The sequence below is a fragment of the Vibrio sp. Y58_MX_L22 genome, assembly GCF_024181865.1.
Taxonomy (GTDB): domain Bacteria; phylum Pseudomonadota; class Gammaproteobacteria; order Enterobacterales; family Vibrionaceae; genus Vibrio; species Vibrio alginolyticus.
In genome coordinates this window covers 115344-346029 of record NZ_JAMZAN010000003.1, presented here as the reverse complement: position 1 = coordinate 346029, position 230686 = coordinate 115344, and the positions used below count along the sequence as shown (strand labels likewise).

The 230686-nt window shown below is 43.9% G+C and carries 183 protein-coding genes, 1 pseudogene and 2 riboswitches (2 of these 186 only partly in view); of the genes and pseudogenes, 102 read left to right on the top strand and 82 right to left on the bottom strand.

Annotated elements, in window-relative coordinates; genetic code table 11:
• Positions 1-727 carry the end of a sucrose-6-phosphate hydrolase gene (locus NL626_RS09270; RefSeq protein ID WP_042523221.1) on the top strand. It extends 728 nt beyond the left edge of the window, so the window shows 727 of its 1455 coding nt (coding positions 729-1455); the start codon falls outside the window, past its left edge; it ends in the stop codon at positions 725-727.
• 64 nt (positions 728-791) lie between these two features.
• Here NL626_RS09270 and NL626_RS22990 read toward each other — a convergent pair.
• Positions 792-911, bottom strand: a pseudogene (locus NL626_RS22990) (dihydrofolate reductase); the annotation flags it as partial.
• A gap of 253 nt (positions 912-1164) precedes the next feature.
• Between NL626_RS22990 and yghU the strand changes: the two are divergent.
• From yghU to NL626_RS09255, 3 genes are all read left to right on the top strand, one after another.
• Positions 1165-2022: a glutathione-dependent disulfide-bond oxidoreductase gene (gene yghU / locus NL626_RS09265; RefSeq protein ID WP_005373705.1), complete on the top strand. Its 858-nt coding sequence runs from the start codon at positions 1165-1167 to the stop codon at positions 2020-2022.
• Between the two features lie 1183 nt (positions 2023-3205).
• Positions 3206-4375, top strand: coding sequence for a D-alanyl-D-alanine carboxypeptidase family protein (locus NL626_RS09260; RefSeq protein ID WP_031780972.1), 1170 nt, complete (start codon positions 3206-3208; stop codon positions 4373-4375).
• 212 nt (positions 4376-4587) lie between these two features.
• Entirely contained in the window at positions 4588-4995 is a 408-nt protein-coding gene (locus tag NL626_RS09255) for an SPOR domain-containing protein (protein ID WP_005373701.1), read from the top strand.
• A 50-nt stretch (positions 4996-5045) separates the two neighbouring features.
• On the opposite strand, the gene NL626_RS09250 is transcribed toward NL626_RS09255, so the two are convergent.
• The 5 genes from NL626_RS09250 to NL626_RS09230 form a co-directional block, all read right to left on the bottom strand.
• Positions 5046-5519: a peroxiredoxin gene (locus NL626_RS09250; RefSeq protein WP_005385557.1), complete on the bottom strand. Its 474-nt coding sequence runs from the start codon at positions 5517-5519 to the stop codon at positions 5046-5048.
• A gap of 126 nt (positions 5520-5645) precedes the next feature.
• Entirely contained in the window at positions 5646-6662 is a 1017-nt protein-coding gene (locus NL626_RS09245; RefSeq protein ID WP_137282786.1) for an adenosine deaminase, read from the bottom strand.
• A gap of 89 nt (positions 6663-6751) precedes the next feature.
• Positions 6752-6851, bottom strand: a riboswitch (purine riboswitch).
• Between the two features lie 237 nt (positions 6852-7088).
• Positions 7089-7229 carry a PA3496 family putative envelope integrity protein gene (locus NL626_RS09240; RefSeq protein WP_017633782.1) on the bottom strand — a complete coding sequence of 47 codons (141 nt, stop codon included), beginning with the start codon at positions 7227-7229 and terminating at the stop codon, positions 7089-7091.
• Positions 7230-7279: 50 nt separating this feature from the next.
• Positions 7280-7489, bottom strand: a complete 210-nt coding sequence (locus NL626_RS09235; protein ID WP_005373692.1) for a hypothetical protein — start codon at positions 7487-7489, stop codon at positions 7280-7282.
• 240 nt (positions 7490-7729) lie between these two features.
• A complete protein-coding gene (locus NL626_RS09230; protein WP_005373691.1) occupies positions 7730-7939 on the bottom strand; it encodes a cold-shock protein in 210 nt (69 codons plus the stop codon).
• 401 nt (positions 7940-8340) lie between these two features.
• On the opposite strand from NL626_RS09230, the gene NL626_RS09225 reads away from it, so the two are divergent.
• Positions 8341-9189, top strand: coding sequence for a pirin family protein (locus tag NL626_RS09225; protein WP_206958741.1), 849 nt, complete (start codon positions 8341-8343; stop codon positions 9187-9189).
• A 142-nt stretch (positions 9190-9331) separates the two neighbouring features.
• Here NL626_RS09225 and NL626_RS09220 read toward each other — a convergent pair whose 3' ends face one another.
• From NL626_RS09220 to NL626_RS09175, 10 genes are all read right to left on the bottom strand, one after another.
• The gene (locus NL626_RS09220; RefSeq protein ID WP_154204228.1) at positions 9332-10180 is read right to left on the bottom strand and encodes a patatin family protein; all 849 of its coding nucleotides are present in this window, start codon (positions 10178-10180) and stop codon (positions 9332-9334) included.
• Positions 10181-10436: 256 nt separating this feature from the next.
• A complete protein-coding gene (locus NL626_RS09215; protein ID WP_253657253.1) occupies positions 10437-10775 on the bottom strand; it encodes a hypothetical protein in 339 nt (112 codons plus the stop codon).
• Positions 10776-11467: 692 nt separating this feature from the next.
• Positions 11468-11899, bottom strand: coding sequence for a YccF domain-containing protein (locus NL626_RS09210; protein ID WP_005373685.1), 432 nt, complete (start codon positions 11897-11899; stop codon positions 11468-11470).
• A gap of 218 nt (positions 11900-12117) precedes the next feature.
• Positions 12118-13050 carry a Gfo/Idh/MocA family protein gene (locus NL626_RS09205; protein ID WP_253657252.1) on the bottom strand — a complete coding sequence of 311 codons (933 nt, stop codon included), beginning with the start codon at positions 13048-13050 and terminating at the stop codon, positions 12118-12120.
• Between the two features lie 123 nt (positions 13051-13173).
• The gene (locus NL626_RS09200; protein ID WP_253657251.1) at positions 13174-14829 is read right to left on the bottom strand and encodes a phosphoethanolamine transferase; all 1656 of its coding nucleotides are present in this window, start codon (positions 14827-14829) and stop codon (positions 13174-13176) included.
• Between the two features lie 21 nt (positions 14830-14850).
• Positions 14851-15207 carry a diacylglycerol kinase gene (locus NL626_RS09195; RefSeq protein ID WP_138940074.1) on the bottom strand — a complete coding sequence of 119 codons (357 nt, stop codon included), beginning with the start codon at positions 15205-15207 and terminating at the stop codon, positions 14851-14853.
• Positions 15208-15334: 127 nt separating this feature from the next.
• Positions 15335-15727: a glycine zipper family protein gene (locus tag NL626_RS09190; RefSeq protein ID WP_253657250.1), complete on the bottom strand. Its 393-nt coding sequence runs from the start codon at positions 15725-15727 to the stop codon at positions 15335-15337.
• A 119-nt stretch (positions 15728-15846) separates the two neighbouring features.
• A complete protein-coding gene (locus tag NL626_RS09185; protein ID WP_005373675.1) occupies positions 15847-17145 on the bottom strand; it encodes an ATP-binding protein in 1299 nt (432 codons plus the stop codon).
• A complete protein-coding gene (locus NL626_RS09180) occupies positions 17145-17858 on the bottom strand; it encodes a response regulator (protein WP_005373673.1) in 714 nt (237 codons plus the stop codon). The genes NL626_RS09185 and NL626_RS09180 overlap by 1 nt, the downstream gene beginning before the upstream one ends.
• Positions 17859-18071: 213 nt before the next feature.
• Entirely contained in the window at positions 18072-18368 is a 297-nt protein-coding gene (locus NL626_RS09175; protein ID WP_017635151.1) for an isoamylase early set domain-containing protein, read from the bottom strand.
• 278 nt (positions 18369-18646) lie between these two features.
• On the opposite strand from NL626_RS09175, the gene NL626_RS09170 reads away from it, so the two are divergent.
• Together NL626_RS09170 and NL626_RS09165 are read left to right on the top strand one after the other, a co-directional pair.
• Positions 18647-19027 (top strand): hypothetical protein, encoded by a 381-nt coding sequence (locus NL626_RS09170; protein ID WP_005373669.1) that lies wholly within the window; start codon positions 18647-18649, stop codon positions 19025-19027.
• Between the two features lie 83 nt (positions 19028-19110).
• Complete coding sequence (locus NL626_RS09165; RefSeq protein ID WP_005373667.1) at positions 19111-19710, top strand: thiol:disulfide interchange protein DsbA/DsbL; 600 nt, start codon at positions 19111-19113, stop codon at positions 19708-19710.
• Positions 19711-19780: 70 nt separating this feature from the next.
• On the opposite strand, the gene NL626_RS09160 is transcribed toward NL626_RS09165, so the two are convergent.
• From NL626_RS09160 to NL626_RS09095, 14 genes are all read right to left on the bottom strand, one after another.
• Positions 19781-20026, bottom strand: a complete 246-nt coding sequence (locus NL626_RS09160) for a hypothetical protein (protein WP_005373664.1) — start codon at positions 20024-20026, stop codon at positions 19781-19783.
• Positions 20027-20178: 152 nt separating this feature from the next.
• Positions 20179-20622, bottom strand: a complete 444-nt coding sequence (locus tag NL626_RS09155) for a DUF3429 domain-containing protein (protein WP_017819861.1) — start codon at positions 20620-20622, stop codon at positions 20179-20181.
• A gap of 10 nt (positions 20623-20632) precedes the next feature.
• The gene (locus NL626_RS09150) at positions 20633-21178 is read right to left on the bottom strand and encodes a glutathione peroxidase (RefSeq protein ID WP_253657249.1); all 546 of its coding nucleotides are present in this window, start codon (positions 21176-21178) and stop codon (positions 20633-20635) included.
• Positions 21179-21282: 104 nt separating this feature from the next.
• Positions 21283-21939: a 3,4-dihydroxy-2-butanone-4-phosphate synthase gene (gene ribB, locus NL626_RS09145; RefSeq protein WP_005373655.1), complete on the bottom strand. Its 657-nt coding sequence runs from the start codon at positions 21937-21939 to the stop codon at positions 21283-21285.
• A 113-nt stretch (positions 21940-22052) separates the two neighbouring features.
• A riboswitch (FMN riboswitch) is annotated at positions 22053-22193 on the bottom strand.
• A 104-nt stretch (positions 22194-22297) separates the two neighbouring features.
• Entirely contained in the window at positions 22298-22915 is a 618-nt protein-coding gene (locus NL626_RS09140) for a hypothetical protein (protein ID WP_005373653.1), read from the bottom strand.
• A gap of 117 nt (positions 22916-23032) precedes the next feature.
• Positions 23033-24886 (bottom strand): MFS transporter, encoded by a 1854-nt coding sequence (locus tag NL626_RS09135; protein ID WP_253657248.1) that lies wholly within the window; start codon positions 24884-24886, stop codon positions 23033-23035.
• 146 nt (positions 24887-25032) lie between these two features.
• On the bottom strand, positions 25033-25791 hold the full coding sequence (locus tag NL626_RS09130; RefSeq protein ID WP_253657247.1) for a helix-turn-helix transcriptional regulator: 759 nt from the start codon (positions 25789-25791) through the stop codon (positions 25033-25035).
• Entirely contained in the window at positions 25792-26430 is a 639-nt protein-coding gene (locus tag NL626_RS09125; protein WP_017819864.1) for an HD domain-containing protein, read from the bottom strand. It lies immediately after the preceding gene.
• 248 nt (positions 26431-26678) lie between these two features.
• Entirely contained in the window at positions 26679-27956 is a 1278-nt protein-coding gene (locus NL626_RS09120) for a cytosine deaminase (RefSeq protein ID WP_213966623.1), read from the bottom strand.
• A 9-nt stretch (positions 27957-27965) separates the two neighbouring features.
• The gene (gene codB, locus NL626_RS09115) at positions 27966-29204 is read right to left on the bottom strand and encodes a cytosine permease (protein WP_064354865.1); all 1239 of its coding nucleotides are present in this window, start codon (positions 29202-29204) and stop codon (positions 27966-27968) included.
• Positions 29205-30009: 805 nt separating this feature from the next.
• Complete coding sequence (locus tag NL626_RS09110) at positions 30010-31356, bottom strand: magnesium transporter (protein ID WP_005373641.1); 1347 nt, start codon at positions 31354-31356, stop codon at positions 30010-30012.
• Positions 31357-31468: 112 nt separating this feature from the next.
• Positions 31469-32791 (bottom strand): AarF/ABC1/UbiB kinase family protein, encoded by a 1323-nt coding sequence (locus NL626_RS09105; RefSeq protein ID WP_253657246.1) that lies wholly within the window; start codon positions 32789-32791, stop codon positions 31469-31471.
• A gap of 101 nt (positions 32792-32892) precedes the next feature.
• The gene (locus NL626_RS09100; RefSeq protein WP_158155811.1) at positions 32893-34116 is read right to left on the bottom strand and encodes an HlyD family secretion protein; all 1224 of its coding nucleotides are present in this window, start codon (positions 34114-34116) and stop codon (positions 32893-32895) included.
• Positions 34116-34442, bottom strand: a complete 327-nt coding sequence (locus NL626_RS09095; RefSeq protein ID WP_017635162.1) for an MFS transporter — start codon at positions 34440-34442, stop codon at positions 34116-34118. The genes NL626_RS09100 and NL626_RS09095 overlap by 1 nt, the downstream gene beginning before the upstream one ends.
• A 107-nt stretch (positions 34443-34549) precedes the next feature.
• Here NL626_RS09095 and NL626_RS09090 point away from each other — a divergent pair, with 107 nt between their 5' ends.
• Positions 34550-35551, top strand: coding sequence for an AraC family transcriptional regulator (locus NL626_RS09090; RefSeq protein ID WP_085569155.1), 1002 nt, complete (start codon positions 34550-34552; stop codon positions 35549-35551).
• Between the two features lie 91 nt (positions 35552-35642).
• Here NL626_RS09090 and NL626_RS09085 read toward each other — a convergent pair whose 3' ends face one another.
• Together NL626_RS09085 and NL626_RS09080 are read right to left on the bottom strand one after the other, a co-directional pair.
• A complete protein-coding gene (locus NL626_RS09085) occupies positions 35643-36332 on the bottom strand; it encodes a hypothetical protein (RefSeq protein WP_213963667.1) in 690 nt (229 codons plus the stop codon).
• A 12-nt stretch (positions 36333-36344) separates the two neighbouring features.
• Positions 36345-37886, bottom strand: a complete 1542-nt coding sequence (locus NL626_RS09080; RefSeq protein ID WP_253657245.1) for a hypothetical protein — start codon at positions 37884-37886, stop codon at positions 36345-36347.
• Positions 37887-38252: 366 nt separating this feature from the next.
• Between NL626_RS09080 and NL626_RS09075 the strand changes: the two genes are divergently transcribed.
• Positions 38253-38945, top strand: a complete 693-nt coding sequence (locus NL626_RS09075) for a response regulator transcription factor (RefSeq protein ID WP_005373624.1) — start codon at positions 38253-38255, stop codon at positions 38943-38945.
• Positions 38946-38948: 3 nt separating this feature from the next.
• Positions 38949-40271, top strand: coding sequence for an ATP-binding protein (locus NL626_RS09070; protein ID WP_136976704.1), 1323 nt, complete (start codon positions 38949-38951; stop codon positions 40269-40271).
• Here the strand turns inward: NL626_RS09070 and NL626_RS09065 are convergent.
• Complete coding sequence (locus tag NL626_RS09065) at positions 40252-40908, bottom strand: pyridoxamine 5'-phosphate oxidase family protein (protein WP_213969577.1); 657 nt, start codon at positions 40906-40908, stop codon at positions 40252-40254. The two genes, NL626_RS09070 and NL626_RS09065, sit on opposite strands and share 20 nt — an antisense overlap.
• A gap of 100 nt (positions 40909-41008) precedes the next feature.
• Between NL626_RS09065 and NL626_RS09060 the strand changes: the two genes are divergently transcribed.
• Complete coding sequence (locus NL626_RS09060) at positions 41009-42454, top strand: PLP-dependent aminotransferase family protein (RefSeq protein ID WP_017635167.1); 1446 nt, start codon at positions 41009-41011, stop codon at positions 42452-42454.
• Here the strand turns inward: NL626_RS09060 and yjeH are convergent, their stop codons facing one another.
• Positions 42455-43717: an L-methionine/branched-chain amino acid transporter gene (gene yjeH / locus NL626_RS09055; RefSeq protein WP_017635168.1), complete on the bottom strand. Its 1263-nt coding sequence runs from the start codon at positions 43715-43717 to the stop codon at positions 42455-42457.
• A gap of 327 nt (positions 43718-44044) precedes the next feature.
• On the opposite strand from yjeH, the gene NL626_RS09050 reads away from it, so the two are divergent.
• From NL626_RS09050 to NL626_RS09040, 3 genes are all read left to right on the top strand, one after another.
• On the top strand, positions 44045-44500 hold the full coding sequence (locus NL626_RS09050) for an Lrp/AsnC family transcriptional regulator (protein WP_005373615.1): 456 nt from the start codon (positions 44045-44047) through the stop codon (positions 44498-44500).
• Between the two features lie 40 nt (positions 44501-44540).
• Positions 44541-45455, top strand: a complete 915-nt coding sequence (locus tag NL626_RS09045; RefSeq protein ID WP_253657244.1) for a LysR family transcriptional regulator — start codon at positions 44541-44543, stop codon at positions 45453-45455.
• A gap of 109 nt (positions 45456-45564) precedes the next feature.
• On the top strand, positions 45565-46179 hold the full coding sequence (locus tag NL626_RS09040; protein ID WP_005373611.1) for a LysE family translocator: 615 nt from the start codon (positions 45565-45567) through the stop codon (positions 46177-46179).
• A 142-nt stretch (positions 46180-46321) separates the two neighbouring features.
• On the opposite strand, the gene NL626_RS09035 is transcribed toward NL626_RS09040, so the two are convergent.
• Positions 46322-46543 (bottom strand): hypothetical protein, encoded by a 222-nt coding sequence (locus NL626_RS09035; RefSeq protein WP_104976599.1) that lies wholly within the window; start codon positions 46541-46543, stop codon positions 46322-46324.
• A gap of 240 nt (positions 46544-46783) precedes the next feature.
• A complete protein-coding gene (locus NL626_RS09030; protein ID WP_025767937.1) occupies positions 46784-48217 on the bottom strand; it encodes a glyceraldehyde-3-phosphate dehydrogenase in 1434 nt (477 codons plus the stop codon).
• A 615-nt stretch (positions 48218-48832) separates the two neighbouring features.
• On the opposite strand from NL626_RS09030, the gene NL626_RS09025 reads away from it, so the two are divergent.
• Complete coding sequence (locus NL626_RS09025) at positions 48833-51469, top strand: ATP-binding protein (RefSeq protein WP_213969576.1); 2637 nt, start codon at positions 48833-48835, stop codon at positions 51467-51469.
• Between the two features lie 68 nt (positions 51470-51537).
• On the opposite strand, the gene NL626_RS09020 is transcribed toward NL626_RS09025, so the two are convergent.
• Together NL626_RS09020 and NL626_RS09015 are read right to left on the bottom strand one after the other, a co-directional pair.
• Positions 51538-52881: an MATE family efflux transporter gene (locus NL626_RS09020; protein ID WP_025767935.1), complete on the bottom strand. Its 1344-nt coding sequence runs from the start codon at positions 52879-52881 to the stop codon at positions 51538-51540.
• 121 nt (positions 52882-53002) lie between these two features.
• Entirely contained in the window at positions 53003-53317 is a 315-nt protein-coding gene (locus NL626_RS09015) for a DUF496 family protein (RefSeq protein ID WP_005373603.1), read from the bottom strand.
• A gap of 241 nt (positions 53318-53558) precedes the next feature.
• On the opposite strand from NL626_RS09015, the gene NL626_RS09010 reads away from it, so the two are divergent.
• From NL626_RS09010 to NL626_RS08975, 8 genes are all read left to right on the top strand, one after another.
• Positions 53559-53762: a hypothetical protein gene (locus NL626_RS09010; RefSeq protein WP_031777159.1), complete on the top strand. Its 204-nt coding sequence runs from the start codon at positions 53559-53561 to the stop codon at positions 53760-53762.
• Positions 53763-53927: 165 nt separating this feature from the next.
• Positions 53928-54578, top strand: coding sequence for a YceH family protein (locus tag NL626_RS09005; protein ID WP_005373594.1), 651 nt, complete (start codon positions 53928-53930; stop codon positions 54576-54578).
• A complete protein-coding gene (locus NL626_RS09000; RefSeq protein ID WP_053304534.1) occupies positions 54575-54892 on the top strand; it encodes a GIY-YIG nuclease family protein in 318 nt (105 codons plus the stop codon). The genes NL626_RS09005 and NL626_RS09000 overlap by 4 nt, the downstream gene beginning before the upstream one ends.
• A 330-nt stretch (positions 54893-55222) precedes the next feature.
• Positions 55223-56320 carry an autoinducer 2-binding periplasmic protein LuxP gene (locus tag NL626_RS08995; RefSeq protein WP_005385634.1) on the top strand — a complete coding sequence of 366 codons (1098 nt, stop codon included), beginning with the start codon at positions 55223-55225 and terminating at the stop codon, positions 56318-56320.
• A complete protein-coding gene (luxQ, locus tag NL626_RS08990) occupies positions 56320-58896 on the top strand; it encodes a quorum-sensing autoinducer 2 sensor kinase/phosphatase LuxQ (protein ID WP_169644399.1) in 2577 nt (858 codons plus the stop codon). Before NL626_RS08995 ends, luxQ begins: the two co-directional genes overlap by 1 nt.
• A gap of 295 nt (positions 58897-59191) precedes the next feature.
• Positions 59192-59647, top strand: a complete 456-nt coding sequence (gene slyA, locus NL626_RS08985) for a transcriptional regulator SlyA (RefSeq protein ID WP_017635177.1) — start codon at positions 59192-59194, stop codon at positions 59645-59647.
• A gap of 35 nt (positions 59648-59682) precedes the next feature.
• Positions 59683-60741, top strand: coding sequence for an HlyD family secretion protein (locus NL626_RS08980; protein WP_065275182.1), 1059 nt, complete (start codon positions 59683-59685; stop codon positions 60739-60741).
• 12 nt (positions 60742-60753) lie between these two features.
• Positions 60754-61791 carry a DUF2955 domain-containing protein gene (locus NL626_RS08975; protein ID WP_065275183.1) on the top strand — a complete coding sequence of 346 codons (1038 nt, stop codon included), beginning with the start codon at positions 60754-60756 and terminating at the stop codon, positions 61789-61791.
• 2 nt (positions 61792-61793) lie between these two features.
• Here the strand turns inward: NL626_RS08975 and NL626_RS08970 are convergent, their stop codons facing one another.
• Positions 61794-62456, bottom strand: coding sequence for a flagellar brake protein (locus tag NL626_RS08970; RefSeq protein WP_054576118.1), 663 nt, complete (start codon positions 62454-62456; stop codon positions 61794-61796).
• A 94-nt stretch (positions 62457-62550) separates the two neighbouring features.
• Positions 62551-63477 (bottom strand): DMT family transporter, encoded by a 927-nt coding sequence (locus NL626_RS08965; protein WP_053307237.1) that lies wholly within the window; start codon positions 63475-63477, stop codon positions 62551-62553.
• 148 nt (positions 63478-63625) lie between these two features.
• On the opposite strand from NL626_RS08965, the gene NL626_RS08960 reads away from it, so the two are divergent.
• Positions 63626-64081 (top strand): Lrp/AsnC family transcriptional regulator, encoded by a 456-nt coding sequence (locus NL626_RS08960; protein WP_005373581.1) that lies wholly within the window; start codon positions 63626-63628, stop codon positions 64079-64081.
• A gap of 5 nt (positions 64082-64086) precedes the next feature.
• The gene (locus NL626_RS08955; protein ID WP_253657243.1) at positions 64087-64710 is read left to right on the top strand and encodes a class I SAM-dependent methyltransferase; all 624 of its coding nucleotides are present in this window, start codon (positions 64087-64089) and stop codon (positions 64708-64710) included.
• Between the two features lie 24 nt (positions 64711-64734).
• On the opposite strand, the gene NL626_RS22985 is transcribed toward NL626_RS08955, so the two are convergent.
• Positions 64735-64965: a hypothetical protein gene (locus NL626_RS22985; RefSeq protein WP_080276950.1), complete on the bottom strand. Its 231-nt coding sequence runs from the start codon at positions 64963-64965 to the stop codon at positions 64735-64737.
• A 271-nt stretch (positions 64966-65236) separates the two neighbouring features.
• A complete protein-coding gene (locus NL626_RS08950; RefSeq protein WP_017635183.1) occupies positions 65237-65785 on the bottom strand; it encodes a hypothetical protein in 549 nt (182 codons plus the stop codon).
• Positions 65786-65888: 103 nt separating this feature from the next.
• Here NL626_RS08950 and NL626_RS08945 point away from each other — a divergent pair, with 103 nt between their 5' ends.
• From NL626_RS08945 to secF, 4 genes are all read left to right on the top strand, one after another.
• Positions 65889-66557, top strand: coding sequence for an SH3 domain-containing protein (locus NL626_RS08945; RefSeq protein WP_237305887.1), 669 nt, complete (start codon positions 65889-65891; stop codon positions 66555-66557).
• Between the two features lie 168 nt (positions 66558-66725).
• Positions 66726-67205 carry a hypothetical protein gene (locus NL626_RS08940; RefSeq protein ID WP_033906372.1) on the top strand — a complete coding sequence of 160 codons (480 nt, stop codon included), beginning with the start codon at positions 66726-66728 and terminating at the stop codon, positions 67203-67205.
• A gap of 164 nt (positions 67206-67369) precedes the next feature.
• Positions 67370-69208, top strand: a complete 1839-nt coding sequence (secD, locus tag NL626_RS08935) for a protein translocase subunit SecD (protein WP_017635185.1) — start codon at positions 67370-67372, stop codon at positions 69206-69208.
• Positions 69209-69210: 2 nt separating this feature from the next.
• Positions 69211-70113: a protein translocase subunit SecF gene (gene secF, locus NL626_RS08930; protein WP_005373567.1), complete on the top strand. Its 903-nt coding sequence runs from the start codon at positions 69211-69213 to the stop codon at positions 70111-70113.
• Between the two features lie 60 nt (positions 70114-70173).
• On the opposite strand, the gene NL626_RS08925 is transcribed toward secF, so the two are convergent.
• Positions 70174-70440 (bottom strand): hypothetical protein, encoded by a 267-nt coding sequence (locus NL626_RS08925; protein WP_005373566.1) that lies wholly within the window; start codon positions 70438-70440, stop codon positions 70174-70176.
• A gap of 15 nt (positions 70441-70455) precedes the next feature.
• The gene (locus tag NL626_RS08920) at positions 70456-71076 is read right to left on the bottom strand and encodes a LysE family translocator (RefSeq protein ID WP_021035942.1); all 621 of its coding nucleotides are present in this window, start codon (positions 71074-71076) and stop codon (positions 70456-70458) included.
• Positions 71077-71815: 739 nt separating this feature from the next.
• Between NL626_RS08920 and NL626_RS08915 the strand changes: the two genes are divergently transcribed.
• The 4 genes from NL626_RS08915 (at position 71816) to phaC (ending at position 76011) form a co-directional block, all read left to right on the top strand.
• Positions 71816-72556, top strand: a complete 741-nt coding sequence (locus NL626_RS08915; protein WP_005373555.1) for an SDR family oxidoreductase — start codon at positions 71816-71818, stop codon at positions 72554-72556.
• A 12-nt stretch (positions 72557-72568) separates the two neighbouring features.
• On the top strand, positions 72569-73777 hold the full coding sequence (locus NL626_RS08910) for an acetyl-CoA C-acetyltransferase (RefSeq protein ID WP_213969646.1): 1209 nt from the start codon (positions 72569-72571) through the stop codon (positions 73775-73777).
• A 44-nt stretch (positions 73778-73821) separates the two neighbouring features.
• A complete protein-coding gene (locus NL626_RS08905; RefSeq protein WP_005373550.1) occupies positions 73822-74169 on the top strand; it encodes a phasin family protein in 348 nt (115 codons plus the stop codon).
• A gap of 66 nt (positions 74170-74235) precedes the next feature.
• Positions 74236-76011 (top strand): class I poly(R)-hydroxyalkanoic acid synthase, encoded by a 1776-nt coding sequence (gene phaC, locus NL626_RS08900; RefSeq protein WP_017819891.1) that lies wholly within the window; start codon positions 74236-74238, stop codon positions 76009-76011.
• A 169-nt stretch (positions 76012-76180) separates the two neighbouring features.
• Here the strand turns inward: phaC and NL626_RS08895 are convergent, their stop codons facing one another.
• The 6 genes from NL626_RS08895 to napF all read right to left on the bottom strand — a co-directional run bounded on the left by NL626_RS08895 (position 76181) and on the right by napF (position 80795).
• Positions 76181-76315, bottom strand: coding sequence for a TIGR02808 family protein (locus tag NL626_RS08895; protein WP_005373546.1), 135 nt, complete (start codon positions 76313-76315; stop codon positions 76181-76183).
• An 11-nt stretch (positions 76316-76326) separates the two neighbouring features.
• Entirely contained in the window at positions 76327-76905 is a 579-nt protein-coding gene (locus NL626_RS08890; protein WP_005373542.1) for a NapC/NirT family cytochrome c, read from the bottom strand.
• A gap of 28 nt (positions 76906-76933) precedes the next feature.
• Positions 76934-77389, bottom strand: a complete 456-nt coding sequence (locus NL626_RS08885) for a nitrate reductase cytochrome c-type subunit (RefSeq protein WP_005389061.1) — start codon at positions 77387-77389, stop codon at positions 76934-76936.
• Positions 77390-77467: 78 nt separating this feature from the next.
• Entirely contained in the window at positions 77468-79957 is a 2490-nt protein-coding gene (gene napA / locus NL626_RS08880; protein WP_253657242.1) for a periplasmic nitrate reductase subunit alpha, read from the bottom strand.
• On the bottom strand, positions 79954-80262 hold the full coding sequence (locus NL626_RS08875) for a chaperone NapD (RefSeq protein WP_005373535.1): 309 nt from the start codon (positions 80260-80262) through the stop codon (positions 79954-79956). The genes napA and NL626_RS08875 overlap by 4 nt, the downstream gene beginning before the upstream one ends.
• A 47-nt stretch (positions 80263-80309) precedes the next feature.
• On the bottom strand, positions 80310-80795 hold the full coding sequence (napF, locus tag NL626_RS08870; protein WP_104976222.1) for a ferredoxin-type protein NapF: 486 nt from the start codon (positions 80793-80795) through the stop codon (positions 80310-80312).
• Between the two features lie 247 nt (positions 80796-81042).
• Here napF and narQ point away from each other — a divergent pair, with 247 nt between their 5' ends.
• Positions 81043-82779, top strand: coding sequence for a nitrate/nitrite two-component system sensor histidine kinase NarQ (gene narQ / locus NL626_RS08865; protein ID WP_025767926.1), 1737 nt, complete (start codon positions 81043-81045; stop codon positions 82777-82779).
• A gap of 4 nt (positions 82780-82783) precedes the next feature.
• Positions 82784-83398 carry a response regulator gene (locus NL626_RS08860; RefSeq protein WP_031777156.1) on the top strand — a complete coding sequence of 205 codons (615 nt, stop codon included), beginning with the start codon at positions 82784-82786 and terminating at the stop codon, positions 83396-83398.
• Positions 83399-83488: 90 nt separating this feature from the next.
• Here the strand turns inward: NL626_RS08860 and NL626_RS08855 are convergent, their stop codons facing one another.
• Positions 83489-83662 carry a hypothetical protein gene (locus NL626_RS08855; RefSeq protein ID WP_005373524.1) on the bottom strand — a complete coding sequence of 58 codons (174 nt, stop codon included), beginning with the start codon at positions 83660-83662 and terminating at the stop codon, positions 83489-83491.
• A gap of 261 nt (positions 83663-83923) precedes the next feature.
• Between NL626_RS08855 and NL626_RS08850 the strand changes: the two genes are divergently transcribed.
• The gene (locus NL626_RS08850) at positions 83924-84787 is read left to right on the top strand and encodes a DUF6279 family lipoprotein (RefSeq protein WP_005389049.1); all 864 of its coding nucleotides are present in this window, start codon (positions 83924-83926) and stop codon (positions 84785-84787) included.
• 170 nt (positions 84788-84957) lie between these two features.
• Positions 84958-86187 (top strand): peptidase T, encoded by a 1230-nt coding sequence (gene pepT / locus NL626_RS08845; protein WP_222712060.1) that lies wholly within the window; start codon positions 84958-84960, stop codon positions 86185-86187.
• 79 nt (positions 86188-86266) lie between these two features.
• Here pepT and NL626_RS08840 read toward each other — a convergent pair whose 3' ends face one another.
• Positions 86267-86731 carry a dCMP deaminase family protein gene (locus NL626_RS08840; protein WP_005373515.1) on the bottom strand — a complete coding sequence of 155 codons (465 nt, stop codon included), beginning with the start codon at positions 86729-86731 and terminating at the stop codon, positions 86267-86269.
• Between the two features lie 419 nt (positions 86732-87150).
• Here NL626_RS08840 and vmeY point away from each other — a divergent pair, with 419 nt between their 5' ends.
• Positions 87151-88278, top strand: a complete 1128-nt coding sequence (gene vmeY / locus NL626_RS08835; RefSeq protein ID WP_253657241.1) for a multidrug efflux RND transporter periplasmic adaptor subunit VmeY — start codon at positions 87151-87153, stop codon at positions 88276-88278.
• 8 nt (positions 88279-88286) lie between these two features.
• Positions 88287-91439, top strand: coding sequence for a multidrug efflux RND transporter permease subunit VmeZ (gene vmeZ, locus NL626_RS08830; protein ID WP_017635194.1), 3153 nt, complete (start codon positions 88287-88289; stop codon positions 91437-91439).
• Between the two features lie 89 nt (positions 91440-91528).
• On the opposite strand, the gene NL626_RS08825 is transcribed toward vmeZ, so the two are convergent.
• Both NL626_RS08825 and arfB read right to left on the bottom strand, forming a co-directional pair.
• Complete coding sequence (locus NL626_RS08825) at positions 91529-93298, bottom strand: methyl-accepting chemotaxis protein (protein ID WP_253657240.1); 1770 nt, start codon at positions 93296-93298, stop codon at positions 91529-91531.
• 100 nt (positions 93299-93398) lie between these two features.
• Positions 93399-93812 (bottom strand): alternative ribosome rescue aminoacyl-tRNA hydrolase ArfB, encoded by a 414-nt coding sequence (gene arfB, locus NL626_RS08820; RefSeq protein ID WP_017635196.1) that lies wholly within the window; start codon positions 93810-93812, stop codon positions 93399-93401.
• Between the two features lie 76 nt (positions 93813-93888).
• On the opposite strand from arfB, the gene NL626_RS08815 reads away from it, so the two are divergent.
• Positions 93889-94491, top strand: coding sequence for a beta-phosphoglucomutase family hydrolase (locus NL626_RS08815; RefSeq protein ID WP_213876927.1), 603 nt, complete (start codon positions 93889-93891; stop codon positions 94489-94491).
• An 88-nt stretch (positions 94492-94579) separates the two neighbouring features.
• Here the strand turns inward: NL626_RS08815 and NL626_RS08810 are convergent, their stop codons facing one another.
• Positions 94580-95572: an OmpA family protein gene (locus NL626_RS08810; protein WP_005373499.1), complete on the bottom strand. Its 993-nt coding sequence runs from the start codon at positions 95570-95572 to the stop codon at positions 94580-94582.
• Positions 95573-96031: 459 nt separating this feature from the next.
• On the opposite strand from NL626_RS08810, the gene aroG reads away from it, so the two are divergent.
• From aroG to NL626_RS08795, 3 genes are all read left to right on the top strand, one after another.
• Positions 96032-97084: a 3-deoxy-7-phosphoheptulonate synthase AroG gene (gene aroG, locus NL626_RS08805; RefSeq protein ID WP_017635200.1), complete on the top strand. Its 1053-nt coding sequence runs from the start codon at positions 96032-96034 to the stop codon at positions 97082-97084.
• Between the two features lie 153 nt (positions 97085-97237).
• A complete protein-coding gene (locus NL626_RS08800; RefSeq protein WP_021035943.1) occupies positions 97238-98410 on the top strand; it encodes an MFS transporter in 1173 nt (390 codons plus the stop codon).
• 209 nt (positions 98411-98619) lie between these two features.
• A complete protein-coding gene (locus tag NL626_RS08795; protein ID WP_005389027.1) occupies positions 98620-100182 on the top strand; it encodes a PAS domain-containing methyl-accepting chemotaxis protein in 1563 nt (520 codons plus the stop codon).
• Positions 100183-100323: 141 nt separating this feature from the next.
• On the opposite strand, the gene tkt is transcribed toward NL626_RS08795, so the two are convergent.
• Entirely contained in the window at positions 100324-102315 is a 1992-nt protein-coding gene (gene tkt / locus NL626_RS08790; protein WP_158173414.1) for a transketolase, read from the bottom strand.
• A 125-nt stretch (positions 102316-102440) separates the two neighbouring features.
• Complete coding sequence (gene tal / locus NL626_RS08785; RefSeq protein WP_005373488.1) at positions 102441-103391, bottom strand: transaldolase; 951 nt, start codon at positions 103389-103391, stop codon at positions 102441-102443.
• A 476-nt stretch (positions 103392-103867) separates the two neighbouring features.
• On the opposite strand from tal, the gene NL626_RS08780 reads away from it, so the two are divergent.
• The gene (locus tag NL626_RS08780) at positions 103868-104869 is read left to right on the top strand and encodes a sugar-binding transcriptional regulator (RefSeq protein ID WP_005387670.1); all 1002 of its coding nucleotides are present in this window, start codon (positions 103868-103870) and stop codon (positions 104867-104869) included.
• Positions 104870-105034: 165 nt separating this feature from the next.
• On the opposite strand, the gene NL626_RS08775 is transcribed toward NL626_RS08780, so the two are convergent.
• The 5 genes from NL626_RS08775 to moeA all read right to left on the bottom strand — a co-directional run bounded on the left by NL626_RS08775 (position 105035) and on the right by moeA (position 110784).
• The gene (locus tag NL626_RS08775; RefSeq protein ID WP_213969571.1) at positions 105035-105865 is read right to left on the bottom strand and encodes a sulfurtransferase; all 831 of its coding nucleotides are present in this window, start codon (positions 105863-105865) and stop codon (positions 105035-105037) included.
• Positions 105866-105994: 129 nt separating this feature from the next.
• A complete protein-coding gene (locus NL626_RS08770; RefSeq protein ID WP_137282758.1) occupies positions 105995-106495 on the bottom strand; it encodes a hypothetical protein in 501 nt (166 codons plus the stop codon).
• 12 nt (positions 106496-106507) lie between these two features.
• Entirely contained in the window at positions 106508-108613 is a 2106-nt protein-coding gene (locus tag NL626_RS08765; RefSeq protein WP_213969570.1) for an LruC domain-containing protein, read from the bottom strand.
• Positions 108614-108789: 176 nt separating this feature from the next.
• Positions 108790-109539, bottom strand: a complete 750-nt coding sequence (gene moeB, locus NL626_RS08760) for a molybdopterin-synthase adenylyltransferase MoeB (protein WP_213969569.1) — start codon at positions 109537-109539, stop codon at positions 108790-108792.
• Between the two features lie 9 nt (positions 109540-109548).
• On the bottom strand, positions 109549-110784 hold the full coding sequence (gene moeA / locus NL626_RS08755) for a molybdopterin molybdotransferase MoeA (protein WP_213969568.1): 1236 nt from the start codon (positions 110782-110784) through the stop codon (positions 109549-109551).
• A 287-nt stretch (positions 110785-111071) separates the two neighbouring features.
• Between moeA and folE the strand changes: the two genes are divergently transcribed.
• Complete coding sequence (folE, locus tag NL626_RS08750) at positions 111072-111725, top strand: GTP cyclohydrolase I FolE (protein WP_005373478.1); 654 nt, start codon at positions 111072-111074, stop codon at positions 111723-111725.
• A 45-nt stretch (positions 111726-111770) separates the two neighbouring features.
• Here the strand turns inward: folE and NL626_RS08745 are convergent, their stop codons facing one another.
• Together NL626_RS08745 and clcA are read right to left on the bottom strand one after the other, a co-directional pair.
• A complete protein-coding gene (locus NL626_RS08745; protein WP_005373475.1) occupies positions 111771-112718 on the bottom strand; it encodes a TDT family transporter in 948 nt (315 codons plus the stop codon).
• 261 nt (positions 112719-112979) lie between these two features.
• A complete protein-coding gene (gene clcA / locus NL626_RS08740; RefSeq protein ID WP_005373473.1) occupies positions 112980-114383 on the bottom strand; it encodes a H(+)/Cl(-) exchange transporter ClcA in 1404 nt (467 codons plus the stop codon).
• Between the two features lie 491 nt (positions 114384-114874).
• Here clcA and NL626_RS08735 point away from each other — a divergent pair, with 491 nt between their 5' ends.
• Complete coding sequence (locus tag NL626_RS08735; protein ID WP_137282754.1) at positions 114875-115453, top strand: hypothetical protein; 579 nt, start codon at positions 114875-114877, stop codon at positions 115451-115453.
• On the opposite strand, the gene NL626_RS08730 is transcribed toward NL626_RS08735, so the two are convergent.
• A complete protein-coding gene (locus NL626_RS08730) occupies positions 115434-115847 on the bottom strand; it encodes an XRE family transcriptional regulator (RefSeq protein WP_253657239.1) in 414 nt (137 codons plus the stop codon). The two genes, NL626_RS08735 and NL626_RS08730, sit on opposite strands and share 20 nt — an antisense overlap.
• A 95-nt stretch (positions 115848-115942) precedes the next feature.
• Between NL626_RS08730 and NL626_RS08725 the strand changes: the two genes are divergently transcribed.
• From NL626_RS08725 to NL626_RS08705, 5 genes are all read left to right on the top strand, one after another.
• Positions 115943-116851 carry an aldo/keto reductase family oxidoreductase gene (locus tag NL626_RS08725; RefSeq protein WP_005387688.1) on the top strand — a complete coding sequence of 303 codons (909 nt, stop codon included), beginning with the start codon at positions 115943-115945 and terminating at the stop codon, positions 116849-116851.
• Positions 116852-117218: 367 nt separating this feature from the next.
• Complete coding sequence (locus NL626_RS08720; RefSeq protein WP_005373466.1) at positions 117219-118223, top strand: response regulator; 1005 nt, start codon at positions 117219-117221, stop codon at positions 118221-118223.
• Positions 118223-118660, top strand: coding sequence for a PAS domain-containing protein (locus NL626_RS08715; RefSeq protein ID WP_005373463.1), 438 nt, complete (start codon positions 118223-118225; stop codon positions 118658-118660). The genes NL626_RS08720 and NL626_RS08715 overlap by 1 nt, the downstream gene beginning before the upstream one ends.
• An 86-nt stretch (positions 118661-118746) precedes the next feature.
• The gene (locus NL626_RS08710; protein ID WP_137282753.1) at positions 118747-120288 is read left to right on the top strand and encodes an NAD(P)H-hydrate dehydratase; all 1542 of its coding nucleotides are present in this window, start codon (positions 118747-118749) and stop codon (positions 120286-120288) included.
• A gap of 436 nt (positions 120289-120724) precedes the next feature.
• The gene (locus NL626_RS08705) at positions 120725-121768 is read left to right on the top strand and encodes a GMP reductase (RefSeq protein WP_053304513.1); all 1044 of its coding nucleotides are present in this window, start codon (positions 120725-120727) and stop codon (positions 121766-121768) included.
• Positions 121769-121914: 146 nt separating this feature from the next.
• On the opposite strand, the gene NL626_RS08700 is transcribed toward NL626_RS08705, so the two are convergent.
• The 3 genes from NL626_RS08700 to NL626_RS08690 form a co-directional block, all read right to left on the bottom strand.
• Positions 121915-123204 carry a linear amide C-N hydrolase gene (locus NL626_RS08700; protein WP_149192111.1) on the bottom strand — a complete coding sequence of 430 codons (1290 nt, stop codon included), beginning with the start codon at positions 123202-123204 and terminating at the stop codon, positions 121915-121917.
• A 471-nt stretch (positions 123205-123675) separates the two neighbouring features.
• Positions 123676-124002, bottom strand: coding sequence for a hypothetical protein (locus NL626_RS08695; protein ID WP_005373454.1), 327 nt, complete (start codon positions 124000-124002; stop codon positions 123676-123678).
• An 87-nt stretch (positions 124003-124089) separates the two neighbouring features.
• Positions 124090-125781: an FAD-binding oxidoreductase gene (locus NL626_RS08690; protein ID WP_005373452.1), complete on the bottom strand. Its 1692-nt coding sequence runs from the start codon at positions 125779-125781 to the stop codon at positions 124090-124092.
• Positions 125782-126064: 283 nt separating this feature from the next.
• Between NL626_RS08690 and NL626_RS08685 the strand changes: the two genes are divergently transcribed.
• Positions 126065-126538 (top strand): DUF1842 domain-containing protein, encoded by a 474-nt coding sequence (locus tag NL626_RS08685; protein WP_017635215.1) that lies wholly within the window; start codon positions 126065-126067, stop codon positions 126536-126538.
• Positions 126539-126672: 134 nt separating this feature from the next.
• On the opposite strand, the gene NL626_RS08680 is transcribed toward NL626_RS08685, so the two are convergent.
• Positions 126673-129846 (bottom strand): AAA family ATPase, encoded by a 3174-nt coding sequence (locus tag NL626_RS08680; protein WP_054576105.1) that lies wholly within the window; start codon positions 129844-129846, stop codon positions 126673-126675.
• Between the two features lie 868 nt (positions 129847-130714).
• Here NL626_RS08680 and NL626_RS08675 point away from each other — a divergent pair.
• From NL626_RS08675 to NL626_RS08660, 4 genes are all read left to right on the top strand, one after another.
• Positions 130715-132013, top strand: coding sequence for a hypothetical protein (locus tag NL626_RS08675; protein ID WP_253657238.1), 1299 nt, complete (start codon positions 130715-130717; stop codon positions 132011-132013).
• A 7-nt stretch (positions 132014-132020) separates the two neighbouring features.
• A complete protein-coding gene (locus NL626_RS08670; protein ID WP_253657237.1) occupies positions 132021-132968 on the top strand; it encodes a formyltransferase family protein in 948 nt (315 codons plus the stop codon).
• Positions 132969-133114: 146 nt separating this feature from the next.
• Complete coding sequence (locus tag NL626_RS08665) at positions 133115-133729, top strand: phage tail protein (protein WP_005373442.1); 615 nt, start codon at positions 133115-133117, stop codon at positions 133727-133729.
• A 120-nt stretch (positions 133730-133849) separates the two neighbouring features.
• Entirely contained in the window at positions 133850-143482 is a 9633-nt protein-coding gene (locus NL626_RS08660; RefSeq protein WP_253657236.1) for an Ig-like domain-containing protein, read from the top strand.
• Between the two features lie 514 nt (positions 143483-143996).
• Here NL626_RS08660 and NL626_RS08655 read toward each other — a convergent pair.
• Complete coding sequence (locus tag NL626_RS08655; protein ID WP_005373437.1) at positions 143997-145400, bottom strand: PLP-dependent aminotransferase family protein; 1404 nt, start codon at positions 145398-145400, stop codon at positions 143997-143999.
• A 360-nt stretch (positions 145401-145760) separates the two neighbouring features.
• Between NL626_RS08655 and ampC the strand changes: the two genes are divergently transcribed.
• Both ampC and NL626_RS08645 read left to right on the top strand, forming a co-directional pair.
• Entirely contained in the window at positions 145761-146912 is a 1152-nt protein-coding gene (gene ampC / locus NL626_RS08650; protein WP_253657235.1) for a class C beta-lactamase, read from the top strand.
• 94 nt (positions 146913-147006) lie between these two features.
• On the top strand, positions 147007-147645 hold the full coding sequence (locus tag NL626_RS08645; protein ID WP_005373432.1) for a CatB-related O-acetyltransferase: 639 nt from the start codon (positions 147007-147009) through the stop codon (positions 147643-147645).
• 339 nt (positions 147646-147984) lie between these two features.
• Here NL626_RS08645 and NL626_RS08640 read toward each other — a convergent pair whose 3' ends face one another.
• Positions 147985-148959, bottom strand: coding sequence for a peptidoglycan DD-metalloendopeptidase family protein (locus NL626_RS08640; protein ID WP_053349235.1), 975 nt, complete (start codon positions 148957-148959; stop codon positions 147985-147987).
• Between the two features lie 253 nt (positions 148960-149212).
• Between NL626_RS08640 and NL626_RS08635 the strand changes: the two genes are divergently transcribed.
• From NL626_RS08635 to NL626_RS08620, 4 genes are all read left to right on the top strand, one after another.
• Entirely contained in the window at positions 149213-159754 is a 10542-nt protein-coding gene (locus NL626_RS08635; protein WP_253657234.1) for a tandem large repeat, read from the top strand.
• 767 nt (positions 159755-160521) lie between these two features.
• The gene (locus NL626_RS08630) at positions 160522-162234 is read left to right on the top strand and encodes a hypothetical protein (protein WP_253657233.1); all 1713 of its coding nucleotides are present in this window, start codon (positions 160522-160524) and stop codon (positions 162232-162234) included.
• A 3-nt stretch (positions 162235-162237) separates the two neighbouring features.
• On the top strand, positions 162238-163317 hold the full coding sequence (locus NL626_RS08625; protein WP_053349232.1) for a hypothetical protein: 1080 nt from the start codon (positions 162238-162240) through the stop codon (positions 163315-163317).
• A complete protein-coding gene (locus NL626_RS08620; RefSeq protein ID WP_253657232.1) occupies positions 163317-168065 on the top strand; it encodes an OmpA family protein in 4749 nt (1582 codons plus the stop codon). The genes NL626_RS08625 and NL626_RS08620 overlap by 1 nt, the downstream gene beginning before the upstream one ends.
• 80 nt (positions 168066-168145) lie before the next feature.
• On the opposite strand, the gene NL626_RS08615 is transcribed toward NL626_RS08620, so the two are convergent.
• A complete protein-coding gene (locus NL626_RS08615) occupies positions 168146-169777 on the bottom strand; it encodes a sigma-54-dependent Fis family transcriptional regulator (protein WP_253657231.1) in 1632 nt (543 codons plus the stop codon).
• Positions 169764-172442, bottom strand: a complete 2679-nt coding sequence (tssH, locus tag NL626_RS08610; protein ID WP_253657321.1) for a type VI secretion system ATPase TssH — start codon at positions 172440-172442, stop codon at positions 169764-169766. The genes NL626_RS08615 and tssH overlap by 14 nt, the downstream gene beginning before the upstream one ends.
• A gap of 456 nt (positions 172443-172898) precedes the next feature.
• Here tssH and NL626_RS08605 point away from each other — a divergent pair, with 456 nt between their 5' ends.
• The 13 genes from NL626_RS08605 (at position 172899) to tssG (ending at position 188443) form a co-directional block, all read left to right on the top strand.
• Positions 172899-173417 (top strand): Hcp family type VI secretion system effector, encoded by a 519-nt coding sequence (locus NL626_RS08605; RefSeq protein WP_005373415.1) that lies wholly within the window; start codon positions 172899-172901, stop codon positions 173415-173417.
• A gap of 73 nt (positions 173418-173490) precedes the next feature.
• On the top strand, positions 173491-175569 hold the full coding sequence (tssI, locus tag NL626_RS08600) for a type VI secretion system tip protein VgrG (protein WP_253657230.1): 2079 nt from the start codon (positions 173491-173493) through the stop codon (positions 175567-175569).
• Between the two features lie 2 nt (positions 175570-175571).
• Complete coding sequence (locus tag NL626_RS08595; protein WP_025767908.1) at positions 175572-176054, top strand: hypothetical protein; 483 nt, start codon at positions 175572-175574, stop codon at positions 176052-176054.
• 111 nt (positions 176055-176165) lie between these two features.
• Positions 176166-177491: a hypothetical protein gene (locus tag NL626_RS08590; RefSeq protein WP_253657229.1), complete on the top strand. Its 1326-nt coding sequence runs from the start codon at positions 176166-176168 to the stop codon at positions 177489-177491.
• A complete protein-coding gene (locus NL626_RS08585) occupies positions 177472-178464 on the top strand; it encodes a DUF2169 domain-containing protein (RefSeq protein WP_213914913.1) in 993 nt (330 codons plus the stop codon). The genes NL626_RS08590 and NL626_RS08585 overlap by 20 nt, the downstream gene beginning before the upstream one ends.
• Positions 178457-179401: a hypothetical protein gene (locus NL626_RS08580; protein ID WP_054577790.1), complete on the top strand. Its 945-nt coding sequence runs from the start codon at positions 178457-178459 to the stop codon at positions 179399-179401. Before NL626_RS08585 ends, NL626_RS08580 begins: the two co-directional genes overlap by 8 nt.
• Positions 179402-179638: 237 nt before the next feature.
• Entirely contained in the window at positions 179639-181639 is a 2001-nt protein-coding gene (locus NL626_RS08575; protein WP_154204263.1) for a protein kinase, read from the top strand.
• The gene (gene tssA, locus NL626_RS08570) at positions 181626-183200 is read left to right on the top strand and encodes a type VI secretion system protein TssA (protein ID WP_154204264.1); all 1575 of its coding nucleotides are present in this window, start codon (positions 181626-181628) and stop codon (positions 183198-183200) included. Before NL626_RS08575 ends, tssA begins: the two co-directional genes overlap by 14 nt.
• Before the next feature lie 26 nt (positions 183201-183226).
• Entirely contained in the window at positions 183227-183733 is a 507-nt protein-coding gene (gene tssB, locus NL626_RS08565; protein WP_005373381.1) for a type VI secretion system contractile sheath small subunit, read from the top strand.
• A gap of 8 nt (positions 183734-183741) precedes the next feature.
• Positions 183742-185217 carry a type VI secretion system contractile sheath large subunit gene (gene tssC / locus NL626_RS08560; RefSeq protein ID WP_005373378.1) on the top strand — a complete coding sequence of 492 codons (1476 nt, stop codon included), beginning with the start codon at positions 183742-183744 and terminating at the stop codon, positions 185215-185217.
• A 61-nt stretch (positions 185218-185278) separates the two neighbouring features.
• Positions 185279-185689 (top strand): type VI secretion system baseplate subunit TssE, encoded by a 411-nt coding sequence (gene tssE / locus NL626_RS08555; protein WP_005373376.1) that lies wholly within the window; start codon positions 185279-185281, stop codon positions 185687-185689.
• Positions 185690-185699: 10 nt separating this feature from the next.
• Positions 185700-187448 (top strand): type VI secretion system baseplate subunit TssF, encoded by a 1749-nt coding sequence (tssF, locus tag NL626_RS08550; protein WP_017633756.1) that lies wholly within the window; start codon positions 185700-185702, stop codon positions 187446-187448.
• Complete coding sequence (tssG, locus tag NL626_RS08545) at positions 187445-188443, top strand: type VI secretion system baseplate subunit TssG (protein ID WP_253657228.1); 999 nt, start codon at positions 187445-187447, stop codon at positions 188441-188443. The genes tssF and tssG overlap by 4 nt, the downstream gene beginning before the upstream one ends.
• A 54-nt stretch (positions 188444-188497) precedes the next feature.
• On the opposite strand, the gene NL626_RS08540 is transcribed toward tssG, so the two are convergent.
• From NL626_RS08540 to NL626_RS08530, 3 genes are read right to left on the bottom strand one after another with little or no spacing between them, the layout of a single operon-like run.
• Complete coding sequence (locus tag NL626_RS08540; protein WP_005373369.1) at positions 188498-188950, bottom strand: Lrp/AsnC family transcriptional regulator; 453 nt, start codon at positions 188948-188950, stop codon at positions 188498-188500.
• Positions 188951-188981: 31 nt separating this feature from the next.
• Entirely contained in the window at positions 188982-192371 is a 3390-nt protein-coding gene (gene tssM / locus NL626_RS08535; RefSeq protein ID WP_253657227.1) for a type VI secretion system membrane subunit TssM, read from the bottom strand.
• A gap of 27 nt (positions 192372-192398) precedes the next feature.
• Positions 192399-193712, bottom strand: coding sequence for a type VI secretion system ImpA family N-terminal domain-containing protein (locus NL626_RS08530; RefSeq protein ID WP_005386112.1), 1314 nt, complete (start codon positions 193710-193712; stop codon positions 192399-192401).
• Positions 193713-194215: 503 nt separating this feature from the next.
• On the opposite strand from NL626_RS08530, the gene NL626_RS08525 reads away from it, so the two are divergent.
• From NL626_RS08525 to NL626_RS08490, 8 genes are all read left to right on the top strand, one after another.
• Positions 194216-194815, top strand: coding sequence for a hypothetical protein (locus NL626_RS08525; protein WP_017633753.1), 600 nt, complete (start codon positions 194216-194218; stop codon positions 194813-194815).
• Between the two features lie 9 nt (positions 194816-194824).
• The gene (locus NL626_RS08520; RefSeq protein ID WP_222712083.1) at positions 194825-196318 is read left to right on the top strand and encodes a type VI secretion system-associated FHA domain protein; all 1494 of its coding nucleotides are present in this window, start codon (positions 194825-194827) and stop codon (positions 196316-196318) included.
• Entirely contained in the window at positions 196311-196811 is a 501-nt protein-coding gene (gene tssJ / locus NL626_RS08515) for a type VI secretion system lipoprotein TssJ (protein WP_005386118.1), read from the top strand. The genes NL626_RS08520 and tssJ overlap by 8 nt, the downstream gene beginning before the upstream one ends.
• A gap of 11 nt (positions 196812-196822) precedes the next feature.
• Positions 196823-198148: a type VI secretion system baseplate subunit TssK gene (gene tssK, locus NL626_RS08510; RefSeq protein ID WP_005373357.1), complete on the top strand. Its 1326-nt coding sequence runs from the start codon at positions 196823-196825 to the stop codon at positions 198146-198148.
• Positions 198145-198936, top strand: coding sequence for a type IVB secretion system protein IcmH/DotU (gene icmH / locus NL626_RS08505; protein ID WP_005386120.1), 792 nt, complete (start codon positions 198145-198147; stop codon positions 198934-198936). The genes tssK and icmH overlap by 4 nt, the downstream gene beginning before the upstream one ends.
• A gap of 147 nt (positions 198937-199083) precedes the next feature.
• The gene (locus NL626_RS08500) at positions 199084-200541 is read left to right on the top strand and encodes a DUF4150 domain-containing protein (RefSeq protein WP_253657226.1); all 1458 of its coding nucleotides are present in this window, start codon (positions 199084-199086) and stop codon (positions 200539-200541) included.
• A 12-nt stretch (positions 200542-200553) separates the two neighbouring features.
• Positions 200554-202656, top strand: coding sequence for a hypothetical protein (locus NL626_RS08495; protein WP_253657225.1), 2103 nt, complete (start codon positions 200554-200556; stop codon positions 202654-202656).
• Positions 202653-203300 (top strand): hypothetical protein, encoded by a 648-nt coding sequence (locus NL626_RS08490; RefSeq protein ID WP_213871394.1) that lies wholly within the window; start codon positions 202653-202655, stop codon positions 203298-203300. The genes NL626_RS08495 and NL626_RS08490 overlap by 4 nt, the downstream gene beginning before the upstream one ends.
• Before the next feature lie 222 nt (positions 203301-203522).
• On the opposite strand, the gene NL626_RS08485 is transcribed toward NL626_RS08490, so the two are convergent.
• Positions 203523-204659 (bottom strand): multidrug effflux MFS transporter, encoded by a 1137-nt coding sequence (locus NL626_RS08485; protein WP_253657224.1) that lies wholly within the window; start codon positions 204657-204659, stop codon positions 203523-203525.
• Between the two features lie 99 nt (positions 204660-204758).
• Between NL626_RS08485 and NL626_RS08480 the strand changes: the two genes are divergently transcribed.
• Complete coding sequence (locus NL626_RS08480; protein WP_137282732.1) at positions 204759-205532, top strand: helix-turn-helix domain-containing protein; 774 nt, start codon at positions 204759-204761, stop codon at positions 205530-205532.
• A 90-nt stretch (positions 205533-205622) separates the two neighbouring features.
• Here the strand turns inward: NL626_RS08480 and NL626_RS08475 are convergent, their stop codons facing one another.
• Entirely contained in the window at positions 205623-206531 is a 909-nt protein-coding gene (locus NL626_RS08475; protein ID WP_005373334.1) for a LysR family transcriptional regulator, read from the bottom strand.
• Between the two features lie 135 nt (positions 206532-206666).
• Between NL626_RS08475 and NL626_RS08470 the strand changes: the two genes are divergently transcribed.
• The 9 genes from NL626_RS08470 to mnhG all read left to right on the top strand — a co-directional run bounded on the left by NL626_RS08470 (position 206667) and on the right by mnhG (position 214734).
• Positions 206667-207386: an SDR family oxidoreductase gene (locus tag NL626_RS08470; protein WP_005373333.1), complete on the top strand. Its 720-nt coding sequence runs from the start codon at positions 206667-206669 to the stop codon at positions 207384-207386.
• A 393-nt stretch (positions 207387-207779) separates the two neighbouring features.
• Positions 207780-208715 carry a universal stress protein gene (locus NL626_RS08465; protein WP_054574676.1) on the top strand — a complete coding sequence of 312 codons (936 nt, stop codon included), beginning with the start codon at positions 207780-207782 and terminating at the stop codon, positions 208713-208715.
• Positions 208716-208825: 110 nt separating this feature from the next.
• Entirely contained in the window at positions 208826-209017 is a 192-nt protein-coding gene (locus tag NL626_RS08460) for a hypothetical protein (RefSeq protein ID WP_005373328.1), read from the top strand.
• Between the two features lie 164 nt (positions 209018-209181).
• Entirely contained in the window at positions 209182-211851 is a 2670-nt protein-coding gene (gene mbhE, locus NL626_RS08455; protein WP_253657223.1) for a hydrogen gas-evolving membrane-bound hydrogenase subunit E, read from the top strand.
• Positions 211851-212204: a Na+/H+ antiporter subunit C gene (locus NL626_RS08450; protein WP_064369328.1), complete on the top strand. Its 354-nt coding sequence runs from the start codon at positions 211851-211853 to the stop codon at positions 212202-212204. Before mbhE ends, NL626_RS08450 begins: the two co-directional genes overlap by 1 nt.
• Entirely contained in the window at positions 212201-213697 is a 1497-nt protein-coding gene (locus tag NL626_RS08445) for a Na+/H+ antiporter subunit D (RefSeq protein WP_137282730.1), read from the top strand. The genes NL626_RS08450 and NL626_RS08445 overlap by 4 nt, the downstream gene beginning before the upstream one ends.
• A complete protein-coding gene (locus tag NL626_RS08440) occupies positions 213694-214170 on the top strand; it encodes a Na+/H+ antiporter subunit E (protein WP_104976188.1) in 477 nt (158 codons plus the stop codon). Before NL626_RS08445 ends, NL626_RS08440 begins: the two co-directional genes overlap by 4 nt.
• The gene (locus NL626_RS08435; protein ID WP_005373317.1) at positions 214163-214441 is read left to right on the top strand and encodes a cation:proton antiporter; all 279 of its coding nucleotides are present in this window, start codon (positions 214163-214165) and stop codon (positions 214439-214441) included. The genes NL626_RS08440 and NL626_RS08435 overlap by 8 nt, the downstream gene beginning before the upstream one ends.
• Positions 214441-214734, top strand: a complete 294-nt coding sequence (gene mnhG / locus NL626_RS08430; protein ID WP_005373314.1) for a monovalent cation/H(+) antiporter subunit G — start codon at positions 214441-214443, stop codon at positions 214732-214734. Before NL626_RS08435 ends, mnhG begins: the two co-directional genes overlap by 1 nt.
• Positions 214735-214753: 19 nt before the next feature.
• On the opposite strand, the gene NL626_RS08425 is transcribed toward mnhG, so the two are convergent.
• On the bottom strand, positions 214754-215461 hold the full coding sequence (locus tag NL626_RS08425; RefSeq protein ID WP_253657222.1) for a GntR family transcriptional regulator: 708 nt from the start codon (positions 215459-215461) through the stop codon (positions 214754-214756).
• A gap of 180 nt (positions 215462-215641) precedes the next feature.
• Here NL626_RS08425 and NL626_RS08420 point away from each other — a divergent pair, with 180 nt between their 5' ends.
• Both NL626_RS08420 and NL626_RS08415 read left to right on the top strand, forming a co-directional pair.
• Positions 215642-216970: a 6-phospho-alpha-glucosidase gene (locus NL626_RS08420; protein WP_151515680.1), complete on the top strand. Its 1329-nt coding sequence runs from the start codon at positions 215642-215644 to the stop codon at positions 216968-216970.
• Positions 216971-217025: 55 nt separating this feature from the next.
• Positions 217026-218576 (top strand): alpha-glucoside-specific PTS transporter subunit IIBC, encoded by a 1551-nt coding sequence (locus NL626_RS08415; protein ID WP_053308067.1) that lies wholly within the window; start codon positions 217026-217028, stop codon positions 218574-218576.
• A 177-nt stretch (positions 218577-218753) separates the two neighbouring features.
• Here the strand turns inward: NL626_RS08415 and NL626_RS08410 are convergent, their stop codons facing one another.
• The 3 genes from NL626_RS08410 to NL626_RS08400 form a co-directional block, all read right to left on the bottom strand.
• Positions 218754-220784 (bottom strand): acetoacetate--CoA ligase, encoded by a 2031-nt coding sequence (locus NL626_RS08410; RefSeq protein ID WP_253657221.1) that lies wholly within the window; start codon positions 220782-220784, stop codon positions 218754-218756.
• A gap of 86 nt (positions 220785-220870) precedes the next feature.
• Complete coding sequence (locus NL626_RS08405) at positions 220871-221797, bottom strand: electron transfer flavoprotein subunit alpha/FixB family protein (protein ID WP_137282726.1); 927 nt, start codon at positions 221795-221797, stop codon at positions 220871-220873.
• The gene (locus NL626_RS08400; protein WP_005386149.1) at positions 221794-222546 is read right to left on the bottom strand and encodes an electron transfer flavoprotein subunit beta/FixA family protein; all 753 of its coding nucleotides are present in this window, start codon (positions 222544-222546) and stop codon (positions 221794-221796) included. The genes NL626_RS08405 and NL626_RS08400 overlap by 4 nt, the downstream gene beginning before the upstream one ends.
• A 155-nt stretch (positions 222547-222701) precedes the next feature.
• On the opposite strand from NL626_RS08400, the gene NL626_RS08395 reads away from it, so the two are divergent.
• From NL626_RS08395 to NL626_RS08365, 7 genes are all read left to right on the top strand, one after another.
• On the top strand, positions 222702-224339 hold the full coding sequence (locus NL626_RS08395; protein ID WP_137282725.1) for an electron transfer flavoprotein-ubiquinone oxidoreductase: 1638 nt from the start codon (positions 222702-222704) through the stop codon (positions 224337-224339).
• A 242-nt stretch (positions 224340-224581) separates the two neighbouring features.
• Positions 224582-225382, top strand: a complete 801-nt coding sequence (locus NL626_RS08390; RefSeq protein WP_005373297.1) for an ABC transporter ATP-binding protein — start codon at positions 224582-224584, stop codon at positions 225380-225382.
• Positions 225382-227334, top strand: coding sequence for a long-chain fatty acid--CoA ligase (locus tag NL626_RS08385; RefSeq protein WP_151515677.1), 1953 nt, complete (start codon positions 225382-225384; stop codon positions 227332-227334). Before NL626_RS08390 ends, NL626_RS08385 begins: the two co-directional genes overlap by 1 nt.
• A complete protein-coding gene (locus tag NL626_RS08380; RefSeq protein WP_005373295.1) occupies positions 227334-228227 on the top strand; it encodes a branched-chain amino acid ABC transporter permease in 894 nt (297 codons plus the stop codon). Before NL626_RS08385 ends, NL626_RS08380 begins: the two co-directional genes overlap by 1 nt.
• An 11-nt stretch (positions 228228-228238) precedes the next feature.
• Entirely contained in the window at positions 228239-229306 is a 1068-nt protein-coding gene (locus NL626_RS08375) for a branched-chain amino acid ABC transporter permease (protein ID WP_005382737.1), read from the top strand.
• Between the two features lie 45 nt (positions 229307-229351).
• On the top strand, positions 229352-230596 hold the full coding sequence (locus tag NL626_RS08370; protein WP_005373285.1) for an ABC transporter substrate-binding protein: 1245 nt from the start codon (positions 229352-229354) through the stop codon (positions 230594-230596).
• An 80-nt stretch (positions 230597-230676) separates the two neighbouring features.
• Positions 230677-230686 carry the 5' portion of an ABC transporter ATP-binding protein gene (locus NL626_RS08365; RefSeq protein ID WP_054574668.1) on the top strand. The gene runs 812 nt beyond the window's last position, so the window shows 10 of its 822 coding nt (coding positions 1-10); it begins with the start codon at positions 230677-230679; its stop codon lies beyond the right edge, outside the window.

Here is a 230686-nt window from a genome sequence, read left to right as displayed (position 1 = left end):
GAGCAGTAGTAATCCTTATGATTTCAAAAACATCTATTCTGTCGCGTATATCGTGGGTGATCAGTTGAACCTAGAGTCGATGACTTTAGAAAACCACCAAGATATTTTACAGCCAGATTATGGGTTTGATTTCTACGCCCCACAAACCTATTTAGATGAGAATGGGCGTCGCATTCTTATTGCATGGATAGGGTTGCCAGAAATCGACACGCCATCGGTCACACACCAGTGGGCAGGAATGTTGTCTCTTCCTAGAGAACTAACGTTGAAAGATGGTTTTCTTGTTCAAACTCCACTCCCTGAATTGGAGAGTTTAAGAAAAGAAGAGGTAGTCTTTGCACAGTCCCATACACTGGAAAGCACAAGTTGTTTGATCCAATTAGACCTTGAGGGCGATGGCTTTGAACTTGAGCTGAGTAACCTCAAAGGTGACAACATCGTCTTTAGTGCGACAAAGCACGAGTTTATGCTGGACCGTCGTCACATGTCTCATTTGTACGCAGAAGAATTTGGTAGCATTCGAAAAGCACCAAGATTGGACGCTAAGCAGACGATTGATATATATATCGACAATTCTGTCATCGAGATTTTCATTAATGGTGGCAAACACACGATGACCAGTCGTTTCTTTATTGATGACCTGAATACGGTAACGTTGAGAGGGTTGGAGCAAGCAAGGCTTTTCCCTTTGAAAGGTATTTCTGGTTTGTTTGAATCAGCTAAGTAACGGTTTCGAATACATTAAAACGCCCTTCATTGATTTAGTGAAGGGCGTTTTTCTTTCTAACTATCTAACTTAACTGCCTATCACGCACGTAAGTTGTTTGAACTAAGGTATCCAGAACAACTTCATTCTTGGTGACTTTGAAGTTTAGCGGTTGTTCTAAATCCCCAAATAGAGGTGCGCCGCCGAGTGTAGCTTACTCATCGTTGGCATCTCGAACCTAGTTCACATTACCGTGACGTTTTTACTTATAGCGTGAAAGAAAATCCCATAACCAAAGGTTCTAACTAAAAGAGATTACAGGACTTTTATTTAGCGAATTCGACCTAATATCTTGAGTATGCCTAATCGCAGTTGGCGAAGAGGTGATGTTAATAATGCTTGCTGGCGCGTAAGACCCGTCAGTTTGAAGATGCATTCAAACACAATAAGGGAAAACAATGGCTAACGAATACATTCCACCAAAAGTTTGGACAAACGATAATGAAAACGGCGGTCAGTGGGCGAGCATCAACCGTCCGGATTCTGGCGCACGTCATGAGCAAGAGCTTCCAGTTGGTGAGCACCCATTCCAACTTTACTCAATGGGTACCCCAAATGGTCAGAAAGTGACGATCATGTTTGAAGAGCTTTTGGCGGCTGGCGTAACGGCAGCAGAATACGATGCATACCTGATTAAGATTGGCGATGGCGACCAGTTTGGCTCTGGCTTTGTGGCTGTTAACCCAAACTCTAAAATTCCGGCATTGGTTGACCGTTCGGGTTCTGAGCCAGTGAACGTGTTTGAATCTGGCAACATCTTGTTTTATCTAGCAGAGAAGTTTGATCATTTCTTACCAAAAGAAGGCGCTAAGCGTGCTGAGGTAATGAACTGGTTATTCTGGCTGCAAGGTTCTGCGCCATATCTAGGCGGTGGTTTTGGTCACTTCTACGCGTACGCACCAGAGAAGTTCGAGTACCCAATCAACCGCTTTACAATGGAAGCAAAACGTCAGTTAGATGTATTAGACAAGCGTCTTGCGAACAATGAATTCCTAGGTGGCGATGAGTACAGCATCGCTGATATCGCAACATGGCCATGGTACGGCAACCTTGTGTTGGGTCGTGCTTACGATGCGGCTGAATTCTTAGACGTAGAAAGCTACAAAAACGTTGTGCGTTGGGCAAAAGTAATTGATGAGCGTGAAGCGGTAAAACGTGGTCGAATTGTGAACCGTTCATGGGGTGAAGAATGGGAGCAGTTACCTGAGCGCCACAGCGCAGAAGATATTGATAAAGTATTGAAACTTAAACCATAAGCAATCTTGGCCTAGCTACGTCAAATGAGTTTAGTTTTATCTATGCTTATACAGTGACCTTAATCAAATCTATAGCGCACCATATACGGTGCGCTATTTTTATTCTCATTTAGTCTCGAAATGCTAATTTATATCACCTCTTGAAGAGCATTTAGTTCGTAGATGAATCTTTAATGTATTTATATATTATGATGCAAAACAAAGCTCATATTTCCATGTTAAATATGGACTGGTCATACTGCTTTCTAATAATTAAATTATTTGAAAATTATAAACTGATTTTATATCCATTATAAATAAAATTAATGATAATTAATATTTGACATAACCACTAAATTTATGTGGAATATGCGGGTTGATTTGTTTTGAAGAAATAAAATCAATTTCTAGTACTTTTATTTAAGACAAGCTTAGCTTTTAGCGATGTTTAATTATTAATGCTTATATCATGAAAGAGGATATGTATGATGTCGTCGTTTGAGTCGTACTGGGTTGGGATACGTCAAAGAATAGCCGCACAAACCGAAGGTAACCGCAGTTTAAAGTCTCTAGTCATTAAAAAGCAGCGTGTGAACTTAAATAACAGTGGGTTATCCTTTCGCGCTAAGTCCGGATGTCTTATCCCTCACTGTTATACCAAGTTCTCTGATGAGATAAACCTAAAAACATCGAAAAAATCGTCTCTTAGTTTTAAAAAAGGAAAGCTGTATTTTTCTCCAGTTTAATAATAAATGAAATTTGCATAAATTATAATATTAGGTTTTTAAATTTATCGATAATTAATTACGATTTTATGATGCGTTTTCAATATGTTTTCTTGGTGAATAATTAGCTGGGCTTATTGTTGATTGTTTTTGTTGTTTCCTATTTAGATATGGATAAAAGCTCAACTACTTTTCCTATACCAACTTACTCCCTGAATTGACTTGCGCGCTTTTTCTCCCCTCTCAAAAAACATAGCGTTACGGAATTATTTTCGCTCCTGTTTCATTCTTCAAGACGAAAGCTCTACCTACCTCTCATTATTTTCGACAAACATTGAGTAAAAGTAACCAATCGTAACAAGGTGGCTGTAACTGAGCGCCGTTTCAATATACTCGTTTTTTAACTAGGTAATCCCGCGCTTTGAATTCATTCGGGTACCGTTTGTAAGCCTTAAATGCTACTAAGATAAGATGTCATGATGAGAAAAAGTACTATATTACACACAGTGTTAATTACAGGGTTCGCTGCTGTATCCTCGTTGGCTTATGCTGCGCCTTCAGTTGTGCCAAATGCGCCGGAACTCAGTTCTCGTGGTTATGTTTTGATGGACTTCCATACGGGGAAAGTACTGGTTGAACGTGATGCCCACAAACGTTTAAACCCCGCGAGTTTAACGAAGTTGATGACTGCTTATGTAGCTGGTCAAGAAATTAATACAGGCAATATTACGTTGAATGATGAGGTTGTCATCAGCCGAAATGCTTGGGCAAAAAATTTCCCAGATTCTTCAAAAATGTTTATTGAAGTCAATACTTCCGTTTCTTTGTCTGACTTATACCGTGGTCTGATTGTTCAATCTGGTAACGATGCCAGTGTTGCTATTGCTGAGCATGTTGCGGGAAGTGAATCAGGGTTTGTGAGTTTGATGAATAGTTGGGCCGCCAAGCTTGAATTGTCTAACACGGCATTCACCAACCCTCACGGCCTAGACAGTGACGGTTTATATTCGACACCTTATGATATTGCCAAATTGGGCCAAGCGATTATTCGTGACTTACCTGATATCTATCCGCTGTATAGCGAAACCTCGTTTACTTACAATGGTATCACTCAATACAACCGTAATGGCTTGCTTCGTGATCGTAGTATGAATGTCGATGGCATGAAAACTGGTTATACAAGTGGTGCGGGTTATAGTCTAGCGACTTCTGCAACACAAGGTGATATGCGTTTGATTGCTGTAGTGATGGGAGCGAAGAGTGAGAATGTTCGTGAATCAGAAAGCAAGCAGCTGTTAAGTTATGGCTTCCGCTTTTACGATACGGTAATGCCGACTGAGGCGGGTGCGGAACTTGCGAAAGCTCGAGTTTGGATGGGCGAAAAAGACGAGCTTACTGTCGGCGTAGCTAACGATGTTTATCTCACTTTGCCAAAAGGAGATTTAAAAAATCTGCAAGCGGAAGTTGAATACAACGGTGATTTAGTTGCGCCAATTTCTGAGCAACAAGTGGTTGGTAAAGTGCTTTACAAAGTCGAAGGTAAGGTCGTAAATGAAGCCGAGCTCGTTGCATTGGAGTCCGTGGAGGAAGGCAGTTTATTCAAGCGAATTTTAGATTGGTTTAAACAATTGGTCGCTAGCTGGTTCTAAACAGTAGCGAACTTCTGTCTATATCACTCTATCTTGTTAATTTTCTATTAAATCAATTTACTAAGGTGACCAACGTGGTCGCCTTACGTTTTTGGAATACTCGTTGCGTTAAAACGCAGGCCTTCTTGTAAGGGTGTGTTTTTACCTGACCAAGAGCGTTTTTTGTTTTTGGGTGCGAGAGAAAAGAAACTAGAACAAGAATGGAGTGACACGTGCACAAGATTTTATCTTTGACATTGATTTTATCGCTCATGGGCTGCGCTATGCCTTACCAGCAGGAGGTCGATAGCGGCCAATGTGTTGGAGTCATGACCTCTCAGGATGCATATGGTTATTTAAACCCAAACCATTACACGATGCAGGTACTCGCGCTGAAGCAAGAAAAAGATGTGAAAGATTATATTCGCTATATCGATCCTAAGCATCCGGTTTGGGTTAACTGGAAAAACAGCCGAGGCACACGTTGGTATACGGTAACTGTTGGTGATTTTAAAACGAAACAGGATGCCTACAATGCGCTTTCTTCATTACCAAGCCGTGTAAAGCAGTCATCCCCGTTTGTGCTGACTTTTGCGGAAATGCAGCGTAAGCAACAAACGAGTGTTGTGAGAATGCGTTAGCCAACAAAAAACGGAAGCGATGGCTTCCGTTTTTGTATTTAGGAGTAAGCTTAAAGCGCCGCTAAAATCGTTTCTGCTTTGCTTGCTTCAAACTCTTTTGGCTCTTCAACGTTAAGCTTAGTCACTGTGCCGTTTTCAATGATCATCGCGTAACGTTGTGAGCGAATACCACCAAAGCCGCCTGTATCCATTTCAAGACCCAATGCTTTAGTAAAGCTAGCGTCGCCATCACCCAACATCAGAATCTCAGAAGCGTTTTGAGCTTCGCCCCACGCTTGCATCACAAATGCATCGTTTACAGAAACGCACGCAATTACATCAACACCTTTTGCCTTTAGCTCATCAGCTAATACCACATAGCCTGGTAGATGAGCTTCTGAACAGGTAGGGGTGAATGCGCCAGGTACAGCAAAGAGTACGACTTTCTTGTTCGCAAACAGTTCTGTAACGTCGTGGTTAACCATACCATCGGCAGTCAACTCACTTAGAGTTGCAACTGGTAGAGCTTGGCCTTGTTGAATCATGATTATATTCCTTTTTGTGTGCTAGTTTAGCTTTCTCAGTCTAGCGTTTATAAATGCGGTTAACCACAGAGTTTTTGTAGGGTTTTAATACCTACGCGTTTGACCTAAGGCGTGGCACTGATGCCTTTATTGCAACGCTTCGTGCTGGTTTACGTATTGGCTAACAAGGTGACGATATTTCGCCTTTAACTCGTTATCGATAAAGCTGGCATCAATCGCGTTCATTGTAAATTGGGCAAGTTCACTCTTACTCATTGGATGTGCGTTGTTGACGGCCAGAAAGTTATCCGTCATGTAGCCACCAAAGTACACAGGATCGTCTGAGTTAATCGTTACGGCGACACCTTTTCGTAGCAAATCCACAATATTGTGATCTTTCATATCGTCGAATACACATAGCTTAAGATTCGATAACGGACACACTGTCAGTGGCATTTGGCTTTCGATTAAGGATTCAACTAATGCTTCATCATCAATACAGCGAACACCGTGATCCACGCGGCTCACGTAAAGCATTTCAATTGCATCGCTAATATTTTGTGCGGGGCCTTCTTCACCTGCGTGAGCAACGGTAAGTAAGCCTTCTTCTACTGCTTGTTTAAATACGCGCTTGAATTTAGCTGGCGGATGACCTTGTTCTGAAGAATCTAGTCCAACACCAATGATCTTATCACGGTGTTTCAGAATAGCCTGTAGGGTCTCTATGGCGCTCTCTTCTGAAAGGTGACGGAGAAAACACGCAATAATTTGCGAGGTAATGCCAAGTTTTTCGTGACCATCTTTTAGCGCGCGAGCGATTCCATTGATAACAGTGTCAAAGTCTATGCCGCGTTCTGTGTGTGTTTGAGGGTCAAAAAAGATTTCGGTATGAACAACGTTGTCTTCTTTACAGTGCAGTAAGTATTCCCAAGTGAGATCGTAAAAATCTTGCTCCGTACGCAGAACTCCCGCTCCTTGGTAATAGAGGTCGAGAAATGATTGTAAGTCTGTGAACTGATATGCGCTGCGTAGTTCACTCGGAGAAGAGTAAGGGATCTCGATGCCGTTTCGTTTTGCTAATTTGAATAAGAGTTCCGGCTCAAGTGAACCTTCGATATGTAAGTGCAGCTCTACTTTTGGAAGACCTTGAATAAATGCGTTCATATTCCACCTTATGTGTATTGTGGATGCAGTTACTCTAAGAATAGGTATAGATAGAAATAAATCGAACGCTATCACAAAGAGTAAGACCCACGATGATCTCAACTCTTCGTAATCAGCACTTTGCGGGAACTGGTAGAGACCCCCAAACCATATCATTGGGGTTATACGAAGCAAACGAGAGGGATTATACGCAAAAATATCGCTTTGGCTATACGCAAATAACCTAACTGTCATTAGTCACGGGGTTTCCTGTGAGCGAAACGACTATTTGCAAGTCACTTGAGTATAGAGGAGCCAGTTGTTTTTGCGTGTGTGAGAGGCACGTGTAATTAGAAGAGTAGTCTAAAAGAGTGGAGATTCGTTTGAGCAAAGGTAGGTGGCGGTACCTTGCACAACGATAAAGGCAGAGAAAGCACTAGAGAGCATTTATAGATCGAATAACTTATCAAATTCTCTTTGTTCCATAATGTCTTCTATGCGGCGTCGAGTTTTCTGCTTTACCGCCGCCGCGTTTTGTTCAGACTCTTTTTTGTCTTTTTCTGACTGCTTCTTACTTTTTCTAGCCATTGGATACCTTCCAAATTAGTTGCATTATCCATTAATGCATGAAAACTGAATCAGTTAACAGTAAAACTTCCTAACTTTGAACCTGAATCACAGAGAATAGTTCCAGATTGCGTTTTCTCACAATATTCAAAATCGATCATAAAGCTATGAGAAAGAAGTTTCGGTAATACGTGTCTTCGTAAAATATCACCATTTAATTGATGTATTTTAGCGTTCCAAGAGGTTTGAGGTTGTTCTAAATTAAATTCAATTTCTAACATTTATTCTTCTGTTTTTTAGTGATTTTATCTTTGTTAAGTAATTGATACCAATGCCTTTGACGGCCAGTTCTTTTTGAGGACATGATTTTTCCTATAAATAATAAATTAAGCAGTATTATTCAGTTTATTTTAGATAGCACAAAGCAATGCCTAAAATTAGGCTGAGTGATTGATGAAAGAATATTTTTGAAGGAGAGAGGTTTGGTGCAGCATGGGCATGCTACACCAAGAAAAGCAGTCTTATAGAGGAGTTACTTCAGTCGCTTGAGGACCTTTTTTACCTTGCTCTACATTGAAGCTTACTTTCTGACCTTCAGTCAGTGTTTTGAAACCGTCAGAAACGATAGCGTTAAAGTGTACGAATACATCTTGGCCGCCGTTGTCTTGAGATAGAAAACCGAAGCCTTTAGTTTCGTTAAACCATTTTACTGAACCAGTTACTTTAGACATAAAAATACCTTTGAATTAAACATTAAAATTATGGTTTGTTTTGTGGATCTTTTCTAAGCTATTGAATGTTCAATCAAGAGGAAGTTGTACGCAGGTGTCTGAATTGGGGATTCAAGATTTTACTGAGAGGAAACTTAAACTAAATGTTGCATTAACAGCTCTCTTCTAAGAGCCAAGGCACACTATACACCTTGTTTAGAAAATAGCTACATTTATTTTAGATAAATTAAATGTGCTCATTATTAACTCGATAAACTGTATTGTTCGAAAAAGTTGAATAAGTAGAACGAATAGTATGGCTCATAATTTTAGCTCATCAACCTAAAATAGAACCTTATCGATAGCCATAGATTGAACATGCGATTTGCAAGCGGTCACAAAGATAAACTAGGAGAACTAGTATGAGTACATTCAGAGACATTCGTCAGCTTATTCCTGCGCAACCTACTGCTGATGGTGATGGAGTGAAAATTCGCCGAGTAGCGGGTTTCAATCATGCTAGCTTTTCTCCATTTTTGATGATGGATGAACTCAAATCAGAAGACCGTGCTGACTATATCGGCGGTTTCCCTCCGCATCCGCACCGCGGTATCGAGACTCTTACTTATATGTTGAAAGGTCATTTCCAGCATCGTGATCATATGGATAATGTTGGCGAGCTTCGTTCCGGTGGAGCACAGTGGATGGCGGCAGGAAGAGGCGTCATCCATAGCGAAATGCCTATTATGAAGGAAGGCGAACTGCATGGTTTCCAAATTTGGATTAACCAGCCTGCGAAAAATAAGATGCAGCCAGCTCAATATCATGACTTTCAACCTGAAACGATCACTGAGTTTGATACTCCGAATACGGGGGTTGTACGTTTGATTGCGGGTCATATGACTATAAACAACGAACGAATTCAGGGGCCGCTAACAGAGACAGGTGTTGCCGCCACGGTAGCCGATTGGAGAGCGATGGGTGGTCAAGCTTTGAATTTGAACACGGAGCAAGACAACAACATGATGCTCTATGTCTATAAAGGTCGTATTCAATTAAAAGGTCGTGAGATCAATCAAGGCGAAATGGCCATTTTATCGAAAGGTGAATGGGTTGAATTGCAGGCCGAAAAAGAGAGTGGTGCACTGATCTTTATTGGTGAGCCAATTAATGAACCCGTGGTGCATTATGGCCCTTTTGTCATGAATAGCATGGAAGAGATAGAACAAGCCATCCAAGACTACAACTCTGGGTTGTTTGAAACTTACTAGTTTTGACAGCCTACTCGCTTTTTCAGTTAGCGAGCAAATTAAAACAGTTTTGAGCCTGAATATTGGGCTCGACCAGAAGCAAATACGATAATCCACTGCCATCGAATTTGCGTTAGCCACGTTTAATCCACGTGGCTTTTTTCTACTTCTGACTCCATCGTATGATGGCTTCCTTTCCTGCTTCAATTCCTAACTCATAAGCATGACGCAGTGGTGCTGGCGATCGACTCAGCCGTTTCAACTTGAATGTTTCAGGAGGACACACTTGAATGATTTCGATACCAGGTGGTGGGTTGTTGATCAGCGCTAAGGTCTGATTGTAGCGAACTTCACGTGTCAACATCGGTTCAATTAATCCGGGCGTTTCTTTCAACATCCTCCTAGTTAGGGCGCTGAATCTTCCTCTTGGCTTTTGATAGCTTGCGGGCTGACTGCGTAAAACCATAATCTTTTTGGCTCCTCGATTTATTGCTTCCGCAACAGGAAGTGCGTCTGAGACGCCACCATCAACGTATTGAATTCCGTTCAGTGATACACCATTTCGGTAAAGTACAGGCAGTGCGCTGCTGGCTTTCATTGTTTCTGCCAAGTCGTCGACATCAGGAAGGTGGTACTCCGCTTGCCCATTGTCTTGACGCGTCACGCCTAAAAAGAAAGGTCGTGAATCAGCTTTGAGCGCAGATTTATCGATGCCAAGTTCTTCGAGGGTGACATTCCACATCCAGTCTAAGTTCATCATATCACCACCACGTAGAAGTTGAGATGGAGAGATAAATTCTTTTCTTAAGCTGTAATCGAGGTAGATTTTTAAGTTACGTCCGGGCATTTTAGCTAAGTAGGCAGCCAAGTTGCTAGCACCCGCAGACACTCCCCAAAAGCTATCAAATGGAGAGAACTCGCTAGCAAGAAAATGATCGAGTATGCCGCATGAAAATACGCCTCGCATGGCTCCACCTTCGACAATCAATGCTCGAGAGCCTACTTTTTCCATCACTTCGCTCCACTCTTTATCAATCGGATAATAGCGTGCAGCTTAACGCATAATGGTTTTATACCCAAGTGGGCCAAAGGTCTAGGTTGCGTTCCTTTGAATAAAAGGGCATCAATGGATGCCCTTGTCACTTTTAGCCTATGGAATTGCGGGTAATTGAGTCGCTAATTTAGTGAAGGAGACCGAGCCAACTAGCCCCCTTACATAGAGTCATACCTGTAGTCCCATACTGATCGTTGTTGGAATAGTTTGATGATCACTTGTTAAATAGGCATGCAAACACTATCCAGAGCGTTGTAAGCAAAAGTAATGGGGTGAATACTTTCTGGATAGAAGCGCCATCAGTTAAATTGTAAATTTTGATGGATTCATTATAGAACGCTCGTTTGAATTCTTTGAAGCTAATGTCGCTCTTCGCATGCGACTGTTCATAGTGCTGGTGCGCAGCGTCCGATAGCTGGTATTTCAAGTCTTGGAGCTCGTACTCCTTGTTAAAAAACGCATCCCAAGCCGAAAGGCGGGCTATCGTTTTAGGAGATGGATCCCCATTTAGTTTCTCTAGACGTTTAGCATAAGCTGCTTGATATTTATCCACGGTATATTCCTGTCTGAATAGACGTTGAGTTAGAACATATGTAAAAAAGAAAAATAAGTAATAAAAGGTTTTTTACGTTCTATACCTGTGATAAATGCTAAAAATTTCAATGCTCTAGCACTCCGATGTCGCAAATGATATTGATGGAATTGCTCTGCGACAAATAAAATAATTACTCTAGATAACAACGAATTTTTGTTGTTTTTTTTAAAAACTGATCATGAGATTGAGTGGGGATTTTTACCGAGAAGAATTTCGCTACTGTAACTGTCTATATTTACTCAAAAAGAGAAAATCTTAGAAGCTTTCTTTGATTGATGTGAGATATTTTAGGTCGAAAAGCATTAATTTTGGCTATGCTTATAGTTCGTCTTTTTTGTTGTTGAACTCTACTTCGAGGGGGAAAGAACCCATATTTCGAGCATAGGATAGCTCGCTTTTTCGTTACGTCGTTCTTGGAGTTTGAATCAGTGACGACGCTATGAGTCTAGCATCTTGAACTCACTTGGGTGTATTGATTAATTATAAAAGTAAAGCAGTGCTGAGCTAGGATAAACTTCAACGTAAAGGTGACGGTATGAATATACAATCAGCCATTATTGAATATGCGATAGCGATTATAGGCTTACTTTTGACGGGCGTTACCCTCTGAGCATGACTGCCCAGAGGATAGAAAGCGCATTAGCTTTTTGCTAACGATTGATGTTGTATCGAGCCATTGCAGCTTCTTCTGACGATACAACCGTTTTACCAATTGGTGCGAGTGAAATAACCGCTAGCTTGAGGTGTTGGAGCGCAAACGGAATGCCGATTATGGTGACAAAGCATGCTGCGGCAGAAAGTACGTGACCGATAGCTAACCAAAGGCCTGCAAATACAAACCAAAGGACGTTACCAATAACGCCGAGCGGACTCGTGCCAATGTCCATTTCATTGGTCAATTCATCGCGTGAGATGGCCTCTTTACCGAATGGGAAAAAGGAAAAATTACCCATAACGATACACGCACGCCCCCAAGGTATTCCGATGATGCTAATAAAGGCCAAAATACCAAAAAACCACCATAGCAACCCCATAAATACGCCACCAAATACAAACCAAATGATGTTACCAAGTGTTCTCATTCTATTTCCTTTATTCTTGAATGTGATGATTCAGATACCTGAGAGCACCGTAAAACAAATCTAAACCGTCTGTTTTGTCGATGTGTGCTTTTGTGCCCTCATTCACCTGATTGATAGAATAATCGCCGTAGTCTTAACAGAGAATGAATGCCTTCCTTAATGCAAGTCTTTTTAGTATAGAGCGTAATACTCAATCAAGCATATAGCCAAGAATCGCATTATCTAGAGACAACTTTCTCGAGATATTGACAAATTTGCTCTGCCAATCGATGGCTAGCAATGTTGCGTGTTACTACTTCATCAGCAATATTTCCAGACTCAACGACGCCAAACCAATCGAGCAACATCGAATGGAAACCTTTACTCGTCAGCATTGGCGTCCAGTCTTTCAAATTGATTTTTTGCTCTTGGTTAGCTTGCCATAGTTTGCCTTCAACGAAGGAGTCGAACTCAACTGCCTTGTTTGCATAACAAGCTTGAACGCGCTCTGTAGTGATACCGAAGTGGCGATTCATCGAGGCGTGGAGCAAAGTATCTCCATGTTGCCACTGAATATCTAAACGCGCCAACTGACCACCTTCAAGTTGATGAGTTACATAAGCATCTTTTAGATCGGCTTTGGCTGTGACGTTAACGCTGTCTAATGGGTGAATAAAATCATCAAATATAAAGGTACGAACATCCCCCGGTAGTTGGTGACGGTTCTTTTCCCAGCGTAACGACTTTAAGTCAGATATGTTGCCTTGCTGCACTTGTGGCATATGTTGGTTGTAAAGTGGAATGTGACGACGGTTAAAGCCCACATAGAGTGGCTGTCTCTCTTTTTCGGCAATGTCGTACAGCTTTTCTACGTCATCAGCACTATTCGCTAATGGTTTGTCGACAAAGGTTGGAATTCCATGCTGCAGAAAAAATGCCGCTATTTGAGGGTGTACGCTTGTTTCCGCATGAATCATGACGGCATCGACGCCAAAGTGCAGAAGTTGCTGGTAGTCCTGGCAGATCTCTGAGACTCGATACTGCTTAGCCAGGCTCTCAAGTGTGTTTGGGTTGCGGGTACAAAATACAAGTTCGATATTTGGAAGCTGAGTGATAACAGGAAGGTATGCTTTCTGAGCGATATCCCCTAGACCAATAATACCAATTTTCATCCTAGTCCTTATCTCGATGTATGGATCGCGGACTGTCAGTATAACGCTTGGCGCGGCGATGAGTTTAAATACCTTGTTAGAAAAAGCCTGATTCACACTTTGAGCCAGGCTTTATTGAATGATTTAGGAAACGGCTCGGCAGGCTTTGAATATATCTAACTTGCTATCGTAGGCTTGAGTTTGTACATCCATAATGCCTAATAAAGAGTGGAACACGTTATCATGTGAGTATTGGCCTGCATTCTGTGCTTGTTTATACAAACAGTCGGTATTGATCTGCTTCGCTTGTTTAAAGCCCGAAGACAGCCACATAATCAAAGGAACGCGTTTTTGGAAATCTGGTGCAAGGCCATAAGGCATACCATGTAAGAACAATCCGTTTTCGCCTAGTGACTCACCGTGATCCGATATGTAAATTAGCGCAGTATTATACTCAGACTCTAACGCTTTAAGTTTTTTGATGGTTTCTGCCAATACAAGATCGGTGTAGCGTATTGTATTGTCATATGTGTTCACTATTTGTTCGATGCTACAGTTTTCGATATCTGCACGTGGACAGTCTGGTTTAAAGAAGGCGTTGTCTCTTGGGTAACGCTGAAAGTAGGTCGGACCGTGGCTTCCTATAAGGTGCATGGCGACCACTCGGTTACCGTGCATATCCGCGACTTCCTGATCAAAATGATCTAATAGCGCCATGTCGTAACAAGTTTGGCCATTACACATAGGGCTTACTTGCTTTCGATCCACTTCAATTTTCTTGATCTTGTGGGCTACTTCTTTATCCCCACCGTCATTTTCTTTCCAAATGAGGTCAACCCCAGCGCGCAGCATTATATCGAGAGCATTGTCCTGGTTATCCGCTTTGGTGCGTTCAAACTCGTTTCGCGTGAGCTGTGAAAACATACAAGGCACAGATACAGCAGTCGCGGTGCCACAAGACGCGACGTCTTGAAATGAGATAACATCCAGTTTACTAGTATAAGGGTTTGTCTCTCGTGTATAGCCATTGAGTTGGTAGTTCTGAGTTCGAGCGGTTTCTCCTACGACAAAAACCAGTAGTGTTGGTTTGCTCTGTGCTTGCTGTACGGCGCTATTTGACTGCTTTGCATCTGTGCCGATTTCTCGATATGGCTCTGGCGTGGTGAAATATTTTTCCTTCACATACCCGGTCGCGCTATAAACGAACTGGGTGGGTATGATGATTTTTTTCAGGTGGCTATTGTTGCGCCCTACAGATGCGTAGTCTTGATAGTACACGCTGGCAATGACGGCGATGACAGCTAGCGACGACAGCATCGATACTAATTTGGTAACAGAGAAGTACAGTAATTGGTGGCGTTGAGATTGCAGCTTGACCTTAAAGACAATTATCGCTGGGATAACTCCCATAATCAGCGTCCAAATTACAGAGTGAGCACTCAGGTAAGAACTCGCCTCGCTCGAATCGGTTTCAACAATATTGGCAATCATTCCAGAATCGAAAAGTGTGCCATAGTTATAGCTTGCGTAGCTCACCATACTTGAAACAATGATTAAAATTATAAAGAACGGCTTGCCGATCCAAGGCCAACTAAATAAATTAAAAAGGAAATTGAGCGCGGCAAGAAAGAAAATTGGTATTGTGATAATAAATCCAATCTTGACATTATCTAAGTGTGTAAAGATGCCGATCAGTTCTTTATAAATAGGGATATTTACGACGAGCGCGAAATATAGCGCCAACAGGAAAGTAAAGGTAACGTAAGAGATACCTCTCTGTTGTAAATCATGTGTCTTCATAATGAGTGTCTTGAATAAAAATTAGAGCAAGAACGAAGCCCAAATAAAAAGGGCAAGAGTTAACGCAACAAATACTGCTGCTGAGCCAATATCTTTGGCTCTACCACTGAGCTCGTGCCAGTCATCGCTAACACGGTCGACAACCGCTTCTACGGCGGAGTTAATGAGTTCGACGATCAATACCAAGAACAGGCTACTGATCATCAGCACTCTTTCGTATGTGGTGACAGGAAGGAAAAAAGCACAGACGGAAAGCACCAAGGCGAGAATCAATTCTTGTCTAAAAGCGGCTTCGTGTGTCCATGCGGCTTTCAATCCTTGAAATGAATAGCCGGTCGCATCCATGACACGGCGTACACCTGTTTTACCTGGCTTCAAAATATGACCTTACTATTTAAGCATTGGGATGGAACACATATCCCAGAGAGGTAACGAGATTAATCGTTACAGCGTGAAACATTTGTGAATAGAATCCATCGCGCGATAATTTAAGAAAAGTGCTTATTTAATCAAGATCGTAGATGGTATAGCCTTTGTTCTGGAGACATTTACGCAATACGAGAGATTGGGTTTTGGTTGAATCATTTGTTCCACTCAAAGCACCAGCTCCAGCTCCTACAGCTCCGCCGGCAGCAGCACCGACAGCCGCTCCACCTAATCCGTCTTCTAGCGCACCAGCAGCTGCGCCGATCAATGCGCCTGTAACCGCCCCATTAGTGGCTTCAGATTTCGCTGCCTCTGATTTGTCGACATTTTCTGCATAGCCTTGGCAGTAAAGAAAGTCTTGTTCATATGTACTAGGGTCAACATTGGTCATGTCGACGACAGGTTTTTGGTTGTAGGCGCAAGCTGTAAGCGTAGAAGTAAGCGCCATAATCAGGATAAAAGATTTATACATGAGTACTATCCATTTAGTGTGTGAATCTTATGGATTAAATGTACACTGTTTTATTGTTGGGCTCTGTCGCTTGAGTGTATTGAAGTGTCGTCTTCTGTAAATGGGGTAGGATGGTTAAGTTAACTGTCTGATTTTTTGAGGCTAAGTGTGAAGCAAGCTCCTCCAAGTGGGCTATGGCAAATCGAAACTTCTCCACGTTGAAGCTCCATTATCTGTCTGACAATCGCCAAACCGAGCCCAAACCCGCTCGTCTTTTTGTTGCGAGATTCATCCGCGCTGTAAAATGGTTCGAATAGATGAGGCCAATGCTTTTCTTCAATACCTATGCCATCATCATGAACATTGATGAAGCAGCGGTGCTGATCGTGTTTTATCTCTACTAAAATCTGCTTATCCGCGTACCGCATTGCATTGCGCAGCAAGTTATCTAAGGCTCGCTTTAACAATTTTGGGTCAGCAAACGCGAGAACGTTTTCTGAGTTTACTTCTTGAAGCGAGATAGCGAGCGTAGTCTCTTTTTGCCATCTCTGTCGTAATTCTTTGACTAAGTTGAATAGGACGACTTCTTCTTGAGTTTGTAATGCTGTGTCAGGACGCTCCATCTTTGCGTAGTAAAGCAATTCTTCAACCATTTCTTCCATCTCGTCAATGTCTTCGACGATACTGTAAACATACTTTTTCTGTTGTTCAGTTAAGGTTGAATCCGATAACAAATCTGCTTGCCATTGTAAGCGGAAGATTGGGGTACGCAATTCATGTGCAACGGCGTTAGTTAGCATTTTATTGCTAGTGATCAAGCGAGATACTTTATCGGCCATCGTGTTAAAGCTTTTGTTTAACGTCCCAACAGACTTAGCGCTTGAGGTACTAGCTCGAGCCTTGAAGTTACCTGAGGCAAACTCAACGGTCACTCTCTCTAGCTCTCGAATCCGACGGCTTAAGAACCAGATCAACAATATGCAATACAGAGCAAATCCAGCTAAAAAGAACAACCAAACGATATTGTCATCAAAGTTGGCTGCTTTAACCACAGGACTATTCGGATTATCGCTCATTTTAAAGATAGGCGTGCTCGCATCTAGGCGGAACCAGATATCCCTTTCTTCATCGTAAGCGACGTTAACGGAGGTATCACTTTCAAACGCCTTTTTGATGTCTGTTGGAAGCTCTTCAAGCGTATGAGGCACCAACAAACGATGGCTTGATGTGGCAAATTGTTCCAACTGTTGTTGAGTATATTCTAATCCGTGTTCTTTATAGATAGGGTAGATCAGATCGTGAAAAGCTTGACCCTCATGCTCTTGTAATAGGTAGTCATAATCTGTGTTGATCTCATAAACTAAGAACTCGTATCCCCACAAGCTAGCCATAAACAGAATGATAAGGCCAACAAAGCTTTCCAGATAAATTCGTCTCATTATTCATTCCATGCATCAGGCATAAATAGGTAGCCTTTGCCGCGAACGGTAATGATTTTTTGTGGTGAGCAAGAAGCATCGCCTAGCTTCTTTCTCAGTGTCACTATGCGATTATCAATGGTGCGGTCTGTTCCATCGTATTCAATACCACGCAGTGTTTTGGTCAGCCACTCACGTGATAGTGTTTTTTCAGCATGCGTTGCAAGAACCCACAACAAATCGAACTCGCCGTCTGTCAGCGCAATTTCTTCTTGGTTCATTACGCACGATTTACGCAATCGGTTTAAACACAGAACACCAATTTGTAGGCCGTTTTCGGACTCGGTAGGCGCCGCCTCTTTTCTTCTTAATAGCATGCGAATACGAGCCAGCAATACGCGAGGTTTGATGGGTTTAGTAACAAAGTCATCTGCGCCTATTTCTAATGCGGCGACATGATCGAAGTCATCATCACTTGCTGTCAGCATCAACACTTTGCCTTTGTAGCATTCTCGGATTTGACGACATACACTCAGACCATCTTGCCCGGGTAGCATCAAATCTAACAGCACCACGTCTGGTTGTGTGTCAATAATCGCATTGGGTGCGTCCGTCCCATTGTCGATACATTTGACCTGAAAACCTTGTTCAACAAAATACTCACCCAACATAGTTTGTAATTTGGGATCGTCTTCCACAATGATTAGAGATGGTTTGATTTGTTGTGCGTTCATTTAAGTGATGTATACAATATTTAATATCAATGGAACTTAAACAAATTTACGAATTATTTCAAATAAAGCTTTCTCAGAATAAGGTTATCGGATGAGTTAATTGGATAAAATTGCCAATTAATGATTTAAATCTAATCACCAATCACATTTCGGGAGATGTAAAAAGGCGCAACGTTTGCGCCTAGATATGGAATCTTAAAGCGAAATTACCGCTTATTCGGTGGTACACACGACGCTGTTGTCGCTGCCAAAAACATTTGGAACGTAAGCATCAGCTTGTGGGTCATTTTCCCACTTCGCATCATCGAGCAAGTAACGGAACTGAACATTCTGCGCTTTAGGTAAGCGGGTTTTAAATTTAAACTGACGACTTTTCTTCACTAATTTCATCGGTTCTGGCTGCCAGTTGTTGAAGTCTCCAGCAATTTGGACAGAGTCCCACTGATCTTTATCTAGCTCGAACGTGACTTCGACTTCATCTTTTGTCTTAAAGAATCTTTTTTTAAGCATTGATCTTTCCTTGTTCGTACAAAAACCGTTCTAACTATTACTCGTGTTTCATAATGATTTCAAGTTTTATCGAATTGTTGCTGGTATCTGATGAGGGGAGTATCCGAACGGTGAATAGCTCGTTGTGCTGGTTTCGTGTACTGAGGGATCGTTAGAGAGAAAATTCACTAGTCTAAAATGGTCAAAGAACAGAGTTTGTTAGCGAGCCGAGAGTCCGTATCTTGAAGTCAAACCGTTATCATGTATTATCTTAAATCACCATTTTCCTTGATGTAGCTATGTTGAAGTTTAACCGTACATTGTTAACTGCGATAGTTTGCTTAGTTGCTATGCTTTTGAGTAGTGTCGCTCCTGTGGCGCAGGCTTCCGCTCCGATGAAAACAATTGAAGTACGCGATCTTATTGTTCAACAGGCTGCTCTGCACAAACAACTTGGCGTCAATGACGACTGCGTAGAATCACATCACGATGAGTCAGCCATCAATAAGGCACAACAATCTCACACGAGTTGTAGCTCTTCCTGCATGGTCAAAATTCCCGCCAACTTATCTCAAAACGACTTACTGCTTCTTCCTTATAGCCTTGCCTTGATTGATAGGCCTCTAGTCGAAAAAGTAGTGACAGTGATCACCAAGCTTTATCGCCCTCCGATTGTTTAATTCCTCATCTCAAATTACTTGGGGTTTCCCCCTTTTTACCAAATGAAATGATTTGGCATTTGAATGCCACAAGGAAATAAACAATGAAAAAACTACTTGCCTTATGTAGTGCACTTTTACTGACTTTTACTGCTCATGCAGCGCAATTTGAAGAAGGGAAGCACTACAAAGTTCTGGATGTTAAGAAAGCATCGAAACCTGTTGTGACGGAATTCTTTTCTTTTTATTGCCCACATTGCTACAAGTTTGAGTCGCTTATTGAGCGTTTAAAACCTGCTCTGCCAAAAGAGGCAAAGTTTGAAAAGGTGCATGTGGGGTTCATGGGCGGAGATATGGCGATTCCGATGGCCAAGTCCTACGCGACGATGGTGTCGCTTGGGGTTGAAGATACAATGATTCCTGCCATGTTTGCCCAAATTCATCAAAAGCGACAAGCGCCAAAAGACGAAGCTGAGCTGAAACAACTCTTCGTTGATAATGGCGTAGAAGGTAAGAAGTTTGATGCGGCGTACAACAGTTTCGCCGTAAACTCAATGCAGAAAGGTTTTGATAAGCAATTCTCTGCCAGCACGTTAAGAGGGGTTCCGGGTGTGGTTGTGAACAATAAATACATTGTTTTGGCCAACGAAATTCGTACTTACGACGAGTACAATCAATTAGTTAATTACTTATTGACGCTGTAACTGTAAATAGCATTGAAGCTTAAAAATGGCGACGGTAGAGTCGCCATTTTTTATGCTTATCACTTTCGTATTATCTAAGAACGCTTGTACATGCTTGAGTCGGAACACTAGTCATAAATATGGCATGCGGATAAAACAAGCTAGCAGCAGTGATTGCAACATTACATGGCTGAGCAATCGTGGTTTTAATCACATTGGTAAGCACGGCACCTGTATTATTTACTGTTTGAGCGGCGGCTTGTTGTGCCTGGTAAGACACGCAACCTGTCGTTGCATTGATCATCGCAGTGCTAAACAAAAGTTTGCGAAAAAACATATTCATATCCTTTGTGAATGCTTTGAATTACTTATATGTGGATTGATTCATAAATGAAACAAAACAGTGTTCAAAATATGTGTGCATTCACGAAATGAACATTGTTTTATAAAAAGACGTTTTTTTGTGATCTTAGTACTGGACAGACCAGGTTATGAAACTAAAGCTAATCCGTGCATTACGATTACGCCGAAGGTCAGTTTGCTCCTCATTCCTTGATATCCCTTGGGCTCGGCGTCTTGTTCGACTTTCCTCACGAGCTTTTCTGCATACCAAACAGCAAGATACCCAATTGCTAAGAGTAGGGTAGCGACCGCGTAATGTTTGTGGCCCTGCAGTAATGCACCCCAAGCCAGTAAGACAAAAAGGTTGCTGAGAATTAATACATTTCGGCTAAGGCGGTGGTAGTAATGCTCAATGCCATTACCCCAAAGGATGCCGGATAAAAAACTTAATATAACGGCGCTATATGCGATGAAAAATTGCTGACCACTTAAATTGAAGAGTGAGATGTCAGTGAAAATCAGCCCTAAACTAAACACAAATGGAACCAGGCCTAAGTAACCGAGTTGGAGCATGGTTGAGCGTGTTGTCATGGTCGTCACCTTATAATTGTTGCTCTATCATATTGGTAAGCGTAGTACTTGTCGGTGATGTGGAGCTTGGAAAAGTAGCAATAACTTTACCTTCAGAGCTAATTAGAAACTTGTAGAAGTTCCATTTTGGTTTTATGCCTGCTTGGTTAGTAATCTGGTTGAAGACTGGGTTCGCATCTACACCTAATACTGAAGAGCGAGACATCATTGGAAAGGTTACCCCGTAATCGAGATAACAGACTTTCGCAGTGTTCGTTTCGCTTCCTCTATCTTGTCGAAAGTCATTGCTCGGGAAACCGATAACGGTGAAGTTTTGGTTTTTGTAAGTTTGATAGAGGGTTTCTAACTGTTCGAACTGAGGAGTGAAGCCGCACTGGCTTGCTGTATTGACGACTAGTAGTGTCTTTCCCTTAAAGCTTTCGCATAGATCGACTTCTTCCGTTGAGTTTAACAACCTTTGCTTACCTTGAAGAATATCAGGGCACTCAGATGCAAGAGCAAGCGAATTCATGGAGAGAAAGCTAACGAGAGCGGCGAGTTTCAGCAATCCTTTCATGGTGTTGTTCCCCTTGTTTTCAATAAGTATAACTACTCAAGTGCAAAGAGGATCGATCAAAAAAGCCGCACAAATGCGCGGCTTTTTCAAGAGCTGAGATCTGACTATGCCAGTTTCAACTCGAACTGGTTCAGGTACATTACCATGTCTTCAATCGTCAGTACCGGCATGTTGTGCAGGCGACCGAATGCTACGATCTCCGGTGCCTTTGCCATCGTGCCATCTGGATTGGTCACTTCACACAGTACGCCAGCGGGTTGAAGCCCTGCCATTTGCATCAGATCAATCGTACCTTCTGTGTGACCACGGCGAGTCATTACACCACCTGGACGTGCGCGCAGAGGGAATACGTGACCCGGGCGAGCAAGATCTTCCGGTTTTGCGTGCGGGTTTGCCGCCGTTTTAATGGTCGTTACGCGGTCTGCTGCTGAAACACCCGTTGTTACACCAACTTTCGCTTCAATAGAAACCGTAAATGCGGTTTGGTTTGCGCTGTTGTTGTTTACCACCATTGGAGGCAGTTCCAGTTTGTCTGCTTGAGCATCTGTTAAGCACAAACAAACGATGCCGCTACATTCGCGGATCATCAATGCCATTTGCTCGTTAGTGAGGTGCTCGACTGAATAAATGATATCGCCTTCGTTTTCGCGATCTTCATCATCAAGAAGCAGTACGCCACGGCCTTCTTTTAAAGCGATAAGTGCGTTTTCAACGCGAGTAATTGGGTCGCCGAATTCGGCAAGTAGTGATGACTGATTCATGGTTAACTCCTAAATTTCACCAGAATCAGGGCGGTATGAGAGATCGCCGTAAAATACGATCAAAAAGAAGTGCACCAGCATTCTTAGCGATCTGACTCGCTATGCTGGTGTATTCTTATTCTCTTTCATCCGGACTATAACCGTCGGCTCTGGCATCTCACCAGATCTGCTGACCTCGACGAATCGAGCGCTCGCGGGCTCACTTGAAAAAGTATACCGCCGGTGGGGAATTTCGCCCCGCCCTGAGAACAATTAAAAATGTACCACTTCATCCAAGTTGTGAAGAAGTGGAGCTAGGATAGTACTGCGAACTGAATAGCTTGGAAAGTCGATTCCATCTGTATGATGGAAAAGTGTGCTATCGACGGAAATAATCTGTGCGAATAAAGTGATCAATCTGCTGCGGCACGAAGGTGTTGTAAATCAGGCTCGTATGCGTTTGCTTCACTTCGATATGATCTTGCATACCGTCCAGTCTTGTCTCTTCTACGGTAACGGTACCGTCCGACATGGTGTTGTCATTACGGATCAACAATGGGCGAGCGCCAATCGGCATCGTTCCTGCGATACTGCCGAGTTTTTGAGGGAAATCCCAAGCGTCATCATGTTTGTTTAATCCGTGGTGTGGCGAATTGCCTAAAATTGCACCCAATCCGAGATCTTGAATTCGACCTACAATGGACGCGCCTTTCAGAGGCGAACCGATAGCGACAACATGAGAGATTAAGTTAGTGCTCGGTTTTCTGTTGGCGAGATAGCGCTTAATCATCAAGCCTCCCAAGCTGTGTCCCACGAGCACGTTTGTGGTCAGTGGATTAAGCGAATGATCAATAGAATCAAACAGTGAAGACTCATCGATAGCAACGGTGTTATAGCTGAGTACTTGCGTTTCGTATCCGAGTTTTCTCAGCTTTTGGCTAAGAGGCTGCATGACCAGCCCATGCATATAAAGACCATGTAAGATGATGATTTTCATAATACCTCCTAGATTTATGACGTCGTAGATATCCTACTCTAATTGACAAGAAACTACTTGTGCTTTGTGGTGCATATTTACGTTTTGCTGCAAAGTTTGACTGCTGTAGCAAGCGACTCAGCCCAGTAAATCCTGTACTTGTTGTTGCAATTGATGACGATTTAAAGACGCAGGACTTAACACTTCACCGATAACAACATCCACTTTTGACCAAAAACGAGTCGGTCGTTTTGTGAGAGCATGTCCGCCTTTGTGGCTGAAAAAAGAACCCCAAAGCCCTTTTAACGCCATAGGGATGACAGGAACAGGGTTACGTTCAAGGATTTTCTCTACACCAGGGCGAAACTCACCCAATTGACCGTCAGACGTTAAACGACCCTCAGGGAAGATACAGACAACCTCACCGTCGTTAAGTGCTTGTTCAATCTGTTCAAATGCTCGTCGGTAAGTGTCGGCACACTTACGTGGAGAACAGATCGGGATAACACCGGCATGACGGAATACATATTTAAGAACAGGTAGCTCGCTGATGGATTTGTCCATCACAAAACGAACCGGGCGAGTAGAGGTTCCCATCAAAATCAATGCATCGACATAGCTAACATGGTTAGCCACGATTAACGCAGCACCTTGTTCAGGAATATGTTGGCGCCCCTTTACGGACACACGATACATACAATGGCTGAGTAAATAACTGATAAAGCGTTGTGTGAATTCCGGTACTTGACGATAGACATAGATTGCCACGAAGAAGTTACCTATTGCCATCATGACAAACAGTTCCACAATAGAAAGCTCTAGTACGCTGAGTACAACGATCGAAACCAAAGCAGACACCACCATAAACAACGCATTCATGATGTTGTTAGCAGCAATGGCACGTGCACACTCCCCTTTGTTTGAACGCGATTGGATGAACGCATAAAGAGGAACAATAAAGACACCGCCGCTTACACCAACAAGGAACAGGTCAATCATGACGCGCAGATGTTTGGATTCAGCAACGAAGCTTTGAACATCATAAAAGTGCACCGGAAGTGATGGATAACTTGGGACTGCCCATAGCAAGTCGACGCCAAAGACTGTCAGACCAAGGATACCGAATGGCAAAATACCAAGCTCAACGTGGTTGAAAGAGAGCTTTTCACACAACCAAGAGCCTGTCGCGATACCAATGGAAAACAATGCCAACAGTAAAGAAACGACAGTGCTATCTGCGAACAAATGTTCGCGTGCGAAGTTAGGGAATTGAGTTAGGTAAGTCGCACCCATGAACCAGAACCAACTGATGGCAAGAATAGACATCCAGATGCCTCTCTGCTTTTTTGCCACTTTTAACGTGTTCTTTAAACCAGAAATCGGTTCAAATTTCGCTTTGTCATTTGATTGGCTAGGCATCGCTGGAATATTCACGCTGCTCATGAACCCAAGCAAAGACAAGGCAATCACGGTACAAGAAGCAATCAAGGTACCATTAGGAATGGCTAGCAGCAGGCCTGCGCTAAGCGTACCTATAAGAATCGAAAGAAACGTGCCCATTTCAACCCAAGCATTTCCTTTAACAAGCTCATTTGGTTTGAGCGCTTGTGGTAGCAAGGCGTATTTCACGGGACCAAAATAGGCCGATTGAGTGCCTGTCATAAACAGCAGAACCAGCATCAGCATGGCACTTTGGGTGGCAATAGCGGTTGCTGCGCAAGACATGATAGCTAGTTCGATGAGCTTTAGACGTCGGATTAATTTGGCTTTGTCCATGCTGTCAGCGACGGCACCAGCATGCGCTGAGAATAGAAAGAAAGGTAGGATGAATAAGCCTGCCGCCAAATTAACGAATAGATTGACAGATATTGGTAGGTTATCAATTTGGCTGTATGTCACCATCAATAACAGAACGTTTTTGTAGATGTTGTCATTGAGTGCGCCAAGGCATTGCGTCACAAAGTAAGGAAAAAAGCGTTTTGAGAAAAACATACGGGCCCCGATTAAACAAAGTCGAATGAGATGGGAGCACTTTATGCTCAATGAACGATTAAACCAGCTTTCTCTTTCAAGTGACGTTGTACGCCACCAAAAGTAACGAAATTCGTTACTTTTATTTCCATTTATTTATTGAGTTACTAATTGCGAGACTTGTTGGGGAGTTTTCTTTCCCATGGTTCAAACAGAGGGAACGTCCAACGACGCATCGCAATAATCAGAGAGGTGCCGTGTTTTTCGTCCATATCGAGAGAGCTATCATTTTGGCAAGCCTGATAAAACTCATCGATGACCTTTTGCAGTTTCTGTTGTAGCTTCCTGTTGGTTGGTACACTCATCAATCCTGTTGCCATGGACAACTTTTCATCTTCACCAGAAAAGTAGCTTTGGAAAAAGGCGTCTTGAACTTGCTGTTGGAAGAACCGTTGAATAGGGCCGCCCATCTGCCACTTAAATGTCGGAGATATACGCAAACGAATTTTGTTATTTGGCTGCAAGTCGATGATGTTCAGCCGATCCAAATGAGCAAGCTTTTGCACCAGTTCAAACTCATTGAAGGTGTATTGCTGAACGATTTGCTCAAACTGATAGCCATTTACAACACAGATTGCCACGAGTAGCAGGGCTTTATCATCAACCAACTGCTTTTCTTGCTCTAACGTTAGCGACTCTAGACCTTTATTGTGCGCAGCCGCGATCTTAAACAGTTCCGCCATTTCTAAACCAATCAATTGGCAAATGCGTTCTAAGCGTTCAAGACTAATGTGTTGACCTTCAGCGAGTAAACGTTTGACGCTTCCTTCACTTAAATCAAGGTGTTGTGCAACATCGGCATAATGCAGCCCAGCTAACTTTAGTTGGCGTTTAAGCTCTTTAATTAACGTATAGCTCTCTGACATTTACGCTGTTACCTCGTCGTGTAACTGCTCTAGGTACGTTTGCATAAAGGTTTTGCGTTTTTGCGCTTCGCGTCTTGCTGACTCTGTGTTCATGGTTTCAGCGATTTTGAATAACTTGGTTTGAAAGTGATCCAGAGTGAATTGTTTATCGTTAAGTTCACGTTCTTCGGCAAATATATCGCTGTCGTTGTAAAGTTGCGCGTTAAATTGAGTGCTGACTTGAATGCATCGCGTCACGCCAATTGCGCCTAAAGCGTCCAGACGGTCGGCATCTTGGACGATTTTAGCTTCCAACGTATTTGGCCTGATGTTTGCGCTAAAGCTGTGTGCCTCTATCGCATGAGCAATGGCATCATGATATTGCTGCGGATAATCGATACTCTCTAAAAATGCGACCGCTTTTTTGGCTGCGATGATTGAGCTCTCTTTGCGATTTGGGTGATCTTTCGGGTAAGTAAAGCAATCATGCAAATAGGCAGCCGGTAATACAATCGCGATGTCTGCATTTTCTTCTTTGCAGAGCTGTTTCGCTGTTTTGACCACGCGTTTTACGTGTTTAAGATCATGAGCTGCATCTACTTGCATCTCTTGCTGCATAAATTCCAAAAATTGCGGTTCTATCTGGCTTAATGACGTCATGGTTCATATCTACAACTGAAATGAAGTCAGAAGTATGCCCAACGCTTAGAATAATTTCCAAGTGCGATGGTGTAATTGAGATTCAGCCACCAGAACCTTGTGCAACGTTTGGTACTGAGCCGTTTTATATGGCCTTTCAATGTGTTCAGTGGTTTATGAGACAAGAATAGACAGAGCGAGCAGTGATGTTTACCAGTAGAAAAAAGGCCTGACGATGTCGTCAGGCCTTTTTCGTTTCGCCGATCTTTTTAGCGTTTGAACGTTACTTGCTCTGCTTGTTCAAGATGAATATGAGTTGTCGCAGGCTGTGTTTCTGCAATCACTTTACCGTGACGAACAGAGTAACGAACCGGCACTTGGCGACGTACTGCGTCAAAACCATTTTCTGCGGGAAGAATCAGTAAACTACCAGGTTTGCCTTCTTCTATGCCGTGCTTATCTTGAATGTTCAGTGTACGTGCTGAATTGGTGCTGATCAGATCCAGTGAGTTGTTGATTTGGTCGTAACCCATCACCTGACACACGTGCAGACCCATATGCAGTACTTGCAGCATGTTTGCAGTGCCTAGTGGGTACCAAGGGTCAAATACATCATCGTGTCCAAAGCAGACGTTGATGTTGGCATTCAGCATCTCTTTCACTCGTGTTACGCCGCGACGTTTTGGGTAATCATCAAAACGTCCTTGTAAGTGAATGTTCACCAATGGATTTGCCACGAAGTTGATACCGGACATGCGTAATAAACGGAACAGGCGAGATGCGTATGCACCGTTGTAGGAACCCATCGCTGTGGTGTGACTGGCCGTGACTTTATTCCCCATATCAAACTTGTGCGCTAATGCTGCCAGTGTTTCAACGAACCGAGATTGTTCGTCATCGATTTCATCACAATGCACGTCGATCAGGCGGTCGTATTTTTTCGCTAACTCGAATACGTAGTGCAGCGATTCAATGCCATATTCGCGTGTGAATTCAAAGTGTGGAATCGCGCCAATCACGTCCGCACCTAATTTGACGGCTTCTTCTAGCAGCTCTTTGCCATTTGGGTAAGAGAGAATTCCTTCCTGCGGGAAGGCGACGATTTGGATATCTACCCATTCTTTCATCTCTTCACGCACTTCTACCATCGCTTTTAGGGCAATTAGGGTAGGGTCTGAAACATCGACGTGGGTACGAACGTGTTGTACGCCGTTTGCTATCTGCCATTTTAAGGTTTGTTTTGCGCGCGCTTTCACGTCTTCAATCGACAGCATTTCTTTGCGCTCAGCCCAACGTTCAATACCCTCAAACAATGTGCCAGAGATGTTCCAGCTTGGCTCACCTGCGGTTTGAGTTGTATCTAAGTGAATGTGTGGCTCGCAGAAAGGCGCAACCGCCATACCGCCTTCAGCATCGATGATGTCACCGTTATGACTAAGCTCCACATCGTTGCTTTCAATGCGCTTGAATTGACCATCTTCAATCAAAATTTGCTGCAGACCTTTTTGTCCTTTTAGCGTTACGTTTTTGATCAGTAGTGTTGTCATGATGGTTCCTTACGCTGGCTGTGTAGCCAGTGCTTTTTTGTTGAGAACAGGATTAAGAATCAGGAAGCTAATTGCGCCGCCAAGTACAGCGTTAATCGGCACTACGCCAGGCAGGAAGTGTCCCGCACCAACGCCAATCACGACAGCGATAATGCCAGCCCAGTTAACGTTTTGGAATTGGGCGGCTTCAAAGTTTGCGTAGCGTTTACGGTTCGTGAAGAAGTCAGCGATGATCACACCGCCAATCGGTGGAATTGCCAAAGATAAGAAGGTCAGCCAGCCAACAAAGTTATTGTAGAGCCAGAGAGCGCAAAGTGTGCCAACAAGACCGTTCGCCATTGAGATGTATTTACTTGGTAAGCCTGTGATGTTGGAAAATCCAAGACCCGATGCGTAGAGCGCGTTGTCGTTGGTCGTCCAGATGTTCAAGCCAAGAACGATGATAGCTGGAATAAGAAGACCTTGCGCGATCATCACTTCAGAGATGTCTGATTGACCCGTCACCGACGCACCTGCCGCGCCAAAGATAAACATTAACGAGTTACCGATGAAAAATGCCACCATGGTGATCATCACGGCGCTGCGCGGCTTTTTACCAAAGCGTACGAAATCCGCCGTTAATGTACCAGCACTGACAAAAGAGCCGACAACCATCGCGAGAGCTATTGAAAAATCGAGTGGCTCGGTTGGTTGAACCTGTTGTAGTTCGCTTATACCGCCAACACTATTTACTGCCTCGATGACAGAGTAGCCGCCAAGTAGCGCAATGGCAGGAACGGCAATTGCTGACAACACCATCAGTGCGGAGATGCCAAAGTAAACGGTCGCGGTCATGAGCAAACCGGAGACGAGGATCAAAGTATTGGTATCGATGCCCGTTGCTTTGTGCACCGGAATCGCAAACATCGCGACACCAACTCCAAACCACCCAACTTGAGTACCGCCAAGAAGAGCAGAAGGAAGCCAAGAGCCTTTAGAACCAAAAGAGAAACGAGCAAGAAGGTGAGTAGAGAGACCAGTAGAAGCGCCGATGTAACCGAGGAAAGAAGTGTAAATACCGAGGATTAGGTTACCGATGAGAACAGCGAGGAAAAAATCATTAAAGGAGAGCCCAGTACCGAGAGAACCCCCAGTCCACATACTTGCGGAGAAAAAAGTGAGTCCTAACATCACCATTGTAAGTGACGCCACGCCTTTTCTGGCCGTGTTAGGAACTGGTCCAAGACTGTAGTTATTGTCTCCAGCCATTATTACCTCAGCACATTGAAATATTAAATTATAGCACCTGATTTTCAGGCAAACGGCGCGTATTATCGTGATGTAAATTTAATAGTCAATGATAAAATTGCAATTTAAACGTTTGCTTTGTTTTTGATGTGTATTTTTTCTTTTAATAACAATGGTTTGATTTTTAAATTCTAAAGGTGGAAATTTTGATTTTACGTATTTTCTATGATTTATAGACAGGTTTTCTATGTGAAATGAATGTTTTGAATTGCTATTTGTTTTTATGGATTAAATTTATCTATAACTCTGGATTGTTCAGTCGATTTCTATGAAAAGAAAACGATTTCATGATGAGGTTTTTGGTTTGGACGTTATTTGTTCTTTTCTTGGGTGTGTTTTCTTGGTTTTATTTTATGTAGGTGATTTATTTTTGTTGAAGCTGGCATTTCTAATGGTTTAGTGGGCGAATATTTGAATTTTATAAACAGTAAACAATCTGTTGTGGGTAAGAAAAGTACAACCGAGCTCGGTCAGAGGATAAGAGGGCAATAGCCACATAAAAAAATAGCCAACCGCAAAGAGTGCGATTGGCTTATATACATGTGAACAAAATCAAGTTCACTAACAACGTCAGTTGGCTAGGTGACCCTCGGCTTAAGAAGGGTCGATTTATATAATGCAGTTACTGTGCCAACTTTAATATGCCCTAAAATACGTAGTTTCTGTGACATGCGTTGCTTAAAGTTTGAGTGTGTTTGCAATTTGCAACTGCGTTATGCAATTTGACTCTATTATGCTAATGATTGATTAATAAACAATGAACCTTTTAAAGCATGACTAAACTCGCCGTTCCTAAAAAGGCGAAAAAACCAACTACATCTGTCACTGTTGTTAGAATCACCGAGCCAGCCAAAGCGGGGTCCAATTTAAACTTATCCAGAATGATGGGAATCAGCACACCAAATAAAGCTGCGGTAATAATATTGACGATAATGGCCAGCGCGATGGTCCCACCTAGAACCGGAGATTGAAACCACAATCCGGCGAGCCCGCCGATGATTAACGCCCAAGCAATGCCGTTCAGAGAGCCAATACCCAACTCATTTTTCAATAGCTTGAAACGGTTACCTGGGGTGATCTGATTAAGCGCCATCGCACGAATCATTAGAGTGAGCGTTTGGCTGCCAGCAATGCCCCCCATGGATGCAACAATTGGCATGAGCACCGCCAAAGCCACCACCTGCGCAATTACATCTTCAAATAGTCCGATAGTGACAGACGCCAAAATCGCAGTAAGCAAATTGATGCCTAACCAAACACCGCGCTTTTGCGAGCTTTTTAATACTGGCGCAAACAAGTCATCGCCTTCATCCATACCTGTACCGGCCATCAAACGTGCTTCGTAGATTTCACGCTGTGTACTCAATGCAAACTGCCAATCGACTTCACCGATCAGTGTTTGGTCTGCATCAGTTACAGGGAGAGCGGGCAGTGTGCTGTGTTCTAATGCCTCTACCGCTTCAGGAAGCATCATTTTACTGTCTAGAACCGTCACAGCCTCAATAACGAGTGTTTTTAAGCGAGTATCGGGGTCACCACGTAAGATATCGAAGTAGTTGACCGTTCCACGATACTGTTTATTACGATTAATCAGATACACCTGTTGAGGCGTGTCGTAGCTATAGCGCTCCATTAACTGCTTAGCTGTCCCAATCGTAATGTTGAAGGGCAGGGTGATGATCTTACGTTCAGCCCAGTGGCCGAGTTCTTCATCAGCATACTCGTTTGCTTGATCGTAAAGTTCCAACTCATCTTTTTCTATCAACGAGAGCGCTTCGTTGATGATCGACTCTGGCAACGAATCGGCCCATTCGATGAGCGACAAGTTGTCGAGTTTAGCGAGAGTGAGCTTTAGCTCGACTTCAGATAACGCGTTGATGATAGAGAAACGTACGTCCGCACGCATTTCCGTTAACACGTCGATATGTAGCTCTAGTGGTAAAGCTCGCCATAAGCGAACACGATCGTCGATTGGAAATGCTTCTAGAATCAGGGCAACCGCGCCGGGCTCGAGGCCCGCTTCAATAGATTCATTGAGCGTTGCGACTTGATCCGCTTCTTCGGCTTGGCCAATTTGCTGGATTAGAGTGGAGAGATCTTGAAACTTGCTCACCGAGTACCCCGATAGTTAATTCGTTTTATGGAAGTATGGCATGTTATTGAGATGCACAACTATGCATCTTAACCTTGCTCAAGGTACTTGAAAGTAACAGAAAAACAATAGGCTATTCGCTGTTGATGGTGAGATATGGCAGTACCAATTGGCGAATGTTCACTTTTGCGCCAATACGGGCTGCCAGCAAGTACATTCCGCCGATTTTTCTGTGCAAAAATAGGGCATCTGCTGGTGGAGTATGCCAGTATTCTTGTTCCATGCTCAAAATAGTGCCAGCTTCGCGAAGCTTTTGTGCTAAGCCGCTGGCTTTAAAGTCATAAGGCTCATCAACTAAAATCGGTTCACATGCCATTTTCACTAGATCGAGAATCGCTTGGCGCTGGTCTGGAAGGATGGTTTGGCTGAAGAAGCCTATTTGTTCAAGCGCATCATTTAAGCCTTGTTCGTCATTATTCACGACAGACGCAAAAGCTTGGCGATAGCCGGTACTGAACCGTTCGCTGTACTCGCGAGTGGCCCCGAAATCTAGCAAGCCGATTTGACGAGTGTTTTCGATATATAAGTAGTTGGCGAAATTTGGGTCGGTTTGCACCATCTTAAATTCGAACAGCTCTCGAAACAGTAATTCGAGTAGGCTGTGCATGACAAAATCCCGTGTACTCTGATCATAATGTTCGATTTGCTCAACCGGGCTGCCATCAATGAATTCCATCGCGAGAACGGAGTCTGAGCAACTTTCAGTATGAATCTTGGGCACCACAAAATGAGGGTGCTCCTTCAAAGCGTCATGATAACGAATGGCAAATTGTGCCTCTCGTGCGTAATCGGCCTCGTCATGTAGCTGCTTTTTCGCTTCTTCGAGTAATCCTTTGTAGTCGACAGACTCGGGAATCAACCCAACGACCTTGAGCAGTGTACCGACATTATCGACGTCGCTATCGATACTTTTCCGTATGCCCGGATATTGCACTTTGACGGCTAGGTTATCGCCCGCATCGCTGTAAGCTTGGTGCACTTGTCCTATTGATGCACTGGCGATTGGTTTGAAGTTAAATGACAGAAACTCAGCTTTCCAATTCGTTCCCAGCGAACTTTCCATTACTGCGTTGAGTTGTTTTGCAGGCATTGGGTCTGCGTTGGAACGAAGACGGGAAAGAATATCGGCAAGTTCAGGTTCTAAAACATCACCAGCATCCATTGAGAGCATTTGTCCAAGCTTCATTGCAGCGCCACGTAGGTGAGCAAGTTGGTCGGTTAAACGCGCGATGTTCTGTGGCGTCAGCAAGAGGTCTTTCGCTTTTGGTTTGTTGCCTTTGGCTATCTGCTTCGTGCCTTCTGCAATCACATTGCCTGCGACACGGGTAGCAAGTGAAGCGAACTTGCTGAATCTTGAGATGCGATGGGTAGGTAGGCTTCTTTCCTTTACCGACATGAATCTTCTCCGCTATTTACTAACTAATTGTTATACGGGAAAAGGATATGTTTGGATACAAATGAAAAGAAAACCGCCAGCGTAACTGGCGGTTTGCGAGTTTAGATAGAGTAGAAGAAGTACAGTTGAGACTTCATTCGGATGATGATCCCGCGAATCACATCTAAGAAGGCCATGAAGCCTATCGGTTTTTCACCGCTGACCCATGCGAGGCCAACAGAGCCAACAGGGATGTCGTAACCTTCTGGCTCATCAATCTTAAGACGAACAAAGTGGTGTTTGTTCTGTAAGTTCTTTCCAGTGGTGACACGTACGGAATCATCGAAACCCAGTAGATTACCTTGTGATTCACCTGTTGCCTCAACAATGCCTTCGACGGTCGCTGAGAAGATCTTACCTGGGTAAACGGACGAAGAGAATTCCGCTGGCTGACCCGGTTTGATGTTACGAATCGCCTGGTGGTTGACTCGCATCAGCACGTACTTCTCGTTAGTGTACATGTTGATACGCGGCATCATCGATACACGCTGACCTTCACGCAGGATAAAGTTGGTGACAAAGCCATCTGTTGGGGCATGAACTTTTGTGCTATTCAAATCCCATTGCGCTTTTGCAATTTGCTCTTCAGCTTGGCGCAGTTCGGCTTGTTTAGTTTCAACTGCAAGTTCCGCTTTATGAATCGCCAGTTTTGCACGGGAAATATCGACTTGTTTCTTCTTGATTTGAGACTCAAGGGTCAACACGTTGTGACGTGCCATATCAACCGCACTCGATTGTTTGTCGATATCGCTTTCCGTGATGGTGTTGTGCACCACTCGGTTTTGCTCAACATAACGATCTAGCATTTTTTTCTGCAATTTGTAGTCAACTTTCGCCGCTTCCAACTGGCTCTTTGATGTTTCCAGATCTTGCACTAGCGCTTCGTGGTTAGCTTCTTCAATCTCGATGTCGCCTTTTGCTGTAGCTAATGCAACGCGAGCAGAATCAGCGGATACGTTCGCTTGATTTAATGCGATTTTGTATTGCGTTGGGTCAAGTTCATAAATGAGCTGACCTTCTTTAACTTGCTGATTCGGCTCAATGTAAATGTGGTCAACTTTACCTTTTACATTGGTTGAATCTGGACGCAATTGGATGTGTGGTGACTGCACGACAGAACCGCCGGATAAATCCATCGGGGTGAAGTTAATCAAACCTACCCAGACGAACATCAGCCAACTCAAACCGCCAAGATAAGCGAACGATTTGGTTGCTTTGTTCCAAGGCATGCCAACCAAACGCAGCAGATAGATGAAGAGTGCCCATACCGCTAAACCTTCTAACATTATGCTTCCTCTTTTGGCTGTGTTTCTGTTTGCGGTTTACTTTTCCATGTATCACGCAGATTGATGATGGCTTTTTCCATATCAACAAATGCAAAGATCACGGCTAGCACCCAAACCCAGTGCCAGACAAACCCTATCCAGGTCAGCGCAGTGATGAGCCCTATCTGATGATGGTCTTTGCTGTGTGCTTTATTGATAGGCAATTCATGGATTTTCCAAAAGCCGTAACACGCGCCCGCGACACTCGCAATTAAAACGACAGCAGCGACAACATGTAACGCCGTATCTGCGCCTGTACCGACAAATGGGACACTCAGTAAACTCATTAAACACTCCTCTATCAAACTGTTGGCGTATTGTGATCTGAATTTGATTTGCGGCTGTCTTTGTGACAGATTCAATCGCTACAGGATTAAATTTGATGTGATTGGTTATGAAAACGGTTCGGTTTATTCGCGCGATGGGCATTCTAAACATGCATAACCTCGCGTTATCTAAATACAATTTGGACTCGGATGAGTTAGGGATCCCAGCATCGGTGTTTCGTAACCCAATGACACTGATCCCGCTAAAAGCCGTTGCGGAATGGTACCGTTGTGTTGAACAAGCCAGTGGTGACCCGGATGTGGTGTTGAGTCTCAGCCGAGGTATTGAACTGCAAAAGCTAGGGCCAGTGGGACGCTGGTTATTCTCCGGCAATGATTTAGCCAGTACCATTCGGCGAGTGAATTATGGTGTGAGCAACCTACAATCAGGGGCGTTTTTTGCTGGCGAACAGTCGGGTAAAATCATCAAATGGACTTACCACAACCCGTTTATAGAAACGTCAGTAAAGGTGCACGATAGTATCCGCTGTGCGGTATTTATGATTAAGGTGTTACGCGAATTTCTTGGCAAAGATTACCAGCCTTTACGTGTCAAGGTTTCAGGCTCGAGAAAAAATACTAAGCGATACCGGGAATATTTCGGCTGCGAGGTGGAATGGAGTCAGCCAAAAACAGAGATATGGATCCCGGGAGATGACCGATTAGCCTCCCGCCAAGTGAGCCATCGAGAAGACAACCGTCTAGCGATGAGTTTTTCCGATTTGGATGATTTGCTTAATATGCCCGATCCAGAAGACGAGTTGAAAGTGATTTATGAAGTGGTGAATTACAGCAGCCATTATGGATTGCCAACGTTAGAGCGCGTGTCTTCTCTGCTTGATTTATCTGAACAGCAGTTTCAACGTCGTTTGCATAAATTAGGGCTCAATTTTTCGACGGTTTCTGGCTATGTATTGAGTAATATTGCAGCTGGTTTGTTGAGTAAGCGCGTGAGTATTGATGACATTGCCACGCGCCTTGGTTACACCAATGTGGCGAGCTTCAATCGTATGTTTAAGAAACATCGTGGATTAACGCCCAAGCAGTATACGGGAAGATTAGAGAAGTAGTGCTCCACTTATCTCTATGAGTACAAGCAATAAAAGCCCTCAAAAAAGTAGAGGGCTTTGTTTTTTTGCGTGTTGTTGTTTTATGTAATGGCTATTTTTTAGGGCGCCAACTTAGTGCACTTGCAACAGCGCCGATGGCAATTACATCCTTTTTTTGTTCGCTAAGTTCAGGGAGCATCTGTACCGCAATGGTACCGTTCGTCTGCACAGCGGCAATTTCTTGTGTGCCTTCCTTAAAGCTATACCCCAATGGAATGTCTACCGCCATCATGGCGTCAGGACTAGTATGTACAGTTTCTACAGTAAAGTGGGTGCTACCAATACGCACTACGCCTGTCTCTTTCTTCTCAAAGCTGATGTCGATGAGAGCGGATTTTGGCTCCATCGCAAACTCACCGACTTTTTTACCATCTTGAGTAATGTCACAGCTGTAAGGATCATTCCCACCAAAATCGACGCCCATGTAGTTAACCGACATACCGCCTCCAGTGCAGTTCAAAAGCCAAGTTTCCCCGCTGTCGATACGAGTCACTTCTGCGCCCATTGAACCTTCTTTGAAAGAGATACGGTTAAACCAACTTGAGTTAGAAGCACTGCGTGAATACTTGCCTTTGTACTTACCAGCAAAATCAAAATGGCCATCTGCACCGAATCCCCAAAAATCACCGTCGGTTTTGATCAGCATTTCTGGTTGTGCTTTTACGGCATCAGTACGATCCATGACGGCTAGGCCACCACAACCAACAAGGAGCAAGGGAGCGAATAGAATAAGTTTCTTCATGTTTTTCATTGTTTATAGCTTGGTTACATCTAGGGTTTGGTCGGTGAATTGGATGTTCTGAATGTCGTACAACTCGTCAGTGCCTGTATTTGGGCACTCAACAGAAACACTCTTTGCTTTGATAACAGTACATTCCGCCAGTTTGTGTGGCACGATATAGGTGTTGATACCGCCTTCACCATAAATGCTGTTGTCTTTGCTGTTGCCTTCAAAAGTATTGTTTTGATCATTACCGATCACATTCATCGCGTCGTCGCCAATGATCTTCACTTTTGTTAGCCACTGAGATTTGTAGGTGTACGCTTCTATCAAACCATCTTTGTTGGGAGCCATACGGAAGGTAGGTACTGTGCCTGGACTTGTCTTTTCTGTGTAGAGCTTGACGCCCGCAGAGTCGATATTCGCGGTATATTGCAAGTATCCGTGGAATAAGCCACTGATCCAATCAACGGCTTGTGGATCTTGGGTTTGCATTTCTTCACGCGTTAACGCTTGGTAGCCATCTAAACCATGTTCGTTTGCTTTTGCTACGCCCATGTACGCTTCAAAAGCGGCAGCAAAATATTCGTGAGAATATGAAGGGCCCGTTTGTTTCACACTTTCAGGATCGAAGTCGTCCGATTTCCAATCGTCCCAGTCATACTGAGTAGGGCGCCACACCGTCGGTTTGCCCGATTGAATATCGTTATAGATGCTTAACGCATGAGCTTGAATGTCATTTTGCAGTGCCGCAGTCGCCGTGTTAGGTGCAATACCTTGCGCTTGGACCAAGTGTAAAATTTCTTCAAAAGCGGCGTCTCGTTCGGCTTTTTTACCAAGATTGGCGCAGTAATCGGCAAAATTACTCATGTAATGGCAATCGCCTTCAACTGTCAGTTCTCGATACATTAAAGATTGGCTATTCCTTAGCCAGTTTGGTGTTTCTTTACTAGTTACTAATGTTGACGCGATAGATGTGACAAGTGTATCCATATCATCTTCGTTAAGTACCATCATGCTTACAACAAACTTTTCTAGAGAACTCGTATCAAAAGAGTGTGCTAAGCCCGAGTTTGTAACTGCGTCGTTCAGTTTGTCTTGGCGAATCAGTTCGTTGATAAAGATTTTGGTTAACATCTCATCATTCTGTTCGTCGTTTTCGGTCAGCATTAGTGTGGCATCACGCTCGGCTAATGTCTTAGCGATACGAGACTTGTCAGCACCGTACTTAGAGTCTGGTTGGTTTGTGAGAAGGTGTTGGATGATTTTGGCTGCACGAAAGATTTTTTCATTATTCGCACCGTCATCAACAGCCACAATGTGAAATGTATCGTTGTTGTTTGCTTCGGAAAGGGAGATTTTCACATAGTGGGTGAAGCCCGAATCAGCAGCCACTTTTAACTTGGCTGGAAACTTTGTAGAAACGACAGTTGGGATTGTGACAGTGCTCAATGTTGGCATTGGTGGTGTTGGAGGTGTCGTTGTCGATGGTTTCGAATTAGATTCACTGCCGCCACAAGCAGTTAGACTTATCGCGCAAAATATGGCTAAAGGTGTTAATTTGGAATATCTCATTTCATGTTACTCGTAGACTTTATTAGAGCAGGAAACTTAGAAGCAACATAAAGTCCTGTCTATATAAGCAAACTAAGTCATATATGTTGATATTATTTTTTGGTAAGACCTATTATTCGATATATTTAAAAATATAGTGGATTTTTATTCTGAATTTTATTTTCTATGTGAAGCTATATTCTGATAATGAATAAAACCTCAGGTTATTGCATGGCTTTAGGGGTATAGAATGATTAGGATTATCGTATATGTATGGTTTGTAAGCGTATGTAAGCCTGCGTTTTATTAAAATTATCATTTCAGTAGGTTGCGCAGTATAGGACGAGCGATATACTCCATCCATCATATTGGTGGAGTAAATGATTCATGGTGGGTAATACAATCTTACTGGTAGAAGACGACTCAGAGATTGCTCGATTAACCAAAATGTACCTCGAAGCCGAAGGATATACGGTAACTGTCATCGATAACGGTCAAAATGCATTAGAAACGATTAAGGGGCTCAAGCCGGACCTAGTGCTGTTAGATTTGATGTTACCAGGAAAAAATGGCGCAGAAATATGTCAAGAGGCGCGTAAGTTTTATCATGGTATTATCATTGTTTTGACTGCGACCGATGATGAAATGAGCGAGGTGAGCTTATTTAAGTTTGGTGCTGATGATTACCTTACCAAACCGATAAAAGGCAATATCCTTCTCGCCCGTATTGAAGCAGCGTTGCGTCGCTATTGTCGTCAAGTTGATATCGTTGAAGAAGAAAAGCTGAGCCGATATGGCATTAGTCTTTGTCTTCGTCGCTCCCAAGCATTTTATTTGCAAAAAGATATTGGTTTAACGAGTTCTGAGTTTGAAATTTTAGAGCTCCTGATGCTGAATGTCGATAAGCCAGTATCTCGTGAATCATGTTGCCGTCTTGCCCGAGGCATTGAATACTGTATTACTGATCGTTCGATTGATATGCGTATATCCTCACTAAGGAAGAAATTCTCTAAGGCTCATATCCATACGGCTACCATTAAAACCATACGTCACCACGGCTACATGCTGACAGGTAAATGACGCATGTTTTCCCTGTTTACTCGTCTATATGTGGGGTTAGTAACTGGCCTTGCGCTGACTGTTGCTTTGTTTCTCTTTATGGGGGAAGAGTACATGCGCAAAACAGAAGTTGGTGTTTTTTTGAGTGATGGTGCTTATTTTGTCGATCAATACATTGAGCAACGAGGTACTCCGGATTCTCTCTACAAGAAGTTAACCGAAAACGGCAAGCAAGATTTCTTTATCTTTGATTTAACATTGGTTGAAAACTGGGACGGATCACCGCCTTGTCGAGATTGTAATCTGCTGTACCGTATGCAAGGGATACCTGTTTATCTTATTGATGGCAGTACCTATGCTGCGGTATTCCCTTTGCCTAACACTTCGAAGAGTTTAGTTTTCAAAGAAAAAACGGACTTCTTTAGCCCACACGTTGATTGGAATGAAGATTCTGAGATTGTATTTATACTTACTCTGCTTTTGGTTGTTGTATGCAGTTTAGGCATTATGGTTTACATACCTGTACGACGTCTTGACCGCCAAATTCGGCAACTAACGGCTGCGCAACAACAATTTGGTTCTGGTGAGTTGAATACGCGAGTCGATCTAAAGCAATTTTCGCAACCCGTGAAAGAGCTCGCCCAAGGCTTCAACTGCATGTCTGAAGAGATTGAGAGACGAGTGCGCCAAACACACATCTTTACTCAAGCTATTCCTCATGAAGTGCGCACTCCGCTGAGTCGTATTCAGCTAGCGACGGATTTAGCTCGACGCACGAGTGGTGAAATGCAGGCAGAGTTACATGACGATATTGAACGATACGTTGATGTAGTGACGGATTTAACATCCGATATCGTCATGCTGTCTCGCTTGAGTGTGAAAAACCACTCATGGATCGATTCTGTTGAAACCATGGAACTGCCACTTTGGTGTAAAAGCCGCATGAATTACCTAGGCTTAGAGTCCGCCATGTTGAGAGCAGAAAATGAACTCGCGAACCAATTGATTCACTTTCAGCCTACTTTGGGTAACCTCGTCCTCGATAATTTGCTGCAAAACGCCAAGCGTTACGGTGAATCCTGCGTTGAGGTGACGATTCGAACGGTAGCGGATTGTTGGAGCATCGATATTGAGGACGATGGTCCGGGCATCCCTGAAGCGATGCGAGAAGAAGTGTTTATGCCATTTTCGCGCTTAGACAAAAGCCGCAACGCCGACATGAAAGGCTTTGGTTTAGGGCTTGCCATCGCTACCAGTGCAGCGCGGCAACTGGGGTGGGAGCTTTCTGTCGGCGAGAGTCACTTAGGCGGCGCACGTTTTACGGTGCTTATTCCTGCCAACGGTTAGAGTAGGCACTGTGGTAGTCTGGCTCTGCGATACCTTCATACAAATCGTCACAAGCTTGCAGCGGACCTACGACGGTTCGGTAGGGTAGGACACCTGCCCAAACAGGGATGTCCATGTCTTCCACATCGTCGTTGACGCCAAAATTGCTGATTTTCACTGATGCCTCCGTGAGCGGGATACGCAGTAGCATGGTGGCTTTGAGTTCTTTTTCATTACTCAAACGGACTTGTTCTGTTCTCCCCGGAGCGATCTGTTCAATAAAGTGATTCAGCAACCTGTCTTTCTCTTGGTTATCTTCCACCACCTCAAACTGGCCAAAGACCACAGCACTGCGATAATGCGCACTGTGGTGAAACGCACTTCGAGCCAATACCCAACCATCAAACAAAGTAAAGGTTAAGCACGTTTGCACTCCTTGTTTGAGTGAGCGTAACAGTCGACTGTTGTTGGCACCATGGATATACACGTAATCATCGACACGCCATGCCAGCATAGGGATGACCACTGGGCCTGACTCGTTGGTTATCGCAATATGAGCGATTAGGCTTTCATCTATGATGGCGTGCAGTTTGCTAACATCAGAGACGGCTTTATGTGCGCCTTTCTTAATTTCCGTTCTATTGGTGTTGGATAGCATTTTCTCTCCTTGCTTGCTCACGATTACGAGCGATTTATCCTCATTCTTTGATTGCAATGTAGCGTTTAACTGGTAGCTTAAAGAGAGCCAGTTTTAACTAATGGATGGATCCAGTTTGTCTTTGATTGATATCGGTGACCTACATTTAAAAGACAGTGAAGGAACGCGTCAGCAAGCGTTGTTTTTGGCTATTCGCAAGAAAATTGTTCAAGGACTGTGGGTGAAGAATGGGAAGCTGCCTTCTACGCGGAAGCTTTCACAAGAGCTTAATCTAAGTAGGAATACCGTGATTTCTGCCTACGAACAGTTAGTGGCGGAAGGGTACTTGAACAGCCAAAAAGGTTCTGGCTTTTATGTTGCCGTAGAACTGCCAGAGCAGTACTTGCCTGAACCTAGTTCAGTTCAGAGAGACTCATCACCGAAAGCTCACTTTGATATCAACCGCGCATTTGCACCGGGTGTGCCGGATTTGGACGCATTTCCGATGGCGCAATGGCAAAAGTTACTCACTCGCCATATGTCTCGTACTTGCTTGTTGGGGAATCAAGATATTCAGGGTAGTTGGGCATTGCGTTGTGCTTTAGCTGACTACCTCGCATCAAGCCGTTCAGTGAATTGTTCTCCAGAGCGCATTATTATTACCTCTGGGGCGCAGCAAGCGTTGTCGATTGCGACGATGGTAGTGCTCAAACAAGGTGATAAGGTTCTGATGGAGCAACCAGGTTACGCGCAAATGCGGAAGTTGATTCAGTTCCAAAACTATCAATTTGAGCCTTTGTTCGTAACAGAGAAATTAGGTTTTGATGTGGAAGCGGTGACCTCAAGCGATGCCGATGCGCTGTATATTACACCAAGTAATCAATATCCGATGGGTACCACACTCAATACCGAGCAAAGAGGAAAGATCATCAACTGGGCGGTCGAACAATCAAGTTGGATCATCGAGGATGATTATGACAGCGAATTTCAGTTTGCTCATCGTCCCTATACCAGCTTACAGGGGCTAGCAGCTCAAATGGGTCGAGATGATCGTGTGTTGTATGTGGGTTCCTTCAGTAAAGTGATGTTTAACGGATTGCGGCTTGGCTACCTTGTAGTTCCTGAACGTTTAGTAGAGCAATGCTTAGTGGTTAAGGATGCGTTAAGTGGTGATTCGCCGACGCATACACAAGAAGCATTGGCAGACTTTATTACTGAAGGTGGGTTATTACGTCATATTCGAAAAATGCGTCGACTGTACAAAACTAAGCATGAACAGATGCATGTATCCATTCAACAGCATTTTGGCGACCGTGTTTGCGTCGTTAGCCAAGCGGCGGGGCTTCATGTTACGTTGAAATGGCAAGACGGTATGGATGAGCAGCGTTTTATAAAACTAGCAGAGCATGAAGGGATCATCTTGCGACCTTTGAGCTATTATGAACACCCAGATTTTCAAGCACGTCACTGGCATGGTGCCGTGCTTGGTTACGGCAATATCGCGTTAGAGAACATAGACGCTGGTATCCAACGTTTAGCTCACATATTTCGAAATGGGAAGCGATGACTATTCAACTACACGTGTTTGTCGCTTATGTCGCCACTGTTTCCAAGGCAGTAAAAGTAGAGTAAAAATGCCAAGTGCATAAAACATTGACCAGCCTAAACATATAAAAACACCGGTACAAAGCAGTAGGGACAGTCCCGCAAGTGTTTTACCAAATCCTCGAAGCAATTTAAAAGCGGCTAACATCGCCAACATGTAAACCAGAACGAATACACTGTTTGCGAGTTTTAGGAAAAACTCCAGATCGAGCTGTGATAGGGTTCCTATCACACAAGATATCAATAATATACCGCCAACTAATATGGTGGCTGAGAAAGGGACACCACGACGCGAAATCTTGGCTAGTGGACTAGAAGGACGATGTTCACGAGCTTGAGCCCAGACCATTCGCGCTAGGCTCTGTGTGTATAAGTTAACGCTCGCGAAACAAGCGGAGAAACCTATCAAGCTGATTATCCATTTGGCTCCATCGCCTAGTAGTTGGGCACTAAGCCAGGGGATGGATGCGTTATCAAATTGAGCGTTACCATACGCGCCAAATTTTAAAATAACGACAGAGCATGCCCAATAGGTAGCCCCTGCTACAAAACAACCGACCACAATGGCAATAGGGAAATCTCTTTGAGGGTTTTTGAACTCTTCCCCCATATGGGCAAAAGCCTCTATGCCAACAAAACACCAGAACATCACGCCTAACGCTGCGGTAATAGGCCAAATTGACTCTTGTGTGATGGCGGGCATCACAAGATCGGCGCTGTTAACGTCGCCTTTCCATAAAAATGCGCCAACAAGTGCGAAGACACTCAAAGCAATAAGAGTTTGTAAATGACCTGATGATTTTGTGCCCATCAAGTTGACGAACACAAGAAGTACTACCGTGAGAACTTGTGCAAACAGATTGTTGCTAATAGGCTCTGGCAATATTTGTTGTAGGAAGCCTGCGGCGAGTGCAATCGCGGCCGGAACCCCTACCGGAATGACACTAACAAATAGCCAAGCGACACTACTTTCCAGTTTGGCGTTAAAGGCTTTGCGTACAAAAAAGGCTGTTCCGCCCGCGTTGGGGTATCGTTTACCCAGTTGAGCAAAAGTCAGCGCAATAGGACAAATCGCGATGAACAATAAAATCCAAGCCCATAGTGAAAAATGGCCAGCTATACCTGCTGCGATAGCCGGGATCATAAACAGCCCCGTTCCCATTAATGTGGTGGATAACTGTGCGATACCTGATGTGAGTGAAATGTCTTTTTTGAGCTCTTCCATGCGAATTGATTCATCCAATGTTATGAGGCTTATTACGAAAAAGCTTGTGGCTTCTGGTTATTTCGTTTTATGTGTTTAAGCGATGCTATTTATGTGCTGAGTACTTAAGTTGGGAATTTGATTTCAATGTGTTATCTATTTTCTGTTGAAATGGATAACAGCACTCATCTCATGCCCGCCAAATAGCATATCCAAAATGTTAATAACAAAATGATTTACTAAACCGTCAATATGACGGTTGTTTTAAATAATTCCAACAAAATGTCGGTTTATTATGCAGTTAGAATCGGTATAGAATGAGAAAAATAAGGAAAGCTTGGTAACGGTATGGACAAGTTTGATCATAAGATTGTGGATCTGCTCAGGCACAACGCTCGGCTGTCGGTGACTGAAATTGCGGATAAAGTAAACCTTTCTCGTTCTGCGGTAACGGCCCGTATTCGTAAGCTAGAGCATGACAAAGTGATTCTAGGGTATCACGCTGAAATTGCGCCTTCGGGTGGGGATTCGATTTGCGCCTATTTTGCCTTAAAGTTCGATAAATCAACCTCTACGTATTATTGCGAATCATACGCGGACGAATTATACAAAATTGATGGCGTAAAATGGTGTCATGCGATCAGCGGTGAGACGGACATGATGGTTTTTGTCGAAGTGCCTACGATGGCTCGCTTGAACGAAATCAGAGATCAAATTCAACGATATCCAGAGCTTCGAAACCTGATGACTCATACCGTCTTAGCTGAATTCTTTAACACGACTGGGAACCTGTTTGTGAAGTGACCATGAATGGATGCCATGTTGAAAACCCTTCTGAGCGAATATGTTAAACAACATTAATTTGAATCTACTTAGATCCTTGCATGTACTTTTAGAGGAGTGTCATGTCAGCCGGACCGCAGACCGTTTGCACATTACGCAGTCTGCCGTCAGTCGACAGCTTGCACAATTGCGCGATCTGTGTGGTGACCCACTGCTTATTCGTCAAGGTAATCAACTGATACCAACGCCACGAGCAATAGCGTTAAAATCAAAGCTTGATGCATTACTGGCTGAATTTGACTATTTACTCGATGACCAACCTTTTGAGCCGCGGCAGTGGCAAGGTGAGCTTGTTATTGCTTCTAGTGACTACGTGGCGCAATACGTATTGCCCGATATTGCCTCTCACTTGGGTGAACAAGCGCCACAGTTGGATATGGCGTATCGACTGTGGCAACCCAACTTTCTTGATAAACTTCATGAGACGGGCATCCATATCGCGTCTTCTATGTATCCAGAAAAACCACAGAGTGTGTCGAGCGTTAAAATTGGTGAGGACTCATCAGTTTGTTTGATGAAATCTTCTCATCCTTTAGCAAAGCAGGACCAGATCAGTATTGAAGACTTGATTTCATATTCACACATCAAAGTGACTGGCGGCGGAGACAAAGATTCCTACACTGATTTAGCATTGAAAGAGCTAGGGCACACCCGCCACGTTACCTTTAAGGTTCCATTCTTCTCTGCTGCGATCAATCGCTTAGTTGCAAGTGAGCACCTGATGGTGGCTCCTGAACATATTGCCGTTAACCTCGCTAAGCATTGGGACTTAACCCATAAAGCATTACCACTCGAAACACCTATTCATCAATATTGGTTAATGTGGCACCCCAAATACGACACGGATCCTGCGCATAAATGGGTGCGAGAAGAGATTCGCTCAGTAATGCAAATCTCTGAATATTCCATTCGCTAATACGTACACCGTTTAGCTATGACTTGAAGTCATGATTAGTATGAATAACTTTGATTTCTAATTATACCTCTTCCGTTGATAGAGTGAGCTTCAAAGAGGGGAGATTCTTATGACACTAACAGTTTGGTTATCACTTTTTACCGTGTGTTTATTAGGGGCTATGTCACCAGGTCCCAGCTTAGCTATTGTCGCTAAGCACTCGTTGGCTGGTGGACGTATCAATGGATTAGCTACGGCTTGGGCTCATGCGTTTGGCATTGGTATATATGCGTTTATTACCTTGATTGGGCTCGCTGTTGTTTTGCAGCAAAGCCCGATGCTGTTCAAGACGATTAGCCTTGTGGGTGCGGCATATCTTGCGTATTTAGGGTTTAATGCTTTGCGTTCAAAAGGTGGTGTGGCTGCGAAGTTGGAGTCAGGTGAGGAAACAACGGTAATCCAGTCTGCGCGAGAAGGCTTTTTTATCTCGATTTTAAGTCCCAAAATTGCTTTGTTTTTTATCGCATTATTCAGTCAGTTTGTCGCGCTCGGTAATGATTTGAGTAATCAGATGATCATTGTTGCCACGCCGTTTGTTGTGGATGGGCTTTGGTACACCTTTATTACCCTAGTGCTATCGAGCTCTAAAGTCGTTGACAGAATTCGCTCTAAGGCAGTGTTGATTGATCGTTTGTCAGGAGTAGTACTCATGCTGCTGGCTCTTAGAGTGGTCGTAACGGTATAGACAAGCTCGCAAGACAGACATACTAAAAGCAGCCCGTGTGGCTGCTTTTCAAAAAAGCACCCTGCCATTTTAAGGACAGGGTGAAAGCAAGAAGTTTCTCAGGAGCGGTCGGGGGAGAGAAACTCATCTAAATCTTATTTACTTACCGGCGAACCTCTTCAAATTCACCTTCAATCGCATCTGCTTTACCCGTATTAAACTCATACTCTTCGTGTATTTCTCTCTGCATTTTCTTTACGCGCTTTTCAATACGTTTACCGGTAATTAATGCTGCGATGGTCAACGGAATCGCAATGATCAAGCTAAATACTAACGTAAAAAAGCCGGTAATCAGTGCTAGTGCAGTTACAATAATCCGATTCATAATCATGACCTCTCTGTAATTTATGTGCTCAGATTAATGCTGTGAACATGAACAAAACATGAATGCTGACGTTCACTTTGTCCGGAGAGTGTCAAATGAATGAAACGAAAAAACGCCTGAGGGTGATCAGGCGTATAAACGGGGAAAAATATTAGTAATGCGCATGGCGCTTATTATTTAGAACAAATATGAGATATTGTCCGCTACGCTATGTGGTTAACGTTGTGGAGCAAAGTTCACCTATCGAGGGAATGTTTGGTAACGAACACCCATCATTTGTTCCATACAGTGCACAACTTGGCAGCTGTAACCGAATTCGTTGTCGTACCAGATGTAAAGTACACAACGCTTGTCTTGTGCGATAGTCGCTTGACCATCTACGACGCCTGCATGACGAGAACCAACTAAGTCAGTTGATACAATTTCTGTTGAATCGGTGTAGTCAATCTGTGCCGAAAGCTCAGAGTTCAACGCCATTTCACGCAAGTAATCGTTCAGTGAATCACGGTCTACGTCTTCACCTAAGTTTAGATTAGCGACTGCCATAGATACGTTTGGTGTCGGTACGCGAATCGCGTTGCCTGTTAGCTTGCCTGCAAGCTCTGGCAATGCTTTAGCAACTGCTTTTGCCGCACCTGTTGAAGTCAGAACCATGTTTAGTGAAGCACTACGTCCGCGACGGTCACCAGAGTGGAAGTTGTCGATCAAATTTTGGTCGTTTGTGTATGAGTGCACGGTTTCAATATGGCCAGAAAGAACACCATATTTATCGTTCAGAGCCTTAAGGACTGGCGTGATTGCATTTGTTGTACAGCTTGCCGCAGAGATGATGGTGTCATCTTCTTTAATTACCGACTCATTTACACCGAATACAACGTTTTTGATGTCACCTTTACCTGGTGCTGTTAGCAGTACTTTCTCTGCGCCTTTACACGCTAAGTGTTGGCTCAGGCCTTCAGAATCACGCCAAACACCTGTGTTATCAACAACTAGCGCGTTATTGATACCGAAAGCTGAGTAATCCACTTCGCTTGGGTTATTTGCGTAGATGATTTGGATGTAGTTGCCGTTAACGATCAGTGCTTTACGCTCTTCATCGATAACAATGCTACCGTTGAACTGACCGTGAACTGAGTCACGACGCAACAAGCTAGCACGCTTCTCCAAATCGCCTTTTTTACCGCCACGAACCACAATCGCACGTAGTCTTAGTGGGTAACCTGGACCACTTTTCTCAATGAGAAGGCGAGTAAGTAGTCGACCAATGCGACCGAACCCGTAAAGAACCACATCACGCGCTTTCAATGAAGAATCTGCGTCGCGAGCGCCATCAAGTGCAGTGATAAGGAAATCGTTTAGAGAGCTTGTATCGTCATGTTCATTCCAGTACATAGTTGCCAATTGGCCAACATCGACACGGCATGAAGAAATGCTCATTTCACAAAGCGCTTGAATAATAGGCATCGTGTGCTCAAGCGAAAGTGGGTTACCGGTATAACGTCTTGCAACGCGATGAGTTTTGAGAATGTCTATAGTAGTAGCATTAATAAGCGTTTTACCAAACAGAACCACTTCGATTCCTTTTTGACGATATAGCTTACCAATTAGAGGGGAAATAGATTCAGCAATCGTTTGGCTAGTTTGCCAGTCTTGGAGATATTTCTCTGGACTCATTGTTGTATTAAACCTTTCACGTTTTGGGGGCTAACCATACTCTCTGCTGTTGCCTCTTCGGCAGCGTGCAAGAGTGTGGTGGGTTATGTAATCGGGTTGTAATAGTTATGTGTGCGGATTCTAAGGTCGGAGTCCTTATTCTGCTAGGAAAATTAAATCCAGTGTAAAACACTACTTAAGGGGACGTTAGTGGTGGATTAATGTGACTAAAGCAGTGGTTTTCACGTATTGACATTTAGAAAGTAACTTACTTTTTTTGCGATGATAACGTTTGCTTTCAAATTAGTTTTGTTGACAAAAATGGATATTTTGCATTTTTGTGTGATTTAACTCGATAAGGCAACTCAATAGGTAAACATACAATAGATGATTTCTTGAAAAGTGATGCGACTCTTAGTTGTGAGTGAAACTTTATTGTTTGCATCCAACTTTAAGATCAAAAAATATGACTTAAATCACAATTTCTACTGCATTAGCCGATGATAAAACACTCACAATAACCATAATCTAGGTAGGTGAATGTTGTTTGAAAGTAACAATGTCGTATATGCCTTTCAATGCAAGAAACTAGTCTAATATTAAATAAACGGATGAAATCAACCATTAGGCTGATGGATGTTGAGATTATCAATAAAAACACGCTTAGCACTCCTCGCACTATTACCCGCTGTGGTAATAGTGGTATTTGCAGTTCAGCAGTTTTCTGATAATGCGTTGCGCGTGAGCCGTCTCAATCAAACGGTTAGCAATATTCAAGGTTTCCAATTGATATCCAAGGCCTCCCACTTTATTTACTCCATAGAGAAAGTACGCCGACAGCCTGATCTTCAAGTCTCTGCAGCCATTAATATTGAAGAACAAGGTGAAGTTATTTCTTCTTTGCATCAAAAGTTTGTGAGTAACCCTAATACTGCTGAATATGCTGATGAACTGAAAGAAGCCATGCTGGGGGTATTGTCAGGTAGATTGAGTGAGATGGACGACCTGGGTGATTGGGCATTTCAACAGCTCCAAAATATGTCGCGCTCTTTGTTGCAAAATCATCAATGGTATGGCAGTGACGATGGCATTCGCATGCAAAATTTTATTGCCTACCTTGCTCAGCTCTCTTTTTGGACACAGAAAGAAGCTTGGCTGACGAACCGTTTAGTCCAAGACCCTAAGAGTAGGCTAAGTCAAAGTATGTTTTATCAGGCGATTGACCGACAGCAGCAAAATTTGGATGCGTTTTTAAACTTAGGTGGGTCATACGAGCAAGTGGATAAATTGCTTGGCTTGTTTACTTCGCCGAGATATCAGAGAAACTTGGCGTCTCGCGGACAATTAATGTCAGGAGACATGTCACAAAGTGACTACGCCGCGTATTTAAAAGAACTCGATTTTCGTGTGCAGCGCTTACAAGTGCTCATTGATGGGTTCACCAAACAAACTGAGCAGTCGCTTCTCACGCAGGTTCATGAACAAAAGGCCAATATAGCGATGATCAGTTTTGGCGTCGCCTTAGTGGTTATCCTGCTTTGTTGGCTCGGATTTAGTACTTGGTTCCGAGTTAACAGCAAACTCGATGCGATCATTCATACTTTAAACGCGTTGATCAACTCCGAAGAGAAGCAAACAAAAGTCAAAGTTGATGGAAGTGATGAACTGACCATTTTTGCTCAGCAAGTGAATCGAGTGGTTGAAGAAATGCAGAGACAAACTGAAGAAATACTGCATGCAAAAGAGTCAGCAGTATCGGCTAATCGTGCAAAATCTGTGTTTCTTGCCAACATGTCACATGAAATACGCACGCCCCTTAACGGGATCATGGGCATGACAGAAATACTCTCTCAAAGTGAGTTGTCTTCGCATCAACAAGAAGTTGTTGATGACATTGACTCCTCATCTCAAACACTGCTTACTTTACTTAACGATATATTGGATCTCTCTAAAATCGAGTCTGGACGATTGGAGCTGTCACTAATAGAAGCGGATATCCGAGAAGTCGTGTATCAGTCGATGATTTTATTCCAATCCAAAGCAACATCTAAACAGCTAAAGTTAGGTATTAATTTAGCTGAAAATATCCCCATTCGCGTGATGGTCGATGATCATCGTGTCAAACAGGTAGTTACGAATCTGGTATCGAATGCGGTTAAGTTTACCGAAAGTGGGCATGTATGCGTTGATGTTAGTTATGAAGAGTTACTTGAGAAAGAACGTGGAGTGCTGACGTTTAAAGTAGAAGATACCGGAATAGGCATTGATCAAGATAAGTTAACCACGATTTTTGAACCCTTTACTCAGGAAGATGAAGGAGTGTCGAGGCAATTTGGCGGTACAGGGTTGGGTTTGGCAATTTGTTGTCAGCTTGTGTCGATGATGGGGGGCAGGCTCGTAGCAACATCTACAAAAGGAGTGGGCACATGCTTTGAATTCTCGATTGAGGTTGAAGCAATTCCGGTGTTTGGCTGGCGTTCGGAGGTGATTAATAAAGGGCTTTTGATCTGCTCAAATTACGACTACGCCGACCAAATATTAAAAGAGTGTCGCTTGGCGAAAATCAATCTCTTTGGCGTTAATAATGTGAATGAAGTGCAAGCGATAAATGATGACTTTGATGTCATATTTCTGTGCCACAGTAACGACGCTAATACCGATGAAGTCTTGGATAATCTATCATTTAATTACGATCTTCGCCGTGTGATTATTTGCCAGCATCATTTATCCACTCCCTACGAAAATGCAGAAAAAGTACATGCCGTACTCACATTACCTTTCCTTGGCAATCGATTTAAGCATGTCATTGATGATTTAGCTAAGGTTGAAAAGACTATATCAAGTGACAATGTCACCAATAATGTTGTCAGCTCTGAATATCGAGCGTCGCGCTCTCATCGGAGGATCTTAATTGCGGAGGATAATTTGATGAACCAGAAAATAGCGAGTTTTTTTCTGGATAAAGCAGGTTATGACTATTTGATAACAAGCAACGGCCAAGAAGCGTTAGAAGCCATCACAAAGGGAGAAGAATTCGATGCAATTTTAATGGACTGCATGATGCCCGTGATGGATGGACTGACCGCGACGAAAGAAATTCGTCGTTGGGAAAAGAAAGCAGGACGTGAAAAAACGATGATTATCGCACTCACTGCGAGTGTTTTGGAAGAAGACATCCACAACTGTTTTGCGGCAGGCATGGATGCTTATTTACCTAAGCCGTATAAATCGAACCAGTTATTTGAGCTCTTTAGTGAATTAAAACTCGCCTAGCTAACATTTCAACTTAGACAAGGCGTCAAAACGATAAAGCCCCACTTCAGGGGCTTAGTTCTGATTATTCATTGTTGTGCGTTGGCTTGAGCGCCTGCGAGTTTGCGTATGGTTTGGCGATAGGTTAGGTATGCGGAAACACCAGCTAACAGGTTGCCGATACAAGCGCCTAAGAGTAAACCTCGGATTCCATCCATTTGAGCGCCAACCCACAAGCACGGTAGGAAAAAGACAAACAAGCGCAGCGCTGAAATAGTGAGCGCGGTGTAAGATTTGCCTAATGCATTACAAAGAGAAACCATTAGCATACAAACCCCTAATGAACCCAAACTGATCGGCACTATCAGTAAATGCATTTCCAAGACTTGCTCCACTTGCACATCACTTGTCATCAATAATGCGAGTGGGTTTGCGACGGCAAATGTAATGGCAGCAATCAAAAGTTGGAAACCTAGAATGAATTTTACGGCAATACTGACGAGCCTTTGGATATCTTCATAGTTCTTTGCTCCAAGTAAGCGTCCAACCATTGGAGGCATAGACATTGTCAGCGCCAAGACCGAAACGATAGCAAAGAACTCATAGCGTGAACCAAGCGCCCAAGCGGCGACTGCTGCGGTTCCAAAGCTTGCCAATAATTTTGTTGCTAGCATGGAAGACAACGGTGGCAGCAGTTGGCTAATCATCGCAGGGCCCATAATGTTACCGATAGATGCAACACTTTTGGCTACGTTAAGATCTTGCCATTGTGTCGTTGCCCAGTGATTCTTTTTCACGCGAGGAGCGACGACTAAAATACCAAACCCAAAAGCGACGATGGTTGCTATTGCCGCTCCGTTAATACCCAAGTCAAATGTGAAAATAAATAGCGGATCGAGCACAAGGTTCACGCCGCTGGTTATCATCATCATTGTGCCAGGTAACATTGTATTGCCATTAGCTCGGCAGATACTGTAATAAAAATACAAAACCGCACCAGTCCATGAGCTTAATAACCACCAAGGCCAGTAACTGTCGATTATCGGCATAACAGATTCTGGAGCGCTTAATAGAGCTAAAATGGGGTAGCGCAAAAGCCAAATTAGCCCGCCAAAAATAGCGACACCAATTGAGCCGATCATCAATACTAATCCGCCCAGTTGTTTGGCATACCGACTTTCATTCGCCCCAAGAGCTTTAGAAATGACCGCTGTCGTTGCGATCCCTAGACCGACTTGAATGCCGATAATGACCATTTGCAAAGGCAGAGTGAAACCTTGAGCGGCTAACGGTAAAACTCCGAGCTGACCGATAAACGCGCTATCCACAAGCTGAAAGCTCATTAAAGACAGAACGCCAAAAAGCATTGGCCAGGTCATCGTAAATAATTGTTTTGCAAGCGTTGGTTGTGTACTTGTCGTAGTTGAAGACATAGAAAGCTGAATGCGTTAGGAATAAGAGTTAGATTGATTGTACACGGCGGTTAGTTTAGAGACAAAAATAAACCCCGAGGAAGATATTCTTGCTCGGGGTTCGAAAATCTAGCTTACGCGTTTATTTTTTGCCGCTGGTTTGCTTGTCTTCTTCAGTCAGCTCACGAATGCGACGGCTGATGTCACGACGTGCTTTAGAGATCTCAGCGCTTTTAATGATGTGGTCATCAACACGATCTTCATAGTCTGCTTTCATATTTTTGATGATTGCGACGATTTCATCGTGAGTCATTTCTGGTTTGATGTAGTCTAGAAGGTTTTCTAGAAGATCAACACGTTTACGGTTATCACGAACTTTCTTCTCGTTATCAAGAAGCTCACGTTTTAGTTTGTTTTTACGACGAGCTTGGTTAACGATTTCAAATACGCTACTCATAGTTCTCTTTCCTAATTTTATGAATATCTTCCTCGATTAAAGCACAACATCCAGTGGCATAACAGTCTTTAGATCAATAGCAATGCAGAGTTGAACATTTCTCAACCAATTGCGTTGTGTCCATATAATCGTGCTGCTTTCTTCGAGTTTTGGCCAACATTGTAGAATCCATCGATTCATTGTCATAACGTGGCCTTCACTATATTATCAACACCATTGAATGCAAAATGATGAACTTGATATGGACTCTGGTAACACTGCGGAGCAAGTAAATAGTCAAGATAATGAGCAAGTCACTCGCTCTGTGGCTGAAAAGTTAAAAACGGCGTATATCAACGCTCGCGAGCAACTCGAAATCATCGAAGTTGAGCTTAATCGTTCAAAAATAATGATGGTCGACCAAGATGGCAATTTGACGAGAGTGCCGATTCTCTCGGAGCATTGATACCTGACCCTATTCGTAAGGGGTGTCAGGTCTTACGCTATGCTTTAGCCTGACACCAACACCTGAACCGCTAACGCTTCTTGCACTGCTGTGTGAATTTATGGCGTATGATTTCGAAGCGATTTAGGTACAAAGTCAAATGCAAAAATAATAAGGAAATGCATTATGAAAGTTGAGCTAACGGCAATTGAAGCACGAGTTATTGGTTGCTTGATCGAAAAAGAAGTCACTACCCCAGATCTTTACCCCCTCAGCCTAAACGCATTAACCAACGCGTGTAATCAAAAAAGCAACCGTGATCCCGTGATGTCACTCTCTGAGTCAGACGTTCTCGATGCCGTTGATGCTCTTATTGAGCGCAGGCTCGTCAGTGACGAAAGTGCGTTCAACAGCCGCGTCAGCAAGTATCAACACCGTTTCTGTAATACGGAATTTGGTGATTTAAAGCTGACAGAGCAGGAGAAGGGCATTGTATGCTGTATGCTTTTGCGCGGTGCTCAAACACCTGGGGAAATTCGTACTCGTACTAATCGTCTCGCGACATTTCATGATGTAAAAGAAGTGGAAACGGTCCTTGAGCATTTAGCAAGCGAAGAGAAAGGACCATTAGTGGTCAAATTACCACGTGAGGCTGGTAAGCGGGAGTCACGTTATATGCATTTGTTCTGTGGTGATGTTGATGCGTCCGAACTTGCAGCGCCTGTGTCTGCTGCAAGCTCGAGCTCCGATCGAGTAAGTCAGCTAGAGCTCGAAGTCGCTCAGCTGAAAGAAGAGCTGGATGAATTAAAAGCTAAGGTTGAGTCACTGCTTTCATGATGGAAAATACAACGCAGCGTTGGAGTGTCTACCTGATACGAAATAACCGCAACGCGTTGTATTGTGGTGTTACCAATGATGTTGAACGAAGATTCAATCAGCACCAAACCGGAAAAGGAGCGAAAGCTTTGAAGGGAAAAGGCCCTTTGGTATTGGAATGGTCATCGGATTTTGAGTCAAAGACGCTTGCCATGCGAGCAGAGTACTATATTAAGCAACTAACTAAAGCGAAAAAAGAGCTGCTCGTTATGTCAAAAGCAAATATTGTCGTCGACGAACATCAACAAATGATGTTAGAGATAGTGGCACTCTGATAAGCCCTTGCTACGCAAAGATACACGGAAACCGCCTATGTCATATTGGCGGTTTCTTTTTGTTTTTGGAGTACCATGTAGGAATAAACTGACGCATAATGGGCTGGTGTTCTGTTTACAGGTCCTGAATATGAAAAGCGCGAAATGTCTCTACGTTATCGAGACAAAGGAAGCGACTCAATGTACTTTATTTGCATCCACTCAGACCAAGAACCAATTTACTATTGAAACAGGCACTAAGAGGAAGGTAGATTACAAGAGTATAGGATGACTCGGCTAGGTAATGAATAGAGCTGAATTAGGCTCATAAAAAAGCTAAAAGAGCAGTAGATGAAAAAAGCGTTAGTATTCTCCCTGATTTCAATGGCCGCTTTTGCGCCGAATGTGCAGGCCACCCAAGTTCTTAATGGGTATTGGGCATATCAAGAGTTTTTAGACCAGTTTCCACAACAGAAGCAGTTAACTAGTGCGTTGGCTGAAGTGGTAAGAGAAACCCCTGTACCCGTAGCAAAAGACAAAAAGCGTCCACTGAAAATTTCTGTTGTTTATCCAGGGCAGCAGATCTCTGATTATTGGATTCGAAACATCGATGCGTTTGAAAAACGCCTAGATAAGCTTGATATCGACTATCAACTAAATCAAGTGTTTACTCGTCCTAATGCAGATATAAAGCAGCAAAGTTTGTCTTTAATGGAGGCGCTGAAAAGCAACTCCGATTACTTGATCTTTACTCTAGATACCACAAGACATCGTAAGTTTGTTGAGCATGTCTTAGATTCAAAGAAAACCAAGTTAATTTTACAAAATATCACCACACCTGTTAGGGATTGGGAACATCATCAGCCGTTTCTTTATGTTGGTTTCGACCACGCAGAAGGAAGTCGTGAATTGGCCGTTGAGTTTGGCAAGCGTTTCCCTAAACATAGCCACTATAGTGTTCTCTATTTCTCGGAGGGCTACATTAGTGACATCAGAGGCAACACTTTTATCAACCAAGTGAACCGCGATAACCAGTTTGAACTACAATCTGCTTACTACACCAAAGCAACAAAGCAATCTGGGTATGAAGCTGCAAAAGCCAGTTTGGAGAAGTATCCGGACGTTGATTTCATTTACGCGTGTTCTACCGATGTAGCATTAGGTGCTGTTGACGCTCTTAAAGAGTTAGGTCGTGACGATGTCATGATCAATGGTTGGGGCGGCGGTTCAGCAGAGTTAGAGGCGCTTTCTAAAGGGGAGTTAGACGTTACCGTTATGCGTATGAACGATGATACAGGTATTGCAATGGCTGAGGCCATTAAGTGGGATTTAGAAGGAAAGCCAGTTCCCACCGTTTACTCTGGTGATTTTGAAGTCGTTACCAAATCGGACTCTCCAGAAAGAATTGAAGCATTAAGAAAACGTGCATTTAGATACTCAGATAATTGATGACAACTACATCAAAAACAAGAAAGCGTCGCTCACTGTCGACGCTTATTACCAAAATAATTATTCTCGTACTTGCTCCGATCATTCTAGGCATCTTTGTTCAGAGTTATTACTTCTCGAAGCAGATTATTTGGCAGGAAGTCGACCGAACCAAGCAGCAGACCTCTGCCCTGATCCTGAACATTTTTGATAGCCATTTTGCAGCGATTCAGATTCATCACAACAGCAATTCGAAAAGTGATGTTGTATTGGATTTTTATACAGAACGTGATGAAGAGGCACTCAATTACTTTTTCATGAGTATTGACCAGAGTGATCCTTCCCATACACCGGAGTTTCGTTTCCTAACCGATCATCAAGGTATTATTTGGGACGATGGCAACGCGCATTTCTATGGCATCAACAACCTGATACTTAGCCGACTTGCCAGTCAAGTGACCTTTAGCAACAACTGGTATTATCTACCCTCACAGACCCCGATGGGAACTCGCCATCTTTTACTTCGTCGTGTACCCGTTTTACAACCTAAAACCGGTGAAGTGATGGGGTACTCTTACAATGTTGTTGTTTTAGATAATAACTTTGGGTTGATGGAAAGGCTAAAAAATGAAGGCAACGTCGACAATGTTGTGTTGGTCGCTAACAACACACCATTGGCAAGCTCATTAGTAGGAGATGAGGCTTATCAAATATTTGACGTACTCAAACGACGAGAGTCCCAGCACAAGCTTGACCAATTATTGATCATCAAAACCCCTATTGAGGTAAATGCCGCCGAGACTGACTTGTGCTTGCTTACTGTGCAAGACAATCAGAGCGTGGTGACATTGCAAATCCAACACCTGCTAGCAATGCTAGCCTCAGTTATCGGTATGGTCATGATTGCGCTAATGACTAAAGAATGGATCGAGAATCGAGTAGTTGAAGAGTTAGGATCCCTGATGGCATATACCCGCTCGGCTCGTGAAGAAAAAGGATTTGAGCGTTTTGAGGGGTCAGATATTGAGGAATTCGATCATATTGGTTCGACACTAGAAAACACTTTTGAAGAGCTTGAAGCACAAAAGCGCTCTTTCCGCGACCTGTTTAACTTTGCGTTATCTCCTATTATGGTGTGGTCTGAATCGGGTGTGCTTGTCCAAATCAATCCGGCAGCACGCAAAGAGTTAGTCATGGAAAACGATATTGAAACCATGCACCCAGTGTTCAAAGGTTTCAAAGAAAAGTTGATGCCACACCTTCGCATGGCGGCTCAGGGAGCTACGTTGACAGGCGTTAATGTGCCAATTGGAGACAAAGTATATCGCTGGAACTTATCGCCGATTCGAGTTGATGGAGATATTAGCGGTATTATTGTTCAAGGTCAGGATATAACCACGCTAATTGAGGCGGAAAAACAGAGTAACTTGGCGCGCAAAGAAGCAGAGAAATCTGCTCAAGCCCGTGCCGACTTTCTGGCTAAAATGAGCCATGAGATCCGAACGCCAATCAATGGAATTTTAGGGGTTGCTCAATTGCTAAAAGACTCTGTGGAAACAGAAGAGCAGAATAACCAAATTGACGTACTTCGACATAGTGGTGAGCACTTACTTGCTGTTTTGAATGATATTTTGGACTTTTCGAAGATTGAGCAGGGAAAGTTTAATATCCAAAAGCACCCGTTTTCTTTCACTGATACAATTCGAACGTTAGAAAACATTTATCGTCCTATTTGTGAAAGTAAAGGCGTCAACCTTGTCATTGAAAACAAAATAGATCCCAATGTTGAAATCTTTACTGACCAAGTTCGTCTGAACCAAATTTTATTCAACCTAGTCAGTAATTCTGTGAAGTTTACGCCCTCGGGTAGCGTGCGCTTGCACGCGGAACTTGAGCAGTTCTATGGCGCTGACAATAGTGTACTGGTCGTGGAAATTACGGATACAGGTATCGGCATCGAGTCTGACAAACTCGACCAAATGTTCGAACCTTTTGTTCAAGAAGAAGCAACAACGACTCGAGAATACGGTGGCAGTGGCTTAGGGCTGACCATTGTGAAGAGCCTTGTCGACATGCTGGAAGGTGATGTTCAAGTCCGCAGTCAGAAAGGCTTAGGAACGACTTTTGTCATTACAATGCCAGTGAAAGATCGTGAGCGAGTACTCACCCCTCTTGATTCGAGTTTGCGAGTTAAGCCAGGTGAACTATTTGCAGAGAGTCTCAAAGTGCTGTTGGTAGAGGATAACCATACTAACGCATTCATTCTAAAAGCGTTTTGTAACAAGTACAAAATGCAGGTTGATTGGGCGAAAGATGGGTTAGAAGCAATGGAATTCTTAAAAGATCATACTTACGATTTGATACTGATGGACAACCAACTTCCGCATCTTGGTGGAATTGAAACGACCAAAGAGATCCGACAAAAGCTAAAACTAGGCACGCCAATTTATGCGTGTACTGCTGACACCGCGAAAGAAACCAGTGACGCCTTTATGGAATCGGGTGCGAATTACGTGCTTCTCAAGCCGATTAAAGAAAATGCGCTCCATGAAGCATTTGTGGATTTTAAGCAGCGGTTCTTAGTCGAGCGAACATGAATAATTGGCTCACTACGAGATAACCCAATTATTCATTATCTGAAAAGCACAACACCATGACTGTGGGTTGTGCTTTTTTGTATCTGACCCTTTTACTCTTATACAAATCAGACTTTATTGGTCTCGACGTTTGTTGTGTACATCGCTGCATTTCAAGTTCAAACATAGTGTTGTGTTACTTAGATTTCTGCCCCTTCACTGACACACCCAACGTGATTTCAATCACAAAAAGATATTTACTTAGCGTGCTAACTATTTTATATTACTTAGCACGCTAAGTAATTGAGTAGATCTTATGATTCAAGACATCAACAGTTTGCGAGACCTTTCTCTGGCTGAAAAATTATCTCGTGTTGCTCGTTTGTGGAAAATGGTTGCAGATCGCGAGTTAGAGCCTTTAAACCTAACGTATCCGCGTTGGACTGCGTTATGGAAGCTTTATCGAATGGGTGACAACATCAGTCAGAAGCATTTGGCTGAAGCGCTTGAGATCGAGTTAGCGTCGTTGATGCGAACATTAAAATTATTAGAAGAGCAATCTCTGATCGTTCGCCATTGCTGTGAACACGATAAGCGAGCACGTATTGTTAGCCTCACAGAAGAGGGGAAAACCCTACTAAAGCAAATGGAGGCTCGAATTCTTCAAGTTCGAAGCAAGCTCCTAACGGACATCAACGACCAGGAACTTCAGCAGCTTTCATTGATTCTTGATCAGATTGCTCACAATGCACTTGATTCACTTAGCGAATAAGTCAGAAAACCGAATAAAAAGAGAAGTAAACGCCTATGACTCCAGATCAAAAATTCGCACGTTGGATCAAATATTCTTGCGTCGCGTTTGTCCTTGTCTTTGCCTATTTTCTAGTTGCAGATCTCGCCATGCCGTTGACGCCTCAGGCAATGGCAACGCGTGTGGTAACTAAAGTGGCCCCCCGTGTGAGTGGGCAGATTACACATCTTTATGTTGCCAACAACCAAGAAATAAGCCAAGGCGATCTACTATTTCAGATTGATCCCCTGCCTTATCAGCTCGCCGTAGAAAAGGCTCAACTTAACCTTGAGCGTGTGATTCAAAACAACGAACAACTTGATGCTTCTATTGCGGCGGCAAAAGCAGACGTTGAAGCGAGCAAAATCGTGGCGGAACAAAAAGTTCGCGAAGCGAAACGTCTTAATACCCTGTTTCACCGTAATGGTACTTCGCAACAACAGCGCGATGACGCACAGAGCAGCGCAACGGCAGCTAAAGCGAACTTACTGGCCGCACGTGCTCGTTTAAAAGAGTTGGAAGTAAACCGCGGTGATTTAGGCGCGACGAATGTGAATATCCGCGTGGCGCAAAACCAGCTAAAACAAGCGGAACTTAATCTGTCTTACACTCAAGTCTCGGCGGAACATGATGGCGTTGTCGCTAACTTGCAGCTGGAGACGGGGGCCTATGCAGCAGCTGGTACACCTCTTGTCGCTTTAGTCTCCGATGACGTGGATATCATTGCCGACTTTCGTGAAAAGAGTTTACGACACTTTAATCAGAACAGCCGTGCGTTAGTGGCTTTTGATAGCTTACCTGGTGATGTATTTGAAGCTCGTATTACGAGTGTGGATGCCGGGGTCAGCTCGGGTCAATTCGATGCGGATGGCCGCTTAGCAACACCAACTGACTCAAACCGTTGGGTGAGAGACGCGCAGCGCTTACGTTTACATTTAGCTATCGATGAACCTCAGCAGCGCGCATTTCCAGCAGGGGCACGAGCAACCGTGCAGTTGTTGCCAGAAAACGCATTATCTGGCTGGTTAGCGAGGTGCCAGATCCAATTCTTGAGTCTTCTTCATTATATTTATTAACGAGGAGGCGATATGAAGTTATGGGACCACCCCATGTCGGAAAACGACTTCCGTCAGTGTTTGCGCATTGCAACTGGTGCGACCATTGGTTTCACTTTATGTAAAGTATTTGGTTGGAACTATGGCGTATTCTTTACTGTAACCCCGATGCTGTTACTTGGAATGGTGCCAGTCATGAGTCTACATGCCGCACGACAACTGATTTTTTCAGCGGTTGTGTGTGGATTAGAAGTTGGTGTTCTTGGTGGGTTATTTGGTGGGCACCCTGGCATGATGACAATCATTGCATTCGGGTTGTTTCTGTATAAATTCGCCTGTATGTCAAAAGGGAGCTTATTCTTATTTGGAGCGAACAGCGTACTGAGCTTAAGCATCATGCTGCATTTTGCGAGTTATCCAACCACTGACTTAAATGACCTAATATTTAGCAATCTGCAAGCGAATGTTATTTCAGTGATCGTTGCTTATGTGGTGACATTTTTGATTCCCGATGCGGAACCTCGTCAGCCACCAGCGAAACCGTCGCAGCCTAAACAGAGTCATCGCATGCGTCATGAAGCCCTTATGGGGGCGAGTATCGCTACAATGTCTTTCCTTGTATTCCAGCTATTTGACCTCAGTGACTCTATGTCTGCTCAGGCGACAACCTTACTTTTATTGTTTCCTATGCATTGGAACGGTGCTTTAGGGTATGCGCGAAAAAGAGCAATGGGGACCTTGATGGGGGTGACCTTTGGTGTTGTCGGACAACTTGTATTATACGATTGGTCGGATACCTTATTGTTTATCGTCCCATTGCTTTGGATTGGTGCAATGATGTTCAGTTATATGCACGTGAAAGAGTCTAGCGGTTCGGGAGCCGGATTTGGCGGTTTAACCACATTAGGCATTTTGTTCGGCCAATATCTTACTCCGGATGGTGACTTAATGTTCAGTGCGCTGTATCGCGTGAGCAGTATTTTGTTTGCTATTGTTGCGACGCTGCTTGTGACCTATACGGTTCACAGAATACTCAACAGCTTTGAGGCGACGCGCTTTAGCGAGCAGTAAGTTCAGACGTTACTGGTTAGAAAGGATTGCTCCAGTAACTCTGTTTTTAGTTCGTGAGTCATCGCAATGGGACTGGCAAACTTAATTCCAACTACCCATCCCTTCACCAATTTCTTAATGTTGGCAATGACACATCGATTTTCTTCTCCGATATAGTGGCTTAACGGGCATTCGATGGTAACACTCTCACCCACGTTGAATTCGGGCTCAATCAAGGTTGATATACCAACACCTGCTAGAGAGAAATCGATAAGGCTACCGTCGTAGACATTCCCTGCATGAATAACGTTACAGTCCATTTGCAACTTGTAACGCTCATGTTCCCGAACTGGTTTGGTTGCAAATGTTCCTGGAATGCGGATAAACAAAAGGGGAGATGGTCGAACGGTCGTCGTCAGCACGCTGGACTTAAACGCAATGACATGGCCTAACTCCGTATCTGATACACCACGCACTATGATATCGGCGTTGGGGAGTTTTCTCATCACTTGCTCTTCAAGCAAACGCATTGGTATATCAAGAATCAAATAAGCATTTTCTTTCATCCCAAGATAGGTGGTGGAATACGTATATTGATCCTTAGGCCCAAATTCGAAATTAGTAGAAAGTTTCATTCCCGGTTTGAGAAATCTATGCAGTTCATCTTTAGTATGAGTGGCTGGCATCACATTGGCGTTTTAATTTTTAGTTAAGCTGAGGCTATCAAAACGCCATTTTGTTATTCAAGATAGTAAGGCATAAGTTTTTGTAAAATCATCGCTATCTGTGAAGTGGTGGGCGATAAGTTTGGTTCATTCCACCTTTCATAAAGATTTGGCTTGCCACAATACTGCCGCATGTGACCAACATCAGCGCTAACCAAGTGAGAGAATCTGGTTGTTCACCAAAAATTGGAACGGCAAGAAGTGTCGCGACGACTGGAGTTAATGAACCAAAAGCTGCGCTGGCTTCGGCACCGATGATCCTAATTGCATAAATGAAAGTGAAAGAAGCGATTAAACCTGCGCCAACACCTTGTAGCATCGCGTGGCCAAATAACTCCTCCCATGGCCACTGGCTGAACGGTGTTACCACCAAATAACTGTCTACCCACCCGAAACCAACGGCGATGATGAGCAGAGCCAAAGACGCGATTGCAACGAATCCTGCACAGACGTGTGCATTAAGATTGGCGACACGAGCGCTGATGGTGAAAGCAGCCCACATGATGCTGCCAGTTAGAAACAGGATATGCCCTTGTAATTGAGACCAGTTGTACTCTGCGCCGCTATTAGAAAGAAGGAATACGAAAATCCCTAACAACACCGTAGAAAGCCCGATTAAGCGGTGAGCACTCAGCGACTGTTGATAACAAAGTACCGCGATAGCAGAAACAAACAATGGCAAAGTGCCAGGTACTAATGCACTGCCGTGCGCCACGGGAGCGAAATGCATAGCCGTTCCGACGACCAGAAGATAGGGAAGGCCGCTTCCAACCACAACACCAACCAGGTAGCGTTTAGGCACGACGCGCAGCGACTGTTTATGCTTAATCACAAATGGTAATAAAATTATACTTGGGATGAGAAAGCGAACTAACGCGATATCGGCTGGCTGCAAGGCAGAAATTGCGCCCCCTTTTAAAGAAATAAAGAAACCAGACCAAAGCAGTAAGGTCGTTAATATAGCTGCGTATCCCAAGATCATTATCGACATGTCCATTTGTAAATGATGTGTTAATTGTTGAATAAAACTCTTGCCAAAGGGAGGCAAAGTTTGACGTAATTAGGCTTGATATTGGTGATAAATTGCGTATAAATGTTAATTATTAGTGATTAAAGGCACGGGAGAATAAATGGATAAAATTGACAGGCAACTTATCAACCTAATGCAGAAGGATGCCACTCTGACAACTGCAGAACTTGCTGACCAAGTAGGGCTATCGGCATCACCTTGTGCAAGGCGCATTAAGCGTTTGGAGCAAGAAGGTGTAATTAGTGGTTATCGAGCTATTGTGTCCAGAGACACTGTAGGCATCGCGATGACTGTATTTGTTGAAGTGAGTTTAAATAACCACCAAGCTTCTTCGATTGATGAGTTTGAACATGCCGTTGTTGAGATGGATGAAGTGATCTCATGCCATGTCGTATCAGGGGCTTATGATTACCTGTTAGAGGTGGTCAGCAAAGATCTTGCTGGCTATGAAACATTTACTAGAAAGTTACAGCGATTAGAAAATGTGAAAGATATTCATACCCACCTGGCGATTAGACAAGTGAAAGGAAATGGCAGTTTGCCGATTTATGCATAAGAAAGATGAAATTTTTCGATAGACTTAAGATTGCTCACTATCATAGAAAGAGATATGGGCAGTTTGGTAAAGACAGAGCCCGAACTCTGGGATGGGCAGATAAGTATAGTCAGATCAGCCGTTTTGAGGCGTTGTGCCGAGGGTTAACGTTAGACGGTTCAAGTATTTTAGATATTGGGTGCGGCTACGGAGACTTGTTAGCGTTTATCGAACTTACGGGATTGCATCCTCAAAGCTATATTGGCATTGATCAGCAAAAACAATTTATCTCTGAAGCCAGAAAACGAGATTTTCGTACGCAAAGTAAGTTTATATGTGGCGACTTTTCAACGTTGGTATTGCCTCGTTGCGATTTTGTTTTTGCTTCCGGATCATTGAACTATCAATCCACCAACCCAAATCATGCCATTGAAATGATTGATAAAATGTTCCGAGCGACAGAGAAAGGTTGTGTGTTTAACTTGTTGGATGAATCCAAACTACCCAGCATGAAAATGTTAGCGTCGCACAATAAAGAAGGTGTCTTTCGCTATTGTCGGTTGCTGTGTCCGAATACACGATTGATTGAGGGATACTCCGAGCACGACTTTACGATTGCCATGATCAAAAAAGCGGAGTCCGTTTCCTGACTCCGCTTAATAAATTCTTAAGCCTTATTGGTTTTTGTATTGTGAGATTTCACAGTTACCTGTGTATCTATCAACCTTGAATGAGAACGCGGCTGAATGGTATTCCCTCCCATCACTCCATATTGTTTCTCCGAAGATTTTACACAGATCCAAATCACTGATTGAACCGAACTCTTTTACGTGCCTAACTACTGACAAAAACTTGGCTTTGGTAGCATTAGGACATTCCCTGTTACTTAATCGATTGATAACCATGTTTGTAGCATCATCTCCAGCCAAATGTGACTTTTTATTAAATTTTATTAATGGCTAAACTAACCAAAAAATGTCCATAAGTAAAGCATTAATGTGACGTATGTCTCTATAAATTGATTGTCTTGGTCATGGTTTAGTCAAGTTTGTCAAAGGGAACAATCCCATTATTTACATTTGATATCATTCACGACTAAGGAAAGATAAAAAGCACGAATAACGTCCAATATTGGAGTGAAAAACCAACATCGTCTATTCAAAACTGGCTCTGTTTTTACTTCGAAACATCTTGAGCGTATTGAAGCGCTCGGGCTTCTTTATCATAGACTTGTGACAGAGTTTGATATTGTGAAGAGAGGCGCTTGTAATCTTCAGCAAGTTCCAAAGCGTTGGTGTTATACCATTCCGCAGTTATTTGATTGGCTGTTTTGTTTGACTCGCGGCACTTCTGGGCCAGTATCTCCCACCCATTTGCTGACCATTGGGATTGTGTGCTCAATTTAAGCAGCTGATTCGCTTTAGTTGTGAGCTCTTCTTTGTATTGAATCGATGCTTTTAATTGCGCTTTGAACACATTTTGGTTCGACTTGGCACGCCAAAGTAGCACGAGCTCATGCAGTGAAAAGGTTTCGGACAATAACTGACGCTGTTTATGTTCGGTCAAAAGTGTATTGAATACCTCAACATGCTGATTGTAATTGGACTCTAAACGATTGAATTGGGTAAGATTGTCATTCCACGACGATGGGTTACATTGAATATTGGCGTGCCCCGTTATCGGGAACAGAAGAAATAGTAGTATCCAATTGAGTCTGTTGATCATTATTGCTCGCGTTAGTTGACCTGCTCTTTTGAGTATATACCCAAATTTCTACGACATGCGTGCTGCTGGTGGGATAAGAATAAAGAATGAAAAGGAAAAGGGCATGAAGAAAATTCTCGTCGCATTGATTGTCATGCTGTTGCTCGGCGGAGCGGGGGCTGGATACTATTTCTTCTTTATGCAGAAAGATGAACCTGAAGCACCAAAGGCTACACAAGTCGAGCAATCGTCACTGCAAAAAGAAACATCCAAACCGATTCTGGATTTAGAAGCCGTTCCCCCGGAAGTTACCGAGTACTACGTTATTGAGCGTCGTGTCAATGTTTACAACAAGCCTAACCCTAATGCTTTAGTTGTCGATACGCTCTATAAGGGAGAAAAAGTATCGGTGTTAGAAAAAGTAGATGGGTGGTACCGAATCTCCGGCTATCTTGTCTATGAAGAGGGTGGAGAAGAAAAAGCCGAATGGTTGAATGCTGAAGGGTTATCGGATGCAGAGCCAGTTATTAAAGAGCAAGAGCGCTTAGAGATATTGGATGAATACCTACAGAAGTCGGATGATTTAAAAGTTCACTTGGATATTTTCCGTAAGAAAACACAGCAATTGTTAGACGATGAAACCTGTGAACCGAGTGATTTTGAGGAGCTCGGAGGCTGGGTTCGTTCTGTGACGTTCAAAAAGCGCAACGTTTACTTCATCTATTGTGGCGGTTTGGAGCAAGAGAACAAGATCTACTTAGATGTTGATAAGGGCGATATTTTTTATCGATAACTCACGACCAATTACACTAGTTCTCTAAAGACGTTTTGATAAATGCAATAACGATGCAAACCTGAAATCAGAGATTTATAACTTTTTAGTTGTGAACCATAATCAATAGGAATACTATCAACGAGTCAAGTGACCTAACTTGGCTCTTTGTGTTTTTAGTGAGTTCCTATGTCTTGGATTTACCTTAGAAAGTTGATTTTGCTGCTATTTGCAATGGTATTGCTACCAGTGCATGTATCTGCTGCGCAAATCGACCACAAGGCTCACGTACCGCACTTTTCTAAGCTACAACCTTTTGTAGCCGCAAGTGTATCGCCAAACTCTTCCGTCGATTTTTCTGAAGTCTCAGAAGAAAGCTCTCAATCTCCAGTATCTGAAGGCCATGCAAGTCTCGATTCCGTTGCTTTGTTTAACTCTCAGCGCTGGACGTCTTACTTACGGGAAGGGCTTGATGACGAGCACGTAGATTTTGTCGGCGATCTCACTACTCCGTTTTACGCTGATGCGGGTTACGCATACAGCTTGATGGACATTAACTGGCGTCACAACCAGTCCACATTTTATCATTTCACAAGCGATCATCGCATTTCTGGTTGGAAAGAGACCAATGCCATGTACGTCGCACTCAATAGTCAGTTTTCTGCCTAAACACCATTTATTTGCACCATTGTGCACTCTTAACACGACGATTGTATTCGACAGGACGTGAGCGTTCTGAGCATTTCATACCCTGAATTTATTCTGGGAGCATCTGTCGTGTGTTAAGCCTTGTTATTAAAAGCTTCACTTCATCGTGAAGGGATGATGTTTACATGAAAAAAACACCAAAGCAGCAAAAGAACAGAAAGCTGATGAATCACTACTCAGCTTGGAAATATGTAGTATTAATCACGACGGTCATTATTTTAACCCTAAGTGCTATACCAACTTGGTTTGGCGAACAGCCTTCTATCCAGTTGACGTTTTCGGAGCAAAACAACAGTGAAATGTCGGTTGTTCATCTGAATCAACTGCTAAAAACCAACCATATTTCAGCCGACAAAATCATCGAAAAAGACGGCAAAACAACCATTGTATTCGATGGTGAAGATGCGCAAAGTAAAGCTCGTGTGTTGTTAAACAAAGAGCTAAATAAAGACGACAGCATCACTTTCTCATACGTATCGGTTGCGCCAGAATGGTTGAATGAGATGGGCTTTAGCCCAATTAAGCTCGGTCTTGACCTTCGTGGTGGCGTTCAGTTCTTGTTGAATGTTGATGTGAATAAAGCGTTTGAAGAACAACGTGATGCATTGATTGATGAAATCAAAGCGAACCTACGTGATCAACGTGTTCGTGGTGTGCAAGTTCGAGCAGAAAGCGGCAACCGAATTACGGTAAACAGTGACAGCGAGCAAGCATTGTCGGAAGTGAACAAGTTCTTGCGTCAAAATTACCCGGGCTGGATTTCAAAAAGTTCATCTCGTGGCTTTGTGCTTGAACCGAGTGAACAAAATATCCAAGAATTTCAATCGTCGACTCTTCAACAAAACCTGAAGATCATGCGTGGTCGTATTGAAGAACTTGGTATCACAGAAGCACTAGTGCAACGCCAAGGTAAAGAGAGCATTCGAATTGAGCTCCCTGGTGTACAAGATCCTGCTCAAGCGAAAAACGTTATTGGTGCAACAGCAAGCTTGGCGTTTTATGAAGTGAAAGATGCGAGCCAAGCACACAGCAGCCAAGATCTTGTTCTTCAAGATAATGACGGTCGTACTGTGATTTTGGCAAAACGACCAGTTCTAACGGGCGAGCACATCGTGAACGCTCGTGCTGGTGTCGACAAAATGGGCATGTCAGAGGTAAATATTTCTCTTGACCACGCTGGTGGTAAGAAAATGAGTGACTTCTCAGCAACTCACATCGGCAAGCCAATGGCGACCGTTTACCGAGAGTACAAAACAAACGATCGCGGTGTAACTGAGCGTAGTGAGCGCGTTATCAGCGTCGCAACTATTCAATCTCAACTTGGTAGCCAGTTCCGTATTACTGGGGCAGGTAGCATGGACGATGCACAGCAGTTAGCGCTATTACTTCGTGCGGGTTCACTAACTGCGCCGGTTACTATTGTGGAAGAGCGTACTATCGGTGCTTCTCTGGGTGCAGAAAACATTGAAAACGGTTTTGCAGCGCTGGCTTTAGGTATGGGTTTAACACTGACCTTTATGGCACTTTGGTACCGCCGCTTAGGTTGGGTAGCAAACGTGGCGCTTTGTGCCAACATGCTTTGTCTGCTTGGCCTAATTGCCTTGTTACCAGGTGCGGTTCTAACGCTTCCAGGTATTGCCGGTTTAGTGTTAACCGTCGGTATGGCAGTAGACACCAACGTTATTATCTTTGAACGTATTAAGGACAAAATGCGTGAAGGCCGCAGCTTCGCTCAAGCGATTGATCTTGGCTTTGACAGCGCATTCTCGACCATCCTTGATGCCAACATTACTACCATGATCACCGCCGTGATTTTGTACGCCATCGGTAATGGCCCAATCCAAGGCTTTGCCTTAACACTCGGATTAGGTTTGTTAACCAGTATGTTTACAGGCGTATTTGCCTCTCGAGCAATGATCAATTTAATTTGGGGCCGCGATGCCCGTCGTGATGTGAGGGTTTAATCATGGTCGAAATGCTAAAACAAAATATTCGTAAAATTCGCTACTTTACTACGCTAGTTTCCATCATTTTAACGGTGATCGCGATCGTCGCTCTAGGCTTTAAAGGGTTGAACCTAGGTTTGGACTTCACTGGCGGTATGGTGACAGAAGTAAAGGTAGATAAGCAGCTAACTAACCATGATCTGCTTGACGTTCTGCAACCAAAGCTTGGTGAATCTGCGTCAGTGACACGCTCTGGTGAAGATGGCCGTTGGGTGATTCGTTACTCTGCGCCGGAAGATGGACAAACGTTGCCAAGTGTAGAAGAGGTGTTGAAGCCAATCTCTCACCAAGTTGATGTTGTCAGCAACAGTATAGTTGGCGCTCAAGTTGGCCAAGACTTGTTTGAACAAGGTGGCTTAGCATTGTTGATTTGTGTGTTGAGTATTCTCGGTTACTTGTGTTTCCGTTTTGAGTGGCGTTTGGCAAGCGGTTCACTGTTTGCTTTGGCTCATGATGTGATCTTAGTGCTTGGTTTCTTTGCAATTACTCAAATGGAGTTCAACTTAACCGTTTTTGCTGCTGTGCTGGCGATTTTAGGTTACTCATTGAATGACTCGATCATCATTGCAGACCGAATCCGTGAGCTGTTGATTGCGAAGCAGAGTTGGAAAACAGAAGACATCAATGATCAAGCTGTTATCGCGACGTTTTCACGCACCATGGTGACATCTGGTACAACACTGATCACCGTTGGAGCATTGTGGATTATGGGAGGAGCGCCTTTGGCTGGTTTCTCAACCGCGATGTTTATTGGTGTTCTGTCTGGTACATGGTCATCGATTTCGATTGGTACCGTGCTGCCAGAGTGGTTGAAACTGGAGCCGAAACATTATCTACCTGTTGAGATCGACGCTGCGCCATAGCATCGTTCTTTTAAGGTAAAAGTGCTTGCGCCACTCATTTTGAGTGGCGCTTTTTTGTGCTTATTTCACGCGCATCAAGCGATGTTTCACAAGTCCCAAATCGAACTCTAAGACTTGTGAGCGCTTCATTGCTTCGACTTTATTCAACATTGGCTCTTGGTAGCCTTTCTTCTTCATCCACTGAAGAGGTACAGAGAAAGCATCTTCATTAACGACATAAGACTCGCCTTTATGCTCACCGCTATAGACGTTCACAACCCAAACTCGGGCTTGAAAGTCCAATACTTCACCCATGACTTTAGCGATTTTATTCAGAATATTTTTCATTGTTTCCAGTTTGCCTCAGCTTAGTAGCAACCAGACACCAACTCCCATCATTAAAGTGCCTGCGATACGGTTCATTAGACGTACATTCTTAGACTGACCTAATACGTGTTTCAACCCTTTACCACCAGTAGCGTACAGAGACATGCAAATGAACTCAAACAGTAAAATAATGGAGACAAGTATGATCAGTTGCGGTGCAAGCGCTGCGTTTTGGTCTATAAAAGGCGGTAAAAGAGAAATCATAAATGCCCAGCCTTTTGGGTTTGCGATTGCGGTAACGAAGCCTTGCATGATCAGTGCGATATTGTCACTCTTTGGTGTTTCTAAGTTGTCGACATTAATCGCAAGTTTCCCTCGCGATCGCCACATTTCAACACCAAGATAGAGTAAATAACCGCCACCAATGAACTTTAACGCGATAAACATCCAAGGATAATTGAGCATAATCGCAGCGATACCTAACACCGCAGAGACTGACACCAGCGCAACACCGAGAAGTTCTCCTATCATCATCCATAACGTGCGACGATAACCGATACTCATACCTAACGTTAGGGCGAGAGTCATGCACATACCAGGCGTGATTGAGACAAAAAAGAAAGTAGGGATGAACATACTGAGCAATGCAAGATTCATATCTGTTGATGATTTAGTGATTAAAGAGAAGCCACAAAGATAGTGCAAAGTGGAAAAGGATGCTACTACAAAGCGAATGATTACTTTCACTAGTAGCTAGTTGATGTTCTTCGAATATATAAATTTAAAATGAAATTATATTTTAATCTATGCGTCATAATAGTGCGTATTGCACCAGTATGAGACAAGCTCTTATATCATTTTCAGATTAAATATATTTAATTTATTATATTTTATCGGTATTAATCATCACTGTATTAAAATAATCGAATTGATAACTAAATTATCATTAAATGCAGTAATTAAATGATATGTTTGATAATTATTTTTACTGATAATTGAATTATTATTCTAATCTCAAGTTTGTTGTAATCATATAGGCTTAAGATTCAGATCTTAAATCATGACATAATGTAACGTCTACCATTCTGTATGTAAGTGCATGATATTTAATAATTATGTTTCTATTTCTGTTGGTGTGGCTTTTGTGGAAGTGTGATTTAAAACAATGACTTATGTAAAATTAACCATTTTATAACATTTCACGGGTAATGAGATCTAAATCAATCTTATGCAATTGGGTGAGTTTTTTATTTGAAATGTAATATTTCTAGGTTAACTTAAAATAAAGGCAGCACGGGATTGGTTGTCAAAAGAATAAATAAACACGTCAGTTGGTGAACTATTTCATCAGTGTATTAAGTTTGCTTTTTAAATGCCGTTAAGAATGGAGTCTTCAATGAAGAAAGTCGCTTTGATCACTGGATCAAAAGGCGGAATTGGTTCTGCTATTTCCTCTCAATTAGTTAATGATGGTTACCGTGTAATTGCTACATATTTCACAGGTAACTACGAATGTGCGCTGGAGTGGTTCAACAGCAAAGGGTTTACCAAAGATCAGGTTCGCCTTTTTGAGTTGGATGTAACAAACACGACAGAGTGTGCAGAGAAATTGGCGCAATTGCTTGGGGAGGAAGGAACCATTGATGTTGTTGTCAACAACGCAGGAATCACACGTGATGGCGTGTTTAAAAAGATGACTGCGCAAGCTTGGAATGATGTCATCAATACCAACCTCAATAGTTTATTCAACGTTACGCAACCCCTCTTTGCTGCAATGTGCGAAAAAGGCGGTGGTCGTGTCATCAATATCTCTTCAGTCAATGGTCTTAAAGGGCAGTTTGGTCAAGCAAACTACTCGGCGGCGAAAGCTGGGATGATCGGTTTCTCTAAAGCCTTAGCATACGAAGGTGCTCGCTCGGGTGTGACAGTTAATGTTATCGCTCCGGGTTACACGGGTACGCCAATGGTTGAGCAAATGAAGCCAGAAGTGCTGGAATCCATCACGAACCAAATTCCAATGAAACGTCTTGCGACACCAGAAGAAATTGCAGCATCAGTGAGCTTCTTGGTCAGCGATGCGGGCGCCTACATCACCGGAGAGACTTTGTCGGTGAACGGCGGCCTATACATGCACTAAGGAGAGAAGATGATGGAAAAAGTATTTATCGTAGCGGCGAAGCGTACTCCAATTGGTGCTTTTGGTGGCAGCCTGAAAAATACTTCTGCTGGCGATCTGGCAGCAGTAGCGATTAAAGGCGCGTTGGAAGCGGCAAAGTTGCCTGGCGACAAGGTTGACGAAGTGATTGTTGGCAACGTTGTTGGTGCAGGTCAAGGAATGGGGGTTGGCCGCCAAGCGGCACTGTTTGCGGGGATTCCTGAATCTGTTCCTGCATATGGCGTAAACATGGTTTGCGGTAGTGGCATGAAAACGGTCATGGATGCCGTGTCCCATATCCGTAGTTGCGATGCTGAGATCGTTGTTGCAGCGGGTGTTGAAGTCATGTCTCAGATTCCGTTTGCCGCACCAAGCAGCATTCGTGATGGCAACAAAATGGGCAATCTGGAGCTAAAAGATCTGCTCGTAGCGGACGGTTTAACCGATGTTTACAACCAATATCACATGGGTGTGACGGCAGAAAACGTAGCAAAACAAATCGGCTTAACTCGCCAGCAGCAAGACGAATACGCGCTGTCTAGCCAACAGAAAGCGGTAGCCGCTATCGAAGCTGGCAAATTTCAAGACGAAATTGTGCCAGTGGAAGTAAAGCAACGCCGTGAAACCGTGATGTTTGATACGGATGAATACCCAAAAGCGAACGCGACAATGGAAGCCTTAAGCAAGCTACGTCCTGCTTTTGACCGCGAAGGCACTGTGACTGCGGGTAATGCATCAGGTATTAACGATGGCGCGAGTGCGATTATCGTGGCGTCTGAAAGCGCAGTTAAAGCGCATGGATTAACGCCGCTTGCTGAGATCGTAAGCTACGCGCAATCGGGTCTTGATCCGAAGATTATGGGCCTAGGTCCTGTTGAGTCAGTCAATAAAGCACTCGAAAAAGCAGAACTCAGTGTACACGACATCGACGTTTACGAGTTAAACGAAGCATTTGCAGCGCAAGCACTTGGCGTGATTCATCAGTTGGCGGAAACAAACCAAGTTCCAGTTAACGCGATTCAAGATAAAGCGAACTTTAACGGTGGTGCTATCGCGCTAGGACACCCGCTTGGTGCTTCTGGCAACCGAATCTTAGTCACGCTGGTTCACGAGCTTCATAAGCAAAATGGTCAATATGGCGTTGCTTCACTTTGTGTGGGCGGCGGCATGGGCACGGCTGTGGTTGTAAAGACAGTTAAGTAATTATTTAAACGGACATTTTTAATTCTTTCTCTAGGAGACAAACCATGTACACAGATTTCTTCAAAACATTTAGCGATCAAACTGAAAAAAATCTAGAACCTTACTTGAAGTTCAACAAGCTAGTGACAAAAAACGTAGAAGTGTTGACCGAGCTTCAATTGAACGCCATTCGCACATACAGTGAAGTGGGTCTAAACCAGATGAAAGCAGCGACAGAAATCAAAGACGTAACGTCATTGACTGCTTTCAACAGTCAGCAACTAAGCGTACTTACTAAACTTTCTCAACAAATGATGGATGACAGCAACAAGCTTCAAGCGATTGCAAAAGAGTTCAAAGAAGACGTTGAGAAAATGACTTCGGAAAATCTAAAGACTGTTACTCCAGCGTAATTTGTCCGATTCTCGCCGCCCCTAGATTTGGGCGGCGTTGTTTTTTCCGAATATAGGAGTAAGACTATGTTTCAACACTTCTTTTCGGACTATCTTGTGAAGCTTCAGGAAACCAATCATCAGTGGTGGCATGATTTCGAAGTGAACAAGGCAGTCGTGAACTCTCCTTTAAACAAGGCCATGCAAGAAGTGAACTTTGAGGATACTGCCAAACTGTTCGAACAAGCTGCGAATCAGCCTGCTGCGATTTTAAAGCTGCAAGCACAGTGGTGGGAACAGCAGCTGCAAATTTGGCAGAATGTTGCATTGGCAGGGAACCAAGCACAAATCGTCGAAGCTGAAAAAGGGGATAAGCGTTTCTCAAACGAAGCGTGGCAAAATGAAGCCATGTATAGCTTCATCAAACAATCCTACCTTTTATTTAGTAAGACCTATCTGGACACCATCGAGTCTTTGGAAGGCTTAGATGAAAAGACGAAAGAACGTATTATTTTTTTCTCTCGCCAAGCCATTAACGCCCTTTCTCCTTCCAACTTCATCGCCACTAACCCAGAGCTTTTGAAGCTGACACTTGAGCAAAACGGTCAAAACTTACTGGCAGGCTTAGAGCAGTTGAAAGAAGACGTTGAGTCGAGCGCAGACATTTTAAAAATTCGTATGACGAATAACAATGCATTCCGCGTGGGCGATGACGTTGCGACGACACAGGGCAATGTGGTTTTTCAAAACGAATTGTTTGAGTTGATTCAATATCGACCTCTAACAGAGAAAGTGAATGCGACGCCGCTGCTCATCGTCCCACCTTTCATCAATAAATACTACATCCTTGATTTAACGGCAAAGAACTCAATGGTTCGATGGTTGTTAGAGCAGGGGCACAGTGTATTTATGATGTCTTGGCGCAATCCAGGCAAGGCACAAGCGCACATAGAGTTTGGTGACTACGTGACAGAAGGCGTAGTGAAAGCCGTCGCTGCAATTGAAGATATAACAGGACAAGAGCAAATCAATGCTGCTGGTTATTGTATTGGTGGTACTGTTTTAGCAAGCACGGTTGCGTACTACGCTGCAAAACGTATGAAGAAGCGCATTAAGTCTGCCACTTTCTTCACCACGTTGCTCGACTTCTCTCAACCAGGTGAAGTCGGCGCGTATATCAATGACACCATTGTTAGTGCAATTGAAGCGCAAAATAACGCAAAAGGATATATGGACGGCCGTTCCTTAAGCGTGACGTTTAGTTTACTGCGTGAAAACAGCTTGTACTGGAACTACTACGTCGACAATTACTTGAAGGGTAACAGTCCGGTTGATTTCGACTTGTTGTACTGGAATAGCGATAGCACCAACGTCAGCGCTGCATCTCACAATTTCTTGCTTCGCGAGCTCTATTTAGAGAACAAGCTGGTGCAAGATAAAGGCGTCAAAATTGGTGGAGTATGGATTGATCTAAATAAGATCAAAATTCCTAGCTATTTTGTGTCAACGAAAGAAGACCACATTGCGTTATGGCAGGGAACTTACCGTGGTGCGCTGAACACGGGTGGTAACAAAACGTTTGTCCTCGGTGAGTCTGGTCATATTGCGGGCATCGTGAACCCTCCAGCTAAAAATAAGTATGGTTATTGGTTGAACGATAATTTGGATGACTCTGCTGATGAGTGGTTGAATAACGCGGAACACAAAGAGGGATCGTGGTGGACACACTGGAACGAGTGGTTACTCCAATTCAACCCTAAAGAGCAAGTTGAGCCTTTCCCTATTGGCTCAGAAAACCATCCGGTTATTGATGAAGCGCCAGGACAATACGTCAAACAGGTTCTGCCAGTAAAAGAATCTTAAACAACTCCCTATAGCAGTAAATCTTAGCGGCCTTTATGGTCGCTTTTTTATGTATGATTGCTTGTTTATTGTTGGCAAGTACCATTGAGCAATAAATAAAAAGCGCCGAGCATTTGCTCGGCGCTCAGTGTCAACAAATAGGCTAGTTGACGAGTAGAGATGCGTTACGTTACACCTCTTTATCCTTACCAAATGACAGCAGCCAGAGAGAGATTGCTGCTACCGCCACAAAGCCGGAAAGAATAATCACTGGCATAGCACTGTAGCCAAGGATATGCCAAATTACAGATTCTAATGTACTCATGGTAAGTCTCCTTAGTGCCAGCCTTCAACGCCGCTCATGTCTGGTAGTTTGTGCGCAATACCTTTGTGACAGTCTACACATGTTTTCTCGCCTGAAGCTAGAGCGGTGGAGTGTTGTTCTGCCGCACGTGATCCTTGCTGAGAGTAATCCATGAAATCAAACTCATGACAGTTACGACATTCAAGAGAGTCATTCTTTTTCATACGTGCCCACTCTCGCTCTGCGAGGTGTCCACGACGCTCTTGGAACTTCTCTGGCGTATCGATCGTCTTCGTTACGAAGTGTGCAAATAGCTCTTTAGATGCCTGTACTTTACGAACGATCTTATCCGTCCATTCATGAGGAACGTGACAGTCTGAACAAATCGCACGAACACCAGAACGGTTGGAGTAGTGAATTGTTTCTTGAATTTCAGCAACGATCGGCGCGTGACAGCCAGAACAGAATTCTTCTGTGTTGGTTGCTTCCATACCTGTGTTGAATGCGCCCCAAAATAGAAGGCCACCAGCGAAGCCTAGAAATAAAACCACACCAGCGGCAGCTTTACTCGGGCTCGACAGTCTCTTCCAAAACGCTTTAAGTATTTTCATAAGTAACCTCTTAGTACTCGCGTTTCAATTACTGAAGCGAATCGACTGCCTTAAACTCGTTTTCCACTAGTGGTTTTGCATCCGTTTGTGGAACGTGACATTGCAAACAGAAGTAACGACGAGGAGACATATCTGCCAGTACCGCATCTTCTCTGTTTACATAGTGCGTTACGCTAATTTTAGTCGCACCTGACTCTTTTGCATTTTTCCAGCTATGGCATGCAAGACACTTGTTAGCATTTAACGAAATTTCGTAGTGACGAATGCTGTGTGGGATCAACGGTGGTTGATAAACATAGCTGTCTTCAACAATTTGATCTTTAGGGAAGTCTTTGAACTCGTCTGCTGGACGCGTATCTTCCAATTGAGACATTCCACGTAAAGATTCTAGACCTCCAATACCACCTGGATTATCCAACTCAGCTTGCGCAATGCCTGTCACTAACGCACCTACAGATAAAACTGCGACAAGTAATTTTTTCATCATTTCATCTCCGCCTTTATGGCTTAAATTCTTTATTAGGCCGCCATAATGACGGCCGTAGCATTCAGTATCTGCAGGTTAAGCAATCTTAGTGATTTTGACTGGGCACTTCTTAAAGTCTGTCTGTTTAGACAGTGGATCAGTCGCATCTAGGATAAGCTTGTTAATCAAAATACGTGCATCAAAGAACGGTACGAATACCAAACCTTTTGGCGGACGGTTACGACCGCGAGTTTCAACACGAACGCGTACTTCACCGCGTTTGTTTGCCATGAGTACTTCTTCACCACGACGAACATTGCGTGCTTTTGCGTCTTCTGGGTGCATGTAACACACTGCGTCTGGTACTGCTTTGTATAATTCAGGTACACGACGAGTCATGGTGCCTGTGTGCCAATGTTCAAGAACACGACCAGTACATAACCACATATCAAATTCATCGTTCGGTACTTCTGGTGGCGCTTCGTATGGCGCGGAAATGATCTTCGCTTTGCCATCAGCATTGCCGTAGAAGTCCCAACCAGAGCCTTCTTTCGCGTATGGGTCTGAACCTTCTTTAAAGCGCCACTGTGTTTCCTTACCATCAACAACAGGCCAACGTAGACCACGTACTTGGTGGTAGCGGTCGTATGGAGCCAAATCATGCCCGTGACCACGGCCAAATGTTGCGTATTCCTCAAACAGACCTTTTTGAACATAGAAACCGAAGTGGTGAGCATCGTCATTCAGTTCACGAGCTTCTTCGATAGGGAATTTGTCGACGTTACCATTGCGGTAAAGTACGTCGTACATTGTTTTACCACGGTATTGAGGCGCTTTCGCTAGAAGCTCTTCAGGCCATACTTCTTCCATTTTGAAGCGTTTCGAGAACTCCATTAGTTGCCAAAGGTCCGATTTTGCTTGACCGACTGTGCCCACTTGTTGGTACCAAGCTTGGGTACGACGCTCTGCGTTACCGTAAGCACCTTCTTTTTCAATCCACATTGCGGTAGGAAGAATAAGGTCTGCTGCTTGTGCTGTTGCTGTCGGGTATGGGTCAGACACAACGATGAAGTTTTCTGGGTTGCGGTAACCTGGAAGACGTTCTGTGTTGATGTTTGGACCGGCTTGCATGTTGTTGTTACATTGAACCCAGTAACAGTTCAGAACGCCGTCATTCAGCATACGGTCTTGCAATACGGCGTGGAAGCCAGGTTTTGGTGGAATCGTACCTTCTGGCAGTTTCCAGATGTCTTCTGCAATCTTACGGTGTTTAGGGTTAGCAACCACCATGTCCGCTGGTAGGCGGTGAGCAAACGTACCAACCTCACGAGCGGTACCACATGCTGATGGTTGGCCCGTTAGTGAGAATGGGCTGTTCCCCGGAGTCGAGATCTTACCGGTTAGTAGGTGGATGTTGTAAACCAAGTTATTCATCCATACACCACGAGTATGCTGGTTCATACCCATCGTCCATAGAGACATTACTTTCGTGTTTGGATCCGCGTATTGCTTCGCAAGCTCGATAAGCTTCTCTTTCTCAACACCAGAGATTTCAGATGCTTTCTCTACTGTGTATGGCGCTACTGATTTCTTGTACTCTTCGAATGAGATAGAAGTGAGTTTGCCAGAGTTCGGGTTCTTCGCTGCTTTTTGTAGCGGATCATCGTCACGTAGACCGTAGCCGATGTCAGTGTCTGCTTGAGTGAAGTTCGTGTGTTTGTTCACGAAGTCCCAGTTTACTGCATCGTTTTCGATGATGTAGTTTGCGATGAAGTTAGCAATTGCAAGGTCAGACTGAGGATTGAAAATGTAGCCGTGGTCTGCCAACTCAAATGAACGATGGTAGTAAGTAGAAAGCACGTTCACTTTAACGTGAGGGTGGCTTAGGCGGCGGTCAGTAATGCGAGTCCATAGAACCGGGTGCATCTCTGCCATGTTTGAGCCCCAAAGAACGAAAGCGTCTGCGTTCTCAAAGTCATCGTAACAACCCATTGGCTCATCGATACCGAATGCGCGCATGAAACCTACAACGGCAGAAGCCATACAGTGACGAGCGTTTGGATCAATGTTGTTTGATCGGAAGCCTGCTTTCATTAACTTTGACGCAGCGTAGCCTTCCATTACTGTCCATTGGCCTGAGCCAAACATACCTACGCTTGTTGGGCCTTTTGTCTCGAGGGAAGCTTTCCATTTCTCAGCCATGATGTCGAAAGCGTCATCCCAAGAGATAGGTGTAAATTCACCATCTTTGTGGAATTTGCCATCTTTCATTCGTAGCATCGGTTGAGTTAGACGGTCTTGACCGTACATGATCTTAGAAAGGAAGTAACCTTTGATACAGTTCAGACCTTTGTTTACTGGTGCTTCTGGGTCACCCTGTGTTGCTACCACTTTGCCGTTTTGAGTGCCAACAAGAACAGAACAGCCTGTACCACAGAAACGACAAGGTGCTTTGTCCCATGTGATTTTGGTTTGATCAGAGCTTGCAATCAGGTTGGCTGCAGATGCTGGTAGTGTCACACCTGCGACAGCAGCAGCTGATGCAGCCGCGTTTGCTTTCACAAACGCACGTCTTGTCATTTTCATACTTCACCCTCGATTTGGGAATGTTGTGTTCCAGTGTCTTCTTCATCCGTTTCTTCAAGCCCAGTTTCGATTTGGTGATAAACCAATACCGTGCTTAAGACGTTCGGTAAATTGTTAATGGCGTCGATAGTGTCTGTGATGAAACCTTGGTTCTCAGTTTCAAGTACGACGATAATCTTGCCTTCAGGACTGTCACCATAGATTTCCGCATTTTCGTGTGCTTCTATCTTTTGTTTGATTTCGTCCAAATGTTCCGGCAGCACATGTACTACCAAACTTGAAATATGCACTTCATTTAGTGACATATAGCTCTCTCATTTATTTTTATTGCCTTTGGCCGACGACATTCGGCTTAGGCAGTTATATTGCTCACATTGATGGATGAAGTCGGGCACACTGAAACACAGGCGCCGCAGCCGTTACACTCATCAAGGTCTAAATTGGGTTGTGCTACTTTCCCCAGTTCTAATTTGAACTGAATTGCCATCGGGTCGCACATATCCCCACAGCTTCGGCATTCGACATTTTGTTTTGCTAAGCAGTTATCGTTGATACTTGCTTTTGCTTGCCAAGGTTGTTCTGTATCTGGCAAGAAAAGGGGCTCAGGACAGGCGTTTGCACATTGATAGCAAAATGTGCATTCATCGATGGAAAAATCGACCGAGGGGAATCCGCCATCACTTTTGGTTATAATCTTTGTTTCACAGGCCTCAATGCATTTACCGCAGCGAGTGCAATCGTCCGTAAACTGTTCCGGTTTAGTTAACCAAGGCAAACGTACGGCGTTGTCGGGGTGCGCTTTTCTTGCAAAGAGTCTTCTTCTGGAAAGGTCTACCACTTAGTCACCTCGAAACTTGGAACCCAAACTAAGCATAGTCCACAATTTTCATTAATAAACTGTCATTTAAACTAACGAAATTGTAGTTTTTGACATATTTGTATAAATACCTCTTAGGGGGTAAATGGTATGCAATATTGTTTTGGATCAATAAATTCCGTCGCAGGTGATCACATATTGATAAAGTTGAAAGGTAATGGGTTCATTGCACGTACAAATAGGATTGTTAATGGGCGAGGAACTCAGATTGTTTAAAAATGTGAAAAAGTCAGTGACGCGCACGATTGCGTCCGCGATGCTTCTTATTTTGCTGCTCTCAGTCGCTACGACTGGTTTTGCGATTTTTACGTTAGCGTCCAGTTTGAACGATGCTGAAGCCGTCAATGTTGCTGGCTCGATGCGAATGCAAAGCTACCGTCTGGCGAATGATATTCAGGTTAAATCTGTTGACTATTCTTCACATATTGACGCATTTGAACATTCGATATATTCACCTTCAATGAAAGCGCTTCAGCATTGGTCTGTGCCAGAAGACATCACTCACGATTACTACCGTCTTATTATCAGATGGCATGAACTCAAGGCGGTGCTTAGAGGAGACAACCCGGCAGAATATCAACTCCTAGTGGCCGGTTTTGTTGAACAAATCGATGAGTTTGTATTTAAGCTGCAAAGCTTTTCGGAGCAAAAACTGATTAACTTAGCCTGGATCGGCGGGTTAGGGTTGGGTGGCATCCTTTGTGTCAGTATGTTTGTCGTTCATTTTGTGCGCCTCGAAGTTGTTCGGCCTCTGCGTGCCTTAGTTTTTGCTAGCGAGCAAATTAAAAATCGCTCATTCAATATATCGCTCAATGTATCTAGCGATAATGAAATGGGAATACTGACTCGAACCTTTAACCGGATGGCGACAGACCTTGGTAAGTTGTACCGAGGATTAGAGCAAGCGGTTGATGAGAAAACACGTAAATTGCAGCATGCCAACCAGTCTTTAGAAGTGCTGTATGACTCGTCAAAAGAACTCACGGCGTCGCGTATTAATCAAGACAATTTCCAGGCGATTTTGCAGCATATTGTCAGTCTTGAGGGCATTAAAGCGGTCAAACTTGAAATCGAGCAGCTGGGAGAACCGAGCTGGATATTGATGGAAGGAGAAGAATGCTGCCAAGATTGTGATGAAGATTGCCACGGTAAAGCCCTGATGCTAGATGGCGAGCACTTGGGCTATTTATATTGGAAAGCAGGGTTACCTTGTCCGAACGAGGCTCTTATTGACAACTTCGTGCAGATTTTATCACGCGCCGTGTATTACAATCGGGCGCAGCGCCAAGCAGAACAAATTCTGCTGATGGAAGAGCGAGCCACTATTGCTCGGGAGTTGCATGATTCATTGGCTCAAGCACTCTCTTACTTAAAAATTCAGGTCGCTTTGTTAAAGAGAAGCGTAAAGAACTTACCTGACGAAAAGGCGATCGCGCAGGCTAATCAAGTTATTGCTGAGCTAGATACGGGCTTATCTGCGGCTTATACGCAGTTACGCGAGTTGCTGACGACGTTTCGTCTTACGATTAAAGAGGGCAGTTTTGGCCAAGCATTGCAAGACATGGTTGAAACGCTCAGTGAACAAACTGCTGCGGACATTACGCTAAAAAATAGACTTTCATCAACTGAACTGGATGCACATCAGCAGGTTCATTTACTACAGTTGATAAGAGAAGCGGCAATTAATGCTATCAAACATGCGCAAGCAGATAATATTCACATTCAATGTCTCGATAATGATGGAAAAGTCACAGTAACCGTTAGCGACGATGGAATAGGCTTTGAACATCAAGACGAAAAATTAAATCATTACGGTATGAGTATCATGCAAGAGCGGGCCGCTAGACTGCATGCCGATCTTCACATCGAAGCATCGATAAACAAAGGTTGTACCGTAAAATTAGAATTCCAACATAGTAAGGAAGTAAACAGTGACAGTGTGTAAAGTAATGCTGGTGGATGATCATCCACTCATGCGAAGAGGTATCCACCAGCTTTTAAGCTTTGAGCCTGAGTTTGAGGTTATTGCAGAAGCAAGTAATGGCGCGGATGCAGTAGCGAAAGCGCATGAGCTGGAACTGGATCTTGTACTTCTTGATCTTAATATGAAAGGCATGTCTGGCCTTGATACTTTGCAAGCACTGCGTGCAGATGGCTGTGAAGCCAGAATTGTCATTCTAACCGTTTCAGATAGCCCAGCAGATATCGAAGCAATAGTTCGAAGTGGTGCCGATGGCTATTTATTGAAAGACACTGAGCCCGATGAGTTGGTTGAGTTGCTAAAACAAGCGCACCAAGGGGACAAGGCATACAGCCAAGAAGTTTCTAAGTATTTGAGTGAACGTTCAGAGCAAGAGGACGTGTTTGATACACTGACCGATCGTGAATCGCAGATCTTAAGAGAGGTGGCAAGAGGTTTCCGCAACAAGCAAATTGCCGATCGTCTTTTTATCTCTGAGTCTACGGTTAAAGTACATATGAAGAGTTTACTTAAAAAGCTTCAAGTTCCTTCTCGTACTGCAGCAACCGTCCTTTATCTTGAGCGCTTTGGCGACATCAAATAACATTGTTGGATTTGAATCTGTAATAATAAATAAAATCAAACAGTTATATTGATTCTGACGAATAAAAAAACCGCCTGTTAGGCGGTTTTTTTACTTGTCTGGGCGAATAGAGTACAAGTCACTGTTGTGCTTACCACACTCCAAATAGTACTGATAAGCCACTTTTTTGCTTTCAGCAATGACTCTCATGCAGTGCATTTTCCCCTGTTCAAAATATCGAATCTCATATTCTACACTGGTATCAAGTTGCTCAGCGGCTGCCATACTTCGCCTCCATAAACCATCCAAAAAACATCCATGCAAATTATATGCCGTTATAGGGAGCGTCGTTCGGTACGTTTTTTAGCCGATAATTGCGCTCTAACTCACTTTTTTGCGGATAGCTGTGATCAAAAAGTTAATTTCAAACTCTATATATTATTAAGGTGGCAATCAATATTTGTCACACTGGTGTAAGTTTGCCGCAATACTAAGTGATACAGGTTGAGTATAGAACTTAATCAACAGAAAAGGGAATACGAATAAGTGACTAAATTAAAGGATGTATCTAATAAGGCGCTTCGTTATGGCCTTCTATTTTGTTTCGTATTTCTGCTTGCCGGTTGTGCGAAAAAGTTTTTATACAGCAATATCGATTGGTTCGTGCTCGATTACTTAGAGGACTATGTCTCGTTGCAAGGGGAACAAGAAGTCCTAGTGGAAGAGCGCTTATTACTGTTGGCAGACTGGCACAAGAAAGAGGAGTTACCATTATATATCGAACATCTAAAAGACCTTGAGAGATTAAAAGCGAGCGATATCACCTTAAATTACTTACAACAAAATCGAGATAGAATGCGAGCGCATTACGATAGAGTGGTCAGCAAAGCAGCACCAGATCTTTTTGCGTTAAGTTTGCAATTAACGAAAGAGCAAGAACGCGAGTTTTTGAGTAATGTACAAGAACATTATCAAGAGCGAAACGCAAAATATGCCGATAAGACAGAAGACGAAGTGCGTGAAATTATTCTGGATAACACTGAAGAGTGGATGGAAGAATGGCTAGGGAATCTATCAGGAAATCAGCGTCAATTAGCTCAAAGATTTTCTCAGCAAGTTATTTTAAACAGCCCTTTATGGAGAGATTATCGAGCCACGGTATATCAAGAGCTCGAATACTTGTTCGACAACAAATCTAATGTTGTGACTTATCAAGATATATTTATGCGACTCTTGTTCGAGCCAGAGAGTTATTATAGTGAGCAGCTTTCTCTGAATATTGACTCTAACTTTGCATTGGTTGATCAACTGACATTAGATGTTTCTCGTTCGATGACCGATAAGCAATGGCGTCATTTTCGTGAAAAGGTTAAAGAGTGGCGAGTACTGGCTGAGGAGCTTTTAGATTAAATTCATGCTTCAATGAGCGAAAGCAAAGCGCAAAAGCCTTTCTTATCAAAAAATGATTCAAAGCAAATTCTTATTGAGCTAAGAGCGTAACATAGCGTGAGGTTTGATGAGGCAACGTCAGCTTATCAATGCGTGATAAGGCCTCATCGTACAAAACAATGAGAATAAATATGAAACATTTAGTTGAAAGATTTCTTCGATACGTCACGTTTGATACCCAATCCAATCCACATGTGACGCTTTGCCCAAGTTCACCTGGTCAGCTTGTGTTTGCTGAGTTACTTAAAAATGAGATGATCGAGCTTGGTTTAAGTGACGTGACTTTGGATAAAAATGGCTACTTGATGGCTAAACTGCCAGCCAATGTTGATTATGAGGTTCCTCCTATCGGCTTCATTGCCCATATGGATACCGCGCCGGATGCATCTGGCAAAAACGTAAAGCCGCAATTCATCGAAGATTACCAGGGTGGCGATATTGCATTAGGGTTGGGGGATGAAGTGTTATCTCCCGTGCAATACCCAGATTTACATCACCTACATGGCCACAATCTTATTACTACCGATGGCACTACATTACTTGGCGCGGATAATAAAGCTGGTATCGCAGAGATTCTTTCCGCGGTAGCTCTGCTACTGGAAAACCCAGACATTCCACACGGCGACATTTGTATTGGCTTTACTCCGGATGAAGAAATCGGTCGTGGTGCAGATTTGTTTGATGTTAAAAAATTTGGCGCGAAATGGGCATACACTATAGATGGTGGCCCGCAAGGTGAATTGGAATACGAAAACTTTAATGCAGCAAACGCTGATGTAATTTTTCATGGTGTTAGCGTTCATCCAGGTACTGCAAAAGGCAAAATGGTCAATGCGATGAACTTGGCTGCGAAATTTCAAGTTCAAATGCCCCAAGATCAAACTCCGGAAGCAACCGAAGGTTACGAAGGGTTCTTCCATCTAAAATCGGCAGAAATGGGCGTTGCACGAAGCGAGCTAGGTTACATTATTAGAGACTTTGACCGTCAAAGACTTGAGGAGCGAAAAGCCTTCATGCAGAAACTCGTCGATGAAATGAACACGGGTTTACGCCATGGTTCTGTAGAGCTAAAAATAAAAGACAGCTATTACAATATGAGAGAAATGGTTGAGCCTTACCCTCATATCATTGAGCTGGCAAAGCAAGCGATGGAAGCGTGTGATGTGGAACCGATTATAAAACCTATTCGTGGTGGTACAGATGGCGCTCGTTTATCTTTTATGGGTTTGCCGTGCCCGAATATCTTCACCGGTGGTTTTAACTTCCACGGAATTCATGAGTTTATTTCTGTTGAAATGATGGAAAAATCAGTACTCGTTATTGTCAAAATTGCTGAGCTCACAGCGAAAAAACACAGTTAAAAGACTACGTCGAGACCTCTTGCAGATTTAATAACAAAATAGCCCAGATCTTGGGCTATTTAAATATTAAGATGGAATACTAGCGCACGTCTTTGTCTTCAATTTCAATGTCTTCTAGTGGTAACCAGTCGACTTTCACACCCGCTTGATCGAACATATCTTGACTGACTTGGATTTTATCTCCCCAGCGAGATAAAAAGTCTTCAGACTGCTCAGGGCAGTGTACGTGTGAGATCCCTGTTTGAATGATCTTTGCCGCGCAGTTAGGGCAAGGAAAATGCGTTACCCAAATATCACATCCGTCTAAGTCACGTTTTGAGAACAAAATTGCGTTCTCTTCCGCGTGCAGTGTTTTAAGGTATTTCAACTCGCGCTCATCGGTGTCGACACTGTCAGAAACACCATGCGGATAGCCATTAAATCCAACAGATACAATGCGATTCTGTTTAGTAATAACGGCACCGACTTGTGTTGATGGGTCCTTACTCCAAGACGCCACTAGTTCTGCCATCTGGTAAAAGCGTTTCGCCCATTTAGAAATCATAGTCATCCTCTCTGTCGAAGGCGTTGAATTAATTGAATGATAACCCATTTATATTAAAAAAATAGTCAAAATCGGGGTCTTGAGTATGAAGGCGTCACTTTTTACCTTTTTAGCCACAAAACGTTCTTATCTTGAGCACTGAATCTCACTTTACGCCCGAATACAATACTCCCGTTAGTGTTTCCAAGCACACGCTAAAATTCGCGATCTCCTAAGGCGTATATTAAATAGTTATGATTGAGTTGTATGTATATTGCTCATTGAATACCACTGTTAACTAAATTACTTTATTTTCCTTTTGTTTCTCATGTTTACATTTAGAAACACCTTGGGCGCTTTTCAGTGAAGTTTTCAGTGGCAGCAAGGAGTAAGGTTGATAGGAATTCAACAATATCCTGTTCTATAAAGACGGTAAATACATGCAAAAGAAACCACTTGTCGCACTAATGGCGGCTACAGCAATCCTCGCTGGATGCGGGGAAGCTAATAATGCCCAAACGAAAGGTCAAGCGCCTCTCGTAGTGACTCAGGATGTCACGGTTATCGACTACCAACCGAGCAAGTCTTATATCGGTCGCATTGAAGCAGTAGAAGATACCAATATTACCGCGCAGATTTCTGGCTACTTAAAAGCTCGTCACTTTGGAGAGGGGCAAATGGTAGAAAAAGGGCAGCTCCTTTACTCTATCGAGCCATCTTCTTTTGAAGCCCAAGTCGCGAGTGCTAAAGCCGCACTTGCACAAGCTAAAGCGGCGCTAAAAAAAGCCGAATTAGATCATACTCGAGGTAAAAACTTGTTGCCTCGCGGTAGTATCTCTCAATCTGAGTTTGATGCTTTAACTGCGGCACTTCTTGGTGCGAGAGCAGAGCTAGAAGCGGCAAATGCTCAACTTAAACTTGCTGAAGTTAACCTTTCCTATACTCAAATCCGAGCACCTTTTAGCGGACGTATTAGTGATACCAAAGTGAGTACGGGTGATCTGGTTTCTCCGTCATCTGGCGTGCTGACAACTCTGGTGAGTTTAGATCCAGTTCATACCTCATTTAGTGTGAGTGAGCGTGAGCGTTTAGCTATGGGTATGGATCAAGTAAAAGGTGATGGCTCGGCTGAATCAAACCGCGTTGAAGTTCAGCTTGAACTGGAAAATGGACAGTTTTTTGAGCATCTTGGTAAGCTTGATTTCTTAGGTAATCGTATTGACACCAAAACGGGTACGATTGCTATGCGCGCGCTAGTGCCAAACCCAGAGCAGAAGTTACTTCCGGGTCAACACATCAAAGTGAACTTGAGAGATAAGAACACGAAAGACGTTATTGTTATCCCACGACGTGCCGTACAGACTGACTTAGAAGGTGACTTTGTGATGGTGATGGCTGAGGGAAGTGTGGCAGAGCGTCGTAACGTCGAGCTTGGCCCTCAGGTTGAACAAGGCATTATCATTCGAGAAGGGCTCGATCAGGAAGATACGGTTATTACACAAGGCCTACAACGTGTGCGTAATGGTGTAGAAGTGCGCCTTCAAGCACCTGCTGAAGATAAGCAGTAGGGGGCACTATGTTAAGTCGTTTCTTTATTCAGAGACCTAAATTCGCGCTGGTTATTTCGATCATATTAACGCTAGCCGGCGCGATCTCACTGGCGATTTTGCCAGTGGCTGAGTACCCACAGATAAGCCCGCCATCAGTAAGCGTTTCGGCGTACTACACTGGCGCGAGTGCGGAAGTTGTCGAGCAGGCCATTGCGGACCCCATAGAGACCTCAGTCAACGGCGTTGAGGATATGATATACATGTCTTCAAAGAGCGCGAACGATGGCTCTTACAGCCTAAACGTCACGTTCGATGTTGGCACCGATCCAGATATGGCGCAAGTTAACGTGCAAAACCGCGTGTCACAGATTGAGTCAAAACTGCCTCAAGAAGTTCGCATGGTTGGTGTGACGGTGAAAAAGCGTTCACCTGACTTGCTGATGGTACTTAACTTCTATTCACCTGATGGCAAATACGATGATCAGTTCTTGATTAACTACATTAACTTGAATGTAAAAGATCAGTTGGCTCGTGCGAAAGGTATCAGTGAAGTTAACGTGATTGGTGGTGGCGAATACGCAATGCGTGTTTGGTTAGATCCTGAAAAAATGGCCAACCTTAAGCTAACCACGTCAGACGTATACGCCGCTTTGGCTGAACAGAACGTTCAAGTTGCGGCAGGGCGTGTAGGTGCAGCACCATACAACAATCCGCAAGAAGTTCAGTTTAACCTTGTGACCAAAGGTCGCTTGGAAAGCGTGAGTGAGTTTGAGAACGTAGTCCTTCGAGCTAATCCCAATGGCTCTACGGTTTATCTGAAAGATGTTGCTCGCGTTGAACTAGGCAAAAAGTTCTACGATGGTAACGGTAAGTTCCGTGGCCAGGACGCGTCAATCGTTGCGTTGTCTCTTCAATCGGATGCGAATGCGTTAGAAAGTGGTCAGGCCGTCATGGAGCTCCTTGAAGGCTTGAGCAAAAACTTCCCAGAGGGAATGGAATACGAGACCAGCTACGATACAACCGTGTTCGTATCTGAATCGATCAAAGGGGTAGTAAAAACACTGATTGAAGCGATTCTATTGGTGATTGCTGTAACTTACTTGTTCTTGGGTAGTGCGCGTGCAACGTTGATTCCTGTTGTCGCGATCCCCGTTTCTCTGATTGGTACGTTTGCCATCATGCAGGCAACGGGCTTCACCATTAATACGGTTACTTTGTTTGGCTTGATCCTTGCGATTGGTATCGTGGTGGACGATGCGATTCTGGTTATCGAAAACGTCGATACTACCATGGCGAAAGACCCAACCATTTCACCGCGTAAAGCGACGTTGCTAGCGATGAAAGAAGTAACGGGACCAATCATCACGTCGACCTTGGTTCTACTTGCGGTATTCATACCCGTCGCCATGCTGCCAGGTATCACCGGTATCATGTATCGCCAGTTCGCTTTGACCATCTGTATTTCGGTTGTGATTTCATCCATCAATGCATTGACGCTGTCTCCAGCACTTTGTTCTCTGGTATTGAAGCAGGGTGGGGGCAATACCGCTAACTGGTTCCAGGCTTTCAACCGAGGCTTAGAGCGCATCACTACGCGTTATGGCCAGATCGCTGGTTTCTTGGTGAAGAAGTCTTTACTGCTCGTGACGTTCTTTATAGTTGCTATCGCAGCGGTCACTTTCTTTGCGAAAACTACCTCTACAGCGTTTGTTCCTCAAGAAGATAAAGGCATTTTGCTGGTTAACGTACAGCTACCAGATTCAGCCTCTTTATCACGTACTGAAGAAGTCACCAATGATTTAATGAAAATGATCGGTGAAGAACCTGGTGTGGATGGTGTGACGGTTGCGAACGGTTACTCGTTTATGACAGGCGCAGCAGCATCAAACGGTGCTTCTGTATTTATCAAATTGCATGACTGGGATACTCGTAACTCGCTGCAAGGAGAGCACTCTGCTAATGCTATCGCGGCACGTATTAACGGGCGAGCGGCGACAGAGTTACCTCAAGCGGTTGTTTTTGCGATGGGACCACCGGCGGTTCCTGGTATGGGCGCTGCGTCTGGTTTTGAGTTTGTGCTTGAAGACACGCTAGGGCGAAGTCGTACCGATTTGTCGATGGTCATGGGAGAAATGATCCAAGCGGCTAACCAAGCGCCTGAAATTGCCTACACGTTTAGCACGTTCCGCGCGAATGTTCCGCACTACTACGTTGATATCGATCGTGAGAAAGCGCAGCAATTAGGTATTTCGCTGTCGTCTATTTTCCAAACCTTGCAAGGCAACTTAGGTTCGCTTTATGTGAATGACTTCACCATGTTTGGTAAGAACTTCCGCGTAACCATGCAAGCTGATAGCCAGCACCGTAGCAGCATGGAAGATCTAGAGCGTTTCCATGTTCGTTCTTCGAACGGTGATATGGTTCCGTTAAGTACGCTAGTGAGCTACGAGCAAGTGTTTGAGCCTGATGTGGCATGGCGTTACAACATGTACCGCAGTGCTATCATTCAAGGCCAACCAGCTCCGGGTTACTCTAGTGGTGATGCGATTGCCGCAATGGAACGCGTTGCTGCTGAAGTTCTTCCGCAAGGGTACACGTATGAATGGACAGGTATGGCTTATCAGGAAGTGCTTGCGGGCAACCAAGCCATTTATGCGTTTGCGCTGGCTTTGATCTTCATTTACTTGTTTATGGTGGCTCAGTATGAAAGTTGGAGTATTCCACTGGCTATTATTTTGGTGGTCCCAGTAGCCACGTTAGGTTCCTTCCTTGCGTTAAATCTAACTGGCACGCCGCTTAACTTGTATGCCCAAATTGGTCTTGTCTTGCTCATAGCCTTGGCGGCGAAAAACGCAATTTTGATTGTGGAGTTCGCCAAGCAAGAGCGTGAAGAAAAAGATGCTGATATCGATAGTGCAGCGGTTAAAGGAGGCACGTTACGTTTCCGCGCTGTGAATATGACATCTTGGTCATTTATCCTGGGTATCTTCCCGCTTATCTTTGCCGCTGGCGCGGGGCACGTGAGTCAAAACTCACTCGGCGTGTCGCTGATTGGTGGTCTATTGTGTGTGCTTCTAGCAGGTACATTCTTGATCCCAGGCTTCTACGCTCTGGTGCAAAGACAGCGTGAGAAAGTTCATGGCGGCAACACCAAGCTGGTTCCTCTTGATGATGAATAATCACATCCGAAGTGCGCAGTAAGCACGAAGTGACAATTGAAAAAAAGCCCGAAGCAATGATTGCTTCGGGCTTTCTATTTTGAAAAGGGTTATTTTAGCGCAGTTTTGAATTGTGCAACGGCTTCATCCATATCATGAGCTTGAGCAGAGACAGAGTTCACTTCATGCAAGCATTCCTGAGCGGATTGCATGTTATTCTCAGATATTGCGTTTAGCTCGGTGATTGAACCGCTAACTTGGTTCATCACGATACCTTGTTCTTCAATTGCTGAAGCTATGCGCTCCGAATTACCTTGAATTGAATGCATGTCAGTAATGATCTGTTGCAGGCTAGAATCCAGTTTTTCAGAAGCATTAAGTGTTTGTTGCCCTTGATCGTTACATTGATCAATATCAGCAACAACTGTAGACATTTGAGTTTGAATGTCTGCAACGACCCGTGTGATTTCCTCTGTGGATTGATGAGTTCGGCTAGCTAGGGCGCGTACTTCATCGGCGACAACTGCAAACCCGCGGCCTTGTTCTCCTGCTCGCGCGGCTTCAATTGCTGCGTTGAGAGCTAGTAGGTTGGTTTGCTCTGCAATTTCTTGGATGATGTTCACGGCACCACCAATTTTATCTACATGCTGATTCAGCGAGCCAATCGACTGCTGGCTGTTTGATAAAATCGTGGTTAGTTGACCGATGTTGGTTACCGTCGCCTCAACAACTCCTCGACCTTGCTCGGCATTATTCGCTGCCTGATGTACGCCTTCTACCGCAACTGATGTGCTTTCAGAGATTTCACCTATTGTGGCAACCATTTGCTGAACTGCCGTCGCCATTGATGCTGTGTGGTCAGTTTGCGTGTGGAATTGCTCCATAACGCCTTCTAACTCACGATGCATATTATCGGTACTTGCAGTGAGTTGCGCCGATTTTTCTTGGGTACTACTAATTAGATGCTCAAGCTTATCCAATAGGTCATTGAGGTGATGACTGATATCAAATAGCTCGTCTTGACCTTTCAAATTAGATCGAAGTCCCATGTTGTTCGTTTCGCTGATACTTCGAATGGTGCCAAGTAAGCTATTCACTCGCGTATTGATTGAACGTGAAATTTGCCAAATCAATGCGAAAATAACGACTAAGATCAGAGCTGTAATGACCTGCTTGATGGTCGACATTTGTTCATCACGTTGTGCGGCAGCAGAGCTAAGGGCTGTGGAAAAGGTTTCAAATTGCTCTTCTACGGCATGGGATAATGCGCGAGTTTCACCGAGTAGGCCTTTGTCATAAGCAACCCCAACAACTTGCTTTTGGGCCGCCAATTGCTTACCTGTTTTGATAAGCTCCGGAGCATATTGCCCCTCAAGCAAGTCACTATTGAATAGTCCTGCTTTTACCGCAGAGTCAAAACGGACTAATGCCAATAACTGCTGGTGGTCTGAACGTTGTTTAGCTTCTAATAGTGCTTGTTCGTAACCGGCGAGAAGCCCACTCTTTGAATCAAGCCCGTATCGTTGGTAAGCGCTGACCAGATTCTGAAAGCCCCTTTGGTATGCGAGCAAGTCTTGCTTAAATTGTTGACTGGAAGGTAATTCATTACTCTTGAGTATGCTCGCAAGCTCTTTTTCTGTGTCTATAAACTTGTCAACATTGGCGTCAAACTTATTTAGATATTTGTCATTACTACGCAGTAGGAAATCTTTTTCATTTCTGCGTAAGTTGAGTAAGCGTATTTCTAGATCACCAACGAGTTTGATGGCGTGATTAAGATCATTGCTCTTATTTTCAAAATGGGATGACGTACCCAAAAGGGCCACGATGCCTAAAATGGCGATAACTCCGAGGAAGTAGAGTTTTTGCCTAATAGTCATATTGTTGTTTCCTGAATAAGTAACTAAAAAGAGAAATCCAATGAGATTTCCAAGGGCTAGCAAACGTTGTTCAACTAACATGTCGAGAAAACGACATGCACTAATACAGCACTTTTTTACGTTGCTGTTTTTTCGCTCCGTGCTTGTTTTTTGTATCAAGTCGTCGGCGTTGAGAAGCGCGGGTTGGTTTCGTTTTAATACGCTTCTTCTCCTGTAAAGCGGCAGCTTTTATCAATGCTTGAAGCCGATTTAGGGCGTCTTCCTTATTTTGTTCTTGTGTCCGAAATTGTTGCGCTTTGATGATGATCACGCCATCTTTACTTATACGACTATCAGAAAGTGCAAGTAATCGCTCTTTGTAAAAGTCAGGTAAGCTTGAATGCCGGATATCAAAGCGCAGGTGTATAGCGGACGCTACCTTGTTAACGTTCTGGCCACCATTTCCTTGAGCTCTAATTGGGGATAATTGAATTTCCCACTCTTGAATTGTGACGGAGTTCGAAATTTTGAGCATGATAAGTAAATGCCGGTAAGGACGATTGAAAGAGCTGATAAATTAACATTACAGATGCACAAATAGAAGAAAAGACATGAGCACGATTGATTTTAGACCCTATGAAGGATTCATATTTGATATGGATGGTACTCTAATCGATACCATGCCAGCCCACTTGGCAGCTTGGCAAGCAACTGCTGAGCGTTTTGATTTTCCGTTTTGTCAGGAGTGGTTTCACAGTTTAGGAGGGATGCCGAGCTTTAAAATTGTTGAGGAACTAAATCGTGTGCATGAGCTTTCATTAGATCCTAAAACTGTCGCGACATTTAAAATGGAAACATTCGCTGCTATGGAGCTTCATGGTGACGTTATTCCTTGCACGAACATCGTGTTAGAGGAATATTTAGGCCATAAGAAAATTGCAGTCGGGACTGGCAGCCAACGAGAAAGTGCCATGCGCTTATTAAGTCATGCAGGTTTATTAGACAAGTTGGATGTTGTAGTAACCGCGAGTGATGTAGAGAACCATAAACCCTTTCCAGATACCTTTTTGGTGGCCGCGCAACAACTCGACTTGGAGGCGTCACAGTGTCTTGTGTTCGAGGATACTGAGTTGGGGAAGCGAGCGGCGCATGCAGCTGGTATGGATTGTGTTATGGTGCAAGATAATGAGTTGATCTTTTTCCCAAAGCCATAGTGGCAATATCCCTTAATATGAGATCAAAATGGGGTGCAAATGCACCCCATTAATTTTTACCACATCATCGATCATGAATCATAGATGCTTATTCTGGTTGAACTAGCTCTTGGTATTCAAATGAAGGTACCACAACTTCTACGCGACGGTTTTTCTCACGACCTTCGCGAGTGCTGTTGTCAGCAACTGGGTTTTCTTCACCCATACCTTTAACTGTCAAACGATCTGAACCAATGCCAGCTGCGGTTAGGTAATCAGCAACAGATTGAGCACGACGCTCAGACAGTTTTTGGTTGTATGCCGCAGGGCCTGAGCTATCTGTGTAACCAGTAATCTCTACTTGAGCTTGAGGATATTCGTTCAAGAATGAAACAAAGTTGTCCAGACGTTCAGAAACTGACTCTGTTAACTTAGCACTATCGAATTCAAACGTACCTGTACCGTACTCTTCTTTGTGCACCTTGCTCATCATCACTGGTTCTGGATCTGGCTCGATCACTTCTTCCGTTACAACTGCTGCAACAACTGGAGCAGCTGCGAATTTGTAGTTAACACCGATACCAAAGAAATTAGCATCCATGTCGTCCCACACGTCGTCAGACATGTCTTGGTAGCGTTGGTATTCAGCTCGAACGCTCCAGTTTCTATCGATCGAGTATTCAGCCCCCAAAGAACCTGTTGGGACAAAGTCTGTTTCGTCATCAGACATCATGTAAGCACCACCGATCTTAGCAAACAGATTCCAAGAGTCGTTTAAGTGCCAGTTGAATTTAGGTGCAAGTGTTAAAGCCGTTAGATTGCCGTCAATCGTATTAATCGTATTAGCCCCTGACCTAGAGTTTCCTTCATAGTCGCCTAAGAAGTCTACGCCGTACTCTAGCCCGATGATATCGGTAAAGTCATAACCGATATGTAGTCCTGCACCGAACGCTTCATCATCACAAGGGCTATTTAGATAGCAAGCGTCGTCAAGTGTAGTCATGCCCACTTTGCCCCCGATGTACATTTCAGCTTGAGCAGAGTTTAAAAGCGCGCTACTACCAGCTACCACTGCTGCTACTGCAATTGCTACTTTGTTCATAATGTTTCCTTGTATTGATTGCATATTAACTTCTACTTCGTTTTATCAAAAAATTAGAAAAAACCAGCGTTTATAAGAAATTAGTTTAATATTCTAATCATTTCATATCAAGCAACAATATATTTGAACTTGATCAACATTTACTACCCAAAAATACCTCACAAACTTCTGATATTTCTTACATTGTAGTAAAGATTTTTTGGTGCATAAGAAAATTGATGATTATTTTGAACTTTTTTTCGTAAACTTTGCTTTACATTGTGCGCGGTGGTTAACAGGTGGTTTTTATTTGCATTTATTTGCAAAAACTGATTGCAAGTCTACGCCTAAGCCGATAAGTTACTTAAACGCTAGACAGAAAATGACCACAGCCCTTGATGCTGCTCGCTTTGTGAACAAAGTTGCAATGAGTTCAGTTGGTAAAAATGGGGTCGGAAATAAAACCAGGAAGTAGAAGTAATGTTTCAAACTGATGATGTAAGAATAAATAGAGTAAAAGAGTTATTGCCACCTGTTGCAGTATTAGAGAAGTTCCCAGCGACTGAAACCGCTTCTTCGACCACTTTTGATTGCCGTAACGCCATTCACAATATTCTTGAAGGAAAAGACGATCGATTACTCGTGATCGTTGGCCCGTGTTCTATTCACGATCCGGCTGCCGCGGTTGAGTACGGTAAAAAGCTAAAAGTACTACGTGATGAACTGGGCGAGCAGCTTGAGGTTGTTATGCGAGTTTATTTTGAAAAGCCGCGTACGACCGTTGGTTGGAAAGGCCTTATCAATGACCCTTACTTAAATGACACCTATAAGCTAAATGATGGTCTACGTATCGGACGTAAACTTCTTCTTGATCTAACCGATATGGGCTTGCCAACGGCAAGTGAATTCTTAGATATGATCACACCTCAGTACGTGGCGGATTTGATCAGTTGGGGCGCTATCGGTGCTCGTACGACAGAATCTCAGGTTCACCGCGAGCTAGCTTCTGGTCTTTCTTGTCCTGTAGGTTTCAAAAACGGTACAGACGGGAATATTAAAATAGCGAGCGACGCGATTCGTTCTGCAAGCGCTTCCCATCACTTCCTTTCAGTAACAAAATACGGTCATTCCGCGATCGTAGAAACCGCTGGTAATCCAGACTGCCATATTATTCTACGTGGCGGTAAAGAACCAAACTACAGTGCAGCACATGTAGCTCAAATTAAAGATGAGCTGGACACCGCAGGTCTGCCGAAAAAAGTGATGATTGATTTTAGCCATGCTAACAGCTCGAAGCAGTTCAAGCGTCAAATGCTGGTGTCTGATGATGTATCCGAGCAAATCTCTGCTGGCGAAGAAGCCATTTTTGGTGTGATGATCGAGTCTCATTTAGTTGAAGGTCGCCAAGACTTAGTGGATGGCAAAGCAGCCACTTATGGTCAGTCGATCACTGATGCATGTATTGGTTGGGAAGACACGGAAACGGTACTTCGTCAGCTTTCTGATGCAGTAAAAGCGCGCCGCAACAAGTAAGCTCAACAGAAAAACTTTTTTAAAAGCGAATAGTGAAGAGCCAGAGGTACTATGCCTCTGGCTCTTTTTGTTGAGAATTACTCTCATATCTTTCTATTGTTTCTGCTTTCCTATATGTTATCTGTATACGTCGTAACCAAAAGGAATTTGGAATTGAATCGTAATGTATGGCTTCTATCCCTCTGCCAAGCCTTATTAATGACAGGGAATATTTTACTCATATCTGTTATTGCCCTTATTGGCAAAACACTTGCGCCGTCATCAAGTTTTATCACATTACCAGTTGCACTGCAGTTTTTGGGACTGATGGCCGCGACAATTCCTGCGTCGCTAATTATGGGCAAGTTAGGGCGTCGCCTTGGTTTTAGCCTTGGTAATGTCATTGGCATTTTGGGTGCTAGTCTAGCGACGTATGCATTAAGTCAACAAAACTTCTATCTGTTCTGCATGTCTACGTTTTTGCTTGGTGTTGGTATAGGTTTCGGTACTCTATACAGGTTTGCTGCCATTGAAGTGTGTGAAGAGTCGGCAAGGCATAGGGCGATTTCGATATCTATGGCGGGTGGGGTGTTAGCGGCGATCCTTGGGCCTAATCTGGCCGTGTACTCGCAGCAGTGGTCAGATGATGGCTTATACATTAGTGCATTTGCTGTGCTTGTCGTGCTTTATATAACCGCGTTGGTTGTGCTACAAACCATTCGTTTTCCACCTGCACACACGCAGGCGCTACACGCTAAGGCGGATAAGCTGAGACTGATTATCCGTCGACCTAATTTCATGCTGGCAGTTATCGCGGCAATGGTTGCGTACGCGGTGATGAACATTTTAATGACAGCAACTCCTTTAGCGATGATTGGTTGTGGCTTTGATTTTGATAAAGCGGCGGGAGTGATCGAATGGCACGTGTTGGGTATGTTTGCACCTGCGTTTGTCACGGGCCGTCTGATAGAACGGTTTGGCGCTAAGAATATGATTTTGGCGGGTGGATTGCTATTTGTTGCTTGTATTGGAATTAATATACATGGAGTGTCTATCTGGCATTTTAGTCTTGCTTTAATCCTGTTAGGAATAGGGTGGAACTTTATGTTTATCGCAGCAACCGGGCTGTTTAGTCAAAGCTATGAAGCGAAAAACAGAAGCAAGGCTCAAGCGTTTAATGAATTCTTCGTGTTCAGTTGTGTCACCATCACCGCATTACTATCTGGTTGGCTTGAGTCTACCGTAGGTTGGCAGAATCTTAATTTGTATGTTCTTCCATTTGTGTTACTCGTTATCGCGATGTTTGCGTTAAAAACGAATAAAAAGCCAGAATCACAAACCGCTTAATTAAGGCTTAATATATAACCCGGCCGATCGTGTCGGGTTTGTTTATTAGCTCAAATCAACAATCTCTTCTTTATGTTTTTATCGATAATGTGAATTCCCACAATAAAAATGTCGATTTGATAAGACTTTTTATCTAACTTTTTGTAATAAAAATAAAAATCCTGTATATATCTTGCCGAAAATCAATAAAAACTAAAGAAGTTTCGTCTATGTCAGCCAATATTTCTCATAAAGCTCAAGAAACTCTCGTGAGGGAGTCTGAGGAACTCGTCTCAACAACGAACTTACAAGGTGTTATTACATATTGTAATGAAGCCTTTTGCCGCGTTGCTGAATACACTCACGAAGAACTTGTCGGTCAGAACCACAATATAGTTCGTCATAATGATATGCCTAAAGCCGCTTTCGGTGACATGTGGGCACGCCTTAAACAAGGTAAAGCCTGGCGTGGAATGGTTAAGAATGCCACTAAGTCTGGCGGTTACTATTGGGTTGATGCTTATGTCACCCCTATCTACGAAGACAACCATGTTGTTGGGTATCAATCAGTGCGCGTGAAACCAAAGCGAGAGTGGGTTGATATTGCGACAAAAGCCTACAAAAGCATGCGTGCTGCAGAGAAGTCTGGTCGAACTTGGTCGTTGAAAATCAATGAAACCATTCGCTATGCGATTCTACTTGGTGCACTAACCGCACCTGCAACCGCATATGCGTTGTCTGTTGAAGGGCCGTTGGCTTGGCTTGCAAGTGCGTTACCTGCAAGTGTTCTAGCTCTGTTATTCCGCCAAGAGTTAATTGATACACCTCAGCAACTTAAAAAGTTACAAAAGCAATATGACAGCGTAAGTCGCTTGATCTATTCTGGTAACACGGCATTTTCGATTGCCGATTTCCATATCAAAATGCTATCCGCAAGAATTCGAACCGTGTTAGGAAGGATGACTGACTCCGCATTGCCTTTGCAGCATTGCGCCGAAGAGCTTAGTCAAACAACGGCAGAAGTCTCGGCTGCATTAAATCAGCAAAATACCGATATTCATCGTGTGCGAGATGCTACCCAAGAGGTGGAGTCGTCGGCAAATTCGGTTTCTTCGAGTACCAATGATGCCCATATGTTGATTGATGATACATTGAAGTCATGCTTGATGGCGAAGGAGACCATTGATCAAACGCACACCAATCTAGCGCAATTAAGCCTTCAAGCTGAAAAAGCGACGGAAACGACGTATCAACTGAGTGATCAGGCGCAGAAGGTGAACCATTTGATGGAAGAGATTGGTGGGATCGCAGAGCAAACCAATTTACTGGCACTTAACGCGGCGATTGAAGCAGCAAGGGCAGGGGAGCAAGGTCGTGGTTTTGCTGTTGTAGCTGATGAGGTCCGCGCGCTTTCTGGGCGAACATCCAATGCAACTGAACAAATCCAAGCCTCTATCTCCACTATGTTGGCAACGATTCAAAGTTGGCAGAAAGATATTCTGGCAAACAAAGAGCAAACCGATGCCTGTTCTCAAGTAGCAGAACAAAGCGCGTTGCGTTTGTCTGAAGTTGAACAGATGATGCAAACCATGAGTGGGCTGATGGTTGATGTAGCAGAAGCGGCGAATAACCAGTTAAAGCTATCTAGTGATGTAAACCAGCACATTCATTCTATCGCTTCGACCGCAGAACAAAACTTGGCAGCAACACATTCAGTTGAGCAAAATAGCCGACAGTTGAAAGACCAAGTACAAGATTTCTATCAGCTCGCACTTCGATTTGAAGACAAATAGTCGTAACGAAAGTTGTGATGTTTATGTCCTGGCTGCGTTTATGCGAATAGGAGCCAGATAAAAGAAAGCCCCGCCATTGCTGGTGGGGCTTTTCAGTTTTCACATTCGCAATAGAGAAAACTGACTATCTTTTTACTGCAATTACGCGAGTAGCTCTTTTGCTGTGTTCACTACGTTTTCAGTCGTGAAACCAAACATTTTGAATAGTTCGCCGGCTGGTGCAGATTCACCGAATGAAGTCATACCAATGATGCGACCGTCGAAACCTACGTACTTGTACCAGAAGTCAGCAATACCTGCTTCAATTGCGATACGTGCTGTTACGTCTGATGGCAGTACAGCTTCACGGTAAGCGGCGTCTTGTTTGTCAAACGCATCTGTTGATGGCATTGAAACAACGCGTACTTTCTTACCTTCAGTAGTTAGCTGTGCTGCTGCTTCTACTGCTAGTTCAACTTCAGAACCTGTTGCGATAAGGATTAGCTCAGGCTTGCCTTCGCAATCTTTCAGAATGTAAGCACCTTTTGCGATGTCTGCTACTTGTTCTGCTGTGCGCTCTTGTTGCGCAAGGTTTTGACGAGAGAAGATAAGTGCTGTCGGTGCATCCTTACGTTCAATCGCCAACTTCCAAGCTACAGCGGACTCAACTTGGTCACATGGACGCCATGTGCTCATGTTTGGTGTTAGGCGTAGCGATGCCATTTGCTCAACTGGTTGGTGAGTTGGACCATCTTCGCCAAGACCGATAGAGTCATGCGTGTACACTTGGATGTTCTGAATTTTCATCAGCGCAGCCATACGCATTGCGTTACGTGCGTACTCCATGAACATTAGGAATGTTGCGCCGTAAGGAACGAAACCACCGTGTAGCGCGATACCGTTCATGATCGCTGTCATACCGAATTCACGTACGCCGTAGTGGATGTAGTTACCAGAGAAGTCGCTTGCTTCTAGAGACTTAGAACCAGACCACATGGTTAGGTTAGAAGGTGCTAGGTCAGCAGAGCCACCCATGAACTCTGGTAGTAGAGCACCAAATGCTTCTAGAGCATTTTGAGACGCTTTACGTGATGCAATGTTTGCTGGGTTAGCTTGAAGATCAGCAATGATTTGGCTTGCTTTCTCTTCCCACTGTGCAGGAAGCTCACCGTTTACGCGGCGTTTAAATTCAGCTGCCAGCTCAGGGTACGCTGCTTCATAAGCTGCAAATTTCTCGTTCCACGCTGCTTCCTTAGCTGCGCCTGTTTCTTTCGCTGACCATTCTGCGTAGACTTCTTGCGGAATTTCAAAAGGACCGTGCTCCCAACCTAGTTCTTTGCGTGTTGCTGCGATTTCTTCTGCACCTAGTGGCGCACCGTGACAATCGTGTGAACCAGATTTGTTTGGTGAACCAAAACCGATGATAGTCTTAGTACAGATAAGTGTAGGACGTGGATCCGCTTTCGCTGCTTCAATTGCTGCGTTGATTGCGTCAGCATCGTGACCATCGACTGCAGGGATTACGTGCCAACCGTAAGCTTCGAAACGCTTAGGTGTGTCGTCAGAGAACCAACCTTCAACGTGACCGTCGATAGAGATGCCGTTGTCATCCCAGAACGCGATCAGCTTGCCTAGACCTAGAGTACCTGCAAGAGAACATGCCTCGTGCGAAATACCTTCCATCAGACAGCCGTCGCCCATGAACACGTAAGTGAAGTGGTCAACGATGTCGTGGCCTTCTTTGTTGAATTGCGCTGCTAGCGCTTTTTCAGCTAGAGCCATACCAACCGCGTTAGTGATGCCTTGACCTAGCGGACCCGTTGTGGTCTCGATACCTGGCGCGTAACCGTACTCTGGGTGACCAGGAGTTTTAGAGTGAAGCTGACGGAAGTTTTTCAGATCGTCGATAGACAACTCGTAACCTGCAAGGTGCAGTAGAGAGTAAATCAGCATTGAGCCGTGGCCGTTAGACAGCACGAAACGGTCGCGGTCTGCCCACTCAGGGTTTGATGGGTTGTGGTTTAGATGAGAGCGCCAAAGAACTTCAGCGATGTCAGCCATACCCATAGGTGCACCTGGGTGACCAGAGTTAGCTTGTTGAACACCATCCATGCTTAGCGCACGGATTGCATTTGCTAGATGTTTACGATCCATAGTGATTACTTCTCGATATTTGATTTAAATAGAGGGAACTCGCCGAAACAAGTTCAAATAGAATTTTTTGAAAATAGTGCTGATGGTAAAAGCGAGTAGACGGGCTACTCGCTTTTGGTAAGCAATTATAGCTTAGCTTCGATCATCGCTTCTAGTTTGCCTTGGTCAACGGCGAAGTTGCGGATACCTTCAGCCAGCTTCTCAACAGCCATTGGGTCTTGGTTATGTTCCCATAGGAATTCAGCGTGAGTCATTGGTGCTGGACGCTCAGCTGCGCCTTTAGAATCAACTAGTTTCTCAACTACTTCACCTTCAGCTGCTTCTAGTTCTGCAAGTAGAGCAGGAGCGATAGTTAGACGGTCACAACCAGCTAGTTCTAAGATCTCACCGATATTACGGAAGCTTGCGCCCATAACTACAGTTTTGTAGCCGTATTCTTTGTAGTAGTTGTAGATCTTAGTTACAGATAGTACGCCTGGATCTTCTTGAGCTTCGAAGTCACGGCCTTCTTTCGCTTTGTACCAGTCCATGATACGACCAACGAATGGCGAGATTAGGAATACGCCCGCTTCTGCACAAGCACGTGCTTGAGCGAACGAGAATAGAAGCGTTAGGTTACAGTTGATGCCTTCTTTTTCTAGGATCTCAGCTGCGCGAATGCCTTCCCAAGTTGAAGCCAGTTTGATAAGGATACGGTCGTTAGTGATGCCAGCATCGTTGTACATTTTCACTAGTTGACGAGCTTTCGCTACGCTGCCTTCCATATCGTAAGATAGACGAGCGTCTACTTCTGTAGAGATACGACCTGGGATAGTTTTTAGGATTTCTTTACCGATGTTTACTGCAAGCATGTCACAAGTATCTTGAACTTGTTGAGCTTTGTCGTTGCTCTGTGCTTTAGCGTATTCGATTGAAGCATCGATTAGAGGTGCGTACTCTGCGATTTGAGCGGCTTTAAGGATAAGAGAAGGGTTAGTTGTTGCGTCTTCTGGCTGATACTTTTTAATTGCATCAATCTCGCCAGTGTCTGCTACTACAGTCGTTAGTTTACGAAGTTGCTCTAACTTGTTGCTCATAATCGATCATCCTATTTAAATGGGCTTAAATGGGCTTAAGCGTGATTTTTGTTATCACAGCTTGTGCATTTGCAAGCGAGTTAGCTAACCGTCTCATCGCATTTAATGAGACATCTGCTCAGCCAACTACGGAAAATTTCGTTACCGAACAAATGCTATGAACATTTGATCGATAGCTGAGTAAATGATGTGTCCATATTTATCCTATCTATGCTGAAAGTCAATCGCTGAAATGGACTTATAGTGAACTTCATCAACGTTTTTTTACTGTGTGTTTAGTGGTTAACCCAAATAAACGTTTGCCCTTATTGTTCAAAGCTTGAGCGTTGTCCAAGAGGGTAAAAAATTGTAGTGAGAAAATGTTATTGCGATGAGCAAATGTAGCGTTTAAATTGATAAAGAACATATGCTAAGTCAATGAGCATATGTTCACTTATTGCATACAATATCGATCCTCTTAAAGGGCGAGAGAAACCATGAGCAGTTCTAATCAAGATATTTCCATTGAAAACACGGATTTGTTGACAGAGATTTCCGTCGCGTATTATCAAGACGGTGCGACTCAGGAAGAGATATCGAGAAAATTTGCCATATCACGCGCAAAGGTCGGGCGAATGCTCAAGCAGGCACGTGATGAAGGCATTGTTGAAATTACCGTTAAATACCATCCGGTGTTCAGCGCCAAGATTGAACAACGTTTGATCGAGCGATTCGGCGTTAAGCGCGCGCTTGTTGCTCTTGATCAACCGAATGAAGAAGCGCAACGACTACAGGTATCGGGATTGGTGTCCAATTATCTCACTAGCACGCTCAAAAACGGCATGGTGGTGACGGTCGGACAAGGGCGCAACGTGTCGTCTGTCGCTCACCATATTGGTGTTATTACGCCGCGTGACTGTAAATTTGTGTGTGGCATTGGTGGTATTCACCCGCGTGGCGGTATGTATAACGCCGACCATATTTGTCGTCAGTTGGCGAAGAAATATGGGGGAACCTCTGAAACCCTTTATGCGCCGGCATACGCAGAAAATAGAGAACAGAAGTTGGCCTTCATGCAAAATGCAACCGTGAAACAAACGCTCGACCTAGCACGTAAAGCCGATGTTGCTTTGGTTGGTATTGGTGACATGAGCGAAAACAGTTACATGGTCGACTTAGGTTGGTTTACGCCTGATGAAGTGGTTCAGTCGAGACTTCAACAAGGTGTGGTAGGGGATTTTGCAGGTTATGACTTCTTTGATATTCACGGTAATGTAGCGAACACGGTAATGAGTGACCGAGTAATTGGACTTGGTATTGAAGAGTTTCGGCCGATCTCGGAAGTCATTGCGATCGCAGCTGAGAACAGCAAGCCACTCGCTCTACTCGGAGCATTAAGAACTGGAGCGATAGACGTGATCGCCACGAGCGTTAGCAACGCATTAACCGTGCTCAACTTAGATGAGCAAATGCACGGCAACGCGACATCTGAACGCTAACGGAAATAGTCGGCTTTTGATGTAGTCAGGCTATGAGGGGTGACAAATCACTCATAGCCAGTTTCTATTTCGAAATGACAAGTTTGGTTTAGAAGCTGCGTTTAGTTTATTGGAACACATCATCTTTAGATAAACGTAAGATACTTTGTTAAACAGACACTTGTCTTAACACTCGATAGGTAGAGAGTGGTCTGCACCCCATTCGGTCCAAGAACCGTCGTACACCGACAGGTTGTCCAGACCAATTTGATACGCCGCGAGTAATAAAATGCATGCGGTTACACCGGAACCGCAACTAAAAATAATCGAATTGTCACTATCTATCGTTAGTGCGCTAAATATCTGTTGCAACTCTGAATTTGGTTTAATGTGACCGTTGGCCAAGAGTTCTTGAAACGGTAAGCAAACCGAATTTGGAATGTGCCCACTACGTAGACCTTCTCGTGGCTCAGGCACTTCACCAAGGAAGCGAGCTTTGGCTCTGGCATCGATGATATTGGCACTTTTATTGGTTGAATGAGCAAGAACATCTTGTGCATTCAAAAAGGCATTTTGGTTGAGCTTGCCCGCAAAGTTGCCTTCTTCGCTTGGTTGCGATAGGGCACTTTCGGCAGGGAGTCCTGCTTCAATCCAAGCTGGAAGACCGCCATTTAAGACTCGGACATTGTCATGCCCCATGGCTTTGAACATCCACCAAGCTCTTGGTGCCGCTAAAGTGCCTGAGTTGTCATAAACCACAATCAAGTCTTCGTTGTTCAAACCGAGTTGTTGCGCACTTTGGTTGAAGCCTTCTTCTGTTGGCATCATATGCGGTAGGGAGGAGCCGGGTAAGCAAAAGTCATTGTCGTAATCAAAGCGTAAAGTATTTGGAATCCACTTATCTTGAATCTTTTTACCTTCAGAAGGGATTTGAAACGCAATACTAGCGTCGAGGAGCTTGACGTTAGGTTGGCCGAGAAGGCTATTGAGTTCATCAGTACTAATCAGTGCTTGCATTGTCTTTAGTTTGCTAGGTGGATAATCTTACTGTTTTACAACAAAAAAATCGCATGTTCAAAAGAACGATGCGATTTTTAAGTTAAAGATTGAAGATTTGTTCTGAAAGACAGCTTTCGATTTACCCAGTTACATGGTCCAAGTGTTGTCTCCAGAAGTAATCACTTTCTGAATTGGGTCACTACCGTCATAGAACCAAATTTCAACAAGTAGGCTACCTTGGCTATCAGAAACATTAAAGTCGACATTTGCTGTACCATTGTTGAGTGGAACCGATGCGACTTTGCTTGGGTATTTTGCATCGTAGTTACCTGAACTGTTCTCGACAAACTCTTTGTACACGCTTAGGTGTGCTCGTTGTGAAGAGAAACCACTGATGTCTACATTGAGCGTACCTTCCGTCACTGGGTTGTAGCTAAAGCCATCTGGTACTACTAGATCCTGCATGGTTGCATCTTCCACTGTTACCGTTGTCTCTTCTTCAGTAGTTTCTTCCTGCTGGGTAGTATCTTCCTCTGGCACCGTGGTTTGGGTTGGTGGAGGTGGTGTACTGTTACCACCTCCGCCGCCACCGCCTCCGCCACAAGCTGTTAGTGCTAATCCCATGATGATTGTGATAAGTGCTTTCATAATGTTATCTCCCTATGGAATGTAGCATTTGTTAGGTGTTGGAGCGGTGTGCCAATCTGTGCTTAGTTCGCCACCAGACTCAGCCCAAGCTTGGAATTGAGGGTATGCATCGACCATGTCTACACGCTCTAGCGGCCAATCCCAATCTTCTACTATCAACAGTGCCCAAGGTAAGTTGTTTGCTGTTTTGAAGTACACACCTTGTGCAGGGTCACTTGCATCGACGCCGACACCGAAGAGGTTTTGGTCATCAAACTGTTCTGTTGGTGCTTGGTCTGCTAAGTGAACTTCCCATTTACGACCTGGTTGGAAGGTAATCCCGTCGCCATGGTAAGTGCCCGGTGTTGCAAAGATGAACGGGTCGTATGGCATGGCTTGAATCGCTGAACGGTCAGAGCCTTCAGTGAAGTAAACATTCAAGGTAAAGGTGAGTGAAACGTTATCATCACAGCCAGGCTCTGTGCGGAAGTAGCTACAGCTGCTCGCCGCGTGTGTGCTTAAGTCTTCACTGATGATGAAAATTGCTTCATCAGAAATACTTTCCAAGCCATTAGATGCTTGCTCTACACCATTGAAGGATAGCGTCGTTAATCCATTTTCAATCGAGCTTCTCAGTACACCCGGTAGTCGGATTGCGAAGCCATTTTTGTAACTTGCGCCGTAAGCCGCTAGGTCACCAGTAATTTGAATATTCTCAACATGACCAGCAAGACTGGTTTCAGTGATGCGGAATTTCACGACCACATCGTTCATGTCGTAGTCTGCGGTGTATGGCCAATTATCTTCATAAGCCACGGTGGCGTAATCTTCTGCACTCGGGAAATATTCCACTGAGTAACCATTACCAGTGATGGTGATTGGGTAATCTTCCACCTCACCAGACGTCGAACCACCATCGTAGTTTAATCCGGTTTGTTGGCTAAAGCGGAATCGGCTCCAGCTTGAACCTTCCGTTGCAGCGGTTGAAACTACAAACGGTAGGGGATTATTACCCGCAGACAGTAATTGGTCAGTAAAGACTTGTTCGCCTTCATCATCAAAGTCACCATCGCGGTTCCAGTCAAACCATGCTGATAGGTAGCCAGAAGTGGAAGCCGTCACATTCACAATTGAACTTAAACCTGGGTCAAGTGCGGATACAAAACCAACACCATCTTCATCAGCGGTGCCCACAGAGTTGTCGTTTGCTTGACCGTCAGCATCACCGTCTGGAGCGACGGAACCAAGCCAAGTTACACCGTCCACCTCGTGGCGAGGACCGTTTGACGCAAGCGTGGTGTGGTAGCTGTCTGGAGCATCACCAAAATCAATTGGCTCGTCTTCGTCAATCACGGGAGCGTTTGCACAACGTGCGCCATCATTTTGGCTTGAGCTTGGACCGTTGGATACAAACTCAACCGCAGGAACGATACCTGCTGCGATATTGGCTGCGTTGCCTTCCGAAAGGTCAACACGATAGATTTTGCCATCTTGGTTACGTGACACGTAGTAGTTGCCGTTTACATCGAAGTAGCCAGCACCAAATGTGCCTAACTCGCCTGTGTCACCTATCGCAGTCGTATTACCATTCGATGGGTTGAACTGATACAGCACACCAGAGTTATTGTCGATGCCGTAAAGGGAGCCATCACCTGGATGGAATGCAAAGTCGGTAAGGTTCACAGTCGCTGTTGAACTAATTTTCACGATGCTCAAGGTCGCATTTGGATCAGAATCGAGCGGAGAAAGGTCAATGGAGAAAAGTCCTTTGCCTTTGCGGTACAAGTAGTAGACGTGGTTGTAAACGTCACCTACGTAAAACGTGTGGTCGGTAGGAAGACCCGAAACATCAAGCGTCTCTGCTTGGAAGTCTTGACCAAGACGAACAATCTTTTTGTTTGTGGTGTCGTATCCGTAGATATAACGGTCAGTGAAGTTAAAACCTACACCGTTAATGCCCGAAGCCAAACCTGTGTCGTCCTCTAAAAGAGTCGTAGAACCTGTAACCAAATTGACGCCATAGATTTGAACCGGGGTTGATTGGAATAGGTATGCTTGGCTTGGGCATGTGTCAAATGGCGCCGCTTGTGCATAAGCGCTCGCTATTAGAGACCCAAGTAGTAGTGATGTCCTTTTCATAATTCGCCCTCTCATTGGTTCGTGATATATGCAATGAAAGGAATGTGCCAACTTTTAACTTGTTGAATTTTATGGAGTTAATATTTGTAAGAAGAAGGGTTTTAAATCTGATTGTCAAAATGAGAAAAAAGCCCAACATTGAGTTGGGCTTTTTGGGAATGATTAGAGGTTTAGAGCTAACTACAAACCGGACAGGTGGGCATTTTCATCAGATTCATTTCTCGCCAAGACATGCTGAGCGCGTCCAAAATCAGAATTTTGCCTTTCTTTGGTTGGCCGTAATCAGCAATCACTTTAATCGCTTCCATAGCTTGCACTGCACCAACAATACCAACAACAGGCGCCATGACTCCGGCTTCGACACAACTTAACGCACCGCTACCGAAGAGGGCACTTAAGCACTGGTAACATGGTTGTGCTGGATCATCGTAAGTAAACACACTCACTTGGCCTTCCATACGAATAGCCGCGCCTGAAATCAGCGGTGTTTTGGTCGCCAAACATAGGCGGTTAAGTTGATTGCGCGTATCGACGTTATCTGATGCATCGACAACAATAGTGTGTTGCTTAATCAGGCTTTCTAACGCTGTATCATCAAGACGTTTTGCGATGGTATCTACGATGATGTGCGGGTTAAGTTCGCGTAGTGCATCTGCCGCTGATTCTACCTTCTTACGACCAATATCTGCATCGTGGTGCAGCACTTGGCGCTGAAGGTTAGACAACTCGACGATATCATCATCAATCAGTGTGATTTTACCGACACCAGCAGTCGCCAAATATTGGCTTGATGCGCAGCCTAAACCGCCAGCACCAAGCATCAATACCGATGCTTGTTTGAGTGCTTCTTGTCCTTCAAAGTCAAACTGACGAAGAATGATTTGGCGGTTGTAACGCAGCATTTCCTGATCGGAAAGAATATCCACAACGTCTTCCTAGTAAAGGGTTGAGTTGAATAGTTGAATCTGAACCGTTTCGCCCACTTCAACTCGGCCGCGTTCACGTTCCAATACAACAAAGCAATTGGCTAGGCTCATTGAGCGGAATGCGCCAGAGCTCTGGTTACCGGTTGTTTCAACCACAAACTTGCCATCTTCTAATGTGTAGATACCACGTTGGTAATCGGTACGACCTGGCGCTTTCTTAAAGGCGGTTTTGGTTGTTGCCGGAATGGACTCGGGTGCTTTCCATTCGGTGTGTCCTGCAAGTTTTGCCAGCATTGGTTGAACAAGCACGTACATAGTAAGAGCTGCAGAAACCGGGTTACCTGGCAGACCACAGAACCAAGCTGTACTTAGCTTACCAAATGCGAAAGGTTTACCCGGCTTGATTGCTAGCTTCCAGAAACCGATTTCACCAAGTTCTTCAAGAATGTCTTTGGTGTAATCCGCTTCGCCTACACTGACACCGCCTGAGGTCACAACCACATCTGCCAATGTCTGCGCTTGTTCAAAGGTTGCTTTTAGAGTCTCTGGGCAATCTGGAATGATGCCTAGATCAACGGCTTCGCAACCGAAGTTCTCGATAAGTGGTTTAATACCGTAACGGTTGCTGTCGTAGATCTGACCTTCGTCTAGCGGCTCACCCAGTGGTTTAAGCTCATCGCCAGTAGAGAAGAAAGCAACTTTTGGTTTACGTACTACTGTCACGTGGCTAACACCTAGAGACGCAATCATCGGAATATCGCGAGGTGTTAAACGTGCGCCTTTTGCCAGTACGATGTCGCCTTGCTTGATGTCGTCACCTGTTGGGCGGATGTTGTTTTGCGGCTTCACGTCGGTTTGGTTGAACTGAATGCCAGCATCCGTTACTTCTGTGTTTTCTTGCATGATAACGGCATCACAACCCTGTGGGATTTTTGCGCCAGTCATGATGCGAACACAGGTACCTTGAGGCCATTCACCTTCAAAAGGTTGTCCTGCAAATGATTTACCTGCCAGAGGCAAAACAGAAGACGACTCAAGATCTTGAATGCGAATAGCGTAGCCATCCATTGCTGAGTTATCGAATGGCGGTACGTGAATAGGAGACAAGATGTCTGCTGCCAGTACAAAGCCGAGTGCGTCAGCAAGTGGAAGAGAAAGCGTTGTTTGGATAGGTTTGATTCGCGATAGCATTTTGTCCATCGCTTCTTCAATTGGCATCAAGCCAGGTGCGTCGCAGCAGCCCATTGAGAAAATCCTGTGTTCTTTTGTTTTGTGGCAACTTTACCATAAAAGGGGACTGAGTAAGAATGTCCACCTATAAAATATGGGTGTAATTATTCAAAAATCCGAGTATCCTTGTCAGCCATCCAAAAGGGGTAAAAAACCTGCGGAGCTCAAGAAAATCAGCTCAGTACCTTCATCTGATGTGACTTGGTGTAAAGACACGAACTGAGCAACTCAAAGCGAAAAGTATGAATGCAATTTTGATTGGGTTTGTACGAAGGCTGAAGTAAAACAAAAGAGGAAGTGGAATGTCAGGTCTTAGCGAGTCAGCGAAGTTAGTAAAAGAAGCGCTAGAGCAACGCGGTTTGGAAACGCCAATGCGTCCAAACAACGTAAGTCGTGAAGAGAAGAAAGAGAAGATCGAACACCACATGCGTGAGATTTTAGGTCTACTTCAACTTGACCTCACTGACGATAGCCTAGAAGAGACCCCTCACCGCATTGCTAAGATGTACGTTGACGAAATCTTCTCTGGTCTGGATTACTCCAACTTTCCTAAAATCACGGTGATTGAGAACAAGATGAACGTGAGCGAGATGGTTCGCGTGAAGGACATCACAGTGACCAGTACTTGTGAACACCACCTTGTGACCATCGATGGCAAGGCTGCTGTGGCTTACATTCCACGTGGCAAGATCATTGGCCTGTCAAAGATCAACCGTATCGTTCGCTTCTTTGCCCAGCGTCCACAAGTTCAAGAGCGTATGACTCAGCAAATTCTTGTTGCACTTCAAACGTTGCTTGAGTCCGATGATGTGGCAGTGACGATTGACGCAACACACTACTGCGTGAAATCTCGCGGTGTGATGGATGCAACCAGCGAAACCACGACAACAGCATTGGGCGGTATCTTCAAAAGCAACCCAGCAACGCGTGCCGAGTTTCTGCACGGTTTACGTTAGGTAACCAAGCACTATTCTAAGAGGATGGCAAACGCCATCCTTTTTTTATGCTTGTTTAGAAAATGACTTCATGATTTCTGGCCAATACATTTTGACGTAACCTGCCGATACCCAAACAACCAATACAGTCGCGATACTGAGCTCTAGAAAACCAAAGTCGTGTAGCCAGTGCCAGTGAGGGTGCGATTCGGCGAAAAAAGAAGTCAAGCGATGCATTGCGATGGCGCTGATCACGGAAGGAAAGGTTACTGCCGCGATAGAAGGTTGAAACTTCAAGCGAAGTAAGCGGAAGTAACATAAGTAGATCAATAACGTCATAGTGATGGCGATCCCGGCCAATGCGCCTGTCAGTATCGGGTCAGGTAAGGGAAAGTTCACCAAGTATGCTGCTAATGACAAGTTTACCGGCGCGGCCATAATCGCGAGGGTCGGTCTTGCTCGCCTTGGTAGAGAGCCGAAAAACACCAAACGATACAACACGAGTGGCAGCATGAAGAAATAAATGCCGATGCACATCATCGCTAACGTTTCGGAGAATAAGTTGTGACCTAGTTGAGAACCGGCTAGTGAACTACTGATCAGCCCCACCGGATAAAGAAACCAACTCGGTACGATATTGGACATTTTGAAGTTCATTAGCTGAAAGCTAAAAAACAGCACCATCATAGTAAAATGCAGCAAAAGCGCCATAAACCAAAGTGGATAAGCGATGATAGGTGCTACAGCGGCAAGATAATCTGCAAGGATCAGTAACGCCATACTCATTGGTGCCATTAAACTACCACTCAGTGGGTGACGAATGTCGACCATGAATAATCGTGGATTCGCGGCATATTTTATGAGTACAGGGGCGAGTAAAAGTGCGCCGAGTGACGCCAAAAATGGGCGTATCGGTTCACCAATCTCAGGAACATAGAGTGCCCAAGCTTGCCCTAAACCTATCATACCTAGTGCCAACGCGGCTTGAGACGGCGGGACACTATAAAACTGCACAAGTCTTCTCCAGTTCAAATCTACTCCATTTGATTTTTGCCTGAATGAAACAAAACATGACGATTTGGATGAAATGCTCTATTTAAGTAGCGAATACTAACAAGTATGGAGAGGGGTTTCTCATGAAAGGTGGTGAGCAAATATCAGAGAATGATAATTTTGTGAGTTTGGTATCGAATATTTGGGAAAAGATGTAAAAATGCAGAGTTTATCGCTCCAAACCCTTCGATAGTCTGGAGCGAAGTGATAACAAAGAGAATGTTATGTTGATTGATTCTCCGGTAGATCCTGTTGGCGTAACTTTTCGTTTTTGATTGTGCGATGCAGCAACTGGCTGTAAATAGGTTGTCCACCCAACAATTGAGCAATAATCACAGCGCCCAAACAAGTAATGATCAATGGCAGGATTAAGTAGTAGTTATTCGTCATTTCAATCACTAACAGAATACCTGTAATCGGTGCACGTACCGTTGCAGCAAACAGGGCACCCATGCCCGCAATCGCAAATACACCAGGCTCGATATCAAGCGCAGGGAGCAAGACATCAGCACTTGCTCCGAACGCATAGCCAAATAAGGTTCCCAGAGCAAGCATAGGTGCAAAGATGCCTCCCGGCGCACCAGAACCAAAACAGAGCAGGGTTGTAATTACACGACCAAAGAAAAGCAAAACTAAAATAGATACCGAGTAGTTACCGTTAGTAATGTCAGGAATAAGGCCGATACCACCACCAGTTAGTTGGGGTACGTACAAAAGAAGCAAACCAAACACGCCTCCCAGTAGCGAACCCACAATCAAGTAGCGCTTACGATCGTTTTTGTGAATTGCGACAAAACTGTCTTGTGCCACGGTAATCAGTTTATTGAAGATCACGCCAAACACGCCAAACAATGCGCCAAGCAATAAAAACAGCCATAGGGTTTGAAGCTCTGGCGACTGGTATTGCGGCATAGTGATAACGGCGTCTTGCCCGTTGATGGCGCGAAACACTATGTTCGCCATAATGGCAGAAATGATCACTGCGCGAATTGAGATCAAAGAGTAGCGAAACTGAGGTCGCATTTCCTCCACAACGAACATAATGCCTGCGAGTGGGGCATTAAAAGCCGCAGCCAAACCGCCAGCAGCACCAGAAGCGAGCAGGGAGTGGCGGGTATCGTCATCCTTTACCCGGAATATATCGGTCACCATTCGACCTACAGCACCACCCATTTGAACGGTTGGACCTTCACGACCCAGCACCATACCTGAGCCAAGTGCGCCCATGCCGCCGAAGAATTTTACTGGTAGAACTCGCCACCAGCGCACTGGACGAATATTATCCATTGCCCCTTCGATTTCAGGAATACCAGAACCTGCCGCTTCTGGCGCAAAGCGGTGCACAAGAAAATAGCCAATAAAAGCTAAAAGTGCGCTAATGAGAACCGCTGCCAGCCACAACGGTAGAACATTACCAATTTCGCTTCTTAACCATTCTGTTCGTGTTTCAGAAACGAAATGAACGGCAAGCTCGAAATACGTACCGACAAAACCAGCCAACGTACCCACAATGGCGGCCATAATGAGAACAGAAAATGGTGTTGACCCTCGAGAGACAAACTGGTTAATCGCATCTTTCGGTACGTGCGCCAACACAGATTTCACAATTCTCTCGCGTTTGGTCATTAACAAGCTCTCCTGTTGCTGGGGGAAGGGACGAAAGAAAGTATACGCTTCGCAGAGTCTAGACCTAATCAATAAAGATGCAATTTAGCTTTTCACTATTGAGTGTTTGAAGTGTCGCGATATTATTCATTCACTCAGATTGTGCTATTGCTCTCATAATTTAGGGTAAAAAACTTGTTTTTTGAGAAAAATGAACCATGCTTTAAATGTAAAGCAACATGACTGCTTCAGAAGGAGGGATGTGAGGTTTTACACACAATTTGGATGGATTCAAACCCTACGGTAAGTCCTCGTTTTATGTTCGGGATGCATCAATAGACATCGCCGATTCGCACACTCACGATTGAGTAACGAGGTAGAGGCGCACGCACATGTGCGCCTTCTTAATTTCTGCGTCATAACTTTCATCACCACCTACAACTATTTTTCTCTTGAACATTTTCTTGCAGTTAGTAATGTCTTAGTTCGATGTCAACCAACTAGAGCAGTGCATGCGCTTTTATCTTCGACTCTTACTTTCTTTATGTTGTTGTTCGGTAACGTTTCCGGCACTTTCAACGCCGAGCTGGTGGCAAGACACGTTGTCAGCAATGCCATATTCCAATCTAAAAGAACGTATAGAAAAAAGTGGAAGCTGGTATGGTTGCGAAGTGCAGCTGCGAGACAACTCAACGTTTATCAGCGCATTTTGTTTGGATGATTTTTCGTACTACCAGCAGCACTTGTATGGTGAGGTGATTTTGAGAAGAGAAAGTGCTCAGTTCTCGTTTCTTACTGAATACGAGTGGCAGCGTCTGAATGACTTACTTCTCAACTTAAGAAAGGATGGGTTAGTTTTACGCAGAGTCACTATCGGAAAAGAGCAATATGATGTCGTTGAAGCTCTGGAAAAGAAATCTTCCGAGCTTGTCGATAAAGAAGTTATTTTGTTGATGAACCGCTATCCACAAGAAACGATTCGAAGTTTGCTTTGGGTAAAACCGGACGAGTTTCTTACGCCATCACCGTCCTTAAATGTGCACTTGCGCAGTGATGGCGAAATTATCGAGGTCAAAGTGACTCGTTTTTAGATTCTTTATGGAGAGATAGGAAGGTCGCCATTGCTGATTCATCCAAAAAACCATCCGATTTTTTGTGAGCGCGCAGGTATTGATAGCCTGCGATTAGCTTGCGGTGTAGCTCTTCTGCATCGTCTGACAACGGCTGATTCATAACGTGTTGAAAGGCAAGTTTGTACGCATCCATATCCACGACTTCAGCACGGCGATATAAATAACCACATCCCGTTGCTAACCATTCGAGAGAGCAATTGGCGCGCATTGCAATTTGATTTGCTTTGGTTAGGCTAGGTTCACTGCCTTTAAGGTATTTGCGTATTAAAGCTTCAGACACATCGACGCGTAGAGCGAACCCGCTGATGCTTTCTTCTCCGATCAGGGTGGCTAGGCGTTGGGCAAAAGACATATTTCGTACTCCAGTTCGAATTGCGAAAGTTTACCCGTTGAGCCGGTACGAAAACAAGACTACGATGAATGCAGATCAATTGAAGGAGAAAACCCATGGTTGCAAAAGTAGTAACTGCACCAAAAGGCCCAGAGTTCTCAGAGCTGGTTCAAGGATATTGGCGTGCAGTTGAGTGGGGAATGACGGCTCAAGAGCGTTTGTCATTTCTTAAGCAACACATTGAGTTAGGCATTACGACAGTCGATCACGCCGACATCTACGGTAATTACGAGTGTGAGGCGTTGTTTGGTGAAGCGTTAGCTTTAGACAAGAGTGTTCGTGAGCAAATTCAGATCGTGACGAAATGCGACATCAATTTGTGTGGCGATAAAACGCCAGAGCGTAAGATCAATCACTACGACACGAGCTCAGCACATATCTACCAATCGGTGAATAACTCGCTAGAACGTTTGAATGTGGATGAAATCGACGTACTTTTAATTCATCGTCCTGACGTGTTAATGGATGCGGACGAGGTTGCAGAAGCATTTTCTGAGCTTCACAAAGTCGGCAAAGTGAAGCACTTTGGCGTGTCTAACTTCACTCCACGCCAGTTTGAACTGCTGCAATCTCGCTTAGGTAAGCCGTTGGTTACTAACCAAGTGGAAATCAACCCACTTAACTTTGAGGTTGCTCACGATGGAACGCTTGACCAAATGCAAATGTTGCGTACGCGACCAATGGCTTGGTCTTGCCTCGGTGGAGGTTCAATTTTTAGTGGTGACAGTGAGCAAGCTGTTCGTGTCCGTAACGAATTAGAAGCAATTCGTGAAGAAGTGGGCGCAGCGAGTATTGACCAAGTAATTTATGCCTGGGTACGTCGTTTGCCATCTAACCCTATTCCAATCATTGGCTCTGGTAAAATCGAGCGTGTGCAAACTGCAGTTAATGCATTGAACATCGAACTTACTCGAGAGCAATGGTATCGCGTATGGGTGGCTTCTAAAGGTCATGGTGTGCCATAGAATTGATATCTTATCGATGAAATTGTTATTAAAGGCATCCTCTAGCAGGGTGCCTTTTTAGTTTTAGCGCGTTACTGTTTACCCATTATGGAAATGGAAAGAATGAAATTCGAGCAAAAATGGGCTTTGGATGTTAGCTGCAACTTTTTGCTTACTTTGGGTGGAGGAGTTTTACCCATGTTTGTTTTATGTCACTAAACAGCGAATGTGATGCTTGCTTTTTAGTCATTTTGTTCACTCATTCATTCATATTGCGTATGCTTATTGAATAATAAAGAAATAAAAAACTCGTCAGTTTTCTCGTATTACATGCTGTAACAATCTGTTAGACTCCGGCGCAGATTGTGGAATATAAAAAGGTGATTGAATGTCTTTTCCCGTACTCATCTGTGATGATTCAGCGTTAGCACGCAAACAGATGGCGAGATCACTACCAGCCACATTGAATGCCGATATTACGTTTGCTATCCACGGAAAAAACGCGCTAGAAGAACTCGAAAAAAACGAGTTTAAATTGATGTTTCTTGATTTGACCATGCCAGAAATGGATGGCTTTGAAACACTAGAGCACATGCAACGGTTGGGGGATAAAACTCCGGTGGTTGTTGTGTCGGGGGATATCCAACCTAAAGCGAAAGAGCGCGTGTTCGCACTGGGTGCAAAAGCGTTTATTCAAAAACCGATCGCCAAAGATGAACTCAAGAAGGCGCTTAAAGAGTTGGTCGAGCCAGAACCTCGTCCTCAAATTATCACGCCTGTCTCTATTGAGTTACCGATTTTACGTCGTCGCGATATTTACATGGAAGTGGCTAACGTTTCAATTGGTCGAGCAGCCGATGCGTTGGCGCGTCACTTTGATGTGTTTGTGCAACTACCTCTGCCGAACGTCAATATCTTTGAAGTGAGCGAACTTCACATGGCCCTACGCGACTTGGCGTCGCATGACAACGTATCGGGCGTTTGTCAGGGATTTTGTGGCGAAGGTATTGCTGGCGAAGCGCTAGTGATTTTGAGTGATTCAAGCGTATCTGATCTCAAAAAGTTGATGAAAGTACCAGCAGACAGCGAAGAGCTAGAAGAGCTTGAGCTGCTAATGGATATTTCTAATATTTTGGTGGGGTCGTTCTTAAATGGTTTAGGCGAGCAGTCTGAAGTCCGATTCTTCCAAAGTCCACCGGTACTCCTTGGTCAACATATCTCAATTGACTCGATCATTGAATCTACAACTGGAGCATTCAGCCGCACGATGACATTCGAAGTGAGCTACAACATTGAAGGAACGTCGATTCGTTGTGACTTGCTGTTTATGTTTGTGGATGAATCCTTGCCGCTGCTTGATAACAAACTGTCTTATCTAATGGAGGAGTTCTAATGTTGAATATGCCAGCAGAGTTTGAACAATTCCATTGGATGGTGGATATGGTACAAAACGTCGACATGGGCTTAGTGGTCATTGATCGAGATTACAATGTACAGGTCTGGAATGGGTTTATGACTCATCACAGTGGTTTGCAGTCTCATGATGCGATTGGTCGTTCTATATTTGATATCTTCCCTGAAATCCCACAGGAGTGGTTTAAATTAAAAACAAAACCAGTGTATGACCTAGGCTGCCGCAGCTTCATCACATGGCGACAACGACCTTACTTATTCTGCTGTCGCAATGTTCGACCAGTTACGCAGCAAGCGGAGTTTATGTACCAGAATGTTACGTTGAACCCAATGCGCACACCGACTGGAAAAATCAACTCGTTGTTTTTGTCTATACAAGACGCGACGGCTGAAGCTCTGATGTCTCAGAATCAATAGCGATAAAAAACTTTCTCAAAAGCCAAGGTCCGCCTTGGCTTTTTTGTATACTTATAATTGTGTTTCCCAATGCGTAGAACGTGAATATGGACTTTAATCTCGCCCTAAAACTCTACACCGCAGAGCAAGTAAAAAACGGTGAAACGCTGGCTGCGCAAATGGCTGGTGTTTCTATGTATAGCTTAATGCAACGCGCTGGTATGGCCGTGTATGAGCGCTTTTTACATCTGTATCCTAAATCAAAAAATATCTTAGTGATTTGCGGTAAAGGGAATAACGGTGGCGATGGTTACGTATTTGCATCTCTTGCGAAACAAGCTCAACTCAATGTACATGTTTTCCAAATTGGTGATGTATCTGCGCTAAAAGGTGATGCTTTGCGCGCATACCAAGATTGGCAGTCAATCGACGGTGTTAACAATGATTGGGATGAATGGAATACCGCATTGCTAGAAGCAGATGTGATCATTGATGCCATGTTAGGTACTGGTTTAAGCGGTGAGGTTCGTTCGGAGTATCGTCGCTATATTGACCAAATTAATCAAATTCATACCCCTGTGATTGCAGTCGACGTTCCTTCTGGTCTGTGTGCTAATACAGGTGCAGTTTTAGGTGATGCTATTCGTGCCGAGCATACTGTAACCTTCATTGGGGTTAAACAAGGCTTATGCACTGGACAAGCGAGAGATCGAGTTGGCGAGCTCTACTTTTGTGGTTTAGGCGTCAATACTAAGTTTGATACTATCGAAGTAGAAAGTGCATTAGGTATTGATCATCAGGTTGTTTCAAGATTAATGCCCAAGCCAAATCCAACGGTCCATAAAGGTGACAACGGGAAGTTGCTTTGTGTTGGTGGCAATCAAGGGATGTCTGGAGCGATTCGTTTATGTTCCTCCGCTGCGATTAGAGCCGGAGCGGGTTTAACTGCCGCAATTACTCACACGAGTAGCCTTATTCCACTGCAGGTTGGTTGCCCAGAAGTAATGAGCCAGAGCATCACCGCTGACTTACTCAGGGATACTGAGAACGACTTAACTAAACGCATTCGCTGGGCTGACGTATTAGTGTTTGGTCCTGGCTTTGGAGATGATGAGTGGGCTTATCAAGCCTATCAATATCTGGCTCAAGAGCAGAAACCTAAAGTTGTTGATGCTGATGGCCTCAATATTCTAGCGATGCTGAGCCAGCGATGCGATGGCACTCTGGTGTGCGACAACCATCGAGTGATCACGCCGCATCCTGGAGAGGCAGCTCGACTACTAAATGTAACCATTCAACAAATAGAAAGTGACCGATACTCTGCTGCAAGACAACTGCAAGAGCGTTATGGCGGTGTAGTGGTTTTAAAAGGCGCGGGGACGCTTATTTACGATGGAACGAGAATGTACGTCTGTCTAGCGGGTAACGCCGGAATGGCGACGGGGGGAATGGGAGATGTGTTATCTGGAGTCATTGGTGCATTACTAGCCAAAGGTTTACCAATTTCTGTTGCCGCACGTTTAGGTGTGGTACTTCACAGTCATGCTGCTGATATAAACGTGAGTCAGAATGGTCAAATTGGTCTTTTGGCAAGTGATGTCGTTAGCACTCTTCGTACCGCTATCACCCAAGAGCTCTATCGAGTTTAATTAGATTTCATGCATTTTTGAGAAAATTGGTCGATTTTTTTGAGTACTTTTTTACGAATTAGCAGGGCATCTTAGTATTAGGTGATTGAGTTTTAGGCAGATTTGAGAGGTGATGCGTTTTAATTTTTAAGATATGACGCAAAGGTTTGCGCAATGGGTTAACTTAAGTGCTTTCTCAAGTTGTTGATAGTTATAAATAATAAGAGGTTTTGGTGACTTGGGGAGCGTTTTTGATATGCGATTTTCAAGATGGTATCACAAAAAAAATTCAAATATCAGACTTGTAGGAAATAAATCACAGCCTATAATGCTGAAAACCGGAGCGTCTGCCAACGCTCCGGTTTTTTTGTGTCCGAAGAACAGTGAACTCGTCTGCCAACGAAATCACTACGCACTCTGAAATGACACATATACATATGAATCAAGGAATTACACAATGCGTATCGAACAAGAACTTAAGTTAGGTTTTAAAGATGTACTGTTTCGCCCGAAACGTTCTACCCTTAAGAGCCGTTCTCAAGTAAATTTAACCCGCGATTTTACATTCAAGCATAGTGGTCGTCAATGGTCTGGTGTGCCAGTAATCGCAGCAAACATGGATTCGGTTGGTAGCTTTGCAATGGCTAAAGCGCTGGCTGAGCATGGTGTAATGACCGCTGTTCACAAACATTACACGGTAGAAGATTGGGCTGAGTTTTCTAAATCAGCAGATAAAGTAACCATGAATAACGTTATGGTGTCTACGGGAACATCTGACGCAGACTTCCAAAAAACCAAAGACATCATGGCACTTTCAGATGAATTTATTTTCATTTGTATCGACATTGCTAATGGTTACTCAGAGCATTTGGTCGAGTATGTTGAACGCGTGCGAGCAGAGTTCCCAGACAAGGTCATTTCTGCAGGCAACGTGGTTACTGGTGATATGTGTGAAGAGCTAATCCTAGCTGGTGCAGACATCGTTAAAGTGGGTATCGGCCCAGGCTCAGTTTGTACAACTCGTGTAAAAACGGGTGTTGGTTACCCGCAGCTTTCTGCAATCATCGAGTGTGGCGATGCAGCGCACGGCCTTGGTGGCATGATCGTCGGTGACGGTGGTTGTTCTTGTGCGGGTGACGTAGCGAAAGCATTCGGTGGTGGAGCGGATTTCGTAATGCTAGGCGGGATGCTAGCGGGTCACGAAGAGTCAGGCGGCGAAGTGATCGAGAAAGACGGCGAGAAGTTCATGAAATTCTATGGCATGTCGTCGAAGAGCGCGATGGATAAGCACTCAGGTGGTGTCGCTGGCTACCGTGCGGCTGAAGGTAAAACCGTATTATTGCCATACCGTGGTAGCGTTCACGGCACTATTCAAGACATCCTTGGAGGCGTTCGCTCAACATGTACATACGTAGGTGCAGCAAAGCTTAAAGAGCTAACCAAGCGTACTACATTCATCCGCGTTCAAGAACAAGAGAACAACGTGTTCGGTAAAGAGTAAATCGACTGAATGTAACAAGTGTAAAAGCAACCATACGTTATATCTATAGCAGATAAAACTATACTATATGCAGCTATGAGCCAGAGTGAGATTGATTTCTTACTCTGGCTTTTTGCTTCTCATTTGTTTGCGCTTCAAAATTAACTCTAAGCGATTTTAATAGTTGGTCGAGATTCGACTTGTTCAAACGGTAATGATGTTGTAACTGGCATGAGCTGTAAAACGCTTGAAATCTGACAGTCTCTATTTAACCCAATATAGTCTTTGACCTTAGCGACTCGCCAAGTCATGTCTCCGTAAGTACGCAGATAGAACGCGGGTGATTGATGACTGTTATGTCTAATAACGCTCCATTGGGTAATATCACTAAAAAAGACTTCAGGGTTATCGGATGTCTCAAACTCATTCGCCATGATGCCCAAAGGTATATCAACGCGATTAAGTAGCTTTTGTCCGAGTGAGAAGGCTTCGTCGAAGTTAGTTGGTTGTTCGCTTAACTGCTTAATTGCATAGGTTTGTACAAATCGAGACGGCGGTGTTGGGTCGGCGGGTAGACCCATCAAGCCAGCGCCATTGATTGATTGAAGTGGGCCAGGCACTTGGACATGACGTTGCATGGTTGCTTCATTGTTCGGTTCTGGGTTGTAGTTGCGCAAATTGGAAAAATAAGAGAGGTGATTGACATGCCAATGGTAATTTGGGCAGTTAGTCATTACTCCAACGTAGGAGTGGTCCACAACCACTTTATAATCATCAAAGTCGTATTCGGTACATTGATAGCGTGCTTGCTGATTTTCCTCTTTGCTGAACATATCGCTTTCTTTGAATGCTCGATAGATATGCATATTACCGTTAAGAAACTCAATGACGGCACTGTCATTATTTGCATCGTGAATCACGAAATGCTGGTCCAAAGCCATGTTGTCACTCTCTGTTTCACCAGTTGAAATAGTCGAGTTAAACACGTAAACGGGGTGGGTGGTGAAGTAGGTCACCATCTCGTCCACAGTATTAAACGTAGACAAGATAAAAGTACCAAACAGGCCGCTGCCTAATGCAAAGGCATCATCAGGGATGTGAGAGGTCGATACATTTTGATTGAGAATGGGCAAGTACAGTGACCCAACAGAAAGGCCAGATTCATTAATGCCATCAGCTGTTAAAAGAGGGTTATTATACCGGGTAATGGCATTGCAGTGTATGAAGCTCAACTCTCCCTGCCAATTTGCTCGAAACTCACATTCTTTACTGTGACGTTTTGGCGGCTGACCATTGAAAACACGGTCGGCTTTTCCGTCGGAAGTAAAGGTCGTAATTTGGTAAGTTTGTTGGGCTCTAAACCAAATCTCGGTCTGAAGGTTAACTGCAAACTCCATGGTTCTAGCGGATAAGGTTTGGTTGTTGCAACCATAATTGATATTAACATCTGTACACATAGCCATGCTTTCCGTTGTTTATCTTGAATGATGAATATCCAAGAAACCCTCTGAATCAAATGCTTAGAGATTACGTGGATATAGATGAATTGCGCTTTAATAATGGTTTTAGCCATTGAGATAAGCGCATGCTATTAAGTTAAGCATTCAATCAAAAAACGTCAGTAGCAGTTTAGTATCAGTTGATAGAGTTAAAATAAAAAGTGATGTATTAAGTAAAACTCTTTGATCTTAGAAATTAATAATATATTTATTTTTTCAATCTTGGTTACTCTAGATTTAAAGTTTATTTTAAAAGTGATTTGTATTTATTCGATTATCTTGCAGTGGTGATATAAAGTGAGAACATAAAGTTAACAATTTCAGATTGTGATTGAAAATGGGGAGAGTCTTCAATCCAAATACCGAGAAATGAAACTGCCCGAGAAGTTGTGCAACTGTCTCGGGCGAAGTGATGAATTAGGTGAGCAGCTATAAAGTTTTCTCACAAGAACCGCTAAGTGGTGGAGATATTTTTAAATTATCATTAAAGATTTCTACAACGACGGGGCCTTTATTTTCATCTTTTGCATAGTATGCACAGGACTTGTCCCCAGTATAGGTTTTACCTGCCTTTTTGAAACTGTAATACCAGGAGTCATGGGTAGCGGCACCGGATTCAAAACTAGCAGATTCAGATTGTTCGCCAATATTCAAGTCGAAATGAACCTCCATTTCCGGAGAGTCTTTAAATCTCACATATCCGGTGATTTTATCGTTGGAGTTATTTTTAACGTAAAATGAACCCTTAGTTGTCATAATTTTTCCTCTTTTTTAATTTCTATACGTGATAGAACGGCCAAATGACGTTCTGTTAATATATGCTTTTTAAGATGCATATTGATGTTAAATGATGGTCTTATTAGTTCTAAGGTGATTAAACTTATCCTTAGCGTATTTTTCTTTTATACCGATTAAGTCGCGGTAGCTTCGATCAAAATAAACGCTTGTCGGAATTGCCGGATCTTTAAAGCTGATGAAGGCACCATAGGTTCCCGGTATATCAGCTTCTCTGGCTTTATCAATCCAGTCCATGGCTCTGTTTACATCAACAAGTACTGGGTTATTTTGTAGTTCTAGTTTTTGCTTTATCTCTTCATTCCACCAGGTTTGGTATTGGACTGTATATTGACACTGGCGGTAGGGGAAAGATATGTCTTCAAGGTCGTCTGAGTGATGATAAAAACCGCCAGTGATCGCCCCTAAGGTTACGTAACTAAATAGCCCTTGATCGCGGTTTTCTGGCTTTATCAAAGGTGAAGTTAAGCTTTGCAAAAGTGCAGTATAGCCTTCTGGTTTAAGACCTCGCTCTGACACCAATCGCGAAGTGATTTTGTGAGGTGCTGGGGCGTCATAATCGGGAGGGAAAGGAGAACCGTTTTGACACAAAGAATCGCGCCCCCATGTGCTCATCAGGGAGTGATCGTATTTCTTCCCGTCAAAGTCAGTGCCATGTGCTTCATAGACTTGAACTAAATCAGGGAAGCAAGCGCCAAATTGAACGGCTATAAATTGGTGAAGATCTTGTTCTGTTCCTTCCCAGTAGCCATACATGGTGCAGTGATGGCTGATGGTTTCAATATCACAGTGGTTAGATGATTCAGGCAGAGCATCAATTTGCAAGTTGGTGCCAAGAAGTTTAGGCGTATCGAGGCTTTTTATAGCCTGCTCCCAATTTTTTAGCACATCTATGGTAGGGTGCGTTGGTATTGGCTGAAGCATACCGTTGATTTTTGGATAGAGGTTCCACTGAAGCTCGAAGCGGTGGATCTCTTTGGGTAAAGGGAATGTTTTTACGCGTAGCTCGGTAACAATGCCATAGCTCATGCCTCCGCCGCCTCTTAGTGCCCAAAATAGGTGAGGGTTGGACTCTGCTGAGACTTCTGTGATCGTACCATCACCCAATACCACGGTTGCACTCACTAGGTGCTCACAACACATGCCGTATTTTCGCGTCCAAGGGCCCCATCCTCCGCCTTGAATATAGCCAGTCAACCCAACTGTGGCACAGGTTCCATGTGCAATCATTCGATCATGCTCTGCAAGTTTTGGTGTCAGTTGATAGAAGCGATAGCCAGCACCAATGGTGGCAATATTGTCACACAATTGGAAGGTCTTAATTCTGCTCACGTCAATCAAAATGACGTTGTCACCACTGCATTCACCTGCGTGATCATGCCCTCCTGAGCGAACACGAATCGGGAGATTGAATTGAGTTGCTGTTAGATAGGCTTGCTGAACTTCTTGCGTACTTTCGCACATGACAATGACAAAGGGTTGGTGTTGATAGCGAGTATTGAAGATGAGTGACTCGACTTGATATTGGTTCAAACCGGGAACCGGTGAAACCGTGTTTTCAAGAGGTGTCAGTAATCGTTCTTTAGGAAAACCGCACTTATCCATTTTCTGAATAAACAGTTTGGCATTATTGACTGAGATTGAGTACGCGCTAAGTACAGCGAGGCGTTGTATTTGAGGGTTAGGGTGCTGTTCTACCACTTGGTTTTCTTTCGTTCCCTGCATCCATTCATGTTCCATTATTTTTTCCATTTGGCTTATGTATTGAATAGTTGTTCAAATATTAAACCAAATGCATACATTCACCATATCAGTTTGGTATCAGTTGTTCTGTACAAATCGCCAAAAGCATCAGCGAGAGAGCAACAATATCTGGTTGATGAAAAGAACGATCGGCATCTGCGTGACCGTGGATAATTTATGTAGTCAAGTAGATCTGAGCCTAAATTGATACTGAACCAGAATGACGTGTTATCTACATTGAATGGGTCACTAACGACAATAAATTCAGTTGGAGAACACAATGAAAATGGACTCAAAAGAATCACAAGCAATTTTTACTGCTCATTATCAAATTGGTAACGGCTTACCTGGAGGAGTGAGCTTCGATGTTAATCTACTCGTGGCCAGCGAAGACAAATCAATAGTGGGTAAAGGACATATCTTTCAGGCCGTTAACCCACCGTTAAATGTGGTGTCTGATCTCAATGGTAGTTTCAACTATCAATGCACGATGGGTGATTGTCATATCATGGTGACGTTGCAGGGCTACCAGCCTTATCTAGGCATTGCTCCTTTAGGAGCTGATCTTCATAACGTAACGCTCAACCTCCTACTTAATGATGATTGGAAGTCAGGCGTGGCATTCTATCGATATAAAAATAGTTCAGGTAAATGGATTGAAGCAGCAAATCAACGCGTTACTCTACTTTTGCCTGAGCATGTTCCTAGCATCGAGAACTTTAAGGTGGAGCAAAATGATCTTGCGCCAGCATAAATCTCATCAGCGATGACACTGTGCCAAAACACAGATATTCGATGGTTTCGAATATCTGTGTTTGACGAGGTAAATCGAGTAAACACGATGACTTGAAGGTGCAATTAATCGACTTTCTTCGTTTATTGAATATTTCATGGTTGAGTAGATGTGGAGAGCCAATGGTCGAGCTCATCAACACTTATTTGAGCCTGATTCAGTTGATGCTTACGCGCGGCCTGATTGAAGTTTAACAACTCAGAGACGGAGCTGGACTGGTCGAGTAAGGCAAGCATCAGATTCGCTTGTTCAATATAAAAATCACCCCATGGATGCGGATCTTCTTGGGTGAAGTTAGACAGCTTATCGCGATATTTTCGAAGTAGCGTAGGCTGCTTATACTGCCACGCTACTTGGATTCCTTGTTGGTAAAAGCGTAAATAATTATGACCAACACAGGTAGATTCTAGCCAAGCCTCACCAGTGCGCAAAGCGGAGAGGGCCGTTGATTCATCGCCACAAATAAGTGCCTTGGTAGATACGAGCCAAGGACCAATAAAATTGTGTAGCTTATTGATATGAACAAGATCTAGAGCCGTGTCGATGTCCGAAAGGGCTTTCTCCTCTTTTCCCTGATACCAGTGCAATCTTGCACTGGACTCCAAAAGAAAAGCGACAAATCGATGAGCATTAAGCTGTTTTGAAAGTTGTAGAGCGGTCGAGATTTCGTTTTCAGCTTGCACCAAGACATTACGGTCGAGAAAGATCCATGCAGCCGTAAGCCTAGAAACAATTTCTGCTCGGCGGTTTGCCGTGAGATAGGCAAGATTCGAGGCATGCTGAGCCTGTTTTAGTGCTTCGTCAGATTGCAGTTGATAGATCATCACTGTTGCCAGCATGTAGCGATTGGCAGTTTCAATCGAAAGCAACTGATGCTCTTCACACAGTTGCAAACACTCGGTTAAGTACTCGTATGAGCGAGCCATTTTTCCTTGTGCGTAGGCACAATCACCGAGGCCGCCAAGCGATTTTGCTTTCGCGCGAAAACAGTTTGCTCGTTGACTGTAATCTAATGCAAGTAAATGTTCTTTCTCACATTCGTCTAGCTGCCCAGTGGGGAACAGCATATTACCTCTCATCGAGTGAATTTCACACAAAGATTTATTTAACGTCAGCTTTTCGCACAGGGCTTGGGCTTGGTCTAAAATCGACATCGCTTGTACAAAGTTGTCGGTTAAACGGTAGGGGTTAATGAGGTCTAAATAGTATTGAACACGTTCAGAATCATTTTCTGTGTGATGAATCGCTTGCTCAAGAACCTCAATACTCTCTTTGATGCGTCCCATCGAATACAGGCAGTTTCCTTTCATATTTAGTGCATACGCCATCTGTGCTTTAGGTGACTCTTTAATAGCGTATTCAATAAGAGTCAGTGCTTTTTCAAATTGATAATTGCTCAGGTAATGTTTGGCGGTCTGGTCAAGAACAGTAAATACACCTTCGCCCTTGGCATGATTGATATGGACTGCATATAAGAACCGATCTCGGTTCTCATACCATTTTGCGCAGGCCATGTGTATTTTTGAACACTGTGACTTGTCTATTTGACGGAAAACAGCATTACAAATCAAATCATGATGGAAAAGGTATTGATCGCCATTGAGTTTTACTAAGCCAGCGTCGACTAACTTATCTGGTACGTAGCCGGGAATTCGAGTGATTTCACGCAGTTGCTCCAGTTGAAAGTACTGCCCCAACACAGATGCAGTACAGAGTGCTTGGCGATCTTGGGCTGGAAGTTGAGCTAATTGTATCGAAACTAAATGTTCCAATGACTCCGGAACGTCTTTATCAAACTGAGAACAAAGTAGTGTTTGGCGTAAGTATAGAGGATGGCCTTTCGCAAGCTTTATACAGTCATTGATATGTTTATTCTGTTGGCATGTGATTGAGCAAGCTAACTCGTAAGACTCTTCAGATGATAACTCCCTAAGTTCGATTAGATTCACGTTGGCAAACCAAGATTGTTTGGAACTAAGTCGTTTTTGCTGCCTAAACGTCAGAAAGAGTAAAATATTGGTGTTTGTAATATAAGGTAGCAGTGTCTCAAGAAATGCCAACATTACCTCGTCGGCCCAATGGACATCTTCAACAATAATCAAATGCGGTTTGCTGGTCTGCCGTTGTTGAATTAAGAAAGGGATAGATTGCTCTATCGTTTGTTTCAGCGTTTGGAACTCCATTAAGTTCAGCAGCTGTTTTTCTGATTCGTTGAGTGTTACCCCCATTAACCAATAAAGGCAGAGATGGAAAGAAGAGGGAATTGATGACTCGACAGTCTGCTGACGAATAGAATCATCGGTATCTTCACGAGTAAATGAACAAATTGCCCGAGTGAATATATTTTGAGGGGACAAGAGATCAGCACTGCCATGATTCAGGATTTGAATCTCTGTGGTTAAACACGAAGAACGACTCAAAGACGAAATGACCTGGTTGAGTAGGCTGGTCTTTCCTATCCCTGCGGTACCAGTAATACAATACGTTTGGCCTGCTTCTTGTTTTTGCCATCGCTTGATTCCGCTATTCAATGTTTCTAGTTCAAGTTTACGCCCTACGAAACAGTCAGTATGGTTTTGGTGTAAGGATACAAAATGCCAGTTGTTGAAGTCTGGCTCTCCTGTTAGAAAAGGTTTTATTGGTCTGGCACAATTGGACGAGATAAAGCAAGGACAAGCAGCTATTTCTCCCCAAGGGATTTTAACTAGGATTTCATTGATTGGGGTTATCGCATTCGGATGTTCCGATAGCTCAGTGATTCGATGCATGTATTTCACATTGATAAAAGACCGAATCGAAGCCGAAAGAGCAACCTTTAATTGAAGGGCTAGTTGTCGAATTCGCTCAAAAATATATTCGTCCGATTCCTGTAAAGACCAAGTAAGAACAAACGTTCGGTTTTGTATTATGGGTGTAGTGTTTTGGCTGAGAAGTAAGGTTTGCAGAGCCTTTGCGGTCAAATCACACTTTGCTTCGATTGCAAAAATAAAAAAATATGGTGGTGATGAAGATACATTTGTAAATAATGGTTCTGAGGCCCGATCTATTAAAAGGTCCTCTACGGGGACAGAAAAGTATTCCGCGAGATTGGATGCGGTACGATACAGCACATTCGCCCCAGACTCTGCTCGCTTTATAGAAGCAATAGATACGACAAAACCCTGTTGAAAGCATTCTTCCGCCAGTTTTTCTTGGCTCAGTCCTAATTTCTTTCTCAGTTCTTTGAGTCGTAATACGTTGAGTGGAATTCTTCCATCCCTATTTGCCATATTTCACTCCGTTGTAACGTATAGCTTTTCCCAGTAAACCTGAATCGATTGGATATGTTGAGTGAATAAATTTATCTTATTTCACCACATATATAATACTAGTAGTTAAAATGTTATATACGAAAATGAAATGGGCATTTTAATCTTCAAACCACCTTAATTCATTGTTACATTAGTGGTGTTTTTTTATTAATAATTTTGATATTTATTTTTGTGAGTTCATGTTTTTCTTAATAAGTTTTTTGAAATATCTTTAAACTTATATCTTTTAAAAGATTGCACACCTTAAACTTATATTGGACTTCATTAAACTTTAAAAATTAAATTCTTTAATTTTAGAGATATAAATTGACAATCTTATTTTTAGTGTTTTTTTTGATCTCTATTCTGGCTAACTGATTTTTTCTAGTCTATAAATCAAATATCGGCAATTTCAAAATAACTGCCGAAAAAATTATTTTAATTTCAATATTATAAATAGTTGGCTTTATACTATGGATATTGGCTTTTTCTGCCTGTTAAAAGGCTTTCATATTACACCACACTTGAGTGCCGCGCTTACCTCTATTAAGGAGACTGCGTGGCTGCCATATGTCAAACGATCTTGCCATCGAGGGGATTGGCAAGCGCTTGCTTTAGAAGAATCACATCGAAAGGCCTATTACCCTAACTATTTACTACTCTCTGAATTTACAGGATTAGAACTGTTTTTATCTCAATTTTTCTGCCCAATTTTGTCAGTACGGTTTATGAAGTTAGAGCCGGGAGCTGAGATATTGTAACGCGGACCTCTGGCATATGTTTTTCTCAAGTACAGGTGTGTTACATCATTAACTACTGCTACAGCGGCAAGTGAGGTTCATGAATTATGCAAAAAGGCTCATCTATAGAATTCTACCAGCAACGTCCTCAATCTCGTGAGACGGTCGGTGTTGAAGAAGTGCAGCAACAAACTCAACAGTTTGGTTTTGCTGAACCCGAAATGGATGAGCTGCTTAAGTACTCATTACGGACTCAACTTGAGGCTATGCTCCAAACCCAACTCAGCACGGCTGAACGCCGACGACAACTGAAAGAGAGTTTCGCTGCGGCAGTTGAGCTCGTATTGAAGGAGACGAAAGTTGAGCACCGAACACTGGTGCAAGCCTTTCAGACCATGTATGGCAACGCTTGCCAATCTCTTTCTCTGGCTAAACTCACTCAAGAGGAACTGACCCGACAGTACATTTCCACGTCTGGGCTGGTGATGTCCCCACTTAACTGTAAACACACCATCAAAGATGTGTACCGAATTAAAGGCTTTGCGTGTGGTATAAACAAAGCTATCCAACATATGCTTGCCAACAAGTCACAGGTTAAAGTGCTTTATCCAGCTTGCGGCCCCTTTGCACCATTGCTGCTGCCTTTACTTGCTCACTACAAACAAAGTGATCGAATTAGCGCAGAGCAGCTTCAGGTGACACTAGTAGATATTCACCCCGGAGCCATTAAAGCACTCAATCAATTGATCGCGGATCTCGATATCGCAGACTACATTGAAGCCTTAGTGGAAGAAGATGCTACCCAATTTTCGCCAACTCAAACGTTTGATCTCCTGATACTTGAAGCGATGCAGCATGGCTTTAGTCGGGAAGGGTTCCTCAGCATCGCGAAACATTTGGTTCAATATTTACATATTCAAGGCGAAATGATCCCCAATCAGGTATCTGTGCGCGCCATGATGGTCATCGGGGAGACGGAATTTAATCAACAATGGGAAAAAGCAGAGTATGCACATTCCAACCATTGCCAGCCGGAAGCGATCGATGATCGAATTGATCTGGGAGAAATTCTTAACGTCAATAAAGCCATGTTGCTCAGAAGCGAGATTTTTGAGCTAGATGGTGGAATAAAAATGCTGCAAGGCAACACCATTGAGCTGCCGAAAGATGTGCCAGATATGGCAAAACGTATCCTCGCCATTTACAGCCATATCGATACTTACGGAGATGCGATGGTCGGACAATACGACTCTGGTATTACCCATCCTAAACCCGACATGACTTTTTATGTGGATGCCAAGCCCAAAGCTGTTGAACACCATTACTTTGAAGCGAAGGGAGGGGATAAGGTCAGTTTCTATTATCAGTTAACCGGATTGCCAGGTTTTGTCGCCACCCATGGATGATTTCGATATGCAGCAAAAATACGTCGTTTTTACAGGAAGTTGTTACGCCTTGCCCATCATTCAGTTGTTGGCACAACAGCATAAATTGGCGGGCGTGGTAGTACCGGAAGGAGAACTAAATCCTGACTTACAGCAGCTACAGAGCTATCTGAGCGCTCAATCGATTCATATTGCTCAGTATACCGCCAATGACAGCAGTGCTTTGATAGCGCAACTCGATGTTTGGCGAGTCACGGATGGCGTTATCTATTTGTTCAGGCACATAGTTCATTCCTCGCTGTGTCAGTTTTTCAACGGAAACTTGTACAACATTCATCCGGGAAAGCTGCCCGAGTATCGAGGCCCGATGCCTCTCTATTGGCAACTAAGAGAGGGTTTAGACACCTTTAGCCTCACCCTGCATCGTCTTGAGGCATCGGCTGATTCCGGCGCTATAGGAATGGAGTTAGAGGTACCATTTCACCCGTTTGAGACCTTAACCAGTGCTCAGCAAAAAGCGTCACAAATGACGGCTAAGCTGATGTATGACTTCCTCATCGCGCAACAAAAGCAAGGGCTGGTTTGGCGTGAACAAGTATCAAACCCCAGCGAAGTGGCACGAGCAGTAAACCAACATGATCTGCACCTTCGTTGGAACGTGCAAACGAGTCGCGAAATCGTCAACTTAGTGCGAGCAGGCAATCATGACTTCGGTGGTGCGATGTTGAGCTTGCCAAGTGGTGTCGCCAATGTTTTGCAAGCAAGCGCAATGGAGACTTCTTTAGTCGGTGTTGAGGCGGGGAGAATTCTCGAGATCAGCCCACAACATGGGTTACAAGTGAAAACGTTAGATAGCGCCATATCAATAGATGTTATTGCTACACCGCAAGGCGTGTTTTCGGGTTATCGCTATGCGCAAATGGCTGGGCTAGATGCTGGGATGTCATTGCTCCAGCACGCTTCTGCTTGTGAGTAAATAAATATCTCAATACGGCTCTTTGCGGCAGTGATGAAGCCCGTAACGGTATTTAGTAATGCGAGATTGGAAAGTTTTAACCAACCACACCAATTTCGTTATGGGCTGGTTTTAACTTAAGTGTATACGTTGAAAGGAAGAACAGTATGGCTACAGAACCGTATCTTGGGACACTAACCGCATTTGGTGGCAATTTTGCAATTAGAAATTGGGCAATGTGCTCGGGGCAAATGCAGGCAATTGAAGATAATCCAGCGCTCTTCTCTCTAGTTAGCACTCTATACGGAGGTGACGCCCGAACTACCTTTGGTTTACCTGATTTGCGTGGCCGCAGTCCAGTTGGTGTAGGCACACGACCTGGGGGGATGGATTATCATCAGGGAGAAAGATTGGGTACTGAACTGGTAACTATTGATATAACTCAAATGCCAGCACACTTACATACGGCAATTTTTACCCCTCTTGGCACTTCTGCACCTGTAACAGGCAGGATGCAGGTTGCTACCAATGCTGCAAATACACAGGTACCCGATAGTAATTCGTATATAGCGCAAAACTCTACCCCCGGGTTCTATAAACCGACGTTTCAGCAACCAGATTTGACCGAGATCGAAGGCTTAAGTGTGTCTGGTAGTGGCTCGGGCGGAGGTACTGTAACTGTGACTGAAACAGGCGGTTCAATGCCACTTAATATTTTGAGCCCGGTATTGCCGATTAATTGGTTAATTGCCACTGCGGGAGTATACCCACCGCACAGCTAATCAACCAAGAAGGAATTGGCTGAATCTTTAGCTAATCCTTTCCTATAAAAAAATTAAATATTTAAGTTGATTATGATAACCCGGCCATGTTGATAAGGCCGTCATCTTCAGGAGAGGAAAATGAGATTACATCGTCAGGTTGCGATCGCAATTACAACAGCATGGGTGTTCTCAGCGTTTTTTTCCGGTGGAGCCTGGGCTGCACAGCAAACGATTAACTACTCTAATGGTTCAGGTTCCAATTTTAGTGAGGTGGAGACCGGCGTCACAGGGGGTATGCCCTCAGTCACTCTTACCAATGCAGGTGCTGTGTCTATGGTATTAGATGCCGGCAATAGCACTGATAGCACTCCGTTTACTGGCCTAAATGACCTCGGATTTGTAGCTGGTGTTCTTTACTCAAATACCATGATTAATGAGTTCAACAATCGTGGCTTCCGCTTTTTTGAGAAATCAAGTACTAACTTCAGTTTCGACGAAATTACCTTTATGCAGGGGTCGGCGCGAGACTCAGATAAAACGTATCAACTTGTGTTAACTGGCTTCTCTAATGATACTCAAACAGTGACCGAAACTGTCACCTTGCCAAAAGGTGGTGAAGCAAACTCAGGGTTACAGGACTTGTTTACCCTGACCCGTGGTACAGATTTTAATGATTCGGCATGGCAGGACGTTGATACAGTGACTATGGCGTTTACCCGAAGTCCGGGTGCTGACTCTCGTTATCTTATCAGAAGTATCAAGATTGATGACGCTGCGGTTTCAGACTCTACCGCGCCTACTTTTGTCAGTGCGAGCTCAACCCCCACTGATGATGCAACCAATGTTTCTGTTAGCAACAACATCGAGATTGCCTTCGATGAAAATATTGAGCTGAAGAGCGGCAATATTACCATTCGTAATGTTACCGACAGTCGCGACTTTGAAGTATTTAATGTTGCCACCGAAAGCGATGGCAAAACAACATCACCAGGCGCTGGTCGCATCAGTGTTACCAACAATAAAGTTTACTTAAACCCAACCAGTGATCTGGCAGGGAACCGGACCTACGCCATTCATATTGAATCCAGTGCCGTGGCTGACAGCGCAAATAATAGCTTCGCTGGGATCAGCGATGATGCCACATTTAACTTTACGACAGTCGATACTACGCCAAATGCGCCATCTACACCCGATTTAGATGCTAGTTCGGATACCGGGTCATTAAATACTGATAATATTACCAGTGACACTACACCAACGTTTAGTGGGACTTCTGAGAGTGGATCGATCGTTACTTTATACAGTGATCAAGTCGGTGGAGGTGCAACGGTTATTGGCACAGGCACTGCTACTGGAGGAAACTGGCAGATAACAACCAATGAGTTGGCGTCTGGTATTACACATGCAATAAGTGCTAAAGCGTCTGATAGCGATGATAATGTTAGCTCGGCATCCAACGCGTTAAGTGTCACCATTGATACAATAGCACCATCCGTAGTGAGCATTACCACGCCGATTGAGGCTGACAGTATCGTCAACGCTGCAGAAGACAACGATGTGTTGATCGCTGGCTCCGGCGCGGAAGCAAGCAACAGCGTGACCGTGACTATCACAGACAATAACAGCTCTGTCAGTCGTACGGTGACGGCCGACAACTCAGGCAACTGGACGCTGAGCGGCAGCGAGCTGGATGTCAGTGGCCTGAACAATGGCACCCTGACGGTGTCTGCAACCCAAGCAGATATAGCAGGTAATATCTCCACCGCAGCTAGCCAGAGTGTTACCCTAGACAATGCAGCCCCATCAGCAGTGACCATCACCACGCCGATTGAAACCGATGGTATTGTCAATGCGGCAGAAGACAACGACGTACTGATTGCTGGCTCCGGCGCGGAAGTAGGCAACAGCGTGACCGTGACTATCACGGACAATAACAGTTCTGTCAGGCGTACGGTGACGGCCGATAACTCAGGCAACTGGACGTTGAGCGGCAGTGAGCTTGATGTAAGTGCGTTTAACAACGGCACCCTGACTGTGTCTGCAACCCAAGCAGATATAGCAGGTAATACTTCTACCGCAGCCACCCAGAGTATTACTCTGGACAATGCAGACCCATCTGCTGTAATCATCAATACGCCGATTGAAACTGATGGGGTCGTCAATGCGGCAGAAGACAACGACGTACTGATCGCTGGCTTCAGTGCGGAAGCAGGCAATAGCGTGACCGTGACTATCACGGACAATAACAGCTCTGTCAGCCGTACGGTGACGGCCGACAACTCAGGCAGCTGGACGTTGAGCGGCATTGAGCTTGATGTCAGTGGCCTGAACAACGGCACACTCATAGTTGCTGTGACGCAATCGGATACGGCGGGTAATACCTCCAGAGTGACCACCCAGAGCATTACCTTAGATAACGCCGCACCATCAGCTGTGACCATCACTACACCGATTGAAACCGATGGTATTGTTAATGCAGTGGAAGATAACGATGTGTTGATTGCTGGCTCCGGCGCGGAAGCAGGCAACAGCGTGACCGTGACTATCACGGATAACAACAGCTCTGTCAGTCGTACGGTGACGACCGACAACTCAGGCAACTGGACGTTGAGCGGCAGCGAGCTGGATATCAGTGGCTTGAGCAATGGCACCCTGACTGTGTCTGCAACCCAAGCTGATATAGCAGGTAATATCTCCACCGTAGCCACCCAGAGCGTAACCCTAGATAACGCAGCGCCATCCGCTGTTACCATTTCCACGCCGATTGCAATCGACGGTATCGTCAATGCGGCAGAAGACAATGATGTGCTGATTGCTGGCTCCGGCGCGGAGGCTGGCAATAGTGTGACCGTGACCATCACGGACAATAACAACTCAGTCAGTCGTACGGTGACGGCCGACAATACCGGGGCTTGGACGACTATTGGCAGTGAGTTTGATGTAAGTGCGTTTAACAACGGCACCCTGACGGTCGCGGCGAGCCAGAGCGATGCGGCGGGCAACACCTCCAGTATAGATAGCACAACAATTACGTTAGATAACGTGAGGCCAACTGTTTCTTTGAGCAGCTCAGACCTTGATTTGATCTCTGGCGAAACGGCGAGTATCACGTTCACCTTAAGTGAGTCCTCAAGTGACTTTACTGAGTCAGATGTCACCGTCACTGGCGGCAGTTTGTCTAACTTTGCGGGCAGCGGTGACAATTACACGGCCACCTTTACGCCGGATAGAGACAGTACAAGTACAGCGACGATTAACGTGGCGGCAGATTTCTTTACCGATGCTGCCGGGAATAGCAACACTGCTGCGCCTCAACTGTCTATAACCGTTGATAGTTTAGTGCCGAGTGTGACTATCTCCAGTGATAAATTGGCGCTGAAAGCGGACGAAACGGCGACCATTACCTTTACCTTAAGTGAAGCGTCGAGCGATTTTACCGAGGCGGATATCACGGTTAGTGGCGGTACTTTGTCTGGTTTTGCTGGCAGTAGTAGCAGCTACACTGCGACCTTTACACCAACGGAAGAGAGTGCGACGAGCGGTACTATTGAAGTTGCCACAGGCACATTTACCGATGCCTCTGGTAACACCAATAGTGCAGCTACACCACTTTCCATCAGCGTCGATACTGTGCTTCCAACCGTTAGTATCACTAGCTCCAGCGCTGCGTTGAAAGCGGGTGAAACGGCAACACTCACGTTTACCTTGAGTGAAGCCGCAACTGATTTTTCCGAAGCCGATGTGACCGTGGCTGGAGGAACTCTTTCTAACTTTGCGGGCAGTAGCGCCAGTTACACGGCTACCTTTACACCTGCAGAAGAAAGCACTGAGGATGCAACTATTGATGTTGCAGCCGAGAAATTTAGCGACGCAGCTGGCAACCTCAATACAGCAGCGACTCAGTTGTTGATCTCAGTGGATACGGGGATCCCGACTGGACATAGCATCAGCATTGATCAGGAGAGCATTAACAAAACCAACGAACAGGCGATGAGCTTTACCTTCGCAGCAGCTGAAGTGAACGCGATGTTCACTTATAGCGTGACCGACGGTACCACGACCATTGACGGCGCTAGTCAAACAATTTCTTCGGAGACCATGCAAGTAACGGGCATTGACGTCACTATTTTGCAAGAGGGGACGTTGACAGTAAGCGTGGTGGTAACCGATGCCGCAGGCAACGCATCTGATGCAGTGACGGATACTGTGACCAAACGCTACGATGTCGCGCCAACGGTAGTTGATGATAGCTTCTCGACTGAGGAAGATACGGCGAAACAATTTAATCTGTTAGCCAACGATTCCGATGTTAATGATGACATGGTCGCTTCTTCTACAACGATTAAAACGCAACCAATTAAAGGTCAGGTGTCGATCAGCAACGGCGTTGTTACCTATACGCCAAATAATAATGAGACAGGCACAGATAGCTTTACCTATACCGTGAAAGATGCCCTGCTGCAGGAGTCGCAAGAGGCGACAGTGACCGTCACTATCATGGCTATAAATGATGCGCCAGTCGCTAAAGCGCTGACCATCAACACCGACGAAGATACCGCAAGCGCAGCAGTCAGCGCGCGTAGTCAAGCGGAGGATGTTGAAGATGGCATCCCAACGGGTGATTTATCGTTAGTTAGTTTGCCTCAAAAAGGACAAGTAGCCATTGATCAAACTGTAGGCACTTTTGTATATACGCCGAATCCGAATGAAAATGGTAGCGATAGCTTTACTTACACGATCGCAGACAGTGAAGGCGGCGTTTCTCTTGCGGCCACGGTCAGCGTCAATATCGGTTCCGTCAATGACTCACCAGTAGCGGAGGAAGACAGTTTTACTTTTGATGAAGATATCACATCGACACTCGATATTTTAAGTAACGACAGTGATATTGAAGATGGGTCATTCACCCCGAGTAGTATTACCCTGCAAGATCTTGGTCAAGGAGAGGGGGTATACAGTTTTGCCACGGTCAGTGTCAATGTCGATGGGACCTTAAAGATTGTGCCAACAGCGAACGTTAATGGTCAACATAGCTTTACCTACATGCTAACCGATAGTGGTCAAGCAGCCTCAATGCCTGCAACCGTCACGCTCAATATTACGCCAGTGAATGATGCCCCCGTTGCTGTTGATAACAGTGCACAACTACTAGAGGGAGGCTCCTTCGAGGTCAATGTATTAGGCAATGATAGTGATGCCGATGTTGGAGACAGTTTTGAACTCACTAGTGTCACAGTCGTCGATACGCCAGCACATGGCAGTGTGAACGTGACGGCGTCAGGAGCGATTGTTTACAACCCCAATGAGAACTACTTCGGTGAAGATAGCTTCACCTATACGGTGGCAGACTTAGCAGGTGCTGTATCTAACGCCGCAACAGTGACCATGACAGTAACACCAGTCAACGACGCACCAATGGCGCAAGCACAGTCACAAACGCTTGATGAAGACAATAGTTTGGTGATCACGCTGGTTGGTTCAGATATTGATAACGATGATGACACTCTGCAGTATCTTATCACTGAGCAAGTCAGTCATGGCGTGCTAGAGCAGTTGACCAATAATCGTTGGCGCTATACACCAGAAGCGGACTTCAATGGCTCCGACTTCTTCTTGTTCAAGGTCAACGACGGTGATCTCGACTCGACAGAGGTTCGTGTCGATTTGACGGTTAATGCAGTCAACGATACACCAACCGCGACCAGTGTCAGTGCTACGGGAGAGGAAGAAATACCGCTGACCATTACTTTAAATGGTAACGATGCAGAAGGCTCATCTTTGAGCTATCAAATTGTAAAATCGCCAGTCAACGGTAATGTTACCGTCACAGGCAATCACGCGGTTTATACGGGTAACAGTAACTTCTTTGGTCAGGACAGTTTCACTTACAGCGTAAGTGACGGAGAGCTTACCTCTGTAGTGGCGTTAGTGACCATCACAGTGAATAACGTTAATGACTCGCCAGTGATTACGGGTACTCCATCGGCGCAAGTGGATGAAGATAGTGTGTATCAGTTTGTGCCCGCCGCATTGGATAATGACCCAGCGGATACTCTGACCTACTTGATAGCTAACAAGCCACCTTGGGCTACATTTGACAATACAACAGGAGCGCTTTCTGGCACGCCAAGTAACCGTTATGTGGGGACTTATCCAGATATCGTGATTAGCGTATCCGATGGCACTATTTCTTCCTCATTGTCAGCGTTTTCGATTACTGTGAATAACGTTAACGATGCACCCGTTATCTCTGGCTCACCAGCAACACAAGTGAATGAAGACAGCACCTATTTGTTCACGCCACAAGTGTCAGATGTTGACAGCCAAGCCTTCACCTTCAGTATCGTGAACAAGCCATCTTGGGCTAGCTTTGATGCATCAACAGGCACGCTCAGTGGTACTCCAGATAATGGTGATGTTGGCAAATATCAGGGCATTGTTATCTCGGTTTCTGATGGTCTCACGACAACAATGCTCAATAGATTCAGTATTGTGGTTAACAATGTCAATGACGCGCCGATGATCAGTGGCACTCCTGCTCTTACCGTCAACGAAGGCAGTACGTATCGCTTTGCACTGCAGGCATCGGATGTTGATAGTAGTAGCTTGAGCTTTTCAATCCGCAATAAACCATCATGGGCAACCTTTGATAGAGTAACTGGGTTGCTAAGTGGTACGCCGGCAAATGAGCATGTTGGCAGCACCAATAATATTGTTATTAGTGTCTCAGACGGTGAGCTAAGCACATCTCTAGCAGCGTTTAGCATCACGGTAATCAACGTCAATGATGAGCCAGTGGCGGTTAATGATACCTATGTCTTTACCGAGAGTAACGATGGTAGCTACTTATTGGATGTACTCAGCAACGACAGCGATATTGACCTAGATACATTACAACTGGAATGGGTTAAACCTACATCTGGAACGGCAACGATTGTGGGCAGTCAAATCCAATTGGTAACGACCTCAATTGGTACAGTGGCAGTGCAATACAGTGTGAAAGATGGTAATGGTGGAAAGGCCACCGCGAAAGCAATCGTGACAATTAAAAGTGCGCAATTGGACGCACCAACAATAGTCGCACCTTCAGATATCGAAGTGAACGCAACTTCGCTCTTTACTAAAGTTGCATTAGGCTCTGCTGTGGCACGAGATAGTACAGGCAAGCTATTACCTGTTTCATTGGTCGACAGCACGACCTTTTTCCGACCTGGAACTAATACGGTCTATTGGCGCACTCAAGACTCTGATGGAAACGTCGCTGAAGCTAGTCAAACGGTAACAGTGTATCCACTGATAAGTATCTCCAAAGATGCGCAAACCACGGAAGGCACCAATCATAGCGTATCGATACACCTTAACGGTCCTTCGCCGAGCTACCCAGTAATCATACCTTATACGGTTTCAGGAAGCACGGACAGTGATGACCACACGCTCACCTCTGGTGAAGTGGTGATACCTAGTGGTACCGAAGGCAAACTTTCGTTCGAACTACTTAATGATGGACAAAATGAGGGCGTTGAAACCTTAGTGATTGATCTGGACAGCACCCTTAATCTAGGTAGTAAGCGTCGTTACACCTTGACAATCTTTGAAGAGAATGTGGCTCCGAAGGTCACGGTAAGTGTATCTCAGGCGGGGGAGCAGCGGAGCCAAATTGAAAATGGTGTTGAACCGGTCACAATCACGAGCAGTGTTAGTGATGCCAATATGTCCGATATACACAGTTTCAGATGGAGTAGTGATAGCGATGTACTTAACCAAGCGATTGCGGGGCAGATGTACAGCGAAACATTGACTTTCTCTCCGCAATTACTGAGTTCAGCGATTTACAATTTGCAATTGACAGTTACTGACAATGGCACTCCACCATTATCAGTGACACGGAATGTCTATTTAGAAGTGGTACAAACATTGGCGGAGCTCGGGAGTGAAGACAGTGATGGCGACTTAATCCCGGATGATCAAGAAGGTCATAATGATAGTGATGGTGATGGTATCCCTGATTATCTTGATGCAATTTCTGACTGTAACGTAATTCAACAGGTTGTGTCAGAAAAAGATCGCTTCCTCATTGAGGGGCAGCCAGGTGTCTGTTTACGCAAAGGAATAACCATTCTGACTAACGCAACAGGAGGAGCTTTATTGCTGGATGAGGAGCTTCCTAAAGATATCAACATGAAGAGCATAGGGGGAATCTTTGATTTTGTAGTAACTAATTTGCCGCTGCCCGGCCAAAGCTATCAATTAGTTTTGCCTCAGCGTTTACCTGTTCCAGCAAATGCAGTGTACCGAAAGTATAACGCTGAACAGGGGTGGATAGACTTTATTGAGGATGCTCAAAACACGGTTTCTTCTAGTGCTGGCGAGGCTGGTTATTGTCCGCCACCAGGGCACAGTTCATGGTCACAGGGTCTGACTGAAGGTGACTGGTGTGTACAACTTACCATTGAAGACGGTGGTCCGAACGATGATGACGGATTGGCTAATGGCAGTGTCGTTGACCCTGGCGTCGTTGCCGCTCGTGTAAGCAATAATACACTCCCTCAAGCGATTGACGACAATGCGTTTGTTAGTCTCAATGGTACGGTGACGATCGATGTATTGAGCAATGATGCTGATGCTGATGGTGATGGGCTGAAGGTAAGTCGCGCTTCTGTAGATATTGGTAGTGTTAGTGTGGTTGATAACAAACTAAGTTATGTCACTCAACCACAGTACTACGGGGAGGCTTTGATCACTTATAGCGTAACGGATGGTAATGGTGGAACGGGATCGGCGAAGGTGACGGTAAATGTGGTAAACAGTCAGAATCCGAATGCGGTGGACGATAATATTACCACCGATGATCGTACCCCTGTCACGGTTTATGTCCTTGCTAACGATACCGATCCGGATAACGACACATTGAAGTTGGTTTCAGTCCAAGCGCAGTATGGGCAGGCGGTCATGAATGCAGATCAGAGCGTGACCTATACCCCTACCTCAGGGTTTGAAGGCAATGATGTGTTGACATATATCATTCAGGATAGCCAAGGCCTGCAAGACGCGGGGAAAGTTATAGTGACCGTTAAGTTGGTAAGAGATGTAAAGGTTGAAAATACTTCAGCAGGATCATTGGGTGGCATGGTGTTGATGCTTTTGATTTTGTTAGGAGCCATGCAACGTTATGGAAGAAACAGTGCTCTAGCACTAATTGCTGTGTTTAGTTTTAGTAGTCAAGCGGGCTGGTATGTTGATGTTCAAATGGGGTCAAGCCATGCAGATGAGCTTGATGCTGTTAAAGGTGATAACGTAATCTCTACTGACAACACCGGGTTCTATCGCTCTGTCGGGTTGGGATATACTTTTTCTGATCAATGGTCTGGAACTATTCGTTATATTGATATGGGTGAAGGTAGTGCTACATTGCGTAGTGCTACTACTTCACCAGAAGACTATCACGCCAATGTCGCATCGATAGCACCACTCCTTGTTAAGGGCATGGGCTTCGACATCGGTTATAAGTTCTGGCAATACAATTCATGGTCCGCAAAACTGAGTTTGGGGGGCTTGTTCTGGGAAACCGATATTGAAAGTACGTATCAAGGCAGCAAGATAACGACGGAAGTGGATGGTTTTGATGGATATATTGGTGCAGAAGTTGGCTACAACCTCTCAGATAATTGGGAGATCGGTGTCCAAGGCGCTCGTTATTTTTTACATGAAAATGATGTTGATATAATTGCGCTACAACTTCGTTATTTTTTTGAGCCGTTAGCAGCGTATTAACTTATGGTTTGGTATTTTTCGATAATTTATATCCCAATTGTTCATGAAGCGGTATGGTAAATCACTGGAGATTAATGTCGTGATTGTGCTCTTTATTATGTAGGTCAATAGTCTATAACAAATCCTTAATTACCTTGAAGTCTTTTCTTCTTTAACATCTAGCGAAAGATAGTGTTTTGATAGAGTGTTAAACAGAACTTACGGTTCGATATTAGAAAAATAAGGTTCATTGAATGCTCGATGTGAACTTAACTTAAAAGAAGATGATTTACGCAATAGGGTTGTTGGTAGTGCTGCAAATGTCAGCGTGATACGTCGCTTTACTTTGAACCTAGTACGTTTACAGTCGAAGAAATATAGTGTTGGGGCTGAAGCCAAACCAAGCGTGTCAGAGCGACACAGTTCGTATTGAACCCTTATTGGGTTGAAAAGCGTTCCACGCTGGCTGTCGCCCTGATGCTGATAACTGCGACGATAAATTGATACCGAGCAAAACGATAATTTTATATCTGTTTTAATCCAATATTGATTGAATAATATCAAATGCTTTTTCTATTTTTTGGGTAGGAATAATGCCAAATCCAAATAAGAGGGCATTAGAATGATTGTTGATAGAAAAATGCGATGATGGGTAAACCGCTACATTTGATGAAGCAAATTTATTCATCATTTGTGTCGCGCATCCCGATACTTCAGCTGCTATATGCAATCCACCTTGGCTTGGAATACGTTGTAAGCAATCTATGTTGTCAATTAATTGAGTTAGCTTATTATACCTTTCGCTGTAGATTTTATTCATATTGAGTAAATGGTGAGAGAAATGACCGTCACGCATGAATTCGTCAAGTAGGATTTGAGACACTACAGATGTACTTCTTCCCAAGTGCCATAACATATTTGAAATTGGCTCTATTAAAGACTTTGGCGGAATCATATAGCCAATGCGTATGCCGGGAAATAGTATTTTAGAGAAACTGCCTATCATAACGACGCAGTCATTTTTGTCTTGTGACTTGAGAGCTTTCTTACTGGTATTGAGATAGTGATATTCCGAATCATAATCATCTTCGATAATGATTGCGTTATTAACTTCTGCCCATCTCAGCAGTTCTAACTTCCTGTCAGCTGAGTAGCTAAAGCCTAAAGGGAACTGATGACTAGGCGTTGTATAAATAATTTTGGCATTAGAAGGGATTGATTCAACGACAACACCTTGGTCGTCCATCGGCACGGAGCCTATTTGCGCGCCAAGTAATCGAGCTTGATTTCGAAAAACAGGATATCCTGGATCTTCCGTCGACACGAGATCCCCGGGAGAGAGTAATGTAAGGAGAGTCGTCATTATTGCCTGCTGGCACCCTTGAGTAATGATGATGTCTTCAGGGTCACAGATTACGCCTCTCGAGTGTCTCACATACTCGCAGATAGACTCTCGTAAACAAGCTAACCCTTGTAAATCACCGCCATGTGCAAACTCTGGAGTTAATGCATTGAGCCTACTCAGTCTTGAGTGTCGCCAAATATGCTTTGCTATTCTCTGATGATCAGGAACGCCTAAAGTGAAGTCATAGTCTAGATTCTTTGGTGCGATGATCTCTGGCTTCTTCGATGCGTTAGTGCCAAACACCCCTAGTTGGTAGTGTTTTATTGGTCTCTTATCTTGATTCACCGTTTGTTCTAGAGCATTACTTACGTACGTGCCAGACCCTGCCTTTTTTACTATCCACCCCTCGAACTGAAGTCGCTCATACACCGAAATGACAGTGTTTCTTGCTATGCCTAACTTTTTCGACAGCATGCGAGTTGATGGTAATCTCTCATTTGATCGTAATCTGCCTTCTAATATCCCTTGGTATATCTCGGAGTAAAGTTGTTGGCTGGTGACTTTTCCAGTTTCGAAGTGTAGTGAAAATGGCATCGTTTTCTCTGTAGACGTTGAAAAGTGGTTCTAAAGCGTTGTGAGGATGTGGATCTGTATATACCAAGTATATCTACCTAGTATACCGTTATCGTGATATGGAGAAAGCGTAATTGAGTACACTATTTCCCCATTTTGGAAACGGATGTTACTTACATTCGTATCTAACCGTCCTACCTATCAACGGTGATCAGGTTTAGACCTGTTTATATCGCACTAAAAATTTGAAGACACAGTGTTATTCATCGAGGGTTAACGATTGGAGTTCTTCAAGTCAGGATTACTTTTATATAAAAAGTTAAAAGCCTTGGAATAAACTAGAAATTAATTATAAGTTAAAATTAAAAAATTGAGGGTTCAATGAAGTTAAACAATGCCTTGCTGGCCATTTTATCGCTCACTTCTTTCGTCACGTTTGCGAAAACGGAGTTAACGGTTAGCAGTCAATTAAAGAGCGTAGTTGATGATTGCGCTAAAGGATTAATAAACGAATACGACATTCCGGGGTTGGCTGTTGCAGTAACGATTGATGGCAAGCGTTATTTTTACAATTACGGTTTTGCTGACGAAAGTAAGGGGAGTTTAGTCACCAACGACACAATTTTTGAACTCGGTTCTATCAGTAAAACTTTTGCCGCTACTTTGACTGGGTATGCCCAAGAAAAAGGTAAGCTAGACATGGATGACAAGGTCAAAGATTATATTCCAGAATTAGAGAATAGTGCTCTGGGTAATACCAAGCTAGTTCATGTCGCCACCTACACTGCGGGTGGTCTACCATTGCAATTTCCTAGCGAAGTAACGAACGACGCTGAAATGATGCAGTACTACAAAACGTGGAAACCGGAGTACGAAGCCGGTACTAAGAGGAAGTACTCAAACCCTAGTATTGGTCTATTTGGCTACATCGGTGCCTTGAGTATGAAGTCAGACTATACGGAAATGATGGAAACCGTCATCCTGCCTGAGCTCGGTATGACCAATACCTTTGTCGATGTACCAAAGGATAAGCTTAACAACTATGCTTTTGGTTATAGTTCTGAGGGAAAACCCGTTAGAGTTAATCCAGGTATTCTTGATGCACAAGCCTATGGTATTAAATCAACAAGCTTAGATATGCTTCAATATATCGAAGCAAATATGGGTCAAGCGCAACTTAATACTGATATAGAAAATGCGCTAGAGAGAACTCATACTAAGTATTTTGATACCGACACGTTTACACAAGCCGTAGGATGGGAGGGTTATGATTACCCCGTTTCACTTTCGCAATTATTGAAGGGTAACTCCAGCGATGTAATTCTCAAAGCTAAACCGGTTCAAGCAAGTGTATCTGGTACTCTCGGTCGTGACGTTTGGTATAACAAAACGGGCTCAACAGGTGGCTTTGGGGCATATGTCGCGTATGTACCCTCTGAAAAAATAGGCATAGTGATTCTGGCGAATAAAAACTACCCTAATGCAGAAAGAGTAGAGGCTGCTTACCATATTATTAGCTCAGTGGTGAAGTAAATTTTAGTGGTAATAGGCACTACGTAATTATTAGAGCTTATTTAGATACATACTATCTACAGTGTTTTATTAGATAGTATTTATAGGAGTATTCATGAAAACTAAGCATTGGTCTAAGGTGACTTTGCTACATGAAGTTGTTACGAACCCAAATATAACGATTAAAGGTAAACATAGTTATTACAGTGATTGTTGGGACGCCGGTTTTGAAGAGTCTGTTGTAAGATATCTACAAGGCGATGAGTTCAGCCGAGATTGGGAACCAAAATGGAAGATTGATAAGTTACATATAGGTGACTTTGTCTGTATTGCAGCGGAAGTTGTCATTGTTATGGGGGGAAACAGTACACATAGAGCTGATTGGTTCTCCTTGTACCCATTTATGGACTTTATTGAAGAAGCGTACGTCGGGAAAGGAGATACTCATATTGGCGATGGCGCCTGGCTCGGTATGCGATCCATGATAATGCCGGGTGTGACTATCGGAGAAGGAGCAATCGTTGCGGCAAACAGTGTGGTGACGAAAGATGTTGAGCCTTACAGCATGGTTGCGGGGTCACCAGCTAAGCATGTCAAATATCGCTTTTCTCGAGAGACGATAGACGAACTGCTTGCTCTTAGGATATATGATTGGCCTGATAAGAAAATCGACAGCCTGAAGAGATTTTTATGTTCAGACGATTTAGAAGGGCTGAGAAAGGCAAGCGCTGAATATGATAGAAACCACTCATAATCGTGACAGCGTCACTGTTTAGAAAGTAAGAAAGAGGTATTGTTGGGCCTCTTTGTATTAGATATCTAGCCAATACAATGAGTAATCATTTTATTCTTTTATTGATCTTTTACGTGAACATGATAGGGCGCGTACCATTTGCGTTCAAGAACAAGAGGACAACGTGTTTGGTAAAGGGGAAACCGATGGAATATCGGGAAATTATAATCATTAAGAGCCGCATGTAGCGGCTCTTTTTGATCCTGAAATTGGTTAGTGGCGACAGACTACGAAGCGCTCAGAAGGTTACGAGGACTCGCTTCAGATAAATGAAGAAAGAGCGAATCGAAGTGGCTGTTGTTACCTATTTGACTGCTCATACCGTTGCCATTCCGCTGTTAACTCTGCTTTTTCTTTTCTCGCTGCAATCAGCATTTCTATATTTACGTCAGTGTTTGGGTGCCTTTGAATGTATCGCTCGTAATCAACCGGAACACCATTGATGTGCAGTTCAAGATGTAAATGCGGCCCTGTTGTTCTTCCTGTGTTACCCGTTTTCCCTATCACTTGTCCTCGGCTGATCTTCTCACCAACATGGACGTTGCGCTGAGATAAGTGTAGGTAGCGTGATACAGAGCCATTTGTGTGGCGGATATTAATGTAGTTGCCGGCAAAACGGTTGTAGCGGGACTTTAAAACGATGCCATCAGCAATACTACGAATCGGTGTACCTACAGGTGTGGCATAATCAGTGCCTAAGTGCGGAGTCGTTATATTGGTCACTGGATGTGTTCGCTTTAAGTCATAGTCAGAGCTCACTCTGTAGTTTTTATCAAAGGGTGAAGAAAACATGAACTGATTATTTATCGACACACCATGCTCATCAAATACGTTACCGTGACCATCATTGATAATAAATAAATCAGTTTTACTGCCTAAATAGTAAAAAGAACTAATGTAAGTTTCATTTTTACTATTTAATTTAGTTCTTAAGATAAAGTTATCACCTCTTTTAATAGAGTCAATAATATTAAACTTGCTTTTGATAAGTGCTAATAGCAAGTTGATCTCTTTTTGACTCACTCCTGATTTTAATAATGAAGCGACAAAAGAGTATTCAACAACACCGATAGTGATTTTTTGCCTACGAGTATTCTTATTAATTGGTGGCTGCACATTCTTACTTTCGAATTCTAAAGGCTTGATGGTAGGTAGCCTATCCACAGGAGTGAGGAAGTAGTGAGAAAGCGATACGCTAATCAATATGATTAACGCAGTAGTGATAAGGGCTACGGTAGGAGCTTGCACACTCCTTTTTATTATTAAAATAGTCATTAGTTTTGTTGATTTATCAATACTGACAGTTGTGCGTAGAGTATAATATTTTAAATAAAAACTAGCATTAAAGCATGAGTAATTCCTCTGTTTTAACTAAGTTAATAATTATAGGATGTAAGAATAATTTTAATAATTCAGTCAAAGTGACGGTTGGCTTGGTGTTTATGCCTATTTTGTTGGTGTTAATGTCACGTTGAGAAAATATTTTTCAATAATATAATCTCGGGAAAATATATTTTGCCAAATTACTATGTTCGCTAAAAATACGCTGAAATTAACATTAGGTCTTACGCTTACATCTCTTTTATTGAGTGCATGTGGTGGTGGTGATGGAGGAGACAACACACCGCCAGCTAGAAGCAAAGGAAGCATTTCCGGTATGGTGTTTGACGCCCCAGTCAATGGCGCCAAGATTGAGGTTTTCGAGTTCAAAAATGGAAACTTAGGTCGGAAGTTGGCTAACACAACGTCTGATGCCTTCGGAAACTATCTGCTAGAGTTTGAATCTTCGTCAATGCCTCTTTTTGTTGTTGCAAAAGAGGGGAGTTATACCGATCCGTTTACAAATGAAACGGTATCTGTGAGTAATGCGAAGACACTTAAATTTGAAGGTGTTGTGAACTTTAAAGAGGGGAGTGAGCAAAAGTTAATGCTTACTCCGCTGTCGAACTTGGCAGCAGGCTTGGCAAAGTACAAAATTTCCCAGGGGGCCACAGATGAGAGTGCCTTTTCAACTGCTTTGGATAGTATCAATAGCATGTATGGTTTTGACGTAAATGAGACCAAACCTATTGATATTACCAAAGGTGGGCAAAGCAGTTTTGCTAGTACTGGGCATCAATATGGCGCTTTATTAACAGCATACTCGTCTTACTCTTACGATCTTATAAAAAAATACGGCAACAGCGATAACGTCTACACTTCGATGCACTTCGCTGACATCCAATATCGGGATGTTATTGCAGATGGTGTTCTTGATGGTCTTGAAGTGAGCAAGACTTCAGGAGCAGTGACTCCCCTCAGCTTTGGACAGAAAAAGATAAACAGCGACGTTTACACACGTGACTTATCTCAGCACGTTTTGATCGTGGTAAACGACCCAAGTATCAATATTTCTGGTACTGATGCTGCCGACTATGTCGACTTTAGTAAGAAGCTTAATGACTTAGGTACATATGGCAGTACAGATGGCGTCATTCCACCGCGAGATGGGACGGAGATCGATACCACAGCGCCTATCGTGACACGCATTGACCGTGATGTACTTGCTGGCACCGATAAAGTTGATCTAAAAATTGTTGATGATATCGGTGTAGAAGACGTATCCGCCTTTATTCAGTATCAGATTAATGGCTCTTGGTCTGGTGAATTTCAATGTAACGACATACAAGATTTTGGAAGCACATTCTGTTCGGTTGAATTTGATGATTTTGAAGTTGGCCTTCGAGAGACCAACGTTAAAGTTAACATTAATACCAAAGAGATCGATAGTGTAGATATGAACCCTGCCACAGGGCTCTCAAACGTAACAGCAGCACGGTTAGTCTTATATACAGCGGATGTACTGGGTAATGAGTTAATTCCAGGCAGCCATTCGGGTCTTCATATCAACTTTGAATGGGATAACGATGCGCCTGTTATCGATATTACATCGGCGAGTGCAATTAATAACCAACTTAAAGAATACGTTCTGAAAGGGGTTGTAAAAGAAAGCTCGCAAGAGATTAGTTCGGTCAGTATTTCATTTAAAGATGGCTTACATGAGGGCGTCACATGTTCTCCTGTCACTGTAGAGTCTGGAAATGCTTGTGAGTTTAGTAAGGCTTACCCAACTGATGAATTCCTATCTACGACGGTCTTTGAGGTTCGAGCGAGGGATAGCAAAGGCAATACGGGCTCTGCGCAGCATGCAGTAAGTCGTGACGATCAAGCGCCAGCACAGACGATAACCTATCCTGAAGGTACGTCAATGACGTACGTAAATGTGGGTTTAGATGGTGAACGAACCACTTACGATGGTATCTACTCTCAAGATACGTACACCCCAGACAATGTTCAAGCAAGCCGCGATTTCCTGAAGATTGATTATGCGTACGCAAGTTTAGGGATTCAGAACTCATTAAAAGGGATAGATTTTAGTAACTTCAACGCTAATTTATTGAAAGAGAATAAAATCCCTTATGTTCGTGTGAAAGTTTCAGACGTAAACACCGATACGGTTTTAGGCTCCAACGCTAATAAGCTTAAGCTCGTCGTCAAGTACTTCGTAAGCCAAAACAACGATAACAACTACTCACTTCAGCAAGTTATTGACACAACCGCATCCGATGACGATTACATCGCAAAAATTCCGCACGAAACGCTATTAGATAGCAATGGGCGAGTAGAGGATGTCATCTATTACATTCCTTTTGTAAGAGATATTTTGGGTGACAGCTTTAAATCGGTATCAGAAAACAGTAGTCAAAAGTTAGTCATTCAAACCGTCGATGAGTCTGATAACGAAAGCACTCCAAGAGAAGTATATTTTAGAAGTAGCTTTGACCTACCAACCCTAAAAGTGGTGACACCATTTATTGGTGCGCGAGCTCAACTTGAAGGGTTGAGCCCAAGTGGTGAATTCACTTCACTTGCAAGTTGTACCACTATCCAGCAACTGGAAAGTGACCAGTCTATGGCTCTTGACGTAGCGAGCTGTGAAACCACAACTGACGTAGTGAATTATGATTTCATGCGTGTTCGTTTAATTGGTATCGAAGGTAGTGAGCCATACTATTACCAATGGAAAAGAGATCCAGGGACCAAGAAAGTAACGGTTGACTTAAACAAGGCCAATATTGGTGTGTATTTTAAGCTCAAAGGTTCTCAAACTTACTATATTACTGAACTATCGACATATCAGACTGGTTTGTTTGATTTCCAGTGGGATCAAGTGACAGCGGGAGAGAAAACTTCAGAACGTGCGATTCAAATTCTTGATGAGGTGCGCTACGCGTTATCAGGTACGAATAACAACTCATTCTTTGGGTTTGATCCAACGGTTGTGTCTTATGCAACCAATGAAATGCTTACGACTAAAGCGATTCCAGACAAGCCATCAAATGACTATCTACACCGATTCCTTGTTGAAGCAATTGATAGTATTGCCGAGAGAATGCCAAGAAATAACTCATTAGATTTTGCATCTGCTATTTACGATGATTTTAGCTACGATGGAAAAGCAAATGGTATAGGGGCCGGAGGAAGTCAAGTTACGCTCGATTCTTACACGTTTGGCGCTGAAACTTACCGAAAAGATCTGGCGCAATCCTATTATGAAATCATGGCGAGCAAATACGGTATTGAGACCAATATCGCGCAGCTCTATGCTGATGATATTTCGATGGCTAATCCTGACTTAAATGGTAAGAACATTTTTGATACAGAGGGTAGCAGTTTCGATACCTTGCCTCCGCAGCCAAAATTAACCATTGAAAGCGGTAGAGAGACGATGGTTGGTAATAGGCTTTATATCGCTGGCGAGGTTGTTTCTAAAATTGTCCTAGACGATCCTTCTGGTATTGTAGGAACCGACGCTTACGGTCCGAAGTTTAGCACGATGTGGTATCAAGCCAATGAGCCAAATATTGAAATACCACTGGACATCAACATCGTAGAAAACTCAGGCAGCAGCAATGCTTATCGAAAAGAGTACTTCTTCACCCTTAACTCCCAGTCTAGTGAACTAAAAGACATTATAGAGTTTGCCGTGGAGACCAGTGCTATGGACCCACATGGCAATGCGTATGGTTATAATGGTAAATCTCCGTTTATAGAATCGGTGTTTATTGATAACGATTTCCCTAAGGCCAGTTACCTTCCACCCAATGATGTCGATGGTAAACCTGTAGAAAACGGTATTTATTTAAATGCGAACAATACTCATGAATTAACCTTCAAGGTTGAGGATATTGTTGGTGATAAGCTTGCCTCGAGGGGCCTTGTTTTCTACCAGCAAACCGGTGAAAAAGTAACATACACACCAGAAAACTTTGCAAGTAACTCGAAAGACGCGTTTAAAGTCAAACTATGTACGGGAGAGATTTGTTCAAATCAAGGCTCTACGATTTATCCTGGTGATGGAGATTGGTTAGTTGTTGCCGCAGCAGAGGACAACTTAGGTAACTCCGTTTCAGAGTTAACTAGCACCGCTCCGAGATTCAATATTCGTATCGACTCTGAAGCTCCTATTGTAAAAAGTGAGCAGGTTCAAAGCCGTTTAGGTGGTAATAACCAATGGACACCTGTCATTGATTGGGGGACGTTAAGCTCTGGCAATAACGTAAAAATAGATTTGCGCCGCGGATCTGGTCAGGCTCTGACATTAGAAAGCTGTGACCCTCTAACAGAGGCGTGTGACGTACCATACCTAGTTGGTGAACAGCCTGACGTCAAAGTCCAACTGGTTTCAAAAGCATTTGATTACGATGAATGGAATGAGTTTTACGTCACTGCGACGGACAACGCTTACCCTGCCAATGTTAGTACAACAGGGAAATTTACCTTCCAAGTCGATAACAAAGGCCCTGAAATCATCCTAAACACGCCTTGGGTTGAAGACACATTGTCTAAAGAGAACTATGTCATAGGGCGTGAGTTCAATGTGCGATTTAAATCCGTAATAGACGATTCAGACCTTGAGCAAGTCTCGCTGTATCAAAGTGGTAAAGATTCGCCAATTAAGACAATTGTGCCAACGGATTCATCTAAAGAGTTTGTCATGTCTCTTATCAAGAGTGACACAGATAAAATAGACATTTCTGAAGATGAAAAAACAACGTCATTGTATGTAAAAGCAACCGATATATATGGTTTTGAGTCTAGTTCTAACACGCACAAGGTTATTCTTGATCGTGATGGGCCAACATTAGGATTAAGTGGTTTCAATGCGAATGACTACTACTTAGGTAACTATGTCTTTGACCTAACGGCGCTAGACCTAAATGCTAACGGTGATGTTTCAATTAATGGCGTAAATAGAGAAAGCCTAGAGTATTGGACGTTTAGCGATCTGGAACCATTACCTGGCTCTCCTGGTACAAAAATCAATGAGGATCTCAAAGTGAGCCTTGGTGATTTAGGTACGGGTACACACAAGATTCGTTTAAAAGGGTCTGATGTTCGTGGCAACACAACCTTAACCAGTGATGAGCAAGATTTTACCGTCAAAGTGTACAACTCAATCCCGCAGGTGACGCTGGCGATGAGTTACACGGATGGAACGCCAATTACAAACAACACCATCTATCAAGATGGGAATATCGTACTTACGCTTGATATTGTTGATGATAGTGGCGTTGATCGAATTGACTCAACGTATAGATTCTCTGGAGAGCAAAACGGGACTAACTTTACGTTCTCAGAAACCGCAGATGGCACTTGGACTGCAACGTTGCTTTCTACACAAATTGCCAAAGATGGTAATTATGAACTTGATATCAAAGTTTATAACAAAGTTCGTTACCTTGATGAAAAAGACCGAAAGGTTGGAAAAGTAAACCAAACCTTTAGCGTACAGCGTGAAGGCGTGGTTCTAACAGTTGAAAGCCCGCTGGACTTACAAAATTACTTATCTGATGGTGTTCTTGATGTCACCTTTACTACATTGAGTGCGGTCAAAGCCAAAACGTTAGAGTGTTGGGTTCGTGAAGAATACAACTCTCTAGATGCGCCACCAACTAATGAGCAACCAACTTCTGGTGTTATCAACGTATCGCAAGAACCTTACAGTTGTAGTGTCAATGTTGGGCAAAACATGACCAAAGCACCTGTCACTTTGATCACTAAAACCTTGGGTACAAATGGGCGTGAAACGATCAACAAGTTCAATTTCTCGATGGTGGATATTGATGCACCGACAGTCGTGGATGGTAACTCATACAGTTTTAAAGGAAGTGATGTTTGGTTTGATGAAGCTTTGAAGAAGAAGATGCTCACATTTGAGCTCTCTTTTAATGATGCTTTATCAGGCGTGAATACCGAAAGTTCAGATGAATATCCAAAGTTGGTTCGTAATCTTGGCAACAAAGCTTATACACCAACGACTTGTGCCAAAGGTGTTGGAAATATCAAGTGTACGTATTCTGAATCCTATGCCGATATTATTGATGGCCTGAGTACAACTCAAGAATACAAAATCAAGAACTTATCTGATTTAGCAGGAAACTTGACGCCAGAGCACGATCTACTGCTTGAATTACCTAAAGGTTCGGTAGTCGTTGAAATTACTGATCCGGTTGGAAACACAACCATTAATGGTCAGCAGCTTGTCGCCAAGTTCAGAATTAAGCTGTATGAAAACTCTAGACTAGACAATGTGATGGCCAGATTTGGAACGGAATCCTACAACTATAAAGATAATCCGGAGAAGTTTGCACAATTAGAGGTGTGTGCAGATGATCCAACCTACAAGTGTTCAACATTTACAAGTGAACTTCCTAGCGATGCGGATGGAAAAACGATCAGGACAACGATTACTGCAACGGATGTGTGGTCGAGAGTCGGTGAAGCGACCGTTGATATTAAAGTTGACAACACACCTCCAAGTGTTGGCGATGAGATTATCGTAACTGAATCGCCAACAAATCCAGATAATGTTCGTTTTCGTTTCGACATAACGGACACTGGTAGCAGCCTGGCAAAAGTAAACTATTCGGTTTTAAACCCAAGCTATCAAGAAGAAAGAGTAGAGGATGGGAACGGTTCATCTACGTACTTTGAACTACCGAAATCTCAGTTAGAGGGGCGTGGTTCAATCACGGTTGATATCAAAGCGACAGATAGCGTCGGACTGTATTCTGATATCAGAAAAGTCATTGATATTAGTGTTCCTAAAGTCACAGTTGATTTCGATGGAATTACGAGTTTGCAGGGTGGGAAACTGTTTTTAACCAAGGCAAGCCAGCCGTTTACGGTATCTACGGTGGAAGGAGAAAGAGTGAAAGCTTCACAATATTCTGTGGAGCTTATTCCAAGCCTCGGTGATTCCTTGCGTTACTCAGGTGATGTTATCTCATCTAGTGGTAATGGAATGATGAACTTTGCCGTCGATAACCAAGGGGCATATACCCTTAAGGTGACGGTGACGGACTCAGTTGGAAGAGAGAATACAAGCTTTGAATTACTAGGCAAAAGTTATGATGGAAAGGTTATCGAATCTATTGTTGATTATGACGCTCCAAGTATTTCGGGCTTAAGTGCTAATCAAACCTCTAAGGTGCCGACAAACGATAAGTATCAACTAGAAATTAGTGCATACATTACAGATAAAAATTTAAATCTCGTCACGTCAAAAGCGGTGAGTGGTGGCAGCACTGTGGCTCCTCAAGCGATTACTGAGCCGACAACCGAAGCGGGGCCTTATGTCATAAGCTATTTGTTACCGAAAGGCGATCATACGATCACGGTGGCAGCAACAGACAAGGTGGATAACAAGAGTGAAAGTTCTATTGACGCGCATGTGGAAGCGGCAACCGTTCCCGGGCTAAGTATCTCTACCGCCTCAAGCGCCCCTCTTTTTGGAGGCGAAGAGATTACGCTTGCGTTTAACTTTACAGAAGAAGTTACGAACTTTGATATCTCAGATGTCCATCTTGTCGCTAGTGATAGCGGTGCAACAGGAACGTTAAAACAAGATACTTGGTCGACTTCAGACAATATTACGTGGACGGTTAACTATGTCAGCCCAGAAAAACAAGATAAAAATATCACTATTCAGGTAGAAGACAATAGCTATCAAAGTACCAACACAATTCCTGGAAAAGGAAGCAGCTTAAGTATCGCGGTTGAAGGAATCTTACCAAAACTAACCAATGTGACATTTAACCCCGAGCATCAGAGTGTGGGTCAAAGCGTGAATGTATCGCTTGAGTTTGATAAAGAGCTCCAAGAGGCGACCGCTACGCTTGGCGGCAATCGCATTAGTTCTCTGTCAGCAACGGCAGATAAAAAGGTCTGGGTTGGTGATGTACAAGTTCCGAGCACCGCGCTGTTAAGTGTCGACTTGGTTGTTAGTCAATTTAAAGATTTGACTGGCAACATAGGTGAGGATAACACCGCTCACGAATTACCGATCACGCCAACCTTAGCCATCACGCCAGTGGGCAATGTGGATGAAACGCATGCCGCCACGCTACAATTCGAAGGCACGTCGACACGTTTTGACGGTCAGTCCCTGCGTCTTGAAGTAAAAGCCCAAGGCAGCGCGACGGTATTGAAAAGCAGCAGTGCGACGGTACAAGCCGGTGGCAATTGGACCAGTGACGCGATTGATATGAGTCACCAAACCAACGGCACTTATACCGTGATGGTGACAGGGACGAACTCAGCCGGCATTGAAGTGAGTGAAAGCCAGAGCTTTACACTGGCGCAGTCTCTGCCAACGCTGACTAACGTGACGTTTACGCCTGAGCACCAAGCCATCGGCCAAAGCGTGACGGTAACGCTGGAATTCGATAAAGATCTGCAATCCGCCGCAGCGGAGTTAGGTGGCACGACGATCACTTCATTAGTGGCAACCGCGGACCCAAGTGTTTGGACTGGTGATGTGGTGGTACCAAGCACGTCAGAGCTGAATGTGACGTTGCTTGTTCGTGACTACCAAGACTTCTCAGGGAATACCGGTAGCCAGAACACGGCTTACTCCATGCCGATCACACCAACCTTAGCTATTACGCCAGTGGGTAATGTGGATGAAGCGCATGCCGCCACGCTACAATTTGAAGGTACGTCGACACGTTTTGATGGTCAGTCCCTGCGTCTTGAAGTGAAAGCCCAAGGCGGCGCGACGGTATTGAAAAGCAGCAGCGCAACGGTACAAGCCGGTGGCACTTGGACCAGTGACGCGATTGATATGAGTCATCAAACCAATGGCACTTACATCGTGATGGTGACGGGGACGAACTCAGCGGGCATTGAAGTGAGTGAAAGTCAGAGCTTTACACTGGCGCAATCTCTGCCAACGCTGACTAACGTGACGTTTACGCCTGAGCACCAAGCCATCGGCCAAAGCGTGACGGTAACGCTGGAATTCGATAAAGATCTGCAGTCCGCCGCGGCGGAGTTAGGTGGCACGACGATCACCTCATTAGTGGCAACCGCGGACCCAAGCGTTTGGACTGGTGATGTGGTGGTACCAAGTACGTCGGAGCTCAATGTGGCGTTGCTTGTTCGTGACTACCAAGACTTATCAGGGAATACCGGTAGCCAGAGCACGGCTTACTCCATGCCGATCACGCCGACCTTAGCCATGACGCCGGTGGGCAGTGTGGATGAAACGCTTGCCGCCACGCTACAATTCGAAGGCACGTCGACACGTTTTGACGGCCAGTCCCTGCGTCTTGAAGTGAAAGCCCAAGGCAGCGCGACGGTACTAAAAAGCAGCAGCGCGACAGTACAAGCCGGTGGCACTTGGACCAGTGACGCGATTGATATGAGTCATCAAACCAATGGCACTTACATCGTGATGGTGACGGGGACGAACTCAGCGGGCATTGAAGTGAGTGAAAGTCAGAGCTTTACACTGGCGCAGTCTTTGCCAACGCTGACTAACGTGACGTTTACGCCTGAGCATCAAGCCATCGGCCAAAGCGTGACGGTAACGCTGGAATTCGATAAAGATCTGCAGTCCGCCGCGGCGGAGTTAGGTGGCACGACGATCACCTCATTAGTGGCAACCGCGGACCCAAGCGTTTGGACTGGTGATGTGGTGGTACCAAACACGTCAGAGCTGAATGTGGCGTTGCTTGTTCGTGACTATCAAGACTTCTCAGGGAATACCGGTAGCCAGAACACGGCTTACTCCATGCCGATCACACCAACCTTAGCTATTACGCCAGTGGGTAATGTGGATGAAGCGCATGCCGCCACGCTACAATTCGAAGGCACGTCGACACGTTTTGACGGTCAGTCCCTGCGTCTTGAAGTAAAAGCCCAAGGCAGCGCGACGGTATTGAAAAGCAGCAGTGCGACGGTACAAGCCGGTGGCAATTGGACCAGTGACGCGATGGATATGAGTCACCAAACCAATGGCACTTATACCGTGATGGTGACGGGGACGAACTCAGAGGGCATTGAAGTAAGTGAAAGTCAGAGCTTTACACTGGCGCAGTCTCTGCCAACGCTGACTAACGTGACGTTTACGCCTGAGCACCAAGCCATCGGCCAAAGCGTGACGGTAACGCTGGAATTCGATAAAGCATTGCAAGGTGCTGTGGCGGAGTTAGGTGGTACCACGATCACTTCATTAGTGGCAACCGCGGACCCAAGTGTTTGGACTGGTGATGTGGTGGTACCAAGCACGTCGGAGCTCAATGTGGGGTTGGTTGTTCGTGACTACCAAGACTTATCAGGGAATACCGGTAGTCAGAACACGGCTTACTCCATGCCAATTACACCGACAATACACCTAGACGTTATCAACGATGTTACTGGAGTGGAAAGCATGACAGTAAGTGGTAGCAGTGAACGGTTTGAAGATGGTGAGTTCATAGATATTAAAGCAGTCGACGCTGATGGTACAGAAGCCACAGGCATGGCTACCGTGCTTTCAGACTCATGGACAACTGATTTAGATCTTTCAGGACTGAAGGAGGGGGTAGTGACGATTTATGTAAATGGTACCAACAAGCTTTCCGCCTCTGCCGAAGAGGCTCTAGCAACATTTAACTATGATCGTTTCGCAAGTACAGCCTCCTTAGGTGCTGTTTACAACCGATATTTTAGTGATAACAAAACTTTAAAAAATGCGGCATAAATAAAGCGAGCGTTTAGCTCGCTTTATTTCTTTGGGACTTTTTGTGATATTTATCAAAATAATTGCCTTTATTGATAAGTTACTCGAATTAATGAATCGTCTTAATACAAGGCTGAATAACTATAATAACTAGGCCAATGTTGCTTTTAGGTGTGTATGAAGTGATTGTGATGGTTGCTCGGCAGGTGCTGTGGTGAATGTGTCGCGTTGAAAATCTTTTTAAATATTATATATTTACGCTCGTTTCTATACTCTGAGTATAGTGTTCTGCATGAGGTCGATGGGTAATACCTCGCCTCTTTAACTCGCGATGAAGCAAATTTAATCCTAGCAAGCTTCAGAGCAGTTACTTTTGTGAGTGCGTAATGCGCTCACCTTTTTATTTAAACTTCCTCAGTAACAGTCAATTTGTTGTTTGTTGCTGAGGAGGGCACCTCATAAACTTCTGAATTTCCTCGTGCTTACCTGAAGCGCACGTTACTACGATTTTTGTTAACTTCAGTCCATAAATTAAATTTTTTTAGATAGTAAGATTTTACCATTTTGACAGAGTGGGTGATGTTACTGGCTTTTGTTGTGGTCAAATCGCATGTTTTGATAGCAAAAGTCACCATTTTTTTGGTGTTTTTGATTTCGGGCGATTTTTCTATCTCGTTGAAAATAAATGGCTAAGTAAGTAGGATACGCAGACCAAATCGTACTTGTAAGCCTTATCAGCTTAATTGTCACCGCAGCCATATTTACGATGTTGGTTGTGGAGAATTCAAATGCATTTAGTTTGCAAATTTATACCTAGCTCGAAGCTATCCTCCAACGAGCTATCTCATGTTCTTACACCGGACGAGTGTATAGGACAGCTTTCGCGTTTGCGAAATTCAGATGACATCCTTAGAAACCTCCCTAAAGAATTGGCGCAAAAGATTTCCATCTCTACCAAAAAAACGACCAGCGCATTGCTAGCTGCTATAAGAATCGAATTGGGAAAAGGCAATTGGGTGTCATTATCTACCGTTGCACGTCGGTCGCCATTGACGGACTCTCAGCTGCAAAGCTTCCCTAGACTTAAATCACTCGTTGACTCTGTATCAGCTTCGAATGAAAGCAAAGCTTTTAAAGCAGGATACAAGCAGGTTACCGACGATGTTGCTTTAGTTCGTAGTTACACGCATGTCCCCTCTGAGCCAAGTCCAGATCAAAAAATCGTTGTCGAGTTTGCAGGGCAGTGGTCTAGCAACGCGGCATGTTTGATGTTGGGAAAAACGGACGCTCAAAAAGAAAAAGTGACTGTAGGCAAGGCTGATACAGAAAACAAACACCGCAGCCTCGCGACATTTAAAGATCTCGAAGCTGAGGGCAAAACGCTCTATATCAAAATCCCTTGCACTGACCAGCCTCAGCCAATCCTGCTTAAACTCGCCGAAGACCTGCAACCCGTTGATAAAGAAACTCAGATGGATGAGTGGGATAACGTGTTAGTGCCTGTGCTACCTATGCTAGAGGGCACAAATGGACATGAGTTGGTTGCAGAAGGTTATTTCTATGTAATCTGGAATAACAAAGTTTGGCGAGAGGTTGAAGTTACAACAAAAGGCTACTTTGCTGATGTCGATTTAGAGTACTACAGAAATAATGATCCTGAATCCTCGATGAAAACACGACATGTCAACATTGATGGGGCAAACCTTGTACCAGACTACTATATTGGCGAAGAACCATTTGAGATTTATCAATCCGGTCAGAAAGTGTATTCGGGACATCTAAGCCTTGATCAAGGTGCTAGGGTATTCCGCCTTGTAGATGAGGAAGTAGATGTTGTTTTTCCAGAATTAGATATTGATCCTATCACTGTTAAAACGGCGCTAAGCCCTTATAAAGCTGGCAAAGATGGTTTGCGTATTGCACAAGGTGTTCCTCTACCGCATATTTGGGTGCCATATAAAGTCGCGGGAGAAGTACAAGAATGTTATATCCATTATTCCGAGTTGGCTTTGACAAACACGGAACTGTCTGAGCTAGAGAGTGATCCTGCTTCAATTGCTAAGTCTCTTTCAGAGTTGCAAATATACTCCTCATCCCAAAGCTTTGATAATGCGGGTGAGAATATTATTCCAGTTTCCGGTACCGCATCGACAGGGACTGGCAGTGGAATCATCAACGAACATAAAGAAAGCAATATCGCGGGGCTTAAGTTGGCTCCAAGAGGCGCTTTGCCTTCTATACGTTACCTTCACGAGCCTTTGACAGATCAACCGGACGATTTCTTTGGGCTTCGTAACATAGAACACGATTGGATTCACAAATCGTACTTTCGTTCAGCGATGAAAGACGACGATGGTTATATGACGCTGCGTTTTGCATTCCCGCCGGCAGAGGTCAAGAACGTCGATATTGTTCGAGGTGTTCATTCGAGCCTCTCCACCGGTAGCCAACGTCTTGTTGTTGTAGAAGAAAATGTACCCATTTCAGAATTGCTAGGTTAAACCATGAAAAAAATACTATTACTGTTACTTACTGCTTTATCGATAGCGGGTTGTAAAGATGACGGCCGCACTTACGTGGGTGAACATAACTACTACACCATGGAGCAGAGCAAGGTCCGTAAATCTGGCTCTGCGACTTATCAACAACGTGACTTTCCTCGTTACTTTATCCATCGTGCCAAAGAATGGCCAAGGGAAGATTTAAACGACGCGAGTTCTTACGATTTGCCACGCGTTCAGTTTACTTGGGCAAACTTATCAGACGATCAAGGATATGGACCAGACCCAATGTACGATGAGTACGAAGGGCGTGTAAAAGTTTGGAGTATGAAGACCGATGGTACGGACCTGCGTTTGGTGACAGATTTACCCTATCTTGGAAAGGCATCCAGCACTCGATACAAAACCAGTCGCTCACCAAATAATCGTTACGTTGCACTGAACTCCGGACCTGACATACATCTTTTTGATTTAAAAGAGCAAAAATTAATTGACTTGCCGCATCGTTTAGCTGGTATTCCGGGTTTCCTGTGGGCGGAAGATAGCAGCTACGTTTATTACCGCACGGGTAAGGTGGGGCGTGTGGTGTATAAGTGGGATATTGCTAAAGGTGAGGCGGAAAAAACGGATTTACAAATATTCGGTACAGGATTTATAAAAGGCGGGTTGATTTATGAGGTGGGAGATGTTGGAGCTGGAATCATTGATGAAAAGACTCATGAGCTTGTAAAATTGGTTCAATGGGGGAAAAAGTTACCTGTTAATAAAGCAAAAGCGCATTATACGGCGATCAGTCCAGAAGGGGACATCGTTTGGGCGGCTAATCGCAACTATCACAATGTGTTTGTTGTTGATCTAGCAAATGGTCAACAGATTGAGCGTGATGGGGCAATGCAATATGCCATCGGTCTAAAAAATCGTTTTTCTTTGACGAATTATAACGCGATGCTGATGTCAGTACAGAACAACCAGACAAAACAAGCGTGGAGTTGGTCTCCGTTGGGTTACAGCCGCACAATAGATCCTGCCATTGTGTATAACCTCTCCGCAAACCAAGGTAATTGGTTTAAGGAGGAGAACTGATGGCTTTCACATTTGATAATGAAGTCTATCTGTTTGGTGCTTTTTTTGAAGGAAAGCAAGTTGGGTTAAGTAGGGCATTCCCTGACTGGCATACCCAACCAGATCTAACCGAAGTAAATGAGCTAGCGGGTAAGATTCGTCCCATTCCTTTGACCCCGGTGATTGTCAATGCCTTGTCGGGAGACGAACCCGCACTGTGGGGCACCACCAAAGAGGGAAAATTGGTCGAGTTAGGTTTAGGTGAGCCACCGCAAACAGGGGGTAAGCAGCCTTTATCGGGAGAAAAAGTCGATTCTGAAAGTTCAGTGCCGAGAGATGTCGACAATTACGAAGTGCTCAAGTTGGGCAACCGACCGGAAGGCCTCAGCAAAGGGAAAAACTATGAATTAAGTTTTCCACCATTACGTTTGTTGGCGCAGATGATTGCGTCGCAGAATGATCCAGAAAGTACGGGGGGCGCTAAAGATCTGGCAAGCCTTGCTGAAAACATTAAGCATTTTGCTCAGTACATTGATGATGGGACTAACGAAACAAACCAAACGGGTGTGCAGTTCCAACTTACAGAAATTGCCCTTAGTCAACTTGCTCCTGCGTATATTGGTGGCGATCTCACAGCAGAGCAACAACGCTACAACGATTGGTTGCAGCGTCAGAAAAAAAGAAACAAACCCCTGAAAGGTTTTGTTGTGCCAAGGATGCACAGCTGTGCTGTACTGTTCACAGACAAGCTTTATGGTGGCGCAGAGGTCTCGTTGATTCGCCCAGTTCAAAGTATTAAAGCGGGTGATATAGAAAATGCAACTGAAGAAGTTATCGCTGAAGCGACGGTCTCGGTAAAAGAACCTTTGTGGGTGATAAAAAGGGAAGGTAATACAGTTTTACCAAGTGCATTGTTTAACCTCGATCCAAGCCAAGTTGAAGATGGTTTTTATTTGTTGCGTATCCAATTTTGGGAAGATGAATGGTTAGCATTCGATGAAACACGTAAGGTGTTACCCGAAAGTGTACTGAAGGCCAATGTCACAAAGCAGTTCATGAAACACCCTCAAACTGATGTGGAGCAGAATGTATATACTTATGAACTGCATGAAAAACTGACGTTTATCGATACAGCGGGCATTGGCAAAATGGCGTGCGTGTGTGGTGACATGATCACCTTAGAGGAAGCGCTCATCCAACAATTTCCTAATCAGCTGCCATCTTATTCAGACTACGCGACGAAGGGGTTAACCTATCAAACTACGCAAAAGCCGGGTGTCGCACCGTTATCTTTGCATGCTGCGATCAACAAAACCTACGAATCGTTGAGCAGTGACTTTCTCTCTATTGAGGGCGCCAAGCTTTATGGTCCACCTGCAGAAATGGCGAAAACCATCGGGCAGGCGCTATGGGAAAACAGTGAATCGGGGGCCTTACCTCCATTTCTGATGAGTGGTATCGCGTTACATTCGGCACTTGCCGCAACCAGTGGTGTTAAAAAGAGCGTCAGCCTTGCAAAGATTTTTGCGCGTAAAGAGCTAACGCTGAAACAAGCACAAGCGTTAGTGTTTAGAAAGCATGTCATCGATATTCCTTATATCAAACGTGCTTTTAAAACGGCAGGCCCAGAGTCAAAAATCATGCGTGGCGTTGGACGTTTAAGCAGTGATTTTTTGAGCGGAACAAATCGCGCGCTACCAGCAATTGGAGTTATCGCAAGTGGCAAGGAAGCGTTCGACCAATATTCGGCGTTCTCTGAACAAATTAAAAATGCGAAAGAAGCGCAAGAAACTTTAAGCAAATACGCTGAAAACTATCTTTCTTCTTTAACGTTTGTTCGTCGCTTTGATAATCCAGAACATTGGCAAAAAAAGGCAGAAACGGTGCAGGAAGCACTTGGTAAAGAAGGGAATGCTCAGATCTTTGCTGATGGTCAAGGGGTCGTTGTTCGAATGAACTTCAAGTTTAACTCTGCTGAGTTTGAGAACGAAGTTCAAGCGCTACACATCGACTATAAAATCGTCTGCGATAGATTGCGTCAACTTTTATCTGACAATTCTGATTACCAAGTCGCCATTATTGGCCATGCAGGGCCAATAGGAACGCATGAAAATAACTTAAAGATATCTAAAATGCGTGCGGATGTAGTTAAAGAGGCCATCCTCGCCAAAACAAGCGGAGAAGAACGAGCGAACCTAGAATCAAGGTTGTTGATTGAGTTTAAGGGTAAGTCACAACTGATTGATGATATCGACGGTTATGCCGATGTAAACGACAGATCAGATACTGCGGATATCGCTGTGAACCGACGTGTAGAGGTTAGGTTGATCATCCCTGACTTTGCGGTTTCCCTACCACCGAGCCGATCTGGAACGATGGCATTAAATCGCGCGCATCAAATTTGGGAAGGGCATCAGCTTGCGGCAAAGGAAGCTCAAGATAAGTTGATTATTGCTGCCGTTGATGCAATGGCAAGCGTCGCAATCTGGACGCCTGCCGCACCAGTGGCAGCCTATTATTTTGCCGGTAAAGTGGGAGCAGATCTTTTGGGCGCTGCAACTGATTTTTATGGCGACCTTTTTGGTGATGCGACGTTTAAGGAGATCAAAGCTCAGTACAATAACAAAAGTATGCTAAAAACGCTCAGCTGTATCAATAAAGAGCTTATCTCACTGTATAAGGGGATCAGTCAAGATCTTCAACCTCAGGTCATTGATGCTGTTGGCTTAGCTGACTTTCTCAAAAAACAGGCGAATCATGATGAGTTGTTGAAGCGCTTTTTGTTGCGCTCCTATGCTTTGAATTCTTTGATTGAGTTACTAACGCTTCTCCGCGCTAAGTGGAGCCTGACGGGGGACTTTGATGATTTCATTGAGGATTATCGAGTTGACGAGTTTATTCAGCTGTATGTCATGAGTGATAACTGGGAAATTCCAGTCAATGATGGTAATACACTGGCCCTGAACTGGGTAAACCGCTTTAAAAAATCTGGTTTGTTCTCTAAATCAGATGCCAATAGCTCGTTACAATGGAGTTACGGTGAAAAAATAGGGGGGGCATTTAATACGGGATTCCCTGTACAAACACGTCTATTCTTGGACCGAAAATCAGATGAGTCCTTGCAAGAAAGAGCTTCTATCCGAGAAGGCCTAAAGGCATTTTGTCACGACTTCAACTTAGCTACAGTAGAACTTGGGCATGATGATATAGAGTTCAGCCGCTTGCTGGTTCAAGACGGTGCTAAATGGACGCCATATGTAGAGTGGGCATTTGCGCAGAATGGACGAAAGCTACGCCCACAAACTCGCGTGAAACTACAGGTAGTTTTAAAAGACAATGTCTCATCTAAAACACTGTTTTTACAGGAGGTCGCTTATCGCGCAGCCGTTGTTGGCTTGGATTCTCACGGGCCAACCTTTGATGTATTGTTCACCAAAATGGATGCCTCTCAATTCGAAGATCCTGATGGAGCGATTAAAAAACACTTTGATAGTAAAGGTGCTAAGGATAAGGAATTGCATGGTCTTGAATTTGAGCCAACATATGGATTTGGTGAGTTTTTAATCCATGGCATCAAGCCGTTATGCCCAAATGTTAAAGTCATAGATGAGGTGAAAGCCTTCTTTACAGGTCAAAGCGTGTTTGAATATGTTCGAGACACCGGTGCTTTTGAGCAGATGAGATATGTCTTCTCACTAGGAGGACATGATTTGCTAGCGGGTAAGTTAGAGGGCTTGGGTACATATAAAAATTACACTCTAGATATTACTGAAGTTAACTTTGGTATCGATGGTCAAAGCCCTGCACAAGAAGCGAAAAACTTTAACGGTCGAACATTGGAAAAGACGAAACTCACAGACACTGACTTTTTGATCGAAGAGTTTGTCATGAGTGAGTCTGCATCATCTCGAGACAGTACACCGAAGGTGATCGATGGCAACCTTATTATTTTGCCTGGTGTTGAAATTGACGGTGACCTTGCTTGGGGTGAAGGCAACGCAAATAAGCTGATAAACCAAAATTTTGATTGGTCGAAAGAGCAAAGGTTTTCACTTTGTTTTGCGGTGTTGGGGGATGAACGTGCGAGTGACGACTACGATACAATGTTACTCAACGCCATTGAGTGTGGGGTGAAACTGCAGATCAAAGATGGTCCAGTTAAAAATGACGTGATGTATTATGCCGGGGTAGTCAACATTCATTCTCGTCTTGTTACCGAGAAGTCAAATACTGGGTATAATGGAATAGAAACAAGAACCGTTTTTGATCTAGAGCTTGACGATAGCGGCGCGACTAAGCGTACAGGTCTGGAGCAAAGCGCCGTTCAATTTATTGATCAGAATGACGCGAATTTCTCCCGTTTATTAACTTCAAGCGAGAAAAAGTACCTTTATATCATTCGCTTTGAGTACTCTTATGTGTCGCCTACAGGCAAACTAGTTAATGGTTTAAGACCTTTTGGTGATGTTTTAGATGGTAATGATCTAAAACCTATCAAACTTGAGCTGGCTTCATTTGAACAAATGGATGTAAGTGAAGGTTATGAACTACCGAAGTTTGAGCTTCAAGTTCCTGCGGTGAAAGACTTCATGACGGGTAAGCCATGGATAGAAACGGTTGAAAAGGAAAATGCGACAAGTGAGGCGAATCACTTACACTGGAAAAACCTAGGGGTACAGAACGAGCAGAAAGGATATGTTGAGAATTGGATAACGAAACAAGCGTCTTCGCTCAATGCTCCGGAAATAGCTCTTTTACAGGCAAAGTAACATACAAAAAAACCGCCTTCGGGCGGTTTTTCTTTTCTTATGACTTCATACTGAATTTAGAAGTTTCTTTTTAACCCCCATCAACCCGCTGCAGAAATATCGTATTTCTTCATCTTATGGTTGAGAGTGCTCATTGGCAGCGCCAATTGCTCAGCGGCCTTCTTGGTGTGCCAATTACAGGCATTTAAGCAATCGATGATTACTGTACGCTCGTATTGGCTGACAACGTCCTTAAGGCTCTTTGAAACGTCTTCTAAATCCGCTTGTGCTTGCTGCTCGTAAGCAGGTTGCTCTGGGGTAGGTGAAGCTGCTTTCATGTCAATACTTGGTACATCTTCTGGGATTTGTTCGCCAAACTCAATGTGAGTAATGGTTTCAAAATCGGACAGTAGCACCGAGCGCTCAATGATGTTCTTAAGCTCACGCACGTTCCCTGGGTATTGGTAGGCAAGGAGCTGTTTACGTACGTTGGCACTTAACCCTGGCGTTTGCGGCAGACCTAGCGTGTTGGTTGTGTGTTGCACGAAATGTTCGGCAAGGGGAATAATGTCTGACTTGCGAGCTCTCAATGGTGGTAATGTAATAGGGAACACATTCAAACGATAGAACAAATCGGCACGGAATCCGCCATCTTTGATTTGCTGCATAAGATTACAGTGGGTTGCGGCGATAACGCGAACGTCCACCTCAATCTCTTTGCTGGTACCGATAGGGCGAACTTTGCGTTCTTGTAGTACACGCAGTAACTTTGCCTGCAGTAGCATTGGCATATCGCCAATTTCATCTAGGAAAAGCGTGCCGCCGTTGGCTGCTTCAAACAAACCGACTTTGTCTTTGTCTGCGCCCGTAAATGAACCTTTCTTATGCCCAAAAAGCTCAGATTCCAATAACTGCTCTGGAATAGCCGCACAGTTCTGAACGATCAAAGGCTGTTCTGAACGATTAGAGTTTTCGTGAATGTATTTCGCGATCACTTCTTTACCAGCGCCCGTTTCACCACGCAACAGAACGTCGACAGGAAGAGATAGCACCTTATCAAGACGATTCAAGACATTGAGCATTTCTTCGCTCTCTGCAATAGGACCTTGATAGGCTTTCTGGGTACGTTTTTTGAGCTGAGTGTTCTCGCGCACTAGGGCTTGATTGTCGGCATTGAGATTTTTTATTATTTGCCCGTATTGCTCTAACCACACAGCTTGGCGAATATTACTCGCGGCCATACGACAAAACTCAGTCAATGCAGCTTCATTGTCGATAACACTTAAATCGAGTAAGACTAACAGTCCAATGGTTTTGCTTTCGCTATCAATCAAAGGCCAAGCCAATAAGTTCTCGCTTTTTAATCCCAGTGTCTGCTCAGTTTGATAGATGCTTTCGCAGTCATAGCCGTTGTACTTATACAACTCGTTAATCAACACCACTTCACCATTACGAATGGCAAAGTTAAATGGGTCGTTCTCACTGGCTGAGTCTAACTGTAATGCTTCCCAAGGGTGGGAAACGATAGTTTTATCGTTATGGTGAGCGGTACTTGGAATCAACGCCTGCCCAGTCTGGTCCAAAACGTAAATGATGCCGTGCTTTGCGAGGGTCATTTGTCTCGCAGCGGTCAACACAGCATCCAACGTTTGGGTAAGCTGGCTGCGATCAGCCAAAGACTGACTGATCGCAAGTAGGGCGTTACTAAGTTCGCTATGGTTAGCTGAACGCATAGGTTAGTGTTCCTTGCTCATCGACAGACACTTCGATTTGCGTATGTGAATCATCCTTGTCATGCACTAATAGCTGAGTCGATAGTTGCGGCAGTAACTGACGGTTGATGACCGCGTCGATGTTACGCGCGCCCGTTTCAGCAAGGCGACAGTTACCTAGTACGAACTCAACCAAGCTTTCTTCGTAGCTCAGAGACAACTTGTGATGGCTCTGTAGACGCTGAGAAACTTTGTTCAGCTTGTGGTGAATAATTTCTGTCATTGCTTCATCAGACAGCGGAACAAATGGTAGTACTGACATACGTGCCAACAGCGCCGGCTTGAAGTGTTGGTTCAAAGTAGGGCGAATAGCTTCTGCGATGATGTTTGCATCGATGTCTTTGGATTGATGAACCAAAGATTCGATCTCATGCGTCGCAAGGTTACTGGTCATGATGATCAGCGTGTTCTTGAAGTCGATTGTGCGGCCTTCGCCGTCGTTCAGCGTGCCTTTGTCGAACACTTGGTAGAACAGGTTCAACACTTCAGGGTCGGCTTTTTCCACTTCATCAAGAAGAACAACAGAATATGGACGTTGACGAACCGCTTCTGTCAGCATGCCGCCTTCACCGTAACCTACGTAACCCGGAGGTGAACCGATTAGGCGAGATACCGTGTGCTTCTCTTGGAACTCAGACATGTTAATGGTCGTCATAAAGCGCTCACCACCAAACATTTGATCAGCGATCGCACGAGCCGTTTCGGTTTTACCCACGCCACTTGGGCCAACCAGCAGGAATACGCCTGTTGGTGCGTCTGGATTACCTAGACCAGCTTTCGCAGTTTGAATGCCTTCAGACAGTGCATCGATAGCGTATTCTTGGCCTTTGATGCTTTGTGTTAGGCTTTCTTTCAGTTTTAGCGTGGTTTCTGCTTCGTCTTGAAGCATCTTACCCATAGGAATACCAGTCCAGTCCGAGATCACATGGCTAACTTCATCTGGACCCACTTCAAAGTGAACCAGCGGGTTACCACTGCGGATTGCGTCTAACTGTTCTTGGCAGGCCGAAATTGCAATGCGAACGGCTTCTTCATCCATTTCTGCATATGGAGAAACGTCTTGCTCTTGTTCTGAATCTTCGTCTGCAACAAGCTCTTCTTCATTTGTTTCGCCAAAAACCAGTTCATGCAAGCGAGAGCGTAGAGCAATCATCTCTTGGATCTGCTCTTTTTCTTTGTGCCATTGCGTTTCTTGTTCTGCTAGCTCTTCTTTCGTTGCTTCCATTGCCAGTTTTAGATCTGGAATGTTAGCAAGGCTGTGCTTGTCGCCAGTTTGCTGCAGAGCGTCACGCTCAAGAGCTTCTAGCTCGCGCTGTTGAGCTGCAAGTTCTTGCTGCAGAGTCCCAACAGAAGCAGGAATGGCATTAAGGCTGATGTTCACTCGTGCACACGCCGTATCTAGTACATCGATCGCTTTGTCTGGCAGTTGACGGCCAGAGATGTAACGAGCAGAAAGTGCTGCCGCAGCAGTGATAGCATCGTCACGCACGTAAACGTTATGTGACTTCTCGTATGCTGGGCGCAGACCACGAATGATCAATGCTGCTTGCTCAGGAGACGGTTCGTCGAGTTTCACCAATTGGAAACGACGCGCAAGAGCAGGATCTTTCTCGAAGTACTTCTTGTATTCCGACCATGTTGTCGCAGCGATGGTTTTCACTTCACCACGCGCTAGGGCTGGTTTTAGCAAGTTTGCCGCGTCGCTGCCGCCTGCTTGGTTACCACCGCCAACAAGGGTGTGTGCTTCATCGATGAAAAGAATGATTGGAGTTGGTGAGTTTTTCACTTCATCCAATACTGCGTTTAGGCGTTTTTCGAATTCGCCTTTTACGCTTGCACCAGCTTGCAGAAGACCCATATCTAGCCCGTAAAGCTCAACACCTTTGAGGTTGTCTGGTACGTCACCTTGTACAATCTTAAGTGCCAAGCCTTCTACTACTGCGGTTTTACCAACGCCCGGTTCTCCAACAGCAATAGGGTTATTTTTACGGCGACGAGCAAGAATGTCTACGATTTGGCGGATTTCTTGGTCGCGGCAGAAAACAGGATCGATTTCGCCTTTGCGTGCTTTACCAGTGAAGTCGGTCGTGAACTTGCTCAGTGCGGAACCATCTTCACGAGCTTGTGTTTTCTCAGAAGTCGCGACTTGCGCCTCAATAGAGTGGCTGGTTAGCTCTGCAAAGTTACGCTTAAGGCTGTCAGGGTTTACCGCTTCAAGGATAGAGGCGTAACCATGTTGGCCGTAACGGAGAGGGTTGCTAACAAGAGTAAGGAGTAGAGCGCCAGAGCGGATTTGTGTTTCGGATAGATCTAAAGAAGAAACCAGCCAGCTTTCTTGTAACCATTCGATTAATAAAGCAGAAAAAACAGGTTTGCTGCCATTTCCTTTGGCGTTGGTGTCGAGTGTGGATCGAACCGATTGTCTTAATAAGTTCTCAGAACAATCAAAATGACTTAATAAGACGTCAAAATCACTATTTGGCCTTTCTAATAGACTCAGTAAATAATGCTCAATTTGAACTTCGTTTGCTTTTTCAGAGACTGCAAGTGCAGCGGCGTCTTCTAATGCCACTTTTGCAATCGGGTGTAGACGCTGAATTAATGAAGAAAGGTTTATATTTATCATAGCCATTTTATTCTTTAGAGGAAAAGAGGTAGCGGCTATTATACTAAAAGTGACAGTGCGGTTTTTTTATCAAGATATTTTGACTATCGTTTGTTGGTTATTTTTAATGATTATTGTGACATTAATGTTTGTGGTTATTTTAATGGCGTTGTTATTCTAAATTAATTGATAGTAAAAGTGTCGGATTTATTAGTTTTAATGACTTTATTTACACGGTTTTATATGGTTATTTTCACTTTTTAAAGTTAGAACAATTTATTATTATCTTAATCCAACTTTTTGGTTTTTTATCCAATAAATTGTACTCAAGATATTAGTGAATAATGTCTTGATTTGATTAAGTCGTTGTTTTTGTTGTGTTTTTAAAGTTGGCACGGACTTTGATTATACCAAGTAGTCGCGGTGATAAGCGATTTGGTGATTTAAACAAAACAGATTTTAGAAAAGGAAATAGCGATGCCAACTCCAGCATATATGTCTATCCAAGGTGAGACTCAAGGCCATATTACTAAAGATACTTACTCTGCAGATTCAGTAGGTAACACATGGCAAGAAGCTCACGTTGATGAGTTCCTAGTACAAGAGCTTGATCACGTGCTAACAGTTCCACGTGATCCACAAAGTGGTCAGCCAACTGGTCAACGTGTACACCGTCCACTTGTTGTAACTAAAGTTCAAGATCGCTCATCTCCACTACTATTCAACGCACTAGTATCTGGCGAAAAACTTCCTGAGTGTGTGATCCGCTTCTACCGCACTTCAGTTCAAGGTAAACAAGAGCACTACTACTCAATCAAATTGATTGATGCGCTACTTGTCGATATCCAAACTCGTATGAACCACTGTCAAGATGCAGCAACAGCTGATCGCGTTACAGAAGAAGTTCTTAAGTTTACTTACCGTGCAATCGAAGTAACTCACGAAAACTGTGGTACAGCTGGTAACGACGACTGGCGTGCTCCACGCGAAGCATAATTGCTTTTTTGCGTAAAGATTCAGGGCCAACAATTGTTGGCCCTAATTCGATTATTTGTATCAGGTAAAAGATATGGTGAATGACGTAGAATTTAAATTTGAAGTGCCAGGGTGTGGGCACGAGTTTCGAGTAGAAAGCTTTCAAGTAAATGAAGAGCTTTCGAAACCTTTTCACATCAGTCTCTCATTACTTTCACTTGATCCAGATATCTCTTTTGATTCGTTAATACGAAAAGCAGGTACACTGACTCTTTATGGACAAGGCTTAAGCGCGGCACGCATATTCAATGGTGTGGTGAACGAAGTTCGTTATTTGGGTACAGGCCGTCGCTTCTCTCGCTATCAGTTAGTTTTGGTTCCGCAAGCTTGGTTCTTATCACAACGCCAAGACTGTCGTATTTTCCAACAAAAATCAGCGAAAGATATAATTACAGAGGTGCTTGATGATGGTTCAGTGACCGATTATCGCTTTGAATTATCTGGTATTTATCCACCAAAAGAGTACGCGCTGCAATACCGTGAGTCAGACCTACACTTTGTTCAGCGTATGATGGCAGAACACGGTATGTGGTACTATTTCGACCACACCGATTCGAACCACACAATGGTCATTGTCGATAGTAACGATGCCATTGCTCCACTGGTTAGCTCTCCTCTCAATGCATCTTATATTGGGCCGATTGTATATCACGCCGATAGTGGGGGTGTTGCTGACCGTGAGCATATCTCCGATCTCGAGTTAGTTAACCGTGTGAGAACGGGTCAGGTTACTTACACTGACTACAATTACGAGCAGCCAAAGATCCCGCAAGAGATGACTCATACAGGTGATCTGGACCAAGATTTAAAGCAGTTTGATTATCCTGGACGTTATGTTGATCCTGTAATGGGGCAGGTGAGAACCACTGAGTGGATGTCTGAGCACATTGTCGATAATCAGCAAGTAGAAGCGAGCAGTGATGTGATGCGTTTGGCGTCTGGTTACAGCTTTAACATCAGTGACCATCCTCGCTCTGAAATCAACCGTGATTACATCATGTTATCCGTCATGCACACAGGGCAAGACCCACAAGTGCACGAAGACGAAGCGAGTGGCATGCCAACTACTTACTACAACCAGTTCACGTGTATTCCACGTGATGTTGTATTCAAAGCGCCCAAGTTGGCGGCTCCAGTAGTGGATGGTCCGCAAACTGCGGTTGTAGTTGGTCCTGCAGGGGAGGAGATTTACACCGATAAACTAGGACGAATTAAGGTTCAGTTCCATTGGGATCGCTATGGTAACAACGATGAACATGCAAGTTGCTGGATTCGTGTGAGTCAATCAATGGCTGCTCCAACGTGGGGCGCGGTTTACTTGCCACGTATTGGCCATGAAGTCGTAGTGACCTTCCTTGAAGGCGACCCAGATCGTCCGTTAGTTACGGGCGCAGTTTACAACGGTTTGCATTTCCCACCGTACTCTTTGCCAGAAAACAAAACTCGTACCACGTTCCGCACGCAAACGCACAAAGGAACAGGTTACAACGAGTTGAGTTTTGAAGACGAAGCGAACCAAGAAGAAGTCTATATTCACGCTCAAAAAGACATGTCGACCAAGGTGCTCAACAACCGTTACCGTGATATCGGTCAAGATGAATTCTTGAAGGTTGCACGTCACCAAACGAATGAAGTTCATGGTGACCATAAAGAAACCATTCATGGGCATAAAACGACAAAGGTAAACAGTACGTTTACGGAGACAGTCGAGCAAGACGTTACCGTTACATACAACGCGAACGAAGCCCAGTATGTGAAAAACAATTCTGACTTAGAAATTGGTGATAACCGTACGACTAAGATCGGTAAAAATGATGACTTAGATATTGGCGAAAACAGTAACCTTACTATCGGTGCGTCTAAGAGTTCAGATATTGGTGCGGATGATAACCAGACGGTTGGTGGCAACTTAACGGTATCAGTGAAAGGGAACACCGCTTATAAAGCTGATGGTGCAACGCAAATTATCAGTGGCGACAAGATTGTATTGAAAACGGGTGGTTCCTCTTTAGTGATGAACAGTGATGGTTCAATAAAGTTATCAGGCTCGGCTATTACGATCGAAGGCAGTGACAAAGTCGTCGTGAAAGGTGGCAACGTAGTGGTTAACTAACAATGGAAAAACAACCTCTTACAACAGAAGTAATATCAGAGCAGCAAGCCGAATCAACGGCTTGCTTTTCGCGTTTTGGAAGAATAGTGGCTATCAATGAGTCTACGGGCAGTGTGCGAGTTGATTTTGATGGTAACCCATTTAAGCAGCCACTCACTGCGAGACTAGGACGTGGCTTTCGTCGTTCTGAACTGCAAATGGCTATCGATAATCGATTAAGTTGTCGAGTTGAGTTTTTGAACGACGACTTAAGCTTGCCTCTTGTGACGGACATTTTCTTCTCCATTCTGGATGACTCTGACGAGTTTGTATTGCGAGCGAAGAAGATGGTTATCGAGACAGAACAAGAGTTGGTAGTCAAAAGTGGTGAGACAGAAACTCGCTATAGCGGGCGCGATGGACGAATTACCACTAAAGCGAAGTACGTCACTTCTCAAGCAGAAAAAGCACAAAAAATTCAAGGCGGAACGATCGCAATTAACTAATTACTTCGCGTTAGCTAATGGTTTTGTGTTAACAAGTCACGCCAAGTGAGCTAATTACTTCGAGTTAACTAATTGCAATCGCGTTATGGCACGCTAATAACGGATAACTAGATGCGACAAAGAATCGGTGTCGAGCACCTAAAGGCACCCATAACCAATCAAGAAGTCGAAGGCGCGTTAGCAAAAGCTGAGCGCGCTGTGAATGACCTTTCCCAGTTGCCAGTAACATGGCTGGATTTCTGTAATGAAAAGCTGTCCATTGCTTCTGAAAGTATCGGGTTTTTAATCAGGCAGCGAGTTCAAATTCACAAAAGGGGTTATCCAAGTCGTGAGTTGGCGTATCTCAAGCTGATCGAACGCCAAATTGAAGAACTGAAGCAGGTGTACTTGTCGTTTTATCGGCTAGCACCGGGGTTGATTCATCAGTTAAGAGGCCAGGAGCCAGAAATTTACAGCTGGCTGATGCTACAGGGGGAGTTGGGCTCAGAGTTGGATAACCTTTTGTGCGGATTGAGTTTACTCGAAGATATTGACGCTAAAACTGCAATGGTCATTGCCGTACAATCTCCGGTTGAATCTATGGATAGTACGCTTTCGGAGCTTATTGAGGGTAATGCGACATCCAGTGCGTTTTACTTTGAATGCTTACGTGTACGTCAAACATTAAGTGTTTCTCTCATCAAGCGCTGGCACAAAGCCAGCATCATTAGCTCTCAAGTTGCTTTGCCACTGCTCGCTTTACAAGACGTAAAAGAGGGGATTGATTGGCTTAATGACAATGCAGGCAGCGAACAATATCTATTTGAACGTTTGATTACCAAACGTGACAGAGGCACTTGGCTCCGTCAGTGCTTTGGCATCGAACCAAATGGATTACCATCAGCGCAAGTGCTCACTTATGCCAAGTTACTTGAGTTAAAAGAGTTTGAGGCGTTTGATATCTCTTCTTCATTAGCACCTGTTGATTTTGCGCTGGGTGGTGATTGGAAACTGGTGCCCCAAATCATCGAGCACTTGGAAAGTCTGGAGGAAGGTGAAGCTGAGGGTGAAATTTGGCTTCAAGCCTTGTATGTCGTCTACGGAAAGCTTCTTCCTCTGAATCCGCAAGATGTTGGTGTCGAGTATGAATGGGAAGAGATTGTCGATCTGCTCAATGAGTGGGTGGAAGATGAAAAATATATCCAAAATCTACCAAGCCGCTTGGGTTACGCATTGAGCTTCGAGTCTACGTTAGCTGCGATGCAAGATTCTAACGTTGATGTGCTGTTCCGCGATTGGCTATGGCGTCAACTCTGTATTCAATCCAGAGCCTACGTGCCTTGGGATATGGCAATGCCGATTCATCAACAAGACTGGAACTTTAACAATTTAAAGGCCGCACCTTCTGCGAGCGAACGATTCAACTTAAGGAATAGCAATGCAGTTATGGGATATTGAGGCGCACCCTGAGCTATCACTCAAAGGTCGTTTTCAACGTGACGAAAACGGCGATGAAGTCTGGGTTGTAGTCGCCAAACGCACATGGCAATTCGATGGTGTGGTTTGGCACGAATTAGGTGAAAGTGAAATCTTCGATGATCCCCAATATTTGGGCGAAGAAGGCTTCTCTGCGATGAAAGTTGACCACGAGTTCGCGTATACCAAAGAAAACACAGATGTACTTGTTTACGGCAAAGCGCGCAGCTACGCGAAAAAGCCAGTGACATACCAAGAGTGTCGTGTGCTGATTGATGGTCATATCGATAAGACTCTCGCTATTCACGGGGAACGCGTATGGGTTGAGCATGCTGGCAGTATCACGCTGAGCAATCCAGTCCCATTTATTGAAAAAGACATTGATTACACTTGCGCGGTAGGCGGTGATTTACGTAACCGAATAGGTGGTGGGGTTGCCGACTCCAACAAAGAATTGCTTGAACAGAAAGTGCCCTCGATTTTTTATCCCCGAGAGGACTGGAGTGCCGCCGCGAAAAAACTACGCGTTGCGGGGTTCGGGCCAGTGCCTCCGTTCTTTGAGTCGCGCCAGAAGCTGGCCGGCACGTTCGATGACGATTGGATTGAGAATCGCAAGCCAATGTTGCCACTCGATTTTGATAAGCGGTTCTTCCAAAGCGCGCCTATTGATCAACAGTGCAAAGGCTTCCTTCGTGGGGGGGAGCGTTTGATGATGAGTGGCTTTTGTCATGATGACACGCTTTCATTTCGAATTCCTAAAGAAAAATACCGTGCGATCGCGACGTTCAAAGATCAAAGTTATCAAGCTGATATGGCGATGTACACCTTATTCGTTGATACGGAAAAGAAAACTATATCAATCAGTTACACCGCTGCGTTTCCTTGTCAGGGCAAGGAGCATTTGTTGGTGTCGACATCGATCACTAAGCTGGAAGAGGTAAGCGAGCATGCATAATTCAACAGGCCGTTACGTGCTAGGGATGGAAGTGATGACGCCAACCGGTATGAATTTAGATATTGCTAGTGCAGTTTCGTATGCTGACTTAGGAAGATTCGACCAATGTGTAGGGGATGATGGTATCGAGCGTTTTACTTACGCCAAAATCGAATACACCAAAGAAAGTGAGCAGTTTGAGAAAACGTGTGAGTTAATCACCCACTTGCTTGATTCATTGTTAGCACAGTTACCACGTTCATTGAGACCAATACCTTTGCTTATAGCGGTGCCTGCGTCTGTTTCACTAGTAAAGGTGCAAGAATGGCTTGGTGAAAGTAACTATGCTGAATTTCTCTCTGTGGTGAATGCTGTTCATGCCAGTGGGCCTAGTTTCGTTCTCCAGGCCATGAAATCATTGGATAAATATGATGCTATGATGTGTATCAGTGTCGATTCCTTGGTGAGTTCGATGCAAACACTCATCGACGATGCGATGGTAATGAGTACCAATAATCCATGGGGCGTTATTCCGAGTGAGGGTGGGGCGGGTTTAATTCTTTGTCGAAGAAATACCGTAGAAACATTGAAACTTAAGCCTCAAGCGCAGCTTGGCTACATTGATACGGAATTAAACACTTCAGACCGAAGAGGCATGTTTCGACTTGTTCAACGTGCGAGTAAAAAGCTCGATTTATTTGGTGAAGTGTATTCCGATATGACGAACCTGCGCATGCATTCGGAAGATTACGGCTTTGCTCTGGGGGCTAAAGCAGAACGATTCACGAACCCAGAACAACCGCAGTTTATCAATGAGTTGTGGGGCACAATGGGCAGTTGTTCTTCTCTCGCTTTAATTGCCTTTGCGGTCAGAGAGCACCACTTTAAGCAACCAACTACGTTGTTAATGTTCGACTTTCATGGTGACAAAGGAGTTCTCCAATTACTGCAATGTTAGTGGGCACTCATCGATCAAATGGCAATGAAAATATACTCATATTATTAGGTTGAAGTTTGTAACACGAAAAAGCGTATAACTCATGCAGTGAAAGCGTAAGTAAATAGGTCTAATAAGTTAGTAATAATAACTAAAATAATAGGCTTACTGTTTGTTTTAAATACCAACCTTGATACAAGTACGTTCAAGAAAATATTATTCAACTCTAATAATATTTATTCTATGAAAGAGTACTAAGTGTCTAATAATCAGAGTACAGCCAAAGGATATATCGATCAGTTGGTTGTTAAAGCTATTGAGAAAAAGAAACTGAATGAGCAAAGGCTAGCAGAAAAAAATAAGCCGAAGCTTGAGTACGTGCTTTTTTCACAGTTTGATGTATTAGACAAGCTTCCTTCTAGAAATGGTAAGACAACGGTTTACCATCTTGCAAAAAAAGGGCAGCCAGAGAAGCAAATCTGTTGCAAAGTTATCAATGATGACTCGCCAGAATTTGCGAGCAAAATGTTGATTAACGAAGCGAGCAGGCTGGAGCTTTCTCAACACCCTAGCGTGGCTAACTTTGTAAAAATCGGCAACGAATTCGAACGCCCATATTTGATGTACGAGTGGATCCAAGGTGAATCACTGGCAGAAAAAATGGAGCGTCATTCTTCTAAAGGCTTCCGCCACGACCACATCGCTTGGTTGGTGTATCAACTCGCTGGCGCTCTAGAGTTTATGCATACAAGAGGTATCTGCCATCTTGATATTAAACCATCTAACGTATTAGTGAGTGAAGGCGATTACGTTAAGCTCATTGATTTCGGCGCTGCTCGTTACATTGGAGAGACAGAACCTTACGCAGAGGCAAGCTTGAGCTACGCTTCCCCTCTTTATATAGAAACTGGCATCGCGGAACCGCAAGATGATGTTTACTCTCTCGCTTTGCTCGCTGGACATCTATTTTTAGGCTCAATATTTGGTGATGCTTGGAATAAGCAGTTAAAAGACCGAAAGCGTCCGGCTTTGATCCCGGTTCATATTTGGAAATTGCTGAAAGAAGTCATCAACAAACCAAGAGGGCATGGCTATACCGCTATTTCTTTTGCTCAACAGTTAGCGCGAATCGATACGCAATCAATTAGCTCAAATTCTAACGCACCAATTTTCAGTAGCTTGCGTAACGCGGACTTGCTGCTTACACACTGTAAGCCAAATGATAAAACGGCGTATGGTCGCTTTAAAATATTAGAGGCGAGCTTAGTGTTGAGTGTGCTGGCAACAGCAGGAAGTTATTTGTATCAACAGAATAAAGATCAATTGGATGCCATTTTTTCCCGAGGTGTCACTACTGTAACTCACGTTATTACGCCCTCTGAAACGGCTTCTTTTTTGGCTCAGCCTCCATGGAAAATCAAAGAAGAATTGTCTCAAGCTACTCAGAGTATTGATATGACAGAAGCTTATCGAACAGCATATCAAGCTCAGCAGTTAAGCCTCTCGAATTTATATGAAGAAAAACAGGCTCAGTTAACGTCGTATCAATCGTTAGCGGATGGCTTACCAATGGCATTAGTCGAATTACGTAAGGAGCTTGTCACCTTGCGAGAAACCCTTGTTCGTGACGGTGCTCTGTTTCCATATGCGGATGAGGCGTTGACTAAAGTGATGTCTGGGTTAAATGTCGCGTCTATCGATTCCATGAAAGTATCTGCCATAGCTGGCAGTCGAGATAAGCAGATTGCTCGCTTAATTTTAGATGGTGAAGCTAAGCTCGCAGAAAATGAAATGAAAGAGGCATGGTTGTTAAACCAGTCACAAGCCTATTTTTACAACCAAATCTTACCAAAGGCTGTGATGGAAAATATTAATTACTCCATCGATAAACATGCAGAGGCGCACTTTTACACCAAAGCAATTGAAGAAGCCGAATTAGCCAAAGCCTACTTCGGTAATACGCCAGAACTAGACAAAAAAATAAAGGATTTAATCGTCGCAAGAAGCGAATTTATTTTGTTTAGCACCGTGATGGAGCAATCCGTTTACGACAAACAAAAGCTACATGAATCCCTTGCCGATTTAGAACGGAATGCACCAAGTAAATTTACAGAAATCACGAAAATTCTAGATAGCATGGCGTCGGATGCGATTGAGCAGAGCCATCGATTATCTAAGCCAGCAAATGGCGCAATTGCGGTAGCGCGTGCGTTGAGAGATTACTTGACTGAAGGAGACGTGAATTTTGTCCAACATTGATATCGATCGTCTGCTTAATCCTATTTCTGATGAATCTCCAGTGGGAAACGATGCCCGTTACGAGTTTTGCTATGAAATGATGGAGTCCGAAGTGAAGAAATTCGGTTCCTTGTTTGGCGAAACAGTAGATTGGAGCGTGGTAAAAACGCACGCGACTGAAGTTCTAGAGCACCACAGTAAAGACTTAAAAGCCATTTGTTACCTCGTTCGCGCGCTAACAGAAGAGTTTGGTCTGCAAGGCTTTGAACAAGGTCTAAAGCTGCTTAGTGAGGCGTTAAGTCGCTTTGGCGTTGAATTGTATCCTTCGCGAAAGCGGGGTCGAGATGGCGCAGTCGAATGGTTGAACCATCAGTTTAAACTGGTCAGCAGCAAGTTAGCGAAAAGCGCTCAGTCATGGGATTTGGTATCAAACTGCATTTCGACTATTGAAGAAGTGCAGCGCCAGTACGACGAGGTTTACCAAGACTCAGAAGCGGATTTCTTTGAGATTCGCACTCAACTCAATGTCTTATCTCAACAAGCGGTGGCTGATGAGCAGAGCGATGATGCAGTCGTTAACGTCGAACAAGCGGCGCCTGCACCAGCTACGCAGCCTGCTGCCGAAGAAACGCCAGCGCAGAGTGAAGTGCAAACCGCACCGGTGAAGGCGGTTCCGCCGGCCCCTAAACCTGCGCCAGTTAAGAAAGCGGTAGCAAAAGAAGTCGATGTCGATACGGACTTCTCTTCGCCGACGGCTTCTAAGCGCACCTTGAAGAAGGTTGCGGAAGTCATGCTTCATGCGAACCCAAGTGATCCGCTGGCTTACCGGATTTATCGTCATCTGACTTGGGATGACATTGATGGTCTACCCGACCACCAAAATAATCAAACGCCTTTGAGCTTGGCAGTGTCGTCCGATCAACAAGCGGAATACCGAGATAAAGCTGACCAAGAAAGCGACATCGACACCATTAAGCGTTTGGAGCGCACATTAACGGATGCGCCGTTTTGGCTGACGGGCCATTACTTCGTGTATTCGATGCTTAATAATTTGGGCTTTGATGATGCAGCGCTTGCTGTGAAACAAGAAGTGACGCGTTTTGTTGAATCGCTAGAGGGCATCGAGCACCTCTCATTTAAGAATTCTATACCATTTGCAGATGAAGCGACCTTGAGCTGGTTATCGACTCAAGATACTACTTCTTCGACTTCTCAACCCGTTGTTCAAACGGTTGTGATTTCGCAGGAAGACTCGCTGCCAATGGAGGATATCACTCTAGAAAATCTAGGGGAATGTGCCGCAGAGCTTGCCCGCAAACTTGAGCTGGATAGCTCGGGACGTGGGCAGTTCATGCTGTATTTACAATTGATAGCAGCTTACCAGTCTGTTGGATTATACCCGTTGTGTTTGCCGTATCTTGAGAAGGGGTGGGAAGTACAAAAAGCGTTTAATCTCGAGAGCTGGGAACCCCACTTATCGTCACAGTTAGAAGACCTAATTCGAAAAACACTCCATCGGTTATTTGGAAGCAAGGATCTTCTACCTGAGAAGTATGAAGAGTGGAAAGCAATTTACGACTAATTAAAGAGTTAGATAAGGAACGAATTATGTCACGTGACGGCTCGGTGGCTCCTAAAGAGCGAATTAATATCCGTTATGTTCCAGCAACTGGCGATACGCAAGAAGACGTAGAGCTGCCGCTAAGCATGATGGTAGTTGGCGACTTTACTGCGCGTGCAGATGAGACACCAATTGAAGAACGTACTCCAATTAACATCGACAAAGACAACTTTAACGAAGTGCTAGAGGGCATGTCTCCAAACGTTAAAGTCAACGTTGAAAACCGTCTTTCTGATGAAGAAGGCGGCCAGATTGGTGTTGATCTGACGTTCCAAAATATGAAGGACTTCTCTCCTGAAGCGATCGCGAAAAGTGTACCTGAACTAAACAGCCTACTTGAGCTTCGCGAAGCCTTGGTTGCACTGAAAGGTCCTCTAGGAAATGTTCCTGCGTTCCGTAAGAAGATCGCATCGGTTCTTCAAGATGAAGAAGCGAGAAAGAAACTGTTGGATGAACTAAGCATTGGCAACGACCAAGACGCGAAAGAAGAGTAAGGGATATCATGTCTGCAGAAGCACAAGCGCCAGAACAAGAAGCAGCCTTAGTTGAATCAGGCTCACTTCTGGATAGCATTCTTAACGAAACACGTTTAAAGCCAAGTGATGAAGGTTTTGACGTTGCAAAACGAGGCGTAGAAGCATTCATCAGTGAGCTACTAAGCAGTTCGAACACAGAGAAAGTCGACCAATCTCTGGTTGATCTGATGATCTCTGAAATCGACCAAAAATTGTCTAAGCAAGTTGATGCAATTCTTCATAACGAAGAAGTTCAAGCGATTGAATCAACGTGGCGTGGCCTTAAGTACCTGGTTGATCACACTGACTTCCGCGAGAACATTCAAATCGAACTGATCTCTGCGAAGAAAGACGAAGTTCTTGATGACTTCGAAGACGCTCCAGAGGTGGTGAAGTCTGGCCTGTACAAGCAAATCTACACACGTGAATACGGCCAGTTCGGTGGTAAACCTGTTGGCGCCGTCATTTGTGATTACGCTATGTCTGCCTCGTCGCCTGACATCAAACTGATGGAATACATGGCGAACGTAGGTGCAATGTCTCACGCACCATTCATCACGTCTGCATCGGCTAAATTCTTTGGCCTAGACAGCTACGAAGAGCTGCCAAACCTAAAAGATCTGAAGTCTGTATTTGAAGGTCCACAGTACGCGAAATGGCGTGGTCTGCGTGAGCACGAAGATGCACGTTACCTAGGTCTATGTACGTCTCGCTTTATGCTACGTACGCCTTACTCTGTTGAAGATAACCCAATCAAGGCGTTTGACTACGATGAGCAAGTGACAGACAGCCATGATAATTACCTATGGGGTAACTCAGCGTACGCGATGGCGTCTAAGATCAGTGAATCATTTGCTAAGTACCGTTGGTGTCCGAACATTATTGGTCCTCAAAGCGGTGGTACTGTACAAGATCTACCGGTTTACAACTTTGAAGCTATGGGTCAAATCGAGACTAAGATCCCAACCGAGATCCTGGTTTCTGACCGTCGTGAGTACGAGCTAGCGGAAGAAGGCTTCATTGCGCTAACCATGCGTAAAGGTTCTGACAACGCGGCGTTCTTCTCTGCAAACTCTGTTCAAAAACCAAAAGTGTTTGCGAATACGCCGGAAGGCAAACAAGCTGAGATGAACTACAAGTTAGGTACTCAGCTTCCTTACATGTTCATTATCAACCGTTTAGCGCACTACATCAAAGTGCTACAGCGTGAGCAAATTGGTTCTTGGAAAGAGCGTTCTGACCTAGAAATCGAACTGAACAAGTGGATTCGTCAATACGTTTCTGACCAAGAGAACCCGCCAGCGGAAGTTCGTGGTCGCCGTCCGCTTCGTGCTGCGAAGGTTGAAGTATCTGACGTAGAAGGCGATCCAGGCTGGTACAAAGTATCGATGTCTGTACGTCCTCACTTCAAGTACATGGGCGCAAGCTTCGACTTGTCTCTAGTTGGTAAGCTAGACCAATAACCCATTACTGAAACCATCAAGCAGCCAGTGAAGACTGGCTGCTTTTTTCGTAGGACCGCACATGGAAAAAGGTTACCGTCTTTTAGAGCGGATCGAGCTAGGAGAACCAAAAAACTGCTACGAGAAAGTGGTGTCTCATAAGCATTTGATTGAATCCATTCACTCGCATCTTGCTGACTTGTTGAATACGCACTCCGGCAACGCAATGATCGACAATGAGTATGGTCTGCCAGATTTTAACGACGTACTTTCTAACAACACAAACCTCGTTCGCCATATTCAAAAAAACATCACGTCAACCATAGAACGCTTTGAGCCCCGACTGCTGAATGTCGAGGTTCATTACCGTGAAGACCACCATAATCCATTACAACTCGGCTTTGGTATTCGCGGCGAAGTTTCCCATAACGGCGGTAAAGTCCCAATGTCGATCGATGTCTACATGGGAACCGACGGCCAATTTAACGTTTAGTAGGTGCCACTTGAGTAACAGTAAATACTTTCAAGATGAACTCACGTATTTACGCGAGTCGGGTAGTGAGTTTGCCAAATATCATCCGAAGTTAACTCACTTTCTCTCTGAAGGAACTTTTGATCCAGATGTCGAACGATTGCTGGAGGGTTTTGCTTTTTTGACCGGACGCATCCGCGAAAAGATTGACGATGAACTTCCTGAGCTAACGCAATCTCTGATGACTTTGCTGTGGCCACATTACATGCGTTCGATTCCGTCTTTGTGTATTAGCGAACTAAAACCGCATACCGGAAGTGTTACTGAGAAAACCGTGGTGAAACGTGGTGCGGAAATGGCCAGCGAGCAGGTAGAAGGCACGCAGTGTTTGTTCCGTACTTGTTATGACGTCAATCTATACCCAATTACGATTACTAACATTGAACAAACTAACAGCCGCACCAGCTCGATGATTGATGTGACGTTATCGACGGAGCATGGCCTGGAACTGTCTCGTATCGGTTTAGATACGTTGCGTTTGCACCTGCATGGTGAGATTCATATTACTCGCACTGTCTTCTTATGGCTGTTCCGTTATCTAGATTACGTCGAGTTGGATGTTGGTGGTGGCTACAAACATCGTTTAGGGCCAGAGTACGTTAAGCCAGTCGGGCATGAAGAGGACGAGGCGCTGCTGCCTTACAGCAAAAACTCCTTTGCAGGCTACCGTTTGCTGCAAGAATTCTTCTCTTTGCCAGATAAGTTCATGTTCTTCGACATTAAAGGCTTAGAGTGGCTAAAAGGCATTCCGCAACGCAGCACGGTCAAAATCAAATTCCACTTTAAGCGAGCTTTGCCTTCAGAAGTGGTACTTAAAGATAAACACTTAAGGTTGCACTGCACACCTGCGGTTAACTTGTTTGAAAAAGACGGCGATCCAATCCGTTTAGAGCATCGACGAAACGAGTACAAGGTGCGTCCACAAAGTAACACTCAAGAGCATTACGAGGTTTATTCCATTGAGCAAGTGGAGAGTTGGAGTAAGGACGAACGCCGTCGTAAACCATTAATCGAATTTGAGTCGTTTGAGCACCAAATCAACCAACGTGATAAGCGAGAGTTCTACAAATCCAAAGTAGGTGAGCGAGTAAGCGGAAGAGGGTTAGAGCGCTATATCTCATTCCATACTCACAATGGCGACATCGCGGATTTAGGGACTGAAACAGTATTGATGAAACTGCAATGCAGTAACGCGGACTTAGCGGAGCGCCTGTCAGTAGGAGATATCACGTACGCGACGCACAAGTCGCCAACGTATGCGACGTTTAAAAACATTACTAAGCCAACACAGTCAGTAAGTCCTCAGGTTAATGGTGAACTTCAATGGCAGCTGATTGCCAATATGTCGCTCAACTACTTGTCTTTAGCGAATATCGATGTGTTGAAAGTGTTGCTCTCGACTTACGACTTCCATTCTCGTGTTGATAGACAAGCCCACCGCGCGTCGATTCATCGACTTGATGGCATTATTTCTTCAGAGATGAAACCAATCGATCGCGTATTTCGTGGTGTATCTGTGCGTGGTAACCAATTCAAGCTCGTGACGGACTCTAAGTTCTTCGTAAATGAAGGCGATATGTTCCTTATGGCCACGGTATTGAATGAATTTATCCGTTTGTATTCGAGTGTGAACTCCTTTACCGAACTAGAGGTGTTCGATGAAGCGACGGGCGAGGTTTACAACTGGGCAAGCCTAATCGGGCAGCAGACGATACTATGATTAACACACTTTCTGATAAGTCGAATGAGTTTAGTTTCTACCAAGCGGTGTTGCTGTTAGAGAAACACTACCAGCTGGAGCCAAACTCAAATTTTGTTGCCGTGGGCGAGAACAAATACTTCCATCAAGAGCGAATTGAGTTCAGCGTGTCGCCAAACCTGTGCTTTCCAAAGAGTGATATGGATTTTATTACTCATATGGAAAGAAACGGAAAGCAATATTCACGTATTGAGACGAACTTTCTTGGCTTGCATGGTTCAAGCTCGCCCCTGCCAGCGTCTTACACTGAGAAACTCGTCGGTCGTGATGCCGATGATAACCCAGTGAAGGATTTCTTCGACTTTTTCCACAACCGCTATACAAGCTTACTGTATCGTGTTTGGAAGAAATACCGATATCACGTGCAGTACAAAAGCGGGGCAAGCGATGCGTTTTCTGGGCGCATACTGCATTTGGCTGGTCTCTCTAGCGTTATGCAAGATTGTGAAGTCGCGGAGTTAGATCGAGCGAAAGTTCTGTCTTACGTGAACCAGTTATCTACGCGTACACGTTCACCTAAGCTTATTTCCGGTATTGTTTCGCACTACTTTTCACTGCCGAATGTGCGAATCGAAGAATGGGTTTATAGACGCGTAGAAATCGCTGAAAGCCAGCGTAACAAACTCAATCGTTCCAATTGTGTATTGGGGCAAAGCTTACACTTGGGACAAAGCATTGCGGATTTGAACGGCAAGTTTAACTTGTGTATCGACAACATTGATTTTGAAACGTTTAAGCAGTTTTCCTACGATGGTGAGTTACATAAGACGCTGGTGGGCTTGATGCGCTTTATTCTGCGTGACCCAATGTCGTGGGACCTAAAGTTGACAGTTAACCTAGACAGTATTCCAGAAAACAAACTGGGTAATGGAGAAGGGAACCAACTAGGTCAAACGTTCTGGCTTGGTAACCCAGGTGATAAAGACGCCAAAATTCGACTTATCGGAAGCATATAAGAAAGCCGCTCAACGAGCGGCCCTTTATGTTTTCCTCGAAGAGGTCAGAAAAGCTTAACGACTGATCGGCTGGTGCAGTACAACGGTAGTATCAAGCCTTTGAATGCCGTTAAATGATTCAATTTCATTACAAAGATGATGAATAGACTGCAGGTCGGGCGCTTCAATTAGGGCAATAATATCAAAGTTGCCACCAACAACGCTCGTTAAGCGAACCTCAGGGATTTCTTTAAGTGCATTCGTTACATCATTCTTCTTACCCTTTTCACAAGAGATCAGTAGATAACTAGCGGCTTTTCGCCCTTCATTTTCTACACGAATCTGTGCGGTATAGCCTTTGATAATACCGGTCTTTTCTAAACGATTAATTCTTTCTGCTACTGCTGTTCGAGACAAACCAATGTTTCGAGATAGATTCGCAATCGACTCTCGCCCATTCGACAATAGACTTGAAAGTATTTTTCGATCTAATTTATCTAAACCTTGTAAAGTCATGTTTGAAATCATGTGTTCTGCCTATTTTGTTTTTATATTGTTATTAAATCGACTCTGGGAGCGTAAAGTTATACAGCTCAGCAAGAGTGAATGGGTTTTTCTGTGTCAACGGAGTGATGCGTAAGCTCAAGTCCCTCCCTGACACTTTTATGTCACTGACAAAGCTGCCGTTATGAGTGTTTGTCAAGGTCGAGTCACCTAGCAATCTGTATATCGCCCATTGACCACTCTTATTTAAAACGTGCTGTCTGCCTTCATCGGTTACATCCTGGAGTGTGATACTAATATTGAAGTCACCATTTTGCGGTGGCCATGCCATTTCACGAATGCGGCTTGGACCGTGGTAGTAACTTATATTGGTATCTGCAATTTTTAAGCTCGCTCTAATCGCACTAGAATCAAGATCGAGTACTCTTGCACTAAACGGAATATGAACGCGGTTAGTGCTTTTATTAATTAATGTGTCTCGAATAACGTTATAGTTACGCAGTTGCACTAACAGAGCCGGAGAGATTGGCATCGTCTCGCCATCCACCTGTTTTGGCGTCCACAAATTGGTATCGTAGAACGGTGCAAAATTTTTCTGAATAAATGTGTCTAACAAACCACCGGAAGCAAACAGTAATTCAAAATCTTCAATTGAGATTTCCTCGGTCGCTGTTAGATCAAATGGGTATCGTCCTAGCCCTATCTCTTTAAACTTGGTGTAAATCTCGCTGTACCATTGGGTTTGAATGCCTTTAGCGGACTCTTTAATCATGACTGACCAGCTTTGTTGAACCACATCTAACAACCAGCTACGAACGGGTTCCGGTGATTTTTGGGCAATCTGTTTAAGTTTTATTAATGGGTCAGCTTCACTGCTGTTCATTCGATGCTGAGCTGCCGCTAGCGCCGCCATTTGCGGGTCAGGTGCATCAGCAATGTCTTTCATATACGTGCGAACACGGCTTAACGCTGCTACGGTCTCATCCCAAGGAGTAGGGGAGTTTGGTGTTTCACTGACCTGAAGTTGGTTTAATAAGTGAAAAGCTTGTTCAACACGTTTCATCAACAAGTAATCAGGCTTAACTACTTCCTCTACTGCGTCTGATGCGGAGTCTGCCGCTGCCACGAGTTTCGGGTCTAGCTTTGAAATCAGAGCATTTTTTTCACCAACGGGTGAAAATTGTGTGTTGGCATAGACCTGCTTCAGTACGGTTGTCATTGGTGAAGAAGGGCCCGAGATTAAGTCTATCGCGTTCGTTAGGTCGCCGACATTGTCATAGTTCTGGACTTTTAGTTCACTCAGCGCATTGCGCCAATTACTGATGTAGTCGTCAGTATATTTTTTACGTACTTCCTCTTTGAAGGCTTCTTGTTCTTCACTAGTAGGAATAACGTGTTGTGACAGACCTAAAACCCAGTTGTCACTGATGACTTGTTGTGACATTAGGTCCACGCGTGGTCGATAAAAAGTGCTAAAACCAGTGGAGGTATAGATCTTATCTACGATCAAGCGTTCACTATCGATTGGTGTGTTGAATACATTGCTAAACTCAAAACCCACAGCTCGTTGCAGATCTAGGGTTCCTAAATCAATCGAATTTGCTTCGTTTAAAATGCCTGCATAAACGAGATCAACATTCGAATTTGCTAGCAATGAGCGACGTGTTGCGCGAACAAGATCCATATTGATATCAATTGGCTCAAACTGCGTGCGAAAGTAAGCGTCCAAATAGCGCATCGCCTGATTGACGACGTCACTTTGGTTGCTCAAGTCGTTCATCATTTGGAGAGTTTGATGACGCAAAAAACGGATATCACGCTTTGTTGGATCGTTTAGCATTAGATACCCCTTCAATAGAGGTAAAGCGCGTGTAAAAGTGTTTTGATTTTGCGTCAGTTGTAGACGGTAACCTTTCTCAATGAGAGGTATCAACTGTTGAGCAACGTCCTTAAGTAATGCTTCGTAAGCGATGCGAGTGCTTTGATCCAAACGGCTAATGTTGAGTGGTAATATCTCTTCATCCAAAGCCTTAGAGCCTTTAAGCCACGCCCCATAAGAAGGCTCTATTGCTTTCGTCGCCTTCGCTAAAAGCTCATTGAATCTTGCATCTTGCTCCACTTGCGATTTGTCATCGATACTCAAGAGTTGATTCATCACATGTAAGTTACTGTCTAATGTCGTGAAAAAGAAGTAACTGCCCCCAGTAAGCAGGATAATAGAGCCGAGTATTGCCAAACGGCTTTGTCTCTGAATTAGACGAAGATACGTCTTGTTTTCGCCCGCAAAGTCGCTTTCCGGCAATATTTGTGAATCAATCAGAAAGCGAGAGAAATAAGGCGTTTCTGTTAACTGAGTATGCTCTGACGCGATAATAGGTAAGTTGAAGTAATTACTACAACTTTTTGCAAGTAAATTGTACTTGCGACCGCCTTGCAGACTCGAACTAAAGAAAATCTCACGGATGTCTAGTGAATAGACACCGTTGTTAACATCACATAGACGCTCAAGCACATAGCTGACCTCAGACTGACATAGCTCAAACTGCTTAGGAAAAGCGAGTATTGCTTGTTTCTCATCAATGTCCGTTGAATTAGCGGATGCATCTAGCGCATTACTTTCAAGCACTCTCACTAGATTTCGATAGCTATCGCGGTAGTACTCTGCAAATACACCTTTGGCTTCTTTTAGTGGGATAGAGAGGAACTCAACACGTGTCTTGAGAGAGCTAAAGTGCATGTATTCTTTAAAGCCATCTAACTTGTCTAGCTTTGACATAATCAAATAGATTGGCAATGCCGAAGACGTTTTAGAGTTGATGGTACTCAAGCGCGCCAATAAAGACGAAATAGTGTACTCTTTTTGCTCTGGCTCAGAGACGATCATGAACTCGAAATCGGTGAAGAATAGACAGCCTGAAAATGGCTTTCGAGGTCGATGATGAATAACTTCTTCAATGAACGTATTCCATAAAGAAGCATCACTGCTTGATACTTCCTGGAACACTAAGCGTTGGTCAGGTTTGATGTATACAGCGCTGTCAGATTCGTACCATTCAAAAAAGTCATTCTTAGCGGTTCTAGTGCGATCCATCGGTTTAATTGCACTAGAATTAAATAAAAATTGACGTCGCCCTGACCCTTTATTACCAAGCATCAGATAAATTGGTTTCTTGCCTGAGTTAGCAAGAAGAGGCTGGATAACCATAGAAAGTGCTTCTTCCTCGGTTTCCAAATGTTGAGCTTTAGCGTTGTTCTTTTTCTTCAACCATAATGTGAATTGAAAAGTGACGTAAACAATGGCGATAGCACCAAGGGTCAGCCAAAGATAAAGTTGATCGATTTCGTCAAGAAAAAGCAGATAAATAGTGGTGATAATTGCAGCCACTAAAAACATCAATATAGTAGAAATCACCACTGGATTTCTAAACAGTTTTTGTTTGAACATAAGCCTAAAACTTCTTTAATTGTATTGTTATTTATTGTCAGTTTTTTCAGCTTGTAGCTGACTCAATTTATATAGGTAGATGTTCAGTAAAAGGGTTGCGCGGTCAATTTCCTTTTGCTGTGAATACTTTTCAGCGTATTCAATACGACCTAAAAGCGGGAATAACGAGTTACTGTATTCGTACGCCTTTTCAGAGTTCTTATCTACATTCTGTCTAGCTACGTTGGCAAACACCGTTCTTGCGTCTGAGAATCGCTTATAAACATCCATAAACTGGTCTTCTAAATGGGCGCTCTGTGTCAAAAAGTTTTGACGTAGCTGCTGTGCAGAAGACGAATCCGGATAGATTGCGATTAATTCATTGGTCAAGCTATCGAGCTCGCTGACGTTACTTACTTTTGCCGAGTCTAAAAACCAGTTATTCATCATAATATCGACACGATTAATGGCCTGCGTTTTCAATGACTGAGCATATTTTTTATTTTCGTAATCTAACGAGGCGACCAAATTTACAAGTTCATTAAGTGAAGCTTGATTAATTTTTTGTTCCAATGTTCGATAACGTTGTTGCTCGTACATGAAATGTGAACATATCGCAGTAACAATCAAACCAATAACGAAGTAGATCATAAATCGACCAGACTTTGCCGGTGATGCTTTCTCTTGGCTATTTAGGTTGGGTGATGACACCGGTGCCGGAGAGGGAGACACATTCACTTTAATTTCAGGTGCCTTCTGCGTTGCTGCAGGAGCGCTAGTGTTGGCTTGTTTTTTCTCGCGTAACTCAGCCGCAATTTGTTGTTCTTTTATCTGCTCAATCCATTGATTCAAAATACGGCGAATGCGACCTAATGACGGCGCTTCAATACCGTAATGAAGACGAAGCTCTTCCTCAATCCTCAAGCATAATTGATGTGCTGCCTCTATCAATGGAAGCTCTTCTGGTAACGCCCGATGCTTATTAATTCGTTTTTCAGTATGCTCTACCATCCATTCAATAGCGCTCATTCGTGCCTTTGACTTTGAATGCTCTGGATACGCGTTGAACCAATATACGACACATACATCAAGTATTGAGTTTAACCCTTCAACAAGGCCTCTTAAGCCGTCGTTATAGGTTGATGCAACGGTAAAGTAACAGCAACAACGTAGGTCTTTCGCTTGGGTACTCAAGATCTTTTTTGAGAGTGTTTGAACCGTTTTCCACGAGACTCTCCCTGTGACTTTATTCAGGTTGTTTATTTGACGTTTAATTTCGTCAAAATCCTCAGAACCATTAGGATTAGAGCCGCTTGGGTTATTTTCATCGATTGGTCTTCGAGCGAAGTCGGTAAAAAACATAAGGAAAGTTCCAACTGATCATATAGAAGTATTAAGTTATATAGGATTTCACTACTGTTATATTAAATTATAAGCAGTGCACATCTGCCGCAATTCTATAGACAAAATAAGCGGATTAGATAATAAAAATTCATTAAAAGAAATTAAATTACTTTTAGTGTGATCTTTGTTCATAATATTAATATCAATAGTTAGGTCTATTTATAAGAAGAAACTTATATATGAAGATGAGAACGTTGATTAAAAAGTAACTAAGTTGTTATCGAAGATTACGTTTTGTCCAATTAGCAATCAAATTCTGTTACTTCTATTTAAATAGAAAGATTTACTGTCTCGTCACTTAATCTGTAGTCGGTTCTTTAGTTTTTGTTTGTAGGTAAAACAACCAACCTGATAGTTGAAATGTATTAAATTATAGGTGTTTTTTTAGGCTTATTGAAAAAGAGAATATAATTGATATCTTTCGCCTCTAAGTAGAATATCGGTTTTCCTAGAGGGACGAAATGCTAAAACCAAGTCAAATTGGGCTGATTTCAGCCATGTGTCTATTTTCTTCTGTTGCAATGGCAAAAGGGGAGCGATATGGACTCTCTACCAGTATGTTGACTATCGATAGCATTAAATACGATGAAGGTAAAAGTGGTGAGCAGGATACGCTTAGGTTCGGCTTGGTTCATACTCGTCCTATTGATGAAAACAATAACCGTTGGCGTTGGTGGTTAGGGCTAAACTATCTAGCAGAAGATATTGAAGCACCAGCAAACGGCTTATATCAAGAAGCGACGAACTATGAACTTCGTGTTGTTCCTCAATATGCGTTGACTTCTTGGAGTGTTTTCACGCCATATGTTGGTGCGGGCTTGTCTGTCGGTTACTCGCAATATTCTAATCGCTGGCAAGTAGACCAAGAGGGCTATCGTTATGAGAGTGTTGAAGACATCGACCAGTTTGAGTTAGGTGCGGTTGTGACCCTTGGTACTGCTATAAAGTTAGGCAGTAATCCTGACGCCCATATACAAATTATCCCGCAGGCCTCTTATATCCTTCCGGTTGTAAATGATGGAATTGGTGGGCTTGAACTATCAGTTTCTTTGCTCTTTTGAGGTTCGTAAATGTACTCAAATCAGCTAGTTTTATTTATCTCAAAGTGTCCAGAGGAATACACCGGTGCAAAGCATATTGAAATGCCTGAAAGTGGTGGTTCGATAGGTCGTTCCCCAAGCTGTAGCGTGTCTTTAGCCGATCACAACCGCTTTATATCGGGCACTCATTGTTTGCTCAGCGTGTATGGAGATACCTACTATATAAGTGACGTATCAACTAACGGCACAATGGTAAATGGGAATAAAATACTAAAAAATCAACCCGTTGCGATAGTTGATGGCGACATCATTTCTCTAGGGCAATATGAGATTGGTGTTTCTCTTGAGCACGTTACCTCAACACTAGACATCGCCGCTGATATTGCTCCTGAGCGAGTATCTAGCGATCCTCTGGTTAGTCTAGGAGATGCGGTTGTCGAAGAGGAAGAAAAAGTCGGTGCCTTAGAAGATTTGTTTATGGAGACTAAACAGGATGACATTGATTGTCATGATCCTGTTGCTCACCTTAACTTTTCGATGCAGCGAGATGACGATTACTTAATTCGTGATAATGAGCGTACAGAATCTGAACAACCTAGAACCGTGGAAAGTACGCGTCAGGTGGTCGATGACAGTTTCAGCATATATTCCGAATTCGATCAGCCAAGCCTAATCCCTGAAGACTGGATGGCTGCGGAAACCAAGAGTAACGCATCAGTCAATGATGCATTAGCGCCAGAAAGCGGTAAGGCACATAGAGCCGATATTGCCTCAGCTGAGGTGATGCAACCTGGCACGGTAGCCCCAGATAGCACGATTCAAAGACAACATCGTACGCATAATGTTACTGAGATGGTCGTAGAACAGGCTAACACAGGGTCAAAATGGGAAGAGATGACCCAATCTTTTACGCCTTCTCCTAACACTAATCAGCAACTTCAAATACCTACGGCAGAGCACGCGATAAACAGTACGACGAAAGCACAAGTCGATACTGATGCGGCCGTTTGCTCTCAAGATATAGCGCAAGCGTTTTTTGATGGTTTGGGTATTCGAAACCCAGAGTTGATGACAAACGAGGCGCAGTTATTCAAGCAAATGGGCACTTGCTTGCGTTTATGTATTGATAACCTACAGAAAGAGTTGCACGAAGTGGAATCGTTAAAAGATGAGCAGAGTGCGAGTGAGGCTAACTCGAACATTGCAGAGCTAATGCTTACTTTGAATAGTCAGCAATTACTGGCTCCAAATGAACTGGTTGAACAAATGCTCGATGAGCTGAACGACCACCAAGTTATGTTTAACAAAGCACTGAATGAGCTCGTTTTAGAACAGTCTGAAACGAACGATCCCGTAGCATTTGCTAACAGGGTCGCTAGCCAGTCTTTGTTCTCAACTAAGTCAAAGCTGTGGGCCGAATACCTAGATTTCTACACTAATAATCGTCGCCTGCTTAATGAAACATCCTTAAAAGGGCTGATTAAGAAAAACTATAACAAAGTGATTAAGGGAAACCATGCGTAGTATCGCCGTATTACTCGGATTTGCCATGTTGTCCGGTTGTTCCATGTGGGATCAATTTAAAGAGTCCACTGGTATCACACCAGAAACTTCGTCGATTGAATTGGTTATTGAGGCATCACCTGTACTCAATGTGAGAAATGGGGGCCAGTCATCTCCAGTTATTCTTCGTCTTCACGAATTAAGTTCGCCAGTATTGTTCCGAAGCTTAGATTTCTTTGCCTTGTTTGAGAGCGATAAAGCGTCGTTGGGTGATGAGTACATCAAACGTTACGAATATCAAATACAGCCAGGTGGAAAAGTTCATGAAATGCTAACGCTAGACCCTGACACTCGTGCCGTCGGTTTTTCAGTGGCTTTTCGTGATATTGATGGTTCGTCATGGCGAAAAGTGGAAGTTATTGAAGAGAAGAGCGAGTACTACATCAAGCTCAAGTTAGAGGGCAGTGAGTTAATTTCTGATAACACTCGCGGCATTGAACAGGTTTACTTTTAAGGGATAGAAACATGTCTTTATACAATCCAGTTGTTTGGCAAGATGGAATGTTCATGAAGCCGCAGCATTTTCAACAACTCGATCGTTCGCAAAGTAAACTATCGAGCCTACTGAGTGCCAATGCATCGCCTTTGCATTGGGGAATTAAACGTTTAGAAATCAACTCTCAGTTACTAGCACTGGGTAAAATCGGTATTACTCGTGCTGAAGGTATTTTACAAGACCGGACACCATTTGAGCTTCCGTTGCTTGCTGAGCTGCCTGAAGTGAAAGATGTAGATCCTTCGATTGCCGATAAAGTCGTTTATTTGTGCTGTCCGTTACCATCGGAACGTTCTGAGTTATTTGGTACCAAAAAAGACGGTGCGCGCTATACGATGGAATCTCAAGAAGCGGTTGACGCTTGTTATGATTCGGAAGACATGGCAAATATCGTCGTCGGTAAGCTTAACTTTTGCTTAATGTACGATCATGAAGATAAGAGTGCTTACACGTCTATTCCGATCTTAAAGATCTCAGAAGTGAAGCCTGATGGCAGCGTGATCTTAGATGATAGTTTCATTCCTACCTGCATCGATATTCATGCGTCGACAGTACTGAGTAAATTTGCGACCGAGTTTGCTTCTATGTTGAAGCATCGCGCGGAATCGATAGTCCAGCGATTAGGGGTGGTGGATCAACAAGGCGTATCATCGGTTTCTGACTTTATGCTATTGCAAGCGCTCAACCGATACGAACCCTTGTTTTGGCATTTCGCAAGCACAGAAGCTGTGCATCCTGAGTCTTTGTATCGAATTCTTCTTCAGGCAGAAGGTGAGCTTTCGACGCTGTGTTCAACGACACGCCGACCTATTGAGTTTACTAAGTACAATCATGGTGATCTTACTAGCTGTCTTTCTCGCGTCCTAGACAGTGCGAAAATGACATTGAGCGTGATGTCTGAACAAAGAGCAATTCCACTGACCTTAAAAGATCAGAACTATGGCATCAGAACGGCAGCAATCCCTGACAATAAGATCATTGATACGACAACCTTTATCCTCGCAGTTAAAGCCGACGTGACCTTGGATGTTCTGCATACCCAGTTTGTCAGCCAAACGAAGATCGGTTCTATCGATAACATACGTGACTTGATTAACCTTCAACTGCCTGGGATTGAGATCAAACCAATGCCAGTTGTGCCACGCGCGCTGCCGTATCATGCTGGCTACACCTATTTCGAGCTCGATAAAACGGGCGAAGAGTGGATGGCGTTGAAGAACACTGCTGCGATTGCGATTCACGTTGCGGGCGATTTCGCTAACTTATCATTGCAACTTTGGGCCGTTCGTCTATGAGTTACGCAGAAACCGACGTCACCGTAGTCTTATTCCAACCAGAGCCTGGCAAACCAATGGAGGTAATGCCAGCGCCTGACTTGTCGAGAAACATCGCAGTACAAGATCTATCTATCGATAACATGGGTATTAACCCGTTGGTGGACCAGTTCTCATGGTTGATCGCCAGTCTGTCTTGTATGTCTTCGATCCCTTGGCTTGATGACCCGATGCCATTTCGTGAACAAGTGGCACGTGAGATTCGAAAAGGCGAACGAAAACTTAATGAAATGGAGCTCGATCGTGCTTCGGTTCTTGTTATTCGTTACTGCTTGTGTGCGGCGATTGATGAGTCTGTTTGTCGACAAGAATGGGGGGCAAATAGTCACTGGAGCCAGAACAGCTTACTGTCTGAATTCCACAACGAAACGTCTGGTGGTGATAAGTTCTTCGTTATTCTCGATCGCTTAAAAGCCGACCCTCGTAAATACCGTCACGTTATAGAGTTTCTCTATTTACTGCTTCAACTTGGTTTCCAAGGCAAGTATGGCCGTGAAGAGCGTGGTAACGAAAAGTTAGCGGAAATTGGCAGCACCATTTATCGATTAGTGCGAGATGACCGCCTAGCAGAACAAGAAAAAGTTTCTTTAATCAACCTTAAAGCTAAATACCTAAAGAAGCCGTTAAAAAGGGTAATTTCACCCAAGCTGACCTTGAGTCTTAGTGCGATGACGTTTGCGCTTATGTATGCGGCAACCTACATCGTCATAGACTTAAAATTTCAGCAACTGCTTGAAATGTATAGATAAACAGAGGTCTAAAATGAGATCTTCTGCCAGTTTTAGGGCTTATTGTGAATATCACTGGTCTTTTAGTGAAATTCACTAGTTATTTAGAGAGATTGCAGCTTGCGATCTCTTTTATCATTCAATCAATAAAATTCAAATGGATTGGTTATGGGCGTAACAGTTGGTGCGAATGGACTTTCGATAGTTCATAAAGGCTCAGGTGGTGAAGCGAATGCAACGCTCCCAGATGTTTGTTTAACTAAGGTCGGCAAGCCAGTCGTTCCTATCCCTTATGGCAACAATGCTAAATCAGCAGACCTTGCAGGTGGGACTACGACGGTCTCTATGGATGGCGGTAACAGTGTCGCTATCAAGGGCAGTACGTTCTCAAAAAGTACTGGCGATGCGGGCGGTGACAGAAAAGGCGTTGCCTCAGGCACGATAGAAGCCGAAGCAAAATTCATTTCAGCTTCACCAACGGTTAAGTTTGAAGGTAAGGGCGTATGTCGCCTGTCCGATCAAATGACCATGAACAAAGCCAACACTGTGTGTCTTGGCGGCGCACAAAACCCATCGGTTTCTGTGACTGAAGAGCAGGAAGGGACGTATACGCTGGATATAGAATGCAAATATCCAAATGGGCTCCCTTACTCTAATGCACAATTTTCTTTAGTCGAACCTTCAGGTGCTGTCATTGGGAGTGGAGTGCTGGATTCTAGCGGAAAAGCATCTGTTAATGGTCTCGCTCTAAAAGAATGCAAGTTAGTGCTCAGTGAAACTCAAGACTCTTACACCCCGAACCAATCTTTAGCTGAAAATATTGTGACGGAAACTTACCCTGATCCGAATGATTTTTGTACGTTTGTCGCAGGTCGCCGCTCACCATTTTGGGAAGATCGTGTTGGGGTTGCTAATGACTGGGGGATATTGATGTCCCCATCCTTCAGTGATGATGACTTTAAAGACATTGTGTTAGAGCAAAGCCGTATATCGTCTCCTTATGCGATTAGTCAAAATCACTCTAAAGACTTTTCTGATGCTTATGTTTCGGCACTTTATCACATCCAAACTGATACTACTGCGCTAGAGAAATATGAACCTTTAGTTGAACTGCTCTTGGAGCAAGTGCACGAAAATGGCGATATATTGAGAGTCTTATATCAAGCTGATGTGTTTGAGCCTCCCTATGAATTATTAGCGAAGCTTCGCTTTTTAGGGACTGGGAATACTGTGAAGTATTTGCAGTTTGTTTTATGGACGTTGATAAACAATCAAATCTGTTCATACATCGATGAGCTAAACAGTGAAATCATCGGTCGTTTAGATTTCATACAAAGCCAAGCTTCTGCAAGATCGTTGAGTTCTGTTGAAGAGGGTATAAACGGTTATAAAAAAGCACTTAACCACTTCAAACAAGCACTTCCTGACGTCATTAGCCAAATTTTCGAAACCAAAAATGACACCCTAATTTCTATATCGGCAATGGCCCTTGGGAGTACCGTTAACATAGCGAGCCAATCTAGCTTTGCTACTAATTTAGGTAGGGTTAATGCGGTGGTGTACACGAAGTCAAACAACTTGAACCGCCCATCATTTGTCACTTTTGACGATAACTTTTCTGACTAGGACATTTAAATCATGGATGCAGTTTTTCCGATAGCGCAACGAGAAGGTGACGCTTACTACACGCTCAGTGATTTTACGAAATTGTTTGATCAAGCTAAGAGCGGTCGTTATTTAATAGGACAAGGGTACGGTTGGCATAGTGGCATTCACTTAACATCAAAAATGTTACCGTGGGGGAAAGGGCTCAGACCTATTCAAGCGATGCTTGATGGAAAAATAGTGGCATTTCGCATAAATCCTGATTACCTAACATCAACGTACCAAGAGCAAGAGTTTAAGTATAGTAATAACTTTGTGCTTATCGAGCATGAGGCTGTAAACCCCGAAGATAATGAAGATGTATTTAAGTTCTATACACTTTATATGCACCTTGCGCCACCTTCAGATATTGGCGCCAATTCATCTATAACCACGCGTTACCGTTTACAAGAAGCGAGAAATGTACGCACTTTCAAACATAGTGATGTGCCTACTAATTCTGGTGAAAAAAAACAGTCGATGTCTAAAGGAACATTACTTGAATACCTGTATGCAGAAGAGAAGGAGACCCATCCATACCAGATCGACAAAAATACCTACAAAATGATAAAGTGCCGTGTGGTAGAGAATGGTAAATCGGCAAGTGGTAGCGAAAAAGCACTGTTAAACAAGATTGTTTGGTTTGCTTCGGGTCTCAATAGTGACTTTGACATTTTAGAAGATTCCTCTGCTGTCCTATCAGAACCAGTTTCAGAACCTAAATGGATGTCGGACAAGGCGGCAATGATTAGGGACGGTAGTGTGGTTTCTTTACTCCCACTCCTATTTAGAGAGGGGATAAAGGTTTCAGCTGGGGAAGATATCGGTTACATGGGACTGCATGAGTACAGTAACGATGCAATTGGAACTAAGAAAGAAGATAATCGTGTGCATATCGAGATGTTCTCTTTTGAGGAGCCGCCCGAATTTTTCAAAAAACAGATTTCTCCCAAAAATGCGGAAGAAAATCCACTTGTTGTTCTCGATGGGGCCGATAGTAGCGGTGCCGTTGATATGAGTAATTCGTTTATTCAGCAATTACTTGAATCTGTGACAGAAGATCAAGTAACGGACTTCTCCTCGTTCACTGCTCGCGATGCCAAAGTATACTTAGACGGTAAGCGTAAACACTTTGAGCGATTTATTGTGAAACATCCTACAGATTGGCATACAGAGTCGTCACAAAGTCTTTATGAATCAATCCATCAGACCGCAAAGGAAGCTCTAGATATTAAGTGCTCCACTGGTTTTGTGACTATAGAGGACTACCGTAACTCCCCATGGCGCGATCAAGTGATGGATAGCTTTGATCTTTTCTCGCAATTCGAACTGGAAAGAGCAGATAAGTTCTCATGGATGCAAGATTTACATGGTGATTTGCAACTAAGCGATGATAAGAGCCTTTGGCATTATTGGCCTTTTACGCCTCATAGTTACGGTTTTAGTATCGATATTGAATATTTTATAACACAGTATAAGCTTAGGTTTCCTAAGCTACGTCAACCATTTATTTTCGGCTCTCGGTCAGAGGGAAACTTGAGGAATTTGTTAAAAGTTATAAACGAATACTATTCTGAATCTAGTAATGAATACAAGTTTGATGTTAGAAAAGTGGCGTATATGTTGGCTACGGCGCAACATGAAGCCTACCACTTTTTAAGTGGTGAATATTTTAGCTTAAAACCCGAAATAGGAAGCAAAGACTACTTTAATAAATATGATCCCGTTTTGGCGGATACAGATGAGTATCGAGAAAGGGCAAAACTAAATGGTAATTTAAAAGAAGGTGATGGATTTAAGTATCGAGGAAGAGGATATGTACATTTAACATGGAAAAATAATTATCAAAGAGCTAAGGATAAATTTGGCATTGACTTTGTTAACTCTCCCGATTTGGCAATGACGCTTCACAACTCTTTTATGATAATGTTGTGGGGGATGGAAGAAGGTATTTTTACTGGTAAGAGCTTAGATGACTACATTGGTAAAAATACAGATTACATAAATTCTAGAAAGATAATTAATGGTTCAGATCAAGCAGATTTGATAGCTTCTTATGCAAAAGAATTTGAAAGTATATTAGGTGATTCGATATGAAAAAATTATTTCTATTTGTGCTTTCCATAGCTATTTATGGTTGTGCTCATGCGAGCACAGTTTATAAAGAAGACGATGGTGACCTATTGATTTTAGATAAACCATACAATGATATTCTGAAAAATGGCTATTCAAGGAGTGTTGATCTTATTAAGTTTAACGGTCAACCTGCATTAGAACTAACCAATGTAAATGGTGTCAACGCTATATTTACTTTTAGTGAGCGTCAAGTTGATAAAATAAACTGCATTTATAATAATAGCCGAAACCCAATGAATGGCATACTAAATAGAAATGCAGTTTGTGGTCTTTTCATTGACATAGTTGATGCATTGGATAACTACTCTAATATTATTGATAAAGTAAGTGATAAAGAAAATAATTTTATCTTCTCTGAAGATAAGCTGTCTGTCTTTGATAATGGTAGTGGGTTGGAAATAGAAAAGTATAAATTAAATGATTATTATGCAAATATCATGTATTACTCCTTGGATGATTTTATAAACTCTAGCCCTGTTGTTAAATTTGATATAAAAGGGCATCGTGGTAAATATAAATATTATTATTTTGTTTATGATGTTAATTACAAGTTGAATCACATTCTTTATCTTGAAAATTCATGGAATAAAATTAGTATTAATTGACAATATCACTCGAGATAGAGGGAGGTACATAGTTTTTTTTTAAAGATAAGCCTAGTACTTTCATTGAAAAATAGTCAAATTTTTTACTTTACAAGCGCCTAGCCCTTATGACACATTTATAAAAAAGCGCCGACAGGCGCTTTTTTTTTACGTTTTAGTTAACCGTTAGAAAAGATGTAGACCAATCTTCGGAAGATTAGGCAAGCAATGCGTAGTATCTGGTCACAAGTTGGTATGAACTTGCCTTTTAGAAAACGCTAATAAAATCGCTAAACAGCTACATGCTAATAGAACGACACCTAAGTTTTGTACTGTTCCAGCCATCGCTAATCCCGTCCCGATCATGATGTAGTACATGAGCCCAAATAAAGCGCCTGCGCTGCCAACCTGTTGTTTATAATTAACGAGTGCATCACTGAGTATGTTGGGTATCGCAATCCCGTAAGACATGACGATTAACACCATTGGAGCAACAAACCAGATTGATTGGCTCAGAATCAACACACCGACTGATCCCAAACTAAGCAATACTGCTGAGAGCCAAAGTAGTTGGCTTTTTCGAACATTTTTAGACACTAGGGATTTGTTTAAATAACTCCCAAGCAGAGTGCCTAACCCCAGTACCATGCCACTGTATCCAAATTGTTCGGAGTTATACCCAAGTACTGAGAAAGTAAATGCGCCAAGCTGGTAATAAGAAAATAGAGCAATGTTATACAAAGCAACCAGTAATCCTGAGCGCCAAATTCGCGCGTCTCTTACCATTTTCCAGCTAAGTTGATGCAACCGTACTGGTGTCTGTTCCTTCTGTGTTTCAGGAAGCTTAACAACGTTGTAAGCGAGCAATACTAACGCGATTAAAAACAAGGCAAAAAACACATAACGGTATCCACCAAGCGCTGTAAGCTGCCCGCCTAATAGCATGCCAACTACCGGGCTGATTGATATACCCATCCCCATTAAGCTAAAGACTTTACTCAGTTCTTGACCGTCAAACGCGTCACGAAGCATGGTCTGTGTGACAACGGATCCTACCGCGATACCAAATGCGCTTAGGGCTCGCGCGGTCATGACAACAGCAAAGCTTTCGGTTTGAGTTGCGAGTAAAGATGCGCAACCATAGATAAAGAGCCCAATAAGCATGGTGGGCCTTCTTCCCAGTTTATCTGCGAGAACTCCCCAAACTACAACGCCAATGGCAAAAGCTAGGAAGTAAATCGACAATGTTTGGGCTGCTTGTGCGTGGTTTACATCAAATGATAGAGCGATTGAGCTCAACGCTGGGCTATAGATGGTTTCTACAATTTGCGGAAACATCAACATGACCAGCATGAGCCATAAAGAGGGCTTAGTATTCATATTGTTACCCATCGTTAATGAAGTTGGCGGGCAGTATAAATGAGGCTATGATTGATCTAATAACAACATAAAAACCAAATACATCAACATTCGGACAAAATGGCGCTTATTAACGAAAAAACACAATTTGATGCAGACAAAATTTCTAATTGTGTAGTGGGAATTGCTGCGGATATTGGAAAGCACGACTCAGGTATGCATATGCACAAGAAAGGGCAGTTATTGTACGCACCTCAAGGTTGTATGAGTTTTGCTCTGGAAGACTCGATTTGTATTTTGCCACCGACAAAGGCGGTTTGGATCCCACCTAATACGCCGCATCGCGCACTAATGACGAATGTGGTGGCGTACCGATCTTTGTATTTTGATTGTGAGGAGTTTGCCTGTCCGAGTAAGATCACGATGATAGAAGTGAATAATTTACTCCAAGCTCTTATTGATAAAATGTCATTTTGGGAGTGGGATAAGCCTAGCAGCGAGATGGTAAATACGACGGCACTTTTTTGGGAGGAGTTTTATGCTGCGAAACGTTATTCGTTTCAGTTGCCTTTGCCATCGCATCGGCGCTTAACAACGTTTCGTCGAGAGTTGGTTGAACCTTCATTTCTAGCTCCTTCGCTTACTACTCTTGCAAGCAAAGTTGGGGCAAGCACCAAGACGGTAACACGATTATTTAAGTCGGAAACGGGAATGAATTATCAAGATTGGCGGCAACAGTGGAGGCTTTTAAAAGCAGTTGAATTGTTATCAACGGGCATGCCAGTCAGCGCAGCTGCCGATTGGCTGGAGTTTTCGTCAGACAGTGCTTTTATTGCATTTTTCAAAAAGCAAACTGGACAAACACCTCTGACGTTTATGAAAACCAAACCTTAAGCGTCAAAATGCTCACACTCTTTCTAGAACAAACCCCAGGTTCACAGGCTCAGCCTATAAAGCATACATAGACAGGTACCAACGTGCAGGTTACTTGTCTTTACTCTGCAGTTTGCGAAAGTATTGCGTGGTAAAATCAACAAAGGCTCGGATGCGTTTTGGTTGATGTCGGTCGTGATGATAAAGGAGTGAAAATTCCACACTCGGAATGCTCCAATTGGTAAACACTTCTTTTAGCTTGCCTGTCTGGAGTTCTTGTTGACAATAAAGTGCTGGCACACGGATGATGCCATTTCCCGCCAAGGCTGCTTTTATCATTACTCTGCCACTCTTACATCGTAACTGTCCACGTATCTGGTGTTCCGTTGACTGCTTTGTATTCGTGTTCTCAAATGCCCACCGTGTCACACTACCTGTCAAACAAACGTGTTTTTCTAAGTCCTTTGGATGCGAAGGATAGCCATATGTTTCTAAATAGTTTGGGCTTGCGTATGTCCCCATTTCCACATCGATCAGTTTGCGAGCGATAAAGTTGGAGTCGTCTAACTTTCCCATTCGAAAAGCGATATCGAATTCATCCGCGATTAAATCGACACGATGGCTACTAAAATCTAAGTTAATGCTCACTTGTGGGTGTTGGATTAGAAACTGAGCAACGATATCTGCGACAACGTCTTCTCCTAAATAGCCCCCCACACAGTTGATACGAATGTCACCTCTTAAGTCTTCTACATCATCAACCACTGCCATAACAGCTTGATCAATATTGTGAAGGGCAGTTTCACACTGTTTATACAGAACCTTGCCTGCTTCGGTGAGGTTCAGTGTTCGAGTGGTCCTTTGTAGCAAAGTGACACCAATCTGTTGCTCCAGATTTGTTATTTGACGTGAAACGTGTGAGCGAGAAACGCCAAGTTGCTCTGCTGCTTTCGTGAAGTTTCCTAGTTGAGCGATTAGGACGAAAGAGCGAATATCCGCAAGGTTGATGTGTGTTTGCATGATGATTTCTTCATAATTCAAAAAAGTATTGTTGCAGTATAACAACAGTGTTTCAACTAGGTCGGTATATATCAACAAACAAAGTTTTCTTAAACTTACCGCCACTGATGTAAACCGTTCGATTAAGGATTCAAAATGAAAAAGTTAATTGTTATTACAGGCGCTAGTTCAGGCATTGGTGAAGCGATTGCACGTCACTTCAGTGAACAGGGCCATGCTCTTCTTTTGTTAGCAAGACGTGTAGAACGTTTGGAAGCATTAAACTTACCAAATACGCTTTGTGAAAAGGTAGATGTGACCGACAAAGCTTCTTTTGAGGCTGCAATTGAGAAAGCTGAAGCGTTGTATGGTCCGGTAGATGCACTTGTAAATAACGCAGGCGTTATGCTTCTAGGTCAGATAGATACTCAGGAAGCATCGGAGTGGAAGCGCATGTTTGATGTGAACGTAATTGGTTTGCTCAATGGCATGCAGTCCGTCCTAGCACCTATGAAAGCACGTAACAGTGGTACGATCATTAACATCAGCTCTATCGCGGGCAAGAAAACATTCCCTGATCATGCTGCTTATTGCGGTACCAAATTTGCGGTTCATGCTATTTCTGAAAACGTACGTGAAGAAGTTGCGTCATCGAATGTTCGCGTTACGACGATTGCACCTGGTGCAGTGGAAACGGAATTACTTTCACATACAACGTCTCAAGATATTAAAGATGGTTATGACGCCTGGAAGGTGGATATGGGCGGCGTGTTGGCAGCAGACGACATTGCACGAGCAGTGCTGTTTGCTTATCAGCAACCGCAAGGTGTATGTGTTCGTGAAATTGCTTTGGCACCGACAAAACAACAACCTTAACATTGAGTTACGGCGATTTTAGGTCACTAAAGCCGTAAAACTTTGCATATCGATTCGTGATTGAGATGGCATCTTTAAACTAAGTTGCGTGAAAATTTAGGTCATCCATTTAAATCCGGACACTAAGTGTGTTATTGCTTATACCCAAGTTACTCAAGGTGAGAAAAAACTTTGAGTAATTTGGGTTTTTATTTGGTCTCAATTTTAGGTAGCGGAATTTATTTAGGTCGAAGGCGATAGTTGTGAAGAAAGGAGAGTGTGACGTAAAACAAAATGAAGCAATATCCGTCTCTTAATGAGAATTGATTTCATCAACGTCACAAGCCGTTACAATTATCCGTTAGGTATTATACTTTGTGGATGGTTAATATTTAACCAAACAAGGAGGTGTGTATGAAACGATTCGCAAACATACTTTTTGCAACACAAGGATTGCCAGGCCATAGTGACGCCCTCGAACAAGCGATGAGGATTGCATCTAGCAACAAAGTGCCTGTCTCAGGGCTAATAGCGTGTCCTGATTTCCCAACAGACATGATCCAGTATCAGCAAAGTTATGAGCAATCGCTGCAAGACTCCCTCAAACAAAGTATTCACGAATACAGACAGAAGCTGGGACTCACTGAAGAGGATCTCGCATTTCCTCTTACTGTGAAAAGCAGTGAAAAGCCCGCTGTCTGTATTATTCAAGAAGCATTAGCTGATAACAAAGATCTCATCATCAAAGAAGCTGAACCGCTCGGTGAAGGTGCTGAGGGTTTCAAAGCTATTGATATGACTCTGTTACGAAAATGCCCTTGTCCGCTTTGGTTGCACCGACCAATTGATAAGCCAAGAGATAAACGCCGTGTTGCTGTGGCTATCGACCCATTAACGGCAAGCGATGAACAGCACTCATTAGCCGTGCGTTTACTCGAATTATCGCGTTCGATTGCCGACACCTGCGATAGTCGTTTACACGTGATTTCTTGCTGGGAGTATTACTTAGAAAACTACCTAAATGGTAACGCTTGGATTCAAGTCGATGATGCTGAGTTGAAACATGAACTCGACAAGGCAAAAGCCGATCATAAACAAGCTCTGCAACAGCTGTTGGAGGAGTCTGGGATTACAGGTGAAATTGTGATTCACCACCTGCATGGAAAACCCGACGAAAAGATTCCAGATTACGTAGAAAGTATTGAGGTAGACGTGTTGGTCATGGGTACTTTAGCGAGGACTGGTATATCTGGCTATGTCATTGGTAATACGGCTGAAAATATTTTGCAATCGATTAACTGTAGTTTGGTCGCTCTTAAGCCCGATGGTTTTGTCTCACCGATTCAGTAATTGGGGTGTAACAAAGTTGGGTTTAAGTGATTGTTTTAGGTAAAGGAGGGAGATGGATCTCTAGAACATGGAATTATCAATGTATCAATAAGTTATCAGAGGAGAGTGACATGAAAAACCTATGCCCGAAATGCCACACAGAAATGATAGAACGTTCGAATGTTTATGTTTGTCCGAGAAATGATATCGGTGACTGCACCTACGATGCATTCGAGTTAGCTGATGACGATAATCCATATACATTCAGCCAAGAACACGTAAGTAGTGACCTACGTTCTTATGCCGTAGCAGACAGCAAATAGCGGTTTGTATCGGCGTTCCTCTAAGTAGCACTCAGTGATTACTGTTTGCTACTTTTCCCTTGGTTTCATGATCGTTTTTGAAGCGCTTGGGCTAAAACAATACAGTGGAGTTTGTCATTTGCGCCGGATAGGGCGTATCTTCTTATAATAACGAATGGGCTGCGATGTTGAATAACATAACGGGTAAAGAAAACCTGCCGAAAAACCTAGATAATCAGTTGGTCTTACTGATTTTCCCTGCGCTGCCAGTTTTAATCTTCTCTTTTCTCTTCTATATCTATACTCCTGCAGGCGTGAGCTGGAATGCGGAATGGATACCAAGCCTCGATATCAACCTTAGCTTTAGATTAGATGGTCTTTCATTTCTTTTTGCGGGACTGATCAGTGGGATTGGCGCACTGATTCAAATCTACGCTTTGGCTTATTTACGAGAAAGTGATAGCCGGTTTTCCTTTCATTTGTATCTAACCCTATTCATGCTTGCCATGCTAGGGATTGTGATGAGCGATAACATTCTGTTGTTATTTGTTTTCTGGGAACTCACCACCATCACTTCTTACTTACTGATCGGGTTTAATCACGAAAATAAAACGTCTCGGAGAAACGCCTTGCAGTCGCTGATTGTTACCGGTGCTGGTGGACTAGCGTTGCTAGCTGGTCTTATCTTGCTGGGAGCAATGGCAGGGAGTTATGAGCTAAATACCATTATCGAGCAGGCAGACACTATTGCGCAGCATGAATGGTTTATCCCATCTCTAGTGCTCATACTACTCGGTGCATTTACTAAATCTGCGCAATTCCCGTTTCATTTTTGGCTACCTAACGCGATGGCAGCTCCCACTCCGGTCAGTGCGTATTTACACTCGGCAACAATGGTAAAGGCAGGCATTTACCTATTAGCACGTTTATCGCCAGTTTATGCCCACAGCGAGATCTGGTTTTATGCTTTAGTCATCACTGGGAGTATCACGGCCATTTGGTGCACATTTGTCGCATTAAAACAAACTGACTTGAAGCTGATGCTAGCCTACAGCACGAATGTTGCTTTGGGTAAATTAACATTATTACTAGGTATGGGCACAGATTTGGCCGTTAGTGCGGTATTGATGTTTATTCTCGCTCACTCTTTCTATAAAGCTGCGCTGTTTATGGTGGTGGGCAATATCGACAAAGCGACAGGAACACGAGATATTGATCAATTGTACGGTCTGAAGTCAGTTCTCGTCATCAGCATGGTTGCGGGGAGTTTGGCTGCATTGTCTAAAGCGGGGTTCCCGCCGTTGTTAGGCTTTTTGAGCAAAGAATACATGTACAAATCCGCAGTAGAGCTCAATAACTGGATCGCCTTTGTACTTTTAATCGTGAATATACTGATGGTCGCGCTAACCATTATGCTTATTGCGAGACCATTCTTTGCTCGCCGTGATCTCGTGCCGATTGAAACTAAGCCAGTTGAGACAAAAAAAGCCATGTGGATCTCGCCTTTGCTCCTGGCTCTTGGCAGTCTCCTAGTCCCGTTATTCGGTTTAAATTGGTTAGATCGCAATATTATTTTTCCGGGCTCTGCTGACATTCTGCCCACAGTAGCTCTTAAAGCGACATCATTATGGCATGGCGTGAATGTACCGTTAGTGTTAAGCGTTATTACGCTAGCGTTGGGGTATGTGGTGTACCGTGTTTATCCTACTGTGTCTGCATTTTTTCAGCGGTTACATCTATTCGTCCCCAAAGCGGAGAATATTTTTGAACGACTATTAGATGGCATGATGACAGTGGCGAAGTGGCAAACGGCGCGGTTACAGCAAAAGAAATTGAGTCGCTATGTCCTATTATTTTTCACGGTACTTTCCGTTGCGTTACTGAGTCAGGTAGCGCTTATTCCTCTGCCTTTGGTTGGCGAACTTTCAAGTGTCACTTTCTATGAGATTGGTATTGCCTTATTGTTGATTGGTGCTGCGCTCGTATGTACGTTGTCCCACGCAAGACTTCTTGCGATTTCTGCGCTTGGTATGATTGGCTTCATGACTACGCTTGTTTTTATGATTTATAGCGCCCCGGACGTTGCGAAGACTTTACTGTTAGTGGAAACATTAATGGTGGTCTTTCTTGCATTGTTAATGCGTCATATGCCACGTCTAACCACCGTGCCCAAGCATTCAATAAAACGTAAAGTAGCGAATATTTGCATAGCAGGTGTGATAGGTGTTTCGGTTACTTTACTTTTGTTAGGAATCACGTCTCAGCCGATGGACTCTTCGGTGTCAGATTTCTTTGCAGAAAACAGTGTCCCGGGTGGACATGGGCGAAACATTGTTAACGTTATTCTGGTCGACTTTCGCGCATTTGATACATTGGGAGAAGTTGTCGTCGTTGTTATTGCTGGGATTGCGGCAGTGAGTTTGCTTAAGACAAGAGCGAAAAAGCAAAATCGTATCCAATCATTAATTTTTGCAACCACGGCACACATCGTTTCGGCACTCATGCTCGTATTTTCAGTGTATCTATTGTTACGTGGTCATAATGAACCGGGTGGTGGCTTTATTGGTGCGTTGATTGCCGTTATTGGCTTATCACTTCTCATGTTCGCGGAATCACCGAAATACGTTCGTTCTAGGTTGTATTTCAAACCGTTTCTCATTGCGTTATTTGGTATCGCATTGAGCTTAGTTTCTGGTGCTTTGAGCTTTGCGTTTGATAAACCGTTTTTGACCGGACTGTGGTGGAAAGACGTGATACCACTAGGGACGCCATTGGTTTTTGATGTTGGTGTTTACCTTGCCGTTATAGGTGGCGTGATGGGTATGCTGCTTCGTATTAATGAGGAGCTAGAGTGATGGAAGTAGTTTGGAGTGTTGTCGTTGGAGTATTTGTCGCAGCAGGTGTTTATTTAATGCTTGAAAAGCATATCTTGCGCCTTTTGTTCGGCATCATGTTACTCAGTAGTGCGGTTAACCTTGCTATTTTTACCGCTGGAAGGCTGACGCCCGGAGAGCCGCCATTGATTGGCGATAATGCTCTTTTACCACCAGATAGCGCGGCAAATCCTTTACCTCAAGCGCTTATCTTAACTGCGATAGTCATCGGTTTTGGACTACTTATTTTTGCTTTAATGCTGTTCTATCGAGCTTATAAAGACACTGGAACTGCAAACGTCGATGAAATGCAACGTTCTGAGGAGGGTCAATGAGTTCGATTTTGCTTACGTTACCGGTTGTTCTCTCGCTGAGTACGGCGTTGACTATCTTCTTCGTCCGTCGCTCAACAAAAAGTGTTGAGTGGTTGAGCGGTGTAAGTGCGATTTCGAACCTTTTCGTTGCGGGCTTTCTCACAGAAAACATCATAAGTAATGGTATTCAAGCCGTTGCTTTTGGTCAGTGGAGTGCGCCATTTGGTATCGTGTTTGTCGCAGATTACCTCAGCGTTGCTATGGTGATGATAACGGCGGTGATTGGTGCGATATGTGTTTTCTACGCGATGGCGGACCTTCACCGAAAGCCCTCCTATAGCAATTACCATGCGTTAATGCACATGTTGCTTGCTGGCGTTTATGGCGCTTTCCTGACTGGAGATATTTTTAATCTGTACGTTTGGTTTGAGGTCATGCTCATTTCATCATTTGGTTTAATGGTGTTAGATGCAACGAAAACTCAAGTTGATGGTGCAGTAAAGTACGTGATGTTGAACCTGATTTCGACGCTGGTATTTTTGCTTGCTATCGGCTTGTTGTATGGCGCAACGGGCACCTTGAACCTGGCCGATCTCTACACCAAAGTAGGGGAAAATGAATTGAGCATCAACATGATGCTGTCCGCGCTGTTTTTGTTTGCCTTCTCTATTAAAGCGGCACTCTTTCCTTTATTTGCTTGGTTGCCCGCTTCTTATCACACGTTGCCAAGCGGTGTGGTGGCACTGTTTGCCGCGTTGCTTACTAAAGTCGGTGTATACGCGTTGATAAGAGTCTTCACCTTAGTATTTCCGCTCGCCGAGAGTGGCTGGCAACCGACGTTAATTTGGGTCGCAGGGCTAACCATGTTAACGGGCGTTTTAGGAGCGGCTAGCCAATTCGATATTAAGAAAATTCTTTCTTTTCATATTATTAGCCAAATAGGCTATATGCTCATGGGGTTGGCTATTTACACTCCCTTAGCTTTAGCCGGTGCCATTTTCTACATTGTTCATCACATCATTGTAAAAGCGAATTTGTTCTTAATAGGTGGATTCATCGAGCGCAAATATGGCTCTAGTCAACTTGAACATTTGGGTGGGGTATACAAAGCTATGCCTTGGTTGGCGTTCTTGTTTCTTGTCCCTGCGTTTTCTCTGGCCGGTTTTCCACCGCTATCGGGTTTCTGGGGAAAGCTATTGGTCATCAAGTCGAGCATACAGGCTGAATATTACTGGTTAGCAGGTACCGCGTTATTGGTGGGGTTGCTTACCGTCTACTCGATGACGAAAATTTGGAGTGAGGCATTTTGGAAAAAGCCATTTAGAGAGAAGCCAGAACAGACTCTGCAGGCCAAAGTACATTGGTTGTACTGCGTTCCAATTATTGTATTGACAACGTTGACGCTAATCATTGGCTTAGTGGCGGAGCCTTTTTATCAATTTTCCGTTCAAGCTGCAGAACAACTGTTAAATCCGACTGAATACATCAGAGTGGTGTTAGGAGGAAATGCATGATCTATCTATTCCTCAATTTTTTCTTAGCGTTAGCGTGGATGATGCTTAACGGCAGCTATTCGAGTCTGAATTTTGTTGTCGGATTTACGGTCGGTTTTTTTGCTTTAAGGTTGAGTCAACCATTTGGATTGAAAACGAGCTATTTTCAACGTTTTGCATCTGCATTGAAGTTATTGATGTACTTCGCTTATGAAATGGTTATATCGGTTGCGAAAGTGGTGTGGGACGTCGTGACACCTACTCATTTGAGTCAGCCTGATATCGTTTATGTCCCTCTGGAGGTCGATTCTGATCTAGAAATCACATTACTGGCGAACATGGTTTCTTTAACACCGGGCACGCTTAGTTTGGATGTTACGGCTGATAAAAAGTATCTTATCGTTCATGCCATGTTTGCACCTGAACATGAAGAGGTTATTCGCGGAATTAAAGATGGGTTAGAGCATCGAATTTTGGAGGTGACGCGTGGATAGTTGGCTGCAAATAACGGTCACTTTTGCCTATTCTGGGCTATTACTCAGCTTTGTTATGGCTTTTGCTCGTTTAATTCTAGGACCAACGCTAGCTGATCGAGTTGTGGCGTTAGATCTGATTTCATTTATCACTATCGGATTTATTACGGTTTACACCTTAGACAGCGGTGAGGACGCTCTGTTAGACATCGCCATTACATTAGGTTTGGTCGCATTTCTCGGCACGATCGCATTTGCACGTTTGATCGTTAAAAGAAAGGAGAAAGAATAATGGACGTGTTGATTGGACTATTTTTATGCTTAGGAACATTGTTGACCTTGGTTGCAAGTCTAGGTGTCCTGAGGCTTCCTGATTTGTATACCCGAATGCATGCAGCGACCAAAGCTGGAACTGTCGGAGTGAGCTGCTTGTTATTAGCGGTCGCTTTCTCACTCCCTGAAGTTACCGTGATCTCTCGGGTTATCGGTACGATGTTGTTTATCGTTCTCACTGCGCCAGTCGCCTCCCACCTGCTTGGCAGAGCAATGCGAGAGGTCGGATATAAGATTTGGCGCAATGATTAACCATTAGCGTCGAATAGTACTACGTCCTAGTTGAAATAAACTCGAAGCTGTATTGATGAAGTCGGAAGTAATTGACGGTATATTCAAATGCACGACCATCTTCTAGGTAACCAGTGGACTCAACTTTTAGAATAGGGGAAGCTTCTGATTCATTCAGGTATGAGGCCGTCTCTTCATCTAACAAGTACGGTTTGACAGACTGACTGCTTTTCGCAATTTTCAATCCTTTGCTATTTTCAATGTACTCATATTTAGAACCATTCATTATGGCTATGCTCAAGTCTGGAAATAACATTGCTGGCATATGAGTGACTTCGTAAATTTCAGGCTCATCATTAATACATCTGAGTCTATGTATTTCATATGTATCATCATTGGGCGAGAGATTTAACTGCTTAGCAACCTGCTCATTCGGCTTTTTAAGTTCGAACTTTATGACTTGAGAGCTAGGCGTTTTCCCCTGTTTACTGACTTCCTCGATAAAACCCAGCAAATGTAAGGCATCATGTTGGGCTTTTAGATCGTTTACATAAGTTCCACTACCTCTTGTCCGACTAATTAAATTATTGTCGACCAGAATTTGTAAGCTTTTTCTGATGGTTACGCGGCTTACGGAAAACTCTTCTTGCAAATCACTCTCTTTTGGAAGCATCGATTTCGGTTGTAGTTCCCCATCTTTGATCTTTTTTTCTAATCGTTCCGCAATGTCTATGTATTTGGGTTTCATAATACCTCGCTAAGTCTTGGATCATGATAGCAAGAATGTGATCTGAGATGTAGTTAATACTTTTCCTTAGGATCTTTGTGTGATTTTTATCTCGTATCTTTGTGCTTATACTTTAAATGTATCATAAAAGTATTAATACTTATTTTATACATTTTCAGGATAAACATTTGAGGTAGCGAAATGAAACGTCAAAAATTAACGATTGTTGGTGCTGGCAGTACATACACTCTTGGTATGATGAACAGCCTGATTGCCGAAAAAGATAACTTTCCACTCGCAAAAGTCGTGTTTTACGACATAGATGAGAAACGCCAAGAGTCGAATGCATTAGCTACTGAAATTCTATTGCGAGAACACTATCCAGAAGTTGAAGAGTTTGTTTATACAACGGATAAATCTGTCGCATTCGCAGATTCGGACTTTTTCTTTATCCAGATCCGCACTGGTGGGTTGGCCATGCGCGAGCGCGATGAACAAATCCCGCTATCCAACTCTTGTGTTGGGCAAGAGACATGTGGCGCGGGAGGAATGGCATATGGACTTCGCTCTATCGGCGATATGATCCAGCTAGTGAACGAGATCCGACAAACGTGTCCAGATGCGTGGATTCTTAATTACACCAACCCAGCGGCAATTGTCGCTGAAGCTTTAAATCGTGAATTTCCGCATGATAAGCGAATTCTAAATATTTGTGATATGCCAGCAGCGATTATGGTCAGCTATGCGCAATTGTTAGGGTGTGAAATTTGGGACTTTGTTCCTGAATATTTTGGGCTTAATCACTATGGCTGGTTTACCAAAATTCGTAATAAACAGGGTGAAGACTTAACGGATAAAATTAAAAATATCATCCTAAAAGAAGGGATCAGTGCGGTTGATGCGGAAATAGCGGATGACCCATCGTGGCAAGCCACATTCAAAAATATGAGAACAATGCTTGCTGATAATCCAGAGTTTTTGCCGAATACGTATCTTCAATACTATTTGTACCCTGAAAAAATGGTGGTGAAAGAGGATATCAATAATACTCGTGCAAGGCAGGTAATTAACGGCCGTGAGAAACGAGTGTTCGAATTGAACGCAAGAATAATTGAAGCGGGCACCACGAAGCACGAAACACTGCATGCCGATATCCATGGTCGATACATGGTGAGAGTCGCGGCTTCGCTAGCCTACAACTTGAGCGATGTGTATCTCGTCATCGTACCGAATAATGGTGCTATTACAAATTTACAAAATGACGCCATGGTAGAAGTTCCAGCTGCGCTAACTAGTGATGGACCGAAAGCTTTTACTGTAGGAAAAATCCCAACCTTCCAAAAAGCCATGATTGAAAGCCAACTTGGTTACGAGAAATTAGTCGTGGATGCTTGGTACGAAGGAAGTCAGCAAAAGCTGATTAATGCACTCACACTTAACCGTACCGTGGTTAATGTGCCAAAAGCTAAAGAAATAACAAAACAATTACTAGAAGAAAATAAAGCCTACCTTCCTCAATTTTTTCAATAACAACTGGACGTTCGGGGCCTACTTGTAGGCTCCGTGAATGAAACAAGAGGTTTATATGAAAGACATTATTCAAAGGTTCGGAGCCGCGATGTTTGTTCCCGTTCTATTATTTCCAGCAGCGGGCATGTTATTGGGTTTCTCTGTTGTGCTGTTAAATCAAGAAGTGTTTCCTTGGGCACTAGAGGGGAGTGCTTGGGTTAAAGTCTCGACGATCATTTTACAGGCATCTCTCGCTGTATTTAAAAATATGGCACTTATTTTTGCCGTTGGGTTACCTATCGCTTTAGCTAAAAAAGCATCTGGTCGCGCTGTACTTGCAACACTCGTTTCCTACATTACGTTTAACTACGTTATTGGTGGAATCCTTCAATTTTGGGGACCAGAACTGGGCGTTAACTATACGGAAGGTGAGCGAGGTTTGACTGAAGTTGGTGGCATTCTAACGCTTGATACCAACTTGCTAGGTGCCATTTTAATTGCAAGTCTCTCTGTTTGGGTTCACAACCGATTCTTTGATAAAAAGCTACCGGATTGGGCAGCTGTATTTGGCGGAACGCCATTGGTTGTGATCATTAGTTTCCCAATTATGGTCGTGATGGCAATTCTAACTTGTTTGACTTGGCCAAGTATTCAGCATGGTATTAATAATCTGCAATCATTCTTGGTTTCTGCTGGATCGTTAGGGGTATGGCTATTTACGTTTTTAGAGCGAATCATGATACCAACGGGGTTGCATCATTTCGTATATGGTCCCGTTTTTTATGGGCCAGTTGCAGTCGATGGCGGAACGGTTGCCTATTGGATTCAAAATATACAGACATTTGCCCAGAGCTCGGAAAGTTTAACGACACAATTTCCTCAGGGTGGTTTGATGTTGACGGGAATGGGTAAAGTGTTTGGTTGTACGGGTATCGCACTAGCACTCTATTCAGTTGCGAAAAAAGAAAATAAAAAGATGGTGATGGGGTTAGTGCTCGGAGCCGCAATCACAGCAATTCTTACAGGGATCACCGAACCAATAGAGTTTACATTCTTATTTATCGCACCTGCGCTGTTTGCTTTGCATGCGTTGTTATCTGCGACAATGGCAACGATCGCCTTTATGTTTGGTGTTTCCGGTAACTTTCAGACTGGCTTGATAGACTTCATTTTCCAAAACTGGTTGCCTTTGGCTGGTAACCATGCAGGAACATACGTGATTCAGATTATTATTGGTCTCATGTTTACTGGTGTTTACTTTGTTACGTTTCGCGCGCTTATTTTAAAATACAACATACTTACTCCGGGGCGTGAAGGTGCAGATAGTAAGTTATATTCAAAAGCTGACTACAAAGAAGCGAAAGCGGTCCATAACAGTAGCGCAAGTCCGTCACAAGCTAGTGCCTTTATTGAAGGTTTGGGTGGAAAAGAAAACATTGACTTGTTAACTAATTGCGCGACGCGTCTGCGTGTTAAAGTTAAAGATGTCTCTCTTGTAAAGGAGAACGCATTTTTCACACAGCACGGAGCGGTGAATATTGTTAGAAATCAAGAGAGCCTTCAAATCATCGTTGGTTTAACGGTGCCACAAGTTCGCGAAGATATGAGCCAACTGATAAAAGCTTAACCCCCAAACTAATGCTCCAGCTCATATGGCTCAAAGGTGAGATAGAATTATCTCACCTTTTTTGTGTACATGAAGCATATTTCGCTCAGTTTCCACGAAAGTGGGGAGGAGTTATCGAGCGAGCTAAAATACAGTTAGGTTATACCCGTCTGTATTGTTGGAAGACTTGTTGAGTCTCTAAGTGACAGTGGCGCCACTTTCTATGTTGAAAAGCGTTTTAATTTCTTCCAGCACTTCTGGGTTAGCAATAGCACCAATGTTTTTTACAGCTTGTCCGTTTACCAATTGTTTCACTGCTAGCTCAACCAATTTGCCTGAGCGCGTTTTAGGAATATCACTGATAGCAAAAATTTGTCGTGGGACATGGCGCGGTGAACATTTTGTTTTCAATGTTTGGCTAATTGAATCGGTGAGTTGTTGGGTTAACTCGACGTTGTGAGCGAGTTTTACTAGTAACCAGATTTCTTCAGACTGCTGGTTTAACTTGCCGACAGCGATGGAGTCTTCAACCTCGGGTAACGCGTTCACTTGTTGGTAGATTTCAGCGGTACCGATTCGTACGCCGCCTGGATTTAAGGTTGCGTCACTACGGCCATAAAAAATAAAGCCGCCATGTTCGGTTTGCATCACATCGTCGCCATGGTGCCAGATATCGGTAAACTTGCTCCAATAAGCGTTGTGATAACGTTCGCCGTTGTCGTGCCAGAAACCAATAGGGAAGTTAGGTAGCGAGTTATTACAAGTCAGTTCGCCGCGTTTTTGCGTAATAGTATGTCCACCATCCTCTAGAACACGTGCGTCGATTCCCAGCCCTGCGCCTTGGCATTCACCTGTGTAAACTGGTGAAATAGGGTTTCCAAGTACAAAGCATCCGCAAATATCTGTGCCGCCAGCGATAGAAGCGAGATGCAAGTCCTGCTTGATGTGCTGATAGACATAATTAAATTGTTCTGGGTAAAGCACCGAACCAGTTGAGCACAGAGTTTTGAGTGACTTCAAGTTATGTTCTAGTTTTGGAGAGCAGTTCGCATGCTCCAGTGCCTCTAAGTATTTCGCTGAAGTACCAAACAGCGACACGTTATGTTCTTCTGCTAATCGCCATAAGACGGAGTGATCAGGATAAACCGGACTACCGTCGTAAATCACTAAGGTTGCTCCACTCGCAAGAGCGGAAACATGCCAGTTCCACATCATCCAACCACATGTTGTGTAGTAGAAAACCTTGTCTTGCGATTTGATGTCGCAATGCAGTTGATGTTCTTTGAGGTGATTGAGCAAGGTACCGCCTGCGGAATGGACAATACACTTAGGTTGACCTGTTGTACCAGAAGAATACAAAATGAATAACGGGTCATTAAACAGCGTTGGTTGATATTGAATTGATTGTGGAGAAAAGTGGTGAGTAATATCGGACCAAGAAACAAACTCAGAAGTGCTAGCACTCTCAGCGTTTTGTAAATATTCGATTTGGCATACGCTAATAGTAGTCTCTTCGGAGGCACTGCTTAACTTACTACTAAGAGTGGTGTTCTTGTCCGTCATATCGAAAGCTTTGCCTCCGAACTGGTAGCCATCACAGCAAAAAAGAACTTTCGGCTTGACCTGACCAAAACGCTCTACGACGCTATCGATACCAAAATCAGGAGAGGTTGAAGTCCAAATGGCACCAAGACTGGTGGTGGCCAGCATGGCAATAACGGTTTCAGGAAGGTAGGGCAAATAACCCGCAACGACATCGCCTTTACCGACACCACAATTGAGTAGCCATTGTTGAATGGCGGAAACTTGTTCAAGCAACTGTTTACCGGTGAGTTGTCGGTGTTCACCGCTTTCATTGCTAAAAACAATAAACTCACGCTCTGGTGATTGTTCAGCCTGAGATAGGAGGTTCTCTGCGTAGTTCAGCGTGGCGTCAGCAAACCATACTGTGTCTCTATTTACATGGTGATGATTAGAACCTGTTTGTGTCCATTTGGGACTGCCAAGGCTCTTGATTTGCGAACCCATATCTCCGATTACGTTGCAAAACTGCCAAGTATGTCGCCAAAATTCATCATTGTGCTCAATGGACCACTGGTGTAGAGACGTGTAATTGTTGATTACGGTACCTTCGGCTTTGTCTTTATTAACCTTTTCGATGAACCGTAATAAGTTGCTATTGCTGACGCGCTCAGCAGATGGTGACCAAATAGGTGCAGATTTTGGCATAGGTCCCTCTAATTTCAATTCTTTTGAATATGACCAAAACAAAATAAAGGGGCGAACATAGCAGTGTTCGCCCCTTATCTGATCGTTTAAAGTTGTTCGGCAAGCTGAGGTAGTACCTCGAATAAATCACCAACCAATCCATAGTCGGCAACTTCAAAGATAGGAGATTCTGGATCTTTGTTGATCGCGACAATCACTTTGGATTCCTTCATTCCTGCAAGATGCTGGATGGCACCGGAAATCCCAACCGCTATATAAAGCTTAGGTGCAACGATTTTACCGGTTTGACCCACTTGTAAGTCGTTGGCAACAAACCCGGCATCAACCGCCGCGCGAGAAGCGCCAATGGCAGCACCTAGTTTATCGGCAACTTGTTCGATCAACGCGAAGTTCTCTTTGCTACCGACCCCGCGTCCACCTGACACAACCACCTCTGCCGCGCTTAATTCAGGACGTTCTGACACGGTTTTATCGACAGAAACCAATTCAATCATTGGAGCTGAGATAGTGACCTGCTGATGCTTAATATCAGCTTGGTTGTGACAAGTAACCGGCTCAAACGCAGACGCGCGCACGGTGATGACGCGAACCTTGTCGCTGGTGGTCACTTTGGCAAATGCGTTTCCTGCGTAAATAGGGCGGATAAAAGTGTTTTCATCGATAACTTGGACAATATCGGAAATTTGCCCAACGCCGAACTTCGCTGCTACTCGCGGTGCAAGATCTTTCCCTTTTGATGATGAGCTAGCCCAGATTGCGTCAAAACCTTCAGCAATACTCACTACAGTAGGTGCGATACTCTCGGCAAATTGATGCTTAAGTTGCTCATCATCGACACAAATTACGTTTGATATACCATCAACGCGACAAGCTTGCTGAGCGACTTCTTCACACTGGTGGCCCACTACGATCAAAACATTGTCTTGGCTGACTTGTTTTGCTGCATTAACCACTTTGAGTGTGTCCGCATGCAATTGGTTATTGTCATGCTCTGCTATGATTAAGTTCTTCATGAAATCACCTTCGCTTCGTTACGCAGCTTATCGAGAAGCTCTGAGACAGATTCAACCTTGATGCCACCTTTTCTTTGCGCTGGCGGTGTGACTTCTTGAATGGTTTGGCTAAATACCACTTCAACACCCAGACTGTCAGGTGTGATGGTATCTAACGGCTTGCGCTTAGCTTTCATGATATTAGGCAAAGAGGCAAAACGCGGTTCATTCAGGCGTAAGTCAGTACTGATCACCGCAGGTAAGTTCATCGCGACCGTCATCAAGCCGCCGTCCACTTCTCTCACGACCTGAACTTTTTGATCTTCAATCTTCACGTCGGAAGCGAAAGTTGCTTGAGGCCAGTCAAGTAGGGCGGCCAGCATCTGAGCCACTTGGTTGTTGTCAGTATCAATGGATTGTTTACCCGTAATCACAAGCTGTGCTTGTTCTTGCTCAACTAGAGCTTTGAGCAGCTTAGCAACAACTAATGGCTCTATTTTGTCTTCAGTATCGACATGAATAGCGCGATCGGCGCCTAATGCAAGCGCGGTACGTAGTTGCTCCTGACACTGGCTACCGCCGGCACTGACAACGATGACTTCATCTGCAATACCTTGCTCCTTTAGTCGTACGGCTTCTTCAACGGCTATTTCGCAAAATGGATTAATCGTCATCTTGACGTTATTGGTTTCAACATCGCTATGGTCCGCTTTCACGCGAACTTTAACGTAGGGATCAATGACCCTTTTGATTGGCACTAGTATTTTCACGTTAGATTCCTTTTACAGTGAAGACTATGTGTTAACAGTGAAGACGATGTGATGACGTCTTTAAAATGATGTTAATTTACCTTTACGTTTGCGTCAACTTTAAATATATTGTTGATTAACAAGTTGGCAACATGCAAAGAAAAAGGAATGCAATCATGGAAAGAGACTGCATGGAATTTGATGTTCTGATTGTAGGCGCAGGTCCCGCAGGCTTGTCTGCGGCATGCCGAATCAAACAATTAGCAGCAGAAAAAGAACAAGACCTCTCTGTTTGCGTGGTAGAAAAAGGCTCTGAAGTTGGAGCGCATATTTTATCGGGCGCGGTGTTTGAAACGCGAAGTTTGGATGAGCTTTTTCCCGACTGGGAAGAGAAAGGCGCTCCGCTCAATACCAAAGTAAACCAAGATAAAACCTACTATCTAGGCAATGAAATCAATGGTCATGAACTGCCTTCTTGGGCGATGCCTAATACGTTACATAACAAAGGTAATTACATCATAAGTTTGGGCAGTCTATGCCGATGGATGGCGTTGCAGGCTGAGAACTTGGGGGTGGAGGTCTACCCAGGTTTTACCGCCAGTCAAGCGATCATCGATGAAGATAGTCGTGTTTGTGGCGTGATCACGGGCGATATGGGATTAGATAAAAATGGTGAACAAAAAGGAAATTTCGAACCTGGTATTGAACTGCGAGCGAAGTTTACTTTATTTGCTGAAGGCGCACGGGGGCATATTGGTAAGCAGTTGATTAACCGATTTAATCTTGCTGAAGAGAAAACTCCTCAACATTACGCTATCGGTTTTAAAGAGCTGTGGGAAATCCCATCAGAGCAGCATCAGCAAGGTTTAGTAGTGCACGGATTAGGCTGGCCGTTATCAAACGAAGCCACAGGTGGCAGTTATCTCTACCATTTAGAGGGAAACCAAGTTGCCGTCGGGTTGATTGTTGACTTGAATTATAAGAATCCGCACTTGAGTCCATTTGATGAGTTTCAACGTTTTAAACACCACCCGTTGATTGAGCAATACCTCAAAAATGGGAAGCGTATTAGCTATGGCGCGAGAGCGATCACCAAGGGCGGCTTTCATTCGCTTCCCACGCAGCAGTTTGCTGGTGGCTTGTTAATTGGCTGTGATGCAGGAACACTTAACGGCGCTAAAATCAAAGGCACACACACCGCAATGAAATCTGGCATGCTTGCCGCTGAAGCAGTATGTGAAGCCCTTGAGAGTCAGTCAGTTACTGCTGATTATCAAAAGCATTTCAAACAGTCTTGGCTGTATGAAGAGCTTTATCAAGCACGTAACTTCTCAAGTGGTATTCACCGCTTTGGATCGTGGCTGGGCGGTGGTTTAGCGCTGCTGGAACATAACGTATTAAAAGGCAAAGCTAAGTGGCATATCCGCTGTGATAAGCCTGATCATCAGTCTCTGTTATTGGCGGAAAACAGCAATGAAATTGTCTATCCGAAGCCTGATGGCGTGTTAAGTTTCGATCGCCTCTCTTCTGTTTATCTATCCAATATCTTCCATGAGGAAGATCAACCATGCCACTTACGACTGGAGAACCAGCGGATTCCTATTGAGCAGAACCTTGAATTATATGCAGAGCCAGCACAGCGCTATTGTCCGGCTGGCGTGTATGAAATCGTACAGGGGGAGCAGCAGCCAGAGCTTCAAATAAATGCGGCCAACTGTATCCACTGTAAGACCTGCGACATCAAAGATCCAAGTCAAAATATTACCTGGACTCCACCAGAAGGTGGTGGTGGTCCGAACTATCCAAATATGTAAGCGTTTGAGAATAATTTTTATTAACAATTTATTTACTTAAAGTTTGCGTTAGTTCAAATCTTTCTCGATGAACTCGATTGCAACTTAATCTTTCAGGCACTATTCTGATTTTAAATTGACGTTTACGTAAACTGAATACAAAGTTGATGCATAGGTGTAAAAGCGGTTACCAGTATCAAAGTTAGGTTTGATCAAATAGTGCTCAATGGAACGCACTTAAAATAACGAAAGGGAGATCAACTATGGTATCGGAATCGCCTCTGTTGCAGGTAAACGATATTTCATTGGCTTTTGGTGGGGTGAAAGCTTTAACTGACGTGAGCTTCCATGTGAATGAAAAGGAAATTTTTTCAATCATTGGCCCAAACGGTGCAGGTAAAACCTCAATGCTCAATTGCATCTCTGGTCGATACACACCAAACAAAGGCTCTGTAATCTTCGCTGGAGATGATGTAACTAAACGGACACCTAGCCAACGAGCTGAGTTAGGGTTGGGAAGAACCTTCCAAAACTTAGCGCTCTTTTCTCACATGTCGGTACTGGACAACATCATGGTTGGCCGACACCACCTACTAAAAAACAACTTCGTCACGGGGCCACTCTATTGGTTCTCTAATGCGCAGAAAGAAGAGATGGCGCACCGCAAATATGTGGAAGACGTGATCGATTTTCTAGAAATCCAGCACATCCGAAAAGCGACTGCAGGCACGCTATCTTACGGATTACGTAAACGTGTAGAGCTTGCTCGTGCCATTGCCTTAAAACCTAAGTTATTGCTGCTTGATGAACCAATGGCAGGAATGAACTTGGAAGAAAAGGAAGACATGGCACGTTACATCATGGATCTGAATGAAGAATTAGATATCACGATCATCATGATTGAGCACGACATGGGCGTGGTCATGGACATCTCTAATCGCGTTTTGGTTTTGGATTTCGGGAAACACATTGCTACAGGTGAGCCTGAAGAAGTGATGGCCAACCCACATGTGAAACAAGCGTACTTAGGCGAAGAGCTACCGACATTAGAGGAGAGTGCATAATGGCACAGCAACATAATGATTGGGCAGATATAACCCGCTTAGATACCTTTCCAAAAGTGTTGCAACACAATGCCAAGAACTGGCCCGAACAAGTCGCAATGCGTGAAAAGGAGTTTGGTATTTGGCGAGAGTTCACTTGGAAGGATTATGAAAACCGCGTCAAGTGGATGGCACTGGCACTACAAGATTTGGGTATTGGTGAGCAAGATGTCGTTGGTTTGCTAGGTGATAACCGCCCTGAATGGGTATGGGGCGAGTTAGCGGCACATGCGATCAAAGGTTTCTCGCTGGGCATCTATCAAGATTCTATGCACGAAGAGGTGGCGTACCTTATCAACTATGCCAAAGCAAAAGTCGTGATTGCCGAAGATGAAGAGCAATGCGACAAGCTGCTTGAGCTTGGTGATGAAATTCCTAGCGTTGAATACATTATTTACTGCGATCCTCGTGGAATGCGTAAATACGATGATCCAAGATTGATTGATGTTGAACAGGTCTACAAAAAAGGTCAGCTGATTGATAAAGCGGACCCAGACAAATATCTCAATATGGTTGTTGAAACCAAAGGCAGCGATCTTTCAATTCTTTGTACAACGTCGGGTACGACTTCTAAACCAAAATTGGCTCTGCTACACAGTGGCACGTTCTTGGATCACTGTGCGGCTTACTTGCGTGCAGACCCTCGTTCCCCAGGCGACAACTACGTTTCTGTTCTGCCTTTGCCTTGGATCATGGAGCAGGTTTACGTGGTTGGTCAGGCGTTGATTTCTCGTCAAATCGTTAACTTTGTGGAAGAACAAGAAACCATGATGTCCGACTTGCGTGAAATCGGTCCAAACTTTGTGCTGTTAGCGCCACGTGTGTGGGAAAACATTGTGGCAGACGTGTCTGCACGAATGATGGATTCGACACCGTTTAAGCAAAAGATGTACAAACTGGGCATGAGCTTAGCCAACAAAGCGCTGGAGCAGGGTAAACGCTCTAAGTTGGCTGAATGGATTCTTCTGCGTGCTCTGCGTGACCGTTTAGGGTTTTCGAACCTGACATCTGCGGCAACCGGCGGTGCGGCGATGGGACCGGATACTTTCCGTTACCTACAAGCTATTGGTGTGCCACTTAAGCAGCTTTATGGTCAGACCGAAATGTGTGGCGCATACACCGTGCACCAAGCGGATGATGTGGATTACGATTCCGTTGGTGTTGCGTTTGATAATGCAGAAGTGAAAGTCATCAACCCGGACAGCAATGGCGTTGGTGAAATCATCGCGAAAAGTACAGGTATGTTTACTGGCTACTTAAACAACCAAGCAGCATATGATGAAGATGTTCAAGATGGTTGGATGCACACAGGCGATGCGGGCTATTTTAAAGATTCCGGTCACTTGGTGGTGATTGATCGTCTGAAAGATATGTCGGAAACCAGCCATGGCGACCGTTATTCGCCACAGTTTATCGAAAACAAACTCAAGTTCTCGCCGTTTATTGCAGAAGCCGTGGTGGTAGGTAAAGGTCGACCTTGGCTGTCTGCCATCATCTGTATTCGCTATGCGATCGTCGCGAAGTGGGCAGAGCAACGCGGCTTGGCATTTACCAACTACACCAACTTATCTGCTCAACCAGAAGTGTACCAAGCGATTCGTGAAGAAGTTCAAAAAGTGAACGAATCCCTACCGGATGCACAGAAGATCAGCAAATTCATTCTACTTTACAAAGAGTTGGATGCCGACGATGGCGAGTTAACTCGTACGCGTAAAGTGCGTCGTGGTGTGGTTGCAGAGAAATACGGAGACATCATCGAAACCATCTACAGCGACGATCCAAAAGTCGATGTCGATACAGTGATCACTTATCAAGATGGCACTAAAACACGCATTCAAACGTCGCTAGTTATTGAAACGCTTATTGAGCATGAGCCAACACTAGTGGATAGCGAACAACGGAGGATCGCATAGTGAATACGGATTTATTACTGCAACTCGTCATTAATGGCGTGATCGTTGGCATGTTGTATGGCGTTGTCGCCATGTGCTTTGTATTGATTTACAAATCGACCCAGGTGGTCAACTTTGCTCAGGGTGAGTTCTTGTTGATTGGCGCATGGGTATGTTGGGCGGCATTGGTGCACCTACAGTTACCGTTTTTTATTGGCTTTTTACTCACGCTCGCGTTCATGATGATTTTTGGTATCGCCGTGCAAACCATTGTGCTCAGACCGTTGATTGGTGAACCGATTATCTCTGTGATCATGGTGACCATCGGTCTATCGATGTTTTTCCAAGCGCTGATGAAGTGGATATTCGGTGTCTCTGCTGTGTCGTACCCGCAAGTGTTCGAAACCAACGTGGTAAATATCGGAGGTTTGAATGTTGAGTTTGCTTACATTCTGAGCTTGATCTTCTCAATGCTCATCATGGGCGCGTTCTACTGGTTCTTCAAATTCAGCAAAATGGGTCTGGCAATGCGCGCAACGGCATTCAACCAGCAAGTAGCCCAGAGTCTTGGCATTTCCATCAAGAAAGTGTTCGCCATCAGTTGGGCCATTTCGGCAATGGTATCTGCAACAGCAGGGATTGTTATCGGTATCGTTAACGGCGTATCTGACGCGCTATCCATTATTGGTATCAAAGTTTTCCCAGCCGTTATTTTAGGTGGCTTAGATTCTGTAGTCGGCGCAATTGTCGGTGGTATTACCATCGGGGTGCTAGAAAACTTGGCTGAGTTTTTTGATAGCCAATACCTGCAAGTGGGTAACTTATACAACATCGCACCATTCTATGTGCTGTTAATCATTCTTGCCTTCAAGCCATATGGCCTGTTTGGTACCAAAGATATTGAGCGTATTTAAGGAGAAATAACATGGCTCAACTTAGCATGCGCCCATGTGGTGATTTTCGAACCACATACAAAAGCGATACGCCAATTTTTGAAACCAAAACCATCAGAAGCCTTGCGATTGCTGGTGTCATCGCCATGCTGGCAGCACCGCTGGTCTTGGATATTTACTTCCTAAACCTGTTTATTCAGATTGCATACCTCGGTATCGCGGCATTGGGCTTAAACATTTTGGTTGGTTTTACCGGACAAATCTCGCTAGGTCACGGTGCGTTCTTTGGCTTTGGCGCCTTTGCATCGGCTTGGCTAAATAACCAGTTTAACATTCCAGTCGTGTTTGCGATTCCGCTTGCGGGTTACTTAACCATGATTGTGGGGATGCTGTTTGGTCTGCCAGCAGCTCGAATTAAAGGTTTATATCTAGCCATCGCAACGTTGGCGGCGCAGTTTATTTTAGAGGACTTCTTTGCTCGCGCAGATTGGTTCAGTGGCGGCTCATACGGTGCAAGCGCGAACCCAATTAATTTGTTTGGCTTTGAGTTTACGACTGACGAAAGCTTCTTCTACATCGCTCTGTTTGCGCTGATCTTCATGTATATGTGGGCATCAAACTTAATCCGTTCTCGTGACGGTCGCGCGTTTGTCTCAGTACGAGATCACTATTTGTCAGCAGAGATCATGGGCATCAACCTAACCAAGTATCGTCTGCTCTCATTTGGAGTGTGTGCATTCTATGCAGGCATCGGGGGGGCACTCTACGGACATTATCTAGGGTTTGTATCAGCAGAAGGCTTCACCATCATGATGTCTATCCAGTTCTTGGCAATGATCATCATTGGTGGCTTGGGTTCAGTCAAAGGCACATTGATGGGGACGATATTTATCGTATTGCTGCCTGAAGTTTTGGAGTTTGGCGTAACGGGGCTTTCAGCGTTTGGTGATACCACCGCTTTCACTGATGGTCTGGCTTACTTCAAAGAGATGGCGATTGGTTTAGTCATCATGCTGTTCCTCATTTTCGAACCTCAAGGATTATCGCATCGCTGGCAACAGATTCGAGCATATTGGAAACACTATCCGTTCTCATATTAACGTGGAATTAAGTGGAATATACCTCAATAACAAGGACAACGAGTTATGAACAAAGGACATTTAGCGACAACGTTGGTGCTGTCATCTGCACTGTTTACTACCGCAACTTGGGCAAAAGATTCTGTGTTTGTCGGGCAATTAGTCGACTTTTCTGGACCAACTGCCTATGTAAGCAAGCCTTATGGTTCTGGCGTGCGAGACGCATTGCGTTGGATTAACCAAAACGGTGGCATTAACGGTACCGAGCTCGAATTTGAAACAGTAGACATGGCGTACAAAGTACCAGTGGCGATTTCCAACTATAAACGTTGGGTGGCGCGTAAAGACATGGTTGCGCTGCAAGGTTGGGGTACGGCGGATACCGAAGCACTTATTTCGTTTGTTACCAAAGACAAAGTGCCGGTGTTCTCTGCTTCTTACTCTGGTCACTTAACTGACCCAACTGGCAAAAACCCAAAAACCGCGAAACCAGCGCCTTATAATTTCTTTTATGGTGCGTCGTACTCAGATGCGTGCCGTGCGCTAGTTAAGTGGGCGAAAGAAGATTGGGAATCTAAGGGCAATCAAGGTGCGCCGAAATTTACGCACATTGGCGATAACCATCCATTCCCGAATGCGCCAAAAGAAGCGTGTGCAGAGTACGCCAAAGAGCTTGGTTTTGATGTGCAAAACCCAGTCGTTGTGTCACTAAAACCAGGGGACTTCAAAGCGCAATGTTTGTCGCTGAAAGAGTCAGGCACCAACTACGGTTACATTGCTAATATCGGTAGCTCGGTTATCTCACTAGTGAAGTCTTGTAACACGGTTGGGACAGAGTTCCAGTACATGGCAAACATTTGGGGCGGCGATAAGCCAGTGCTTGAAGCAGCAGGCGATGGCCTTAAAGATTACGTTTTCCCAGGTATGACAGCGTTTTGGGGAGATGATAATGAAGGCATGAAACTGGTCCGTGAGATTTCTAAGCAGTCTGAATCAGAGCCGGGCGAATTCAGAACTCACCATTACATTCGCGGTATTTGTTCTGCGTTCTATATGAAAGAAGCAATGGAGTGGGCGAAAGACAACGGTGGCATCACAGGTGAAAACATCAAGAAGGGCATGTATGTCCATGACAACTGGGTACCACAAGGCTTAGAAGGTGTTTGTGTCCCTGCGAACTGGAAACCGGAAGATCACCGAGGCACAACAACCGTGAACGTCTTTATGGGCAACAACGATGGCGGCGCAGTTGATATTAAGAAAGTATCTCAGGTGACATTGTCACGTCGTGACGATTGGCTAGGTTACTAATCTACGACTTATTAATAACAAAGCTTACTGAAAATAAGGATGGGTGAGAGAACACTCTCACCCTAGCAAGGAGTAGTTTGATGGCTGAAT

What these genes read in the sequence shown, in the direction of transcription:
- NL626_RS09000 (WP_053304534.1), top strand. Translation starts at nt 54,575, where the DNA reads ATGATGGAAAATACAACGCAGCGTTGGAGTGTCTACCTGATACGAAAT.
- NL626_RS08520 (WP_222712083.1), top strand. Translation starts at nt 194,825, where the DNA reads ATGTACTCAAATCAGCTAGTTTTATTTATCTCAAAGTGTCCAGAGGAA.
- NL626_RS08465 (WP_054574676.1), top strand. Translation starts at nt 207,780, where the DNA reads ATGAAACGATTCGCAAACATACTTTTTGCAACACAAGGATTGCCAGGC.
- NL626_RS08480 (WP_137282732.1), top strand. Translation starts at nt 204,759, where the DNA reads ATGGCGCTTATTAACGAAAAAACACAATTTGATGCAGACAAAATTTCT.
- NL626_RS09020 (WP_025767935.1), bottom strand. Translation starts at nt 52,881, where the DNA reads ATGTCTTCAACTACGACAAGTACACAACCAACGCTTGCAAAACAATTA.
- NL626_RS09230 (WP_005373691.1), bottom strand. Translation starts at nt 7,939, where the DNA reads ATGTCTAAAGTAACTGGTTCAGTAAAATGGTTTAACGAAACTAAAGGC.
- NL626_RS09160 (WP_005373664.1), bottom strand. Translation starts at nt 20,026, where the DNA reads ATGTTTTTTCGCAAACTTTTGTTTAGCACTGCGATGATCAATGCAACG.
- NL626_RS08720 (WP_005373466.1), top strand. Translation starts at nt 117,219, where the DNA reads ATGTCTTTTCCCGTACTCATCTGTGATGATTCAGCGTTAGCACGCAAA.
- NL626_RS09210 (WP_005373685.1), bottom strand. Translation starts at nt 11,899, where the DNA reads ATGAGAACACTTGGTAACATCATTTGGTTTGTATTTGGTGGCGTATTT.
- NL626_RS08860 (WP_031777156.1), top strand. Translation starts at nt 82,784, where the DNA reads ATGCTGGTGGATGATCATCCACTCATGCGAAGAGGTATCCACCAGCTT.
- NL626_RS08595 (WP_025767908.1), top strand. Translation starts at nt 175,572, where the DNA reads ATGGAAAAACAACCTCTTACAACAGAAGTAATATCAGAGCAGCAAGCC.
- NL626_RS08735 (WP_137282754.1), top strand. Translation starts at nt 114,875, where the DNA reads ATGCGCTTTTATCTTCGACTCTTACTTTCTTTATGTTGTTGTTCGGTA.
- NL626_RS08470 (WP_005373333.1), top strand. Translation starts at nt 206,667, where the DNA reads ATGAAAAAGTTAATTGTTATTACAGGCGCTAGTTCAGGCATTGGTGAA.
- NL626_RS09035 (WP_104976599.1), bottom strand. Translation starts at nt 46,543, where the DNA reads ATGAATCGGATTATTGTAACTGCACTAGCACTGATTACCGGCTTTTTT.
- tssH (WP_253657321.1), bottom strand. Translation starts at nt 172,442, where the DNA reads ATGATAAATATAAACCTTTCTTCATTAATTCAGCGTCTACACCCGATT.
- NL626_RS08635 (WP_253657234.1), top strand. Translation starts at nt 149,213, where the DNA reads ATGTTCGCTAAAAATACGCTGAAATTAACATTAGGTCTTACGCTTACA.
- NL626_RS08460 (WP_005373328.1), top strand. Translation starts at nt 208,826, where the DNA reads ATGAAAAACCTATGCCCGAAATGCCACACAGAAATGATAGAACGTTCG.
- NL626_RS08615 (WP_253657231.1), bottom strand. Translation starts at nt 169,777, where the DNA reads ATGCGTTCAGCTAACCATAGCGAACTTAGTAACGCCCTACTTGCGATC.
- NL626_RS08875 (WP_005373535.1), bottom strand. Translation starts at nt 80,262, where the DNA reads ATGTCACTAAATGAAGTGCATATTTCAAGTTTGGTAGTACATGTGCTG.
- NL626_RS08825 (WP_253657240.1), bottom strand. Translation starts at nt 93,298, where the DNA reads ATGACTATTAGGCAAAAACTCTACTTCCTCGGAGTTATCGCCATTTTA.
- NL626_RS08385 (WP_151515677.1), top strand. Translation starts at nt 225,382, where the DNA reads ATGGCACAGCAACATAATGATTGGGCAGATATAACCCGCTTAGATACC.
- NL626_RS08730 (WP_253657239.1), bottom strand. Translation starts at nt 115,847, where the DNA reads ATGTCTTTTGCCCAACGCCTAGCCACCCTGATCGGAGAAGAAAGCATC.
- NL626_RS08895 (WP_005373546.1), bottom strand. Translation starts at nt 76,315, where the DNA reads ATGAGTACATTAGAATCTGTAATTTGGCATATCCTTGGCTACAGTGCT.
- NL626_RS09250 (WP_005385557.1), bottom strand. Translation starts at nt 5,519, where the DNA reads ATGATTCAACAAGGCCAAGCTCTACCAGTTGCAACTCTAAGTGAGTTG.
- tssJ (WP_005386118.1), top strand. Translation starts at nt 196,311, where the DNA reads ATGCGTAGTATCGCCGTATTACTCGGATTTGCCATGTTGTCCGGTTGT.
- secD (WP_017635185.1), top strand. Translation starts at nt 67,370, where the DNA reads ATGAAAAAAACACCAAAGCAGCAAAAGAACAGAAAGCTGATGAATCAC.
- NL626_RS08910 (WP_213969646.1), top strand. Translation starts at nt 72,569, where the DNA reads ATGGAAAAAGTATTTATCGTAGCGGCGAAGCGTACTCCAATTGGTGCT.
- NL626_RS08970 (WP_054576118.1), bottom strand. Translation starts at nt 62,456, where the DNA reads ATGCCAGCCACTCATACTAAAGATGAACTGCATAGATTTCTCAAACCG.
- NL626_RS08525 (WP_017633753.1), top strand. Translation starts at nt 194,216, where the DNA reads ATGCTAAAACCAAGTCAAATTGGGCTGATTTCAGCCATGTGTCTATTT.
- NL626_RS09005 (WP_005373594.1), top strand. Translation starts at nt 53,928, where the DNA reads ATGAAAGTTGAGCTAACGGCAATTGAAGCACGAGTTATTGGTTGCTTG.
- NL626_RS08945 (WP_237305887.1), top strand. Translation starts at nt 65,889, where the DNA reads ATGAAGAAAATTCTCGTCGCATTGATTGTCATGCTGTTGCTCGGCGGA.
- NL626_RS08675 (WP_253657238.1), top strand. Translation starts at nt 130,715, where the DNA reads ATGCAAAAAGGCTCATCTATAGAATTCTACCAGCAACGTCCTCAATCT.
- NL626_RS09080 (WP_253657245.1), bottom strand. Translation starts at nt 37,886, where the DNA reads ATGAGATATTCCAAATTAACACCTTTAGCCATATTTTGCGCGATAAGT.
- arfB (WP_017635196.1), bottom strand. Translation starts at nt 93,812, where the DNA reads ATGCTCAAAATTTCGAACTCCGTCACAATTCAAGAGTGGGAAATTCAA.
- NL626_RS09155 (WP_017819861.1), bottom strand. Translation starts at nt 20,622, where the DNA reads ATGACAACACGCTCAACCATGCTCCAACTCGGTTACTTAGGCCTGGTT.
- icmH (WP_005386120.1), top strand. Translation starts at nt 198,145, where the DNA reads ATGAGTTACGCAGAAACCGACGTCACCGTAGTCTTATTCCAACCAGAG.
- NL626_RS08445 (WP_137282730.1), top strand. Translation starts at nt 212,201, where the DNA reads ATGAGTTCGATTTTGCTTACGTTACCGGTTGTTCTCTCGCTGAGTACG.
- NL626_RS09240 (WP_017633782.1), bottom strand. Translation starts at nt 7,229, where the DNA reads ATGGCTAGAAAAAGTAAGAAGCAGTCAGAAAAAGACAAAAAAGAGTCT.
- NL626_RS08585 (WP_213914913.1), top strand. Translation starts at nt 177,472, where the DNA reads ATGCAGTTATGGGATATTGAGGCGCACCCTGAGCTATCACTCAAAGGT.
- NL626_RS08415 (WP_053308067.1), top strand. Translation starts at nt 217,026, where the DNA reads ATGAAAGACATTATTCAAAGGTTCGGAGCCGCGATGTTTGTTCCCGTT.
- NL626_RS08490 (WP_213871394.1), top strand. Translation starts at nt 202,653, where the DNA reads ATGAAAAAATTATTTCTATTTGTGCTTTCCATAGCTATTTATGGTTGT.
- napA (WP_253657242.1), bottom strand. Translation starts at nt 79,957, where the DNA reads ATGAAAATGACAAGACGTGCGTTTGTGAAAGCAAACGCGGCTGCATCA.
- NL626_RS09095 (WP_017635162.1), bottom strand. Translation starts at nt 34,442, where the DNA reads ATGAGTTTACTGAGTGTCCCATTTGTCGGTACAGGCGCAGATACGGCG.
- NL626_RS09100 (WP_158155811.1), bottom strand. Translation starts at nt 34,116, where the DNA reads ATGTTAGAAGGTTTAGCGGTATGGGCACTCTTCATCTATCTGCTGCGT.
- NL626_RS08840 (WP_005373515.1), bottom strand. Translation starts at nt 86,731, where the DNA reads ATGATTTCTAAATGGGCGAAACGCTTTTACCAGATGGCAGAACTAGTG.
- NL626_RS09070 (WP_136976704.1), top strand. Translation starts at nt 38,949, where the DNA reads ATGTTTTCCCTGTTTACTCGTCTATATGTGGGGTTAGTAACTGGCCTT.
- NL626_RS08775 (WP_213969571.1), bottom strand. Translation starts at nt 105,865, where the DNA reads ATGCAAGCACTGATTAGTACTGATGAACTCAATAGCCTTCTCGGCCAA.
- NL626_RS08725 (WP_005387688.1), top strand. Translation starts at nt 115,943, where the DNA reads ATGGTTGCAAAAGTAGTAACTGCACCAAAAGGCCCAGAGTTCTCAGAG.
- NL626_RS08700 (WP_149192111.1), bottom strand. Translation starts at nt 123,204, where the DNA reads ATGTGTACAGATGTTAATATCAATTATGGTTGCAACAACCAAACCTTA.
- NL626_RS09105 (WP_253657246.1), bottom strand. Translation starts at nt 32,791, where the DNA reads ATGTCGGTAAAGGAAAGAAGCCTACCTACCCATCGCATCTCAAGATTC.
- NL626_RS09040 (WP_005373611.1), top strand. Translation starts at nt 45,565, where the DNA reads ATGACACTAACAGTTTGGTTATCACTTTTTACCGTGTGTTTATTAGGG.
- NL626_RS09140 (WP_005373653.1), bottom strand. Translation starts at nt 22,915, where the DNA reads ATGAAAATCATCATCTTACATGGTCTTTATATGCATGGGCTGGTCATG.
- NL626_RS08655 (WP_005373437.1), bottom strand. Translation starts at nt 145,400, where the DNA reads ATGCCATTTTCACTACACTTCGAAACTGGAAAAGTCACCAGCCAACAA.
- NL626_RS09045 (WP_253657244.1), top strand. Translation starts at nt 44,541, where the DNA reads ATGTTAAACAACATTAATTTGAATCTACTTAGATCCTTGCATGTACTT.
- ampC (WP_253657235.1), top strand. Translation starts at nt 145,761, where the DNA reads ATGAAGTTAAACAATGCCTTGCTGGCCATTTTATCGCTCACTTCTTTC.
- NL626_RS08375 (WP_005382737.1), top strand. Translation starts at nt 228,239, where the DNA reads ATGGCTCAACTTAGCATGCGCCCATGTGGTGATTTTCGAACCACATAC.
- secF (WP_005373567.1), top strand. Translation starts at nt 69,211, where the DNA reads ATGGTCGAAATGCTAAAACAAAATATTCGTAAAATTCGCTACTTTACT.
- NL626_RS08530 (WP_005386112.1), bottom strand. Translation starts at nt 193,712, where the DNA reads ATGTTTTTTACCGACTTCGCTCGAAGACCAATCGATGAAAATAACCCA.
- NL626_RS08660 (WP_253657236.1), top strand. Translation starts at nt 133,850, where the DNA reads ATGAGATTACATCGTCAGGTTGCGATCGCAATTACAACAGCATGGGTG.
- NL626_RS09135 (WP_253657248.1), bottom strand. Translation starts at nt 24,886, where the DNA reads ATGTTTTTCTCAAAACGCTTTTTTCCTTACTTTGTGACGCAATGCCTT.
- tssB (WP_005373381.1), top strand. Translation starts at nt 183,227, where the DNA reads ATGTCACGTGACGGCTCGGTGGCTCCTAAAGAGCGAATTAATATCCGT.
- NL626_RS09060 (WP_017635167.1), top strand. Translation starts at nt 41,009, where the DNA reads ATGGATGGATCCAGTTTGTCTTTGATTGATATCGGTGACCTACATTTA.
- NL626_RS08765 (WP_213969570.1), bottom strand. Translation starts at nt 108,613, where the DNA reads ATGAAAAGGACATCACTACTACTTGGGTCTCTAATAGCGAGCGCTTAT.
- NL626_RS08885 (WP_005389061.1), bottom strand. Translation starts at nt 77,389, where the DNA reads ATGAAAAAATTACTTGTCGCAGTTTTATCTGTAGGTGCGTTAGTGACA.
- NL626_RS09225 (WP_206958741.1), top strand. Translation starts at nt 8,341, where the DNA reads ATGAGTACATTCAGAGACATTCGTCAGCTTATTCCTGCGCAACCTACT.
- NL626_RS08605 (WP_005373415.1), top strand. Translation starts at nt 172,899, where the DNA reads ATGCCAACTCCAGCATATATGTCTATCCAAGGTGAGACTCAAGGCCAT.
- yghU (WP_005373705.1), top strand. Translation starts at nt 1,165, where the DNA reads ATGGCTAACGAATACATTCCACCAAAAGTTTGGACAAACGATAATGAA.
- NL626_RS08960 (WP_005373581.1), top strand. Translation starts at nt 63,626, where the DNA reads ATGGATAAAATTGACAGGCAACTTATCAACCTAATGCAGAAGGATGCC.
- NL626_RS09220 (WP_154204228.1), bottom strand. Translation starts at nt 10,180, where the DNA reads ATGGAAAAAGTAGGCTCTCGAGCATTGATTGTCGAAGGTGGAGCCATG.
- NL626_RS08405 (WP_137282726.1), bottom strand. Translation starts at nt 221,797, where the DNA reads ATGAAGAACTTAATCATAGCAGAGCATGACAATAACCAATTGCATGCG.
- NL626_RS09165 (WP_005373667.1), top strand. Translation starts at nt 19,111, where the DNA reads ATGAAAAAACTACTTGCCTTATGTAGTGCACTTTTACTGACTTTTACT.
- NL626_RS09150 (WP_253657249.1), bottom strand. Translation starts at nt 21,178, where the DNA reads ATGAAAGGATTGCTGAAACTCGCCGCTCTCGTTAGCTTTCTCTCCATG.
- NL626_RS09125 (WP_017819864.1), bottom strand. Translation starts at nt 26,430, where the DNA reads ATGACGTCATTAAGCCAGATAGAACCGCAATTTTTGGAATTTATGCAG.
- slyA (WP_017635177.1), top strand. Translation starts at nt 59,192, where the DNA reads ATGATTCAAGACATCAACAGTTTGCGAGACCTTTCTCTGGCTGAAAAA.
- luxQ (WP_169644399.1), top strand. Translation starts at nt 56,320, where the DNA reads ATGACAACTACATCAAAAACAAGAAAGCGTCGCTCACTGTCGACGCTT.
- NL626_RS09090 (WP_085569155.1), top strand. Translation starts at nt 34,550, where the DNA reads ATGAAAACGGTTCGGTTTATTCGCGCGATGGGCATTCTAAACATGCAT.
- NL626_RS08620 (WP_253657232.1), top strand. Translation starts at nt 163,317, where the DNA reads ATGGCTTTCACATTTGATAATGAAGTCTATCTGTTTGGTGCTTTTTTT.
- NL626_RS08905 (WP_005373550.1), top strand. Translation starts at nt 73,822, where the DNA reads ATGTACACAGATTTCTTCAAAACATTTAGCGATCAAACTGAAAAAAAT.
- NL626_RS08770 (WP_137282758.1), bottom strand. Translation starts at nt 106,495, where the DNA reads ATGAAAGCACTTATCACAATCATCATGGGATTAGCACTAACAGCTTGT.
- NL626_RS08370 (WP_005373285.1), top strand. Translation starts at nt 229,352, where the DNA reads ATGAACAAAGGACATTTAGCGACAACGTTGGTGCTGTCATCTGCACTG.
- clcA (WP_005373473.1), bottom strand. Translation starts at nt 114,383, where the DNA reads ATGACCAAACGCGAGAGAATTGTGAAATCTGTGTTGGCGCACGTACCG.
- NL626_RS09205 (WP_253657252.1), bottom strand. Translation starts at nt 13,050, where the DNA reads ATGAAAATTGGTATTATTGGTCTAGGGGATATCGCTCAGAAAGCATAC.
- tssK (WP_005373357.1), top strand. Translation starts at nt 196,823, where the DNA reads ATGTCTTTATACAATCCAGTTGTTTGGCAAGATGGAATGTTCATGAAG.
- NL626_RS08705 (WP_053304513.1), top strand. Translation starts at nt 120,725, where the DNA reads ATGCGTATCGAACAAGAACTTAAGTTAGGTTTTAAAGATGTACTGTTT.
- NL626_RS08630 (WP_253657233.1), top strand. Translation starts at nt 160,522, where the DNA reads ATGCATTTAGTTTGCAAATTTATACCTAGCTCGAAGCTATCCTCCAAC.
- tssM (WP_253657227.1), bottom strand. Translation starts at nt 192,371, where the DNA reads ATGTTCAAACAAAAACTGTTTAGAAATCCAGTGGTGATTTCTACTATA.
- NL626_RS08670 (WP_253657237.1), top strand. Translation starts at nt 132,021, where the DNA reads ATGCAGCAAAAATACGTCGTTTTTACAGGAAGTTGTTACGCCTTGCCC.
- tssI (WP_253657230.1), top strand. Translation starts at nt 173,491, where the DNA reads ATGGTGAATGACGTAGAATTTAAATTTGAAGTGCCAGGGTGTGGGCAC.
- NL626_RS08795 (WP_005389027.1), top strand. Translation starts at nt 98,620, where the DNA reads ATGTCAGCCAATATTTCTCATAAAGCTCAAGAAACTCTCGTGAGGGAG.
- ribB (WP_005373655.1), bottom strand. Translation starts at nt 21,939, where the DNA reads ATGAATCAGTCATCACTACTTGCCGAATTCGGCGACCCAATTACTCGC.
- aroG (WP_017635200.1), top strand. Translation starts at nt 96,032, where the DNA reads ATGTTTCAAACTGATGATGTAAGAATAAATAGAGTAAAAGAGTTATTG.
- vmeZ (WP_017635194.1), top strand. Translation starts at nt 88,287, where the DNA reads ATGTTAAGTCGTTTCTTTATTCAGAGACCTAAATTCGCGCTGGTTATT.
- NL626_RS08680 (WP_054576105.1), bottom strand. Translation starts at nt 129,846, where the DNA reads ATGGCAAATAGGGATGGAAGAATTCCACTCAACGTATTACGACTCAAA.
- NL626_RS09235 (WP_005373692.1), bottom strand. Translation starts at nt 7,489, where the DNA reads ATGTTAGAAATTGAATTTAATTTAGAACAACCTCAAACCTCTTGGAAC.
- NL626_RS08965 (WP_053307237.1), bottom strand. Translation starts at nt 63,477, where the DNA reads ATGATCTTGGGATACGCAGCTATATTAACGACCTTACTGCTTTGGTCT.
- NL626_RS08390 (WP_005373297.1), top strand. Translation starts at nt 224,582, where the DNA reads ATGGTATCGGAATCGCCTCTGTTGCAGGTAAACGATATTTCATTGGCT.
- NL626_RS09030 (WP_025767937.1), bottom strand. Translation starts at nt 48,217, where the DNA reads ATGAGTCCAGAGAAATATCTCCAAGACTGGCAAACTAGCCAAACGATT.
- NL626_RS08815 (WP_213876927.1), top strand. Translation starts at nt 93,889, where the DNA reads ATGAGCACGATTGATTTTAGACCCTATGAAGGATTCATATTTGATATG.
- NL626_RS09170 (WP_005373669.1), top strand. Translation starts at nt 18,647, where the DNA reads ATGTTGAAGTTTAACCGTACATTGTTAACTGCGATAGTTTGCTTAGTT.
- NL626_RS08710 (WP_137282753.1), top strand. Translation starts at nt 118,747, where the DNA reads ATGGACTTTAATCTCGCCCTAAAACTCTACACCGCAGAGCAAGTAAAA.
- NL626_RS09075 (WP_005373624.1), top strand. Translation starts at nt 38,253, where the DNA reads ATGGTGGGTAATACAATCTTACTGGTAGAAGACGACTCAGAGATTGCT.
- NL626_RS08440 (WP_104976188.1), top strand. Translation starts at nt 213,694, where the DNA reads ATGATCTATCTATTCCTCAATTTTTTCTTAGCGTTAGCGTGGATGATG.
- NL626_RS09025 (WP_213969576.1), top strand. Translation starts at nt 48,833, where the DNA reads ATGTTGAGATTATCAATAAAAACACGCTTAGCACTCCTCGCACTATTA.
- NL626_RS08920 (WP_021035942.1), bottom strand. Translation starts at nt 71,076, where the DNA reads ATGAATCTTGCATTGCTCAGTATGTTCATCCCTACTTTCTTTTTTGTC.
- NL626_RS08695 (WP_005373454.1), bottom strand. Translation starts at nt 124,002, where the DNA reads ATGACAACTAAGGGTTCATTTTACGTTAAAAATAACTCCAACGATAAA.
- NL626_RS08980 (WP_065275182.1), top strand. Translation starts at nt 59,683, where the DNA reads ATGACTCCAGATCAAAAATTCGCACGTTGGATCAAATATTCTTGCGTC.
- NL626_RS08685 (WP_017635215.1), top strand. Translation starts at nt 126,065, where the DNA reads ATGAAAATGGACTCAAAAGAATCACAAGCAATTTTTACTGCTCATTAT.
- NL626_RS08995 (WP_005385634.1), top strand. Translation starts at nt 55,223, where the DNA reads ATGAAAAAAGCGTTAGTATTCTCCCTGATTTCAATGGCCGCTTTTGCG.
- NL626_RS09010 (WP_031777159.1), top strand. Translation starts at nt 53,559, where the DNA reads ATGGACTCTGGTAACACTGCGGAGCAAGTAAATAGTCAAGATAATGAG.
- tssC (WP_005373378.1), top strand. Translation starts at nt 183,742, where the DNA reads ATGTCTGCAGAAGCACAAGCGCCAGAACAAGAAGCAGCCTTAGTTGAA.
- NL626_RS09200 (WP_253657251.1), bottom strand. Translation starts at nt 14,829, where the DNA reads ATGAAGACACATGATTTACAACAGAGAGGTATCTCTTACGTTACCTTT.
- NL626_RS08500 (WP_253657226.1), top strand. Translation starts at nt 199,084, where the DNA reads ATGGGCGTAACAGTTGGTGCGAATGGACTTTCGATAGTTCATAAAGGC.
- moeA (WP_213969568.1), bottom strand. Translation starts at nt 110,784, where the DNA reads ATGGGCTGCTGCGACGCACCTGGCTTGATGCCAATTGAAGAAGCGATG.
- NL626_RS08410 (WP_253657221.1), bottom strand. Translation starts at nt 220,784, where the DNA reads ATGCCAAAATCTGCACCTATTTGGTCACCATCTGCTGAGCGCGTCAGC.
- NL626_RS08915 (WP_005373555.1), top strand. Translation starts at nt 71,816, where the DNA reads ATGAAGAAAGTCGCTTTGATCACTGGATCAAAAGGCGGAATTGGTTCT.
- NL626_RS08940 (WP_033906372.1), top strand. Translation starts at nt 66,726, where the DNA reads ATGTCTTGGATTTACCTTAGAAAGTTGATTTTGCTGCTATTTGCAATG.
- NL626_RS08925 (WP_005373566.1), bottom strand. Translation starts at nt 70,440, where the DNA reads ATGAAAAATATTCTGAATAAAATCGCTAAAGTCATGGGTGAAGTATTG.
- NL626_RS09050 (WP_005373615.1), top strand. Translation starts at nt 44,045, where the DNA reads ATGGACAAGTTTGATCATAAGATTGTGGATCTGCTCAGGCACAACGCT.
- yjeH (WP_017635168.1), bottom strand. Translation starts at nt 43,717, where the DNA reads ATGGAAGAGCTCAAAAAAGACATTTCACTCACATCAGGTATCGCACAG.
- NL626_RS08645 (WP_005373432.1), top strand. Translation starts at nt 147,007, where the DNA reads ATGAAAACTAAGCATTGGTCTAAGGTGACTTTGCTACATGAAGTTGTT.
- NL626_RS08955 (WP_253657243.1), top strand. Translation starts at nt 64,087, where the DNA reads ATGAAATTTTTCGATAGACTTAAGATTGCTCACTATCATAGAAAGAGA.
- NL626_RS08395 (WP_137282725.1), top strand. Translation starts at nt 222,702, where the DNA reads ATGGAAAGAGACTGCATGGAATTTGATGTTCTGATTGTAGGCGCAGGT.
- NL626_RS09175 (WP_017635151.1), bottom strand. Translation starts at nt 18,368, where the DNA reads ATGCTTAAAAAAAGATTCTTTAAGACAAAAGATGAAGTCGAAGTCACG.
- NL626_RS08665 (WP_005373442.1), top strand. Translation starts at nt 133,115, where the DNA reads ATGGCTACAGAACCGTATCTTGGGACACTAACCGCATTTGGTGGCAAT.
- NL626_RS08590 (WP_253657229.1), top strand. Translation starts at nt 176,166, where the DNA reads ATGCGACAAAGAATCGGTGTCGAGCACCTAAAGGCACCCATAACCAAT.
- NL626_RS08625 (WP_053349232.1), top strand. Translation starts at nt 162,238, where the DNA reads ATGAAAAAAATACTATTACTGTTACTTACTGCTTTATCGATAGCGGGT.
- NL626_RS08855 (WP_005373524.1), bottom strand. Translation starts at nt 83,662, where the DNA reads ATGGCAGCCGCTGAGCAACTTGATACCAGTGTAGAATATGAGATTCGA.
- NL626_RS08450 (WP_064369328.1), top strand. Translation starts at nt 211,851, where the DNA reads ATGGAAGTAGTTTGGAGTGTTGTCGTTGGAGTATTTGTCGCAGCAGGT.
- NL626_RS08810 (WP_005373499.1), bottom strand. Translation starts at nt 95,572, where the DNA reads ATGAACAAAGTAGCAATTGCAGTAGCAGCAGTGGTAGCTGGTAGTAGC.
- mbhE (WP_253657223.1), top strand. Translation starts at nt 209,182, where the DNA reads ATGTTGAATAACATAACGGGTAAAGAAAACCTGCCGAAAAACCTAGAT.
- NL626_RS08420 (WP_151515680.1), top strand. Translation starts at nt 215,642, where the DNA reads ATGAAACGTCAAAAATTAACGATTGTTGGTGCTGGCAGTACATACACT.
- NL626_RS22985 (WP_080276950.1), bottom strand. Translation starts at nt 64,965, where the DNA reads ATGGTTATCAATCGATTAAGTAACAGGGAATGTCCTAATGCTACCAAA.
- NL626_RS08425 (WP_253657222.1), bottom strand. Translation starts at nt 215,461, where the DNA reads ATGAAACCCAAATACATAGACATTGCGGAACGATTAGAAAAAAAGATC.
- NL626_RS08950 (WP_017635183.1), bottom strand. Translation starts at nt 65,785, where the DNA reads ATGATCAACAGACTCAATTGGATACTACTATTTCTTCTGTTCCCGATA.
- NL626_RS08640 (WP_053349235.1), bottom strand. Translation starts at nt 148,959, where the DNA reads ATGACTATTTTAATAATAAAAAGGAGTGTGCAAGCTCCTACCGTAGCC.
- mnhG (WP_005373314.1), top strand. Translation starts at nt 214,441, where the DNA reads ATGGACGTGTTGATTGGACTATTTTTATGCTTAGGAACATTGTTGACC.
- NL626_RS08715 (WP_005373463.1), top strand. Translation starts at nt 118,223, where the DNA reads ATGTTGAATATGCCAGCAGAGTTTGAACAATTCCATTGGATGGTGGAT.
- NL626_RS08690 (WP_005373452.1), bottom strand. Translation starts at nt 125,781, where the DNA reads ATGGAACATGAATGGATGCAGGGAACGAAAGAAAACCAAGTGGTAGAA.
- NL626_RS08540 (WP_005373369.1), bottom strand. Translation starts at nt 188,950, where the DNA reads ATGATTTCAAACATGACTTTACAAGGTTTAGATAAATTAGATCGAAAA.
- NL626_RS09130 (WP_253657247.1), bottom strand. Translation starts at nt 25,791, where the DNA reads ATGTCAGAGAGCTATACGTTAATTAAAGAGCTTAAACGCCAACTAAAG.
- tkt (WP_158173414.1), bottom strand. Translation starts at nt 102,315, where the DNA reads ATGGATCGTAAACATCTAGCAAATGCAATCCGTGCGCTAAGCATGGAT.
- NL626_RS08890 (WP_005373542.1), bottom strand. Translation starts at nt 76,905, where the DNA reads ATGAAAATACTTAAAGCGTTTTGGAAGAGACTGTCGAGCCCGAGTAAA.
- tssG (WP_253657228.1), top strand. Translation starts at nt 187,445, where the DNA reads ATGATTAACACACTTTCTGATAAGTCGAATGAGTTTAGTTTCTACCAA.
- NL626_RS09065 (WP_213969577.1), bottom strand. Translation starts at nt 40,908, where the DNA reads ATGCTATCCAACACCAATAGAACGGAAATTAAGAAAGGCGCACATAAA.
- folE (WP_005373478.1), top strand. Translation starts at nt 111,072, where the DNA reads ATGTCAGGTCTTAGCGAGTCAGCGAAGTTAGTAAAAGAAGCGCTAGAG.
- NL626_RS09015 (WP_005373603.1), bottom strand. Translation starts at nt 53,317, where the DNA reads ATGAGTAGCGTATTTGAAATCGTTAACCAAGCTCGTCGTAAAAACAAA.
- NL626_RS08475 (WP_005373334.1), bottom strand. Translation starts at nt 206,531, where the DNA reads ATGCAAACACACATCAACCTTGCGGATATTCGCTCTTTCGTCCTAATC.
- codB (WP_064354865.1), bottom strand. Translation starts at nt 29,204, where the DNA reads ATGGCTGGAGACAATAACTACAGTCTTGGACCAGTTCCTAACACGGCC.
- NL626_RS08975 (WP_065275183.1), top strand. Translation starts at nt 60,754, where the DNA reads ATGAAGTTATGGGACCACCCCATGTCGGAAAACGACTTCCGTCAGTGT.
- NL626_RS08580 (WP_054577790.1), top strand. Translation starts at nt 178,457, where the DNA reads ATGCATAATTCAACAGGCCGTTACGTGCTAGGGATGGAAGTGATGACG.
- NL626_RS09085 (WP_213963667.1), bottom strand. Translation starts at nt 36,332, where the DNA reads ATGAAGAAACTTATTCTATTCGCTCCCTTGCTCCTTGTTGGTTGTGGT.
- pepT (WP_222712060.1), top strand. Translation starts at nt 84,958, where the DNA reads ATGAAACATTTAGTTGAAAGATTTCTTCGATACGTCACGTTTGATACC.
- NL626_RS09260 (WP_031780972.1), top strand. Translation starts at nt 3,206, where the DNA reads ATGAGAAAAAGTACTATATTACACACAGTGTTAATTACAGGGTTCGCT.
- vmeY (WP_253657241.1), top strand. Translation starts at nt 87,151, where the DNA reads ATGCAAAAGAAACCACTTGTCGCACTAATGGCGGCTACAGCAATCCTC.
- tal (WP_005373488.1), bottom strand. Translation starts at nt 103,391, where the DNA reads ATGAGCAACAAGTTAGAGCAACTTCGTAAACTAACGACTGTAGTAGCA.
- NL626_RS09120 (WP_213966623.1), bottom strand. Translation starts at nt 27,956, where the DNA reads ATGACAACACTACTGATCAAAAACGTAACGCTAAAAGGACAAAAAGGT.
- phaC (WP_017819891.1), top strand. Translation starts at nt 74,236, where the DNA reads ATGTTTCAACACTTCTTTTCGGACTATCTTGTGAAGCTTCAGGAAACC.
- NL626_RS08780 (WP_005387670.1), top strand. Translation starts at nt 103,868, where the DNA reads ATGAGCAGTTCTAATCAAGATATTTCCATTGAAAACACGGATTTGTTG.
- NL626_RS09185 (WP_005373675.1), bottom strand. Translation starts at nt 17,145, where the DNA reads ATGAGACGAATTTATCTGGAAAGCTTTGTTGGCCTTATCATTCTGTTT.
- NL626_RS09180 (WP_005373673.1), bottom strand. Translation starts at nt 17,858, where the DNA reads ATGAACGCACAACAAATCAAACCATCTCTAATCATTGTGGAAGACGAT.
- tssE (WP_005373376.1), top strand. Translation starts at nt 185,279, where the DNA reads ATGGAAAAAGGTTACCGTCTTTTAGAGCGGATCGAGCTAGGAGAACCA.
- NL626_RS08485 (WP_253657224.1), bottom strand. Translation starts at nt 204,659, where the DNA reads ATGAATACTAAGCCCTCTTTATGGCTCATGCTGGTCATGTTGATGTTT.
- NL626_RS09190 (WP_253657250.1), bottom strand. Translation starts at nt 15,727, where the DNA reads ATGTATAAATCTTTTATCCTGATTATGGCGCTTACTTCTACGCTTACA.
- NL626_RS09245 (WP_137282786.1), bottom strand. Translation starts at nt 6,662, where the DNA reads ATGAACGCATTTATTCAAGGTCTTCCAAAAGTAGAGCTGCACTTACAT.
- NL626_RS08495 (WP_253657225.1), top strand. Translation starts at nt 200,554, where the DNA reads ATGGATGCAGTTTTTCCGATAGCGCAACGAGAAGGTGACGCTTACTAC.